We start from the raw sequence: 230,686 nt of genomic DNA, 5'->3' as shown, positions 1-230,686 counted from the left end.
CCAGGAGCAGGAACGTGGTGACAACGGCTGCCACCTCAAAGTACAGGCCGCCCTGCTCCATTCCCTCCATGCCGGGGTGCTGGGTCAACAGGGGATCGGCGACCAGCTGCCAGGCGGAGAACAGGTACGCGGCGGCGACACCGATCGACACCAGAGTGTCCATGGTCGACGCAAAGTGGCGGGCGTTGATGGCGGCCGCGCGGTGGAATGGCCAGGCAGCCCAGGTGACCACGGGCAGGGCCAGCGCCGCGGCCGCCCAGCCCCACTGCGGGAACTGGAACGCGGGGACCATGGAGATCAGGAACACGGGCACCGTCAAGAGGGCGGCCAGGATCAGGCGCGGGCGCAGGTTTACCGGCGGCGGTGCAGCCTCCGGCGCGGGGGTGGGTTGGCGGATCTTGGCTTTGTAACCGGCCGCGTTAACCGTGTCCACCAACTGCTCGTTGGTGATGCCTGCCGGCACAGTGACATGGGCGGATTCCAGGGGGAGGTTGACCAGGGCCTGCACTCCTTCGAGCTTGCCGAGCTTCTTCTCCACCCGGTTGACGCAGGAGGCGCACGTCATGCCTTCGATGTCGAGCTCCACCACCCTGCTTCCGGGCTGGTGGAGTAGATCCTGGTTGCTCATGTGTTCCCCGTATCAGTGCCGGTGTTGGGCAGGTGCTTAGGCTTCGTTGGCGATGACCAGGTAACCGGCCTCCGCTACTGCTTCGCCGATTTCGGACGGTGACAAATGATCGCTTGAGATGATGGTGACGGTGGAGATGCCGCCGGCGTTGAGCTCGACGTCCACTGCCTCTACGCCCTCAAGGGCTTCAAGTTCTTCACTGACGGCGGAAACACAATGGCCGCATGTCATTCCGGAGACGCTGACCGTGGTGGTGGTTGGGGAGGTGGTGCTCATGGCTGCTCCTTGTTGTTTGGCCGGCACTGGGTGGTCCGGCATTCGTTTGTCCGGCGTTCGTTTGTCCGGCGTTCGCCGGGTGGCCGTTTGGGTTTAAAGACTGCTGTTACCGGAGGAGCCGGCCGATTGCATCGGCAGCTTCCTTGACCTTGGCATCGATGGCTTCTGCCCGCGCCGCGGGGTCCGGCTCGGATGCGGCGCCCACCACGCAGTGGCCGATGTGCTCTTCCACCAGTCCGAGGCTGACAGCGTGCAGGGCCTTAGTGACGGCGGAGACCTGCGTGAGGATGTCAATGCAGTACTTGTCCTCATCCACCATGCGGGCAATTCCCCGTACCTGGCCTTCTATGCGTTTGAGGCGGCGGAGATAGGCGTCTTTGTTTCCCGTGTAGCCATGCTGGAGCGCCTCATGGCCCGTAGCTTCGGCCGCTTCGTCCGCCACTGCTTCTTCGGTTGCACTCATGGTCCAACCGTATACCCCTTGGGGGTATACGGTCAAGTACCCCCTAGGGGTATAAATGGTGCGCCAAGGGCGGGAGGAGGCAGGGCAACAAAAAAGCTCCGGAGTGCGTTATTGGGGGATACGCACTCCGGAGCAGCTCTTGGGCAAACCCTGCGTCCACCTCGGTGGACCGGCCTGCTTGAATCAGCTTACGGGCTGGCAGTCCCCTCCGCCAGCACATCGAATAACTACTTTCGCTTTACTTTCTTGGCACTTAATTCGGCCCCAGTAGCGGGCTGCCGAAGGTCACGGCCGGTCCTCATGGGCTGGCATCCGGTAGGGAACTACGAGGACAGGGCGGCTCTGGTGATGGGTCAGCCAGGCGCCGACTGACCCACTAAGGGCTTCCGTGAGCCGATGGGAGAAACCCCGCTCTGACGTGCCGACGACGATCATCGGCGCATCATTTTCAGCTGCGAGCCGTGCCAGCGCGCGGGCGGGATCGCCTGTAAGGGTCCGGAACGTCCATTCCGTGCGCCCGGCTTCGGCCGGCACTTTGGCCACCGCCCCTTCTATGGCCGCCTGCAGTTCTGTAGTTACGGCCCTGATGTCCTCGTCGTCCGCATCAGGGTGGAGGGAGAGCCGGTGGGCGGACCGTGCAGGGTCCCATTCCACCAGGTAGCTGGCCTCGTCAACGTAAGCGCAGAGCAATGGCCTTCCCAGGCGGGCGGCGAGGAGGGCTGCGGTCTGCAGGACTTCGGGATGCTGCTTGGGCACGATGCCTACCAGGAGGGGTGAAGTACTGCTGAACTGATCGAACGTCATAGCTCATTTTCAGCCCCCTGCACATTCTTGAACAGGGCGGACTCTCCGGGTTGGTCAGGGCGCCGGGGAGGCAGTGACCACCACGTTCTTGCCCCAGGGATCCTCGGTGAAGCAGCTGATCAGGACCAGCCGGTTCGGCACCATACTCCAGATGGGACTTTCCTTGAGGCTGGACTTCAAATAGGTGGTCACGCTGTCCACCTTGTAGGGGATGGTGCCGGTTGCGGTGTCCACCTCGAACCTGTCGCCCACAGCCGCCGCGGAGCTCAGATGGTTGAAAGGTGCGTCCGCACCTTCCCAGCTGTGTCCGATCACGTAAGTGGTGTTTGCGGACCCCTGCCCCGGTGTCCCGAAGGGCGTCAGCCAGTAGCCATCTTTGGTGGCGGGCGGCTCCACCGTCTGGCTGGCCTGCGCGGCGGCGTCCAGGTCAAGAGCATGGACCGGAACATCGAATGCGGCGGAGGCATAGCGGATGTGCACTGGTTCGGCCGCCGCCGGGAGGACGGGGGCGGGCGCCGGTGCAGCTGAACTGGCCCGGCCAGGCACTTGCCCTTGCCCAGCCGCCCCCGTTCCATTTGCTGCCGGTATTCCAGGGACCGTTTGTGCCTGGTCCCGGGACGTGACCCCAGGTGCCGAAGACCCGATCCCTGCGCTGTCTCCTCTGGCGGACACCTGCATCTGGTGGAAGAGCGGTGCACCGAAGGTCATGGACAGAAAGGCCAGAACCCCGCACAGGAGGATGGCCAGGTCTCCACGGTTCCAGCGCCGCCGCGTGGGCTCCTTGCGGGCCGAGTGCCGGCTGCGTTCCTTGGACATGCTGCTCCCTAGCACCTGCAATGAAAGATCACCTGCAATGAAAGGAAGGCGCCCCGCCGGGCACTGGCGGGACGCCTTCCTGTCAGGAGGCCGCGGGTTGCGGCGTGGCCGAAGTCAGTCGGCCAGGGGCAGCGTGCGGCGGCTGCGGCGGAAAGCCACTGCCGCAGCTGCTGCCACAAGCGCGCCCACGCCTGCCAGCCAGGACGGGCTGTTGGAGCTGCCCACGGACGTCTGGGCGTTGTACCCCTGGTTGGTTCCCAAGCTGGTGGTGGCCGTGGCGGCGCGTGCTGCCGCGGTTGGCTGCTGAGTGACGACGACGGTCGCTTCCGCCGCCGGGACAGTCACGGGCGGAACCACCGCCGCCTGCTCGACGGGCGTTTCGACGACAGCGGCGAGCACAGGCGTCTCTACTACAGGCGTCTCCACTACGGGGGTCTGGACTACGGGCTGTTCGACGACCGGCTGTTCCACGACGGGCTGCTGCTCAACCACGGGTGGCGTTTCACCGGCCGGCAGATCCGCGCAGTTGGCGATGTAGGTGAGCTTTCCGGCGTTTGTCCAGTTCTTTCCGCCTGGCGCTTTCGGGGTGGGCGGGATGATGTCCGTAGCATGCTGGTCGTGGCCGCCAATCCCGTTGACGTTGAATTCCAGTGGCTTCCAGGATGTCCCGTCGTCGTGGCAGACGATGACTTGCTCGGACGCTGCGACGGCCGGTGCCGTCAGGCTGATCAGTCCCAGCCCTACGACCCCTAGAGTGGCGAAGGTACGTTTCATTGGTTTCTCCCCAGTGTGTGTTAAACGGACCATGATGAGGAGGAATAGCGGTTACGCCGAATGCCCCAGCAGCACGGTCAGCTTGCTTGAGTTTTCAGGCTAGGTGCGGGCCTGCAACCCAGTCGTGAGTAGGGTGTACTCGTCTTTCCGGAGCTTTCGCTGGACCTGTTACTTGTGCCTACCCGAAAATCCTCCAGCACTACTTGTCCGCGCTGCGGGTACCCTTGTAGCCCGCCCTGCCCGCGCCTAACGTTAAGTTCGACGAAAGGGCGTGAGGGCATGCAGATTTTCATGTGGTGGCTGGACCTGGACCTTGGGAGCAAGGAATGGTTGCGGGAGAACCTTCGGGCCGGGGAACTTCCGCTTCCGGTGCTGCAGGGGATCGCTGAAGCGGGCGGGCCCCACCCGGACGACCCGTCGGCAGTGCTTACGGCCGCGGACTGGGACTTCATCGAGACGCAGTCGGAGTTTGTGGACTAATCCTCACCGCCCCTTTCAGCCAGAAACCGTTGCAGCCTGCCCGGGCCGGTGGTTGCATGGTGGGCATGGCAACCCAACGAAGTTTTGTCTTGGCAATCGGGACCAAAAAGGGCCTGTGGCTGGCCACCAGCCCGGACAGGCGGGAATGGGCCTTCACCGGCCCGCATTTCCTGATGAGTGAGATTCCCAGCATCGGAATCGACACCAGGGAAGGCCGCACCCGGATCATGGTGGGGGTCCGGAACGAGCATTGGGGGCCCACGGTGGCCCATTCTGATGATCTTGGCGCCACCTGGTCCGAGCCCGAGCAGGGCGCCATCACGTTTCCCGAAGATACGGGCGCGGCCCTGGAACGCATCTGGCAGATTTATCCGGACGCCGAGGCGCGGCCGGGAGTGGTGTGGGCGGGGGCGGAGCCCATCTCGGTATGGAAGTCCACCGACGGCGGCGAACACTTCGAGTTGAACAGGGGCCTCTGGGACCATCCGCACCGCAGCGACTGGGGCGCCGGCTACGGCGGCGCCGCTGCCCACTCGATCGTGGTCCACCCTGAAGGCGAAACGGTGCACGTCGCCATGAGCACCGGGGGCGTTTACCGCTCGCTCGACGGCGGCACCTCCTGGGAGGCGCGCAACAAGGGGATTTCGGCCTACTTCATGCCGGATCCGAACCCCGAGTTCGGACAGTGCGTGCACAAGATCGCTGCGGATGCCGCCGTCGATGGCCGGCTTTACGCGCAGAACCACCACGGCGTGTACCGCACGGACGACAACGCGGAGAGCTGGACGTCAATTGCGGAGGGCCTGCCGGCCGACTTCGGCTTCGTGATGCTGACCCATCCGCGGCGGGAAGGTACAGCCTGGGTTGTCCCGCTCAAAGCTGACGGCGAGCGTATCCCGCCCAACGGCGAACTGGCCGTCCACCGCACGGACGACGCCGGCGCCAGCTGGAAGAGACTCAGCAACGGGTTGCCTACGGGCGAGTACAACAGCGTCCTGCGGGACGCCGCCTCCGTGGATACGGCGGAACCGGCGGGAGTCTACTTCGGAACGCGCGGGGGCACCGTCTACGCCAGCCCGGACGAAGGGGAAACGTTCACGGAAGTGGTGGCCCATCTTCCGGATGTCCTGTGCGTCCGGGCGGCAGTGGTGGCCGGTGCCTGACATATCGGTAGTGCTGCCCAGCATCCTGCAACCATTGGCCGGCGGGCAATCCATTCTGACTACGCCCGCCGACGGACCTGTGACCGTGGCAAAACTGCTGGATGCCGTCACCGCCGACTTCGCTGTCCTGGCCAGGCGGCTTCGGGACGAGACAGGAGCCTTGCGGCGCTTCGTGAATGTTTACGTGGATGGTGACGAGGTGCGCCGGCTGCAGGGCCTTGAGACGGAGGTGGCACCCGGCCAGGAAGTGCTGGTCATCCAGTCAGTGGCGGGCGGCTGACACCTCGGCCGGATGACCAGGCTGCGCAGGCGGCGGGCAGTCCTTACTGACTACACCCGCTGCCGCGGCTGGATATCTCCGGCGCTGTTGGAGTCCGCTTCAGGCAACCCGCCACACGCTGCATTCGTCCGTATTGACTGCTTTCCGCAGGCCCGTCATCCTGTCCAGGATCCACACCACGCCGATTCCCGGCGCGGTCTCCTGGACGCTGCCCCGGCGGACCACTACGTCATCGTAGGAAGGGCCAACTGAAAGGCGGGCTTCAATCTCGTCGCCGCGGCGAAGTTGGTCCAGGGCGCGGACTCTGGTTACATGGGCTGCTGCTTTCTTCAACATGGGGGACCTCCTGGCTGGAGCTGGTGCCGGCTCTTGCCTGCACTACCAAGTGTGGGCGGCCAATGTTGCGCCGTGGTTTCCTCGGGGTTATGCGCCGGTTAGTTCTTGAAGCCGGAGCTGTTTCCTGCCGGGGATGCCGGGCGGCGGGCACCTAAGGTAGAGGGTTCCTGAGCCGCCGCAGGTTAAGCCGCCTCACGGTTGCGGTAGGCGGCGAGGAATGTTGAGATCCTGCGGACCGCTTCCTCGATATCGAGGACTGACGGGAGGATTACAAAGCGGAAGTGGTCGGGCGCGGGCCAGTTGAACGCCGAGCCGTGGGACACCAGGATCTTCTGGTCCTTCAACAGGTCCAGGACGAACTGCTCGTCGCTGGCGATTGGATAGAGGTCCGGGTCCAGCCGTGGGAACAGGTACATGGCCCCCTCTGCTCGCACGCAGGTGATGCCCGGAATGGCGGTCAGTAGCTGGTGCGCGAGGTCCCGCTGTTCCCGGAGCCGGCCGCCGGGGCGCACCAGCGCCTCGATGCTCTGGTAGCCGCCCAGGCATGTCTGGATGGCATGCTGGGCAGGAACGTTGGGGCACAACCTCAGGGACGCCAGCAGTTCCAGCCCCTCACGGTATGCGGCGGTGGCGGCCAGTGGCCCGGTCACGGCAACCCACCCGGCACGGTAGCCGGGCATCCGGTAGGCCTTGGACAGGCCGCTGAAGGTCAGGCAGCAGATGTCCTCGGCCACGGCGGCGGTGTGGATGTGCACGGCATCGTCATAGAGCACCTTCTCGTAGATCTCGTCCGAGAAGAGGACCAGGTTGTGCTTCCGGGCCAGGGCGGCGAACTGGTCCAGGATGTAGCGGGGGTAGACGGCGCCGGTGGGGTTGTTTGGGTTGATGATCACGATGCCCTTGGTCCGGCTGGTGATCTTAGCCTCGACGTCGGCCATGTCCGGCCACCAGTTATCTGTCTCGTCGCACAGGTAATGGACCGGTGTGCCGCCGGTCAGGGTCACAGCCGCTGTCCACAGCGGGTAGTCGGGTGCGGGGACCAGGATTTCGTCGCCGTTTTCCATAAAGGCCTGCAGGCACATCGAAATCAGTTCGCTGACCCCGTTGCCGATGAAGATGTCCTCCACGCCGATCTGCATCAGGCCGCGGGTCTGGTAATACTGCGAGATGGCGGTCCGGGCGGAAAAGATTCCCTTGGAGTCGCTGTAGCCCTGTGCGCCCCGCAGGTGGTGGATCATGTCCACCACCACGGATTCGGGAGTTTCCAGGCCGAACGGGGCGGTATCACCCAGGTTCATCTTCAGGATCCGGTGGCCCTCGGCCTCCATGTTCTTGGCTGCCTGGAGGATCGGCCCGCGCAGTTCGTACCGGACGTTCTGGAGTTTGCTGGAATGTTGCATGGCGCGCATGGTTGATCTTTTCATAAAGGCCAGCGCCGGGCGCCTGGTTACGGGGCCAGCCGGTCCCCCTTTCCATGCACCCGGAACCAGCGGAAACCGTAACGGCCCAGCTCCACGGTGAAGCCGCCGTCGGGCTCCAAAGCCACGTTGTCGCCGTCGAACAGGTCCAGCAGCATGGCGTCCCGGTAGGCCTGGCGCTGACCGTCCTCGGGACCCACCCTTCCGCTGACCTTCACCGGATCTTCGCCGAGGTTGTGCAGGAGGACCAGGGTGCCGCCGTCCGAGCTGCAGGTGTGCGCAAACACCGCAGGTTCGGGCTGGTCGATGATCTCGAACGAGCCCCACCCCAGCTCCGGAGCCTCGCGGTAGCGTGCGATCAGCGTTGCCATGAAGTTGAACAGCGATTCCGGGTCCCGCTTGCCCGCCGCCGCGTTGACGTTCTCCGGCCCATACTCGCCCCGTACCAGGGGCGCCACCAGGTCCGACGCCTTGGCGTTGGAGAAGCCGCCATTCTTCTCGCTGTTCCACTGCATGGGCGTGCGCACCGCGGCCCGGCTCTTCTGCCGGAGGTCCTCGCCCATGCCGAGCTCCTCGCCGTAGAACAGCACCGGGGTGCCGGGCAGGGAGAACATCAGCGAGTACACCATCCGCACGCGCTCCTGGTCCCCGCCCAGCATCGGCGGAAGCCGCCGCCGCAGTCCCCGGCCGTAGATCTGCATGTTCTTCTCCGGCCCGAACGCGGCAAAGACCTCCTGGCGCTCGCCGTCGCTGAGCTTGTCCAGCGTGAGTTCGTCATGGTTCCGCACGAACATGGCCCACTGGTTGTCCGGGTGGATCGGCGGTCGGCTCTTAAGCGTCTCGGCCAGCGGCCGCGCATCCTGCCGGGCCAGCGACAAATAGATGTGCTGCATGGACATAAAGTCGAACTGCATGTTCAGTTCATTGCCCTCCTGCCCGCCGAAGTACTCCAGCTGCTCCTTGTACGGCAGGTTAACCTCGCCCAGCAGCACCGAGCTGCCGTTGCGCCGGCTCACGAAACTGCGCAGCGCACTGAGATAGGCGTGCGGATCGATGATCGCTGCCTCATCCTTGGGCTGGCCCCGGGTCTCCAGGAAGAACGGCACGGCGTCCAGCCTGAAACCCTCCAGCCCCAGTTCCAGCCAGAGCCCCATGGCCTTGGCAATCTGGTCCCGGACCTGCGGATTGGTGACGTTCAGGTCGGGCTGGTGCTTGGCGAACATGTGCAGGTACCACTCGCCGGTTGCCTCGTCCTGGGTCCAGAGCGAGTTCTCCTCCCCGGGGAACACCACCTCGGAGGACGTGTCCGGCGGAGTGTCTTTTCGCCACACGTAAAAGTCGCGGAACGGGTTGTCCGTGGATTTCCGGGCTTCGACGAACCAGGGGTGCTGGTCTGAGGTGTGGTTCACCACGAAGTCGGCGATCACCCGCATGCCCCGGTCCTTCGCGGCGCGGATGAATTCCACCAGGTCGCCCAGGGTACCCAGGCGGGAGTCGACGCCGAAGAAATCGGTCACGTCGTAGCCGTCATCCCGGTCCGGCGACGGGTAGAACGGCATCAGCCAGATGCACGTCACGCCCAACGCGGCGAGGTAGTCCACGCGCTGGGTGAGGCCCGCGAAATCGCCGGTGCCGTCGCCGTCGTCGTCAAAGAATGTCTCCACGTCCAGGCAGTAGATGACGGCGTTCTTCCACCACAGGTCCGATGTCTCGGCGATCCTCATGCCGAAGCGTCCGACGCCGGGTTGGCGGCTGCCGCAGCAAGCTGCGGTTCCGCGGGGGTATCGGCAGGTGTGCTTTCGGGGGTGCGCAGCTGCGGGAGGACTTCCGCGGCGAACGCGTCGATGAAGGGAGCCTGCTCCTGCCCCACGAAGTGCAGGTACAGCTCGTCGAAGCCCAGCTCCACGTATTCAGACAGCCACTCCACGTGCTGGTCCAGGCTGGCCGAGACGTTCACCGTGGTGCGGACCTGCTCCTCTGTCACGTGTTCGCCCACGAGGTCGAAGTGTCCGGCTGTGGGCAGGTCCCAGGGGATGGGCGGATCATAGGTGTTGGTCCGCCACTGCTCGAGGGCAACGGCAACAGCTTCCCCTTCGTTCCCGGCCCAGGACAAATGGACCTGCAGGACAGCCTTGCCCCGCCCGCCGTTGTCCCGGTAGGCGGCCAGCATCTCCCGGAGCTTGCCCGGAGGCTGGTTGACCGTGACCAGGCCGTCCGCCCAGGCGGCCGCCCGGCGCGCGGTGTCCACGCTGACGGCAGGAGCAATGAGCGGCGGCGGATTGTCCGGAACGTCCCAGATCCTGGCTTGCTCCACGGTGACCAGGCCGCGGTGGGTGACCTCCTCGCCGCGGTGCAGGCGCCGGATAACGTCAATACATTCCTCGAGCCGGCGCTGGCGGATGTCCTTGGCCGGCCACCCGTCACCGGTTATGTGCTCGTTCATGTTCTCACCGCTGCCGGGAGCGAACCAGAAGCGGTCCGGGAACATGCCGGCCAGGGTGGCCGAGGCGTGGGCGATGATGGCCGGGTGGTACCGCTGGCCGGGCGCCGTCACCACCCCGAACCGGAGATTGGTGGTGGCCAGCGCTGCGCCCAGCCAGGACCAGGCGAACCCGGCGTGTCCCTGCCGGGCGGACCACGGTTCAATGTGATCCGAGCACATGGCCGCGTCAAAGCCCGCGCGCTCCGCGTGCTGGACGTCCTTAAGCAGCTGACCGGGACTGATCTGTTCATGGGAAGCGTGAAAACCGACAGTGACCATCCTTAACCTCTACCGTCCGGGCCGGTACTGTGTCGAGGGTTTCGGGGGCCAGGGTTTCCCGCCCGGCGGTGCCGGACGCGGCGTGGTGCACCGGCCGCGGACTTGTCAGATAAGTTTGTAACTTGTAGTACTGCGCTTCGCCGAAGGCCTGCGCAGGCAGCGGAAGCGGAAGGAAGTACCTCTTGTGGGCGGTGTGCTGATCGGGCTGGCGGTGATCGGCGTCGTTATTGCGGTGGGCTACATCGCTGCCCGGTGCGGGTTGGGCGGGGAGCCCACAGTCTCGGCGCTGACCCGAACCGCCTTCTTCATCACCAACCCGGTGCTGCTGTTCACCGTGGTCCTCGAATCCGACCTGACGGTGGTGTTCTCCGCCTACGTTCCGCTCGCCATGATCACGGCTGCCGCGACTTCCCTGCTGTATGTGGCGGCGAGCCGGCTGTGGTTCCGGCGGCCATTGGCCGAAACCGCCATCGGGGCGATGGCCAGTTCCTACGTCAACGCCAACAACATCGGCATCCCCATCACGCTGTACGCCCTGGGCGACGCAACCCCGGTGGCGCCGGTCCTGCTGGTCCAGCTGCTCCTCTTCGCGCCGCTGGTCCTCACCCTGCTGGACCTTTCCGCCGCCGGGCGTTTTTCTCCGCGCCTTCTGCTGACCCAACCGTTCCGGAATCCCATGATCATCGCCTCGCTGTTGGGCGTTGTCCTTGCGGCGTTCAAGGTGGAGCTTCCCGATCCTGTGATGGCGCCGCTGACACTCCTGGGCGGGGCGGCCGTCCCGGTGGTGCTGCTGGCCTTTGGCATGTCCCTGCACGGCTCGCGCATGCTGCAAAGCGGCGGGCATACCGCGGAAATCCTGACCGCCACCGCGCTGAAGTCTGCGGTGATGCCGGCGCTGGCGTTCGTCGTCGGGCGGTTCCTGTTCAACCTGGAGCAGCACATGCTCCTGGGCGTGGTGCTCATGGCGGCGCTTCCCTCGGCCCAGAACGTGTTCCTGTTCGCGGGCAAGTACGGCCGCGGGGTGGCGGTGGCCCGGGAAACCATCCTCCTTTCCACGGCGGCGGCAGCCCCGGCACTGATCCTCATCGTCTGGCTGCTGGCGGGCTGAGCGCCGGTCTTCCGCCGGTCTTCCGCCGGTCTTCCGCCGGTCTTCCGCCAGGGGCGGTCGCGGGGCAAGAATGGGCAACATGGAACTTCCCGTGATGCCGCCCGTCCCGCCCATGCTCGCCAAGGCCGTCAGCGGCATCCCGGAAGGCGATCTCAGCTATGAGCCCAAGTGGGACGGTTTCCGGTCCATCATCTTCCGCGACGGCGATGACCTGGAGATCGGCAGCCGCAACGAAAAGCCCATGACCCGCTACTTCCCTGAACTCGTGGAAGCCTTGAAGGAGAACCTGCCGCCGCGGTGCGTGGTGGACGGCGAGATTATCCTGATCGGCCCGTCCGGCGACCGGCTGGATTTCGACGCCCTCCAGCAGCGGATCCATCCCGCGGCCAGCCGGGTGAAGCTGCTCGCGGCGCAGACCCCTGCCTCATTCGTGGCGTTTGACCTGCTGGCCCTGGGCGGGGACGACTACACGCAACGGCCTTTCACGGAACGGCGGACGGCACTTGAGAAGGCCCTCGCCGCCAGCCAGGCACCCGTCCACCTCACCGCGGCCACTACGGACAAGGACACGGCCCGCCGGTGGTTTGAGCAGTTTGAGGGCGCGGGGCTGGACGGGGTGGTGGCCAAACGCCTGGACGGGCGGTACGAGCCCGACAAGCGGGTGATGTTCAAGACCAAGCACGAGCGCACCGCCGACTGCGTGGTGGCCGGCTACCGGCTGCACAAGAGCGGGCCGGACGCCATCGGCTCGCTGCTGCTCGGTTTGTACAAGGAGGACGGCGGCCTGGCCAGCGTGGGCGTGATCGGAGCCTTCCCGATGAAGCGCCGCCAAGAGCTGTTTCAGGAGCTGCAGCCGATGGTCACCGGCTTCGACGACCATCCGTGGGCGTGGGGCAAGCAGGAGGAAGGCGAACGGACCCCCCGCAATGCCGAAGGCAGCCGCTGGAGCGCCGGCAAGGACCTGTCCTTCGTGCCGCTGCGGCCCGACCTCGTGGTGGAGGTCCGGTACGACCACATGGAGGGCGACCGGTTCCGGCACACTGCCCAGTTCAACCGCTGGCGGCCGGACCGGGACCCGGAATCGTGCACCTACGCGCAGCTGGAGGAACCCGTCAGCTTTGACCTTGCCTCGGTGCTGGAGACCGGACGGCCGTAGGGGGCACGAGGTGCCGGAACAGCCCGGTTTATGAAAAGGAAAGCCCGCCATTTGGGGGAATGGCGGGCTTTCCGGTCTGAAAGCCGGGCTGGAATGCGCTTCCAGTGGGGCGAAAGGGTTACTTCAGGCCGAGCTGCTTGGTGGGTACCTTGAAGGTTTCCTTGGCGGTGAGGGCTGAGACGGCTGCGACTGTGCAGATGATGGCGGTGAAGATGCTGATCTGGACCCAGCCGCCGGGCTTGATGCCGCCCATGGCTGCCACGATGGCCGGGGCGAAGCCGGCCATCAGGAAGCCGAGCTGGGTGCCGATGGCCAGGCCGGAGAAGCGCACCTTGGTGCTGAACATCTCGGCGTAGAAGGACGGCCAGACGGCGTTGGAGGCCGCGTAGCCGAAGGAGAAGAAGCCGATGGCGGCGAGGAACATCAGCGGCACGCTGCCGGATTCGAGGCTGAGCAGGAAGACGGGGGTCAGGGCGGCGCTGGCCAGGGCGCCGTAGATGAAGACGGGCTTGCGGCCGATCTTGTCGGCGAGCTTGCCGAACAGCGGCTGGGTGCCGAGGGCCACGAGGTTGGCGCCGACCACGAGCCAGAGGGTGGTGGTGCCGTCCACGCCGGCAACGGTCTTTGCGTAGCTGATGGCGAGGGTGCCGAAAACTGTGGAGACTGCAGCGATGAAGGCGCAGCAGATAACGCGCAGGACGTCGCGCCAATGGCCCTTGAGGAGGTCTGCGACGGGGAGCTTGGAGATCTGGGCGGACTTCTGGGCTTCTTCGAAGGCCGGGGGCTCGTGCAGGGTGCGGCGGATGAAGAACGCCACGACAACGACGACGGCGCTGAGCCAGAAGGGGATGCGCCAGCCGATGCCGTACTTGATCTCGTCAGGCAGGGCGAGGACGGGGATGAAGACGAGGGCTGCGAGGATCTGGCCGCCCTGGGTGCCGGTGAGGGTCCAGGACGTGAAGAAGGAGCGGCGGTTGTCCGGAGCGTGTTCCAGCGTCATCGAGGAAGCACCGGCCTGCTCTCCGGCAGCGGAGAGGCCCTGGCACAGGCGGGCGAGGACCAGCAGGGCGGGGGCCCACCAGCCGACGGTGTTGAAATCGGGGAGGCAGCCGATCAGGAAGGTCGAGGCACCCATCAGGAGAAGGGTGAACATCAGGACCTTCCGCCGTCCCACCCTGTCGCCAAAGTGGCCCAAAATGACGGCGCCGACGGGACGGGCCACGTAGGCGAAGCCGAAGGTGGCGAAGGACATGATGGCCGCGTTCGCGTCAGCATCCGGGAAGAAGACCTTGGGGAAGATCAGGGCGGCGGCGGAACCGAAAATGAAGAAGTCGTAGTATTCGACGGCGCTGCCCAGGAAGCTGGCGAGGGCTGCCTTCTTCGGCGTCCCGGCCGGGGCAGCGATGCCTGGCTCGGCGGACGGAAGTATCTGGCTCATGGAGTTCCTTTGATGTGACGACTTTGTCGCGGATGGATCGGGGCTTCCGCCGGCACGGCCCAGGTGTTGCCTTTCGGGCGGCACGCCTGCAGGGGCGGGAGAACGCGGACAGCAGCCACATGGTGGGAGCTACTTGTGCGATACAGCAATGATGGCTGTGAGGGCAGTCACTTGTCAATAAAATAATCACCCAGTAGCAATGGCTCTCACAATGTGGCAACATCGAGGTATGAGTGTGAACCAAGCCACAGCGCCCGATGATGTTGCCGCTGACGAAAACCCGCCTAAGGCAGGGCGGTCCGCGGACCGCACGGACATGGTGGGCAAGGCCCTGGGCCTCCTGGTCCTCCTGGGGGAGGAGCCGCGCGGCGCCAATGCTGCGGAGATCTCGCGGAGGGCGCAGCTGCCGTTCAGTACCACCTACCGCCTGCTGGGTTCGCTGACCCGGGACGGTTTTGTTGACTACGAGCCCGACGGCCGCCGCTACCACCTGGGGCTGCGGATTTTCCAACTGGGCCAGCGAGTCTCAAGCCATCACGGTTTTGCCGGAGCGGCCCTGCCCGTGCTGCGCCGCGTCACGGAGCAGACCGGGGAGGCCACTATCCTCAGCGTCCGGGACGGCCATCACCACCTCACCGTCAACAAGGTGGATGGGCCGCAGACGTTCCGCGTGACCAGCGACCCCGGGCATCTCGGGGCGCTCCACACCACCTCGGTGGGCAAGGCGCTGGTGGCCTTCGCCGAGGACGCCGAGCGCCAGCGCCTGGTGGAGGAGCTGGAGCTCGAGCCCCTGACAGGGTTTTCCATTACGGACCGGGACGCCTTCCGGGCGGAGATCGACCAGGTCCGCAGCCGCGGCTACGCCCTGATGGATGAGGAGAATGAACTCGGCATGCGCGCTGTTGCTGTTCCCGTCTTCAATTCCCAGGGCCACGCTTTCGCCTCCCTGGCTACGGCCGTCCCCGTCTTCCGCCTGAGCGTCGAGGCGTTGGTTGCCCATGTGCCGCTGCTGCAGGAGGCTGCGGCCGAACTGTCGGCCAGGCTGCCGCAGCGGTAGCGGACTCCCGCTCGCGAAGGGGGCCCTAGCGCCAGGGCCACCTTCAGCAAATGTTCGTATCTAGAACAAGCGTGCAACAAGTGAACAACTGTTGTACTGTAATCCCTAACACCGGTCCGGCCGTGCACGCCACAGGCTGCGCCACCTGCCCGGTGCCGTATCAAAGGAGCTGCACGGATGAGCAATCGAACTGAGTCCTACCTTGTGGGACTGGTCGGCGACGGCGTAATGCCGTCACTCACCCCGCCCATGCACGAACGCGAAGGGGACGTGCAGGGCCTGCGCTACCTGTACCGTCCCATCGACCTTCTGGAGCTGGGCCTTCCCGGCGAGTCCGTCGGCCAGCTGCTCCACAGCGCCCGCAGCCTCGGTTTCAACGGCCTGAACATCACCCACCCCTGCAAACAGCTGGTCCTGCAGCACCTTGATGAGGTGTCCCCGGATGCCCTCCGGCTCGGCGCAGTCAACACCGTGGTGATCGAGGACGGCCGCCTCATTGGCCACAACACTGACTTCTCGGGCTTTGCCGCCGCTTTGGCATCCGGCCTTCCCGGCGCGAAGCTGGACCGCGTGGTGCAGTTGGGTGCCGGCGGCGCCGGTTCCGCCGTGGCGTACGCCCTGCTCACCGCCGGCGTGAAGGCGCTGGACCTGGTGGACGTGGATCCCGCACGTGCCGCCGCGAGGGCAGGGGAGCTGGCCGGCTTCTTCCCGGACAGCACCGTCATGGCGCGGACGACGGCGGAGCTGCCGCAACTGATGCCCCTCGCCGACGGCCTGGTGCACTGCACGCCTATAGGCATGGCCGCCCACCCCGGCGTGCCACTGGACCTGGAACTTGTGGAGTCCCGGCATTGGGTGGCGGACATCGTCTACCGCCCCATCGACACCGAACTGGTCCGGGGCGCCCGGGCCAAGGGCTGCGAGGTGCTGGACGGCGGCCGGATGGCAGTAGGCCAGGCCGCCGACGCCTTCCGCATCTTCACCGGCCTCGACCCTGACCCGGACCGCATGCGCAGCCACTTCCTCGAGCTTGTGGCCGCCGAAGAGGTGGCCGCCTGATGCGCACCGGAATTGCCACCGTCTGCCTGTCCGGCACCCTGAAGGAAAAGATGCAGGCCTGCGCCATCGCCGGGTTTGACGGGATCGAGATTTTTGAGCAGGACCTGGTCACATCACCCCTAAGCCCGGAGGGCGTGCGCAGCATGGCCGCCGACCTCGGCCTGGGATTGGACCTCTATCAGCCCTTCCGGGACTTCGACGGCGTCACACCGGACCTGCTGAAGGCCAATCTCCGGCGCGCCGAGGCGAAGTTCAAGCTGATGTCCCGCCTGGGCATGGACACCATCCTGGTCTGCTCGAACGTCGCCACCGCAACCATCGACGACGATGACCTCCGCGCCTCGCAGCTCTCCGAACTCGCGGAACTGGCCGGGGACCACGGCGTCAAAGTGGCGTACGAGGCCCTCGCCTGGGGCAAGTACGTCAACGACTACGAGCACGCCTACCGCCTGGTGGAGATGGTGGACCACCCCAACTTCGGCACCTGCCTGGACTCCTTCCACATCCTGTCCCGCGACTGGGACACCGCGCCGATCGAAAAGATCAACGCGGACAAGATCTTTTTCGTCCAGGTGGCTGACGCCCCCAAGCTCTCCATGGACGTCCTGTCCTGGAGCCGGCACTACCGGGTGTTCCCCGGCGAAGGCCAGTTCGAGCTCGCCAAGTTCATGGGCCACGTGGTCCGCGCCGGCTACACCGGCCCGGTCTCCCTGGAAGTCTTCAATGACGTCTTCCGGCAGTCCGACGTCGAACGCACCGCCGTGGACGCCATGCGCTCGCTGATCTGGCTGGAGGAACAGAGCGCCAAGTGGCTCGCAGACGACTCCGCCGAAGGTGCCGCAGGCGCGGGTGCCGGGCTCCGCCGTCGTTATCCCATGGAACTGGCCACGCTGCCCAAGGTGAGCGAACCGGCGGGCTTCAACTTTGCCGAGGTCAAGGCGGACGATACGGCGCAGCTTGAAAAGCTCCTGGGCCAGCTCGGCTTCGCCTTCGAAGGCCGCCACCGCACCAAGGACGTCCAGCTCTGGACCATGGGCCAGGCACGCGTGATCATCAACGAACAGGCCGCGACCCACGCCGAGCCGGCCATCGCCGCACTGGGGTTCGACGTCGATTCTCCCGTGATTGCCTCCGCCCGGGCCCAGCAGCTCAAGGCGCCGGTGGTGGCCCGCAAGGTCCAGGCCGACGAGGAGGTCTTCCAGGGCATCTCCGCCCCGGACTCCACCGAGATCTTCCTGTGCCAGGGCAGCCCGGACGGCACCGCCGCCTGGACGCACGAATTCGGCGAGCCCCACGAGTTCGGCGAGGGGCTGGAACACGGCGGCAAAGGACAGAACGCGGTCATCGACCACGTGAACCTGGCCCAGCCCTGGCAGCACTTCGACGAAGCCGTCCTCTTCTACACCAGCGCGATGGCACTGGAACCGCAGCCGTTCGCGGAAGTTCCGAGCCCCAGCGGCCTGGTCCGCTCGCAGGTCATGCAGACGTCCGACGGCGCCGTGCGGCTGGTCCTGAACCTCGCCCCCGTGCAGCAGGCGCCGGCCCAGCAGGCCCGCAAAACCTACCAGGAACACATCGCGTTCGCCGTGGACGACCTCGTGTCCACAGCGCGGTCCGCCCGGGACCGCGGCCTTGAGTTCCTGCAGATTCCCGCCAACTACTACGAGGACCTGGACGCCGGCTTCGACCTGGAACCGGGGTTCCTGGCCACCCTCCAGGAGCTGAACCTCCTGTACGACCGGGACGCCAGCGGGGAATTCCTCCATTTCTACACCGCCACCTTGGGCAGTGTGTTCTTTGAAATGGTGGAACGCCGCGGCAACTATGACGGCTACGGCGCACCCAACGCACCGGTACGCCACGCCGTCCAGTACGACTCGCTCCACCGCCCCTGAACCTTGACATCACCAAGAATCGACCAAAACCGAAAGGAGCCGGCTGTGCCTTCAGACCACACCGCACAAGCGCTCGAATCCGAGGAGCTCGTGCCTCCCGCCGAACCCCACGCAGCGCACCTGCCCCTGGACCGTGCCATCGAAACCCAGGCCGATCTCAGTGCAGAGATCAACGCCCTCGGTGACGCCTACGTGCGGGCCCTCAAGGACGGCGCCCCGGCCGAGACCCAGCCCCGGCTGGACTACCCGCCCTACCGGAGCAGCATCCTGCGGCACCCCACCAAGAGCCTGCACCACGCGGACCCGGAGACCATCGAGCTGTACTCCCCGGCGTTCGGCCACCAGGATGTGCACGCCCTGGAGTCGGACCTGACCATCCAGCACAACGGCGAGCCCCAGGGTGAACGCATCATCGTGGCCGGCAAGGTCCTCGATGGCAACGGCCGGCCAGTCGCTGGCCAGCTCGTGGAAATCTGGCAGGCCAACGCCTCAGGCCGCTACATCCACAAGCGCGACCAGCACCCTGCTCCCATCGACCCCAACTTCACGGGCATCGGCCGCTGCATCACCGGCCCGGACGGCTCCTACCGGTTCACCACCATCAAGCCCGGCGCCTACCCCTGGAAGAACCACCTGAACGCCTGGCGCCCCGCGCACATCCACTTCTCGCTGTTCGGCACCGAGTTCACCCAGCGCATCATCACCCAGATGTACTTCCCGGGCGACCAGCTCTTCCCGCTGGATCCCATCTACCAGACCATCGTGGACCAGGACGCCCGCGACCGGCTGGTGGCCAGCTACGACCACAACCTCACCGAGCCGGAGTGGGCGCTGGGCTACAACTGGGACATCGTCCTGACCGGTCCCAAGCGGACCTGGACCGAAAACGAGGCGTTTGGTACAGCAGGCGACAGTAGTGAAGAGGCAGGAGAGTAGGAAAGATGAGCACCAAACTGGTACCCACCCCCGGCCAGACCGTCGGCCCGTTCTACGGCTACGCCCTGCCGTTCGAGAAGGACAACGAGCTCCTGGCCCCCGGGTCGCCTGGCTCCATCCGCCTCCAGGGCACCGTGTACGACGGGTCCGGCCAGGCCATCCCGGACGCCATCCTGGAAATCTGGCAGCCTGACACCGAGGGCAGGATCGTCCAGAAGACCGGATCCCTGGTCCGCGACGGCTACACCTTCACCGGCTGGGGCCGCGGGGCCGTCGGCAACTCCGGCGTCTACACCTTCACCACTGTGAATCCCGGTCCCACCCGGCCCGGCGCCGCGGCATTCATCTCCGTGGCCATCTTTGCCCGCGGCCTGACCAACCGGCTCTTCACCCGCATCTACCTTCCCGAAAACGGGGAGGCACTGGCCAACGACCCGCTGCTCAGCTCGCTGGACCCAGAGCGCCGCAAGACGCTCATCGCCCGGCGCGATGCCGACGGCGGCCTCACTTTTGATATCCGCCTTCAGGGTGAGGGCGAGACAGTCTTCCTGGACTTCCAGTGACTGACGCGGCCAGTTCAGCGGGCGGGGCCTTGGGGGCCGACGGCGACGCCGGCCTGCTCAGCCCTGTCTCGGCGTCGCCGCTTGTCGGGGCGCTGACGGGGGACCGGGCGGTGCTGGCGGCGATCCTCGCCGTCGAGTCCAGCTGGGCTGCCGTGCTGGAGAAGGCGGGCCTGGCACCCTCCGGTGCGGCCGCCGTCGTCGCCTCCGCTGCTGAGGCGGGCCGCTACGATCCCGCCGATATCGCCCGCCGTGCCCAGGGCGGCGGCAACCCCGTAATCCCGCTGCTGGGCGACCTCCGCAAGCAGGTCGCGGCGCTGGACACCGCCAACGTCGGCGCCGGGAAAGCCGTGCACACGTCACTGACCAGCCAGGACGTGCTGGACACCGCCCTGATGCTGGTTGCCCGGAACACCGTGGAGGCCGTGCTGGCTGATCTGAAAGGCGCGACGACGGCGCTCGCCGGCTTGGCGGAGCAGCATGCGGACACGTTGTGCGTGGGCAGGAGCCTGACCCAGCATTCACTTCCGTTCACGTTTGGCCTTCGGGCGGCGCAGTGGTTCCAGGGCGTCGCGGCCGCGGGGCACTATCTCGAGAACGTGGAGTTCCCGGTCCAGTTCGGCGGTGCCGCCGGCACGCTGGCTGCGGGCAGCGTCCTGACGTCCGGTTCACCCGTTACACCCTTCAGCCTGGCTGATGCGCTGGCGTCCCAGCTGGGCCTCGCCTCAGCGCCGGCGCCCTGGCACACCAACCGCCTGGCCATCACGTCGCTGGGCCATGCCCTGACAACAGTCCTGGATGCCTTCGGCAAGATCGCCGCTGACGTTCTGTTCCTGAGCCGGCCGGAGGTGGGCGAACTGGCCGAGCCGCGGGCCGCCGGCCGGGGCGTCTCCTCGGCGATGCCGCAGAAGCAGAACCCGGTGCTGTCCGTGCTGGTCCGCAGCGCGGCGCTTCAGGCCCCGGGCCTGGCAGCCCAGTTGCACCTGGCGGCCGCGAACTTCAATGACGAGCGGCCGGACGGCGCCTGGCACACCGAGTGGCCTGCGCTCCGGCAGCTGCTGGCCCTGGCACTCGGCGCTGCCGGCCGCGTCCGGGAGCTCACGGAGGGCCTGGTGGTCTTCCCGGACGCGATGCGCCGCAACCTGGACCTCGCCGGTCCGCTGCTCCTCGCTGAAGGCATGGGTGCCGCCGTGGCGCCGCTGCTTGAGGACAAGGGTGGCCGCAACGGCAAGCAGCAACTGCAGGCCGTGGTGGACCAGACCCTGCTGGCGCCGCCTGCTGAGCAAGCTGCGACCTACCGCAAGCTGCTCCGTGAAGCCGTCCCGGCGTCGGTCCTTCCGGACGTCCGGCTGGAGGAACTCCTCAACCCGGCCGGCTACCTCGGCGAGGCTGCGGAGATCTCCCGGCGGATCCTTGCCGCGTACCCGGACTTTGCCAATTCACCTGCTGATACCGATGCGAATGGAGCTTCCCATGGCTAAACCAGCCCTGAAGGCAGCGCTGCTGTCACCCCAGCGGCCCCTGGGCGACCACCCCCTGCTGGTGGTCGGCCCGTCCCTCGGCACCTCCTCGATCCTGTGGAACAGGGCTGCGTCCCTGCTGGGAAACGATTACGACGTGGTGGCCTGGGACCTGCCCGGCCACGGGGTCTCGCCTGCGGCCACGGAAGCGTTCGATATCGCCGCGCTCGCGGATGCGGTGGTGGAACTTATTGATTCCGTTGCCCCCGGTGAGGTGTTCCACTATGCGGGTGTCTCCCTGGGCGGTGCCATTGGCTTGCAGCTGGGCATCAAGCACGGTGAACGGCTGAAGAGCCTGTCCGTGCAGTGCAGCGGGGCCAAGATCGGCACACCGGAGGGCTGGCTGGAGCGCGCGGAAACTGTCCGCTCGCAGGGCACCCCGGTGATGATCCAGGGTTCGGCCCAGCGCTGGTTCGCCCCCGGTTTTATGGACCGCGAACCTGAGCTGAGCAGCAGGCTCCTGCACTCCCTGCGCGACGCCGACCGCTTCAGCTACGCCTTCTGCTGCGAGGCGCTGGCCGCCTTCGATGTCCGCGAGGAGCTCGGCAGCATCCAGGTTCCCACGCAGGTTATCGCCGGCGCGCTGGACGGCGTCGCCACACCGTCGATGGCCGAGGAAGTGGCTGTCGGGATCACCGCCGGCGGCGGCACCGCCACCGCCGTCACGCTCGAGGGAGTGGCGCACCTTGCCCCCGCCGAGGCGCCCGCCCACGTGGCGGAGCTGGTGCGCGGCCTCATCTCGTGGGTTGAATCACGGGCGGCGGCCAAGTGAGCGGGGCGGAACGGCGCGGTGCTGAGCGGCATGGCGTGGTCCAGCCGGAGGCCACCAGCCAGGAGATTTACGACGGCGGCATGAAGGTCCGCCGCGAGGTCCTGGGTGACGCGCACGTGGACCGGGCCAACGCCAACAAGGACGAGTTCACCGGGGACTTCCAGGACATGATCACGCGGATCGCGTGGGGTGGCATCTGGACCCGGCCGGGCCTGACCCGGCAGATGCGGTCCGCCGTCACCATCACCGCGATGGTGGCGCACGGGCACTGGGAAGAACTGGCCATGCACATCCGCGCGGCCCTCAGCAACGGCCTGAGCAGGGACGAGATCAAGGAAATCCTGCTCCAGACCGCCATCTATTGCGGAGTCCCGTCCGCCAATACTGCGTTCAAGACCGCCCAGCACGTATTCCGTGAACTGGACAGCAGCCACACCACCGAAACCCCCGCTGCCCCACCCAACTGACTCGCACTTAACGCCATCCAGTTGGCCCCACAGAGATTTAGAGGAGCATCATGAACCAGGCTTTTGTGTACGACGCCGTGCGCACCCCGTTCGGGAAGTTCGGCTCCGGCCTTGCCGCAGTCCGCCCGGACGACCTCGCCGCGCATGTGATCAAGGAGTCCGTGAAGCGGGCCCCGGCGCTTGATGTTGAGCGGATTGATGAAGTGGTGTTCGGCAACGCCAACGGCGCGGGCGAGGAGAACCGGAACATCGCCCGGATGGGCACCCTGCTCGCAGGATTGCCGGTGTCCATTCCGGGCACCACGGTCAATCGGCTGTGCGGGTCGTCGCTGGACGCGGCGATCATCGCCTCGCGCCAGATCAACGCCGGCGACGCGGACCTGGTGCTCGTCGGTGGGGCCGAGTCCATGTCCCGGGCGCCGTGGGTGCTGCCGAAGACGGAGAAGCCCTACCCGGCCGGGGACATGACCCTGGCCTCCACCACCCTTGGGTGGCGGCTGGTCAACAAGGCGATGCCGAAGGAATGGACCATCTCCCTCGGCGAGGCCACTGAGCGTTTGCGCGAGAAGTACGGCGTGAGCCGGGAGCAGCAGGACCAGTTCGCGGCTGATTCACACAATCTCTCCGCTGCGGCGTGGGACGAGGGCTTCTACGACAACCTCGTGGCGCCGGTGCCGGGCACGGACCCGGTGCGGGATGAGGGCATCCGCCCCGGCTCGACGGCGGAAAAGCTCGCCGCTCTAAAGACGGTGTTCCGGAAGGAACCCGAGGGCGCCGAAGTGGGCGGCACGGTCACCGCCGGCAATGCTTCGCCGTTGTCCGACGGCGCCTCCGCGGCCTGGATCGGCAGCGAAAGCGCCGCGGGGCTGCTGGGCCTCGAACCCCTGGCACGGATCGCCGGCCGCGGCGCGCACGGCAACGACCCCCAGTACTTTGGGTTCGCCCCGGTGGAGGCGGCGAACAAGGCCCTCGCGAAAGCGGGCATTGGCTGGGACCAGGTGGGCGCCGTCGAACTCAACGAAGCCTTTGCCGCGCAGTCCCTGGCCTGCATCAACGCCTGGGGCATCGACCCAGGAATCGTGAACCGGCACGGCGGGGCGATCGCCATGGGCCACCCGCTGGGCGCGTCCGGCACCAGGATCCTGGGCACCCTGGCCCGGAGCCTGCAGGCCTCCGGCCAGCGCTGGGGCGTCGCGGCGATCTGTATCGGCGTCGGGCAGGGCCTGGCCGTGGTCCTTGAAAACGTCACTGCTCGGAAGGCCTAGATAATGCTGAACTTTGTAGATTCTGTCCAGGAGGCCGTGGCCGGTATCAAGGATGGTTCCACGGTGATGATCGGCGGGTTCGGCAATGCCGGGCAGCCGTTCGAGCTGATCGATGCGCTGCTGGAGTGCGGTGCCACCGGCCTGACGGTGGTGAACAACAACGCCGGGCAGGGCGACCAGGGCCTGGCGCTGCTGATCAAGGAAGGCCGGGTGAAGAAGATGATCTGTTCCTTCCCGCGGCAGTCCGACTCCTGGCACTTTGATGCCAAGTACAAGGCCGGTGAGATCGAACTCGAACTGGTGCCGCAGGGGAACCTGGCCGAGCGGATCCGTGCCGCGGGTGCGGGCATCGGCGGGTTCTTTACCCCCACTGGTTATGGCACCATGCTGGCCGAGGGCAAGGAAACCCGCATCATTGACGGCCGCGGCCAGGTGTTCGAGACGCCCATCCACGCCGACGTCGCCCTGATCAAGGCCCTGAAGGCGGACGGGAAGGGCAACCTCGTGTACCGCAAGACCGCCCGGAACTTCGGCCCCATCATGGCGGCGGCGGCGAAGCAGACCATCGTCCAGGTGTCCAAGATCGTTCCCACCGGCGCCTTGGACCCGGAGAACGTGGTGACGCCCGGCATTTACGTCAACACGGTTGTCCGCGTCCCGGCCTCAGACCGCCGCACCGCCGGCACTAGCGAGAAGGTGGCTTGAGATGACCACTGCAACATCCATCCAGACCTCCGCCACGCCCCTGGGCCGCGATGACCTGGCCCGCCTGGTAGCCAGGGACATCGCCCCGGGGTCGTTTGTGAACCTGGGCATCGGCCAGCCCACCCTGGTGTCCAACTACCTCACCGAGGAACAGGACATCACCCTCCATACGGAGAACGGGATGCTTGGCATGGGGCCGGAGGCCACGGGGGACCAGATCGATGGCGACCTCATCAACGCCGGCAAGATCCCCGTTACCGAGCTTCCCGGGGCGGCGTACTTCCACCACGCGGACTCGTTCGCGATCATGCGCGGCGGCCACCTGGACATCTGCGTCCTGGGAGCGTTCCAGGTCTCGGCCACCGGTGACCTCGCGAACTGGCACACCGGGGCACCCGGGGCCATTCCCGCCGTCGGCGGTGCCATGGACCTCGCAACGGGCGCCAAGGATGTCTTCGTGATGATGACGCTCCTGACCCGCGAAGGCGCCTCGAAGATCGTGGAAACGTGCACTTACCCGCTCACCGGCGTGGGCTGCGTCACCCGCGTCTACACGGACAAAGCTGTGTTCCTCACCGGGCCCGACGGCGTCACCGTCCGCGAAACCTTCGGCTGCACCCTCGAAGAGCTCCAGGAACTGGTCCCCGTGCCGCTCAGGGCCGCCGCGGTCGGTGGTTGAGCCTGCCGAAACCTGACCGCCCCTAGGATTGGTAACCATGACCGACGCCGCCCGCACAGACACGCAGCCCCCGCAGGCCAGCGACCAGTACGTCCAGTCGCTCGCCCGGGGCCTGGCGGTGATCCGTGCCTTCGATGCCGAGCGTCCCGTCATGACGCTCTCCGAGGTGGCTGCCCGCACCGGGCTCACGCGCGCCACTGCACGCCGGTTCCTGCACACCCTCGTGGAGCTGGGGTATGTGCGGACCGACGGCAAGACCTTCGCGTTGACTGCCAAGGTGCTCCAGTTGGGGTATGCGTACCTGTCCGGGTTGTCGCTGCCGCAGCTGGCGCAGCCGCACCTGGAGGAGCTGTCCCTGAAGCTGGGGGAATCCACCTCCGCGGCCGTGCTGGACGGGACCGACATCGCCTACATCGCCCGGGTGACCACCCGGCGGATCATGAACGTCGGCATCACGGTAGGCACCCGCTTCCCGGCGTACGCCACCTCCATGGGGAGGGTGCTCCTCGCCGGCCTGCCGCCCGCTGACCTGAAGGCATATCTGGCAGCCGCAGAGATCAAGCCGCTGACCCCGCGCGCCCTCGGATCCGTCCCGGAGCTGCTCGCGGTGCTGGACACCGTCCGCGCCCAGGGTTGGTGCCTGCTGGACCAGGAGCTGGAGCTGGGCCTGATGTCCGTGGCGGCGCCCGTTTACGACGGCCCGAAGGTAGTCGCGGCGGTCAACGTCTCCCTTCAGGCGCAGACTGTTGCAGCGCAACCGGACCCGGACGCCTACCTGGCCTCGGTGGCCCAGGAAATCGTGGCGACGGCGAAACTCGTCTCCGCGGACCTGAGCGCCCGGGGATAAGCACGGCTTCAGCGCAGCCGGATTCACCCCGGCCGCGCCGGACCGCGCCATAAGTACGGCTCTCAGTGCGCAGGGACTGCCCCTGCGCAGTGAACCCGGCTTTCAGGGCGCAGCCCGGTACGGGCAAAGGTAACTCTTTGCCATCCAAGCTAGCCGCCCTACTCCCGCCGCAGCGGTGCGGGCCATAGACTCTAGCCAACTACGTGCAGCAGTGCCGCTCCGCGACCCCCTGATCCAGGTCGGGCCCAGCAGGACGGCGCTGCCGCATCCGTTCAGCGAGGGGAGTCGGCGGGTGAAACTGGGCATACCGAGGGAACGCCGGGAGGGTGAACGGCGGGTGGCCGCCACCCCGGATACGGTCAAGCAACTGGTGGCGCTGGGCGTGGAACTTCTCATCGAGGCGGGCGCCGGAACGGCCGCCGGGCACCCGGACACGGCATACCTCCAGGCCGGAGGGAAGATTGTCCCGGAGCTGGACCTGGCTCAGTTGGATGTCCTGGCCCACGTCCGGCCCCTGGACCCGAACACTGTGAGATCCCTGAAGCGGGGAGCCGTCACGGCGGGGCTCGCCTCGCCGTCGTCCGAACTCCCAACTGTTGAGGCGCTCGCCGATGCCGGCATAACGTCCTTCGCCCTTGAACTGGTGCCGCGCATCTCCCGCGCCCAGTCCATGGACGCCCTCAGCTCCCAGGCACTGGTGGCCGGGTACCGCTGCGTTCTGGAGGCGGCCATCCGGCTGCCCCGCTTCTTCCCCCTGTACATGACCGCAGCCGGGACTGTTCCCCCCGCCCGGGTCCTGGTGCTCGGTGCCGGCGTGGCCGGGCTACAGGCCATCGGCACGGCAAAGCGGCTCGGCGCCCGGGTTTTCGCGAACGACATCCGCCCCGCCTCCGCAGATGAGGTGGCCTCCATGGGCGGCACCTTCGTCCGGCTGGACCTCGAAACCGCGGAGGCGGCCGGCGGCTACGCCCGCCAGCTCAGTTCCGACGCCGGAACCCGGCAGCGGCAGCTGCTTGCCCCGCACGTGGCGCAGGCGGACGTGCTGATTACGACGGCGGCCGTCCCAGGCAGGCGCGCACCGCTCCTGGTCACCACCGAGATGGTCGAGGGCATGCGGCCGGGTTCGGTCGTCGTCGACCTCGCCGCAGAATCCGGCGGCAACGTGGAGGGCGTTGTACCCGGCCAGGACATTCCAGTCCCCACAGCGGACGGCTCCGGCTACATCACCCTGGTGGGCCTGAAGGACGCACCCTCTGCGATGGCCTCCGACGCTTCCCGCCTCTACGCCAAAAACGTGGCCAACCTGCTGGCCCTGGTCATCAAGGACGGCACTGTGGCGCCGGACTTCGACGACGATGTGCTCGCCGGAGCCTGCCTGACGCACGACGGCGCGGTGCGGCACCAGCCCACCAATGAACTGCTGGCCGCGCGAGCCGGCAGCCGGCGGGAAGGGGTGCTCTGATGGACGGGATGAGCCTGCTGACCATCACGGTCCTGGCCGTGTTTGTTGGTTTCGAGGTGGTCTCCAAGGTCTCCAGCACCCTGCACACGCCCCTGATGTCCGGCGCGAACGCCATCCACGGGATCATTCTGGTGGGTGCCATCATCGTGGCCGGCCAGGCAGTGGACCCATGGGTGCTTGCGGTGGCCCTCCTCGCCGTCGTCCTCGCCACCGCCAACCTCGTGGGCGGCTTTGTGGTGACCGACCGGATGCTGCACATGTTCCACGCCCGAAAAGCAGTGGGCAGCAGTAAAGCAGGCACGCAAGAGACAACCGGGCAGGTGGAAGGCAAATGAGCCTCCTCGACCCCGTCTGGACCTCGCTCCTCTATCTGGCCGCCGCCGTCTGCTTCATCCTGGCCCTGCGCGGCCTCAGCTCGCCGCGCACCGCCCGCCGCGGAAACCTGATCGGCGCGCTGGGAGCCCTGATCGCCGTCGTTGCCGTATTCCTGTCCTCCCGGCTGGAGAACGTCCCCTGGATCCTCGCCGCCATTGCCGTTGGATCAGCGGTGGCAGCTCCAGTGGCGCGCCGGGTCAAAATGACCCAGATGCCGCAGCTTGTGGCGCTGTTCAACGGCGTGGGCGGTGGCGCGGCCGCACTTGTGGCGCTTCTTGAACTCAGCCATGCGGACGATCCCTGGGTCCGGCTGGCCATCGTCTTCACGCTTCTGGTGGGCGCAGTTTCCTTCGCCGGCTCGGGCGTCACCTTTGCCAAGCTGCAGGAACTGATGACCACACGGCCGGTCCTTTTCCCGGGCCTGCCGGCGGTGATGGCGGCGGTGCTGATCGCGGCGGTGGCGGCCGGCGTCGGCGTCATCCTCACCGGTTCGCCCGCGCTCGCGGTGCTGCTGCTGGTGCTGGGCCTTGCTGCGGGGATCCTCCTGGTGCTTCCCGTGGGCGGCGCCGACGTCCCGATCGTGATCTCACTGCTGAACGCCTTCACCGGCCTGGCGGTGGCCGCCTCGGGCCTGGTGCTGGGCAATGTGCTGCTGGTGGTGGCGGGCACCCTGGTGGGCGCGTCGGGCACCATCCTCACCCGGGCCATGGCCGCCGCCATGGGCCGGGGCGTTGCGGGCATCCTGTTCGGCGCCTTCCGGGGAGGTTCGACGGCGGGATCCACCGCCGTGAGCGAGCGGCCCGTCCGGTCCTCCAGCGCCGAGGACGTGGCGGTGCTCCTGGGCTACGCGCAGCGCGTCATCATTGTTCCCGGCTACGGCCTGGCGGTGGCACAGGGCCAGCACACCGCGGCAGAGCTTGCCCTGGCGCTGGAAGCCCGGGGAATCGACGTCGATTTTGCCATCCATCCCGTCGCCGGCCGGATGCCCGGGCATATGAATGTGCTCCTGGCCGAGGCCAATGTCCCGTACGAATCACTCAAGGAGATGGGCGAGATCAACCCGCAGTTCAAGACCGCGGATGTGGCGCTGGTGGTAGGCGCTAACGACGTTGTGAACCCCGCGGCCAAGACGTCCTCCGGTTCCCCGATCTACGGCATGCCTATCCTGGAGGTGGCAGACGCCCGGCAGGTGGTGTTCCTGAAGCGGTCCATGCGGCCTGGCTTCGCCGGGATCGAGAACGACCTGCTCTACGAACCCCAGACCTCCCTGCTGTTCGGCGACGCCAAGGACTCCCTGGCCCAGGTCCTCGGAGCGGTAAAGACGCTCTAGCCGTCCCTCCTGCTGCATGGCCCTCGGCGGGCAGGCTACTCTTCTTTCAGAAGTAGCCTTTCCATTTCGCCACCAGAGGACACCATGACTGCCAACAGCTCCACTGCCCCCCAACGCGCAGCCATCATCATCAATCCTGCCAAGCCGGTGGACATCGACGTGCGCGGACTCGTCGCCAAGCACTGCGTCGAAAACGGCTGGGGCGAGCCGCTCTGGTTCGAAACCACTAAAGAGGATCCGGGCGTCGGCCAGGCAAAGGACGCCCTTGCCCAGGGGGCTGACATCGTCATCGCGGCCGGCGGTGACGGAACCGTCCGGTGCGTGGCCGAGGTTCTCTCCGGCGGCGAAACCCCCATGGGCCTGCTTCCGCTCGGCACCGGAAACCTCCTGGCCCGCAACCTCGGCATGGACGTCACGGACTACGACGGTGCCATGGCCGGCGCGCTCATCGGCACCGAGCGGAAGATCGACGTCGTCCGAGCGCGCCGCAGCGACCCGGACCAGGAGCAGCTCTTCCTGGTCATGGCCGGGGTGGGGTACGACGCCACTATCATGGCCGACACGGACGAGAAGCTTAAGCAAAAGGTAGGTTGGCTGGCGTACGTGGACGCCGGAATCCGGAACCTGCCGGGCAAGCCCGTGAAGGCCACCATCGTGATCGACGGCAAGGTTGCTGCTCGCCGCGGCGTACGAAGCGTCATGGTGGGCAACTGCGGCAAGGTGCAGGGCGGGCTGGAGATCTTCCCGGACGCCAAAATGGATGACGGTTTGCTGGACGTGGCCGTGCTGGCACCCCACCACGGAAAGCTGGGCTGGCTCTCCGTGGTCGCAGGGATGATCGGGAAGGGCCGCGGCAAGGACACTGCAGTGGAGTACTTCCAGGGCAGGACCGTAGAGATCACCCTGGAGCACAAGGACGATTACCAGCTCGACGGCGACCACGAGGGCCAGGGCAAGCACGTCCTGATGACCATGGACCCGGGCGCCCTGACCCTCCGGATGTAACCCCCAACCGAGTCGCACCTAACGTCGTCAAACCCGGAAATGACGACGTTAAATGCGAGTTACTTGGGAAGGTGCGGACCGGTGGGCCAGGATCTCCGCGAGCTCTGCAAGCCGGTGCGCCCGCGCCGATTCTGCCGGTGTGAACGGCTCCCCGGGCCGGACGAAGGTGATGGGCCCGTGCCATGCGGTGGGGATCTTCAGCCGGGTGCCGGCGTCATGCTTCTCCAATGCGGCTTCGGCGGGGGTGAGGATCCTTGCCCGCAGCAGCTCCGCCACAGCGAGCGGAAGCTCCTCGGGCGCGTCCGCGATCCGGGCAGCGAGGCTGAGGGCCTTGGTCTGGCCGTCGGCCACAGCCAGGGCCGTGGTGGGCCAGACGTGGGCACGGGTGCCGCCGCCGTCGCGCAGGGCATCCAGGAGTTCGCGTTCGCCCAGGTGCCCGGGGGCGGACAGGACAAACTCGTCCAGCACTCCGCCCGCAACCGGGTGCACATGGATGCTCAGGATGTTGGTTCCTGTCCTGGCCAGTGCGCCGGTGAGCTTCTGCAGGGAACCCGGCTCGTCGCGCAGGACGGTGCGGGCCCGCCAGAGAGCAGGGGCCGTGCCCAGCTTCCGCCGGTGGCGCAGCGCCGGCGCGTGCAGCCAGCCCCGCAGGATCCGGGCCGCGGAAGGTTCGGCCACCCAGATCACCAGCACCGTTGCGGTAAGGGTGAGCACCAGCACCTTGGCCACGTAGGGCAGGTGGGTCTCCACCACCAGGGCGTGCACCAGGAGTTCGATGGGCAGCATCACGGCCACATTGGCCAGGGTCAGCCGGGCTTTGGGAGGTTCGGGCATCATGCCGCAGACTTCGCAGCTCAATTCGGCCGCGGGAGTGTTCCGTGCGGGAGGCTTCATGCCTCAAGCATCGGATAGGGCTGTTTCAGGGGTGTTGCCCCACCGTTCCATTCATGGGAACGCCTTGGCCGGCTGCGGCGGGCGGCGCCGTAGGATTTAGCAGGAACGTCAGCGCGGCCGCCCGCCAGAAATCCAACCGCTCCGCAGGAAGGCGCTGCCCCTTGAAGCTGCTCGCCGAGATGTTCAGCATTGGTCCCGGCAACAAGGACCACCACCCCGCGCTGCGCTGCGCCGTGGGCGTCTTCGTTCCGCTCCTCACGCTGGTGCTCCTGGGCCGGCTGGACCTGGCCATCTTCGCGTCCTTCGGCGCCTTCACCGGCATCTACGGGCGCGGTGAACCTCACGGCACCCGGTTCGCGCTCCAGTTGCGGGCCGGGCTCCTGATGCTCGCGGTCATCCTGCTGGCCACGCTGGCGGCGAGGACGGCCACAGGCCTGAACCTCGACAGCGCCGGCACGGCATGGCTCCTGGTTCCCGCCACCACCCTCGTGGCGGGTGCCTGCTCATTGATCATCTCCTGGTGGCGGATCCGCCCGGCGGGCTCGCTGTTCCACATCTTCGCGTTCGCTGCCATCGCGTCCATCCCCAACCAGCCGCCGCTGTGGCAGGCCATGCTGGTTGCCGTGCTCACCACGGCGTTCTGCCTGCTGATCGGCTTCTCCGCCAGGATCCTGCCCAGCCACCGCGTCCCCTGGGTACGGCCGCCGCCTGTCCGGCGCACGCCCAACGAGAAACGCGCCGCCTGGCTCGAGGGCCTTGGCTACCTCATCGCCGCCGGACTGGCCGGATCCCTGGCCACTTGGACCGGAGAACTGCTGGGTTTCGGTCACAATTACTGGGCCATGGTTGCGGCCGTTGTCCCGCTCGTGGGGCACACCACCCGGCACCGCGTCCGCCGCGGCATCCAGAGGATCGTCGGCACCGTTCTTGGGCTGGTGATCCTGGCCGGCATTGTGCTGCTGAACCTGGAGCCCTGGCAGACCGTGCTGGTCATGGCCCTGTGCCAGTTCGGTGCCGAAATGTTCATCATCCGCCAGTACCTGCTCGCCCAGCTCTTCGTGACACCCCTTGCCCTGATTTCCACCCTGCTGGTGGTGCCGTCCCCGCCAAACATCCTGCTCCGGGACCGCATCATCGAAACGGTGATTGGGGCCGTCGTCGGCATAGCGGTGGTGCTGGCACCGGGCGCCTGGCGCCGTTTGCGGGAACGTACGACGGCGGGTCCCGGCCAGGTGCCCAACTCACCACGGGCACGGCAGGGGTAGGCTGAAAGCATCCCATTCAACGGAAACGGGGGTGTGGTGGCCAATTCCGCTTCGGGCGATTCGGTGGTGGACAGGATTGTCCGGCTGATCGCCGCATTTCCCCAGGACGTCGGCGCCCTGCAGCTTTCGGAACTTGCAGCCCGCGCCGGGTTGCCGCTGACCACCACCCACCGGCTGGTCCGCCAGCTCGCCGGGCATGGACTGCTGGACACCGGTCCCGGGGGTAGCGTGCGGCCGGGGCTCCGCCTGTGGGAGCTCGTGAACCGCGCGTCCCCTGCCCTGGCGCTGCGGCAGGCGGCGATGCCGTTTATGGAGGACATCCAGCACGTCCTCAACCAGAACGTGAACCTGGCGGTGCTGGATGGCTGGGAGGCGCTCTTTGTGGAACGTCTGTCCCGGCGGGGTTCGGTGGCCAACCGCGCGCAGGTGGCCGGGCGGATGCCCATCCACATCTCGTCGGCGGGGCTGGCGCTGATGGCGCACCAGGACAAGGCGCTCCAGGGTGAGTACCTGGATCAGTTCGCCGATCCCGACGGGAAAATCAGCAGGGACGAGGTCCGCACCCTGTTGGCTGAAACGGCCCACCAGGGCTTCGCCCAGCTGAAGGGCGTGGTGGATCCGGACACCTGGGGGATCGCCGTCCCGGTCCTCAACCGGAAACAACGGGCTGTGGCGTCGCTCGGCGTCGTGGTTCCTTTACAGGAGATGCGGCTGCAGGCGCTGGTGCCCGCGCTGCAGACCGCCGCCCGGGGCATCGCCCGGCGTCTTTCCGATTCCTGATCCTGTTCCCATTGAACGGAATTGCCGTGTCGGGAATCACTGTCTATGGCGCACACTGATTGCCAGACCCACCCACCCGGCGCCGCCCCTGCGGAGCCCCGCAACGAAGCGAGACGTCCAATGGCAGCACGCAATATCATCACCACCCAGGTGGCCATCATGGGCGCAGGCCCTGCCGGACTGATGCTCTCCCACCTGCTGGCGAAATCGGGCATCGACTCCACCGTCATCGAAGTCCGCAGCCACAAGGACATCTCCGAAACGGTCCGCGCCGGCATCCTGGAGCACGGGACTGTGAACATGCTGGTGGACAGCGGGGTTTCGGACCGGGTGCTGCGGGACGGGGACCGGCATGACGGCATCGAACTGCGGTTCAACGGCGAGAGCCACCGTGTCGACTTCAAGGAACTGGTGGGGGAGTCCGTGTGGCTCTACCCGCAGACGGACGTGTTCCTGGACCTCGCCGCACGCAGGAAGGCCGACGGCGGCGATGTCCGCTATAGCGTCACGGACACCTCCATCCACGATCTCGAGGGAAAGCCCAGGGTCTGTTTCACCGATGCCGACGGTGTGGAGTATGAGATCCAGGCGGACTTCCTGGTGGGGGCGGACGGCTCCCGCAGCCACTGCCGGTTCCAGATCCCCGAAGAGCACCGCAGGTGGTATTTCCACGAGTACCCCTTCGCCTGGTTCGGGATCCTGGCCGAGGCTCCCCGCAGTTCCGATGAGCTGATCTACGCCAACTCGGACAACGGCTTCGCCCTGATCAGCCAGCGCACCGAGACGGTCCAGCGGATGTACTTCCAGTGCGATCCCAAGGAGAACGTGGCGGAGTGGGATGATGACCGGATCTGGGCCGAATTCCGCAGCCGGGTCAACGGCAACGGCTTCGAGCTCAAGGAAGGGCCGGTCATCGAGAAGATGGTCCTGCCGTTCCGCAGCTTCGTCCACACCCCCATGCGCCACGGCAACCTGTTCCTCGCCGGGGACGCCGCACACACCGTGCCGCCCACCGGCGCCAAGGGCCTGAACCTGGCCATCCATGACGTCAAGGTCCTCTTTGAAGGGCTGGACAGCCACTACAACTCCGGCTCGGACCGGCTGCTGGACGGTTACAGCGACCGCGCCCTGGAGCGGGTGTGGAAGGCGCAGCAGTTCTCCTACTGGATGACCACCATGCTTCACACCCCGGCTGACGCCGACGATTTCTCGCGTGCGCGGCAACTCGGCGAGCTGCACTCGGTGGTGTCTTCCAGGCACGGCATGGCCTACCTCGCCGAGGCCTACACCGGGTGGCCGGGCGGCGCTTCCCGGGGGTAAGTCTCCTGGAATGACGACGACGGGCTGACGCCGGCTATGGCGGCAGGTCGCCGTCGTAGGCGGGGCGAAAGGCGCCTCAGGGCGCCAGCAGCCGCCGGACTGCTGCGGCAATGGCCGCAGCGTCAGGCTGCTCGTCCCGCCTGACTGTGAGCAGGTGGAGCAGCACGCCGTCGCCGTAGTCCGCCACGTCCCGCGCACGGGCGGGCGCATCAGCTATGCCCAACGCGGCGAGGGCCTGTTCCAGTCCGCCCACCAGCCGGAAGTGCCCGGCCGTCACTGACTCGGGCCTGTCCAGCGAGAGGGCCAGTCGGGCGCGGGATAGGCCCTCGTACTGTCCGGCCAGCGCCAGCACCAGGGCGGCCAGTTGGCCTGCCAGCTCCTCAATGTTCTGCGGCGGACCTGCCGGGCCCTGGTCCTGCAGGAGCGCGGCGTCGAGTTCCAGCAGACGGTCCAGTACCGCTTCGACGAGGGCCGCGCGGTTCCGGTAGTAGTTCGACGTGGTGCCTTCGGGCAGGTGGGCCGCCGCGTCAACGGCCCGGTGGGTCAGGCCCTTCATGCCCCTGGCCGCCAGAACGGCCAAGGCGGCATCCATCAGTTCTGTGCGGCGGTCAGGCATGGGCCCAGTGTAATGACCGCTTCTTAGCCACTACAAAAGTAGTAGAATCGCCCCATGGAAACAATCTCGATTGTTGGCGGCGGCATTGCCGGCCTGGCGCTGGCTTCCTGCCTGGACCCGGGTCGTTTCGAGGTGACTGTTTACGAGAAGCGGCCGGAGTTGCCTACCGTGGGTAATGCTCTGGGGATGTGGCCGAACGCCCAGCGCGCCCTGGCCCGGGTTGGAGTGCTGGACGAGGCGCGGGCCGTCAGCCCGGTTATTGGCAGCGGCTCCATCCGTAACGCCGCAGGCGAGCCTTGGGTCACCGTCAACGCGGGTGGCATGTTCGCGATTTCGCGCATTGACCTGCTGCGGTTGCTTGACTCAGCCGTCCCGGCATCTGTCCACCGGGTCACGAGCCATGTTCAGGCGCTTCCAGCCCATGGCGGCCTGGTGGTAGGGGCAGATGGAGTGCACAGCCTGGTCCGCCGTGAGGTCTGGGGTATGCACACCGCCGCCAAACTCACGCCCTACCTTGCCCTGCGCGGGACCCTCCCCTCCCGCGTCAGCCCGGGGGTCGTGGGCGAGTACTGGGGCCGCGGTGACCTGTTCGGCGTCGCCGCCTCGCGGGGCGGCATGTTCTGGTACGCCAGCTACCGGTCCGGGCTTGGCCCCCATGAAATCGACGCAGCTGCAGCCCTGGAGCAGGCCCGGAAGCGCTACGCGGGGCACGCGCCGGTTATACGCGAAGTGCTGGCGGCCGCTACGCCCGAAGCCTGCCTGGTGCAGCGGATCTGGACAGCTCCCCCTCTCAAGTCCTTCGTCCGTGGCCGGACTGTGCTCATCGGTGACGCTGCGCACGCCATGGCCCCCACCCTCGGACGTGGCGCCTGCGAATCGTTGGTGGACGCGGTAACGCTGGCTGACCTCCTCAACACGCTGCCTGAGGAGCAGGCACTTCATGCCTACGACCAGCGGCGCCGCCTGCGGACCCGTGCGCTGAGCCTGGCATCCTCGGCGCTCGCGCGCGTCTCCCTGGCAGAAGGCGGGCAGCCCCTCCGTGACCGTCTGCTCAACCTGGCCAGACGGCGGCCGGCGCGTGCCGGCGTCGGCAGTGGTTCCGCAGGGTGATCATCGGACAGGAGCCGCGGGCTTCTCCATGTCGTCGTCGGAGAGTAGGCCGCCGGGAAGTACGGGGCCGGTAACTGCCGCGGGAGCCACGGCAGGAAGCCGTTTCTTGGCGGTCCCCTTCCGGCGCGACCGGCCGTAGACCAGATACATGGTGACTCCGGTGATGACCATCAGGAGCACGGTGTAGACGAAAGTGTTGGCCACCCCTTCCACGCCCTCGGCCCCGTCGGTGTTGGCCTTGATGACCAGGCCGAGGGGCTGGACCAGCGGGTGGGCCAGGAAGATGGCGGTGTCGTAATCGTCCAGCAGGCTGTTGAAGTTCAGGGCGGCGATGGCTGCGGCTGCGGGCAGCACCAGCGGCAGGAGGATCCGCCGGAACACGTACAGGGTTTTGGCGCCCATAATTGCCGCCGCCTCCTCGAGCGACGAGTTCACCGAGGCGAACGAAGCCTTGAGCATGCGGAGCGTGAACGGGATCTTTACGGTGACAAAGGCGATCAGCAGGATCACGGTGGTTCCGGTGAGTACAGCCCCACCCACCAGCGGATTCGGGTGGTCGTAACTGATGATCAGGCCCAAGGCCAGCAGCGCCGAGGGCAGGATCCAGGGGATGTGCAGCAGGTATTCGAAAAGGGACGCCACCCAGTTTTTGTACTTTTGCAGCAGCCGCGCCACGAACAACAGTCCGCCGACGGCGATCAGGGCGGCCAGTGTGCTGTACACCACGCTGACAATGAACGGCCGAATCCCCGACTGTTGGGTCAGGACCCGCACGTAGTTGTCCAGCGTCAGGCTGTCCGCCGAAAGCTGCCCGGTCTGGATGGCGGCGCCGTCGGCAAACGAATACAGCACGATCAGCACCACCGGCAAGGTGTACACAGCAAAGAGCAGGTACGCCAGGGTGTGGACAACCACGTTGGCTGCCGGATTGGTGATGTCCTGCTTCTCCAGGGCTGAAGAAACCTTTGACACGGAAAAGTAGGTGCCGCCCTTTTCGAGCCGGGACATCACCGCGAGCATCAGGATGGTGGCCACGCCCAGGATGACCGCCAGCAGGGCTGCCAGGTCGCGTGAGGTGGGACTGTTCGTGAAGGTCAGGATCATCGGCGTGATGGTCTGGAAGTCCCGGCCGCCCAGCACCTGCGGGGCGCTCAGGGCGCCCAGGCCGGTAAGGAAGGACAGGATGGTGACAGCGAACAGTGTGGGCTTGAGCATGGGCAGCACTATCCGCCGGAGGATGGTCCAGGTGGACGCGCCGAGGTTCCGGGCCGCCTCGACTGTCTGGTAGTCGATGCCTTTCAAGGCGTTGGCCACAAACAGCATGTGGTTGGTGGTGGTGGCAAAGGTCATCACTACCAGAACTGCGAAGAAACCCGAGAACCAGCCCGGGTCCAGGCCCGGGAACACCTTCACCAGCAGGGACGTGACGATGCCTTTGTCGCCGTAGATGAACTTGTATCCGGCGGCCAGCACGATCCCGCCATAGATGAAGGTGGAGGCATAGCCCAGGAAAAGGATCCGCGAGCCCCGGATCCGGAAATAATGCGTCACCAGGACGATGAAAATTCCCACCAGGTTCACGGTGATGGACAAGGCCACTGCGAGCAGGAAACTGTTCCCCAGGGCCTTCATGGCCCTTTGCGAGGAGAACAGCTTCTCGGCGGCACGTCCGGAGAAGCTGCCATCCGGAAAGAACGTCGCCATCAGGATGTTGACGTTGGGCCACACCAGGAACGCGGCGATGAACCACGTCAGGACAGCGCCGACGATGAGTACGAAGGGCGAGCGGACCATGCTTCGGGCTGTGGACCCGCTCATGGCAGGGGTACCGCCTGGTCCTCCCGCTGCTGGGCGGCACCCGTCGTGGGATGGTACTGCAGCACGTGGGCGGGCTCGAGATACACAGTGGCAGCGCTTCCCGGCTCCGGTTGCGGGCCACCGTCCTCCCGGACGAGAAGGCGAAGGTCCGCGCCGTGGCTGCGCACCACATAACGGCTGTGCAGGCCGTGGTAGGTACGGGATACCACCGTCCCGGGAAGTCCGACGGCGGTTCCCCCGTCCGCCGCCGGGTTCAGTGACGCCTTTTCCACCCGCAGGTAGGAGCTGGCGTCCGTGCTGAGGCTGGCTCCCGAGAGCCGGTTCAACTCCGCGACGAACTCCGGCGTGAGCGCTGAGCTGTCCCCGATAAAGTTGCAGACGAACTCGGTGGCGGAGTGGTCGTAGATTTCCTGTGGAGTTCCCACTTGCTCCACCACGCCCTTGTTGAAAACAGCCACCCGGTCGCTCATCGCCAGCGCCTCGTCCTGGTCATGCGTGACGTAGACAGTGGTGATGCCGAACTGGCTTTGCAGGTCCTTCAGTTGCTGCCGCAACTGGTGCCGGAGCTTCGCGTCCAGGTTGGAGAGGGGTTCATCCAGCAGCAGGATCTTGGGCCGCAATACCAATGCACGCGCCACGGCCACACGCTGCTGCTGGCCTCCGGACAGTTCAGCGACATTCTTGGCCAGCTGCTCCTCGCTGAGCTCCACCCGCCGCGCAATGTCCCGGACCATCCGATCGCTGTCCCCGGGTTTCTCCTTCCGCACCCGCAACCCGAAGGCAATGTTTTCCCACACGCTCATGCTCGGGAAGAGGGCGTAGTTCTGGAACACCATGCCCACCTGCCTCTTGTCGCTTGGAAGCCGGGTGACATCCTTGCCGTCCACGCGGACTGTGCCTTTGGACGGCTGGATGAAACCCGCCAAGGTGCGCAACGCCGTCGTCTTCCCGCAGCCTGACGGACCCAGCAGAGTGAAGAACTCGCCGGGCCGGACGTGCAGGTCCAGGTGCGGGATGGCGGTGAAATCGCCAAAGGAAACTTCGATGTTGTCCAAGCGGATCATGGCTAACCTGTCTGGTGGAACGGGCTGGTGAAAGGGCCGGATGGCAGGAAAACCGGTTACGTCATGTACTCGAGTTCGATCTTCTCCACCCAGGCGCCCATGTTCTCCTGCACGAATTCCCAGTCGATGTCCTGCTGCTTGAGGTCTGCGAAGAAAGCCACCACGTCCGGGTTGGCTTTCGCCTCGGCCGCCTTATTCACCGGCATGGAGTTGAACTGCTGGGCAAACTGGCCCTGGACATCGGCGCTGCCGAACCAGTCGATAAACTTCTGTGCCTGTTCTTTCTTTTTGGTGCCCTTCACGAGCGCTATCTGCTCCACGGCAAGCGGGACGCCGACGGACGGAATCACGGTCTCAACGTTCACATTGAATGACTTTTCGCGCTCGGCAATGATCGATGACGGCATCTGGCCCATGTCCACTTCACCGGAGGCGATGCGGGCAAAGAGGTCAGTCTTGGCAACGGCCGGGCTGCCATTCTGGAAGTACTGCTCCACCTGCTTCCAGCCTTCATCCGAGATGCCCAGATCCCCGGAGTCGTCACGGTAGCGGCTGAGGATGCCGGCGAACACCAGCTGCGCTGTGGCAGTCCCCAGGCCGGTCACGCGCTCGTAGCGGGCTTTGAACCCGTCCTTCGTCCAGAGGTCGGTCCAGTCCTGCGGTGCGGCATCTTTGGAGATTTTGTCGGAGTTGTAGCCAAGGAGGATTGCCTGCTTGACCAGGGGCCAGTACGTTTCACCGTCCCCCAGTTCCTTATCAACGTCTCCGGCCCACGCAGGCTCGTATGGTTCAAGGGCGTCCTCAGCTTTGATCTGGGAGAAGTACATGTTGTTCAGGCCGAAAGCGATGTCTGCAATCGGATTGTTCTTCTCGGCGATCAGCTTGTTGGTGGCGTCGGCGCCGCCGGCACCCACGATCTCGATCTTGAACCCGGCCTCCGCTGCCTTTGCAGTCACCCAATCGCCGCGGCCTTCGCCGTTGGAATTGGTATAGATAACCAGAGTTTCGCCGGACCCTCCGGCAGGAGCCGATGAAGAATCGCCCGAGGCTGCAGGCGAGGCTGCGCCTCCGCCGCAACCGGCGAGAAGGGTGACGGCGACGGCGGCGGCAACCAAAGTATGGAATTTACGCACGATCAGGACTCATTTCTGGACTGGAATCGGAGCATGTCCGGCCAGCCTATAGCCGGACATGGCGAAAGTCCGGCGTTATTGCTATCGATTCGATAAACAGCCGGGCTGCCCACTCTGATCCAGTTGACGGAACGCCTGGCACCGCCTGCGTAAACCTGGCGTTAACTCTCTGCTGCGCGCTGCCGTCGTGCGTTTCGTCCTGCTTCAGTCCTGCTGGAGCGTGTCCGTCAGGTGGTGCGTGGGGATCCTGTCCCGCTCGTAGGTGATTTCCGTGTAGCCGTGCGGCTCGGGCTTGCCGGACGCATTGAGGTTGACGAAGACGATCTCCTCGATGGTCAGGATGCTCTGCCGCGTGATCATATTGCGGACCTCGGCACGCATGGTCAGGGAAGTGCGGCCGAACCGTGTGGCGGTCAGCCCCATTTCGATCAGGTCGCCCTGCACGGCGGAGCTGACAAAGTTGATTTCGGAAATGTACTTCGTGACCGCACGCCCGTTGCCGAGCTGGAGGATGGCGTAGATGGCTGCTTCCTCATCGATCCACTTCAGCAGGCTGCCGCCAAAAAGCGTACCGTTCGCATTGAGGTCCTCGGGCCGGACCCACTTTCGGGTGCGGAAGGTAATGTCTGCTGATTCCATAGGCCGAGGTTAGCCGAGGAGCCCGGGTGGCACCGAGTGTGACGGGCTGGCACCGGGCTGTTGTCACGCCATGGCTGTGTGCGCGGCGCTGCGGGCGTGGATGCTCTTGGCGTAGCAGTAGGAGTATTCAACGCCCACGTAGGGGCCAAAGTTGGGAACGGATTCAAAGCCGGAGGTTTCGTAAAAGTTCCGGCCGTCGGGCTGGGCGGACCCGGCTTCGGCTTTGATGCGCGTGATCCCCTGCTTGAAGGCTTCAGCTTCCAGCGCGGCGAGGATGGAGCTGGCGACTCCTGATCCGCGCGTGTAAGGCAGAACGTACAGGCGCTTGATTTCCGCTGTACCGGCATCAAGGAGCCGCAGCCCGCCGCAGCCCACCGGCTGGCCCGAGCCTTTGTCGTACGCCACGAGGAACACCGCGCAGTCAGCGCCCGACGGCGGCGGGCCGGGTTCGTGATCCGGGGTGCCAAAGCGGGCGTCAAGTTCGGCCTGCTGGGCACGGCGGAGGTCGGCGCCCACCGGGTTGGACCAGGCGACCTGCCGGATGTTCAGTCGCGGGTTGGTCTGCATTTCTGCCTCGATTCGCCGAAGGGGTATGCCAAACAAGGCTAAAAGCCGCCGGTTACGCTGGTGTTTCTTCCGCGTAAGCGCCTGGATAACGCTTGGCCCAACTCGCTCGGCTGGCTAGTAATCAGCTGGTCTAGGATATTTCTATGCGTTCCACAGGTAATGAAGGCTCCGGCTACTGGTACGGCCCGGACGGGCAACTGGACTACAGTGCGGCGGTGCTGAAATCGCTGCGTGACTACCGGGCGGCGGAAACTGCCGTTCGAAGGTCCACCCGGGACTCCATGGGCATGGGTGAGACGGACATCCTCGCGTTGCGCTACCTGCTGCGCGCCCAGGCCTCCGGCAGGACCGTGGCGCCCAAGGACCTGAGCCAGTTCCTGGGCATCACCAGCGCTTCCACCACTTCGCTCATTGATCGGCTTGTGGCCAGCGGGCATGTCCGGCGCGAGGCGCACCGTACGGACCGGCGGTCGGTGGTGGTGGTTCCCACGGTGGAGTCGGACAAAGAGGTCCGTGTAACTCTCGGTGCAATGCACCGGCGGATGATGGCCGTGGCGGAAGGGCTCAGTGCTGATGAGGCGCGGGTGGTGGTTGAATTCCTGCAGCGCATGGCTGAAGCGCTGGAGCATCTTGACGAGGGCACCAAAGAAAGTAACTAGCCTAGCTAGCTAGACAGGCTAGTAATATGTATGCTTACGACTGGTTTCCTGAACATCTTCATTGGAGTCGTGAGTGCGTTGGTTACTTTTACTGAGCTTGGTTCCCCTGATGTCCTCGCAGGACGAACATCGCTGAACGGCTTCGGGCCGGATCCGGAGCCGGACGGCCTCACCGCAGTCCATTGCGGCACTGCCATGGAGCTTGTAACCCCGGCGGTGGGGCCGGCGGCCGTAGGCTACAGCTTCGGGCCGGACGATCGTGATCCTGTCCTGCTGCCGCCGGTATGGCGCTGCCGCTGCGGCTTTCAGCTCGACGCCGGTTTGGGCGCAGCCCCCGCCCCCGCCCTGTCTGCATGAGCGCCCACACCGCAACAGTTGTCCAGGAACCGGCCGGGATCCTGTCCCGGGACCAGGCGGCCGGGCGCTACGAACTCAAAGAACGGCTGGGCCGCGGTTCGCTGGCTGAAGTTTTCCGCGCTGCTGATCGTGAGGGCGGTCCGGATGTAGCCGTCAAGGTGGCTGTGGGCTACTCCAAAAAGCACTTCGACCGGACCAGCAACGAAGCCTCCGTCCTGGCGTCGTTGGACCATCCGTCCATCATCAAATTCATCGCCAAGGGCGTTATGCCCGCCGGGACTCCGCTTGCCGGACGTCCTTTCCTGGTCGAAGAACTGGCGCTCGGGACGAGCCTCGCCGAAGCTGCCCACACCCGCCCACCGTTCGCCGGTGACGTTGCCGGCTGGGCCTGCGGCCTTTTGGGAGCCCTGGCCCACCTGCACGGGCAGGGCCTGGTGCATCGCGATATCAAGCCTGCCAACCTCATGCTGAGCGGCCTGCGGAGGAGCCCCGTGCGGATCATCGACTTCGGCATCGTGACTGCGGCCGGCTCTCCTCCCGAGCCCGGCATCTCATCGGGAACAGTCCACTACATGAGCCCTGAACAGGCCGGGGGCGGACCGGCGCAGGCCACTTGGGACGTCTACGCCATGGGGCTCGTGCTGCTGGAACTGCTCACCGGATCCAGAGCTTTTCCCGGCACCGCCATCGAATCGCTGGTGGCCAGGACCCTCCGAAGCCCCGCCATTCCAGACTCCCTTGGCCCGGAATGGTGCAACCTGCTCCGGGCACTGACGGCAATGGACAGCAACGAGCGGCCGACGGCGGCTGAGGCCGCCATCATGGCGGCCCGGCTCTCGCCTCCCGCATCTGCCGCGAAGGCCAGTGGCTCTTGCAGGAAAATGGCCGTATTCCCGTCCCGCCGGATCAGGCAGCTGGCTTAGGGCTCATTCACGTTCTTCCCGGTGGGATCCTCCGCCGTGGGATCAGCCAATGCCAGGCCGCCCACCGGGCTGCCGTCCCAATGCAGGAGCTTCCAGCCGTTGTCCGGATCGCCCTCCACTGCAACGATTCCAGTGTTGGCCAGAACATGCTTCGCCGCGAACTCGTGGTCTGCGCCCTCCGCCCGGCGCCCGGCCCAGGTGCGGATGGCCGCACCGTGGCTGACCACCGCGGCCGTGGCTTCCTGGCCTGACACCCGCTCCAGAACCCTGTTGATCGCTGCGTCAAACCGCCCGAAGAAGTCGTGCCCGTCGGGGCCGGCCGGCATCCGCCGGCCGAGGTCCCCTGCCGCCCAGGAAATCACTGTCCCCATGTACCGCTTGTGGGACTCGTGGTCGGTCAGCTTTTCCAGCGAGCCTGCCTCGATCTCGTGCAGGCCGTCCAGCACCTCGACGTCCAGGCTGTGCAGCCGGCCCAGCGGCGCGGCGGTGATCTGGGTCCTGACCAAGGTGGACGCATAAAGGACATCGATCCGCTCAGCCGCCAGCGAGCGGGCCAGGGCCTCCGCCTGGCGTTCGCCCAGCTCCGTCAGGCCGGGGCCGGGGTGGGCCGTGTCCAGTTGGCCAAGCACGTTACCGGGGGTCTCTCCGTGGCGGATGAGGAGCAGTTTCATGCCTCCAGTTTCGCACTTGTTAGTGGCCGCCCGGCCAGCCCCACCGGAAGGCCGCACAGCAGAAGGCGCCGGGCCCCTCGAAGCCCGGCGCCGCCGTCGTACCTTTCCTGCCTCCTGCGGCCGGACTACTTCAGGTGGTCCACCAGCTGGTCGGCGATGCCCGTGTACTTGCCCGGCGTCAGGGCTAGCAGGCGCGCTTCGGCGTCGGCCGAAAGGCCAAGGCTCTGCACGAACTCCTGCATGCGGGCAGCATCAACCCGCTGGCCCCGGGTGAGGTCCTTGAGCCGCTCATAGGGGTTTTCCATGCCCTCGACGCCGGCAATCGCCTCGGCACGCATGACCATTTGGATCGCTTCGCCCAGGACTTCCCAGTTGGTGTCGAGGTCCCCGGCCAGTACGTCCTCCGCCACGTCCAGGCGTTCCAGGCCCTTGGCGACGTTGGAAATGGCCAGCAGTGAGTGGCCAAACGCCACCCCAATGTTGCGCTGGCTGGAGGAGTCGGTGAGGTCGCGCTGCCAGCGGGAAGTCACCAGCGTTGCGCCCAAAGTGTCCAGCAGGCCGTTGGAGATCTCCAGGTTCGCCTCTGCGTTTTCGAACCGGATGGGGTTGACCTTGTGCGGCATGGTCGACGAGCCCGTGGCGCCGGCCACCGGGATCTGCGCGAAGTAGCCGATGGAGATGTAGCTCCAGATGTCCGTGCAGACGTTGTGGAGGATCCGGTTGAAACGCGCCACGTCGGCGTACAGTTCTGCCTGCCAGTCGTGGCTCTCGATCTGGGTGGTCAGCGGGTTCCAGGCCAGCCCCAGGGCTTCCACGAAGGACTTGGCCACCTGTTGCCAGTCTGCGCCGGGAACGGACGCAACATGGGCTGCGTAGGTGCCGGTCGCGCCGTTGATCTTGCCCAGGTATTCCGTCCTGGCAATCCGGTCCAGCTGGCGGGTCAGGCGGTGCGCGATGACTGCCAGTTCCTTGCCGAGGGTGGTGGGCGTGGCGGGCTGGCCGTGGGTGCGGGACAGCATGGGGACGTCGCGGTTGTCCTGCGCCATCTTGGTGATCTGGGCCACCAATGCGCGCGCGGCCGGGAGCCACACGTCCTCCACAGCGCCCTTGATGCCCAGCGCGTAGGAGAGGTTGTTGATGTCCTCCGAGGTGCAGCCGAAGTGCACCATGGCCGTCAGGTTTTCGATGCCGATGGCGGGGAGGCGGCGGCCGATGTAGTACTCCACGGCTTTCACGTCGTGAACAGTGACGGCCTCGATTTCGGCGAGCTCGGACACGGAGGCGGCGTCGAATTCCGTGACGACGGCGCGGAGCTGTTCCTGCTGCGGGGCCGTCAGTGGCCCGGCGCCGGGAAGGACATTGTTGCTGGTCAGGTGGATGAGCCATTCAACTTCGACGGCCACGCGGTCGCGGTTGAGTGCTGCCTCGGACAAGTAGTCAACGAGCGGCGCGACGGCGGACTGGTAGCGGCCGTCCAGCGGGCCAAGCGCGATTTTTTCCGGGGACGCGGCGAGGGCCAGGCGTCCTGAGGGCGTACGGGTATCAGCTGTGGCGGCGGTTTCAGGCATGTGCTGATTCTTTCATGAACTCCCGCGGCGGCTTTAGCCGGTTACTTGTCCACATAGCCGACGGCGATGGTTGGGTCCGCGCGTTGTCCTCCGTAGCGTTCATCCCAGGCAGATCTGCGGGGCCGCGCCGCTAAGAGTCCGGGTGGAGAGGGAGGTCGGGTAATGGGCAGCCAACTGGCAGGGGCAGACCTGCAACAGGAAATGCTGCGCGTCTCTCAGGTGACGCAGTTGGCCGAACGGGTGGGGGCCTGCGTTGGCCGCGGTGAAGAGGTTTTGAACAGCTTCAGGGATATCCAGTTGCTGCAGTGGGAGTCGCCGGCCGGCCGCGCGTACCGGGATGCGGTTCTGCTTCAGTCGGCAGCACTGCGCCGTGCCCTTGAAGCGTTGGTTGAGGCAAGGGCTGCGGTGGAGCGCCACAGCCAGAAGACCTTAACCGCGGGCTGCACTTATCCGGGCCCGCGCTGATGGCCGAGGCAACGCCTTCGGGCAGCGGCTCCATCCACTTATCCGGCCCTCCCGACGACGGATTCCTCATGATCCGCGGAGGCGTGGGCGGCATCAGTTTCCAGCTGGAGGAGCTGACGGGCGGGGCCGAAAAGCTTGATGACCTGGCGGGCGAGCTCTCGGAACTCGAGGTTGAAATCCGCCGGATCTGGGAGGGCCTTGTTCCTTTCCAGGACCTGCCGCGGTGGTCCGGCAGCCTGGCCATTAACGCGGTAGGTGAGTCCGGGCGGAGCATCCAAAGAGTGCGGGCCGAGCTGCAGCGCATCAGCAGCCAGGTCCGCGCTTGTAAGCAGGAGTACGAAACGGCGGAGTGGCTTGCCGGAACAGCGAGGTATTTGGGCATCGTCAGCCCTGGAGATATTTACAACTCCCTCGCCAATTTCGCTGCCAATCGCGCAGCTGACGACAAGACGGCAGAAACCATCGTTGGCGTCCTGGGGCTTCAGGCCGCTGATGTGAAGCGAAGGGTTGGGAGGGACCCCTTGGGTTGGGATGCCCTTGAACGGGATGGGGCTGTTGGCCGCCCACTGACCGTACGCCAGGAGGAGTCCGTTCAGGTCGATCTGGATACTTCCCCGGCGGGCCTCTTGGAGCGCATCCGCCAAATAGACGCCCGTGGTGCCGGGTTTATTGAAGTCATTGAGGTCACTAACGGCGGGGAAAAGACGTATGTGGTGGTCGTTCCCGGCACACAGTCTGCCGGCATCGGCGCGGGCGGGAAAAACCCGTTCGATGAGGTCGGAATACTGGAGGCGATGGTGTACAGCTCCGAGGATATGAGCGTTGCAGCGCTCCAGGCACTTAAGGCGGCGGGCGCTGAGTACGGAGCTCCCGTGGTGGCCGTGGGCTACAGCCAGGGCGGCATCCATGCGATGAACCTGGCTGCCGATCCCCGCTTCCTCCACGACTACGACCTCCGCTACGTGCTGACAGCAGGATCCCCTGTCGCCGGTATCAATCCCGCAGCTGGCGTGCAGTCCCTGCACCTGGAACATCGCGAAGACTGGGTGCCGGGAACGGACGGGGCGCCAAACCCGGACACGAAGGAGCGCGTGACGGTTGGCTTGACCCAAAAACCGAGGGCGTTGGAAGGGGAGGGGGCCCTGGGGCCCGGGCACACCCTTAACAGCTACCAGGACGGCGCCCGGCTGGTGTCGGCCAGCACTGATCCCTCGCTGGTGGCGTCCACGGCGGCACTTGGCGCGGCACTGGGAGCGGGCGGAACGGCGACCGCCACACGGTTCTCCCTGTCCCGGACTAAGGCTCCCGCATCGGATCTCCATGCCGCGGACAACCGCAGGCAGGAGCGCGGGTATGGCGGGCGGTAGTGGCCAACACTGACGCCCGTTCAGCTACCGTCGCGTACCGGTAATCCTGCCGGCCACGAGTGAGACCAAGGTGATGATGATCGCGGCAAAAACGGCAGTCCAAAAGAAGGAATCAACAGTGAAGTGCACCGGGGTATAGCTGCTGATCCAGGAGGTCAGGTAGAGCATCCCAGCGTTAATAACGATGGTGAACAGGCCGAGCGTCAGGATGGTGAGGGGCAGCGCGAGGAGGCTCACCAGAGGACGGACCAAAGCGTTCACCAAGCCGAAGATGACGCCAATGAACAAATAAGCGAGGACAATCCCGATGGTGTCCGTCCCCTGTGTCACGCCGGTCTTGGCCACTGCATCCGTGGTGGCGGAGCTGGAGATCTCCAGTCCCGGAAGTATCCAGCTCGCCACCCAGAGGGCGAGGCCATTGATCAGAACCCGGGCAATCAGTCGCATAGGCCCCATGGTTTCACACCGCCCTGAAGGTTGGCGCAAAAAAAGAAAAGGGCCGACTGCCGATGTCCCCCGCCAGCTTGCCCCTAAAGAGGCCCTGGCCTGGCCGCCGCTGTGACGGCCGGCAAAAGGCATTGTCAAAAATCAACTTAACCCTTGACAGGAAGAAAGCGTTTTCCGATAGTTGAGAAATCGCTTTCTCGTGCGCCTTCCACTCTCGTTGGCGCCGAAGCGTGGTTCATTCCAATGGAGGAAGAGAGATCATGCGCAAGAAGATGTCCTTAGCGCCAGTGTCCGCCGCAGCAGCATTGGCCATATCGCTGCTCGCATCGCCCGCCCAATCATTCGCGTCTCCTGCGTCCCCAGCAGACCCCGCAGCCCAGACCGCCCGTCAGCCGCTTGAGCGGCAGGTTCTTGCCCAGAACGACGGCTGGGCTTCCCTGGAAGCTGGCACCACGGGTGGCTCAGCCGCCACGGATGAGCGGATCTACGACGTCTCCACCCGGACAGAACTCCTGGCGGCGCTCGCCTCCGGGACTGAGCCAAAAATCATCAGGGTTCACGGCGGCATTGCTGCCAACACCAACACTGACGGCTCGCCCATCAGTTGCGAGGACTACGCCGCCGGCACCGGGTTCTCCCTTTCCCAATACCTTTACGACTTCGACCCGGCCCGGTACGGAACAACGAAGGTGCCGGCAGGCCCTCAGGAGAGCGCCCGCCGCCTCGCCGCTTCCAGGCAGGCCGCGACCATCCGGTGGGAGATCCCCAGCAACACCACCATCGTGGGAGCCGGACCGGAGAGCGGCATCACAGGTGCCGCCCTGAGGATCAACGGGGCCGAAAACGTCATCTTCCGGAACCTCACAGTGGCTGACGCTGCCGACTGCTTTCCTTCCTGGGACCCCACGGACGGAGCCACAGGCAACTGGAACAGTGAGTACGATCTGCTGCAGATCATCAACGGCTCCAAGCATGTCTGGGTGGACCACTCGCACTTCACTGATGCGCCAAATCTCGACAACACGCAGCCCAGCTATTTCGGCAGGCCCTATCAGGTCCATGACGGAGCAGTGGATGTCACTAACGGCTCAGACCTCGTAACCATGTCCTACAACCGGTTCTCGGAACACGACAAGCTCCTGCTCATCGGGTCCACGGATTCCACCAACCGCGGCGACGCAGGCAAGCTCCGTGTCACCATTCACCACAACGTCTTCCAGAACGTGGGCCAGAGGGCACCGCGGGTCCGTTACGGCCAAGTGGACGTCTACAACAACCACTTCACCACGAGCTCAACGTCCGCCATCCCCTACGGCTACACGTTGGGAGCAGGCGTAGAGTCCCACCTCCGCGCGGAGGCGAATGCCTTCACGCTCCCCGCTGACATTCCCATTGGATCCCTGATTGGCTATTTCAAGGGGAAAGTCATCACCACCAGCGGAAACGCCGTCAACGGCAAGATCGTCGATCTTCGCGCCGCCTACAACGCTGCTGCCCCGGCTGACAAGCAACTGGGCGCCGACGACACCTGGGCACCTGTTCTGCGGACCCATGTGGATGCTGCCCAAGCTGTTCCCGCCCTCCTGGCGGACGCGGTCGGACCCGTGTTCACCGCGGGGGAGGCGCACTGATGCACTGTTTCCAGCCCAGCCGCCGATCCCTTCTGGCAGCCGTAGCAGCAGGAGCCGTCACCGCGGCCGCAGGACTCGCAGGGCCCGGCGCCGGGCGCTCGCAAGCCGCCGTCCGGACAGTCAACCCAAGTCAGCGCCGCACCAGGCCGATGATTTTCGTCGTCGGCGATTCCACCTCCTCCGCCTACCAGCACTCCGAACGCCCCCGCGCCGGGTGGGGACAGGCCCTCCCGTTGCTGTTGGGACCGCAGGCCGACGTCTTCGACTACGCCTGGTCCGGAGCCTCGTCCAAGAGTTTCGCCGACGCCGGCCTCCTGGGCGAGGTGCTGGACCTGCTGCAGCCAGGGGACTACCTGCTCATCTCCTTCGGGCACAACGACGAAAAGACAACGGATCCGGCGAGGGGCACCGATCCTCAGACCACCTTCAAGGAGTACCTGCAGAAATACCTTGACGGTGCTGCGGAACGCGGGGCCCAAGCCGTCCTGGTCACGCCGGTGGAACGCCGCAGGTTCAGTCCCCTAGGCATTGCCCAGGACTCGCACGGCGCATACCCGCAGGCCGTGCGGGAGCTTGCCGCCGCCACCGGCACCCCGTTAGTGGACCTCACTGCCTCCTCGAAGGCCCTGTGGCAGGAGCTTGGCGCCGAGGGAACCAAAACGCACTTCCTGTATACGGCACCAAACCAATATCCGCAGTATCCGGACGGGGTCGCCGACAACACGCACTTCCAGGCAGAGGGTGCCCTCGCCGTGGCAAGGTTGGTTGCCTCCGAACTACAGGCAAAAGAGACAATCCCACCGGGATATTTTCAGCACGTGGACGCCGCATTGGATCCCCTCGCCGGGATCTACTGGCCCAGCGAACGCCCGGTGGACAAACCTTTGGTGCTTGAGGTGGGCCGTGGCATGGCCTTCCGCACGGTCCAGGCAGCCGTTGACTCGGTGGCCACGGGAAGCAGCAGCCGCACTCTCATCCGGATCCAGCCCGGCACCTATCGCGAGGCGATCAGGGTCCCTGCGGATAAGCCCAGAATTTCCCTTATCGGGCTGGGCGAGAAAGCCGAAGACGTTGTGCTGGTCTACAACAACGCCTCCGGTACTCGCAAACCGGATGGCAGCGGATCCTTCGGCGCCGGCGGAAGCGCAAGCGTCCGGATCGACGGCGCTGACTTTACGGCTGCCAATCTCACCTTCAGCAACGACTTCGACGAAGCCGCCAACCAGGACATGGCGAACCGCCAGGCGGTGGCACTGTTCCTGGCAGGGGACCGCGCCGTCCTCCGCAATGTCCGCTGCCTGGGCAACCAGGACACCCTCCTGGTCGACTCGCCCGCCCGCGGCGTACCGGCACGGTTCTTCTTCAGCGACTGTTATGTGGAAGGCGACGTGGACTTCATCTTTGGCCGGGGAACCGCCGTCTTTTCCGGCTGCGAGATCCGTTCACTGGACCGGGGTTCCGAAAACAACAACGGCTATGTGTCCGCCGGCAGCCAGAACGTCAAGATCAAGCATGGATACCTTTTTACCGGCTGCCGGTTTGTGTCCGATGCTGCGGCGGGATCGGTTCACCTGGGCCGGCCCTGGCACCCCAGCGGCGATGTGGACGCAATCGCCCAGGTCCTCGTCCGGGATTCCTGGTTGGGTGCCCACATCTCCGGCACACCGTGGACGGATATGAGCGGCTTCTCCTGGCGGGAAGCACGCTTCCATGAGTTCAATAACTACGGCCCGGGGTCACGCATATCTCCGGACAGGCCGCAGCTTGAACCTCAGCTGGCCGGGGACTTCACGCTGGAGGCCTATCTGCGAGGAACAGACGGCTGGGCTCCCCAGCTGTCAGGAACCCGGGCGGACAGCGCCTGGGTGGACCGCCAGACGTTGCGGCAGGTAAGTTAGGCCGCACCCGCAGAAGAGCCGCACGCACAGAAGAAACGGGTGGCCGGAGGACCCTGCAACCAGCGGGCGACTCCGGCCGCCCTAATCCGGGCTAACCGTGGCCAATCCCGCCTTCCCTCCCGCATCGGGAGAAGTAGGCTGGTCTCCATGACCTCATCAAACACCCTTGCCGGGGGTATCCAGCCGCGTCCTGTGGTGGCAAGGCTGCCCCGCTACGCCGCCGGCAAACCTCCAGTGGCCGTGGACGGACTGGCCAGCTACAAGCTGTCTTCGAACGAAAATCCCCTGCCTCCGATTCCCGCCGTTGTCGAGGCCATCGCGAAGCAAACGGACTTCAACCGCTACCCTGACCCCTTGAGCAGCCGGCTGCGCGCAGAGCTCGCCGGGTTCCTCAATGTTCCCGCCGAGGATATTGTCACGGGCGCCGGCAGCCTGGGGGCCTTGAACCAACTGTTGGCCGCGTTCGCGGGGCGGAATGAAGACGGCAAGCCGGATGAGGTGGTTTACGCCTGGCGCTCCTTTGAGGCGTACCCCATCAGCGTAGGCCTCTCGGGTGCAGAAGGTGTTCCCATCCCGCTCACCAGCGAGGGCCGCCACGACCTGAAGGCAATGGCGGCGGCAGTCACCGCCCGAACCAAAGTAATCCTCCTCTGCACGCCGAACAATCCCACCGGCCCTGCCCTGGGTGCGGTTGAGACGGAGGCCTTTATCCGCGCTGTCCCGGCCGACGTGGTGGTGGTCATCGACGAGGCGTACCAGGAGTTCGTTCGCGGGGCCGGGGCGGTTGATGGTCTCAGCCTCTACCGCAAATACTCCAATGTGGTGGTGCTGCGCACCTTCTCCAAGGCACACGGGCTGGCCGGCTTGCGCGTTGGCTACAGCGTCTCCAGTCCGCAGCTGACCCAACACCTGCGCGTCGCGGCCACACCCTTTGCCGTGTCGCAGATTGCAGAAACGGCAGCAATTGTTTCCCTCCAGAATTACCCCCAGGTTGTAGAAAGGGTACAAAGGCTTGTGGATGAGCGGGACCGCGTCGCGGCAGGGTTGCGCAGCCTGGGCTGGGCTGTCCCGGACGCGCAGGGCAACTTCGTCTGGCTCGACTTTGGTGCCGACAGCGCAGACTTTGCCGAACTGGCAGGCACGCAGGCGTTATCAGTCAGGGCATTTGCCGGCGAAGGCGTGAGGGTGAGCATCGGCGAGGAAGAGGCCAACAGCCGGCTCCTGGCGTTGTGTGCGAAGTATACAAAGGCCCCGCGCGGTTCCTAGCACTTCACAAGTAGCTTCGCGCTTACTTACTGAAGATAAAGTTAGGATCAGTAAGCCATCATATATGCCACGACAGGAATCTATTCCTCTTGGGGTATATATCCCAGCGACATTGCATTGCATCCGGATGCGCGGCAAGCAAGGAGACGGTATGGGCACACATCTGCCTTCCACCGAGTTCGACGGAACAGCTGTAGACGACCAGCGCGAGGCTGATGCCGAGGCAGTAATGGGCGAGCCCCCGGCGCAGATGGTCCAGCTCCTCGGCCCGGACGGGAAGCTCGGCTTTGACCCTGTCTTCACCGACTATGCCAGCAAGCTCACCCCGGAGGTGCTTCGCGGACTCTACGCGGACATGGCAGCCATCCGCCGCTTCGACGTCGAAGCGACTGCCCTGCAGCGCCAGGGCGAACTGGCGCTCTGGGTTCCGCTCACGGGCCAGGAAGCCGCGCAGATTGGTTCCGGCCGCGCGAGCCAGCCCCAGGACTACATCTTTCCCACCTACCGGGAGCACGGCGTGGCGCTCACCCGTAACGTGGACCTGGCCGAGCTCCTGCGCCAGTTCCGCGGTGTCTCCAACGGCGGATGGAATCCCAAGGACACGAACTTCCACCTGTACACGCTGGTCCTCGCGGCGCAGACGCTTCACGCGGTGGGGTATGCCATGGGAATCCAGCGGGACCAGAAACTGGCCGCCTCAGGTGCCGCCGGGTCCGGGGCATCGGCCGCCGGGCCGGACGCAGCGGTGATCGCCTACTTCGGCGACGGCGCCAGCTCTGAGGGCGACGTCCACGAATCCATGGTGTTCGCCTCCTCCTACAACGCCCCCGTAGTCTTCTTCTGCCAGAACAACCACTGGGCCATCTCGGTCCCCACTGCCGTACAGACCCGGGTGCCGCTGTCCAACAGGGCCAAGGGCTACGGCTTCCCCGGCATCCGGGTTGACGGCAACGACGTCATCGCCGTCCACGCCGTCACGGAATGGGCACTGGAGCACGCACGCCAGGGCAAGGGTCCGGTCCTGATTGAGGCGTTCACCTACCGGGTGGGCGCGCACACCACAGCGGACGATCCCACAAAATACCGGGAGGCGGCGGAAGAAGAGGCCTGGCGGGCAAAGGACCCGCTGGCCCGCCTCGAGAAGTACCTGCGCTCCGAAGGCATGGCTGACGAAGCATTCTTCGCCAAGGTCAAAGCCGACGGGGATGAGCTGGCCGCTTACATCCGCCGCACCACGCACGACCTTGAAACCCCGGACATCCGCACCGCTTTTGCCAACACCTACGCCGAGGCCCATCCCCTGGTGGCGGAAGAACTCGCATGGTTCGAGGAGTACTCGGCAGGTTTCGCAGGTGAGGAACCGGCGGAAGAACCGGCCAGGCAGGCAGTATCTGCCCAGGCATCCCCGAAGGCAGGCCACTGATGACCACCATGACCATTGCCAAGGCCATCAACGAGGGCCTTCGCGCAGCCCTGACGGACAATCCCAAGTCCCTGCTGATGGGTGAAGACATCGGCGCGCTGGGCGGCGTCTACCGCGTGACCGACGGCCTGATCGGGGAGTTCGGCCCCGACCGCGTCGTGGACACGCCGCTGGCCGAGTCCGGCATCATCGGAACAGCGATTGGCCTCGCCCTGCGCGGGTACACCCCGGTGTGCGAAATCCAGTTCGACGGCTTCGTTTTCCCCGGCTTCAACCAGATCACCACCCAGCTTGCAAAGATCCACGCGCGCAGCAACGGCAACCTCACCGTCCCGGTAGTGGTCCGCATCCCCTATGGCGGCGGCATCGGCTCGATCGAGCACCATTCCGAGTCACCCGAGGCGCTCTTCGCCCACACGGCAGGGCTCCGGATCATCACCCCGTCCAACCCGCACGACGCCTACTGGATGATCCAGCAGGCAGTGCAGTGCCAGGACCCGGTGATCGTTTTCGAGCCGAAGCGGCGCTATTGGCTTAAGGGCGAGGTCGACGTTGCGGCTCCGGGCCCGGCTGAGGATCCCTTCAAGGCCCATGTCCTCCGCGCCGGAACGGAAGCCACCATCGTGGCGTACGGACCGCTGGTGCCGGTGGCCCTTGCAGCAGCCAACGCCGCAGAGGAGGACGGACACAGCCTGGAGGTTATTGACCTTCGCTCCATTTCGCCCATTGACTTCGATACAGTCACCGCCTCGGTCCAAAAGACCGGCAGGCTGATCGTGGCCCACGAGGCTCCCACCTTCGGCGGGATCGGCGGCGAGATAGCGGCACGGATCAGTGAGCGTGCATTCCATTCGCTGGAGGCTCCGGTGATCCGCGTAGGCGGCTTCCACATGCCCTACCCCGTTGCGAAGGTGGAGGAAGACTACCTTCCGGATATTGACCGCATCCTCGAGGCGCTGGACCGCGCCCTCTCCTACTGAGGACACCATGACCCTGAACAAGTTCAACCTTCCTGACGTAGGCGAGGGCCTGACCGAGGCGGAAATCGTCTCCTGGAAGGTCAAGCCAGGCGACGCCGTGGCCATCAATGACGTCCTCTGCGAGATCGAGACTGCCAAGTCAATCGTCGAACTGCCCTCGCCGTTCGCCGGCACCGTCAGCGAACTGCTGGTTCCCGAGGGCGTCACCATCGACGTCGGCACCGCCATCATCAGCGTCAGCAGCGAGGTCTCCGGTGATCCCACGCCGGCCGACGTCCGGGCGCCGGAAACCCCCGTGCAGCCGCTTTACGGCAAGCTTCCGGACGGGGACGGTGCACCGTCCGACGGCGGCCCAACAGAAAGTGCGCGGGATACAGACAGCGCCCTGGCCGGCGGTCCACTGGTGGGTTCCGGGCCCAAGGCCGACGCCGTCAAGCGCCGCCCGCGCAAGGCGGCACCAGCCGCCCGCATGCCGGTGCTCGAGCCTGTCGAGACCCAGACCGGCGCTCCGACGGTCAACGCACCGGAAGTTGAGCCCGTCCAGCCGCTCACCCCAGCCGCGGTGACAGCCGCGCCGAGGGCCGCAGCAGACGCTGCAAAGGAGGTTCCGGACCAAACCAGCGGCGGGTCGGTGGATAACCGGCCCACGTTCGGCGGCGCCATCACCGGACTCGTGAATAAGGTCCTGGCCAAACCCCCGGTCCGCAAGATCGCCCGCGACCTGGGTATCGATCTGGCAGACGTGGTGGCCACCGGCTCACGGGGGGAAGTGACCCGCGAGGACCTCGTCAGCTACCAGGCGCAGCGGGACGCCGAACTTGACAAGGCCGACGGATTTTGGGGCAAGGCCGGAAAACCCCAGGACCAGCGCATCGAGCGGATCCCGGTCAAGGGGGTCCGCAAGGCCACGGCCAGGGCGATGGTGGACTCGGCCTTCGCGGCACCGCACGTCAGCATCTTTGTGGACGTGGATGCCAGCCGCACCATGGAATTCGTCAAGCGGCTCAAGGCCTCCAGGGACTTCGAAGGCATCCGCGTTTCGCCCCTGCTCATCCTCGCCAAGGCGGTGATCTGGGCAGCCGCCCGCAACCCAAGTGTCAATGCCACCTGGGTGGACACCGCGGAAGGCGCCGCCGAAATCCACGTCAAGCACTACATGAACCTGGGTATCGCCGCGGCAACACCGCGCGGACTGATGGTGCCGAACATCAAGAATGCCCAGGACCTGTCGTTGAAAGAGCTGGCGCTGGCCCTGAACGGCCTGGCCACTACCGCCCGTGCCGGAAAGACCCAGCCTGCCGAGATGCAGGACGGGACGCTGACCATCACCAACATTGGAGCGCTCGGCATCGATACCGGTACTCCGATCATCAACCCCGGCGAAGTGGCCATCGTGGCCTTCGGTACCATCAAGCAGAAGCCCTGGGTGTTGGACGGGGAAGTGATTCCCCGCTGGATCACCACCCTTGGCGGCTCGTTCGACCACCGCGTGGTGGACGGTGACCTGTCCGCCCGCTTCATGGCCGACGTCGCCGCCATCCTGGAGGAACCCGCGCTGCTGCTGGATTAGGAAATCGACAACCGTGGTCATCAATGCAGGTGTCATAGGGGCCGCGGAGAGCGTCGTCGCCATGGTTCTTGCCGTCCTGATGCTCGGCCCGGCATGGCTTCCGTTGCTCCTGCTCAGGCTGGATGGTGCCTTAGCGCAGGAAAGCGTCAGAGGGTGGAATAGGTCGTGAGCATCTCGAGGGTGGTGGGATCGGCCACGGTTCCCAAGGAAACCGCTGCGGCGATCATCAAGCCGCCCAATACTGCCCCTGCGCTGCCCAACGCGGTCAGGAGCTTCCAGTCTTCGCGTAAAACACTGGCCACGGTGGCCGGCATGTCGAGGCCAGGAGCAATCAGGTTCGGCGCGGTGTCCACGGTTCCGTCGTCCAGGAGTGCCACGACGATGCCGTTGCCGTGGTCGACGCGCATGGAGCAGATGTGGTTTCCGTGGCGGGCCAGGAGGATGTCGTGGCCGACGAGCTGGCGGCGCTGGAGAGTGAGCAATGGAGCCCCTTGATCATCGTGGAAATGGGTGTCCGCGCCATTGGGGGCTTATCCAATTTTATCTTTGCGCTCACTGCAAAATGACGTAAAAGGGCGTGAAAACGGACACCCACCGGGGCGACTTCCGCCACCCTGGGAGGTGCCCGCGGTAACTGCTAGTCCGCGTCGTAGGTGTTGGCGATGTAAACGTCGCAGGGTGCGTTGTGGGCCACGCTGTTGGCCACGCTGCCCAGCACCCGGCCTATGCCCTGCATCCGCCGGTTTCCCACCACGATGATCCGTGCTTCCATCCGCAGGGCCTCCTTGATGAGGGCGTCCGCCGGGCGCCCGCGGGCTGCGGAATAGGTCACTTTAATGTCCCGGCCCAGGGATTGGGCCACCGTGCGGGCCACTTGTTCTGCCGCATCCGCGTCGGAGACGATCCACCGGTCGCTGCCGCTGCCAAAGACTTCGGTGCGGTCGCTGTCGAAGGCCGAGACCACGTGCAGCGATGCGCCCAGCGCTGCAGCGAGGTCCCGGGCCGACTCCGCCGCCTTTTTTGCCGTACCGCTGCCGTCGACCCCTACAACGATGATTCCGCTCATGTATTGCTCCTTTGCTCGGTATGCGGCTTAAGTCCCGTGAGCCTTAGGCTACAGCCCGGCGATGGCTTCCCGCAGTACCGGCGCCAGCCGGCGGACACCCTCGGTGATCGCCTCCGGAGGCACGGCGCTGTAGGCGAGGCGCAGTTTGTTGGAGGGCTCGTCCGACGGCGTGAAGGCGGCGCCGGGGATGAACACCACTCCGGCGTCGATCGCCTTTTGCAGCAGCGGGTAAGTGTCCACACCTTCCGGAAGTGTCACCCAGACGAAGAAGCCGCCTTCCGGGGTGGTCCAGCTGATCCCTGCGGGCATGTGGGCGTCAAGGGCAGCGAGCATGGCATGGCAGCGCTCGGCATACAGCCCGCGGTAGGTCTCGATCTGGCCCTTCCAGTCGTAGTCCCGCAGGTAGGCGGAGACGATCATCTGATTGAGGGCGGGCGGGCACAACGTGACGGCTTCCGCAGCGAGGTAATACCGACGCTGGAGATGCTCGGGAACCAAAGCCCACCCGATGCGCAGACCCGGCGCAAAGATCTTGGAGAAGGACCCCAGGTAAATGACGTCTCCCGGGTTGTCCGCGCGGAGCGGTGCGAGCAGCTCGCCCTCGAAGCGCAGGAGCCCGTACGGGTTGTCCTCGAGGACCAGAATATTCGCCCTGCTGCATATGTCCACGATTTGTTGCCGCCGGTTCCTGGCAAGGGTGATGCCGGACGGGTTGTTGAAGTTCGGGATTGTGTACAGGAACTTGATGTTCCTGCCCGCCAGTTGCAGGGCTGCGATCCTGGCCTCAAGCAGTTCCGGAACCAGGCCGTCCTGGTCCATCTCCACTGTTTCCACGTGGACCTGGTACGCCTCGAAGGCATTTAGCGCGCCTACGTAGGTGGGGTCTTCCACAAGCACCACGTCACCTGGGTTGCAGAAGAGCTTGGTGGCGACGTCCTGCGCCGATTGTGATCCTGCCGTGATCACCACGTTTTCCGGCCGGGCGTCGAGGATGCCTTCTGCCGCCATCACTTCGCAGATCTGTGTCCGGAGCTCCTGGGTGCCTTGCCCGCTGCCGTACTGAAGTGCGGTGAGGCCGTCCTCGGCGATGATGGCAGCCGTGGTCGCGGCGAGCCGGTCGAGGGGAAGGGGCTGCAGATAGGGGCTGCCGCCGGCAAGCGAAACCAGCCCGGGACGCAAGGAAATATCAAAGACGTCCCGGACGGCGGACTGGCGTATGTTGGCGGCGCGCTCTGAGAACAGTTCCTCATGGCGGTGCGCGGACGTGGCCGCCCGCTCGATGGCATCAATGGCTTCGGCAGGCAGCATCCGCGCTGCGGCGTCGAGTGTCTCGTGGCTCACATCCACAGGATACAGGCGTGAGTTGCCAGCAAGGCAACATCCGTTTAGTAAAGCTTGGATGGAGATCTCACCACCTGCGACCGCAGGCAGGGCCGGTCAGTCCAAGCGCAAGGCCTCTGCGAGGCGGCGCCCGTTGACATAGACTTCGGCGCGGACAGCACCCACGGCTGCCACCGCCGTTTGGGTCAGCTGCGCTTCCACGCGGGGGGCATCACAAACTCCTCCCAGCCGCAGTGCTCCGGCCAAGTACAGAGTGACCGTGGTGCCGTCGAAGCTGCCCGACAGGAATTTCAGGTCGGAACCGGACAGTGCGTTGTAGAGGTCACGTGCCGGCTTGGACAGCACTTCTTCGGTTGGTGCTTCCAGCAGCGCCCCCACCGCGGCAGCCAGGGGCTCCTTTCCGCCGGGACTGGTTCGCGCCACCCCCACCAGGCTGTCGTTGCAGCCGAAGCGCACGCCGTTGCTGCCGCCGTCGTCCAGCAGCACGTAGTAGGCCGTCACGGCCTCCACGGCAGCGGCATTGCCTGAGGGATCCGGCGCGGATGGCGCAGGACCTTCCGACGCCGGTACTTGCCACGTTCCCCCGCCGGGCAGGGAGGTGCCGCCCGGTGAAGTTCCGGTGGAGGTGGCAGGGGTCCCTCCGGCCTGCGTTTCCAGTAGGTCGGGGCTTGCCGGTATCCCCGTAGGAGGCGGGTCCTGTGGCTGCGGAGTGGGGTCGGCAGGCGCTGCCGCAACAGTGGGTTCGGGGCCGGCGCCCACCAGCGGGGCGGAGGAAGGCGGGTCAGGGGGTGGAGGGGACGGACTGATGCAGGAAGTGAGCCACAGTGGAAGCACGAGGGCAGTTGCCGCCATTACGGCGCGCACCGCCGGCACTCGCCTTTCGCCGCTGCGCCTGTCTGCCATGCATGCACCGCAATCCCGTCCCGGTACGTTCCGTGGATTAACGTTACGGCCGGCGCATTTGCTAAAGAATGTCTGCGAGGTACCGGTTGGGACAAGACTTGGTCACGGCAGTTCCCCATGGGATGTCAGGATCCCCGGCGGTCCGGCCACTCCTTGCCCGCCCAGGGATCGTAGTCGGCGATGAGCTCCTCCTGCGGCGGCCGCTCCGCCTCGGGGATGTGCTGCAGGTTTACCCGGACGCGGTACCAGAGCGAGCTGGACCCACGCATTCCATCAACCAGTACGTCAGCGGGATGCAGGATCGGAACGAGGTGCGCATGCCGTAACTTCCACTCGTCCAGGGCGGCCAGCGCCTCGGGTTTGGTCCTGGTGCGCGCAACTTCAATCAGCGGCATCACCGACTGCCGGCGTCCGGAGCCGTCGCCGCTGCGCGGTGCTTTTTCGGCAGGGCCAAGTTCAGCGGCCAGTGCCAGAAGCCGGTCCAGTGAGCCCGCCGCATCGTCTATCCCGGTGTGGGGATCGCCGACGTCTGCGAAACGTGCGGGCACCGTTCGCACCGTGAACTGCTCCGGCCGGGCGGAGCGCACCTCATCCCACGCCAGCGGCGTTGACACGCGGGCATCGGGCAGGGGCCGGACCGAGTAGGCGGACGCCACCGTGCGGTCCTTTGCGTTCTGGTTGAAATCAACGAAGACGCTCTCCCCGCGCTCCTCCTTCCACCACCGTGCTGTGGCGAGGCCCGGGGCGCGGTTCTCCACCTCGCGGGCAAGCGTTTCGGCTGCGAGCCGCACATCGCGGTACGACCATTGCGGTGAGATGCGGACCAGGATGTGGAGCCCGCGGGACCCGCTCGTCTTCGGCCACCCCACCAGGCCGACGTCGTCGAGCACTTCATGCGCCACGTACGCGACGTCGACAATCTGCGGCCAGTCGACCCCCGGCATGGGATCCAGGTCCACGCGCAGCTCATCAGGGTGCTCGAGGTCCTCTGCCCGAACGGGGTGCGGGTTGAGGTCAAGGCAGCCAAGATTCAACACCCATGCCAAGCCTGCGGCATCGCGGATCACGGCCTCTTCGGCTGATGTGCCGGAGGCGTAATGCAGAGTAGCGGTGCCGATGAAGTCAGGATGGTTCTCCGGTACGCGCTTCTGGAAGAACGGTTCAGCGTCGATGCCCTTGGGGAAACGCTTGAGCACCATGGGCCGGCCGCCCGCGCCGCGGAGCGCGCCGTCTGCGACGGAGAGGTAATAGTTCACCAGGTCCAGCTTCGTCAGTCCGGGCCCGGGGAACACTATTTTGTCAGGGCTTGAGATGCGGACCTCGTTGCCGGCGATGTCGAGGATCTCGGCCGGGGCCTTCGAGGGGTTCATGGCGTCACGCTAGCAATGATCGGCTGCGGCAGCCAGAGTGCGGGCCTGCCGGGTTAAGCACAAAAGTGCCCGGCGCGAACATGCGCGCCGGGCACTTGGGAGGGCGGCTTAGGCTGCAGGCTGGACGGCTGCAAGGGCATCGAACACGCCCTTGATCTGCTCCACAACCTCTGCATCGTCCTTCGGGTGCAGCTCGGCGAAGCGCACCATGGAGCCCGGAACAGCAAGCTTGACGTCCTCCAGGACCTGGGCGCCGGCGATTCCTGCGGCCTTGCGGGCTTCGTCCTGCGCCCAGACTCCGCCGTACTGGCCGAAGGCAGTGCCCACGACGGCGGTGGGCTTGCCGGCGAGGGCGCCGGCACCGAAGGGGCGGGACAGCCAGTCGATGGCGTTCTTCAGTGCGGCAGGAACGGTGCCGTTGTGCTCCGGGGTCACCAGCAGGACAGTGTCAGCCTCGCTGGCTGCGGCGCGCAGGGCGGCAGCGGCGGCGGGAACCTGGCCTTCGACGTCGATGTCCTCGTTGTAGAAAGGGATGTTGCCCAGGCTCTCGTGGATGACAACTTCCACCTGCTCAGGCGCGTTCAGCTGGATGGCTTCCGCCAGCTTCTGGTTGGTGGACTCGGCGCGCAGGCTGCCGACGAGGGTGAGTACCGTGCTCTTGGTCATGTGGACTCCTGGGGTAGGGGCGGCGGGAAGGGGGGCCGCCGGCCGGGGAACAACAGAGGCTTGTTGAGCCTTCACCCATCTAAACGGACTGCGGTCCGGTTCTTATTCCCCGGGTCTAGAATATGGAATGTGAGCTCCATCTCAATGCGGCCCCAGCTGCCCTCAAGGGACGCCGCGGAACGCAGTGATGCCGCCCGGAACCGGGAGCGGCTGCTCAGGGCGGCGCGTGAACTGATCGCCGAATGCGGGGCGGAAGGGCTCACGATGGACCGGCTCGCCCAGCAGGCAGGGGTGGGCAAAGGCACTATCTTCCGCCGTTTCGGCAGCCGGGCCGGACTCATGCTGACGCTGCTCAGCGAATCCGAGGCAGCATTCCAGGAGCGCTTTATGTTCGGGCCGCCGCCGCTCGGCCCTGGAGCGCCGGGGCTGGAGCGCCTTATCGCGTTCGGCGTGGAACGCATCGCCTACATCATGGAGTTCGGTGAGCTGGTACTCGCAGCGGAAAACACGTCGAGCGGGCGTTTCGAGCCCCCGGCTGCGGCCCTGTGGCACCGCCACATCGAAGTGCTGCTGCGCGAGGAGGGGTTCGAAGCGGACCCCTGGCTGATGGCCCGTTCGCTGGCGGCCACCCTGGCCCCGGACCGGCTCCTCAACCTCGTCCGGGTGCATGGCGTGGGTGCGGAGCGACTGGCTGCATCTTGGCAGGAACTTGTCACAAGGGTTGTCAGCGGCGCGTAGGTTACGCCTTTCTCGGCCCCCTCGTCCAGTCACATCAAGTTCAAAAATTCATTCATAACAATCTGATACGGGGACGTAGTTTTGCGCGCATTCGCCCGCAACTTGAAGGGTCGCATGTGATAGTTTCCTCTTCGAATGTGACCCGCAACATAGTCCACAGGACTGGTCTTCAGCGGGTTGCCAGCTACCCGCTGGCAAGGACCCTGCGAGGCGGTACAACCCCCGCTAACGCGGGGAAAACGGAAGGATCCAGCACGTGATTGTTGATTTGCCCGATACCATGATCCACCTGCGCACTCCCTGGTGCTCCGACATCCAGCTGCCGGCGGCGAAACAGAACTAGTTCCATGCTCAGGTACCTCGCAAAGCGCGGCATCACGTACGTATTTATGATCTTCCTGACCACCTCGGCGGGATACTTCCTTGCTGTCAGTTCCCTGAAACCGGCCTTGCTGGAACAGGAACGCATTCCCCGCCCCACACCTGAGCAGGTGGCAAACTCCATGCGCCTCAAGGGCCTGGACCCGGACCTCAGCCCGTGGGAGCGCTACGTGGAATGGCTCACGGGCATCGTCACTCGCTGGGACTGGGGCCGCAGCCCCAACGGTGCCTACATCAACGCCGAGTTTGGCGACCGCGTGTGGATCTCCACCCGGCTTTTCCTGGCATCCATCATCCTGACTCTGGTCATCGGAGTGGCGCTGGGGGTCTACTCCGCCGCGCGCCAGTACAAGTTCCAGGACCGTGTCATCACGTCCTACAGCTACCTCGCGTACATCGTGCCCGCACCCATCGCCTACTTCCTGGTGCAACTGGGTGCCATCAACATCAATGAAACCGTGGGGGAGCGCATCTTCTTCGTCACCGGCATCTCCACCCCGGGAACAGCCCCGGGATGGACGCAATTCGTGGACATGCTGGCGCACTACGCCGTTCCCACCATCGCCATCACCCTGGTGGGCTGGGGTTCCTACCAGATAGCCCAGCGCCAGTACCTCCTGGACAACGTCAATGCAGACTTTGTCCGGACGGCCCGCGCCAAAGGCCTTACCCGCAACCAGGCCATCTCCCGGCACGCGCTGCGGGTTTCGTTCATCCCCGTCGCCCAGAGCATCGCCTTCACCATCCCGGCTATTTTCGCCGGCGGGTTCTTTGCGGAGAAGATCTTCGCCTGGCCCGGCGTGGGCTCCTGGAGCATCGACGCCATCTCCCTCCAGGACGTCAATGCCGCCACGGCCACGCTGGCCTACGGCTCCGTCATTTTCGCCCTGGGGGCCATCCTGGCGGACTTCGCCACCACCCTTGTTGACCCGAGAGTGCGGGTGCAGTAACCATGACCAACCTCAACGCCGTGGACCCGGCAGCGGTCGCCCAGGACGCGCACCTGGAGAATGCCGACGTCATCATTGGCAAAAACACCATCATCTTCCGCCGCTTCCTGCGCAATAAAACGGCGGTGGCCGGCCTTGCCATCTTCCTCGCCCTGACGATCTTTTCCTTCGTCGGCGGTTACTTCACCCAGTGGGACAAGGAGACCATCGACCCCTTCAGCATTGGCATGCCGCCGTCAGCCGAGCATTACCTCGGCACCTCGCAGGCAGGCATCGACCTCTACGCCATGACTGTCGAAGGCACCAGGATCTCCATCCTGATCGGCCTGGTGGTGGGACTTGTGTCCGTCCTGATCGCCGCCGTCTACGGGTGCACCATGGCGTACTTCGGCGGCAAGGTGGACAAGGTGATGCTCTTCATCCTGGAGGCGCTCATCATGATGCCCGCACTGCTGGTGGTGGCCGTAGCCACCAGCAGCGGAGGCGGTGCCACGTTCAAGCAGAGCCTGCCCTCTTGGCTGCTGCTGATCATCGTGCTGCTGGTCTTCAGCTGGATGGGCACAGCCCGCCTGATCCGGTCCTTGTCCATGTCCCTGATGCAGCGGGACTACGTCAAGGCCGCACAGTACATGGGCGTCCCGCCGCGCCGGATCGTCTGGCGCCACCTGGTCCCCAACATCGGCTCGTTGCTGGTCCTGGACGTCACCCGCGGCGTCACAGGCGCCATCCTGGCCGAGGTGGCCTTCTCCTTCATCGGCATCGGCATCAAGGTCCCGGACGTGAGCTTGGGTGTCCTTATCGGCGCAGCCACCTCACAGGTGCAGACTTTTCCCTGGATGTTCTGGGTCCCCCTCACCGTGATGTTCCTGCTCACCGGCTCGCTGGCCATGATGAACGACGGACTGCGCGACGCCTTTGATCCCAGCTCCAGCTCCAGCGGCCGGGCAAGCAAGCGCAAGGCCCTGAAAACCCGCGTGAAGAGGGACGCCTGATGAGCAGCGAAATCGTCGCCGGGCCCTTGGAACAGCCCCAGTCAGGAGTGGAGCAGCTGCACGTCGCGGGGTTGCACGGTCCCACCGACGCCGTCCTGTCCGTCCGGGACCTCAACGTCAGCTTCAACACTGAAAACGGGGTGGTACACGCCGTCCGGGGCGTTGATTTTGACCTTCTGCCCGGCAAAACCCTCGGCATCGTGGGTGAATCCGGTTCCGGCAAATCCGTCACATCGCTGGCGATCATGGGTCTATTGCCCGCCACCGCTGAGATCACGGGCTCGGTCCGGCTTCATGGCAAGGAGCTGCTGGGCCTCAGCGACAAAGCGATGTGCACCTACCGCGGCAACGAGCTTTCCATGGTCTTCCAGGACCCCTTGTCCTCCCTGACGCCTGTTTACACCGTGGGCACCCAGATCATCGAAGCGCTCACCATCCACAATCCCGGCATGGGCAAGCAGGCCAAAGAAGCCCGCGCCGTCGAGCTTTTGGCCATGGTGGGGATCCCCAGCCCCAAGCACAGGCTCAAAGCCTTTCCCCACGAATTTTCCGGCGGCATGCGCCAGCGCGTGATGATCGCCATCGCCATCGCGAACAACCCCCGGGTCCTGATCGCGGATGAGCCGACGACGGCGCTGGACGTCACCATCCAGGCCCAGGTCCTGGAGGTGCTGCATACCGCCCAGGAGGAGACGGGCGCCGCCGTCGTCATGATCACGCACGACCTCGGCGTCGTGGCGGGCATGGCAGACGACATCATGGTGATGTACGCAGGCAAGCCAGTGGAAACAGGGGCGGTGGAGGATATCTATTACAACCCCCGGATGCCCTACACCATGGGCCTGCTGGGTGCCGTGCCGCGGGTGGACGTCGCAGGGAAGGCCTCGCTGGTGCCCATTGAAGGCATGCCGCCCAACCTGATCCACACACCCGCCGGCTGCTCATTCGCGCCCCGCTGCCCCCTCGCTTCGGACGCCTGCCTGGACGGCGAACCTGCGCTGGCGCCAGTGGCGGGAAGCAACCTGCACCGGGCCGCCTGCATCAAGTCCGGCTCGCTCGGCGGCGACGTCGACGTTCACGACGTCTTCTCGGCCCCGCCGGTGCCTGTCTCCAAATTCGACTCCATCCCGCGCGGGGAGCGCCCCACAGTCCTGCAGTTGAGGGATGTGCGGAAACACTTCCCGTTGACCAAAGGCGCCCTGCTCAAGCGGCGGATCGGCACGGTGAAAGCCGTGGACGGGCTCAGCTTCGACATCCGCGAGGGGGAATGCTTCTCCATTGTGGGCGAGTCAGGCTCAGGCAAGACCACTACCCTGCTGGAGATCATGGAGTTCCACAAGGACCAGGACGGCGAGGTGGTGATCGGCGGGCTCAGCAACAAGCAGGCTAGCGATGCCCGGACCAAGAGCGCCATGCGGCGGGAACTCCAGATGGTGTTCCAGGACCCCACCGGCGCCCTGGACCCCCGCTTCACCGTCTACGAAGTCCTCGCCGAACCGCTCCAGAACGCGGGTATGAACCGGCAGGCCATCAAAAAGCGCATCATGGAACTGATGAAGCTGGTAGGCCTCCAACCGGACCACGTCAACCGCTTCCCCAACCAGTTCTCCGGCGGACAGCGCCAGCGCATCGGCATAGCCCGGGCCTTGGCAGTGAATCCGAAACTTGTGGTCCTCGACGAGCCCGTCTCCGCCCTCGATGTCTCCGTCCAGGCCGGCGTGATCAACCTCCTGGACAAGCTTCGCGCCGAACTGGGCCTCAGCTACCTCCTGGTGGCGCATGACCTTTCAGTGGTCCGGCACATCTCCAACCGCGTGGCCGTGATGTACCTGGGCAAGATCGTGGAGATCGGCGAAGTGGACCGGGTGTTCGATAACCCCCGCCACCCCTATACCCGCGCCCTGCTCTCGGCAATCCCGGTGCCGGACCCGCGGATGGAGCGGACCCGCGAACGGATTATCCTCCAGGGCGACCTGCCCTCCCCGCTGGATGCCCCCAAGGGCTGCAACTTCGCCACCCGCTGCCCCGTCTTCGCCGCCTTGCCGGCTCCAAAGAAGGAAAAGTGCCTCACCCTGGAACCTCCATTGGAACCAGTGGCACCCTCCGCGGCGGACCAGGCCCTGGCGGCCGGCCCACTGCCGGCCCCGGACCAGCGCTTTGCCTGCTTCTTCCCGGACGGGGAACTGGACGAGGACATGCTGGTAGTCCATGATTCGGCGGACCACCATGCACCGTAGATTTTTTCCACCCATCACCAGCATCACCACCGGCAACAACGAAGGGAACACCATGAGGAACCTGACCACGATCGGCGGAGCGGCGGCCATTGCTGCCGCTCTGACCCTGACGGCCTGTGGCAGTGGTGGCGGAGCCACCGGGCCGGAAACGGCCAAGGGGCAGGAGGCAGGCAGCGACTTGTCGAAGCTCATCAGCATCAACGAAAAGCCGGCAGCCGATCTTGAACAGGGCGGCAAGGTCACCCTCCCGTTAGGCAACATCGGCCCGGTCTTCAACGGTTTCTCCAACAGCGGCAACAGCGCGGACAATACGGCACTCCACCGTCCGATTGACGGGGCTGCAACGTGGGGCTGCTGGGACGTCCAATTCGACGGAAAGGTCGTTCCCAACAAGGATTTCTGCGAGGAAGTCAAAAGCGAAGTCAAGGACGGCAAGCAGACCATCACGATCAAGGTGAATGAGAAGGCCACCTACAACGACGGCACGCCCATTGACGTCAAGGCCTTCCAGAACACGTGGAACATCCTCAAGAGCCCTGACGCAGGCTACGACATCGTCAGCTCCGGCAACTATGCCTTTGTGGAATCAGTGGAGGCGGGCAGCAACGACAAGGAAGTCATCGTCAAGACCTCCCAGCCGGTCTATCCCTTGGATTCATTGTTTACAGGCATCATCCACCCGGCCGTCAATACCCCCGAGATCTTTAACGAGGGCTTCAATGGCGACATGCACCCCGAGTGGATGGCCGGCCCGTTCAAGCTGGACGAGTACGACACGGCCGCCAAGACCGTGACCCTGGTTCCGAACGATAAGTGGTGGGGCGCCAAGCCCGTGCTCGAGAACGTCGTCTTCCGGCAGTTGGAGAACAGCGCCCAGATTGCCGCCTTCAAGAATGGCGAAATCGACGCCATGTCAGCCAACACCATCTCGCTTTACAAGCAGCTCGAAGGCACGAAGGATTCCGAGGTCAGGCGAGGACAGCGGCTCTTCGCCGGTGGCATGAACATCAATGCCCAGAAGATCACCGACGTCGCTGTTCGCAAAGCCATGTTCGCCGCGGTCGATCGCGAAGCCATCCGCAATGTCCGCTTCAACGGCCTCAACTGGCAAGAGCCCAGTTCCGGCTCCATGTTGTTGTTGCCCTTCTCCGAGTACTACCAAGACAATTACCCCGTCAAGGAAACCGGGCCAGAAGCTGCCAAGAAGATCCTTACCGACGCGGGCTACACGCCCAACGCTTCAGGCATCATGGAGAAGGATGGCGTTCCCGTCACTTTCAAAGTCGCCAACTTCGGTGATGACCCCACTTCCCTGGCCACCACCCAGACCTTGGTGGACCAGTTGAAGGCCGGAGGCATGGACGTGGGAATCGCACAGCATGGGTCGGCTGACTTCGGCAAGATCGTTGGAGGCCGTGAGTTTGACGTCAGCCTGTCGGGCTACACCGTCAGCGCGGATGCTACCGAGGGGGTAACGCAGCTCTACAATTCGGAAATCAACGTCAACAAACTCGGCGACGCCGAACTGGACGCCGACATCGCGAAGGTGGCGTCCATCGAGGACAACGCCGAGCGCAACAAGGCGGCAATGGAGATCGAGAAAAAGCACATGGCCAAGTACTACTCCATGGGAGTACTTTTCAACGGCCCGCAGATCTCGTTCGTCCGCACGGGCCTGGCCAACTACGGTCCGTCGTTGTTCCGGAGCCTGTCCCAGGTTCCGGACTGGACCACCCTCGGCTGGGAAAAGAAGTAGCAGCACCCGCTGACTGAATAATCGCAGCACGGCCAGGCCGGCACCTCCAGACCAGGGGGTGCCGGCCTTCGCCGCCTGCCCAAGACGCTCTCTCACTTTTCGCGGGGTTTTCCGGCAACGCTCTCTCGCCTCTGAGCCTGGGGGCGGGCCGAGGGCGTGCGGGAGTACGGTAGCCCTATGAGTGACTCCAAACGCACCATCCGCACTGCCGTCGTCGGCTATGGACTTTCGGGCAGCGTCTTCCACGCCCCCTTGATCGGTGCTGACGGACGCTACTCACTGGACATTATCGCCACATCCAATGCGGAGCGGCAGAAGGCGGCCACTTCCCGCTACCCGCGCGTGAGGACAGTGCACGACGGCGAGGCGGTCCTCACCCACGCAGCTGACCTTGACCTTGTGGTGCTGGGAACCCCGCCAGCCACGCATTACCCGCTCGCCAAGGCGGCCCTCGAGGCCGGGCTGGATGTTGTGGTGGACAAGCCTTTCGCGGTGAGCAGCGAGGAGGGGCGGGACCTCATTGCCCTGGCGCGTCAGCTGGGCCGGGTGCTGACGGTTTTCCAGAACAGGCGGTGGGACGGGGACTTCCTGACGCTCCGGAAGCTTTTGGCGGCGGAGGCCGTGGGGAAGGTGGCGCGTTTCGAATCGCGGTTCGAGCGGTGGGCGCCCACCATAGCGAAGGCCTGGAAGGCGCGGGCCACTGCGGCGGACGGCGGCGGTGTGCTGTTCGATCTCGGGAGCCACCTGATCGACCAGGCCCTCCTGCTGTTAGGCCCGGCCACCGTGGTCCATGCGGAACTGAAGGCCAGGCGGCATGATGAGCGGGCGGACGACGACGCGTTCCTGGTGCTGCGGCACGACTCCGGGGTGCTGAGCCACCTCACCATGAACATGCTGTGCGCGCAGCAGGGCGCACGGTTCCGCGTCCTGGGTTCGGTAGGGGCCTTCACCAAGAACGGTGTTGATCCGCAGGAGCCCTACATCCTGGCCGGCGGCAGCCCCCTTGACGACGAGTATGGCCGGGAGTCGCCCGAGTGGGCAGGGCTCCTGGGCCGTGACGGCCACCTGGATGCCCTGCCCACCGAACGCGGCGCCTACCCGGAGTTCTACCGGATCCTGGCAGACAAAATCCTCGACGGCGGAGCAAAGTCATCCCTGCCCCTCCCAGTGAACCCGGAAGACGCCGTCGAGTCCCTCAAATTAATTGAAAAAGCCCGCGAACTGGCCTCGGCGAGGACTTAAATCCGAAAACGCTGGACGACAGACATCCGGCAGCGTGCTCCCCACCAGCACCCTAACCTCGCAAGCTCGGCCAGGGAACCCTGCTGGCGTGGGCCCAAGCTCAAGCGGAGCAGCACGCAGAGGATGTGTGTCGTTCCACGCAGCGGGACAAAGCCTTACGCCGAGACCAGTTCGTGCCAGTCCGCTACGAGGGGAAGGTTGTGGGCTTCGGATACGGAGTGGTGGGCCACGTGGCCGGCGGCGATGTTGAGGCCGGCTGCGAGGGCGGGATCCCGGTCGAAGGCGGCCTTGACGCCCAGGTTGGCCAGGGACACGGCGTAGCGCAGGGTCACGTTGGTCAGGGCGTAGGTGGAGGTGTTCGGTACGGCGCCGGGCATGTTGGCCACGCAGTAGAAGATGGTGTTGTGGACCTTGTAGGTGGGTTCCTGGTGGGTGGTGGGGTGGGTGTCCTCGAAACAGCCGCCCTGGTCCACGGCGATGTCCACCAGGACCGAGCCGGGCTTCATCCGGGCCACGAGCTCGTTGGTCACCAGCTTGGGGGCCTTGGCGCCGGGGATCAGGACGGAGCCGATCACCAGGTCGGCGTCCACTACTGATTTTTCGATCTCGTACTTGTTGGATGCCACGGTGGTGAGCCGGCCCTGGTACTGGGCGTCCAGTTCGCGCAGGCGGTTGATGTTGATGTCCAGGATGGTGACGTCCGCGCCGAGGCCCAGGGCCATGGCGGCGGCGTTGGTTCCGGCCACGCCCGCGCCCAGGACCACCACTTTGGCAGGCCGGACGCCGGGTACGCCGCCGAGCAGCACGCCCTTGCCGCCGGCGGGGGCCATCAGGGAGGAGGCGCCCACCTGGACGGAGAGCCGGCCGGCCACCTCGGACATCGGGGCCAGCAGCGGGAGGGTGCGGCCTTCCTGGACAGTTTCGTAGGCGATGGCGGTGACGCCGGAGTTGATGAGTTCCCGGGTGAGTTCGGGCTCGGCCGCGAGGTGGAGGTAGGTGAAGAGGATCAGGCCCTTGCGGAAGCGGTGGTATTCGGCCTTGATGGGTTCTTTGACCTTCATGACCATGTCGGCGCGGGCCCAGACGTCGTCGGCCTCGTTGACGATCTCGGCACCGGCGATGGCGTATTCCTCGTCGGTGATGCCTGACCCCAGCCCTGCGCCACGTTCCACCAGCACGGTGTGGCCGTGGGTGCGGAACTCGTGGACACCGGCGGCGGTGATGGCCACCCGGAATTCGTTGTTCTTGATTTCTTTGGGGACACCGATGATCATCGTGGGCTCCAGGTTCTCGGCCGGTAAGCCGGAAAGTGCGGAAGGATTTCGTCTTTCCACGATAAATCCGGTTGTGAGCCAGCTGACATCCAGCATCCGGCACCGCTGCAGTAGAACCCCGGTTTTCCGCGGATTTCGCTGCCGTTGACTCGACGTTTGTTGAGCCGTGGAGCGTCAAGTGTCGCCTCATGTCCGTTCGTGCTCCCCGGTGCGGAAGCAGTAGTGTTGGCCCATGCAGCAGCAGGACGTGGAGCAACTGGTCGAGCAGGTGGCGCAGAAGCTGGGCCGCGGCCTTTCGTTGGAGGACCTGGACGGGGTGCTGCTCGCCTACAGCTCCAACCAGTCCCATGCCGACCGGGTCCGGGTGAACTTCCTCCTCAGCAAGAAAGTGCCGGCGGATGTCAGCGCCTGGCAGCTTTCGCATGGCATCGCCACCGCCGTGCGGCCGGTGGTGGTTCCCGCCAATCCGGACCTGGGCATGCTGGGCCGCGTCTGCGTTCCGCTCATGGTTCGCGGCTTCCGGGTGGGGTACCTCTGGGTGCAGCAGGACTCGGCGGAGGAAAATCCGACGGCGATCCTCACCCAGTTGCCGGCCGTCACCAACGAGGTCGAGATGCTCTCCGCCCTGCTGCTCGATTCCAACACCGCCGAGTCTGAATTCCGGCGCGGGCGCGAACGGGAATTCCTGGCTGCCTGTGCCGGGGAAACGAATGCGGTAGCGGCCGTGGCAGGGTGGAAGGAAGTCCAGGGCCGCGGGCCGTGGCAGATGGTGACGGTGCTGGACGCCGACGGCTGGGCCGGGGGCCCGGATCCGACCGCCACAACCCTGATCCACCGCTCCGCAGCACTCCAGGCGACGGTGGGTGTGGACGCGGCCCTTTTCAGCGCCGGGACGGAAACCCACTCGGTGGTGCTCTTCCGTGAGTCGTCCGGCAGGGCAAACCATGCGCAGGTCCTGGTCCATTATCAGCTCGAACTGGCCAAACGCTCCGGCCGCCCGGTGCACCGGATCATCCTGGGCATCAGTGAAGGATTTGCCAAGCCCCGCGAGCTCGCCGAGGCCTACCGGCAGTCTAAGCTGGCCGCCCAGGCCGCCGCGGTGGATCCGCAACTCGGGGAGCTCGTGGATTGCCGGTCCACGGGCGTCTATCAGCTTCTGGCCTCCGCCGGGGGAGGGGCCGGCGCCTGGTTTGACCCGGGATCCGTCTACTTCCGTACGCTGGAGGACCACGACCGCAACGGCGAACTCATCCCGGTCCTGGAACTCCTGTACGACAATGACGGTTCCGTCCAGGACGTCGCAGCCAAACTGCATCTGCATAGGAGCAGCATCTACAACCGGTTGGGCCGCATCCGCCAGTTGCTCGGGGTGGACCCGCTGAAGGGGATGCCCCGCCTGGAACTCCACGCCGCCCTCAAGATGAGGCGGTGGGCGGCGCGGCCCCGGGTCTAAGGGCGGATATCAGGCCTCGCGGCTCTCGTCCCTGCCCGCATTCGACGCAGCCTTATCCGGGGCAACCTCATCTGCGCCCTCATCGGCTGCCTGGCCGGCGGCCGCCTTCTTCTGCCGGTCCTTCTTCTGCTCCTCGAGCCAGGCCATGATGGCGGTCCGTGGAATGCGCCGGTGGCTGCCGCGGTACTCCACGGGGATCTCACCGCGGTCGGTCATGTTCCGCAGGTAGGTGTGGGAGATTCCCGCGAGCTCCGCTGCCTTGGAGGTGGTCAGCATGTCCTCGATGCTGCTGACCGTCACGGCCTCGCCGCGGCTGAACCGCAGGAGGAGGTCAACGACGGCGTCCCGCGCCAAGGGTGGGAGCCGGTGGACTGTGCCGTCAACAAAAACTGTGATGTCGTCGCTGCCGGCGAGGGCCCGTTGCAGCTTCCCGGCCTCCCCGGGCGGGAGGGCGTCCGCGATTCTGGGAGCGATCAGTGCCATGACCCCAGCCTATCGGGCCTGCCGGCCTGGCGGGCCCGGTAGTGCCGGGCCATGGCCGTTCGGACTGTATGCTCGCCTGATGGCATTGAGTGGTGGCCGGGACGTTGAATCCGGGGGTTTGCAGGGAAAGCTTTACGCTTCCGTCCAGCCTGCCGGGGTGGGCGGGGAGACCGGAGACCGGCCCACCTACGTCCTGCTGCACGGAATAGGCGTCTCGCACCGCTACCTTGCGCGGTTGCACCGCGAGCTGGCTGAAGGCGCCGACGTCTACTCCTTCGATCTCCCGGGCTTTGGCAAGTCGTCACGGCCCGGCCGCCAGTTGCAGGTTGAAGATTTTGCCGACTTTGTCAGCGCTGTCCTGGCCGACGCCGGCGTTTCCGCCTATGTACCGGTGGGTCACTCCATGGGCACGCAGTTCGCGGTGGAACTGGCCCGGCGCGAGCCCGAGCGGGTGGCCGGGGCGGTGCTCATGGGTCCGGTGGTGGAGGCCAGCCGCAAGTCGGTGGCCAGGCAGGCGATGGCACTGACGCGGGACGCGATGTTCAGCGAGTCCCTCACGTCCAACGCCATCGTGTTCAGTGACTACTTCCGGGCCGGCCCGCGCTGGTACCTGACGGAATTGCCGGTGATGATGGAATACGCCTTGGAGGAACGGCTGGCCGCCGTCAGGCAGCCGGTGCTGGTGCTCCGCGGCACCAAGGATCCCATCGCCCGCCGGCCCTGGTGCGTGAACCTTGCCGAGGTTGCCCCGCAGGGCACCATGGCCGAGGTCCTGGGGCAGGGCCACGTCTTCCAGCACACGGCCCCGGCGATCGCCGCGCAGGCGATCAGCGGCTGGGTCCGGGCCGTGAACGGGTTCGGCGTTACGGCCTGACGCCGGGGCCAAGTGCTGATTTCAGCGTCGAGGAGTACGCCGGGCTTCTTCGGCGTCCGGGAGCCGACGCCTTCTGGACGCCTCGGAAGTCGAGATCGTGCGTTTGCCCGCGCACTACCGTGAAGTCCTGGTAGGGGTGCCTGTTCCATAGGAACGCACCGACCATGCAGTGCAGTGCTGGATGGAACGCAGCCAGAACCTCCGCGTCATACCGGATTGTTGGAATCCTGCTGTTCCTCCGGGTCCAGGTCCTTTCCGTAGCCGGTGGCAGAGGCCAGCCCTGCCACTTGCTGGCCTGCGTTAGTTTGGCCGGGCGTGAACCCGCCGTCCCGGAATGCGGCCTGATCTCCTCCGGATCCGGGAGTCACATCGCCCCGTAAGTGCTCATCGGCGGGGAGGTCATTGGTGTTGCCGGGCTGCTTGTCGCTCATACCTCCAGCGAATCACGCCCCTGAGGTGACGAGCAACACCTTCAGAAACCAGGGATCTATTACAAAACGAGCACGGCAGGCACCGCCGCCCGTCCCGGCAACGAACCGGACAGCGAAGCCAAACACGCCCTGATCCAGCAGGCTCCTACAGGCCCAGCTCCTCCAGCACAGGCAGCTTCTCGCGTACCCACGCCCGCGCCTCGGTGGCGCTCGGCGCTGACAGGGCCAGCTTGGCCAGCTGCTGCGCCTCCTCCAGCGTTACCGTCTTCAACACCGCTGCCACGGCCGCCAGGGAACGGGCCGTCATGGACAACGTGCTGACGCCCAGTCCGGTAAGGACGACGGCGAGGGCCGGGTCCGCGGCCGCCTCACCACAGACGCCCACGGGTTTGTTGTTGCCCTCCGCGCGTGAGCCTTCCACTGTCAGGCCCACCAGGCGCAGGACAGCCGGTTGCCAGGGGGTGTTGAGGTTGGCAAGCGGGCCGAGTTGCCGGTCGGCGGCCATGGCGTACTGGGTGAGGTCGTTGGTGCCAAGGCTGGCGAAGCCCACTTCGCGCAGGATAGCTTCGGCGGTGAGGGCGGCGGAGGGCACCTCCACCATCACGCCGGGAGTCTTGATGCCTGCATCCGCGCACATGGAAGCAAAACGCGCAGCCTCTTCCGCCGTCGAGATCATGGGGGCCATGACCCACACGTCCGCTTCGGACTGCTTCTCGGCCAGCGCAATTGCTTCCAGCTGGCGGTCCAGTACGCCGGGGGTAGTGAAGTCCGTGCGGTAGCCGCGCACTCCGAGGGCCGGGTTGGGCTCAGTGGAGTCCGTCAGGAAGGGCAACGGCTTGTCGGCGCCGGCGTCCAGGGTACGCAGCACCACCTTCTTGCCGGGGAAGGCATCAAAAACGCCCTTATAGGCCGCGGCCTGCTCTTCCACGCTGGGCTCGGTGTCACGTTCCAGGAAGCAGAACTCGGTGCGGAACAGCCCCACGCCCTGGGCGCCCAGCTTGGCTGCCGCCTCGGCATCCTTGCCGCCGCCTACATTGGCAAGCAGCGGCACCAGGTGTCCGTCCGCCGTCGCGCCGGTGCCGCTGAATTCGGCCAGCAGGGAAGCTGTTGCCGCCCAGGCCTCAGCTGCGGAGCGCAGGGCTTCGTCCGGCTCTGACGTGATGATGCCCGCGGCGCCGTCCACATACACTTCGGTGCCGTCCGGAAGCTCGTCCACCCCTACCGCTGCAACGACGGCCGGAAGCCCCAGGGAACGGGCGATGATGGCGGTGTGGGACTGGGGCCCGCCGCCCGCTGTGACAAGCGCGAGGACCTTGTTCGGGTCCAGGGTGGCGGTGTCGGCCGGGGCCAGGTCCTCGGCCAACAGGACGAAGGGGGTGGTGGAGGCGGGGATGCCGGGCGCGGGCACACCCCGGAGTTCGGCGACGATCCGGGCGCGCACGTCCAGGACATCGGTGGCACGTTCGGCCATGTAGCCGCCCAGATTGTGCAGCATTTCCGAGACTGAGGAGCCGGACTCCCAAATGGCGCGCTCGCTGGAGGTTCCGCGGGCAACAAGCTTGGCTGCTCCCTTGATCAACATGGTGTCCTTGGCCATCAGCGCGGTGGCCTCCAGGACTGCCTTGCCGTCACCGGTTGCATGGGCGGCACGCGACTTCAGCTCGTCGTGCACAGCCTGGGCGGCTGCCTTCAGGGCTGCGGTGGCTTCCTCGGCTGTGGTGCCTGCTGCCAGCTGCTCGCCGGCCGGAGGTTCACTGATGGGTTTGGGCATCTGCCGGACGGTGCCGATGACGCGGCCTGGGCTGACGCCTACTCCTGGGAAGTTCTGCACTGAAGGTCCTCATTCTCTGCCGGTTGCAGGCCCGCCGATCTGTCCGGCGCCATGCCGGTCCGCCGGGGACTGCTACATCCGGAGGCGGGAAACGTGCCTGAAAAAATTGTATGTGATTCAGTTCATATAGCATTGCTATAGGTGCTAGGGTAGCGGTTATGAGTTTGGATGGCCAGCTTCCCCCCAAGATGCGGCTGCTGCGTGCAGCGGCCGAGCTGCTGGCAAACTCTGCGGGAGCGCCGGTTTCCACCCGCCAGATCACGCAGCTGGCAGGGGTGACAGCTCCCACGCTGTACCACCACTTCGGTGACAAGGAAGGTCTGTTCGACGCCGTCGTCGCCGCAGGGTTTGAAGAGTATGTTGCGGGCGAAAGGGACTTCGCCCCCTCCGGGCAGCCGCTCGAGGATATCCGGAGAATGTGGGACAACCATGTGCAGTTCGGGCTCAACCAGCCGGAGCTGTACCTGGTGATGTTCGGCAATATCCGCCCGGAAAGCCGCCCCGCCATCGTTGCAGACGCCGAGGCGCTGATGGAGGAGATGCTGAACAAGGCAGCGGCGGCGGGCCAGCTGAACGTCCAGCCCCGGGAAGCTGCCAGGTCCATCCTGGCTGCCAACGTGGGAGTGACGCTGATGCTGATTGCGGAGCCCGCCTCCGAACGGAACCTCGAACTGTCCACCATGACCCGGGACGCCATGATCTTCGCGGTGTCAGCCGAGCCCAACAGCGGCGCCGTTCCCGGGGACACCGGAAGGTCCTCGGTGGTGGTGGCCGCGATCGCCCTGAACGCCGCACTTCAGGCCTCGCACTCGGACCAGCTCTCCAGCTCGGAACTCAAACTCTTCCTCGAATGGCTTCACCGCATCTCCGCCAGCCCCACGGGCTGAAAAATGCCAGCACGTCCAGCAGTACGTCGTCGTAAGTATCGGACCATCCTGCGGAGCCGCAGGAATGACGGTTAGGAAATCACATGGCAACAGAGACAGTTGCAAAACCCCGCACCAGCGCGCGTGTGCACGTCCAAAAGTTCGGGACCTTCCTGTCCGGAATGATCATGCCCAACATCGGCGCTTTTATCGCGTGGGGCCTCATCACAGCCCTCTTCATTGAAAAGGGCTGGATACCCGTCCCGGAACTCGGCGGTTACGGCACCAATGCTGAGGGCGTGGCGAATCTGGGCCTCGTTGGTCCCATGATCAAGTACCTGCTGCCGCTCCTGATCGCCTATACCGGCGGCAGGATGGTGTATGACGTCCGGGGCGGGGTTGTCGGTGCCATCGGCACCATGGGCGTCATCATCGGCGCCGGCATTCCGATGTTCATCGGCGCCATGATCATGGGCCCCCTCGGCGGCTGGACCATGAAGAAGATCGACTCGCTTTGGGACGGCAAGATCCGCCCCGGTTTCGAGATGCTGGTGAACAACTTCTCGGCGGGCATCTGGGGCGCCGCTCTGGCGCTGCTGGGCTTCTACGGGGTCGCCCCGCTGGTTTCGGCCTTCAGCACCGGCGCCGGCAACGTGGTTCAGTTCCTGGTTAACAACGGCCTGCTGCCGCTGACCAGCATCTTCATTGAACCGGCCAAGGTCCTCTTCCTCAACAATGCCATCAACCACGGTGTACTGACCCCGCTCGGCATCCAGCAGTCCCTGGACCAGGGCAAATCCATTCTGTTCCTGCTGGAAGCCAACCCCGGCCCTGGCCTCGGAATCCTGCTCGCTTACATGTTCTTCGGCCGCGGCGCTGCAAAGGCGTCGGCGCCGGGTGCGGCGATCATCCACTTCCTGGGCGGCATTCACGAGATCTACTTCCCCTACGTGCTGATGCGCCCGCTCCTGATCCTGGCCGCCATCGCAGGAGGCATGACGGGTATCGCCACGCTGTCGGTAACCAATTCCGGGCTGGTGGCACCCGCCGCCCCCGGTTCCATTTTCGCGGTGTTGGCCCAGACCTCCCGCGACAGCTACCTCGGCGTGATCCTCGCGGTCCTGCTCGCCACCGCCGCTTCGTTCCTGGTGGCCTCGGTCATCATGAAGACCACCCGCCACAGCGATGAGGGTGACATCAACGCCGCCACATCCAGGATGGAGGAGATGAAGGGCAAGAAGAGCTCGGTTGCTTCCACCCTCACCGGCGCGGGTGCCGCTGCCGGAGCAGGTGGAGTGGGCGTCCTCGCCGGTCCCGTGCGCAACGTCGTGTTCGCGTGTGACGCGGGCATGGGCTCGAGTGCCATGGGCGCCTCGGTGCTGCGGAACAAGATCAAGGCGGCCGGGTTCCCGGACGTGAAGGTCACCAATGCCTCCATCGCCAACCTACGCGACGACTACGACGTCGTGATCACCCACCAGGACCTGACCGAACGCGCAAAGCCGGCGACGTCCAGCGCCGTCCACTACTCCGTTGACAACTTCATGAGCAGCCCGCGGTATGACGAAATCGTCGAGCTGGTCAGGGAAAGCAACACCGGAGGAGCCACGGCCACGGAGGGCCCGGACGCCGGTGCGGGAACGTCCGGCGGAGCGTCGGCCTCCGGACCTGCAACGGCTGGAACTGCGGCCGGGACAGCAGCCGCCGGTACCGCCGTCGGAACCCCTGAAAGCGATGCGCCAGGCGCCGGCACCGCCGAGATCCTGGCCAGGGAGAGTGTGGTCCTCCGCGGTTCGGCCACCACCCGGGACGCCGCCATCGACGAAGCCGGCCGGCTCCTGCTGGCCCGCGGCGCCGTGGACGAGGACTACATCCGGGCCATGCACGAACGCGAGGCGTCCGTGTCCACCTACATGGGCAGCTTCCTTGCCATCCCGCACGGAACCAACGCGGCCAAGGACCACATCCGAAAGTCCGCGGTGTCGGTGATCCGCTACCCGGAAGGCATCGACTGGAACGGCAAGCAGGTCAAGTTCGTGGTGGGCGTCGCGGGCATCAATAATGAACACCTGCACATCCTGTCCTCCATCGCAAAGGTCTTCACCAACAAGGAACAGGTGGCCCGGCTGGAGGCCGCGACGACCGAGGACGAGGTCCTGGAGCTCTTCGGAAAGGTCAATGCATAGTGAAGGCAGTACATTTCGGGGCCGGAAACATCGGGCGCGGCTTTGTAGGCCTGCTCCTGCACGATGCAGGCTATGAGGTGGTGTTCGCCGACGTCGCCGAGGAGCTCATCAACCAGCTCGCCAAGGCGGACAGCTACGCCGTGCACGAGGTGGGCGAAAACCCTGCCGTGCGCACCGTGGACAACTTCCGGGCGTTGAACTCCAACACCCAGGAAGCTGAACTCATCGCGGAAATTGCGACGGCGGACATCGTCACCACCGCGGTGGGGCCGCACATCCTCAAGTTCGTCGCGCCGGTCATTGCCAGGGGCATCGTTGCAAGGGGGCCCGAGCTGGCGCCGCTGCAGGTGATGGCCTGCGAGAACGCCATCAACGCCACGGACATCCTGGCCAAGGAAGTGGCTTCCCAGCCGGGGGCCGCCGCCGGGGCACTGGACGGCAAAGCGGTGTTCGCCAACACCGCCGTGGACCGGATCGTGCCCAACCAGGAAGCAGGCCAGGGCCTGGACGTCACCGTGGAGACCTTCTACGAATGGGTCATCGACCGGACTGCCTTTGGCGGTTCCGCTCCCGTGATCCCCGGCGCCACGTTTGTGGACGAGCTTTCGCCGTACATCGAGCGGAAGCTGTTCACGGTGAACACCGGCCACGCCTCGGCCGCCTACTTCGGGTTCGAGGCGGGCCTGGAGAAAATTTCCGATGCGATGGCGGACCAGGATGTTGCCGAGGACGTCCGGGCGGTGCTGGAGGAGACCAAACAGCTGCTGGTCAGCAAGCACGGTTTCAGCAATGACGAGCAGGAGGCGTACGTCCAGAAGATCCTGGTCCGGTTCTCCAACCCGTACCTGCCGGACACAGTGAACCGGGTAGGCCGGGCGCCACTGCGGAAGCTGAGCCGGCACGAGCGGTTCATCGGCCCGGCTGCCGAACTCGCCGAACGGGGAGTGGTGCCCGAGGCATTGCTGGGGGCCATCGCGGCTGCCCTGCGTTTCAACGACCCCGCCGACGCCGAAGCAACCGAGCTCACCAGGATCCTGGCATCCAGCAGTCCCGCCGACGCCACGGCGAGAATCACCGGCCTGGAGCCGGATCACCCGCTGTTTAATGCCGTCTCCACGCTGGTGGAGGAGCGCCAGGCGGAGGTGGCCACCACTCCCGCATAAAGGCCACAAGAGACGCGCCATCACCACCGGCGGGTTTTATCCCAACGCCCCATCACCTCCTGCGGATTTCTTACCAACGCGTCCGCAATCACGACGCCGGCACTTTCCCGAGTGCCGGCGTCGTACTTTTGCTGTGGCAGGCTTGCCCCCCCTACTGATCCGTGGCAGGCGCCCCGCCGGAAGGTGCTGATGTCCGCTGCAAGACCGCCTCCAGGTGGCGCATCACCAGCGATGCGGCTATCAGCGCAGCGGAGAATGGCAGGAAAAACAGTGTGACCAACTGGAACACCAGGCTAAGGGCCAGCCCAACAGCCTGTGAGTACTCGGGGCCGAGTTGCAGCGCCTGCAGGATCTGGGGAGCGAGAATCACCGCGAATGCACCGATGGCACCCGCGATGATCCCCGCCCGCAAAGTCGTCCTCGGCAGACCTGCTGCATTCCTGTCCATGGCCATTCCCCCCAATGAATCCTGCGCCCTGACGCTGGTCCCCCAGCCAAGCACGGCCAGGGACGGATCACAAGGCATGGCGCGGGCCGTGGAATGCTGAAGGGGTGATACGGAACCCAGAAGTCGTGCCCTTTCTCCTGACTGCCGACGTCGACGGAGGGACCTTCCGCCTGCGCCACGCCTCACCCGCGGATCTGCCCACCATCGTGCAGCTGCTCGCCGACGATTCCCTGGGTTCCGGCCGCGAACGCGCCGAGGACATGGCACCCTACGAACGTGCGTTCGGAGCGATCGACGCCGACCCTTCCCACCTGCTCGTCGTGGGGGAATTGATGACGGCTGCCGCCGCGGAGGCCTCCGTTGTTGCCACTTTCCAGCTCAGCTTCCTGCCAGGCATTTCGCGTCAGGGCGCCTGGCGCTCGCAGATCGAGGGGGTTCGGGTGGCGGACAGCCTCCGGGGCCAAGGCATCGGCAACGCCATGGTGCAGTGGGCCATCGAAGAGTCACAGCGCCGCGGCTGCACCCTGATGCAGTTGACCACGCACAAAACGCGCCGGGCAGCCCACCGGTTTTATGAGCGCCTCGGTTTCGAAGCGAGCCATGAAGGCATGAAGCTGGCACTGTGAGCCGCGGGACAGTCGCTGCCTGCCGAGAGTACCTGGGGGCGCACGAGCGCCACGTCGTGTAACCGATGCCCGGGGCCAAACAGCAAACCCTCCTTCACAGCACGTGATGGAGGGTTTGGTGTTTAAGACCGAAAAGTGATGGGGCGTTGGAGGAAATACTGCGGAAGGTGATGGGGCGTTGCTAGGCCTTCTTCGGGCTCTTCGCCACAAACAGCGTCTCCGCCTGCTCCAGCGACATGCCGTTGGTTTCCGGCACCTTGAACATCACAAAGAAGAACGACAACGCCGCGAACAGTGCGTACATGGCGTACGTCAGCGGCAGCGACCCGGCGGCCATCACCGGAAAGCTCAGCGTGATGGCAAAGTTCGCCACCCACTGCGCGGCTGCGGCCAGGCCCAGTGCGCGGGCGCGGATCCGGGACGGGAAGATCTCGCCCAGGAGCACCCACACGAGCGGGCCCCAAGATGCGCCGAAGCTGACCACAAAAACGTTCGCGGCCACCAGGGCCACGGGACCCCAGGCGCCCGGCAGGGAAATCTCCTCACCGGTCCCCACCGCGGAGGAAAACGCCAGCGCCATGGCACCCAGGGAAACTGCCATGCCCACTGAACCTGCCAGCAGGATGGGCCGCCGGCCGATCCGGTCCACCAGCGCGATGGCCACGAGCGTGACCAGAATGTTGGTGATGGAGGTGGCCACCGAGATGGCGAGCGAGTCCTTCTCCTGGAAGCCCACCGCCTTCCACAAGGTGGTGGAGTAGTAGAAGATCACGTTGATGCCCACGAACTGCTGCAGGACGGACAGGATAATGCCCACCCAGACCACTGCCTGCAGCCCGAATGCCTTGCCGCGGAGCGAGCCCTTCTGTCCGGCGAGCTTGTCCTCCTCGATGGCCTCCCGGATTTCGCGGATGTGCCGGTCCGTATCCTCTGCCGGAGCAATGGTGTCAAAGACCTTGCGCGCCTCATCCTCCTTGCCGAGGAACACCAGGAAGCGCGGGGATTCGGGAAGCGTGAAGGCCACCCAGCCGTACACCACGGCCGGCGCGGCAGCGGCGAGGAACATCCAGCGCCACGCCTCAATCCCGAGCCAGAAGGCCTGGTCCGCACCGCCGGCGCTGGTGGCGAACAGGGCGTCGGACAGGAGCGCGGCGAAGATACCGGTGGTGATGGCCAGCTGCTGCAGCGATGCCAGGCGGCCGCGGACCTTGCGCGGCGAAATCTCGGAGATGTAAGCCGGTGCGATAACGGAGGCAAGGCCGATTCCCAGGCCGCCCACCAGCCGCCAGAAGATCAGGTCCCAGATGCTGAACGCGAACCCGGTGCCGAGGGCGCTGACCAGGAACAGCAGCGCACCGAGCTTCATGGCGGGGATGCGCCCGTGCCGGTCGGCCACCTTTCCGGCGAGGAAGGCGCCGGCGGCACAGCCCAGCAGGGCGATGGCCACGGCGAAGCCGGTCACGGCCTCGGAGAGTGCGAACTCGTCCTTCATGGCGTCCACCGCGCCGTTCACCACCGACGAATCGAAGCCGAAGAGGAATCCGCCCACTGCCCCCGCGAGGGCCAGCCAGATCACCCGCTGCGGTATCCGGGCGGTTGTCTGCTCCTGTGCAGTGGGCATGGTTCTCCCTGGGTTTGGGGGTCTGATGGATGCGGTGCGGACGTCGTCGGCTGCGGTACCGGTCCAGATGGCCGGCGCACACGCGCTAAACAGTGTGGCACGTCACCGGCCGCTGTTCCACTCGGGGTCTGCAGGGCTGACTTTTCGCCCTGTAACCAAGGCAACCTGTAACCAAGGCAACCTGTAACCAAGGCAACCCTGTAACTAAGAACGACGACGGCGGGATGGCCGCCGTCGTCGTCTTGGCTTGGGAGCCGCCCGCCTTAGTGCACCGCCGCGGTTTCCTGCGGGGCAGCTTTGGGGTCCGACAGTTTTTTGTTGGGCAGCGCGAAGCTGATGAGGAATGCGATGCCGGTGAGGACGGCTGCCGTGAGCATTACGGCGTCGATCGCATAGGCAAAGCCCTCCGTGATGGGCCGGGTCAGCGTGCTGTTGGCTGTATGGAGCCAGCTGGTGTCATTGAGGGAATCGTTGGACGCCCCGTTCTGGAAGAACTCGTACAGCTTGGCGTTGGCGGGGTCAGCTGCCACCGCGGGGTCCCGCAGGACGGCCTGGTAGTCGGCGCTTCCCATGGCGGTTTTCATGCTGTCCGCGATCCGGCTCGCCGCCAGGCTGAACAGCATGGAGATGAACACCGCCGTGCCCACGGCGCCTCCCATGGAGCGGAAGAATGCTGCAGAGGACGTGCCCACACCCATGTCACGGCGCGGCACGGACACCTGCATGGCCAGGGTGAGCGGCTGCATGCAGAAGCCCAGGCCCATGCCAAAGAACACCGCGATCACGCCGGGAACCCACAGACCCGTGTCCACGCCCAGGGACAGGCCCATCACTACGGCGGCGGCGGTGAGGATGGCCGTGCCCATGATGGGAAAGATCCGGTAGGTGCCGGACGATGAGATGGTGCGCCCGGCCGTGATGGAGCCGGTGAGGATACCGACGGTGAAGGTGATCATCATCAGGCCGGCCTCGGTGGGAGTGAGGCCCTTGACCAGCTGCAGGTACATCGGGAGCATGGCGATGGCCCCGAACATGCCGATGCCGATGATGAAGTTCAGCAGCGATGACAGGCCGAAGGTGGCGATCCGGAAGAGCCGCAGGGGGATCAGCGCGTAGTCGCCGGCCCGCTTTTCGGCAAGCAGGAACCAGGCGATGCCCACCAGGCCCAGGCCGTAGCAGAGGGAGGAGTTCAGGGACGCCCAGCCCCAAGTGCGGCCCTGCTCCGCAACCAGCAGGAGCGGCACGATAGCCAGGGTGATGGCTGCCGCCCCCCAGTAGTCGATCTTCTGCTTCACGTGCTTGGCCGGGAGGTGGAGGAACAGGAATACGACTGCCAGTGCTGCCAGGCCGATGGGCAGGTTGATAAAGAACACCCAGCGCCAGCCGTCAAAGCCCAGGATGTTGGCCGAACCGGCGAATGCGCCGCCCACCACGGGGCCCAGCACGGAGGAGATGCCGAACACGGACATGAAGTAGCCCTGGTACTTGGCCCGGTCCTTCAGGGACACGATGTCGCCGATGATGGTCAGCGCGAGCGCCAGCAGGCCGCCGGCGCCCAGCCCCTGGACGCCGCGGGCTATGGCGAGTTCGGTCATGGAGTGGACCGAGCCTGCGTACAGGGAGCCTGCCAGGAAGATGATGATGGCGGCCAGGTACAGCGGGCGGCGGCCGAAGATGTCGCTCAACTTGCCGTACAGGGGTGTGCTCACGGTGGACGTGATGAGGTACGCGGTGGTGGCCCAGGCCTGGAGCGAGAGCCCGTCCAGGTCATTGGCGATGGTGTAGATGGACGTGGACACGATGGTCTGGTCCAGCGAGGCCAGGAACATGCCCAGCATCAGGCCGACCATCACGGTGACAATCTGGCGCGGCGTGAGGGTTTCTCCGGCGGCGCGCGCGGCAGTGGGTTGGGACATGGATGCTCCAAGGAAGAAATAAGCTCTGATAGTTGCTTTCAGTAACTATCTTATGCCGGGACCTATTCCCTGATACCGGAAGTTGTTTTCTCCTGCGGCCTGGCCGCCTTTAGCGCTCCACCAGGATCCCGTCCGGATCGCACCAGATGATGGAGCCGGGGCGAATGGTCACAGCGTCGATCTGCACGTCCACATCTACTTCGCCGGCCCCGGCTTTGGCGCTCTTGCGCGGATTGCTGCCCAGGGCCTTTACCCCGAGGTCCAGCTTGGCGATCGCCTCCCGGTCCCGGATTGCCCCATTGATGACGACGCCGGCCCAGCCGTTCGCCACGGCGCTTTCGGCGATCATGTCCCCCATCAACGCCGTGCCCAGCGAGCCGCCGCCGTCCACCACCAGGACGTTCCCGTTACCTGGCGTGGCCAAGGTGGACTTCACCAGGGCGTTGTCCTGGAAGCAGCGGATGGTCCGGACCGGGCCGCTGAAGTGTGAGCGGCCACCGAGGGACTGGAACTGCAGCGACACTGAGGCCAGGTCTTCGCCGCGCTCATCGTAGAGGTCTGCGGTGTTGACGGCCTGGGCTGATTGGCTTCCTGCAGCTGTTGTCATGCGTTCTCCTGAATTTTGGGCGCCGCTGGAACGCAGTTTGCGGTATGACAAGCGGTGCAATGAAGCCCACGATAGTCTGATTTTCAGAATCACGAACTGTTCCAGGGGGAACCAGCCATGAGCCTGTCCAACACACCCGCACCGCCGGATCCAGGCGCGGCAGCGGACGGCACGACGGCGGCACTCGCCGAACCCACCCGGAAGGTCACCGCCCGCTGGGTCACCGGCCTGGTGCTGGTCAACGTTGGCATTAATGCGGCTTTCTTTGGACCCATCAACGTCTTTATCGGCCAGCAGGCTATCGGCATTGACGAGGACAACAAGGAAGCCATTCTGTCCCTTGTGACAGCGTGCGGCGCCGCCGTGTCACTGGTGGCCAATCCATTGTTTGGCGCCCTCTCTGACCGCACCACCTCCCGCTTCGGTCGCCGGTCGCCTTGGGTGCTGGCTGGTGCCATCCTGGGAACGGCGGCGCTCCTGGCCCTGTCAGGCGCAACGACTGTAGCTCTGATGGTGCTCTTCTGGTCCCTGGTCCAGTTGGGCGCAAATGCCGCCTACGCCGCAATCACTGCCGCCGTCCCGGACCGGGTGCCGGTGCTCCAGCGCGGGAAGGTGGGCGGACTGGCAGCAATGGGCCAGACGCTTGGCGTCCTCACGGGCGCGGTATTCGGCGCCGTCGTGTCCGGCAACTTCATGGTGGGCTACTGGCTCTGCGCCGCAGCCCTTCTCCTGTCGGTGCTGCCATACCTGTTCCACCGGGACGATCCCGTGCTCCACAAGGGCGTCCTGCCGCGCTTCCGGCTAAGGGTGTTCCTCCGCGGGTTTTGGATCAGTCCCCGGCTTTACCCGGATTTTGCCTGGGCCTGGCTTACCCGCTTCCTGGTGAACGTCGGCAACCAGTTGACCATCGTCTACCTGCTCTTTTTCCTCCGAGACATCCTGAAGCATGAGGACCCGCCGGCGGGCGTACTGGTCCTCACCGGCACCTACGCGCTCATGGTGATGATCACCGCGGTGGTGGCCGGCCCCTGGAGCGACAGGGTTGGCCGCCGCAAGCCGTTCGTGATCGGCTCCTCGGCCACCATCGCCCTGGCGGCTCTGATCCTGGCGTTCTTCCCCGTGTGGCTTGGAGCCCTGGCGGGGGCCGCCGTCCTGGGGATCGGCTTTGGGGCATATCTGGCGGTGGACTTCGCCCTGCTGACGCAGGTCCTGCCCCTGGCGGCGGACCGCGGGAAGGACATGGGCGTGATCAACGTGGCCAATTCCCTGCCGCAGGTGGTGGCCCCGACTCTCGCATTCGTGGCTGTGAGGTATGCGGGCGGCTATATTTCGCTGTTCATAACCGCCGCGGTCATCGGCCTGCTCGGGGCTGTTTTTGTGGTGAAGATCAAGGGCGTCCGCTGACCTGCCGGGATGCCGGAAGTAAGACCACTGACGAATTACCCCGCATAGGTTTCCCGTATAGTTGAACCGGATCGCAGGCGGTCCGGGATGGGGACGCTCCCGGCTGCTGCACCGTCAAAACTCAACCCGGAATACAGATGCCTGAGACTCTTCCAGATCATCCGCCCATGGCCGCCATGCCCTCAGCCCCGCGTCAGCGGCTGCGCTATTCCCGCATCCTGGACAGTGCCGCCGGTTTTGCCCGGAAGGGCCTCGAATCCGTGGACCTGACCGAGGTGGCGGCCAAGGCCGATGTTCCCCTGGGCACGCTGTACCGCTACTTTCCCACTCCAACCCACCTGATGCTCGCGCTCTACCGGCACCAGCTCGGTGAACTGCAGGTCGCACGGCGGACCACCCCCGCCAGGTTCCGGGGCCGCGCCCTGGGTGGACTGGTGATGGAGATCTTCCACATGCGGGTGATGCAGCCCGCAGTGGAGCAGTGCCTGATCCGCGGTGTGTACCTTCCGGACCGGGACACCACCACCCTGCTGCGCGACATCGACGCACTGGGCGAAAAAGTGGTTTCCACTGCCTGCGGAGACGCCGTTGCGGCCCGGGTGCTCCTGTTGACCGTCACTGGTCTGGTCCAGTCCGTCCGGAACCGCCGGCTCTCCCTCTTCGAGGCCGAGGAAGACCTCAAAAAGGCCTGTGCCCGGCTCGCTCCGGTCGCCGGAGGCAGCTACACACTCCACCAGAGCGCGTAACTGGCCTAGACCAATTAACCATTAAATCGGGCTTATTGCCGTGGCGTGGATCACAGTGGGGGCTGGAAAAGCGTTTTAGCATCACTCGCCGCCGTCAAATCGTCTCCAGGTGCCTCCTTCCGCTGCCTACCATGGGGAATGAGCAGCAGGGAGCATCCCCGACGCTCCCACGGACCCGCCACCCCTCGGTAATCCGCCGCACCTCTTCCAATGCCTCAGGTCCGTTGGGCCTGAGCTCCATGTGCCGTGTGACCACGGCGAGCACCAGGAGACAACGACGTGTCCATTGACGCAATTGCAGCTACCGACAACTCCGCCGCCACCGCGCTGACCGAAGCCGAGATCTTCGACGCCCACCAGGGCGGCAAGCTCTCCATCGCCAGCACCGTCCCGCTGTCCAACAAGCGCGACCTGTCCATCGCCTACACTCCCGGAGTGGCTGAGGTCAGCCGCGCCATCCACGCCAAGCCAGAACTGGCCCGCACCCTCACGTGGGCCGAGCGCCTGGTGGTTGTGGTCAGCGACGGCACCGCCGTGCTGGGCCTGGGCAACATCGGAGCCAGCGCCTCGCTGCCCGTCATGGAGGGCAAGTCAGCCCTGTTCAAGACCTTCGGAGACCTGGACTCCATTCCGCTGGTCCTTGACACCACGGACGTGGACGAAATCGTCGAAACCCTGGTCCGCCTGCGCCCCAGCTTCGGCGCCGTCAACCTCGAGGACATCTCCGCACCCCGCTGCTTCGAGCTGGAGGAAAAGCTCATCGAGGCGCTGGACTGCCCGGTGATGCACGATGACCAGCACGGCACCGCCGTCGTTACCCTGGCAGCCCTCACCAACGCCGCCAAGGTGACCGGCCGCGAGCTGGACGGCCTGCGCGTGGTGGTCTCCGGCGCAGGGGCGGCCGGCATCGCCGTCGCCGAAATCCTGCTGGCCGCCGGCATCACCGACGTGGTCCTGCTGGACTCCCGCGGCATCATCAACGCCGGCCGCAAGGACCTCGCCGCGGACCCGGCCAGCAAGAAGGCTGACATCGCCGGCCGCAGCAACCCCCGCGGCGTGGAAGGAGGCCCGGCGGAAGCCCTCGCCGGTGCCGACGTCTTCATCGGCGTCTCCTCCTCGAAGCTGGACGAAGAGCACCTCGCGCTGATGAACCAGGACGCCATCGTCTTCGCCCTCTCCAACCCGGACCCGGAGGTCCTGCCCGAGGTCGCAGCGAAGTACGCCGCCGTAGTGGCCACCGGCCGCAGCGACTTCCCCAACCAGATCAACAACGTGCTGGCCTTCCCGGGCATATTCCGCGGCGCCCTCGACGCCGGGGCCCGCCGCATCACTCCCGCCATGAAGCTTGCGGCAGCCTACGCTATCGCAGACCTCGCAGCCGATGACCTGTCCGCGGACTACATCGTGCCCAGCCCACTGGATCCGCGCGTGGCGCCCGCTGTGACCGCAGCGGTCGCTGCCGCGGTGGAAGCGGAGTAGCTGCGCTTCCCTTGACGGAATGTACGACGGCGGTGCCTCCCCTGCGCGGGAGGCACCGCCGTCGGGGGTTAAGCGGGCGCCAACCATAGACTGGGATCCATGAACTCCGAAACCGTGGTGACCATCCTGTGCGGCCTGGCGATTCTGGTCGGCGTGGCGGGCACAGTCATCCCGGTGCTTCCAGGCAGCATCCTCATCGGCGCAAGCTTGCTGGCGTGGGCCATCTGGGGCGGTGCCGGAACTGCAGGCTGGGTGGTATTCGCGGTTGCCATGGTGTTTGTGGTGGCAGGCATGGCTGCCAGCGCTGTCCTCACAGGCCGGAAGCTGAAAGAACACGCCATCCCCAGCCGAAGCATCGTGGCCGCGCTGGTGGCCGGAGCGGTGGGAATGTTCATCATCCCCGTGGTGGGACTCTTCGTGGGCTTCGCGGCAGGCCTGCTGCTCAGCGAAGTCGCCCGCACCCGGAACCTCGGAAGCGCGGCGACCTCCAGCTGGGCCGCCCTGAAAGCAACGGGGTTGGGCATGCTCGCAGAATTCGCGCTGGCCTGCCTCGCCGCCAGCACCTGGGTGATCGGCGTGTGGGTCGCGGCCGCAAACGGCTAAATGCTTGCGGCCACGTGGGGCAGGGCGTAGAACGGCAGCATGACCACGGAGCGGAATTCAGTACGGGAGCACGTGCAGGCCTGGATGGACAAGTACCAGGCGGCATGGACCAACAACCGGCCCGGGGACATCCGTGCCCTCTTCACCGAGGATGCGGTGTACGAAACACGGCCCAACGACCCGCATGCTTGGAAGGGGCAGGACGGCATCGTCGAGGCCTGGCTCGCAGCCCGGGATGAGCCAGTGGACTGGACGTTCAGCTGGGAGCTGCTGGGCGTCGACGCTGACACCGCGTTCGTCCAGGGTGTTACCACCTACTCGGGTGACCGGCCCACGTATGACAACCTCTGGGTCATCAGGCTGGACCCGGAGGGCCGGGCCTCGGCATTCACCGAATGGTTCATGGAACGCGGCTGAGAACCTCTATCCGGTCGGGCATCCAACCGGCCTTAAGTCCCGGTTAGCATGGAGGGATGACCGCCGGGGACCCTGCACCGATCTACTGGGACAGGCGCGACCTCACGCCGTTCGGCGAGCCCCAGTTGCGCACACCTGTCCATGACCTCGCGGGGGGAGTGGGCGGCCTCCTCACCGGTGTGCTCGGGGGGCGCCACCCGGCCTTGATCTCCTTGGACGGGGAGATCCCGCGGCTCAAGCGGATGCTGCCCAAGCCGGCCAAGGCAGTGCACGAGGCCGTCTTCACCAGCCGGGAGCCCGAACGGCTCATCACGCTGGCCCGCGCCTACCCTGGCTGGGCCGGTCTCTGCTACCTCATGTCCGGGCTGCTCGTATACAAGCACGGCGGTTACCTGCGTGCATCGGAACTCCTGCAGCGCGGGCTTACCACCAGGAACGAGGACGAAGCCAACCGCTACTCCTCCATTTACCTCACCAGGATTGTCACCCGGGTCGAACTCGCCGAGCGCGTGGAGATCCCTGTCCTGTTCAGCGAGGAGTCAGTATTCCTTGCGCTGGCGCACTCGTTCCGCGAGACGGGCCGCACGGAGGCTGCGCTGGACGCCCTGGCCGGGCTGCCGCCGTCGCTCCCCATGGCTTTGGCGCGCTGTTCACTGGCGCTGACCCTGGGCCGGAGCCGGACGGTCATCGACTGGACCGAAGGCCTGCTCAATGCTGACGATCTCTCCGCCGCGCTCCTTCTGGTCCGGGCTCGGGCCCTGCGGCGCGAAGGCCGGTTCGAGGCGGCGCACCAGGCGCTCGCCGAGGTCCTGCGCCGGCGCAAGACCCACCTGACGCTGCGGAATGACGCCCTCACGGACCGGGCGCTGCTGGTGCTGGAGTCCAGCAAACGCTCGCTCAACCCGCGTGACTGGGGGCGGCGCCGCGAGGACCCGGTGCCGCAGAAGGAGATCGCCGCGCCCGTGCCCATCCGCAAGGACGAGGAAATGCGCCGGATCTGGGAACAGGACTGGAAGAAGCTCAGCGACGAGTAATGGCCCTACGCCGCCGCCAGAACCGGCAGCAGCTGCTCGCCGAGCAGCACCGCGCCCAGCACCACCATGATCACTCCGCTGGCAAGGGTCACCACGCGGGCGGCTCCGGGCCGGCTCTGCAGCAGGGTGCGCGAGAGCAAGGCGACGGCGGTGTACACAAGGCCCGCGAGCAGCACAAACGTCATGCCGAGCAGGCCGGACTGTACCGGCACGGGAAGGGATGCATCGGTGCTCACGAACTGGGGGACCAGTGCCACGTAGAAGAGCAGCCCCTTGGGGTTGATTCCGCTGGTTCCCATGCCGTGGAGGAACGTGCGGAGCCGGGTGCTGCCCACGCTGCCGGCACCGGCCGTGAAGCTGGCGCCGCGCCAGGAACGGAGCGTACTGATGCCGAGCCACATCAGGTATGCCGCGCCGGCCAGGGTGATCCAGCCCAGGACTCCGGGCATTCCCGTGAGCAGGGCGGCCAGTCCCGCCACCAGCAGGACCGTGTGGAGGACATATCCGCCGCAGAGCCCTGCCACCGCCGGCACAAAGCTCCGCTGCCTGAGCCCGGCGGCGATGGAGTACGCCCAGTCCACGCCGGGTGTACACGCGAGGGCGGCGGCCACCAGCACAAAGGCCAAAAACAGCTCCGGGTTCATTCTTTCTCCTGCCACTGGGTGCGTCAGGACAAACCCTAGATACTTTGGCGGCAGAAGTGCTGTCCCTTTTCGCTCAATATCAGGCCAGCAGGGTAAGGTTTTTGCGTGATCGACCACATTGACAGAAGTATATTGCGCTACCTCAAAGAGGACGGGCGGATGACCGCTACGGCGTTGGCCGCCAAGGTGGGTTTGACGGTGGCGCCGTGCCATCGGCGGCTGCGTGACCTGGAGCAGTCAGGCGTGATCCGGGGCTACCGGGCGGACATTGATCCCTCGGCCGTGGGGCTGGGTTTTGAGGCAATCGTGTTTGTCACCCTGCGCCAGGTGGATCGTGCGACGATGGAGGTCTTCGAAAACCGGGTGGCGGAGAACCCCAACATTGTCGAAGCCCAGCGGCTCTTCGGTTCCCCCGACTACCTGCTGAAGGTCATTGCCGAGGACCTGCCCGCCTACCAGCGCTTCTACGACGCGGAACTCACTTCCCTGCCCGGCGTCGAGCGCCTGACGTCCACGCTGGTGATGAAGAGCCTGAAGTCCAACGCCGGCCCGCCCGTATAGGCGGGGGCTGCGCTGGGTTTCAGCCGCCAGGCCAGCATTATCGGCCGGCGGCAAGGAGGCCCAACTGGCGGGCCATCACCACGGCTTCGAGTTGCGAGTGGACGCCCAGCCGGGAGTGAATGGCTTTTACATAGCCCCGGCAGGTGTTTTGGGAGATTCCCAAGGTTTTCGCGTTCGACCGGACGTCCTTGCCTTCCGCCATAAGTTTCAGCACGTCCATCTGCCGTCTGGTCAACAAAGGCACAGCCGAGGCTTGGCCGGGGGGCTGGACCTGCGGCGCGAAGGCAGCCAGGATCTGCGGATCAACCTCGATGATCCCCGAGTGGGAATGCCGGACCGTACCCAGGAGAGCAATCAGGGGCGTGCCCTTGGCAAGGAAGGCGGATGCACCTGCAGCGGCCGCCTGGGCCAGGCCCTCGCTCGTGGGCTCGCTGACCAGCATCACCACGTGCGTTCCCGGCGATGCGGCCATAATCTCTGCAGCCATTGCCGGGCCCAGGCCTTCCGGCTGGCCCCAGCTCATGACCACGACGTCCGGCTGGAGATTCCGGCACATGCGCAGTCCCGCCGATGCATTTTTTGCGAAGCCCAGGCCTTGCAGGTCGGGCTCGTGATCAATTGCCAATGTCAGTAATTCGGCAAACGAAGTGTGGTCATCAATAACCAGGACACTGATTATGGCTACGCCGCCATCAACAGCTTCTGCCGTCATTGCTGACACCCCCAATCATCGGATCATACGCGAATAGCCGCGCATTAAGTAGGCGGTCCCAGCACGTCCGTTAGGGAGAATTTTCCGCCCCGGGAGCACTCGATGTATAGGCCGAAGGTCCCCCTTCCCGGGTCCGGTGGCCCCCTATTTTGGGGGTTCGCCTAACTAAGTTGGGGACTGTTTGCCGGTTCCGCTCCGCGGGAAGCTTAGATAACTGTTGACCAAAGGCCCCCATTCGCAGGTTGGACGCACAATGACCGCATTGTTAGCTAGATGGAGTTTCCAATTCCGACTGCTGATCCTGGCGTTGGCCGCTGGAATAATTGCGATGGGGTTCTGGTACTTTCCCAGGTCCTCCGTAGACGCGTTGCCTGAATTCGAACCCGCCCAGGTGGAGATCCAAACCGAGGCCCTGGGACTGTCCGCCCTTGAAGTCGAACAATTCATTACTTCCCCGATGGAAGTGGACTTCCTCAACGGCGTCGCCTACCTGGACGAGATCCGGTCGCAGTCCGTCCCAGGCCTTTCCTCCATCCAACTGCTTTTCGAACCGGGGACTGACCTGCCGCGCGCGCGCCAGCTCGTTGCCGAACGCCTGGTACAGGCCCATTCACTGCCCAAGGTTTCCACGCCCCCGGTCCTGATGCAGCCGAAGTCCTCCACCAGCAGGGTGATGATGGTCAGGCTCTCGTCCTCGGAAGTTCCGCTCATCGACATGTCCGTCCTTGCGAGATGGAATATCAAGCCACGCCTGATGGGTGTCCCAGGAGTTGCGAATCTTTCCATCTGGGGCCAGCGCGAGCAGCAAATGCAGGTCGAAGTGGACCCGCAAGCGCTCCAGGCCAGCGGGGTAACACTGAACCAGGTCATCCGGACAACGGGTAACGCAGTATGGGTATCACCCTTGACGTTCCTCCAGGCTTCAACACCGGGAACAGGCGGTTTCCTGGAGACCGAGAACCAGCGCCTTGGCATCCAGCATGTCCTGCCGATCACCACCCCCAGCGACCTGGCGCAGGTCAGCATCGAGAACGTGACAGGCCCGCCGCTGGTTCTGGGCGACGTGGCAACAGTGCGGGAGCATCACCAGCCACTCATTGGCGACGCAGTGGTGGATGAGGACCCCGCCCTCATGCTGGTGATTGAAAAGTTTCCTGAGGCCAACACGGCTGAGATCACGGCAGCGCTGGAAGCGGCCCTGGAGGACCTGAAACCAGGCCTTTCGGGAATCAACGTCGACACCAGCGTGTACCGGCCTGCGTCCTTCCTTGAGTCCTCGATGCAGAACCTGGGTACGGGCTTCCTTGCCGGCCTGTTGCTGGCTGCCCTCCTTTTGGGATTGTTCTTCAAATCCTGGCGGATGGCCCTTGTGGGATTGATTGTCCTGGCAGTATCCAGCGCGGCCGCTTTCCTCACGCTGTCGGTGCTGGGAATCGGGCTGAATATTGTGGTCTTCGCCGGACTGGTTCTGGCGTTGGTTGTGGTTGTGACCGACCTTGTGACCGACCTGAACGGGCTACGACAGCGGCGGGAGCTTTCCGCCTCTGTTTCCGTCCGGCGGGCGGCGGGAAATACCGCTGAAGTCAGGGACGGGGGGACCGCGGAAGACGGTTCGAGCGGGCCGGAGCTGAAGGCTGAGCCAAGGCTGATGCTGATCTCCGCCGCCCTGCAGCAGACCCGCAATGCAGTTGTCTTTGCCGGGCTCACCATGGCGCTCGTCCTGCTGCCGGTGCTTTTCCTCACGGGGGTAAACCGAGCCCTTTTCGTTCCCCTGGTTCTGTCCTTCCTGGTGGCACTCGCCGTCGCTCTGCTCATCGCCTGGCTCCTGACCCCGGCTTTGGCCCTCACGTTCATGGCCGGCGAGGAGCGCTCACCGCAGCTCCCCGGCAAACTCAGATCAGGTATCCGGACCGCGGCCGAACGCGCCGCCGCGAAATCCCGGTGGGTGTTGGCAGCAGGCGCTGTGCTTGCGGTAGCTGCGGTAGCCGGAATTCCGCTCCTTGCCGCCGGCCAGCCTTCGGTAACTGCACTTCAGGACCGGATCCTGCTGGTGCAGTGGGATGGGTTGGCGGGAACGTCGAACGGCGAGATGAGCCGGATATCGGCCCTTGCCAGCAAGGAATTGACGAACATACCGGGAGTGGCGAACGTGGGCGGACACGTAGGTCGCGCCATCACCTCGGACCGGGTGGTGGGTCCGAATTCAGGGGAACTCTGGGTCACCATGGAGGCGGATGCTGATTACTCCAGTGTGGCGGACGCGGTCAATGAAGTCGTGGCGGGCTACCCCGGGATCAGCGGCAGTGTGGCCACCTACGGCCAGAACCGGCTCGATGTTGAGCGCAGCCGGTCACAGCATGAGTTTTCGGTCAGGGTATTCGGGGTGGATCCCGAGGTCCTGCGTCAAACCGCGGAAAACGTCAGGGACATGATGTCCACCACCGACGGCTTGGTTGACCCGCAGTTGTCCCTGCCCCGGCTCCAACCCATCGCAGAGATTGAGGTTGACCTGGACAAGGCACAACAGGCCGGCGTGAAGCCGGGTGATGTGCGGCGTGCAGCAGCCACCCTGCTGCAGGGAGTGGATGTGGGTTTCCTGTTCGAGCAGCAGAAAGTGTTCCAGGTGGTGGTGAAGGGAACTCCTGCCACCAGCTCGAGCCTCACAAGCGTCCAGGAGTTGCTGATCGATAAGCCGGGCGGCGGCCATGTGCGGCTCAGTGAAATCGCAGACGTGCGGGTAAAGCCACACGAGTCGGTCATAACGCACACCGACACTTCACGCCATATAGATGTGGTGGCCCAGGTGGACGGCAGGTCCGTAGGGGACATCACATCAGATGTCACCGCCGGCCTGGCCGACCTCGATTTCCCCATGGAATACCACGCCCAGGTGCCGTCCCAGTACTCGGAGCAACAGAACACGCTGCAACTCGTTTGGGCCGTCGCGGGAGCAGCCCTGCTCGGCATCCTGGTCCTCCTCCAGACCGCGGTGGGTAGCTGGCGGGTGGCCTTGGTTGTATTCCTGGCGCTGCCCCTGGCCCTTGCAGGCGGCGTTTTGGGCGCGTTCCTCACTGGCGGCATCGGCTCCCTGGCGACTCTCCTTGCCTTCGCGGCGCTGCTGGGAATGGCTGTGCGGGACTCCATCCTGCTGGTCCGACGTGCCCAGTCCCCACTCACGGCCAGCACTCCAGTAGCTGCGGAGGTGCGGGAGGAATCCCAGGTGCGGGGCGGTTCGCGCTCCGCCATTTTGCAGGCAGCCCAGGAACGGCTGGTTCCTCTCCTGATTGCTGCGGTTGTCAGCGCGGCATTCCTGATCCCCCTGGTGGTACTCGGGGGAGCTGTTGGCAGGGAAACGATCCTGCCCTTGGCCATTGTCATATGGGGCGGGCTGGTAACACTCGCACTGCTTGTCCTGATTGTCCTGCCAGCCCTCCTGATCCTTTTTGGCACCGGCGCCCCGGAGGATGAGGATCCACTGAAGCCACAAGGCCCCGCCGGTGCTGCGGGCCTCCCTGAAAGAACGGAAGTGTCATGACCACTGCGAACGTGTCTATGAAGCGCCGCCTGTGCGGCGTCCTGGTCATGGCTTGCCTGATTGGTGGCCCTGTGGCCGCGTGCGGGGAAGTCTCTGAAGCGGCTCCGGCCGCGACGGGGCTGGAAGCGGCCACCCTTGAGGAGGTTGAAGGGCAGGAAGTCAGCCGCATCACCCTGACCGATAAAGCTGCAGAACGGCTCGGAATCACTTCAGGCGCGGTGGAGGCGCTTGAGGGTAAGCTCCAGGTTCCCTACTCGGCGCTGATCTATGACGCGAGCGGCGGCACCTGGGTCTACACCAACCCGGAGCCGCTGGTCTTCGTCCGGGCTCCCGTAGCGGTTGAGCGGATCGAGGGATCCACCGTGAAGCTGGCAAGCGGGCCCCAGGCTGGGACCACAATCGTGACGGTAGGGGCGGCCGAGCTTTTGGGTGCCGAGCTGGATACGGCGCACTGACCTGTTATGCGCAAGCTCATTGGGTTCAGCCTCAAGTTCCGGTCGGTGGTGGTAGCGCTCGCCGTCGCAATCATGATGGTTGGCGCTGTCCAGATCAGCTCAGCGTCAGTGGATGTGTTTCCCGAGTTCGCACCGCCCCGGGTGGAAATCCAGACCGCCGCCCTGGGCCTGACCGCCGCGGAAGTCGAGGAGCTGGTCACGGTTCCGCTGGAGGACGCGCTCAACGGCTTGGAGGGGCTGGACGAACTGAGGTCAAAGTCTGTTTCCCAGCTCTCCTCGGTTCTGATGATTTTCGACCCCGGTACTGATCTGCTGAAAGCGCGGCAGCTGGTCTCGGAAAGAGTCGCAACGGTCACGCCGTCGCTTCCCAGCTGGGCCACACCGCCGGTGATGCTGCAGCCATTGTCCTCAACGAGCCGGGTCATGAAAATTGGCCTGTCCTCGAAGGAGCACAGCCTGATCGAGCTGTCCATGCTGACCCACTACAAGCTGCGTGCGCACCTTCTCTCCGTCCCCGGGGTGGCTAACGTTGCGATCTGGGGTGAACGGAAGGAAACGCTCCAGGTGCGCGTCAGGCCTGACCGGCTGCTGGCTGAAAAGGTGTCCCTTCAGCAGGTGATGGCAACCACCAATGACGCCATGCACGCCGGGCTGCTGAAGCACACATCCGGCAACGTGGTAGGCGCCGGCGGAGTTGTCGAAACTCCAAACCAGAGCGTTGGCATCTCGCACATCCTGCCCATCCACAAGCCAGAGGATCTTGCCAAGATAACTATCCTGGAACGCGACGGGATCCCCCTGCGGCTGGGCGACGTGGCCGACGTCGTGATGGACCATAACCCCCTGATCGGTGACGCAGTCATCAACGACGGCGAAGGCCTGATGCTCATCGTGGAGAAGCTGCCCTGGGGCAACACCCTCGAAGTGACCAAGGGAGTGGAGGCGGCGCTGGAGCAGATGGCGCCGGCACTTTCCGGGATCGACGTCGACACCGCCATTTTCAGGCCGGCGACCTTCATAGAACAGTCGCTGGAAAACCTGAGTCTGGCACTCTTGCTGGGCATCGTGTTGGTCATGATGGTGCTGGGGGCGTTCCTTTTCCAGTGGCGGACAGCCCTTATCAGCCTGATTGCCATCCCTTTGTCCCTGATTACGGCCGGCGTGGTCATTATGATGACCGGCAGCACCGTGAACACCATGGTGCTGGCTGGCCTGGTGATCGCCGTGGGCGTAGTGGTGGATGACGCCATCATCGATATTGAAAACATCATCAGGCGGCTAAGACAGCATCGCGAAAGCGGCAGCAGCCGCTCCACTGCCTCAGTTGTCCTCGAAGCATCAATGGAGGTTCGCGGACCGATCGTGTACGCCACGCTCATCATTGTTGTTGCCGCGGTACCGATCTTCTTCCTTGAAGGACTGACCGGGGCCTTTTTCCGTCCACTGGCCAGCGCCTATACGTTGGCCGTCTTCGCCTCGATGCTGGTGGCACTCACGGTCACTCCAGCCCTTGCGCTCATCTTCCTGCGCAAGGCACCGCTGGACCCGCGGGACCCGCCGCTGGTCCGGGTCCTGAAGCGCCGCTACCACTCCCTGATGTCCAGGGTGGTCCGCCGCCCAGGGCCTGGCTACCTGGCTTTCACCGCGCTGACTCTCTCCGGGGTCCTGGTGGCACCGTTGCTGGGCCAGGCGCTGTTGCCGTCGTTCAAGGAACGCGACTTCCTCATGCACTGGGTGACTCAACCGGGCACTTCCCTGGCCGAGGAGGTCCGTATCAGCGAACGTGCCTGCAAAGAATTGCTGGCCGTAGAGGGAGTGTTGAACTGCGGTGCCCATATCGGGCAGGCGCTGGCCGCAGATGAGGTAGTGGGGGTGAACTTCGGCGAGAACTGGATCAGCGTGGATCCCTCCGCCGACTACGACAAGACTCTGGCAGCCGTGCAGGAAGTAGTGGACGGCTATCCAGGGATCCACCGCGACGTACAGACCTACTTGAAGGAGCGGATCCGGGAGGTGCTTACGGGTCAAGGTGACGCAGTCGTAGTCCGGGTATACGGCGACGATCTTGAAACCTTGCGTGAACTGGCCAAGGAAGTCGAGGAGGTAATGGGAGGGATCGATGAGGCCGTGGAGGAGCACGTGTCGCTGCAGGTGAACGTTCCACAGGTGGACGTTACGGTGAACCTCGAGGCGGCAAAGCGTCACGGCATCAAGCCCGGCGACGTCCGGCGGGCTGCGGCAGCGATGGTTGCCAGCGAGGAAGTGGGCGACCTGTGGCGGGACGGCAAGGTCTTCGACGTCCGTGTCTGGAGTCCTCCGGAGACCCGTTCCGACGTGACCAGCATCGGCAACCTGCCCATCGATACTCCGTCCGGAGTACCGGTCCGGCTCGCGGAGGTCGCTGAAGTAACCGTCAACGCAACTCCCGGCGTCATTGACCGGAACAACAACTCACGCAGGATCGACATCAGCGCGAATGCCGCTTCGGACGGTGACCTGGGTGCCTTGGTGACGAAACTGCAGCAAGAGCTCGCCGAGGTGGACTTTCCCGCCGGCTACCACGCTGAGGTCCTGGGGGAGTTCGCGGAACGTGAAGCGGCCACCCGGCAGCTCCTGATCTTTGCGGCGGGGGCTCTCCTGGTCATTTTCCTGCTGCTCCAGGCCTCATTCGGCAGCTGGCGGCTGGCCGCCCTGATCATGTTCACGCTTCCTGTTGCGCTCGTTGGCGGCATGCTCGCGGCCTACCTCAGCGGCGGCGTTCTCTCGCTCGGTTCGATCGTAGGGTTCCTGACGGTCCTGGGCATCGCGGCGCGCAACGGCATCCTCCTCATCAGCCACTGCCAGCACCTTGAGAAATACGAGAACGAAAAGTTCGGGCCCGAACTGGTGTTGCGCGGTGCAGGGGAACGGCTCTCACCCATTCTGATGACGACGCTCGCCACCGGACTGGCCCTGGTGCCGCTGATCATCATGGGCACCATTCCCGGCCATGAGATCGAACATCCCATGGCTGTGGTCATCGTTGGCGGGCTGGTGTCCTCAACGCTCCTCAACCTGTTCATTCTGCCCTCCCTGTACCTGCGTTTCGGAAAACCGCGGTCCAAGGCCTCCCCTCCTGCTGCTCCGGTTCCGGCATCTGTTTAAACACGGCAAAGGGCCCCTGAACTACCGGCGTCGGATGTCCGAAGCCATCGGTAGCTGAGGGGGCCCTTGTGTTGTCCCGGTGCGACACTGCTCCCGCATAGTGTTGAACCATGAATTCCGCCGGCCGTTTCGCGCCCAGCCCTTCCGGGGAACTCCACGTAGGGAACTTGCGGACGGCGATCCTTGCCTGGTTGTTCGCCCACTCCACAGGCCGGAAGTTCCTGCTCCGCGTGGAAGACCTTGACCGCGCGAGGGCCGGCGCAGAAGCCGTGCAGCTCCGCGACCTCGCTGCTGTCGGCGTGACGTGGGACGGGGACGTGGTGCGCCAGACTGCCCGCGGCGCCCTCTATGCCGGGGCCATCTCCCGGTTGGAGGCTGCAGGCCTCACCTACGAGTGTTTCTGCACCCGCCGCGAAATCCAGGAGGCACCATCCGCTCCGCATGCCCCGCAGGGTGCGTACCCGGGAACGTGCCGGAATCTCGGGCCCGCTGAACTGGAATTCAAGCGCTCCACCAGGCCCGCTGCGATCCGGCTTCGCGCTGAAGCCGTGGAGTACACGGTGAGCGACGTCCTGCACGGGGAGTTCACCGGAGTGGTGGACGACTTCGTGCTGCGCCGTAATGATGGAGTCACCGCCTACAACCTTGCAGTGGTAGTGGATGATGCCGAGCAGGGCATCGACCAGGTGGTCCGTGGTGATGATCTTCTGCCGTCTACCCCACGGCAGGCCTACCTTGCGTCGCTGCTGAGTATTCCTTCTCCGGAATATGCGCATGTTCCCTTGGTGGTAAATTACGACGGCGTCCGGCTGGCGAAGCGCGATGGTGCCGTCACCCTCGCTGACCTTGCGACGGCGGGCACCAGCGCACCTGCAGTCCGGGACCTGCTGCTGGGTTCCCTTGGACTTCCGGCCGGTCCGCTGGAGCGGGCATTGCCTGCTTTCGATCCGTCGGCTCTGCCCAGGGAACCGTGGGTTTGGCGCGGCCCGTAGGCTTGAGGCATGTCAGACTCCTTCATTCCTCCCGCCGCCAGCAGTTTTACGCCCGACACCGCGAGGGTTCTGGCGGAGGTGGCCCACAACCGCCAGAAGGACAAGCTCAAGCGCCCCTACAAGGACCACGTGCTGGCGGTAGGCGACGCCTTGGCTGACTTCGACGACGACATCCGCATCGCCGGCTACCTCCACGATATTGCCGAGGACACGCCGATGACCCGGCAGGCCCTGCTGGAGATGGGCGTCTCCGAGCGGGCCGTGGAGATCATTGAACGCGTCACCAACCGGCTGCACAGCAACCCGGATGACTACCAGGCCGGGATCCGCGAAATCGCCCAACATCATGATGCTGCCCTGGTCAAAATTGCGGACAATGCCCACAACTCACTGCCGGAACGCGTGCAGGCGCTGGCCGAGAAGTGGCCGGACAAGCCGCCCGTCACGAAATACCGCGACGCCCGGCCGGTGCTGTACGCCGCCGTCGAAGTGGAGGAAATCCGCAAAATCCTCGCGCGCGTGAATCCATGGCTGCTGGAGGAGCTGGATGACCGTTTGGACGAGGAAGACACCACGGACTACGAGAACCTGTCCTACGGGGAAACGGACGCCGCCGCCGCGGCCGTGCCTGATGCTAGGACTGCTGAGGAGCGTTAGTTTCCGTTTCCAGCCTTTCCAGGGCGTGATGGAGCCGCTCCGAACCGCGGCGCTCATCAATAACGATGGAAGCGCCAAGCGCCAGCACAATCACCAGCAGGCATACCGGGACGGAGACTCCGGCCGCGGCCAGGCCGACTGATGCGGCCAGCGCTGTCAGCACCCCAACGGCGACGGTGATGACGGTCCGGTCCGGACCAAGCATCACGCTGTACAGCCAGGTCAGCGAGCCCTTGAACAGTGCCACCGGAACCGCAATGGTGGCTACCGCCGCTGCTGCGCTGATCTGCGCCTCGTGGTCGATGTAATAGGCGGCCACGTGAAGCCCTGCGCCCGTGGCCGCAATCGCGGCGAAGATGGGAATATGGCCGTAGCCGAAGAGGAACGACCTGTGCCTGCGCAAGTGGAGCGCCCGTCCGGCGGGCAGCAGAAAGTAGATCCACCACATGCCGAAGGCCAGGGCCGTTCCGCCGAAGCCCACCAGCGCGGCATCGACGCTCCAGCCGTGGTTCGCCACGATGGCGCGGAGCGTTTCGATGGCGCCAATGAGGCATTCACCCAGGGCAATGATGGCCAGGAGCCCGTACCGCTCGGCAATGTGGTGGGCGTGCCATGGGGTGCGTGCCTTGCGCTCAGCGGCGTAAGGGGTGGCCATCTCCAGCACGATCAACGGCAGGATCATAAAGAAGGTGGTGAGGACGTCGGCCTCGATGAAAAGCACCGCAATCCACCCGAGCTGCACCACCACCAGGTACTTGGCGTAGCGCAGGCAGGTGTCGCGGCCGGCCGGATCCTGCCGCGCCGCCCGCAGCCATTGGGCGACCAGCGCGAGCCGCATGATCACGTAGCCGCCAACAATCACCGCGTTGTCCACGTGCTTGCCCTCCACCAGGGAATGGAACAACGGCTCAATGCCCATGGTGAGGATCAGGACCCCCACGATTTGGATCATGGTAACCACGCGGAAGATCCAGTCGTCAGTGTCATAGGCGCTGGCGAACCACGTGAAGTTGATCCACGCCCAGATCACCGCGAACATCGCGAAGGAGAACCCCAGCAGGCCCGGAACGAAGTGCGCTTCGGCCACTTCGTGGGCAAACTGGCTGCCGGCCACGCCAAACGCGATCACAAACGTCAGGTCGAAAAACAGTTCCAGCGGTGTGGCAGCCCGGTGTTTCTCATGCGGGTCGCGGCCGCCCATGCGCGCCATCGCGTGCCGGAGGGGATTGGAGGACATGCGTGAAACGTTACTGCCTACACCCGGCCCAAGGCGTCGATGTCCTCCAGGAACTCTTGGTGCACTTCCGCGCTGACAGTGGTCCGGGTTTCAGCGATGGCGTCCAGGTAGTCCTGGGTGGAGGGCCCCTTCCGCACCGCTTCCCGAACCGAAACCGTGCCGCCGGAAGCCAGCCCGCCGTCGCTGTCCTTGCCGTAAACAACGTTCTCCAGCGCACGCTGGGAGGCGCTGCGTGCGGCGTACTCGATGTCCGCCGGGGAGAATCCCTCGGTGCGTTCCACGAGCAGCTCCACGTCCACGGCGTCCACAACCGGGGCAGGGATGAAGCGCTGCCACATGGCTTCCCGGGCCTGCCGGTCCGGAAGCCCGATGGGGATGACGTAATCAAACCTGCCGTGACGCAGGAAGGCGGTGTCCAGTGCCCGGATGAAGTTGGTGGCGCAGACCAGCAGCCGGCCGGGCTGTTCGCGGAAGGCGGGGATGATCTTGAGCAGTTCGTTGGTGACGCCCTGCAGCGGCGACGGCGGCTCGCCGGAGCGCTGGGAGGCGATCTCCTCCACCTCGTCGATGAACACCACTGCGTGCTCCAGTTCGGCGATTTCCAGGAACGTCTCGCGCAGCGCTCCTGCCAGGCCTTGGGGATCGGCGGCGAGCCGGGAGGGGAAGACTTCGACGAAGGGCCATTCCAGCCGGGACGCAATCGCCTTGGCGAAGGTAGTCTTGCCGGTGCCGGGCGGGCCGAAGAGCACCACGGCGCGCGGCGGGACGACGCCGAACTCGTCGGCCAGGTCCGCTTCGGCGAGCGGCAGGACCAGGCGGCGTTCGAGCAGTTCCTTTTCCTTGCGCATCCCCGCCACGTTTTCCCACAGGTCGCGGGCCAGGACGCGCCCGCCGAGCTGGCCGAGTGCGCCGAGTTCCTGCCGCTGGACGGGGATGGTCCGTTCGAAGTAGCGCAGGTTTTTCTTCAGCGCGAAGCCGCGGCCCAGGAAAGCTTCCACCCGGGTTTCGGATTCGGGCATCAGTGCCGAGAGCTTGTTCAGCCCGTGCGGCGCCATCCGGTTTTCGACGGCGGCCAGCAGCGAGGTGCCGATGCCGCGGCCGCGATATTCGGGCAGGGTGGCGAGGAAGACGATCCAGCCTTGGTCGTGCGCGGCGCGTCCGACGGCGGCGCCCACCACCTGTTCGCCCTGCACCGCCACCACGGCATGGTCCTTTTCGCAGGACGCGAGGACTTCGGAGAGGGCATAGACCGGCTCGACGTTGTGCGACTTGAGGGTCTCCCATAGGTGCAGGATCCCGTCGAGGTCCGATGAGTGAAAGTCCCTGATCCGCCAGTTGGTCATCAGCATTACTCCTGTGGTGGTTCGTCCTTGAGCCAGCGTGAGCTACTCAGCGAAGCATATGCGAACCGGGCGCCGCACCGGGTTGCGAATGCGTTTGCATGACGCAGCACCAATGCAAAGGGGTGTGGCTTTAGATGCCCAGGGCGCCCAGGGTGTTCCGAAGCGTGTCGGCGGAATGCTCCAAGGAGGCCTGTTCACCATCATCCATCGGTGTCTCCAGGACCGTGTGGACGCCGCCGCGTGCCACGATGCTGGGCAGGGAGAGGGCAACGCCTGAAATTCCGTGCTGTCCGTCCAGGACGGTGGAGACAGGGAGCACGGCTTTCTCGTCCCGTAGGAGGGCTTCCACGATGCGGGCTCCGGAGAGGCCGATGGCGTAGTTGGTTGCTCCTTTGCCCGCGATGACCTTGTAGGCTGCCTGGGTCACCTCCTTTGCTGCATCTGCAAGATAGTCGGAGCTGAAGGCGCGTTCTCCATTAACTCTCCACTCGCGGATGGGAACTGGTCCGATGGTGGCGCCGGACCACACCGGAAATTCCGTGTCCCCGTGCTCACCCACCATGGTTGCGTGGACGCTGGCGACGGCTACCCCGGCGCGCCCCGCCAGAAGCCAGCGCAGCCGGGACGTATCGAGAACTGTGCCGGAGGAGAAGATGCGGCCCGGAGGCAGTCCGGAGATCTTTTGGGCTGCCACGGTGAGCACGTCGCAGGGGTTGGTGACCAGGACGTAGACCGCATCTGGGGAATGCTGGAGCAACTGCGGCATGAGCTGGTCGAGGATGCGGACGTTCGTGCCGGCCAGATCCAGCCGTGTTTGGCCGGGCGCCTGCTTGGCTCCGGCGGTGATAACGACGACGTCGGCCCCCTCCACCACAGAGATGTCGCCGCCGCCGGTTACGGAGGCGGCAGCAGCGAACTGGGTGCCGTGCGCGAGGTCCAGGACTTCAGCCTCGGCCTTCGCGGCATTGACGTCGAAGAGGGCAATGTTGCTGGCCGAGCCCCGGATCATGGCGGCATAGGCCAATGACGTTCCGACGCTCCCGGCTCCGACGATGGCCAGCCTGGATCCTGCCATGAGGTACCTCGTTTCCCCCGAAATCCAGGACTGGCGCTTGGTCCAGCTCCCTGATGTTTTCATGCTACCGGGTTAGAGTACGCCCGCCCGTTTCAGGGTAGCCGGGTCCGTTGAGTGTCCCCTGACCGAGGAGTAGCGTGTGAGCCACATCACTCAAAACCAATTCAGGAGCCATCATGCCAATTCTGGGACGCCGGGCGGCCGCTGTAACGGCTGCGCTGGCTATGAGCGTGACCACAGGAGTCTTAGTAAGTCCTGCTTCTGCCTATTCCGGGCCTACCGATGAGATCAAAAAAACGCCGACCGCCAAGGGCTACGGCGGCGCCGCCAGTACAGTGGACCTTGACGCCTCCGCCGCGGCCATCGAAGTCCTCCGCAAGGGCGGTAATGCCGTCGATGCCGCCGTCGCTGCGGCTGCCACCCTTGGCGTGACCGAGCCGTACTCTGCCGGTATCGGCGGCGGTGGTTACTTCGTCTACTACGACGCCGACAGCGGTGAAGTCAGCACGATCGACGGCCGCGAGACTGCGCCGGCCGGGATCTCACACGATGCCTTCATCGACCCCGCGACCAAGAAGCCTTATAACTTCACCCCCGAGCTGGTCACCAGCGGCGTTTCGGTCGGCGTGCCGGGCACCCCCGCTACGTGGGAACGCGCGCTCAAGCGGTGGGGCAGCATGAGCCTCGCGGAAACATTGGAGCCGGCCATTGAGGTGGCCACGCGCGGGTTCGAGGTTGATAAGACGTTCAGGCAACAGACTGAGGACAACCAGGCGCGCTTCCAAGCCTTCACCTCCACCAAGGACCTCTACCTTCCTGGCGGTGCGCCACCTGCAGTTGGTTCCATCTTCAAGAACCACGACCTCGCTGATACATACCGCCTCCTGGCCAGCAAGGGCACTGATGCCTTCTACACAGGTCCGCTCGCAGAGGACATCGTGGAAGCAGTGCAGAACCCGCCCAAGTCCCCGGACACGAAGCTTCCCGTCCCGGTTGGTTCCATGACCACTAAGGACCTTGCGAAATATCGTGCTCTGGACCAGGACCCCACCCACGTGAACTACCGCGGCTACGACGTTTATGGCATGGCTCCGTCGAGCAGCGGCGGCACCACGGTGGGCGAGGCACTGAACATCCTGGAGGTCTTTGACCTGAAATCCTTGGCGAAGGCCGATGACCAGCCGGGCGTTCTGCACCACTATCTTGAGGCAAGCGCGCTGGCATTCGCCGACCGTGCCAAGTACTTGGGCGATCCAGCATTTGTGGATGTCCCCACCAAAGCCCTAACCGATGGGGTGTTCGGCAAGGAGCGTGCGTGCGAGCTTGATCCCATGCGGGCAGCCCTGAAACCGGTTCCGGCCGGGGACGTGTCCTCCTACGACGGGGTTTGTCCAGTGAAGCCCGCAGCGCTCGAGGATGAGAAGGACACCGAGAACATTTCCACCACCAACCTCACCGTGTCCGACAAGTGGGGGAACGTGGTGGAGTACACCCTCACCATCGAGCAGACCGGCGGCTCCGGCATAGTGGTTCCCGGCCGCGGCTTCTTGCTGAACAACGAGCTGACTGACTTCTCCACGGTCTACAGCGCCACCGACCCCAACCGGATTGAGCCGGGTAAGCGGCCACGGTCGTCGATGTCGCCCACCATCGTGCTCAAGGACTGTGAACCGTTCCTGGCCCTGGGGTCGCCGGGCGGCTCCACCATCATCACCACAGTGCTGCAGACGCTGGTCAACCGCATTGACCTGGGAATAAGCATCCCCGACGCCATCGCTGCTTCCCGCGCCGCCCAGCGCAACACAGAGAACGTCAGCGCTGAACCTGCCTTCATTGAGAAGTACGGTGACGCGCTGGCCTCACGTTTTGGCCATAAATTAGCCCCATCGGGTGACTCGTTCTCGTCCGCCTCGGAAATCGGGGCCGCCACAGCGATCGAGTTCCTGAAGGACGGACGGACCCTGGCGGCCGCCGAACCAGTCAGGCGCGGCGGAGGGTCGGCGATGGTGGTGGAAACGTCACGTTAGCCCCCTCGCGTCCGGGCAGCTAAACCACGACGGCGGCACCCGGGTTCTGTAGCTCCAGAACCTGGGTGCCGCCGTCGTGAGCTGCTAAGTGGGATTGCCTATAGCGGGATTACTTCTTGAATGTGGCCGCCGGCGGGTTCGCGACCACCGGGGAGATGCCGGTGAAGCCTTCGCGGGTTTCGGCGATTTCGCGGATGCGTTTGCGGCAGGCGTACCAGCCGAAGACCATCAGGATGGAGGCGATGGCGGTGACGAGCATGGTCAGGGGTGAGTCGATGAAGACCATGATCAGGACGCCGATGAGGAAGAGGAGGGAGAGGTAGCCGGTGTAGGGGGCGCCGAACATGCGGAAGGAGGGGCGGGTGAGCCAGCCTTTGTCGGCCCAGCGTTTGAGTTGGATCTGGCACAGGACGATGGTGGCCCAGGTCATGATGATGCCGACGGAGGCGACGTTGAGGACGATTTCGAAGGCGTCGGCCGGGACGAGGTAGTTCAGCGGGACGCCCAGGAGGGAGACGGCGGCGGTGATGGCGATGCCGCCGTAGGGGACGCCTGCTTTGTTCATGCGGGAGGCGAAGCGGGGGGCGGAGCCGTTGACGGACATGGAGCGCAGGATCCGGCCGGTGGAGTAGAGCCCGGCGTTGAGGGAGGACAGGGCGGCGGTGAGGACGACGAGGTTCATGATGACGTCCACGCCCTGGATGCCGATGGAGCCGAAGAAGGTGACGAAGGGGCTGACGCCTTTGACGTAGGAGGTGTAGGGCAGCAGCAGGGCCAGGAGGATGACGGAGCCGACGTAGAACACCGCGATGCGGAAGACTACGGAGTTGATGGCTTTGGGCATGATTTTTTCGGGGTTTTCGGTTTCGCCGGCGGCGGTGCCGACCAGTTCGATGGAGGCGTAGGCGAACAGGACGCCCTGCATGAGGATGATCATGGGCAGCAGGCCGTTGGGGAAGATCCCGCCGTTGTCGGTCAGGAGGCTGAAGCCGACCTGCTGGCCGTCCACGGGGGTGCCGAAGATGACGAAGTAGGTGCCGACGATGAGGAAGATGACCAGGGCGGCGACTTTGATCAGGGCGAACCAGAATTCCATTTCGCCGAAGACTTTCACGGAGACCAGGTTCAGGGCCAGGACGACGACGAGGGCGGTCAGGGCCCAGGCCCATTGCGGGATGTCGGCCATCCAGGGGATGTAGTTGCCGAAGAAGTTCATGTAGAGGGCGGCGGCGGTGATGTCCACGATGGTGGTGGTGGCCCAGTTGATCCAGTAGAACCAGCCGGAGACGAACGCGGCTTTTTCGCCGAAGAATTCCCGGGCGTAGGAGACGAACGAGCCTGAGGAGGGGCGGTGGAGGACCAGTTCGCCCAGGGCGCGCAGGATCAGGAACGCGAAGAACCCGCACACGGCGTAGGCGATGACCAGGGACGGGCCGGCCGCGTTGAGCCGGCCGCCGGCGCCCAGGAACAGGCCGGTGCCGATCGCACCGCCGATCGCGATCATCTGGATCTGCCGGGGCTTGAGGTTCTTGTGGTAGCCCTTGTCCTCGGCATGCAGGGCAGTCTCGGAGGCATGCGCATGCCCACCGTCAATAAGGTGGTCGGGGAGGGGGGTATTAGTCATTTTGCGGGAGTCCTTTGGGATCCGGGGCGGTTCGGTTGGGTGGGCCCACGCCCGCCGGGTTCCCTGGCCGAGCTTGCGAGGTCAGGGTGCGGGTGGGGACTACTTGCTGAGGTTGGCGAGGCGTTCGGGGCTGAGGAGTTCCTGGAGCTGGGCATCTGTAAGAAGCCCGTGTTCGAGGACGAGTTCAGCCACGCCCTTGCCGGTGGCGAGTGCTTCCTGCGCGATGGCGGTGGCGGTGGCGTAGCCCAGGTGGGGATTCAGGGCGGTGACCAGGCCGATGGACTGCTCCACCGTGCGGCGGAGGTGCTCGGTGTTTGCGGTGATGCCCCGGATGCAGCGGGCCGTAAGGGTGCGGCATGCTGCTTCCAGGTGCGAGATGCTCTTGTGGAGGCTGTGGACAATGACGGGTTCGAACGCGTTGAGCTGGAGCTGCCCGGCTTCGGCGGCCATGGTGATGGTGACGTCGTTGCCGACCACTTCGTAGGCCACTTGAGAGACCACTTCCGGGATCACCGGGTTGATCTTGCCGGGCATGATGGAGGAGCCGGACTGGACTGCCGGCAGGTTGATCTCGCCGAAGCCGGCGCGGGGGCCGGAGGAGAGCAGGCGGAGGTCGTTGCAGATCTTGGAAAGCTTCACGGCCACGCGCTTCAGCACACCGGAGAGGTGCACGAAGGCGCCGACGTCCTGGGTGGCTTCAATGAGGTCCACGGCGGTGACGAGCGGAAGGCCGGTGATCTCGGCCAGGTGCCGGCACGCGGTTTCAGCGTAGCCGGCCGGGGCGTTGAGGCCGGTGCCGATGGCGGTGGCGCCGAGGTTGATTTCATGGATCAGCAGTTCGGCTTCGGCGAGGCGGAGCCGGTCCTCGCCGATGGTGATGGCGTAGGTGCCGAATTCCTGGCCCAGGGTCATGGGGACGGCGTCCTGCAGCTGGGTGCGGCCCATCTTGACCACGCTGCGGAATTCCAGCGCCTTTGAGGCGCAGGCTTCCTCGAGTTCGGCCAGCGCGTCCAGCAGTTCCCGGGCGGCGAAGATGGTGCCCAGCTTCACGGCCGTGGGGTACACATCGTTGGTGGACTGGGACAGGTTTACGTGGTCGTTGGGGTGCAGCCGGGCGTAGTCGCCCTTGGGGCGGCCCAGGATTTCGAGGGCGCGGTTGGCGATGACCTCATTGGCGTTCATGTTCGACGACGTTCCGGCTCCGCCCTGGATGACGTCCACCACGAACTGGTCGGCGAGTTTGCCATCCAGGATGTCCTGGCAGGCCTGCTCGATGGCGTCCGAGCGCTCCGCGTCCAGCAGCCCGAGTTCTCGGTTGGTGCGGGCTGCGGCAAGCTTGACTGCTGCCAGGCCACGGACCAGGTGCATGTTGGAGGACAGTTTCTGCCCGGTGATGGGGAAGTTCTCCACGGCGCGGAGCGTGTGCACGCCCCAGAAGGCGCCGGCCGGCACGTCCCGGTCCCCGAGCAGGTCGTGTTCAGACCGGACGCCTGCTTCTGCCAGGGGTGCGGCGGTTTCGATGGTAGTCATGTGTCCTTACGGGGCTTCGTTGACGGGTGTGGACAGGGATTTTTGGGTCAGAAAGTCGGTTGCCTGCAGGAGGCCCACTTGGCGGCCCGCACCGAGAACCGGCGCGGTTGCGATTGCGGAGAGCGGGGCGCTGTCAGCGCCGTTCTTCGAGGAAGTACTCAGCTTCTCAAGCAGCTTTACGGTGGCCGGCATGCGGGCACGGTCGCCGCCGTCGGAAATCTTTACGGCAACGGCACTGCCATCGGCCAGGCCCACCAGCTGCACGCCTTCAAAGCCGTCCTTCGCCACCGAGCCCGGCAGCAGGCGCATCAGCTCGGTGACGTCGCGGCCTTCCCCGGCCACCATTTCAGGGTGGCGCTGCATGGCGAGTCCGACGGTGGCTTCCGCACTCCGGGCAGCCGGTCCGCCGTCGTCGTTCAGTGCAAGGGAGTCCGCCGCGGCGTGCGCGATAAGTCCGAAAGCGCGGGCCATGCCGCGGAGCGTCAGGGCGAACAGCGGCGTGCCGCAGCCGTCGGTGCTGAGGGCAAAGGGCTCCTCGCCGGTCAGCTCCCTGACTGTTTCGGCAACAAGCTGCTGCAGGGGGTGGGAGGGGTCCAGGTAACCCTGGACCGGCCAGCCGTTGATGACGCAGGTGGCGGCCATGGCGGCGTGCTTGCCGGAGCAGTTCTGGATGAGCTGGGTGGCCCCGCCGCCGTTTCGCAACCATTCTTCGCGCTCGTTCATGCCATAGGGGAGGTCGGAGCTGTTGCCGAAGTCGCTGACGCTCAGTCCGTGCAGCTCGAGGATGCGCAGCGCCCCTTCACGGTGCCCGGCTGCCCCGGAGTGGCTTGCCGCGGCCAGGGCAAGGAGATCGGCCGGCAGCTGGAGTCCGGCGCGGACCATGGCTACGGCCTGGAGCGGCTTGAGGGAGGACCGGGGATAAAACGGGGCGAGGGGATCGCCCGCTGACGCCACAGTTGATCCGTCGGCCGCAACAGCGATCGCCGAGCCGTAGTGCACACTTTCCACCAGGCCGTCACGAACCGCTGCAACCAGGGGCTCGTGCGTGGGAAGCTGGTGCGCTTTGGTCCGGTCGCTGCTGGCTGGAACAAGGCCGGGGGCAGTTGTGCGGGCAGCGGAAAACACAGGGGAGGGCATGGGGTCCTTGGGGGCTTGTTGCGGTGGTTAGTTGTTAAGGATGGAGTCGAGGGCAAGGCCCACGGCGTGCAGGTGGCTGGCCATGGCCGCGCGCGCTTTTTCGGCGGAGCCAGCCTCGATGGCGGCCAGGATGTCCTGGTGTTCCACATCTGAGGCGTGCTGCCGGTCTGCCACCATGTTCAGCGTTTCGGACTGGTGGGCCAGGGCGCCGCGGATGTCCGCCACCACGCTGGCGAATACCTTATTGCCGCTGGCGCGGGCTATGGCGGCGTGGAAGCTCGAATCCAGGGCTACCCAGGATTCCGGATCGCTTTCACTGGCCATGGCGGCAACGATATGGCGGAGCGTTTCAAGCTCCTCGTCGGTGCGGCGCTCGGCGGCCAGCCCAGCTGCGGGAACCTCGATATGCGGCCGTGCTTCGGTCAGGTCCCGGGCCGAGTATTGCCCCAGCATCAGATCGTTGGCCACCTTGTTGGCGACCACGAATGTCCCCTTGCCGGTTTTGGTTACCGTGAGGCCCAGGGCAGTGCAGGAGCGCAGTGCTTCCCGGATCACTGACCGGCTCACGCCGTACTGCTGGGAAAGCGTTGCTTCCGAACTGAGCTTGCTGCCTACGCCCAGCAGCCCGGACTCGATATCGTGACGGATCGCGTTGAACACCGCTTCGGCAGCACTAAGCCGTGCGAGCGGAAGGGCGGCAGGCTGTCCTGCTGTCCGGCTGTCTGACAGGTTCACGCTTTAAATATGGCAGGGGTCACAGCAGGTGTCAATGCGGCGTCTCTAGCTGACCCTGGCGCGGTCCTCAATGGAGCGCAGGATGACGAGCAGTTTCATAATGAGGTCGCCGAAGAGCATGTCGGATCTGATGGGGCAAGCGCGAGGCGCGCAGTATCTGTAGAACAAAGACTACTTTGAGAATACACTGCACTTATGGACAAGGTGGGCGTTCGGGAACTCAAACAAAACCCCAGGGCTGTCATAGAGCGGGTTGAGCTGGGAGCCAGCGTGGAGATCACCCTGCAGGGGCGGGCTGTGGCCAGGATGTCTCCCATTACGCGCCGCAGAAAGTGGACTCCTGCTGCCGAAGTGGGGAAGGCTCTTGAGCTGGCGGGGCTCGGCGTGGACCAGACCGGCTGGCTGGAGGAGCACCGGGAATCCCGGAATGCGGACCCCCTGGTGGATCCGTGGGAGGCAAAGTGATCCTCCTCGATACGAACATCCTGATCAGTCCGCCGTCGGAGTGGCCGGAAGGGGAGGTGCTGGGCTCGAGCATCATTTCCTTGGCCGAACTTCATTTCGGCATCCGGTCCTCGGCCTCCGAAGACATCCGGCGCCAGCGTGTGCGCCGCCTTGCTGTGTGGCGGGAGCTGATGGACTGGATTCTTTTTGATGAGCCCGCAGCCGAGAGTTACGGCGAGCTGGCTGCAAAAGTCCGGTCGCTTCGGCCGCAGCATGCCAGAAGCAAGGACATCATGATCGCGGCCCAAGCACACTCGCTGGGGATTCCCTTGATGACGCGGAACGCCAAGGACTTCGAATTGGTCAGCGACGTCGTCGAGATCCTTCAAGCGGGTTGAAGGGCCCACAGAGGCTTTAGGCAGGGTGCGGCTTAGGGTGGAAAGACGCGCATGAGCCTTTTCCGGAACGTTCGTGCCGAAAGGTAGCTGTTGACCGAGGCGAAGTCCCCCTAGAATTGGGGCATTATCACTAATCGGAACGTTCGTGCCGAACGAGGAGCTTCGATGAAGGCATCCTTTTCGAATTATCTTGCGGCGGAAGTGCGGTCCCGCCGCGCCGTCCTCCGCCTGACCCAGCAGGACCTCGCGCAGCTGGCCGGAGTGTCGGAGCGCTTCGTGCGCTTCGTTGAGCAAGGCAAACAAAGCGTCCAGCTCGACTCACTCCTGGCGCTTTTGGATACTCTCGGCCTGGAGCTCCAGCTGACTACGCGGACAGGCGCCGCTGCACGGCAAGGCGCGATGGCGGCAGGTCATGAGGAGGCCCGGCCGTGAAGCACCGCATCGCCGACATCTACAAAGCGGGCGTGCTCGCCGCAAGGCTAGAGCGGCACGATGGCGGTACCAGGTTCAGCTATGTGGCGGGCTATCTCGCCTCCGGTGGTCCCGCCGTCGCGACTTCCCTGCCGCTCAGCAGCGAACCAGTCCTCTCCGGCGCCGGGGCCGCCCCGCCCTATTTCACCGGGCTGCTGCCGGAGGGCCGCCGGCTCAACGCGCTGCGGCGTTCCATCAAGACCAGCGCGGACGATGACCTGTCCCTGCTGATCGCAGCCGGCGGAAATCCAGTGGGAGACGTCCAGATCGTCGGCCATGGGGAACCCCCGAACAGGGATGAGCACGCAGTCCAGCTGGATCCACAGCAGGCTTTGGACTTCGACCAGCTGCTCGGCGACCCGGACCTCATTGATCCCGTGGCCCTGGCGGGAGTACAAGACAAGTTGTCCGCTGGAATGATTTCGCTGCCGGTTGCGAGTACCGGGCGCCAGTTCATCCTGAAGCTGAACGCGCCCGAGTTTCCCCATGTGGTCGAGAACGAGCTGGTGATGTTCCGTTACGCCGCCAAGCTTCGAATCCCGCTGAGCCGTGTCCAGCTGATCCGGGATGTTGCCGGCCGGCCCGGTTTGCTCGTGGAGCGCTTCGACCGCCTGCCCGGCCCGGACAACGGGACCGGCGGAGTGCGCCGCCTGGCGGTGGAGGATGGGGCGCAGGTGCTGAAGCTGTACCCTGCGGACAAGTACAACGTGGGATACGGCCAGGTGTGCCACGCGCTCGCGGACCACTGCTCCGCGCCGCTTCCCGCTCTCCGGAACCTGGCGATCCAGGCCGCCTACGCCTGGCTGACGGGTAACGGAGACCTGCACGCGAAGAACGTATCGATGGTCCAGCAGCCACACGGGGAGTGGACCATCGCCCCGGTGTACGACATCCCTTCCACCGTGGTTTACGGAGATAAAACCCTTGCCTTGACCATGAATGGAAAGCGGACGGGGATTTCGCGCCGGCAGTTCCTGGGTTGGGCCTCCGAGCTGGGACTGACCGGCCGGGCGGCCGCCCAGGTTGTGGAGATCGGGCTGAAGGCGTCAGGTCCGTTGATCGCGGACCTCGAGTCGGGGACGGCTTTTGGTGGCTTGGGCGGGGCCGGGACAAAGGGCAACGACGACGGCGGGTCCCCGTTTCCTGACATCGTCACCAGGGCATGGGCCAAGGAGCTGAAGCACCGCCGGAGGCTGATGGAGGGCTGAGCAGGGCAAGGCTTATGCGCCCTGGTACCACCGCAGTACCCGCAGGGCGCGGAGGGTGTTCCACCGGCTTGGCTGTCCGTCGCCGTCCTCCAGCGCGAAATGGACCTGTCCCGGGTGGGTGTTTTCAAGCAGCCACCTGCCGTCCGGCTGCTCTTTGGACCGCACAATGTCGATGGCCTCTTCCAGGCGCTGGTCTGGGGTGCCACCGGCGGCCCGGAAGTAGTCGAGCCCGCGGAGGACGTCGTAGTACCAGCGGGTGGGGTAGGAGAAACACCGCCAGTTCCTGCTGATGAGCTCGCCGGTGGATTTCTGCCGCAGCAGCCCGCGCTCCAGGAGGTACTCCTCTCCGCGGTGCCGGGTCAGTAGGCCCCGAGTGTCACAACCATGCCATTGATGCACGGTTCCACTTCGCCCTGGTCGGGGTCGTCGTCGTTTGCCGGCCAGTACGTGCCGCCTGCCCATTGACCGCCGGCGTCCTGAAGGGCCAGCAACCTGGCACCCCAGCCTTTGGTGGCAACGCGGTCCCGCTCAGCCTGAACCTCCTCAGGCGAAGAATTCATCAGGTTCCGCAGGGCCTGCCAGCGGATGGCAGGATCGCCGTCGAGCAGCCAATCGAGCACATCCCTTGGCATCACCTGATCAGAGGTGCTGGATGCCTGCCCGCTGCATGGCGTCCTTGTAGATCTCCACGTTCTTGGCCAGCAGCTCTTCCTGTTTGGCTTCGGAGACGGCAAAGGCCCGGCCCCCGAGGGCCGTGGCCTTGTAAACCTTGATGCCGCTGTTCTTCAGCGACGAATGGTAGGTCTTCTCGAACAGGGTGAGGAAGGTGGAGGCGTCCGTGCCGTGGGCGATAATCGCCGAAACCCGGGAGTTGATCTTGAGGAACTGGCGGAAGGGGCGGAGTCCGTCGGTCTTTTCCTGGACACTCAGCGCTGACGGCATTCCCGGATCGCGGACCCACGGGTAGGCGTTCCAGGGCATCACGTAACGGGGGTCGAGCTCCGCGAGTTCGTAGATCTGGGTGGCGCGGCGGGCGGCCTCATCGTCGTTGTAGTGCGAGACGAAGCCCGACTCGGTGCCCTTCCCGGGGCTGACCTGCAGGCTGACGATCCGGCATTCATCCTCGTCGTGCACCGGGTCGATGTAGGGAACGGTGGAGCCCGGCTTCTTTTCCATCAGTTCGTCGCAAAGCTGGGTTACCTTCGCGATGTTCGGTTCCTGTAGCAGGGCTTTCTTTTCGTCCCAGTCAATCGTCACGATTTCTCCCTCAGCAGCAAGGCGTCCAGAATCAGGCGTCTTAGGCCACTCTACGCTTCCGGGCTTGAGGGTGGGCAGGGGAAGTGCTGTCTCCCTTCTGCTAGCGACCCTGTGCTCACACCGATAATCGCGTCTTATGGGCGCGTTTGAGCGCCTTCATTCGGTGCCTCAATTTCCGACGACGGCGGGAGGGCGGCTTGGCAGTCGCAGCCAGAACTCTGGGCAGGGCTGTGCCCGGCAGGGGCGGCGCGGTTGACCTGTAGGTGTGGCCGGTGGGGGTTTGGAGTTCCACGGAGTGCCGTTGCCCTGGTTGGGGTACCGGCCGGGCTGTCCAGCCGGGTGTTTCTTTGGTGTGGTTGCAGGCTTCGCAGAGGCCTTGGCCGTTGGTGCTGGTGGTTGGGCCGTTGTTGTGCCAGGGGATGATGTGGTCGTGGTGGCGGATGGGCGCGTCGCAGTAGGGGGTGCGGCAGGTGTGGTCCCGGGCCTGGATGAAGCGTCGAAGCCCGGCCGGGAAGAGCCTCGCCTTGGAGTCCATCGCGACGAGTTCGCCATTGGTGGGTGCGGTGTAGAGCCGGCGGACCCAGACCTTGAACCCGGTGGTGTCCGCATCGCCCGCAGCTCCAGAACCGTGTGCTCCTGTATCCGGATCTTTTGGTCCAGGTGTTCCGGTGGCGGCGACTCCGGATCTTTCACCGGCCATCAGTTCTCCTGTGACTGCTTTCCTGGCCCATTGGCCGGGGACGATGCCGTAGCCGGTGAGGCGGGCGGGTTCGCTGTCGCCTTGGAAAAGGGTCCGGTCGGTCATGACGAGCTGGAGGTCGATGCCGGTGTAGCCGCCGGGGGTGCCGGTGATGCGTTCGACCAGTTCGTCGGCCATGATGGCGCCCTTTGACCGTTCATCGCCGGAAGATTTCAGGGTGTCGGCGTGGCGGGTGAGGGCTGCGTGGGCGGCGACGCCCTGCGCGACCGGGACCAGCGCGGTCAGGTATGCCATGGTGTCCGGTGCCGGGCGCAGGCTGACGGTCCGCTCCGCCATGGCATGGGAAGCCCGTTTCGCGAAGGATTGGGGGTCGCGCCGGTATGCGGCGGCCCGGACGGCGGCGGTGATGGTGCGGTCCCCGGCGCCGGCGAGGGTGCCGGTGTCCGCGGCGATTTCCTCGTCCACGGCGGCCCGGTCTTGGGCGGACAGGCATGCGGTTTCCTTCACGATCAGGGTGGCGCACCACTCGTTCAGCTGCCCGCTCTGAAGCGCTGCGAGGGTGTGGGGCATTTCGACCACCAGGGCTTTGGCCAGACCCAGGAGCCTGCCGCCGCGTGCCGGGGACTCGCGCCGGGCCAGGGCGATTTCGGCTCCCACCCCGGCACCGAGCTCACCGACAGGGACACCGGCTGCGGCCTGTTCCTGACGTGTTGCCAGGTCGAAGGCCACGGCGATCCGGGCCTGCTTCGCAGCTGCCGCAGACTTTACGTCCTCCAGCTCCCGCAACTGGTCAATCATCCCTGGCTTGTCCACGGGGACAGGAATGCTAGCCAGCAATTCAAGGACATCAGCTACCGAGGGAAGGTCTCGCGTCTGCGCTGCGACTGCTGTTGCCAACCCCTGAACCGCTTCCATGAACAAAGTCTTCCAGCATGCCCAGCCATAGGCACGGACCCTCACGCTCTATGTGGATAACCCAGCCGCTGTGGATAAGCAGCATCCGCCTCGACGCCATGCTGTTCAATGTAGGGATGCAGTTCACGAGGAAGGGCCTGAAAGACGACGGATTTACGGGCTTCAGGCCATTCAGGGACCTTGACGCAATGCGGGTCCCGCAGGGAACGGGCGTCTTCGCCGTCCTGACGCCGGACGGGTTCCAGCCGGATTTCCTCAAGAAGAGCACCGCGGGCGTCTTCAAGAAGAAGGATCCGTCGCTACAGGCGCCGGAGCTTACAGCGGCGTGGGTGGATGCCGCCGTCGTCCTTTATTTGGGCAAAGCCGGCCCGGGCAGCAAAGGCAACCGCGGGCTAAGGCGGCAGATCCAGGAGTTCCTGGACTTCGGGCAGGGCAAACCGCCGGGGCATTGGGACGGCCGACTGGTCTGGCAGCTCAAGGACGCCGGGCGGCTGCTGATTGCGTGGAAAGAATTGCCCGCCGAAACCCTCAACAGGGCCGAAGCGGAGTACCACACAGCCTTTATTGAGGAGTATGGGAAACTGCCGTTCGCGAACCTGGTGAGGGCGCGGATCAAAAACTGATCCAGCAGAAACGGGGAACAAGCGGGTTAGACGGAGCCGCGCAGCCGTTCCATCTCGCGCCGGTCCTTCTTAGTGGGCCGGCCAGCGCCCCGGTCGCGCTGCGGCAGGCCCAGTGCGGGGGCAGCGGGACGGGGCGGCGTATGGTCGGTGAAGCAGTGGGATGCGGCCTCCGCGCCCACGCGCTTGTTGAGCAGCCGGCGCACCTCAAGGGTCCGTTCGTAGCCGGACATCCTGACTGTAACGGTATCCCCGTTGACGAGCGTGGCCGAAGCTTTTGCCGGGCTGCCGTTCAGCCGGACATGCCCTGCACGGCAGGCAGCCGTTGCTGCAGACCGGGTCTTGTAAGCGCGGACGGCCCACAGCCACGCATCGATTCGGACGCTGGCGGGGGCGGAAGGAAGGCTGGTCATGGTTGGCACCGAGTATAGCCCCGCGCGGACAGCTCCCCGCACGGATAACGGGGCAGCGGCCTCCACAGCTCATGGGACAGCGGTCCCCATGGGGCTGAAGGAATACCGATACTCCGCCGGGGCCCGCCCAAAAGCAGACTTGAAGGCGCGCGAAAAGCTCGAAGCATCGGTGAAGCCCCAATGCATGCCGACGGCGGACACAGGACGGTCCCGCAGTTGCGGGTTCAGGAGGTCATGCCTGCACTTCTCCAGCCGTTTCCGCCGGATCCAGGCGCTCACCGTCTCCCCGTGTTCCTCGAACAGCTTCTGAAGGTAGCGCACCGATACGTGGTGGGTGGCCGCAATTGCAGTGACGGTCAATTCGGGGTCCCCGAGGTGCGAGGAGATGTATGCCTGCACGCGGGCGAGCAGAACCAGCCGCTGGGAGTTCAACGGCGAACCGGGATCCACGCGCTCGGCGAAGACGGCCGAAACCAGGCTCAACAGCGCATCGGACACAGTCACGGCGCCGGGCACCTCGCCGTCCCGCAGGTGTTGGCCCATAGCGCTGAGCAGGGTGGAAGTGAGCGAACCCAGTCCTTGGCGCCCTGACACCCGCGATGCGGTGAGGCCTGCGATGTCGCGGCGGGTGAGCTGCAGGGATTCCGGCGGAAACATCACCACCAGCATCTGGAAACTGTCGTCGAAATACAGGTCGTAGGGGCGGCTGGTGTCATAGATGGCGAAGTCGCCGGGGGTAAGCGCTGCTTCCCGGCCGTCCTGGGCAACCACGGAGTATCCGCGCAGCTGCAGCCCGAGCTTGATGAGGCCGGGATCGTTTCCCGCGATCTCCCGGGCGGTCCGCCGCACTTGGCTGGCTGATCCGCACACTTCACTGACGTGGGTGGTCCCCATGCTCTGGCAGATCAGCGAGCCCGTGAAGTTTTTGGGTTCAGCGCTGGCCACGGACAACGGCACAAAGGCCGCGTTGACGGCGTCACGCCAGGCGTCGAACCGCTCTCCGCCCGCCAGCAGGGACGAATCGAAGACCTCGCGCCGAGGTGAGAGGGCAAGTTCTGACACCGCAATCCTCCTTGATGGGTCCATTCCAGTGTGGCACAGGCCCAGCGGATAGCGTGATCTGCATCACCGGCCTGCATCTGAAGCACAGCGACGTGCGCACCCTGCCAACGCGCAGCCGCAGCCGGAACACCAGACTGCTAGGCATACCGCTTTACCACCATGCCCGGTTCAAGGAGGAACAATGGCCAGCAGCACCAGATCCACGGTTACCACTGACTACATCGTTATCGGCGCAGGCTCGTCCGGCAGTGTGATCGCCCGCCGCCTGCTCGACGCCGGCCACTCTGTCCACGTCCTTGAGGCAGGATCCGCCGATAACGATCCCAACATCCACAGTCCGCAGGGCTGGCCCCTCCTTCTTACCGGGTCCAACGACTGGGCCGTCATGACCACACCGCAGAAGCACGCCAACAACCGGGTCCTCTACTGGCCGCGGGGCAAGGTCCTGGGCGGCAGCAGCTCGCTCAACGGCATGATCTACATCCGCGGCCACCGCTCGGACTACGATGCCTGGGCCGCCAACGGCGCGGAGGGCTGGTCCTGGAACGACGTGTTGCCGCTGTTCAAGCGCTCCGAGGACCACGCCGACGGCGCGAGCGGGTTTCACGGCCAGGGCGGTCCGCTGCCGGTGGAGCGGATCGTTAACCGGCACCCCGCCGCGCAGGCTTTCGTTGACGCGGCCAAGGCGCTGGGCCACGAGGAGACTGAGGATTTCAACGGCAGCCGGATGACGGGCGTGGGCTTCAACCACACCACCACCCGCGACGGAAAACGGGCCAGCGCGTGGCAGAGCTTCATGGCGCCCGTACAGGACAATGCGCGTCTGACGGTCACCACGGGCGCGCTGGTCACCAGGATAGTTGTCGACGGCGGCCGTGCGGTCGCCGTCGAATATCAGGCCGACGGCGGGACTCACCGTGCGGGGGCCAACGCCGAGATTGTCGTTTCGGCAGGTGCCATCGGTTCACCGAAAATCCTGCTGCTCTCCGGAATTGGCCCTCAGGACCAGCTGCAGCAGCTCGGAATTGTTCCGGTGGCGGACCTTCCCGGCGTCGGCGAAAACCTCCATGACCACCTCCTGGCCGGGAACATCTACGAGGCCCGGCAGCCCCTGGCTGTGGGCAGGCACAACCTCCTCGAAAGCCAGCTGTACGCCCACAGCAACCAGACGGATGAGGAAGCCCCGGACCTGCAGCCGCTGTTCCTGCACCTGCCGTACCCCACCGACGGCGGCGCTGCACCGGAACATGGCTACACCATCGAGCCCGGCATCGTCCGTCCCCGCTCGCGCGGTTCGCTGCGCCTCACCTCAGCCGACCCGGCGGCAGCGCCCCTCGTGGACCCCAACATCCTGGCCGACGAGTACGACGTGGAGGCCCTGGTGGATGCGGTGGAGCTCTGCCGCAGGATCGGGCAGCACGACGCCTTCGCACCGTTCCGGAAAGCCGAGTTCACGCCGCCGGCAATCACGGGCCGGGACAGCTTGCGCGAGTTTGTCCGCCAGGCGGCGGGGACGTACCACCACCAGGTGGGCACCTGCAAGATGGGCATCGATGACCTGTCGGTGGTGGACCCGCAGCTCCGGGTCCGCGGCGTGCAGGGTCTGCGGGTGGCGGACGCCTCCATCATCCCTTCGGTGCCCAGCGGCAACACCAACGCCCCGGCCATTATGATCGGCGAGAAAGCCGCGGACCTGCTGTTGGGGGCGGCCTCGGCGGGCTCCACGGTTCAGCAAACGGAGCTGACGGCGGCCGCCCTCTGAACTGCCCCGGGGCTATTCCACCCTGACGCTGATCCGCTGCACCACGTTGTTGCCCATTCCCTGGTAGTTCCAGTACTGCTCCAGGGGCTGGGTGGCGCCGCTGGCATCGGTGGCACGGCAGGTGAGCTCATGTTCGCCCGGATCCGCCACCCATGGCATCGTCCACTTGCGCCAGGCGAAGCCGCCTAGGGGTTCATCCAGCTGCGCGGGCAGCCACTTTCCGTCGATGCCGACTTCAACAGTGGAAATGGCCGCCTGCCCGGACCAGGCCCTGCCCTGCAGCATCACAGGGCCGTGCTGCATCACCCGCTTGCGCGTAAAAAAGTCCGGGATACCAGGCGGGACCATCAGCGAACGCACCCTGATCCGCGAAACCGGCACGCCGGCGTCGTCCGCTGAGTCCTGGTAGCGGTAAGCGACCCGCTGCTGGTAGCCCGCGAAAGGCGAGGTGAGGACTTCGATGGATTCGAGCCATTTCACGCTCGCCATGCCGTACCAGCCGGGGACCACGAGCCGGAGCGGGTACCCGTGCTGGGGCGGCAGTTCGCTGCCGTTCATTTTGTAGGCGAGTACGACGTCGGCACGCATCACCTCACGGATCGGCAGGCTCCGCGCGTACCGCTGGGTGACGCCGCCCTGAATCCCGGCATCGGCACCCGTGAAGACCACCTCGACGGCGTGCGGAAGGATTCCCGCCTTCCCCAGGAGATAGGCGAGCGGCACACCGGTCCATGCTGCCGTGCCCACGCCTTCAAGCACCCACGGTTGGCTCACCGGCCGTGGCTTCAGGAGCGAGCGGCCGTTGCCCGCACATTCCAGCGTGACCGGCACCGTAATGGCGGGATCCTTGCGCAGCGCCGCCATGCTCAGCTCCAGGGCCCGCTCCACTGCGCCGTTGATCCGCAGGTGCCACGCCCCGGGATCGATATCGGGAATGTCGAAGTGGGTGAGCACATAGTGGAGCCCAGGCGGAGTGATGTCCCGGCGGAGGGCCTCCAGGGGCATGGAATGGTTGCGGGCACCCAGCTGGAGTTCCTCCGGCGTGAGCGGTCCGGTGGTTGGTCCGGCTGCGGGGCCGGCAGGGGCAGGTGCCTGCTGTTCCGCGGCTGCGGTGGGACGGGTGGGTTGTGGGTTTGGCTGGATCTGGGTCATGGCGCTGCGATTCTGCTGGGCGGCGAGTACTGCGGCTTGGGGTGCTGCCCTCCGGGGAGCACCCGTTGCCTCAGGTTTACGCCCGCCCCGCCGGCCCGTCAACGCCCTGCCCGTCAACGCCCTGCCCGTCAACGCCCGGCCCCTCAACGTCCTGAGCGGCTACAGCTGCGGCCGCTCCAGGAACTCGGACAGGCTCAGGGGGTCCTGGCCGGTCAGCCCGTGCACATCAGGAGATACTCCCGCCAGCTCGCCGGCGGCGATAGCCGTGTACGTGCTCACCCAGGCGTCCAGTTGCCACTGCGGTGCCCCATACGAGGCCCGGGATGCGTAGGCCTCCTCCACGGTTTCCGGATGGTAGCTAACGGTACGGCCGGTTCCTTCCGTGAGCACCTCGGCAGCCCTTGACATGGAGAGCTCCTCCGGGCCCGTCAGGTCATAGGTCTTGCCCTTATGGATGACAGGGTCGCGAAGCACGGCAACAGCGCAACGGGCAATGTCCTCCCGGGCCACAGTGGAAAACGTGCCCTCGCCGGCAGGCCCCCGGATCACGCCGTCCTCCCCGGTCATCAGCGGCAGGAAGTCCAGGTACAGGTTGTCCCGCAGGAACGTGAAATCCATGCCGGAGGCCCTGATCCGCTCCTCGGTGGCGTAGTGGTCGCGGGCCAGGGTGAAGGTCGAGTCCGGTGCGCAGCGGTAGATGGAGGTGTACACCAGGTGCTCCACCCCGGCGGCGGCAGCAGCATCAACGAACGTGAAATGCTCGTCCAACCGGTCCTCTGCCTCCGCGGCGGACACCATGAACAGCACCTTCGCGCCCTCCAAGGCCTGCCGCGCAGCAGCGGAGTCCGCGTAGCTGCAGACCACGGGCCGGGTGTTCTCCAGCTCCGGCGCGCGGCCGGCGTCGCGGACCAGCAGGCGCTGGGCGGAACCGGCCGCCGCGAGCTGCCGCGCCACCATTCCGCCCAGGCCGCCGGTGGAACCGGTGACAGCAAGGTCCGGCAGGTCCAAGGCGTCAGTCACCAGGAATCCTAGGCCTCGCGCGCGGCCGGGGACTTGGTCTGCGCAGGGTCGCGCTCGGCCAGGGATCCGATGGCGTCGTCGATTTTCTTCAGGACGTCCGGTTCCAGTGTCACCCCTGCAGCCTCGACACTGTCGGCGATCTGCTCCGGCCGGGACGCGCCGATGATGGCTGACGCCACGTTGGGGTTCTGCAGCACCCAGGCGACGGCGAGCTGGGGCATGGAGAGCCCGGCTTCCTCCGCGATGGGCTTCAGCTCCTGCACGCCGGCCAGGACGTCGTCGCGCATCCAGCGCTGGATCATCTTGGCGCCGCCCTTCTCGTCCGTGGCACGGCTGCCCTCGGGAGCGGGCTGGCCGGGCAGGTACTTGCCGCTGAGGACACCTTGGGCCATAGGGGACCAGACGATCTGCGAGACGCCCAGCTCCTCGGACGCCGGCACCACCTCGGCCTCGATGACGCGCCACAGCATGGAGTACTGCGGCTGGTTGGAGATGAGCTGGAAGCCTAGTTCCTTGGACAACGCGTGGCCGGCGCGCAGCTGCTCCGCGGTCCACTCGCTGACGCCGATGTACAGCGCCTTGCCCTGCCGGACAATGTCAGCGAACGCCTGCATCGTCTCTTCCAGCGGCGTTTCAAAGTCGTAGCGGTGGGCCTGGTAGAGGTCCACATAGTCCGTCTGGAGCCTTCGCAGCGAGCCGTTGATGGACTCCATGATGTGCTTGCGGGACAGGCCAAGATCGTTTTTGCCCTTGGGGCCGGTGGGGCCGTAGACCTTGGTGAAGATCTCCAGGGACTCGCGGCGCTCGCCCTTCAGGGCTTCGCCGAGGACGGTTTCGGCCGCGGTGTTGGCGTAGACGTCCGCCGTGTCGAAGGTGCTGATGCCGGCATCGAGGGCGGCCCGCACGCACTGGGAGGCGACGTCGTTCTCCACTTGGGAGCCGTGCGTGAGCCAGTTGCCGAAGGTAATTTCTGAGACTTTAAAGCCGCTGTTTCCGAGGTATCTGAATTCCATGGGTTTCACGCTAGCCCAGATGGTTGCTCAAGGTAAGGGCTGTTTGCCGTTGGTGGCCCTGCCCTTGAATACCTGCGCCGGACCGGACAGGGACACTAGCGATCCCGTATCCAGCGGCGACAGCGGCTGGGGAACTTCCGGCTTCTTGAACGACCGCGCGGCGTGTGCGTGGCGGTGGTCATCGAGTTTCGACTCTACGAGCGGAGCGACCTCCACCACCTTCTCGGCAGGAACATGGGGGTCCGGCAAGTCCCGCACCGAAAGCTTGATTTCCGGCGCAGCCGCACGTGCACGCGCCATGGCCCGCGCGTCCGCCTCGGCAACGGCGGCGGCCCAGTCCTCGGCAAGGACGGGAGGTTCGCGGCGCGCGGCGGCCAGGGCCGGATGATGTACGACGGCGGTGCGGAGCGCCCTGCGCAGGCGGGCCGCCTTCAGCCCGCCCCGCCAGCCGCGGGGCGGGCGGCCGGGTTTCGGGTTTTCGCTATGGGAGCGCCTGCCGAATGCCGCCATCAGGGTGATGGCGGCAAGCCGCCCGATCCCTGCGAGCACGAGGGTGATGACGCCCAGCAGGAAAAGAACCAGGAACATCAGGAAGGCCATGCCCACAGTGCCCAAAAAGGTCAGGTTGAGGATGAGCGTATCCGGATTTTCCACGTCATCTCTCCTTTCTGCAGGCAGCGAAGCCCCGCACCGGCACCCCACTGCCCGGGCAACAACTCCTTCTCCACCATACGGATTTTTGCCGCGACGTGCCGCCGTACCCCCCGCTCCGCCGCGGGTTGTTTCAAAGCTGTTATCCGATATGACAAGGGCAAGGGGCCTATAGTCGGACGCGAATACCGGGCCTGCGCGGGGCAGCCCGGAGAAGCAAGCAGGAGCACTGATGGCGGAGGACCCTGGAAGCAGGAACTGCATGTGCCTGTCCGGTGAGCAGTACCGGAAATGCTGTGGCAGGTTCCACTCCGGAACCGCAGAAGCAGCCACGGCGGAGCAGCTGATGCGGTCCCGCTACAGTGCATTCGTGCTCCTTGATGAAAGTTATCTGCGGCGGACCTGGCACCCGGCGGAAACCCCGAAACAACTGGACCTGGACCCGGAGATGGAGTGGCGGCGCCTGGATATTGTGTCCACGGACCGCGGAGGTCCGCTGGATGTCCAGGGAACGGTGGAGTTCAAGGCCTACTACCGGCACGGCGGTGACCGCGGGGTCCTGCACGAGGTGAGCCGCTTTGTGCGGGAAAACGGCCGCTGGTTCTACCTGGACGGAAAGATCCTGGCCTGACTACTCGTCGTCGTAATCCCCACGCGGCGTGAAGCCCGCTTTGTCCACCTTGCGGTGGAACCGCATGCCGGCAAGCCCGCCCAGCACGGCCCCCAACAGGGCCACCAGGGCTACCACCACAGCGGCGACGATGCTCATGGTGTTGAGCTGGCCTTCGTTGATGGGAATCCGCGGGAAGCTGTTGAGGTTGGCCAGCACGTTGAACTGCTGCCCGGCCACGAGCCCCAGGATCGCGACGAGGACTGCAACGATCAGGGCCCAGATCCAGACCATAAGTCCCTGCTTGGCGCCGTTGAACCGCGCCATGCGTCCTGCGACGTAACCACCGCAGTAGTAGGAGAGGAACAGGATGACCAGCAGCACAATGATGCCCACCAGGCCAATGGTGCCGCTGTTCGAGGCGGCCTGGTTTACCGCCTCATTGACGTCCGTATTGGTGGCCAGGCCCACAGCTGTTCCGGCCGCGGCCACGAGGGCTGTCAGGAGCACGGCCATGCCGGTGGCGGTCAGCCAGCCAAAGAACGCCGAGCCCACCTTGATACCGCCAAACTGCTCCTTTTCGCGGGCTACCGCTGTCTGCCGGTCCGTCAGATGTGGATCACGGGCTGGCGCCGTGGCCGCAGGTACATTATCCCGCTCGGCGTAGGCGCCCGTGGTTCGTTCGTTGCGGGCCGAGGGCACCTGATCGAAGGTGCGCGTGGAATCGTCGCCCGCCGAGGCGGGCCGGTCCCGTCCATTGCGGTCAGCATCCTCGCGGGCTCGCCGCGGAGGCAGGTTCTCTGGGTCGGTTGTGCTGCTCATGGCTCCACTCAACCATCGGCCCGCAGAGATAGCAAGGATGCTTACTATTTTGTGACCAGGGGATTAACGGTAGTTGCGGTGCAGGTTTTCCCGTTGGGACGGGCCGGGGGAGGCGTCGGCGATCCACGGGCCGGTGCCTTCAGACGGGTCCAGCACCCCGGCCTCCAGCCAGGTGTAATCTCCCGCGAGGACCTTGCGGGTGAGCCGGTGGTCGCCGTCGTCCGTGTTCCGCCACAGCTGGTCAAAGTACTCCTCCACGCGCACCCGTGCCTGCTCGCAGTAGGCCTCGGCAAGCTCGTAGGCGCTGGCGGCCTTGGCAGGTTCGGTGTGGAGCAGCATCTCTGCGCGTGAGCAGCACGCGGTCATGGCGAACAGTTCAGCGCCGATGTCCACCACGCGGCCCAGGAATGCCTGCTTGCGTTCCAGCTTTGCCTGCCAGCGGCCCATGCCGTAAAACGTCTGCCGGGCCAGCCGCCGGGACGAGCGCTCAACGAACCGCAGCTGCTTGGCCAGGCGCCCGAACTCGTTGTATGAGCGCGGGTCCATGCCCGCCCCGGCCACCAGTTTGGGCAGCCAGCGGGCGTAGAAGCCGGAAGCGCCGACGGCGGCCTTTGCCTTATCGGACAGGCTCGCGTTCAGTGATGCCAGGTCCCCCGCGGCGGCGAGGTGGGCATCCACCGCTTCCCGGGCAATAAGCAGCCGCATGATTTCCGAGGAACCCTCAAAAATCCTGTTGATGCGGAGATCCCTCAGCTGCTGTTCGGCGGGCACCGCACGCTCCCCACGTGCGGCCAGCGATTCGGCCGTCTCGAAGCCCCGTCCGCCACGGATCTGCACCAGCTCATCGGCGATCCGGCAGCTGATCTCCGTGGCCCAGAGCTTGGCGAGGGCGGCCTCGATCCGGACGTCCTTCTGGCCGGCATCAGCAAGCTCGGCGGAGAGCTCGAACACGGCGTCCAGGGCAAAGGCGGAAGCGGCTATGAAGGCGATCTTCTTGCCCACGGCCTCATGTTCGCCCACCGGCCGTCCCCACTGCGTCCGGGCGTTCGACCACTCCCGCGCGATCTTCAGGCTCCACCGCCCGGACGCGACGCAGAGGGCCGGGATGGAGAGCCTGCCCGTGTTCAGGGTGGTGAGGGCAATTTTGAGGCCCTGGCCCTCCCGGCCCAGCCGGTTCGCTGCGGGGACGCGCACCTGGTGGAACCGGGTGACGCCGTTTTCGATGCCGCGCAGCCCCATAAAGGCGTTCCGGTTTTCCACGGTGATGCCCGGCGAGTCCATCTCCACCACGAAGGCGCTGATGCCCCCCTTGTGCCTGGTGCCGTCCGCGTCAGTGTGGGCCGGCACCACGGCCATCACCACCACCAGCTCGGCAATGACGCCGTTGGTGGTCCATAGCTTCACGCCGTCCAGAAGGTACGTCCCGCCGTCGTCCGTTGGCGTCGCGGTGCTGCCCATCCGGGCGGGATCGCTGCCCACATCAGGTTCCGTGAGGAGGAATGCGGTGACGGCACCGGCAGCGCAGCGCGGCAGGAACTCCTGCTTCTGCCCGGCAGTGCCGAAGACTTTGACGGGTTCGGGCACCCCGATGGACTGGTGTGCGGAAAGGAGGGCGCCGAGGCTTGGGTGGACGCTGCCCAGCAGGGCCAGCGCCCGGCCGTAGTACACCAGGGACAGGCCCAGGCCGCCATATTCCGCCGGAATCTTCATGCCAAAAACGCGGAGGTCTGCCAGGCCTCTGAGGTATTCGTCAGGGATCCTCGCGTCGCGCTCGATGATCCGGCCGTCCATCGTTCCCGCGTAATCCGTCAGGCGGGCCATAAAGGCCTCGCCCCGTTCCACGTCTGCGGGGTCGGGGGTGGGCCAGGGGTGGACCAGGTTGAGGTCGAAACTGCCAAGGTAGAGGCCCTTGGCGAAGCTGGGGCGCTCCCAGCCGGTTTCCCGGGCGGCCTCCGCGACGGCGCGTGCCTCATCCGCCGTGACGCCCGCGCCGATTTTGCCGGCCGGGACCGGGGTGTCCTCAGGGCGGGCGTCCGTTGGTGTACTTGTAAAACCTGCGGGGGTGGAACTGGTCTGTGAGGGGCTGTCAGTGGCGGAGCTCATGGGTTATCTCCTTGGCCGGATGGCTTTCTTAGCCATGGGATCCGCCGGGTTGGAGAACCCTTTAGCTGTCTCTCAATATTACCCGCGGGTAGGTTCCGGTGCTAGGGGATGGTTGCGACTGAAAGTCCCCGCCGGCGTCCATTGCGGCCGCGTGGTGCATCAGCCGGTCCCAGCCGGCATTGATGCCGTGGACCGCGGTCAGGAGAGTCATGGAAACCACTGTCCAGCTGAGCTTTCCGGCGCCCAGCAGCACCAGCGCCACCAGCCCCGCCACCAGGACGAAGGCCGCCAGGATAAGGCCGAATACGAGCGTTCCGATGAATACCAAGGTTGCGGTTTCCACCGAGCTTAGATCGAACTGCATGAATCCCCCTGCTGCGACGTTGCTTGGCTGAAGTCAGTAGCACGAGCGTAGGGGCAGCTTGCGTGCCCAAGCTAGTGGCGGAAGGGGCGAAAGTGACTGTTGATACTGGATCGAAATACTACGCATGAGTAGGTCACGAGGCGGTTGCGGTGGCCTGCGTTAACCTTGTAGTTGGCACTTTTCCTTCCGTGCCCCTGCCCAGCCCCTTATAAGCCCCTTATAAACAGTCCAAGGAGAGTGCGTGCCCCGCTCCGCCAGGTCATCCGCTGACGCCATCAGCGCCCGGCTTCGGGACCTCGAGCTCCTCACCAAAGGGCCTGCTTGGGCCCTGACGCGCTCCGCGCCCTGGGTGATCGCGGTGCTGCAGGCATCCTTTACCCGCACCCGGCCGCAGCTGCCGCTCGAGGAATTCCATGCCGACGTCGACTCCTTCCTTGAGGAGCTCCGGCGGCAGGAGCCCGGGCTGGGCGGCGGGGCCAACGGGAAAACGTTCGGCGACGAGTGGACGCGGCGGCAGTTCCTGACGCGGCGCAACCAGTCCGGGCAGATCGTTTACGAGGTCACCGAACCGGCAGCCCGCGTGCTCGCGTTCCTGGACAGCCTTTCCAGTGACCGCTCCACCCTCAACGGTTCCCGGCTTGGGACACTGCTCGGCGACGTGGAGAAGCTCGCCAACGAGACCAACCCGGACCAGAGCGCCCGCCTCGAGGCCCTGGAAGATGAAATCGAAGAGCGCCAGCAGCTGATCCAGGACATCAGTACAGGCGAGTTCGACGGCCTGCTCGATGACGACGAAGCCGTGGAGGCTGCCGGGAACATCCTGGACCTCGCCGCGAGCCTGCCGGCCGATTACAAGAAGATGCGCGACCGGATCGAGGAACTGGTGGGCGGACTGCGCAACCAGATCATCGAGGAGTCACTGACCAAGGGCGCCACCATGGCCCAGGTCCTGGAAGCTGACAAGCGCCTCCGCCAGAGCCCCGAAGGCCGGACCTTCCGTTCCTTCACGGCATTCCTGGAGGACCCGCAACAGCAGCTGAGGTTCCGCTCTGCCATAGGCGAGGTCCTCAGCCGGCAGTTCGCGGACGACCTCTCGCCCGAGGACCGGGAAACCCTGAAGAACCTGGTGGCCGAACTCCGGCAGCAGCACAGCCAGATCCAGCGGATCTACGGCAAGCTCAGCGAAAGCCTCAACACCTACGTCCAAAGTGACGACTTCCGCCAGTCCGTCCGGCTCCGGCAGGTCCTGCGGGAAGCGGAGCAGGCCATCCGGTCGCTTCCGTACGAACGGGAACGCCCCGGCCTGGTGCCTGGGCCTGTGCTCTTCAACGCGGGATTCGAGTCGCTCTCCATGGTGAAGCTCTTTGATCCGGACGAGTTCGCGGCTCCGCCCAAACTGGCCGACCCCATCGCCTTCAGTGATTCCGACCGCGTGCGCTCGCCGAGGACCGGCAAAGCCAAACCCGGCGTGGTGCGGTCCGCCATGGCCGGCGCGTCCACCCTTTCCGAAGCGTGGCAGCAGCTGCCGCCGGAGGAGCAGCACATCAACACCATCCGCGCCCTGCTCTCGCACGCACTGCATGAAGGCGCCGCCTTCAACAACCAAGCGGTGGACGCCCTGGACTTCGAACAGATCGACGGCACCACGCGCAGGGCCTATCTGCCGCTGGTCACCCTCCCAAAGGATTGACGATGACTGAAGAGATGACGACGACGGCTGCCCCGGTGGTTGAGCCCGTCACCGATCCGGTGTTTGAGCCTGACGTAACCCCGGCGGGGATTTCGGCAAGCTCAACAATCACCGGAGGAACCACCCCCCGCGACACGTTCGTGGACGGTGCCGCCCTCTTTCCCGGCGATACCGGAGTGTTGTCCATGAAGGTGCGGCAGGCGCTGGTGAAACTCCTTAAGGGTCCGTACGTGGACGGCGGCCGGGACGAGAAACTCTGGACCGTCCTGTTGGATCACCAGGTAATCCTGCGCAGCCGGCTGTCCGAGCTGTTCCTCACCATGGAGCTGGACCACGAACGGAAGATCGCCGTGCTGCGTCCGGTTGATCCGGACGCCGTCGGAGGCAGTGCCCGCTCCAGCATCCTCCGTCAGCAGCGTGCGCTCAGCCGGGTAGAGACCATCGTTCTGCTAAGGATGCGCCTGCTCCTGGACCGGCACGTCACCGCGCAGACAGATCCCACCATCACGCGCGAAGAAATCGCCGACCTGGTGGCCCACTACCAGCCCGCAGGGCAGCAGGACGCGCTCCGGGACTCGGACGTGGTCAACAGGGCCCTCACCAAGCTCCTGGCCCGCCAACTCCTCCTCCCCACCGGCCTGGACGACGTCTACACCATCTCCAACGCCCTGCCCCTGGCCCTCCCCTTCGAAAACATCGGCGACATCCCCGCCCAAATAGAAGCCCTCGCAGCAGCCACCACAGACCCCACCGGCACAGAGGCGATGCTGGAGATAGAAACCGACCGCGACAGTGGCGATTCGCTGGAAGGTGAGCTGTCCAGCGCCGATGGCGAAGGGGCGGGGGCGGCATCGCCGTCGGCGCCTCAAGCAACCACCGAAGTGGAGGATGCCCAGTGAGCATCGCGAGCATGCTGCCGATCGGCGACGTGACGAACCCGGGCCAGATGCGCCTTGCCCTGGTGCAGGTGGTCAACTGGGGTACGTTCCATGGCGCCCACACCATGCACGTGGACCGGAACGGGACGCTGCTGACGGGTAATTCGGGCGTGGGCAAGTCGACGCTGTTCGATGCCATGCTCCGGGTTTTCGATGCGAGGCCCAGGTCCAACGAAGCTGCCGCCCAACGTTCGGGCGGTGCTGTTGAGGACAAGAGGACGACGTTCACCTATATGCGCGGCAAGGTGGGCGACAAAGCCGTGGGTGAGGGCTCGGCGAGTGCTTTCCAGCGGCCGGGTGCCACCTGGTCCGCCGTCGCGCTGACGTTTGATAACGCCGCCGGCACCAGGGTGACGGTCTCGGCCCTGTTCGATTTGCCGAAGAACGGCACGGAGTCGAGCGTCGGCCGCTTTTACCTCATCGACCATGACCCGCTCGACCTCGAGGCGCTTGAGGGCATCGCGGACAAGCGGTTCACCAAGGCTGCCCTGGAGACGATTTTCCCTGACGCCCAGGTCTTCGACGTGCACAAGGCCTTCGCGGAGCGGTTCCGCCGGCTGCTGGGGATCAACTCGGACCAGGCCCTGCCGCTCCTGCGCGTCATCCAGGCCGGCAAGGGCCTGGGCGGCAGCGTCAACACCTTCTTCCGCGACCAGGTCCTGGACGCCCCGGCAACGCTCGCGGCGGCGGACGACGTGGTTGAGGAGTTCAGCAACCTGATGTCCATCCGGCAGCGGCTGGAGGACGTCCGGCAGCAGCGGGACCAGCTGGCCCCGGTCCCTGGCCTGAACCGGGACTACGCGCAGTCGCTGCTGGAGGCGAACCGGCTGCGGGACCTCGCCGGCGAGGAGTTCGAGGCGTACAAGCAGAAACTCGCGGTCACGGTCCACCAGAAGACCCTGGCGCGCTTCAAGGAGCTGGCCCAGGCGAAGGCCAAGGAGCTCGGCGCAGAGCGTACAGTCCGGGACGGCCTGGCCAAGGAACTGCGCCAGCTGGAGACGGATTACAACAACCAGGGCGGCAACGCGATCTCCGCCATCGAGCAGTCGCTGGAGAACGCCCGCGTGGGCCTGAAGCTTCGCCAGCAGCTGGAGGAAGCTGCACGCCAGGCGCTGTCCGACGCCGGCCTGCAGCTTGAGTGGACTGAGGAAGGCTGGGAACAGGCGCATGAGCAGGCTGCCGCCAGGTCCGCCGAGCTCAAGGATGACTCCCAGGCGCTGCAGGAGCTCCGCTTTGAAGCCTTCGACGCGCACGCCACGAAGAAGCGTGAGCTGGCCGCGGCTGAGCAGGAGCTCGTGTCGCTGAAGACCCGCAAGTCCCTGCTGCCGCCGTCGAGCGTTGAAAACCGGGCGGCGATCGCCGGCGCCACCGGCATTCCGGAAGACCGGATGCCGTTCGCGGGTGAGCTCATGGACTTGGCGGAGGGGGAGGAACGCTGGCGGCCCGCCGCCGAACGGGCGCTCCGCAACCTCGCCACCACGCTGCTGGTGCCGGGCGAGCACTTTGCCGCGGTGACCCGCTACCTCAACGACCACAACGTCCGCGGCGCGCTGCGGGCGGTGGATGTTTCGAAGCCGCTCTCCGGCGGCGCGCTGGCGCTGGAGGACGTGCACGACGGCGACCTGCTGACCAAGCTGGACATCCTCACCACCGGCATCGCCGCCGAAGCGGGGTCCTGGATTCGTGAGCGCATCGCGTTGGACTTCGCCTACCCCTGCGTGGAGGACCCGGACGAGCTCTCTGGGCTGGATCGTGGCCTCAGCCTGGGCGGCGTGGTCAAGCGCAACCGCCACACCGTGGAGAAGGACGACCGCTTCACCAGCCGCCAGGATTACGTCCTCGGGTTCGACAACGCCGCCAAGCTGGAGCTCGTTGCCGGCCAGGTGGAGGACCTGCGGCAGGAGGTCGCCAAGGCGGCTGAACTCGCCCAAACCCGCGAGGATTCGCACCAGGGAATGAGCCGGCAGCTCGACGCCCTGCGCCGTATCGCGGAGGACCACCGGCCCTGGGAACAGGTATCGGCGGCAGTGGCGGCGGACGAGCTGGGCCGGATCGAGCAGCGGCTGAAGGACGCCTTGGCCGCCCAGGCAGACTTGGAGCCCCTCCGCGCCACCATCGAGGTGGTGCGGCAGAAGCACCAGTCCAGCACCGAGGCGGCCGCCGTCCTGCAAAGCGAATACAAAGCCCTGGACCGGCAACTGACCGCTGCCGATTCCCTGCTGGAAGCTGCCCGTGACCGCCTGGCCCAGGCGCCGCCGTCGGACGCTACCGTCACCGCGCTGGAACCTTACTTTGCTGACTTCGGCGACGTCGGTGAGATGCACGAGCTGGATAACCTCGCCAACCGGGTCCGCACCGCGCTGCTGGGTGAACTGCATGCAGCGGAGTCGCGCGGGCAAACCACCGCCGAACGCCTTACGAGGATTTTCGAGGGCTTCGTCCGCGAGTGGGGCAGCGCCATCTCGGCCGACCATGGCACCACCATTGGTGCTGCCGGCGAGTTTGAAACCCGCTACCACGCGATTGTGAGCGACGGCCTGCCCGCCCAGGAAGCGGAGTTCCGGCAGTTCTTTAACCAGCGCACGCATGAATCCTTCAGCACGCTGCTTCATCTCCTCGATGAGGAACGCCGCTCCATCACCAGCCGTATCCTCCCGCTGAACGGCATTCTCTCGCAGGTCAACTTCCACGAGGGCAGCTTCCTGGAGCTTGATATCAAGCAGACGCTGCCGCCCACGGCCAAGCAGTTCAAGGACGCCATCCAGAACGCTCTCAAGGCGCGGCACACGCGGCCGGCAAAGTCCGAGGGGGCGCGGGCCGAAGGCGCCGACGTGGAAAAGGACGACGACGCCGAGCTCACCGCCCGCTACAAGTCCCTGGAAACCCTGGTCAAGCGGCTGGGCTCGCAGGCGCCGGAGGACCGGCGGTGGCGGGCCGAGGTGCTGGACGTGCGCGGGCACCTGTTTATCCAGTGCAAGGAGCACCGGGAAGTTGCCGGGCCGGCGCCGGGCAAAAAGGGCGGGGCGAAGAAGACCGAGGTCTTTATGCACGCGGACACGGGATCCATGTCCGGTGGCGAGCGCCAGCGTTTCACGGCCTTCATCATGGCCGCGGCACTGAGCTACCAGCTGGGCATCGCGGAGCAGGGCTTCACCACATACGGCACCGTGATGATGGACGAGGCATTTGTGCTGGCATCCGAGGAGTTCGCGGGTGCCGGGATCAAGGCGCTGCACGAATTCGGGTTCCAGTTGCTGCTGGCCGCCCCCGAGAACGTCATCGACCTGTCCCGGCACCTGGGCTCGGTCACCGAAATCCTGCGTGACAAGCGGACCAACCGCTCAGGCGTGCTGACCGCACCGGTTATCAGGCCGCGGCCCGGTGAAGAAGGAATCTGGCGCTCAGAAGCGAACCCGGTGGACATCATTTTGCGCTAGCCATGCCAGGGATTCCTTTATAACAAATCGATGGATATATTGCGCGGGAGCTGTTGAAGACTGCTGTCCTGGTGTCATGCTGGTCGGCATCAAACACTCGCCTTCATCCTCCTGTCGGGTACTTGTGGAACGCTGGGTCCTGCATCTGACGCCCGTGGAGAGTGGCGGCCTTCCCTTGAAAGGCACCATAAATGCGCCCAGCACAGCGCGCCACCACCTTCATGGCGCTCACCGCGATCGCTGCCCTCACCCTCACGGGCTGTGCCGACGGCCCTGCCGGGGACGGCGGTCCCTCCAGCGGCCCCGCCGCCCAGGCGGCTGAGGAGAGCCCGCCAGCATCAATCATTCCCGCCGCCACCTCCTCCCCCGTGCCCCAGGGGCCGGAAGCCTTCACGTTCGCAGATGGCCGCCTGTCGTTTGCTTATCCGGCGGGCTGGCACGTGAAACACGAGCAGGTATCAGCGTCCCCCGCAGTGGAGACGGCCACCGTCTACGATGCCGGCGGCACCGAGCAGATCAACATCTATTACAGCCAGGTCAGTGACGCCACGGCGGGGCCTGTCAGCAGGACCGTCATCGAGACGGACCCCGTCCTGGGACTGCGGGGGCGCTTTGTTCCCACGCCCCATTCGTCGTTCTTTGTTGATCGCGGTGATGGCGCTGATCATTACCGGATGGGCCTTACGGCGGGATTGCCCGTCTCGCCGGACGGGCAGGTGCAATACGGGCTGATCAAGCTCGGCGACCGCATTTTGACCGCCGACGTGCTGTTCACCGGTCCGCCGTTTGCGGATGATGAGGCGGCGAAAGCGTGGTACTGGGGTGCTGAAGGCCAGGCGCTGAAGTCGGTGCTGATGAGCTTCTCCTACCGTTGACCGGCAGCAAAGGAGCCCTCCCCCCCGCGGGGGAGGGCTCCTCTTGCTGTTACCTGATCTTCCCTGCCCAAGGCCATTCTGCCGCCAGGAGTGTGTCTTTCGTCACGAAGCGGATTAAGGTACAGAAACCTTGCGTAATGGTCAGGAGGCTAGGCTAGCCTTACTTAGGTTCGCTTCATTCACCTAAGGAGTTCCGTGACTTCCCCCCTCTTCTCCGGGCCCGGCGCCACCCGCCGCACGCTGTTCAAGTCTGCCGGCAAGGCCGTGGCCGTTCTGGCCGCCGCGGCGCTCACCCTCTCCGCCTGTTCCACAGGCCCTGCGTCCTCCAGCACCGACGCCAGCGCACCCGGCTCCAGCAGCTCGCAGTTCCCCGTTACCATCGAGCACGTTTACGGCAAGACCATCATCGAGAAGCAGCCCACGCGTGTCGCCACCGTCTCCTGGGTCAATGACGACGTCGCCATAGCCTTGGGTGTTGTGCCGGTAGGCGTTCCCAAGAATGAATGGGGCGGCAATGACCAGGGCTCCACCCCCTGGAAGGACGCAGCGCTGAAGGACCTCGGCGCCGAGTTCGGGTCCGACAAGGCTCCCGCGCAGTACTCCGAGGCAGACGGCATCAACTTCACCGAGATCGCCAAGCTCACCCCGGACGTCATCCTCGCCGCTTACTCGGGCCTCACGGAAGAGGACTACAAGAAGCTCAGTGAGATCGCGCCGGTAGTCGCACACCCTGAACTCGCATACGGAACCTCCTGGCAGGACTCGACGTCCATCATTGGCAAGGCCCTCGGCAAGGACGCCGAAGCCACCAAGCTGATCTCGGATACCGAGGCGACCATCAAGGAAAAGGTTGCCAAGTACCCGCAGATTGCGGGCAAGAGCTTTATCTACGGCAACCTTGAGCCTGCCAAGGGCGACGGCGTCAATGTCTACACCGCCAATGACAACCGCCCCCGGTTCCTCTCCGAAATCGGCATGAAGCTCGCTCCGGTGGTTGAAGACAGCTCCAAGGGCTCCAAGGAATTCTTCATCCCGTGGTCCGCGGAAAAAGCCAACGAGCTTGAGTCCGACCTGTTCGTGACCTGGGTTCCGGATGCCTCCACCGCCGACGCCATCAAGTCGGACCCGCTGCTCAGCCAGATCCCGGCCATCAAGAACGGCGCCCTGGTTGCCGACTCCGACAACACCCTCACGCTGTCCATCTCAGCGTCTTCACCGCTCAGCCTGCCCTGGTCACTGGACGCGTTCCTGCCGCAGCTGGCCACCGCAGCAGACACAGTGAAGTAGCAACGGTTCCGTGACGCAGAGTACGACGGCGGCGGCCCACCGGGCTCCCTTCCCCGGCACTTCCGTGCCGGGGAAGGGAGCGCGTGCCCTGTTCCGCGCCGACGCTTCCCGTGGGAAGCGGGCCGCCTGGCTGCTGGCCGCCGTCGTTGTACTCGCACTCGTGGCCGGGGCTTCCCTGGCCATCGGAGCCCGGGGGCTTCCCTTGGAGACGGTGTGGCAGGCCCTCATCGCCTTCGATCCTGCCAACGGGGACCATGCCGTGGTCCACGCCCGAATCCCGCGGACGGTCCTGGGCCTGCTGGCGGGGGGAGCATTGGGGCTGGCAGGCGCCGCCATGCAGGGTGTGGCCCGCAATCCGCTGGCCGATCCCGGCATCATGGGCGTGAACGCCGGGGCCGCCCTCGCTGTGGTGACAGGGATTTACGTTTTTGGTGTTGCCAGTTTCTCCGGCTACATCTGGTTCGCCTTCGTCGGGGCAGCAGTTGCCGCCGTCGTCGTTTACCTCATCGCCTCCCTGGGCAGGGACGGCGCCACCCCAGTGAAGCTCGCCCTGGCAGGCGCCGCGCTCAATGCGGGCCTGTTCTCCCTCATGAACGTCATTCTTGTTTCCAGCCAGGACACCCTGGACAGGTTCCGCTTCTGGCAGGTGGGCGGCGTGGCCGGGCGGGACTGGTCCGTAGTTCTGCCCGGCCTGCCCTTCCTCGCCGTCGGCGCGCTCATCGTCCTGCTGACCGGCCGCATCCTCAACAGCCTGGCGCTCGGCGATGACATTGCCCGTGGCCTCGGCCAGCGGGTAGGCCTGGTCCGCGGCATCACCGCCCTCGGAATCGTGCTGCTGTGCGGTTCGGCCACCGCGCTGGCCGGTCCCATTGGTTTTATTGGCTTGGTCATCCCGCATGCTGTCCGTTTGCTCGCCGGCCCGGATTACCGCTGGATCCTGCCGTTCTCGCTGGTGCTGGCGCCGGTGCTGCTCCTCGGCGCGGACATCATCGGCCGCGTGGTGCTTCTTCCGGGCGAAGTCCCGGCCGGCATCATGACCGCACTCGTCGGCGCACCCGTCTTCGTCTGGCTCATCCGCCGGGGCAAGGGGGCCGGGCTGTGACTCCCGCTCCAAACACCAAACCCGCTGAAACCCCCGTTGCCCTATCACTTACGGCAGCCAAAACGGGGCCAGGGGAACCACAACTGATAGGGCAAGGCCGGGGGAGGCTGCTGCTGAACCGGACCGCCGTCCTGGCAGCCGCCGTCGTGGTCCTCTTCGCAGTCTCCGTCCTGCTCGGCAGCTACACCGTCACCATCCCGGACTTCTCCAGGATCCTCTTCGCGCACCTGGCCGGCGGTGAAAAGATCCCCGGCGCCAGCTTCATTGTTATGGAGAACAAGCTGCCGCGGGCGGTCATCGGCACCATGATCGGCCTCGCGTTCGGCTTGGCCGGCGCCCTGTTCCAGACCATGCTCCGCAACCCGCTGGCCAGCCCGGACGTTATCGGAATCAGCCACGGTGCCAGTGCAGCCGCCGTCGTGGCCATCGTGGTGTTCGGCTCCTCCGGCGCAGCGGTCTCCGGGGCAGCCCTGGGCGGCGCGCTCGGCGTGGCGGCCATCATCTACGCCATCTCCACCGGCGGCACCCTGCGCGGAGCCGGCCGCGGTGATGCCGCCGGCAACCGGCTCATCCTGGCCGGCGTAGGAATCGCGGCTGCGCTGCAGGCAGTGGTCAACTTCCTGATGACCCGCGCCGATATCCGCACCGCGGCCGACGCCCTCGTCTGGCTCAACGGATCCCTCAACTCCGCCAACTGGGACCGCGCCGGCATCCTGGCCCTCGCCCTCGCCGTCCTGATCCCCGCCGTGGCCGCCGTCGCCGGCCCCTTGCGCATCCTGGAACTCGGCCCCGACGCCGCCGCCGGGCTGGGCATCAAAGTAGGTGCCACCCGGCTCGCGCTGGTGATCACCGCCGTCTCGCTGGCAGCAGTGGCGACGGCGGCAGCCGGGCCTGTCTCATTCGTCGCCTTCCTGTCCGGCCCCATCGCGCGGCGCTTCACCGGGAAAGCCAGCCTCCCGGCGTCGGCATTGGTTGGTGCCGTTATTGTCCTCGCGGCCGATTACGCCGCCGCCAACCTTGCCCCCCTGCTGCTGGACGGCACCGTTTTGCCGGTCGGTGTGATCACCGGCGCGCTCGGCGCCCCGTTCCTGCTGTGGCTCCTGGTCACGGCCAACCGAAAGGATGCCTGACGTGGCAGTTCTCAACGCCAAGGACCTGACGCTGAAATATGACCAGCGCTGCGTGGTGGACGGCCTCAGTGCCGAGATTCCCGAGGGCAAGGTGACCATGATCGTGGGAGCCAACGCCTGTGGAAAGTCCACACTCCTGCGCGGCCTGTCCCGGCTCCTCAAGCCCGCGGCCGGTGCTGTCACCTTGGACGGCAAGGACATCCACTCCCGCCCTGCCCGCGAACTGGCCCGCACCCTGGGCCTGCTCCCGCAGCACCCCACCGCGCCGGACGGCATCAAGGTCCGCGACCTGGTGGGGCGCGGGCGGTACCCGCACCAGGGGCTCTTCCGCAGCTGGAGCGGGAACGACGACGCCGCCGTGCAGCGCGCGCTGGAAGCCACCGAGACGCTTGCCCTCGCCGAGCGGGACGTGGACGAACTGTCCGGCGGGCAGCGGCAACGGGTATGGATCGCCATGGCACTGGCCCAGGAAACGGAGGTGCTGCTCCTGGACGAGCCCACCACGTACCTGGACCTCGCGCACCAGGTGGAGGTCCTGGACCTGGTGACGGACCTGAACCGCCAGCGGGGCACCACCGTGGCCATCGTCCTGCACGACCTGAACCTCGCCGCCCGGTACGCGGACAACGTGATCGCCATGAAAGCCGGAGCGGTGGTGGCAGTGGGTGCGCCCCGGGACGTGGTGACCGAGGGGCTGGTCCGGAGCGTCTTCGGCCTCGAATCCCGCGTCATTCCGGACCCCGTGTCCGGAACCCCCTTGATCATTCCCATCGGCCGGCACCACGTCCCCGCCAACGAACTGGAGCTCGTTTCATGAAAACCCGCGATATCGCCTCCACCGAGCCGATGACCCTGGCCTTCGAGGTCACGGTCTCCTCCGTGCAGGAACTGAGCCCCAACTTCCGCCGGATCACCTTCGGCGGGTACTCCCTGCGGGACTTCGGCGTCCACGGCGACACCCTTGACCTCCGGATCAAGCTCATGATCCCGTCGCTCGCCGCCGACGGCGCGCAACTGCCCCTTCCCGTCTTCAAGATGGCCGAAGCCGGATGGTACCGCGAATGGCTGGCCATGGACCCGGCCGTGCGCGGTTCCATGCGCACCTACACCGTCCGGCAGGCCCGCCTGGACGCCGTGTACCCCGAGATCGACATCGACTTCGTGATGCACTTCGATGCTCCTGGGCTTGCCCAGACACATCCGGGACCTGCCGCCAACTGGGCCCTCAATGCCAAGCCGGGCGACGCTGTCACCATCATCGGGCCCAACAACCGGGCGGCGCACTGCGTCACCGCCGAAATTTACTCCGGCATCGAATGGCGGCCCGGGCTGGCGCAGCGCGTCCTGCTCGCCGGCGACGAAACCGCCATCCCGGCCATCTCCGCCATCCTGGAAAGCCTGCCCGACTACATGAGCGGCCACGCCTTCCTGGAAGTCCCCGAAGCCGGCGACTTCCTCGAACTGACCTCACCCGCCGACGTCGAAATCACCTGGCTCGCACGCGGTGCCTCCATTGGGCGTTCCCGCCCGCACGGCGAACTGCTCCGGGAAGCCGTGCGCAAGGCTGTTCCCGTACCCGGCTGGGTTGGGATCAAGGCGGCCCGCGGCGGTGCAGGCCCCGAACCCGAGGACGTCAACGTGGACGTGGATATCCTCTGGGAGACCCCCGCCCGCATGGAAACCGCCGACATCCAGGCAACCAAAAACCCGGGCATGCCCGCCGGTGCCATGCCCTTCTACGCCTGGATCGCCGGTGAAGCTGGAGTCATCAAGGACATGCGGCGGTACCTCGTGCGTGACGTGGGGATTGACCGGAAACAGGTTGCTTTCATGGGTTACTGGCGCCAGGGCAAAGCCGAGGGGTAAGCCTTCTTTCGCTGGGCCCGCAACTGCCGACTTGCCGTCGCTTAGACACCTCCCGCCGCTCCTACGCAAGCCAGCAGTTACGGCTTGTTGCCGCAGTCACCTTTGCTTCACCTTGGCTTTCCCTGCAACGCCCCATCACGTCCTGCAGCTTTTTCCCAAACGCTCCATCACGTCCTGCGGCGAAACTCGGAACGCGCCATCACGTCCTGCGGCGAAACCCGGAACGCGCCATCACGTCCCGCAGGTTTCTCTTGAAGGCTCTGGCACTTCCTGTTCATCCCGGCGTCGTTCGGGCTTCTCTTTCGGTCGGTAGTTTGGCGGGTGCGTCCTGAAGGTTTGCTTCCTGGATCCGGGCGGCGGGTGTTTGTTGCCCTGGGTGGATTCTTTTACTGAGGGTGTCGGTGACCGGGACGAGCGGTTGCCCAACGGGGTACGTGGTTGGGCGGACCGGGTGGGCGGGAAGCTGGCGAAAGCACAGTCAGGTTATCGGTATGCCAATCTGGCGATCAGGAGCTAGCGGCTCCGGCATGTCATTGGAGAGCAACTGGACCCCGAGCTGCGGATGCGGCCCACCCTCGTGACGCTCTCTGCCGGCGGCAACGACATCCTTGATGTGAAGACGGACATGGCCGCAGTCATGGCCGACTACGAAAAGCTCGTGGCCCGGCTTTCCGAAACGGGTGCCGCCCTGGTGCTCTTCACCGGCTTTGATGTCAAGGTTTCTGCACTGCTGCAGCCATTGAAGAAGCGCAACACGTTCTACAACGAGCTTGCCCAAGTTCCCCAAGCGGCATAGTCCTGATGGGGGACAGGCGGAGAAGCTGCCCCAAACTAATAGAAAGCATGCTTACTTTTCAAGTAGCCGCGCCGCACTACCGCCAGGCCCCAATGCGGCCAGGTCTCCCATGGTCCAATCCCAACGCCGCCGATGCGCCCCTATATCCAGGGTGGGCGTTCTTTCAGTAGGAACGACACCAATTCATGGGGGAAGTGCACCTTTGCGGGGCATCTCACCAACAGTCCCGAGAGCGCCTTTTCAGGCACTGGGGGCTGGAGCCGTGGCGAACCGGCGGGGATGACTTACAGTCGCCGGCGGCGGGTGTTCCGGTCCGTTTCCGTTGCACCTGAGCGCGGGTTCATGGTCTTAGTGCCTTGCCCTTGTGGCCGCTGACGGCTGGGCGTAACGTGCCCATCACAAGTTCGCCCTTGGAGGCCTCCATGTCCGTGCTGCTACGCCGCGCTATAGCCTCGGGATCGATCCTGTCGGTCGGACTACTCGGGCCCGTCGGCCTAGCGGCGTGCACCTACGAGGCGCCCTCCCCAGCACCAACTACGGAGGCGCCCTCCCCTGCACCAACTAGGGAGGCTGGCACGGTCGCACCGCTGCCGGAGAGCGGCGACATCGACGCCGGCACGTACCTCGTCACCAGCTTCACAGAGCCTTTCGAGATCACCGTCCCGGACGGCTGGTCGACTAGCGACGGCGACGGCCTGTCCAAGGACGACCCGGATCACCCCGAGGAAGGGGCGCTCTACGTGGCTTGGTGGCCCGCCGACTATGTGCCGACGGACGCATGCGCGTGGGAGGGCGCGCTCGTCAAGCTCGATCCGTGGGCTGAGGCCTTCGTCGAGGCGATGACGGCACAGACGTCAACGGCAAGCACCCCTCCCGTCAAGGTCGTGGTGGGCGATTACTCCGGCTTCGAGTTCGACCACTCCGTCGAGGGCGACGTGGACATCAAAGCCTGCGACCGCGGCAAGTTCTGCATCCACTCAGAATTCTCAAACGAGTGCACACGCTGGTACTCGACCCGGAATGAACGCGAAACCTACCGGGTGGTCGACCTGATCGGGGAGCGCGCTGTGGTCTGGGTGGCCGAATTCCACGAACCGATCAACCCGGAGCTGACGATCAATCCGGAGCTGACGAGAGAGGCACGCGCCGTCTTCGACTCGATCGTGTTCAAGTCCGACGAGTGACGGGCTGATGCGAAAGGCGGTCCCGCCCGTGGGCGCCGACCCCTTCTCTGTAACCCACCTGGGTCTCTCATAGCCTCAGTGTCACGAAACGCATCCCATGCACGACGACTCAAAGCCCAGCCGGGACCTCCAGTTGCGCGGACGACTTCTGACATTCTGTGCAGTTGACTTATGAAGTGACACCCGTGGTTCAGAAAGGCAAGAGATTGCACAAATTTCGAATCATAATGGGGCCCCCAAAACCCCTAAGATAAGCGGTAAAACCCCGGCGGGTCCGGGCAATCGCCGAAAAGTATGGTGCGCTCCTCGTGGATTACTGGTGCTCACGCCCTGGTGGCCCGAACCGGTCAGGGTGCCGCGCAAAGGCGGCCTGAAGAAGCTGGTACGGGCGTCGGCAGAGGCTGGGCAGGAGTCTTAGCTGCCAGTCTTAGCCGTCCAGCAGGTTCTCAAAACCGGGAGCCACCCTGCCCGCGTGGAACTCCACGACTTCGAACTCAGCTACCCCGTTCGTGTAAAACGGGTCCTTTGCCAGGCTGGCGTCGAGGGTGGCGCGGTCGGCCCGGGACAGCAGCAAGCCGCCGGTTCGCGGGACCTTGCGTCCGGCAGCAATGAACACGCCGTCGTCGAAGGCCTTCTGCAGCCAGGTGATATGCGCGTCATTGTGGAAGTCGACGATGTCCTGGGGAACCCGGTAGCTCAGTGACACAACATACATGGGCCCAGCCTACCGGCCCGGCGCGCTGCTACTTGAAGTATCAACCCACCGTAGAATGGGGGTATGACCGAACCCCGCTGGCTCAACGCCGACGAACGCCGTGCCTGGCTGGCCCTGGTGAGTATCAATACCCTGCTGCCGGCGGCCCTTGATACGAAGCTCCACACAGCGGGGAAATTGTCCCTTTTCGACTACACGGTCCTGGCCATGCTTTCCGAGGCGGAGGACCGTTTCCTGCCGATGAGCGAGCTGGCCGCCCGGAGCAGCGCTTCCCTGTCGCGGCTTTCGCATGTAGTGACCAAGCTGCAGAAGCGGGGCTGGGTGGAACGCCGGCCGCATCCCCATGATGCCCGCGTGACAACAGCCCACCTCACTGACGAAGGCATGGCGACCATCGTGGGCCTCGCGCCCGGGCACGTTGAGACGGTGCGTGACCTGTTCCTTGACGCCCTCACCGAGCAGGACGTCCTGGACCTGGCGCGGATTGGCGAGAAGGTAGTGGGCAGGCTGGACTCGGACCACTGGATCCTGCGCGAGACCCCGGGCGCATAACCTGCCATGCCGTGAACCCGGGGACAAGCAAAGGGAACTTGGTTGCCCCCAACAACGGATGGCAGACTGACCAGATGGATTTCATAACCCGGTTCGTAGCCCTTGGTGACTCCTTCACCGAAGGCGTGGGCGACGATGATCCCGCCCGCCCCAACGGCGTCCGCGGCTGGGCAGACCGCGTGGCCGAACAGCTGGGCGCTGCTGATCCCGGCTTTGGTTATGCCAACCTCGCTATCCGCGGCAGGAAGCTCCGCCAGATCCTCACTGAGCAGGTGGACGCCGCCGTCGAACTTAATCCCACCCTGGTGAGCATTTACGCGGGAGCCAACGACATCCTCCGGCCCCGGATCGACATTGACGACCTCCTGGTGGAGTACGACGACGCCATCGCCAAACTGCGCGCCACCGGTGCCATCGTGGTCATGTTTACAGGCTTCGACGCGCGGGGCTCGAAGGTTTTCAGCACCATGCGCGGCCGGACGGCCATTTACAACGAACTGGTGCGCGGCATCGCCGGAGACCATGGCGCCTTGCTGGTGGACTACTGGCGCTTCAGCGAGTACTACGACTGGGGCATGTGGGCGCAGGACCGGATGCACATGTCCGCAGCGGGCCACGCCAACATGGCCAAGCGCGTGTTGGACGTCCTGGAACACGACCACTCCATCGACATCCCGCCCATGACCCCCGTTCCCGAGCTGAGCGGGCTGGATGCCATCCGGGCGAACGCCGGCTGGTTCCGCGAGTACGCCGGGCCGTGGGTTGTCCGCCGGGTCACCGGAAAGTCCTCCGGCGACGGCTTACAGCCGAAGTACGCCCAGCTCACGAGGCTTCAGCCCTAAATCCCGGGGTTGCCAGTAGCTGGCCGTCGGTGCGGACTGCCAGGACGTCGATCTCCCAGCCCTCCGTGGCGCGGTTCATCATCGGTACGCCGCCGGCGAAGATCGCGGTGGCCAAAACGTCCGCCGTGACAATGTCCTCGGCCAGCACCGATACCTGCGCAAAATCAGGGCCGGAAGCTGAGGCTGACCAAATGTGGTCCCCCCGCTCTGCGGAGCCTGACGTGGCCAAAGCCGCGTGCCGCCGTCGTCCGTTACCCAAGTCGCAGCCGGCGAGCAGGGCGGTGCGGTCGGAAGGATCAACGATGCCGGTGTGCCAGGCCTCGTCGCTTCCCGGCCGCGGCGAGCCGCTGACAAGCACATCCCCGCCGGCATTCAGGCACCAGTCAAACAATCCGAGCGCCAGCAGTGACGTGGCGGCTTCCCGGATCGCGTGGCCCTTGACGAGCCCGGACAGGTCCAGGACGCCGTCGGCTCTTTCCGGGGTGAAGGCGCCTTCGGTATTCAGCCGCCATTCCAGGGCCTCGGCAAAAAGGTCCCGCGTCACTGCCGAAGCGTCCGGCAGGGCGAGCTCCCCCCGCGCCAGGGCGCTGGCTTCTGAACCACGCCGGTACAGGCTGAACGTTTGGTCCAGCTCCCGGAAGGTGCGTTCGACGACGGCGGCAGCGGCTGCCAGTTCATCGTCCGCGGGCTGCCCTCCCGGGCCAAGCCTTTGGGGCGAGGGCGCAATGGGCAAGGATTTCGCTGGAACGGTCAGGCTGATTACCGTACCCATGCAGTTGAACGTCCGGGCCTTGAGCTGCGCCGGCTGGTGCCCGGGAGCTGCGGCGTCAGAGGTGTGCGGCATCGAGGGCTGCCTGGAGGGACGTGAGATAGGCGTTGCTGGTGACGGTGGCCCCGCTGATGGTCTGGACATCGGCGGATTGGGCCGCGAGTACTTCGCTGCGCAGCAGCGGGGCGGCCCGGTTACTGATCTGGATGGACTTGCGGTCGTCGTCGGTGAGGTGAAGCGCCGTAACATCGGTGATGGTGCCGCCATTGACGGTCATCTGCACCTGGACGGCACCGAACCGGGTCTGGACGGCGGTGCCCTGGTAGGTAGCCACTGCTGCCTGCGCGGACGCGCCCGCAGAGCCGCTGCCTGACGTCCCTGTGGAACCCGTCGAAGTGGCGGTTGTCGGGCTTCCGGTTTCTGCCACTTGGGCTCCGGCCTGCCACCCTGCGAGCAGGATGCCGGCAGAGGCAAGGGCTGCTGAAACTGCTCCTCGTGCTCTCACCAGTCGAACCTTTCATGATGGATCTGTTCCGGCCAGACACCCGCAGCACGGGCATCGGCAATGACATTGCTGGCCCATGCGGACGGCCCGCAAATGTAGATGTCGGATGCGGCGAGGTCAGGGGCATACGAAGCCAGGCGGTAGCCGCTGCGCACTGCATCCTCGGGCAGCCAGCTCCCGGAGTCCCAACGGGTGCGGGGGCCGGTTGCATGGAAAAGACGGCCCCCGCGCTGCTGGCAGATATCGTTGATTTCGTTGCCGAGGTACAGTTCCTGCTCCGTGTGCCCCCGCAGGATGATGGTGGCGTCGCCGGGGGCAAAGGGGGTGCTTTCCAACAGGGCGCGCAGGGGTGTGATGCCGATGCCGGTCCCGATCATCACTACTTTGTCCCGGGTACGAGCCCCAGTGCTGAACACTCCGTACGGTCCCTCCACCATCACTTTGGTGCCCGTGCGGAGCCTGGCCAGCCGGGCAGAGCCCCTGCCAAGGTTCCGGACCGTGATGCGGAGCCGGCCCTCGCCGTCGGAACCCCACACGAGCGGCTAGGCGGAAAGGCTGAACGGATGGGAATGCCACCACAGCCCCGGGGCGAGGAACCGCCAGACAAAGAACCTGCCGCCGGTTCCGGCCAGCCGGTCAAGCTGAAGGCCCGTCATCTCGATGCTGACCACGCCGGCGGCAATCCTTTGCACCCGGCTGACCGTCAAGCTGTGCCGGGAGGAGGCAATCAGAGGCTGCAGCACCCGGAAGTAGGTCAGGGCCGCGCCTGTTGCGGCGCAGATGGCGAGCCAGTACCAGCGCTCCCAGGTTCCTTCCGCGAACAGCCCGCCCACGCTGAACTGATGGGGGAGCGAGGTGCCGACGGCGGCATACGTCAGCAGGTGCACCGCGTACCAGAACTCGTAGGGAAAACGGCGCCGGACCGCTACCAGCGAGGTGATGACGACGGCGAGGAAAAGGGCCATTGAGACAAAGGCCAGCCGCATGTCCGGTACCAAGACCCACAGGGCGATCGACTCGCTGACCGGATCCCGCCCCTCAGCCATTCCGTACCCGGCAGCGATCAGGAGCCCGTGGGCCAGGAGCAGGTAGAGGGACGGCTTTCCAAGTTTCCGATGGAAGTCCAGGGCGCGGTCGTGGCCGAAGGTCCTGTCCACTAACGGAATCCTGGCTGCCAGGAGCAGGTAGAGGGACGGCTTTCCAAGTTTCCGATGGAAGTCCAGGGCGCGGTCGTGGCCGAAGGTCCTGTCCACTAACGGAATCCTGGCTGCCAGGAGCAGCATCAGGAGGACCAGGTCCATGCCCGCCAGGCCCGCCACGGTTCCCGCCGCGGTGAAGGCGGAGGCAGGGGAGCTGATGGCGGCAGCACCGCCGTCGGACAGCCAAAGGGCGACGGCGGCGGCGACCGACGCCCAGGCAATGACAGTGAGGAGGTCCGCCCGGAGCATTCGTCGCCGGTGCTGGGCAGCGAACAGTGCGGCCGGACCACGGGATGCTCGTGGAGCATCCGGGCCGCGGGAGCCGTTGGAGGCCGGAGATGCCGGCAGGAGCTGGGTCTTCATGCTTCAAAGATGTGCGCGGAAGCTCTCATTATGCTGTGAAAAGGCGCCTGTATTTGCTATGTCTCCGGTTCAGCTTCAGCGGTCTGCTTATACACCCTCGGGCGCCGGATTGGTCTTTAATTGCGTGAACTCGTAGACTTGGTAGGCGCTAAGTGCGCGGAGCGTGCGCAATTGCTCCGGTTGTCCGGTAATTTCTCCAGGGCGGCCGGTAGTTAGGGGCTCAAGTTGCGTGACTAACCGTTGCCCTTCTTCACTTTTGGGTCGCCCTTAGCAGCATGGTCCAGCAGCAGATATGCGGATCATTACTTTCAATTCTTGAGGAGAAGTCATGGCAGCACACTGCCAAGTGACCGGGGCCGAGCCGGGCTTTGGGCACAGCATTTCGCACTCGCACCGCCGCAACAAGCGTCGGTTCGATCCGAACATTCAGAAGAAGCGCTACTGGGTTCCGTCCCTGCGCCGTAATGTCACGCTGCAGGTATCTGCAAAGGGCATCAAGACCATCGACGTACGCGGCATCGACGTTGTCGTCGCCAGCATTCTCGCTCGTGGGGTGAAGCTCTAGTGGCTAAGGACAAGGACGTACGTCCGATCATCAAGCTCAAGTCGACTGCGGGCACGGGTTACACCTACGTAACCCGCAAGAACCGTCGTAACGACCCGGACCGTATGGTCCTGAAGAAGTACGACCCCAAGATCCGCCAGCACGTCGAATTCCGAGAGGAGCGTTAAACATGGCTAAGAAGTCCAAGATTGCTCGCAATGAGCAGCGCAAGGTCATCGTTGAGCGTTACGCTGCAAAGCGCCTCGAGCTGAAGAAGACCCTGGTTGACGAAAACGCAACCGACGAAGCACGCGAAGCAGCCCGCCTGGGCCTGCAGAAGCTGCCCCGCAACGCGTCCCCGATCCGTCTGCGTAACCGCGACATCATCGACGGCCGCCCCCGCGGTACCCTCCAGAAGTTCGGTATCTCCCGTGTCCGCTTCCGCGACATGGCCCACAAGGGCGAGCTCCCTGGCGTCACCAAGTCCTCCTGGTAACCCAGTCCTGCTGATACCAGCTGCTTGAGAAGGGCCGGCAACCTCACGGTTGCCGGCCCTTCTGCTGTTTAAGCCACGGCACGGTTGGGGCTGCGGCCGGTGATTGAGCCTGTCGAAATCCGCCGTCGGCGACTGTGGTGCAGCACATACAAGGCAAGTCCGACAGCGGATGGCCGTCCGGGGGCGCGGGTGCCCCTTTTGGCCCGGAATCCCGGGCCCAAGATCCCCTCCGGAGGGGATTTGCGGTGAGGCCGGCAGGGGTGTATTGTTTTCTAAGTCGCCGCGAGGGAGACAGCGAAGAGCTGGATACCCCGGGCGGCCAAAACCCCAAAATAAAGACCAAATCTGGCAGGGCTTTCGAGCGCCGCTGAAGAGGTGGGGACGACTTCCCACCGATGAAAATCCTGGAAAATGGATTTGCATCGGAACGGATGGTCGGGTAAGTTTGAAAAGTTGCTCCGGAGCGATCCTGAACGTTGGTTTGGGTGGTGCCGGGTGTGTCTGTTGTTTGAGAACTCAATAGTGTGCCAAGTTTGTTGATACCAATTGTTTTATTGATTGGTTGTTTTGGCTGGATCCTTCCGCCCCTGTGGTGGGGTCTGGTTTTTACAGCTGGTTTCAAATTTTGTGCAGCTTTTTGGTCCCGTTTTCCCGGGGCTGGGGGTTGTGTCTGTTTTACTTCAACGGAGAGTTTGATCCTGGCTCAGGATGAACGCTGGCGGCGTGCTTAACACATGCAAGTCGAACGATGATCCGGTGCTTGCACCGGGGATTAGTGGCGAACGGGTGAGTAACACGTGAGTAACCTGCCCTTAACTCTGGGATAAGCCTGGGAAACTGGGTCTAATACCGGATATGACTGACTGCCGCATGGTGGTTGGTGGAAAGCTTTATTGTGGTTTTGGATGGACTCGCGGCCTATCAGCTTGTTGGTGAGGTAATGGCTCACCAAGGCGACGACGGGTAGCCGGCCTGAGAGGGTGACCGGCCACACTGGGACTGAGACACGGCCCAGACTCCTACGGGAGGCAGCAGTGGGGAATATTGCACAATGGGCGCAAGCCTGATGCAGCGACGCCGCGTGAGGGATGACGGCCTTCGGGTTGTAAACCTCTTTCAGTAGGGAAGAAGCGAAAGTGACGGTACCTGCAGAAGAAGCGCCGGCTAACTACGTGCCAGCAGCCGCGGTAATACGTAGGGCGCAAGCGTTATCCGGAATTATTGGGCGTAAAGAGCTCGTAGGCGGTTTGTCGCGTCTGCCGTGAAAGTCCGGGGCTCAACTCCGGATCTGCGGTGGGTACGGGCAGACTAGAGTGATGTAGGGGAGACTGGAATTCCTGGTGTAGCGGTGAAATGCGCAGATATCAGGAGGAACACCGATGGCGAAGGCAGGTCTCTGGGCATTAACTGACGCTGAGGAGCGAAAGCATGGGGAGCGAACAGGATTAGATACCCTGGTAGTCCATGCCGTAAACGTTGGGCACTAGGTGTGGGGGACATTCCACGTTTTCCGCGCCGTAGCTAACGCATTAAGTGCCCCGCCTGGGGAGTACGGCCGCAAGGCTAAAACTCAAAGGAATTGACGGGGGCCCGCACAAGCGGCGGAGCATGCGGATTAATTCGATGCAACGCGAAGAACCTTACCAAGGCTTGACATGAACCGGTAAGACCTGGAAACAGGTCCCCCGCTTGCGGTCGGTTTACAGGTGGTGCATGGTTGTCGTCAGCTCGTGTCGTGAGATGTTGGGTTAAGTCCCGCAACGAGCGCAACCCTCGTTCTATGTTGCCAGCACGTGATGGTGGGGACTCATAGGAGACTGCCGGGGTCAACTCGGAGGAAGGTGGGGACGACGTCAAATCATCATGCCCCTTATGTCTTGGGCTTCACGCATGCTACAATGGCCGGTACAAAGGGTTGCGATACTGTGAGGTGGAGCTAATCCCAAAAAGCCGGTCTCAGTTCGGATTGGGGTCTGCAACTCGACCCCATGAAGTCGGAGTCGCTAGTAATCGCAGATCAGCAACGCTGCGGTGAATACGTTCCCGGGCCTTGTACACACCGCCCGTCAAGTCACGAAAGTTGGTAACACCCGAAGCCGGTGGCCTAACCCCTTGTGGGAGGGAGCTGTCGAAGGTGGGACTGGCGATTGGGACTAAGTCGTAACAAGGTAGCCGTACCGGAAGGTGCGGCTGGATCACCTCCTTTCTAAGGAGCACCTACAGGCCGCCGTTTCCATGTATGTGGGGGCGTGGGGTTTGTCAGGAGTAAAGGCCCGTTGCGCAGACGATTGTTCTGCGGCGGGTGCTCAAGGGTGGAATATCAACAAATAGCGGCTGCTTGTGTTTCTTTCTTGTCTAGTACGGATGCTTTGGTGTCCTGGAACGGCGGGGTTGGGGTGTGGGTGGTTTAGTGTTTGGCACACTGTTGGGTCCTGAGGCAACAGGACCGGTGGGGGCGCTGTGGCTTTTGGCTGCGGTGCTTTTTGCCGGGTTTGTTTGTTTCTGGTTTCCTGGCTGCACCGATCATGCATGTAGATGTGTGGGGTGTGTGGTTTGGGGTTGTTGTTTGAGAACTACATAGTGGACGCGAGCATCTTTTATAAGAAGCAATTTCCAAGAATATGAACCTGGATCTGTCCGTGGTTGGCTGTGCCTTTCGGGGTGTGGCTGGTTTCGGTCCGGTTCCATGGTTTTCTCGAAAATTAGTTTTGATCTTTTGTGGTCAAGTTTTTAAGAGCACACGGTGGATGCCTTGGCATTAGGAGCCGAAGAAGGACGTAGGAATCTGCGATAAGCCTGGGGGAGTCGATAACCGGACTGTGATCCCAGGGTGTCCGAATGGGGAAACCCCGCCAGGGGCGCGAGCTGCCTGGTGACCCGCATCTGAACACATAGGGTGCGTGGAGGGAACGCGGGGAAGTGAAACATCTCAGTACCCGCAGGAAGAGAAAACAATAGTGATTCCGTTAGTAGTGGCGAGCGAACGCGGATCAGGCTAAACCGTTCCATGTGTGATAGCCGGCGGGCGTTGCATGGTCGGGGTTGTGGGACTTTCCGTTTCAGTTCTGCCGGACTGGAAGGGTGTGATGTGCAGGCATAGGTGAACGGTCTTGAAAGGCCGGCCAGAGAGGGTGTGAGCCCCGTAACCGTAATGTTGTGTACCGCCCGGATGAGTATCCCAAGTAGCACGGGGCCCGAGAAATCCCGTGTGAATCTGTCAGGACCACCTGATAAGCCTAAATACTCCCTAATGACCGATAGCGGACCAGTACCGTGAGGGAAAGGTGAAAAGTACCCCGGGAGGGGAGTGAAACAGTACCTGAAACCGTGTGCTTACAATCCGTCGGAGCAGCCTTGTAGTTGTGACGGCGTGCCTTTTGAAGAATGAGCCTGCGAGTTAGTGTTACGTCGCGAGGTTAACCCGTGTGGGGAAGCCGTAGCGAAAGCGAGTCTGAATAGGGCGTTGCAGTGGCGTGATCTAGACCCGAAGCGAAGTGATCTACCCATGGCCAGGTTGAAGCGACGGTAAGACGTCGTGGAGGACCGAACCCACTTCAGTTGAAAATGGAGGGGATGAGCTGTGGGTAGGGGTGAAAGGCCAATCAAACTTCGTGATAGCTGGTTCTCCCCGAAATGCATTTAGGTGCAGCGTTGCGTGTTTCTTGCTGGAGGTAGAGCTACTGGATGGCTAATGGGCCCTACAAGGTTACTGACGTCAGCCAAACTCCGAATGCCGGTAAGTGAGAGCGCAGCAGTGAGACTGTGGGGGATAAGCTTCATAGTCGAGAGGGAAACAGCCCAGACCACCAACTAAGGCCCCTAAGCGTGTGCTAAGTGGGAAAGGATGTGGAGTTGCTCAGACAACCAGGAGGTTGGCTTAGAAGCAGCCATCCTTAAAAGAGTGCGTAATAGCTCACTGGTCAAGTGATTCCGCGCCGACAATGTAGCGGGGCTCAAGTACACCGCCGAAGTTGTGGCATTCAGATTTTTGCTAAGCCCTTGTGGTTCAGGCGTCTGGATGGGTAGGGGAGCGTCGTGTGGGCGGTGAAGTCGCGGTGTAAACCAGCGGTGGAGCCTACACGAGTGAGAATGCAGGCATGAGTAGCGAAAGACGGGTGAGAAACCCGTCCGCCGAATGATCAAGGGTTCCAGGGTCAAGCTAATCTGCCCTGGGTAAGTCGGGACCTAAGGCGAGGCCGACAGGCGTAGTCGATGGACAACGGGTTGATATTCCCGTACCGGCGAAAAACCGCCCATGCTGAACAGGGGATACTAACTGCCCGAAACCTGCCCGATCACCCTTGTGGTGTGAGGGTTTTGGTGGAGCGCAGGACCTGATCCTGGGAGGCAAGCGTATTAACAGGTGTGACGCAGGAAGGTAGCCGAGCCGGGCGATGGTTGTCCCGGTCTAAGGATGTAGGGCGAACGGTAGGCAAATCCGCTGTTCATGATGCCTGAGATCTGATGGGACCCCCGTTTGGGGGGATTTGGTGATCCTATGCTGCCGAGAAAAGCATCGACGCGAGGTTTTAGCCGCCCGTACCCCAAACCGACACAGGTGATCAGGTAGAGAATACTAAGGCGATCGAGAGAATTATGGTTAAGGAACTCGGCAAAATGCCCCCGTAACTTCGGGAGAAGGGGGGCCCCAACCTTGATGGACACTTGCTGTCCGGAGGGGATCGGGGCCGCAGAGACCAGGGGGAAGCGACTGTTTACTAAAAACACAGGTCCGTGCGAAGTCGCAAGACGATGTATACGGACTGACTCCTGCCCGGTGCTGGAAGGTTAAGAGGACCGGTTAGCCTCACGGCGAAGCTGAGAATTTAAGCCCCAGTAAACGGCGGTGGTAACTATAACCATCCTAAGGTAGCGAAATTCCTTGTCGGGTAAGTTCCGACCTGCACGAATGGAGTAACGACTTCCCCGCTGTCTCAACCATAAACTCGGCGAAATTGCAGTACGAGTAAAGATGCTCGTTACGCGCAGCAGGACGGAAAGACCCCGAGACCTTTACTATAGTTTGGTATTGGTGTTCGGAGTGGCTTGTGTAGGATAGGTGGGAGACGTTGAAGCCCGGACGCCAGTTCGGGTGGAGTCATCGTTGAAATACCACTCTGGTCACTTTGGACATCTAACTTCGGCCCGTAATCCGGGTCAGGGACAGTGCCTGATGGGTAGTTTAACTGGGGCGGTTGCCTCCTAAAAAGTAACGGAGGCGCCCAAAGGTTCCCTCAGCCTGGTTGGCAATCAGGTGTCGAGTGTAAGTGCACAAGGGAGCTTGACTGTGAGAGAGACATCTCGAGCAGGGACGAAAGTCGGGACTAGTGATCCGGCGGTACATTGTGGAATGGCCGTCGCTCAACGGATAAAAGGTACCTCGGGGATAACAGGCTGATCTTGCCCAAGAGTCCATATCGACGGCATGGTTTGGCACCTCGATGTCGGCTCGTCGCATCCTGGGGCTGGAGTAGGTCCCAAGGGTTGGGCTGTTCGCCCATTAAAGCGGTACGCGAGCTGGGTTTAGAACGTCGTGAGACAGTTCGGTCCCTATCCGCTGCGCGCGCAGGAAATTTGAGAAGGGCTGTCCTTAGTACGAGAGGACCGGGACGGACGAACCTCTGGTGTGTCAGTTGTACTGCCAAGTGCACCGCTGATTAGCTACGTTCGGATGGGATAACCGCTGAAAGCATCTAAGCGGGAAGCTCGCTTCGAGATGAGATTTCCATACACCTTGTGTGTGAGAGGCCCCCAGCCAGACCACTGGGTTGATAGGCCGGATGTGGAAGCGAGGACTAACGACTCGTGAAGCTGACCGGTACTAATAGGCCGATAACTTACACCACACACCATTGGCGTGAACGGATTCAAAAGACGTTCACACCAGCTGATGGTAAAAAGAAACAAGACTGCTTGCGTCCACTATGTGGTTCCCAAACAACAAACCAAACCTGGTTTCGTTGCTGAGGGAACATAATTGAATAACAACACCACTACTGCATTCATTGCAGAACATGTTGTAACCACAGTTTTCCCACACCACCCCCCCCGGGGTGTGTGGCGGGTACAAGGGTTACGGCGGTCATAGCGTGGGGGAAACGCCCGGTCCCATTCCGAACCCGGAAGCTAAGACCCACAGCGCCGATGGTACTGCACCCGGGAGGGTGTGGGAGAGTAGGTCACCGCCGGACATAAATTACAAGAGCAGGGCCCTGACAAACGACGTCAGGGCCCTCTCTGCTTTAACCCCAACCCCCCATCCAACAACCCCCCCCACACCCGCCTAGACTTACCGTCATGGCCTCACATTCCCGCGCACCCCGCATCCAGCGAGCAACGATCTTGGATGTTGCGGCCGCCGCGGGTGTCTCGCGCCAGACGGTGACCCGCGCAATGAACGAGATGCCGGGAATCAGCCCGGCTACGCGGGAGCGCGTGCAACAACTTGCGGCAGAGCTCGGCTACACCCCCAGCCGCTTCGCGAAGGGCTTGGTGCAAGGAGCCCGGACCTCCCTCGGGCTGGCCATACCGGACCTCACCAACCCGTACTTCCCGGCTTTCGCGTCAAGCGTGGTGGAAGTAGCAACCCAGCGCGGCTGGAATGTGGTGGTTGATGATTTTGGCCACGGCAGTGCCAGCGGCCTGGATGCCGTGGCCCGGCTGGCACCGCAGGTTGATGCCCTGATCGGATATCTCGGGGCGCGCTCCAGCGATGCCCAGGCGATGATGGGCCGGCGCCCCGTGGTGGTACTCGATTATCCGGCGGGGCAAGCTGCCGGCGGGATCTCCTTCGACTACTCGCACGGCGCCCGCCTTGCACTCCATCGCTTCCAAGCGGGCCATCGCCGGCGGATCGCTTACCTTGATTCGGACCAGGAAGGTCCGGCCACCACCCGTGGCGTTGCCGTCGCCGCGGTCGCCGCCGAGGCGGGAATCGAGCTCATCGTCCGGCAGAGCAGAGATACCGCTCGCGCAGCCCGAGATGCCGTCCGGTCGATGCTCGAGGAACACTGCGGGATCGACGGGCTTCTGGTGTTCAATGACCTGATGGCGGCGGGGGCTTTGAAAGCGCTGTCCGATGCCGGAAGGACAGTTCCAGGGGACTGTGCGGTGATAGGGATGGACGGCATACCCCTGGGCGAACTCGTGACACCTGAGCTGACCACGCTGGCACTCGACCTAAGGGCGGTAGGCCGGTCCGCCGTCGACCTCGTGGACAATCTCCTCAGCGGCGCCATCCAAGCCGGGAGCGAGGACGCCAAGCTGACCCTTAAACACCAGCTGGTGCTTCGCCAATCTGCCTGAACCCTCTACTCAAGGCAGGCAACAAACGGTAGGCTGGGTCTTGAGTCGTGAACGTTCACGTACAACGCCCCACCAGATTGCCCTCCACCTCCGGATCACCCATGAAGCAAGGAAGCCCATGTCAGTTCAATCCCCTTCCCTCCTCTCCGGCAACTCCCCCGAAAGCACTGGAGGGCACTCCCGCAGCCTGGAAATAGGCGCGGAGGCTATCGCGAATCTGGCTTCCCTGGAACCCGGGAAAGGAACGTTGCCGGCACGGGCCTACCTACACAGTGACGCGCCCCGATTGTCCTTAAACGGGCAATGGCAATTCCGGCTCAGCCCCGGAATCAGGGTGGCTCCTGACAACGGTTGGCAGCTGGGGGAGGACCTGAAGGACTTCGGCATCCTGCCTGTCCCGTCCAGCTGGCCCATGCACGGCCACGGCGCTCCCGCCTACACCAACGTCCAGTTCCCATTCGCTGTGGAGCCGCCGCACGTCCCGGAGTCCAACCCCATCGGCGACCACGTGGTGGTCTTCGAGGCGGGGCCCGAATTCCTTCCACACGCGCTGCTGCGGTTCGACGGCATCGAATCTGCCGGGACGGTGTGGTTGAACGGCGCGGAACTCGGCACCACACGGGGCAGCAGGCTGGCCCATGAATTCGACGTGACCGGAATCCTCACGCAGGGGAAGAACACCCTGGCCGTGCGGGTGGCGCAGTTTTCCGCTGCCAGTTATGCGGAGGACCAGGACATGTGGTGGCTCCCCGGCATCTTCCGCGACGTCACGCTACAGGCCCGCCCGGCCGGCGGCATCGATGATGCATTTGTCCACGCGGAGTACGATCACCGCACGGGCGAAGGCATCCTTACCGTGGAGGTGAGCCGGGGCGGGCAGGCGATTGACGCCGTCGTTCGCGTTCCGGAGCTGAATCTGGAACTGCCGGCCGGGACTGAGGTGCGCATTCCCGCCGTCGAACCCTGGTCCGCCGAGGTGCCCCGGCTTTATGCGGCAACCATAGGCGTAGCCGGCGAGACCGTAACGCTGCAGGTGGGCTTCCGCAGTATTGTCATCGAAGATGCCCAGTTCAAGGTCAACGGGCGGCGGATCCTGCTGCGCGGAGTCAACCGCCACGAGCACCACCCGCGCCTTGGCCGGGTGGTGCCCCGGGACGTCGTGGAGGCCGAACTGCGGCTGATGAAGCAGCACAACATCAACGCCATCCGGACGTCCCACTACCCGCCGCACCCCGAGTTCCTTGCCCTCGCGGACCAGCTCGGTTTTTATGTTGTGCTTGAGTGCGACCTCGAAACGCATGGCTTCGAGAGTGCCGGCTGGGCCCGGAACCCCAGCGATGATCCGCAGTGGGAGGAAGCCCTGGTTGACCGTATGCGCCGCACGGTGGAGCGGGATAAGAACCATCCAGCGGTGATCATGTGGTCGCTGGGCAATGAAGCCGGCACCGGCAGGAATCTCGCGGCGATGTCGCGCTGGGCCAAGGACCGGGACCCGTCGCGTCCCATCCACTACGAGGGCGACTGGTCCTCGGCGCATGTTGACGTCTACTCCCGGATGTATGCCAGCCAGGCGGAAACGGCGCTGATCGGGCAGGGAATTGAGCCGCCCCTGGAGGATGCCGCGCTGGACGCCCGGCGCCGGGCCATGCCTTTTATGCTTTGCGAATATGTGCACGCCATGGGTAACGGACCTGGCGGCATGTCGGAGTACCAGGAGCTTTTCGAGAAGTATCCGCGCCTGATGGGCGGGTTTGTGTGGGAATGGCTCGAACACGGCATCACCGTCACATCTCCGGACGGCGGCCGGCACTATGCCTACGGTGGCGACTTTGGTGAGGAAGTTCACGACGGCAACTTCGTCACCGATGGCTTGGTGGACGCCGACCGCAACCCCAGGCCAGGGCTGCTGGACTTCAAAAAGGTCATCGAGCCCCTCCCCATCACGGTGGCCGGTGACTGGTCCGGCTTCACCGTCTGCAACGGCCAGGACTTCGCGGACACTTCGGCGTTCAGCTTCCGCTACACGGTGGAGGCCAATGGCGGGGCGGTCGACGGCGGCACAGTCGAAGTTGCGCCGGTGTCACCTCAGGATGAGGCAGTTGTGCCGCTTCCGGCCAGCCTTGCGGCTTTGGTCTCGGGGCTGACTGAGGGCCACGCCGCGGTCCTTTCAGTCAGCGCGGTCCTCGCAGCTGAAACAGCCTGGGCTCCGGCGGGGCACGAAGTTGCGTGGGGGCAGTCGGTTCGTGGGGCGGGTTCCCCTGGCAAGCCGTCACCGGTTGAGCCGGTGCGCGTCCAGGACACCGAACTTCAACTGGGGCCGGTGCTGTTCAGCCGGATTACCGGCATGCCCACCTCCATCGGCGGCGTAGCTGTGGAGAAGCTGGCGTTGACGTTGTGGTGGCCGCCCACGGACAACGACCTGGGCCGGGAGTGGGGCGGTGATGATGAGCGGCCGCTCGCCACCCAGTGGAAGGACGCCAGGCTGAACCTGCTCCACGCCCGATTGCTGGGTATCAGCGCCGCGGCCAGCCCCGGAGGCGGGGAATCACTGACGGTCCGTACCCGGGTGAGCGCAGCGGACAAGCAGTACGGCGTGTTTGTGGATTACACCTGGACCAGCGACGGTGAAGCCGTTGCGCTTCGGACCCAGGTCCAGCCTGACGATGCCTGGGTAAACCGTGGCTTTGAGGTCGAATGGGCGCGGATCGGACTGGAACTTGTGTTGGCTGACGAGGCTGCATCCGTGAGTTGGTTTGGCCAGGGCCCGCACCAGAGCTACCCGGACACGGGGCAGGGCACACGGACGGGCTGGTTCTCACTGCCTTTAGCGGACTTGGACGTGGACTACGTTCGACCGCAGGAGTCGGGGGCCCGGTCCGGCGTCCGGTCGGCTGCAGTGCAGCTTCGCGATAAGACGCTCCAAATAGCTGGTGAACCCTTTGCCCTGACTGTCCGGCCCTACAGCCTAGAGGTATTGGATGCGGCGGAACACCGGCCGGAGCTGAAGCCCGACGGGAGGACATACCTCTATTTTGACCACGCGCTTAGGGGAGTGGGAACTGCTGCCTGCGGTCCGGGCGTGCTGGAGCACTACCGCCTAAAGCCCCGGTCAGCCGACTTCACGCTGGTGCTTTCGGTGCGTTAGCAGGCCAAGCGCGCGGATGTGAGGCAGCGCATAGGGTCCGGTCCGCCCTGCCGGCGACTTTTCCCGGCGCTACACCCCCGGGAATCCCTTGTCTTTTCGGGCTTTTTGGGGGTGTGGGGGTGGGGTTGGGGTTGATTTGCGGGGTGGGCTGTGGGGGTGTATTGTTTTCTGAGTCGCCGCCGCTGATGCGGAAAGTTTGCGGCCAACCCCCCTTCTTCAAATGGCCTGGAAATGGTTCGCTTTTGGGCGTGCCGGTTCGGGTGGGGGCTGATTGTTGGAAGCTGGTAATTGCGGAAACGCTGATTTGCAAAGCTTCCGGTGGTCGGGTAAGTTTGAAAAGTTGCTCCGGAGCGATCCTGAACGTTGGTTTGGGTGGTGCCGGGTGTGTCTGTTGTTTGAGAACTCAATAGTGTGCCAAGTTTGTTGATACCAATTGTTTTATTGATTGGTTGTTTTGGCTGGATCCTTCCGCCCCTGTGGTGGGGTCTGGTTTTTACAGCTGGTTTCAAATTTTGTGCAGCTTTTTGGTCCCGTTTTCCCGGGGCTGGGGGTTGTGTCTGTTTTACTTCAACGGAGAGTTTGATCCTGGCTCAGGATGAACGCTGGCGGCGTGCTTAACACATGCAAGTCGAACGATGATCCGGTGCTTGCACCGGGGATTAGTGGCGAACGGGTGAGTAACACGTGAGTAACCTGCCCTTAACTCTGGGATAAGCCTGGGAAACTGGGTCTAATACCGGATATGACTGACTGCCGCATGGTGGTTGGTGGAAAGCTTTATTGTGGTTTTGGATGGACTCGCGGCCTATCAGCTTGTTGGTGAGGTAATGGCTCACCAAGGCGACGACGGGTAGCCGGCCTGAGAGGGTGACCGGCCACACTGGGACTGAGACACGGCCCAGACTCCTACGGGAGGCAGCAGTGGGGAATATTGCACAATGGGCGCAAGCCTGATGCAGCGACGCCGCGTGAGGGATGACGGCCTTCGGGTTGTAAACCTCTTTCAGTAGGGAAGAAGCGAAAGTGACGGTACCTGCAGAAGAAGCGCCGGCTAACTACGTGCCAGCAGCCGCGGTAATACGTAGGGCGCAAGCGTTATCCGGAATTATTGGGCGTAAAGAGCTCGTAGGCGGTTTGTCGCGTCTGCCGTGAAAGTCCGGGGCTCAACTCCGGATCTGCGGTGGGTACGGGCAGACTAGAGTGATGTAGGGGAGACTGGAATTCCTGGTGTAGCGGTGAAATGCGCAGATATCAGGAGGAACACCGATGGCGAAGGCAGGTCTCTGGGCATTAACTGACGCTGAGGAGCGAAAGCATGGGGAGCGAACAGGATTAGATACCCTGGTAGTCCATGCCGTAAACGTTGGGCACTAGGTGTGGGGGACATTCCACGTTTTCCGCGCCGTAGCTAACGCATTAAGTGCCCCGCCTGGGGAGTACGGCCGCAAGGCTAAAACTCAAAGGAATTGACGGGGGCCCGCACAAGCGGCGGAGCATGCGGATTAATTCGATGCAACGCGAAGAACCTTACCAAGGCTTGACATGAACCGGTAAGACCTGGAAACAGGTCCCCCGCTTGCGGTCGGTTTACAGGTGGTGCATGGTTGTCGTCAGCTCGTGTCGTGAGATGTTGGGTTAAGTCCCGCAACGAGCGCAACCCTCGTTCTATGTTGCCAGCACGTGATGGTGGGGACTCATAGGAGACTGCCGGGGTCAACTCGGAGGAAGGTGGGGACGACGTCAAATCATCATGCCCCTTATGTCTTGGGCTTCACGCATGCTACAATGGCCGGTACAAAGGGTTGCGATACTGTGAGGTGGAGCTAATCCCAAAAAGCCGGTCTCAGTTCGGATTGGGGTCTGCAACTCGACCCCATGAAGTCGGAGTCGCTAGTAATCGCAGATCAGCAACGCTGCGGTGAATACGTTCCCGGGCCTTGTACACACCGCCCGTCAAGTCACGAAAGTTGGTAACACCCGAAGCCGGTGGCCTAACCCCTTGTGGGAGGGAGCTGTCGAAGGTGGGACTGGCGATTGGGACTAAGTCGTAACAAGGTAGCCGTACCGGAAGGTGCGGCTGGATCACCTCCTTTCTAAGGAGCACCTACAGGCCGCCGTTTCCATGTATGTGGGGGCGTGGGGTTTGTCAGGAGTAAAGGCCCGTTGCGCAGACGATTGTTCTGCGGCGGGTGCTCAAGGGTGGAATATCAACAAATAGCGGCTGCTTGTGTTTCTTTCTTGTCTAGTACGGATGCTTTGGTGTCCTGGAACGGCGGGGTTGGGGTGTGGGTGGTTTAGTGTTTGGCACACTGTTGGGTCCTGAGGCAACAGGACCGGGGTTGACCGTGGCTTTTGGCTGCGGTGGTTTCCGGGTTTGTTTGTTTCTGGTTTCCTGGCTGCACCGGGCATGCATGTAGATGTGTGGGGTGTGTGGTTTGGGGTTGTTGTTTGAGAACTACATAGTGGACGCGAGCATCTTTTATAAGAAGCAATTTCCAAGAATATGAACCTGGATCTGTCCGTGGTTGGCTGTGCCTTTCGGGGTGTGGCTGGTTTCGGTCCGGTTCCATGGTTTTCTCGAAAATTAGTTTTTGATCTTTTGTGGTCAAGTTTTTAAGAGCACACGGTGGATGCCTTGGCATTAGGAGCCGAAGAAGGACGTAGGAATCTGCGATAAGCCTGGGGGAGTCGATAACCGGACTGTGATCCCAGGGTGTCCGAATGGGGAAACCCCGCCAGGGGCGCGAGCTGCCTGGTGACCCGCATCTGAACACATAGGGTGCGTGGAGGGAACGCGGGGAAGTGAAACATCTCAGTACCCGCAGGAAGAGAAAACAATAGTGATTCCGTTAGTAGTGGCGAGCGAACGCGGATCAGGCTAAACCGTTCCATGTGTGATAGCCGGCGGGCGTTGCATGGTCGGGGTTGTGGGACTTTCCGTTTCAGTTCTGCCGGACTGGAAGGGTGTGATGTGCAGGCATAGGTGAACGGTCTTGAAAGGCCGGCCAGAGAGGGTGTGAGCCCCGTAACCGTAATGTTGTGTACCGCCCGGATGAGTATCCCAAGTAGCACGGGGCCCGAGAAATCCCGTGTGAATCTGTCAGGACCACCTGATAAGCCTAAATACTCCCTAATGACCGATAGCGGACCAGTACCGTGAGGGAAAGGTGAAAAGTACCCCGGGAGGGGAGTGAAACAGTACCTGAAACCGTGTGCTTACAATCCGTCGGAGCAGCCTTGTAGTTGTGACGGCGTGCCTTTTGAAGAATGAGCCTGCGAGTTAGTGTTACGTCGCGAGGTTAACCCGTGTGGGGAAGCCGTAGCGAAAGCGAGTCTGAATAGGGCGTTGCAGTGGCGTGATCTAGACCCGAAGCGAAGTGATCTACCCATGGCCAGGTTGAAGCGACGGTAAGACGTCGTGGAGGACCGAACCCACTTCAGTTGAAAATGGAGGGGATGAGCTGTGGGTAGGGGTGAAAGGCCAATCAAACTTCGTGATAGCTGGTTCTCCCCGAAATGCATTTAGGTGCAGCGTTGCGTGTTTCTTGCTGGAGGTAGAGCTACTGGATGGCTAATGGGCCCTACAAGGTTACTGACGTCAGCCAAACTCCGAATGCCGGTAAGTGAGAGCGCAGCAGTGAGACTGTGGGGGATAAGCTTCATAGTCGAGAGGGAAACAGCCCAGACCACCAACTAAGGCCCCTAAGCGTGTGCTAAGTGGGAAAGGATGTGGAGTTGCTCAGACAACCAGGAGGTTGGCTTAGAAGCAGCCATCCTTAAAAGAGTGCGTAATAGCTCACTGGTCAAGTGATTCCGCGCCGACAATGTAGCGGGGCTCAAGTACACCGCCGAAGTTGTGGCATTCAGATTTTTGCTAAGCCCTTGTGGTTCAGGCGTCTGGATGGGTAGGGGAGCGTCGTGTGGGCAGTGAAGTCGCGGTGTAAACCAGCGGTGGAGCCTACACGAGTGAGAATGCAGGCATGAGTAGCGAAAGACGGGTGAGAAACCCGTCCGCCGAATGATCAAGGGTTCCAGGGTCAAGCTAATCTGCCCTGGGTAAGTCGGGACCTAAGGCGAGGCCGACAGGCGTAGTCGATGGACAACGGGTTGATATTCCCGTACCGGCGAAAAACCGCCCATGCTGAACAGGGGATACTAACTGCCCGAAACCTGCCCGATCACCCTTGTGGTGTGAGGGTTTTGGTGGAGCGCAGGACCTGATCCTGGGAGGCAAGCGTATTAACAGGTGTGACGCAGGAAGGTAGCCGAGCCGGGCGATGGTTGTCCCGGTCTAAGGATGTAGGGCGAACGGTAGGCAAATCCGCTGTTCATGATGCCTGAGATCTGATGGGACCCCCGTTTGGGGGGATTTGGTGATCCTATGCTGCCGAGAAAAGCATCGACGCGAGGTTTTAGCCGCCCGTACCCCAAACCGACACAGGTGATCAGGTAGAGAATACTAAGGCGATCGAGAGAATTATGGTTAAGGAACTCGGCAAAATGCCCCCGTAACTTCGGGAGAAGGGGGGCCCCAACCTTGATGGACACTAGCTGTCCGGAGGGGATCGGGGCCGCAGAGACCAGGGGGAAGCGACTGTTTACTAAAAACACAGGTCCGTGCGAAGTCGCAAGACGATGTATACGGACTGACTCCTGCCCGGTGCTGGAAGGTTAAGAGGACCGGTTAGCCTCACGGCGAAGCTGAGAATTTAAGCCCCAGTAAACGGCGGTGGTAACTATAACCATCCTAAGGTAGCGAAATTCCTTGTCGGGTAAGTTCCGACCTGCACGAATGGAGTAACGACTTCCCCGCTGTCTCAACCATAAACTCGGCGAAATTGCAGTACGAGTAAAGATGCTCGTTACGCGCAGCAGGACGGAAAGACCCCGAGACCTTTACTATAGTTTGGTATTGGTGTTCGGAGTGGCTTGTGTAGGATAGGTGGGAGACGTTGAAGCCCGGACGCCAGTTCGGGTGGAGTCATCGTTGAAATACCACTCTGGTCACTTTGGACATCTAACTTCGGCCCGTAATCCGGGTCAGGGACAGTGCCTGATGGGTAGTTTAACTGGGGCGGTTGCCTCCTAAAAAGTAACGGAGGCGCCCAAAGGTTCCCTCAGCCTGGTTGGCAATCAGGTGTCGAGTGTAAGTGCACAAGGGAGCTTGACTGTGAGAGAGACATCTCGAGCAGGGACGAAAGTCGGGACTAGTGATCCGGCGGTACATTGTGGAATGGCCGTCGCTCAACGGATAAAAGGTACCTCGGGGATAACAGGCTGATCTTGCCCAAGAGTCCATATCGACGGCATGGTTTGGCACCTCGATGTCGGCTCGTCGCATCCTGGGGCTGGAGTAGGTCCCAAGGGTTGGGCTGTTCGCCCATTAAAGCGGTACGCGAGCTGGGTTTAGAACGTCGTGAGACAGTTCGGTCCCTATCCGCTGCGCGCGCAGGAAATTTGAGAAGGGCTGTCCTTAGTACGAGAGGACCGGGACGGACGAACCTCTGGTGTGTCAGTTGTACTGCCAAGTGCACCGCTGATTAGCTACGTTCGGATGGGATAACCGCTGAAAGCATCTAAGCGGGAAGCTCGCTTCGAGATGAGATTTCCATACACCTTGTGTGTGAGAGGCCCCCAGCCAGACCACTGGGTTGATAGGCCGGATGTGGAAGCGAGGACTAACGACTCGTGAAGCTGACCGGTACTAATAGGCCGATAACTTACACCACACACCATTGGCGTGAACGGATTCAAAAGACGTTCACACCAGCTGATGGTAAAAAGAAACAAGACTGCTTGCGTCCACTATGTGGTTCCCAAACAACAAACCAAACCTGGTTTCGTTGCTGAGGGAACATAATTGAATAACAACACCACTACTGCATTCATTGCAGAACATGTTGTAACCACAGTTTTCCCACACCACCCCCCCGGGGTGTGTGGCGGGTACAAGGGTTACGGCGGTCATAGCGTGGGGGAAACGCCCGGTCCCATTCCGAACCCGGAAGCTAAGACCCACAGCGCCGATGGTACTGCACCCGGGAGGGTGTGGGAGAGTAGGTCACCGCCGGACAACCATTAAACGGTCGAGGCCCCAACCAGCACCTGGTTGGGGCCTCCCGCATTTAAACAACCAAGGCCAACCCTCAGCGCCGTCGGTCAAGGTGACCGTCCATTCGCTGCTGCACGCCTTCATTATGGGCACGCGATCCACCACCGCCTCTGGCTGACAATGCCCTCGTCAGCTGGCCGGGTCGTACTGGAACTGCCGAACCTGTTGCGAGCAGCGGCAGGCGAGGGCGGTCTTCGCTGCCCACTCGAGTGCCGCCTCCCGTGAAGGCAACTCGAGAACGGTGTAGCCCCCATTGGGCATCTTGTGGCCTGGGTACGTGCCTTCGGTGACGGTACCGTCGCTGGCCACGAGCACCGGGTCATGTCTTCATCGATCCCGCCACCGAAGACGTATACGCCCGCCGACTTGGCCTCATCGATGACGGCATGCGCGGCTTCGACCACCGCCTCGAAGTCCTCTTGGGGGAACGCCATGGCCTCACTCGGAAACGAGATCAGGTACTTGGTCATTCGGGGGCTCCTCTCCGGCAGCGCCATCCGTCGGCTCATCTCTGTGCACGCTCTGGTGCCCAGCCCGATTATGGCTCCGGCGCGCGACACGTAGTCAAGGTCGAGAGTCGCGACCGCTTTCGCATGTTCTGATTGACCACGTTCTGTACTCTCGACGAGCTGGGTGTGGATGTCACCCGCAGCGGCTGGAGCCCGATCGTGAGGTGCTGGCGTGCGCCTTGGTCGCGGTCAAGGATCCCTTCCACGGACTGAGCCGGAAGCCCCTCTTACTGCCGGCAGCCATGTACCACGAGCCCGAGACACGAGGGAGGGCAGTCGCGGTACGGCAGGGGACGGAGTGATGGCACGAGTAACCGCCAGACGACCTGCGGCCAGACCCAGCCATCACCGATTCGGGCCTTCCGCATTCAGGCATCCACGCTTTGGATCCCGGATGCTGTCGACGACGCTCAGGAGTTCCACACAACAGCCACGGCTCTTAGAGCACACAACCTACTTCATGCCCATCCAGGCGCTACAACTCCCGCTCATGTGTCCGCGCTGAAGGGCTGCATTTGACCGGGAAGGCGGCCTGCTGCAGAAGCTGACCAAGCCGATGATGGAGTCCGTGCTGGAGGGCGACGGCGGTAATTCCGGTAACGGCCGGCGGTCCAAGATGGTGCTGACCGAGGCCGGGCTGGTGGAGATCTCGCTGCCCAGAGACCGCGACGCGTTCGAGCCGCGGAAAGTGGCCTGACGCACGGTGAGGTGTTGGCGTACCTGGCAGAGGTTTATGGCGCGCCGAGGTTTCCAAACAGTCCATCTCCGCGATCAATGATCGGGTGCTGGAGCGGATGGGCGAATGGCAGAACCGCACACTTGATCCGGTGCACCCGATGATCTTCATCGACTGCGTAAGCGTGAAGAGCGGCGACGACCAGGTCGCGAACCGCCCGATCTACCTTGCTTGGCCGTCACGGTGGACGGGACTCGGGATCCTCGGACTGTGGGCTGGCGAGCACGGCGACGGCGAGGTCGCGAAGTACTGGCTGCGGGTGCTGACCGAGATCAAGAACCGCGGCGTGGCCGACTGCTGCATCATGGTCTGAGACGGGCTCAAGGGCCTGCCGGATGCAGTCGGTGCGGTACGGCCGCAGGCCATCGCGCCGACATGCATCGTTCACCTGCTGCCCGGCAGCTTCCGCTATGCCTCGTTCACCTGCTGCCCGACAGCTTCCGCTATGCCTCGTTCACCTGCTGCCCGACAGCTTCCGCTATGCCTCGAGGAAGGACTGGTCGCAGATCGCCAAGGACCTCAAACCGGTATACACCGCGCCGGGGGAGGCAGCCGAAGTGCATCTACCTTGCGATCCTGAGCCTGGACTCCACCGGTAAGGGCCGAAGACGCTGGTGCAACCGCTGGAAGGCCCGCCGAACGCCTGCGAGTTCAGCTTCGATGGACGCCTGTCCGTCAGCGGGAACTAGAACAAGAAACAACCCGCTTGACCGAACAATTGGCAGACCCGGGGGCAGGCGCTGTGGCGCGGGAGTTGTGAGTGCTGGTAGATGTGACCGGGTCCATAGTCGCCGGCTTTGGGTTATCGGTGGAAAAGTAGGGCCGTTTGCCTGAAAGTTCCCCGGGTTGGAGGGCTTTTTGGGGGTGTGGGGGTGGGGTTGGGGTTGATTTGCGGGGTGGGCTGTGGGGGTGTATTGTTTTCTGAGTCGCCGCCGCTGATGCGGAAAGTTTGCGGCCAACCCCCCTTCTTCAAATGGCCTGGAAATGGTTCGCTTTTGGGCGTGCCGGTTCGGGTGGGGGCTGATTGTTGGAAGCTGGTAATTGCGGAAACGCTGATTTGCAAAGCTTCCGGTGGTCGGGTAAGTTTGAAAAGTTGCTCCGGAGCGATCCTGAACGTTGGTTTGGGTGGTGCCGGGTGTGTCTGTTGTTTGAGAACTCAATAGTGTGCCAAGTTTGTTGATACCAATTGTTTTATTGATTGGTTGTTTTGGCTGGATCCTTCCGCCCCTGTGGTGGGGTCTGGTTTTTACAGCTGGTTTCAAATTTTGTGCAGCTTTTTGGTCCCGTTTTCCCGGGGCTGGGGGTTGTGTCTGTTTTACTTCAACGGAGAGTTTGATCCTGGCTCAGGATGAACGCTGGCGGCGTGCTTAACACATGCAAGTCGAACGATGATCCGGTGCTTGCACCGGGGATTAGTGGCGAACGGGTGAGTAACACGTGAGTAACCTGCCCTTAACTCTGGGATAAGCCTGGGAAACTGGGTCTAATACCGGATATGACTGACTGCCGCATGGTGGTTGGTGGAAAGCTTTATTGTGGTTTTGGATGGACTCGCGGCCTATCAGCTTGTTGGTGAGGTAATGGCTCACCAAGGCGACGACGGGTAGCCGGCCTGAGAGGGTGACCGGCCACACTGGGACTGAGACACGGCCCAGACTCCTACGGGAGGCAGCAGTGGGGAATATTGCACAATGGGCGCAAGCCTGATGCAGCGACGCCGCGTGAGGGATGACGGCCTTCGGGTTGTAAACCTCTTTCAGTAGGGAAGAAGCGAAAGTGACGGTACCTGCAGAAGAAGCGCCGGCTAACTACGTGCCAGCAGCCGCGGTAATACGTAGGGCGCAAGCGTTATCCGGAATTATTGGGCGTAAAGAGCTCGTAGGCGGTTTGTCGCGTCTGCCGTGAAAGTCCGGGGCTCAACTCCGGATCTGCGGTGGGTACGGGCAGACTAGAGTGATGTAGGGGAGACTGGAATTCCTGGTGTAGCGGTGAAATGCGCAGATATCAGGAGGAACACCGATGGCGAAGGCAGGTCTCTGGGCATTAACTGACGCTGAGGAGCGAAAGCATGGGGAGCGAACAGGATTAGATACCCTGGTAGTCCATGCCGTAAACGTTGGGCACTAGGTGTGGGGGACATTCCACGTTTTCCGCGCCGTAGCTAACGCATTAAGTGCCCCGCCTGGGGAGTACGGCCGCAAGGCTAAAACTCAAAGGAATTGACGGGGGCCCGCACAAGCGGCGGAGCATGCGGATTAATTCGATGCAACGCGAAGAACCTTACCAAGGCTTGACATGAACCGGTAAGACCTGGAAACAGGTCCCCCGCTTGCGGTCGGTTTACAGGTGGTGCATGGTTGTCGTCAGCTCGTGTCGTGAGATGTTGGGTTAAGTCCCGCAACGAGCGCAACCCTCGTTCTATGTTGCCAGCACGTGATGGTGGGGACTCATAGGAGACTGCCGGGGTCAACTCGGAGGAAGGTGGGGACGACGTCAAATCATCATGCCCCTTATGTCTTGGGCTTCACGCATGCTACAATGGCCGGTACAAAGGGTTGCGATACTGTGAGGTGGAGCTAATCCCAAAAAGCCGGTCTCAGTTCGGATTGGGGTCTGCAACTCGACCCCATGAAGTCGGAGTCGCTAGTAATCGCAGATCAGCAACGCTGCGGTGAATACGTTCCCGGGCCTTGTACACACCGCCCGTCAAGTCACGAAAGTTGGTAACACCCGAAGCCGGTGGCCTAACCCCTTGTGGGAGGGAGCTGTCGAAGGTGGGACTGGCGATTGGGACTAAGTCGTAACAAGGTAGCCGTACCGGAAGGTGCGGCTGGATCACCTCCTTTCTAAGGAGCACCTACAAGCCACCGTTTCCATGTATGTGGGGGCGTGGGGTTTGTCAGGAGTAAAGGCCCGTTGCGCAGACGATTGTTCTGCGGCGGGTGCTCAAGGGTGGAATATCAACAAATAGCGGCTGCTTGTGTTTCTTTCTTGTCTAGTACGGATGCTTTGGTGTCCTGGAACGGCGGGGTTGGGGTGTGGGTGGTTTAGTGTTTGGCACACTGTTGGGTCCTGAGGCAACAGGACCGGGGTTGACCGTGGCTTTTGGCTGCGGTGGTTTCCGGGTTTGTTTGTTTCTGGTTTCCTGGCTGCACCGGGCATGCATGTAGATGTGTGGGGTGTGTGGTTTGGGGTTGTTGTTTGAGAACTACATAGTGGACGCGAGCATCTTTTATAAGAAGCAATTTCCAAGAATATGAACCTGGATCTGTCCGTGGTTGGCTGTGCCTTTCGGGGTGTGGCTGGTTTCGGTCCGGTTCCATGGTTTTCTCGAAAATTAGTTTTTGATCTTTTGTGGTCAAGTTTTTAAGAGCACACGGTGGATGCCTTGGCATTAGGAGCCGAAGAAGGACGTAGGAATCTGCGATAAGCCTGGGGGAGTCGATAACCGGACTGTGATCCCAGGGTGTCCGAATGGGGAAACCCCGCCAGGGGCGCGAGCTGCCTGGTGACCCGCATCTGAACACATAGGGTGCGTGGAGGGAACGCGGGGAAGTGAAACATCTCAGTACCCGCAGGAAGAGAAAACAATAGTGATTCCGTTAGTAGTGGCGAGCGAACGCGGATCAGGCTAAACCGTTCCATGTGTGATAGCCGGCGGGCGTTGCATGGTCGGGGTTGTGGGACTTTCCGTTTCAGTTCTGCCGGACTGGAAGGGTGTGATGTGCAGGCATAGGTGAACGGTCTTGAAAGGCCGGCCAGAGAGGGTGTGAGCCCCGTAACCGTAATGTTGTGTACCGCCCGGATGAGTATCCCAAGTAGCACGGGGCCCGAGAAATCCCGTGTGAATCTGTCAGGACCACCTGATAAGCCTAAATACTCCCTAATGACCGATAGCGGACCAGTACCGTGAGGGAAAGGTGAAAAGTACCCCGGGAGGGGAGTGAAACAGTACCTGAAACCGTGTGCTTACAATCCGTCGGAGCAGCCTTGTAGTTGTGACGGCGTGCCTTTTGAAGAATGAGCCTGCGAGTTAGTGTTACGTCGCGAGGTTAACCCGTGTGGGGAAGCCGTAGCGAAAGCGAGTCTGAATAGGGCGTTGCAGTGGCGTGATCTAGACCCGAAGCGAAGTGATCTACCCATGGCCAGGTTGAAGCGACGGTAAGACGTCGTGGAGGACCGAACCCACTTCAGTTGAAAATGGAGGGGATGAGCTGTGGGTAGGGGTGAAAGGCCAATCAAACTTCGTGATAGCTGGTTCTCCCCGAAATGCATTTAGGTGCAGCGTTGCGTGTTTCTTGCTGGAGGTAGAGCTACTGGATGGCTAATGGGCCCTACAAGGTTACTGACGTCAGCCAAACTCCGAATGCCGGTAAGTGAGAGCGCAGCAGTGAGACTGTGGGGGATAAGCTTCATAGTCGAGAGGGAAACAGCCCAGACCACCAACTAAGGCCCCTAAGCGTGTGCTAAGTGGGAAAGGATGTGGAGTTGCTCAGACAACCAGGAGGTTGGCTTAGAAGCAGCCATCCTTAAAAGAGTGCGTAATAGCTCACTGGTCAAGTGATTCCGCGCCGACAATGTAGCGGGGCTCAAGTACACCGCCGAAGTTGTGGCATTCAGATTTTTGCTAAGCCCTTGTGGTTCAGGCGTCTGGATGGGTAGGGGAGCGTCGTGTGGGCAGTGAAGTCGCGGTGTAAACCAGCGGTGGAGCCTACACGAGTGAGAATGCAGGCATGAGTAGCGAAAGACGGGTGAGAAACCCGTCCGCCGAATGATCAAGGGTTCCAGGGTCAAGCTAATCTGCCCTGGGTAAGTCGGGACCTAAGGCGAGGCCGACAGGCGTAGTCGATGGACAACGGGTTGATATTCCCGTACCGGCGAAAAACCGCCCATGCTGAACAGGGGATACTAACTGCCCGAAACCTGCCCGATCACCCTTGTGGTGTGAGGGTTTTGGTGGAGCGCAGGACCTGATCCTGGGAGGCAAGCGTATTAACAGGTGTGACGCAGGAAGGTAGCCGAGCCGGGCGATGGTTGTCCCGGTCTAAGGATGTAGGGCGAACGGTAGGCAAATCCGCTGTTCATGATGCCTGAGATCTGATGGGACCCCCGTTTGGGGGGATTTGGTGATCCTATGCTGCCGAGAAAAGCATCGACGCGAGGTTTTAGCCGCCCGTACCCCAAACCGACACAGGTGATCAGGTAGAGAATACTAAGGCGATCGAGAGAATTATGGTTAAGGAACTCGGCAAAATGCCCCCGTAACTTCGGGAGAAGGGGGGCCCCAACCTTGATGGACACTAGCTGTCCGGAGGGGATCGGGGCCGCAGAGACCAGGGGGAAGCGACTGTTTACTAAAAACACAGGTCCGTGCGAAGTCGCAAGACGATGTATACGGACTGACTCCTGCCCGGTGCTGGAAGGTTAAGAGGACCGGTTAGCCTCACGGCGAAGCTGAGAATTTAAGCCCCAGTAAACGGCGGTGGTAACTATAACCATCCTAAGGTAGCGAAATTCCTTGTCGGGTAAGTTCCGACCTGCACGAATGGAGTAACGACTTCCCCGCTGTCTCAACCATAAACTCGGCGAAATTGCAGTACGAGTAAAGATGCTCGTTACGCGCAGCAGGACGGAAAGACCCCGAGACCTTTACTATAGTTTGGTATTGGTGTTCGGAGTGGCTTGTGTAGGATAGGTGGGAGACGTTGAAGCCCGGACGCCAGTTCGGGTGGAGTCATCGTTGAAATACCACTCTGGTCACTTTGGACATCTAACTTCGGCCCGTAATCCGGGTCAGGGACAGTGCCTGATGGGTAGTTTAACTGGGGCGGTTGCCTCCTAAAAAGTAACGGAGGCGCCCAAAGGTTCCCTCAGCCTGGTTGGCAATCAGGTGTCGAGTGTAAGTGCACAAGGGAGCTTGACTGTGAGAGAGACATCTCGAGCAGGGACGAAAGTCGGGACTAGTGATCCGGCGGTACATTGTGGAATGGCCGTCGCTCAACGGATAAAAGGTACCTCGGGGATAACAGGCTGATCTTGCCCAAGAGTCCATATCGACGGCATGGTTTGGCACCTCGATGTCGGCTCGTCGCATCCTGGGGCTGGAGTAGGTCCCAAGGGTTGGGCTGTTCGCCCATTAAAGCGGTACGCGAGCTGGGTTTAGAACGTCGTGAGACAGTTCGGTCCCTATCCGCTGCGCGCGCAGGAAATTTGAGAAGGGCTGTCCTTAGTACGAGAGGACCGGGACGGACGAACCTCTGGTGTGTCAGTTGTACTGCCAAGTGCACCGCTGATTAGCTACGTTCGGATGGGATAACCGCTGAAAGCATCTAAGCGGGAAGCTCGCTTCGAGATGAGATTTCCATACACCTTGTGTGTGAGAGGCCCCCAGCCAGACCACTGGGTTGATAGGCCGGATGTGGAAGCGAGGACTAACGACTCGTGAAGCTGACCGGTACTAATAGGCCGATAACTTACACCACACACCATTGGCGTGAACGGATTCAAAAGACGTTCACACCAGCTGATGGTAAAAAGAAACAAGACTGCTTGCGTCCACTATGTGGTTCCCAAACAACAAACCAAATGTTGTTCAGGGAACATAATTGAATAACAACACCACCACTGCATTCATTGCAGAACATGTTGTAACCACAGTTTTCCCACACCACCCCGCACGGGGTGTGTGGCGGGTACAAGGGTTACGGCGGTCATAGCGTGGGGGAAACGCCCGGTCCCATTCCGAACCCGGAAGCTAAGACCCACAGCGCCGATGGTACTGCACCCGGGAGGGTGTGGGAGAGTAGGTCACCGCCGGACAACCATTAAACGGTCGAGGCCCCAACCAGCACCTGGTTGGGGCCTCCCGCATTTAAACAACCAAGGCCAACCCGGGTGAACCCAAAACGCGCCCTCCCACGGCAGCACCGCCGTCGTTCTGCCTTACTGCCAGAGCGACCCGCGATAAGCCGCAGGACCTGATCGGGCGTTGGAAGAAAAGCCGCAGGATGTGATGGAGCGTCGCCGGAGGGGCGGCAGGACGTGATGAGGTGTCGCCGGGAAGGGGCCCCCGGAAGTGCGGCAAAGGCACGCCTTTGCCGCCGGGGCGGGCTGGAAATCCCTAATAATCTGGTGATTAACCTCAAAAAGTCGCGGAAACACGCGGAATTTGCGGACCTGAAGGGCCCAAGCTGGTAAGTTTTCGAACAGTGGCTTGTACGCATGCCGCGTGCAGGCTCCAGAATCATGACCGTCCAGGAGGACATAAATGGCTAAGAACCGTAGTGAACTTGTTGCAGAGGTAGCGGGCAAGGCCGGCACCAGCCAGGCAGCCGTCAACTCCGTCCTCGACGCACTGTTCGAGGTTTTCGAGACTTCTGTCGCCGCGGGCGAGAAGATCACCATCCCCGGCTGGCTCGCCGTCGAGCGCACCGACCGTGCAGCACGCACCGGCCGCAACCCGCAGACGGGTGAGACCATCCAGATCGCCGCGGGCCACAGCGTCAAGCTGACCGCCGGCTCCAAGCTGAAGGCCGCTGTCTCCAACAAGAAGTAAAGCTTCTTCATCCGGGTATCAGAACCGGCATGGACAAGGGGCGGCAACCATGTGGTTGCCGCCCCTTTGGCTTTTAAGCCGATTCGCGGCCCGGGCACTGGTGACGGACAATGGATAGGTGCCTTCCGCCGCAAACCCCCAATCCACAACAACCCCGCCAACTTCCGGCAAGGGAGTGCAGGGGCAGGGCAGCGGTGCCGTGGGCGTCTCAAGCGCATGGCAGCTGGCAGGCCTGGGCGCACTCTTCCTGGCCCTTGCGGCAGCGCTCCTTTTCTCCGGTGCAGCCGCCGCCCGTGAGGTCTCGGACCCCGGCGCCCTGGTCCGCTGGGGCCTGCCCGTCACCAAGGCCATCCACAACATCTCTGTGGCCACGGTCATCGGCGGCCTCATCTTCGCGGTAGGCATCCTCCCGAAGCGCCTCGCCCGCCACAACAGGCGCCAGGAGGGGGACGGCGCAGAGGAGCCAGAGCATCCGGCCTTCACCCGCGCACTGTCCGTCGCAGCGGCGGCGGGTGCCGCATGGACCCTGTCCGCCATCGCCGTCCTGGTGCTGACCTATTCTGATGTCGCGGGACAGTCGATCTCCGGCGACGCCCAGTTCACGCAGGCCCTGGTCTACTTCATGACGGACATCGAGACGGGCCGTGCCTGGCTCGCCGTCACCATCATTGCCGCCGTGGTAACCACAGCCCTGTTCGGCGTCAGGTCCCTGGGCGGGCTGGCCCTGACCCTGGTCCTGGCCCTCATCGGCCTGGTGCCGACGGCCCTGATCGGACACTCATCAAGCTCCTCCGACCACGAGGGAGCCATCAACTCCCTTGGCCTGCACCTGGTAGGCGTCAGCACCTGGGTGGGCGGCATCATCATTCTGGCGCTCCTGTCCGGGATCCTCACCGGGCCCAGAGCCGGCGCTTCAACAGACATCACGGAAGCCACGCTCCGCAGGTTCTCGGCACTGGCGGGCTTCGCCTTCGTGCTGGTCTTCGCCTCAGGCATCATCAACGCGAGCATCCGGATCACCAACTGGGGCGACCTTGTTGGTTCCCCTTACGGCCAGCTGATCCTGGCCAAGTCCGCCGCCACCCTGGTGCTGGGCGGGATCGGCTTGATGCACCGGCAGTGGGTCATCCCTCAGCTGGGCGCCCAGGGTTCCACCATGTCCTCGCGGCGGGTCCTGTGGCAGCTGGTCCTGGCTGAATTCCTGGTGATGGGAGCCACGTCAGGGGTGGCCGTAGCCCTGGGCAGGTCGGCACCGCCCCAACCCACCACGTTTGCCCCGGACGCTTCGCCCGCCTTCATCCTCAGCGGCTATGAACTCCCGCCGGAGCTGACCCCCGCGCGCTGGCTCACAGAGTGGCGTCTGGACTGGCTGTGGATCGCCGTGGCGCTGTTCGGGCTGGTGTCCTACTTCCTCGGTGTCGCGCGGATCTACCGCCGCGGAGACAAATGGCAGTGGTTCCGGTCCGTGAACTGGGTGATCGGCCTGCTGGTGCTCACCTACATCACGTCCGGGCCGCCGTCGGTCTATGGCCGCGTACTGTTCTCCGCGCACATGGTGGACCACATGGCGCTGACCATGGTGGCGCCTATCTTCCTGGTCCTCGGGGCGCCGGTGACGCTTGCCCTGCGTGCATTGCCTCCGCGGGGAGACGGTTCGCGCGGCCCGCGCGAGTGGCTGCTGGTATTTGTACACTCAAAGTTCTCCCAGGTCGTTACCCATCCGATCTTCGCCGCAGCCAACTTTGCCGGCTCGATCGTGCTGTTCTACTACTCGGACCTGTTCGGGTTCGCCATGCGGGAGCACGTGGGGCACGAACTGATGATCCTGCACTTCATGCTCACGGGATACATCTTCATCCTGAGCATGATCGGCACCGACCCGCTGCCGCGCCGTGCGCCGTACCCCATGCGGCTGCTGCTGCTCCTGGCCACCATGGGCTTCCACGCCTTCTTCGGGGTGGCCATCATGGGCGGCACCAACCTCCTGGCCGCCGACTACTTCGGCAACCTGGGCCGTGCCTGGGGCCAGTCCGCGCTGCTGGACCAGCAGACCGGCGGTGCTGTTGCCTGGGGCATCGGCGAGGTGCCTACGCTCCTGGTGGCCATCGGCGTGGCCATCATGTGGTCCCGGTCGGACCAACGAGAGACCAAACGGGTTGACCGGGCGGCGGACAGGAATAACGACGCCGATCTCACCGCTTACAACGATATGTTTGCCAAATTGGCTGAACGCGACGCCAGGCTGGCCGAACGAAACAAGCTGGAAGGACGCTGATGAGCGAAACAGTACGCACCCACCTCCGGGTCCGAGCCTCCGAACTGGTGGGCCGTAACTGGTTGAACACCGGCGGCAAATCGCTGGACCTCGAAGCCCTCCGCGGCAAGATTGTCCTCCTGGACTTCTGGACCTTCTGCTGCATCAACTGCCTGCACGTCCTGGACGAACTGCGGCCGCTGGAGGAACAGTACTCCGACGTCCTGGTCACCGTGGGCGTCCACTCGCCCAAGTTCGAGCACGAGGCGGATCCGCTGGCGCTGGCCGCCGCCGTGGAGCGCTACGAGATCCACCACCCGGTCCTGGACGATCCGGAATTGGACACGTGGAAGGCCTATACGGCCCGCGCCTGGCCCACCCTGGTGGTCATTGACCCCGAGGGCTACATCGTGGCGCACCTCTCCGGCGAAGGCCACGCGGACGGGCTCGCGGTACTGATCCCCGAGCTCATTGCGGAACACGAAGCCAAGGGCACGCTGCACCGCGGCTCCGGCCCCTACGTGGCGCCCGAGCCCACCTCCGGCACGCTGCGCTTCCCCGGCAAGGCGCTCTTCCTCCCCGCCGGGCGCGGTTCAGCATCACAGGGAGAAAGCGACGGCGGCAGTGCGGCAGGTGCCGCAGCGTCGGGTTCAGCGACACCTGGTTCCTGGCTGGTCACCGATACCGGCCACCACCGCCTGGTGGAACTGGGCACGGACTTCCAGACTGTCCTGGCAACCTACGGCTCCGGCACCAAGGGGTACGTTGACGGCCCCGCGGCCGGTGACGACGCCGACGCCCGGTTCAACGAGCCCCAGGGCCTGGTCCTGCTGCCGGAAGACGTGGCCGCCAAGGCGGGCTACGACGTCGTGATTGCCGACTCGGTCAACCACCGGCTCCGCGGTCTTTCGCTCACGGACGGCAAGGCCTCCACCGTGGCCGGCAACGGCGTGCAGCGCCTGCTGGAAACCGGACCGGCGCGGGTTGATGAGGACGCTGCCGGATTCACCGGCCGCTTGAGCGAACACCCGCTGGAGGTCTCCCTGAGCTCTCCGTGGGACCTCGTATGGTCCAGGAAGCTCAACGCCGTGGTGGTGGCCATGGCCGGCACGCACCAGATCTTCAGCTTTGACCCGCTGACCGGTGCCGTAGCCATTGTTGCCGGCAACGGACTGGAGGGCCTGCTGGACGGGCCCGCGCATGAGGCATGGTTCGCCCAGTCCTCCGGCCTGGCTGAAGATGCCGACGGCAACATCTGGGTCGCGGACTCCGAAACGTCTGCCCTGCGCAAGCTGGTCCTTGACGACGACGGCACGGTCACCGTGGAAACCGCCGTGGGCAAGGGCCTGTTCGACTTCGGCTTCCGGGACGGCCCCGCGGCCGAAGCGCGGCTCCAGCACCCCCTGGGCGTGACCGTTTTGCCCGATGGTTCCGTGGCAATCGCCGACACCTACAACGGTGCCGTCCGCCGCTACGACCCCTCCAGCGGCACTGTCTCTACCTTGGCGCGCGGGCTGCTCGAGCCCTCGGACGTGATCGTGGACCACACCCAGTCGGCGGGTTCCGAGCCGCTGCTGGTGGTGGTGGAAGCCAACCAGCACCAGCTCGTGTACGTGCCCATCCCCAAGGAAGCCCAGCAGGTGGACGAGGGCGCGTCCCAGACCCACCGGCCCAAGAGCCCGGTTGCGCCCGGCCCCCTGGAGCTGACCGTTCGTTTCACAGCCCCCACCGGGCAGAAACTGGATGACCGCTGGGGTGATCCCACCCAGCTGAAGATCTCCTCCACGCCGCCCGAGCTGCTGGTGTCCGGCGGCGGAACCTCGGTGGGCCTCCTGCGCACCCTTGAGCTGTCCTCCGACGTGCCCGAAGGCGTCCTGCACATCACCGCCCGCGCCGCAGCATGCGACGGCCCGGAAACCGAGGACGGCGAGATTCCGGACCACGCCGCCTGCCACCTGTACCAGCAGGACTGGGGTATCCCGGTGCTGCTGCAGGCCGACGGCGATACCGAGCTGGTGCTGGACCTGCGCGGCATGGACTGACCTGCCGGTCCCGGTGCTGAAGTGGCCCGGCTTTCCAGCCCCAGGGCGGAAACCGGGCCACTTTTATTTGGTGTTCCTCCCCAAAAGCGGGCCAGAGTGGGCTCCACCTTGTCCACATAGCGCCGCTCAAGGCTGCCGCCAGGCCTGGAGGGCAGACATTGTGGCCTGATGGACCCAATGGAAATCCTTCAATCAGCCGGGGGAGTATTGCTTCGGCGGGACCTGCTGGCGGCAGGTGTTACGGATACGGGCCTTCGCCGGGCGGTCCGCAGCGGCCAGGTGCTGCGACTGGAGCGAGGACTTTTGGCCGTGGCGGACGCAAATGCTGAACAGGTGGCAGCAGGACGCGCCCGCGGTCTCCTCACGTGCGTGTCCGCCGCTCCTGCATACGGCCTATGGCAGCTCCGACCCCCTGCCAGGCCCCACTACTGGCAAAACAACGGCCGGAGTACCGTCCGGTGTGTCAGCCACCGTACTGACCTGACCCAGCCGCCCCGGCATCGGACGCTGGCAGCCCTTCCCGATGTGCTGCTTCATGCCCTTCTCTGCCTGCCGGAACTCGAGTCACTGGTGATGGTGGAGTGCGCCTACAACCGCGGAGACGTCGATCTGCCGTATCTACTGCGCCACCTTGACGGAAGCCGATGCGGCAAGGCGCGAAAGGTGGTGTCCAAGATTGAACACGGCGCAGACTCCCTCCTTGAGAGCCTGGCGCGAGTACTTTTTAGGGACGCCGGCATTCATACAGAGACCCAAGTCTGGATCGACGGTATTGGGCGTGTGGACTTCCTCTTGGAGGGATTCCTCATTGTGGAGATCGACGGGCTCGCCTTCCACCTCGAGGCACGGCAGTTCAAGAAGGACCGGCGCAGGGACAACTCGGCAATTCTGCAGGGGCTGCCCGTGCTCAGGTTCTTCTACGACGACGTGGTCCATGCGCCCGAATCCGTCCTGGCGCAGGTCCGGGAAGTTCTTGCCCGGGGTTCTTTGCGGTGGCCGCAACCACACCAGCCCGGTTTTCGACGCAACTGGGCCCACGAGGGCTGGTAAACCTGCAGGCGGGCAACCAAAACTGGGCCGGTGTGGCGTGACGCGGCTACCTAGAAGCTCAGGAGCGGCGTGACCTTGATGGCGTCCCCGGAGACATCCAGCCGGGTGGTGAAGCTGAAGTCCACCTCTTCGTCCAGCGGATACCAGGCTCCTGTGAACAGGTTCTGCTGAAGGGCCTCCACCTTGGCCTTGCCGTCCAGCGGTGCCACCACCCAGCGCCCGTCGAACGGTTCGATGGAGACGTTGGGGTATTCCGCGACGGACCACTTGATGCTGCCGTCCTGGACCCGGTTGTTGCTGGCGTAGTAGAAGGGGCAGTCCGGCTGGAGCTTCTGCTCCTTGACCGCCTGGGCAGCGCAATCGTCCAGGAATTCTTTGACCTTCGCCGCGACGTCTTTCTTCAGGTCGTCGGTGGCCTGGGTCAGCAGGTTGAGCGGGGCCACCGGGGCGTCGCGGGCAGTAACCGTGGCGCGGGTGGCGGGAGCAGAGAAGTACTCACCATTCACAGTGGCCTCGTACTCGCCGGGATAGAAGACCGCAAACGAGTTCCGGCCGTTGGGCATGTTCACGTCCACGCCGTTGACAGTGGCCTCCCTGGAATTGACCACCGAGACGTCAACAGTAGGCAGCCGGGACGGGACAAAGGCCCAGGTATTGAAGAAGATCCACTCGGTTCCCGTTTTCTGCAGCTGGAAGTCCGTGCGGAGGCGGCTGCCGTCGATGGTGTATTCCATGGGCACCATCACCTGGCCGCCCGGGCGTTCCTCGGCCTCGCCGATGTTCACATTGGCAATGCGGGAAGCGGCGGTCTGCAGCGCCGTGCCGTCCAGCATGGCGGCGTTGCTGGGCGGCACCGTGGCCCGCAGGAGCCCCAGCGCCTTGCCCCCGTCACCGCTTTGCAGGGCGTCCAGATACTCACGCACCGGCTGCTGCGGGCTGGCCACAGTTTGGTTCACCAAGTTCACGGCAACGACGGCAGCGGCCACGGCAAGCATGAGGCCCAGCAGCCATCCGGCTGCTATCCTCACCAACGCTTGACTCATCTGCACTATCAATACGTTACCTGCAGGGCGCCCGACGGCGGCAGTTGAGCCAGCAGCATGCGGTACTTGCCAGCGGCGGCGGCGCCGGGACGACGTGCCGAAAACGTCCCGCAGGAGCTCGCGTCCCAGCTGGTTCCGATGGACCTGGCCAGCTCAGCCCCGGCTCTCCCCTCGTGCCCGGGCCCACATTCAGTTCTGTGGGTGTCCTGTAAGTCCCTTGGTGAACGCGAGGAACTTCAGCGTCTCCGGGTCGGCGTCCAGGTCGAACTGCGGCTGGTAGCCGGTGGTGAGATACAGGTGCTTCGCTTCGGGCTGGCGCGGGCCGGTGGTGAGGTAGAGCCGGGTGTAGCCGCGGTCAACCGCCAAGGCTTCCAGCTCGGCCAGCACCAGCCTGGCCAGGCCGCGGCGGCGGTGGGCCGAGTGGGTCCAGATCCGCTTCAGCTCAGCCGTGGCCGCGTCGTACCGCCGGAAGGCTCCGCCGGCGATGGATTCACCGTTTTCCTGGATTACCAGCAGCGCCCCGCCGGGTCCCTCGAACTCATCAGCGGGGTAGCGGTTCAGTTCCTCAGCCGCCGCCTTTCGGCCGAACAGGTCCCCATAGCGGGTGTCATACTCGACGGCGAGTTCATCCAGCAGGGGCCGGACCCGGGGATCGTGCATGGGGAGGCTAAGGACCGTCAGGCCGGCCGGATCGAACGGTTGGCGCACGGTATCCAGAGGCCGGCGTGCAGTGTCTAAAGGCTGGGGCCTGAGGTCAGGTTCTGCAGTCACGGTTCAGTTCTTTCCGACGGCGGCTGGTTCTGTGGACAGTGTGGCGGACTGTTGTGCGGGGACGCCACGGGCGCTGTTGAGGATGCTCCGGGCCAGGGCATCATTCTCACGGAAGGGCGCAGCATTGGTCCCCGGCCGGGCGAACGCGCCGGCGCCCCAGCCGGAGGTCCCCGGGCCGACGCCGAAGATCCCGGGCTGCGGCACTCCTTCGGCGTTCACGAGCTGGTGCCCGGCCGAGATCAGGAGTTTGCCCGTGGAATGGATCCCATCCGCGGTCAGCAGCTGCTGCTCAGCGCCCAGGCCCGTCTTATGCAGTGACCCAAGCAGCGGGTTCAGCGACCGCGCCACCGTGGGCGACGGCAGGCGCGCTTCGATCAGGGCCTTCGCTGCCACGGACGTACCGGAGCGCGGCGAGCTGCCGTGGAACAGGCCCGTGGACTCGTCCGTGGTCACCTCAAGATCCGGGCCGAGGAAGTGCAGCAGCCCGGCGCGGTGCAGGGCCAGCATTTGGCGCAGGCGGTGGGGCGGCGGCCCGGAGTCCACAAAGCTGAAGAACCCATGCCACCAGCCGTGGACCGTCTGCTGCGACCTGGCATTGAGGCGCTCCGGCGGGACCACACGGCCCACTTCCATATAAACGTGGAGCAGGGCGAGGAACAGGGCCAGCGTCTCGGGATGGTCTGGGCTGTCCCGGAGGGCAAGATCGTGCTCGATGTACCCAACCACAGCATCCTGCACCTCCTCATGGCCGGCAAAGCGATGCCCGGCGAAGGGGCGGTCAAGCCGCTCGAGATCAAGGTGCAGGCCGGCGTCCGGAACGGCAGCGGCCACGAGTTCCTCCCGGGCGGGGCTGTACCAGTCCAGGCCGGAGTAGCGGGCGGCGAATTCGTCCCAGCCCATGGCGGCCCGGGGGGAGCTCCCGGTCAGCAGCTCACGGTAGTAGCCGTACCCGGCCTCCTTGGCGATCAGCGGCCACAGGTCCCGGCGGAAATCCAGTTCTCCGTGCCGCGCCAGCAGGGCATCCACGGCGGCCCCGGTAAAGAACCGCAGCGGCCCCGGCGCCTCGCCCCGCAGCGTTGCTGAAATTTTCGAGTGGTAGGGCACTCCCCGGCGCGACCCTGCCCACAGCCTTGGTTCCCTGCCCGACGGAAGGTAGCGAAGCCCGCCGTCGGGCGTTTCAACGAACCGCCCGCCGCGGCCTTCCATCAGGAGGACCAGCAGGTCAACGAAGGCCAAGCCCATGCCGGTCACGATAACGTCCTGGCCGGGGGCGATGGGTGAGTAGTCGACGTCGGTGGTGTAGCTCGGTGCCGCATGGTACCCGCCGTGCCGTCCGGCGAAGTCGGTCCAGGCGGCAGAGGAGGCATCCGGACGGGAGTCAGTGTGGCCCAGGGCAGTGACGACGACGTCGGCCCGCAGGGTCCGGCTGTTAGCCAGCTCCACGAGGTATGCGGAAGGGCTGCCGGCGGGACCGGCCGTGGAAGCAACATCAGCCGCAGGCCTAATGGCCAGCGCCGTGGTCCGGTGGACCGTGACGGCGGGCCCCAGGGACCTGGCTGCCCGCCGGAAGAACCACTCCAGGTACTGGCTTTGCAGCTGGCGGCTGGGGAAGGTGGTGCCGGTGAGCGAACGGAGCTGTTCGTGCAGGGCGCGGGGAAAGTCCGGGACGTCCGTGATGGACCCGTCCATCACGCCCGCTGCCCATTCGGCCAGGCTCGGACCTTGGCTGGCCGGGCCCTCGCAGGCCACCGAAGGATCGGTGAACATGGTGATGTCCGCTGCCATGGAATTGAGCAGGAGGCCAGGGTGCTGGTCGTAGCGCCAGATGCGGCCCGAGCCCGGAACGTGCGGCTCAACCACGTGGATCTCCAGCGGCCGGCCGAACAGCCCGGGACGGTTGGCGGCAATCCGCTCGAGCACTCCGGCCGTGCGGGGTCCGCCGCCGATGAAGACGACGGCCGGGATGTTCGCTGGCATGGGTGCTCCTGGTAGCGGCGGAAGGGGCGGCTGGAGTGCCCATGCTAGGCAGCGGTTCCGACGGCGGTCGAGGGCCTGGTCACAGCCGTTAACTCCGCGTCACATCCCGTCAACAGACGCAAAAAGCCGACTCATGACGCTGTGCGAACTCCGGTGAAGTTATGCAACTTGCCGCCTTGCTGCCCCATTCCGGCCGGTCCTAGATTTGCAGCCAGCAACCGGGTCAAACAGTCCCGGCCCAACCAGAGAAGCGAGGTGGCGCATGAGTTCAGCAGCAACTACCGCGGCGCAGTCAACAACGTCAGCACGGTCGGCTGCCGGCGCGGCACCGGACGCCGTTGCTGGCGGGCCCGTCACTGCCAGCGGCGCTACTTCAGTCACCGTTACTACGGGGTCTGCGATTGCCGAACCCGTGACTGCCGAACCCGTGACTGCAGGGGCTGCGACTTCTGCGGAAACGGCCGCTCCTGAGGAAACCACCGCTTCCGGCCCGGCCGGGGTCCCGCCGGAAGGCGGAAGCGCCCGGGTGGCCACGGATTACTCCGCCTACCGGGTGGTGGCGGCGAAGCACCCCTGGCGCTGGGTGGGCACAGCAGCTGTGGCCCTCGGCGTAGTGGCAGTCGCCTGGTCGCTTGCCACCAACCCCCGCTGGGAATGGGGTGTTGTGGCACAGTGGTTCACCGCGCAGTCCGTCATCGCCGGGTTGCTGGAGACCCTGAAGCTGACCGCGATCTCAGGGATCCTCGGCTTCGTGCTGGGGTTCATCCTGGCGCTGATGCGGCTGTCCGCGTCGCCGCTGCTGGTCTCGGTGTCCTGGACCTTCTCCTGGATCTTCCGGTCCACACCCCTGCTGGTCCAGATGTTGCTTTGGTACAACCTGGGCTACCTGTACGAAAAGATCTCCCTGGGCATCCCGTTCACCGACGTCCGGTTCTTCGAGGTGCAGACCACCACGCTGATCAGCCAGTTTGCGGCCGCAGTGCTGGGCCTGACGCTGAACCAGGCAGCCTACTCCGCCGAAATCATCCGCGGCGGCATCCTCTCGGTGGACCAGGGCCAGCTTGAAGCCGCGGCCGCCCTGGGCATCCCGGCCTGGCGCAGGTCCACCCGGATCGTCCTGCCACAGGCCATGCGGGCCATCCTGCCCACCGCGTTCAACGAGATCATCGGCCTCGTGAAGGGCACCTCCATTGTCTACGTCCTCGCCTACTCCGAGCTGTTCTACACCGTGCAGGTCATCTACAACCGCACGCAGCAGGTCCTCCCGCTGCTGCTGGTGGCCACCCTCTGGTACGTAGTGATCACGTCGGTGCTCAGCGTCTTCCAGTACTACATCGAACGGCACTACTCAAAGGGCGCGGTGCGGAACCTGCCGCTGACACCCCTGCAGAAGGCCCGCAAATTCTTCGCCACCCACGCCGTGGCCAACGACGCAAGGAGCGCCCGATGAGCACCGCTACCTCAACTGCCGGAGCGCCGGCAACGATTGCCACCACACCGGCTGCCGCCACCCGTGGCCTGGTGGAAATCACCAAGGTCCACAAGTCCTTCGGCGCCACAGAGGTCCTCAAAGGTGTCAGCCTCACGGTGGAGCCGGGCGGGGTGGCCGTCATTGTGGGGCCCTCCGGCTCGGGCAAGTCCACGCTGCTGCGCACCATCAACCATCTGGAAAAGGTGGATGGCGGCTACATCTCCATTGACGGCCAGCTGGTGGGCTACGAAGTCCGCGGCGAGCGGCTGCACGAGCTGCGCGAGAAGGACATCCTCAAACAGCGCACCGACATCGGCATGGTGTTCCAGAACTTCAACCTGTTCCCGCACCTCACCGCGCTGGAAAACGTGGCCGAAGCCCCCGTCGTCGCGCAGGGCCGCTCCAAGGACGAGGCCCGGCGCCGCGGCCTGGAACTTCTGGACCGGGTGGGCCTCAAGGACCGCGCGGGCGCCTATCCGCGCCAGCTTTCGGGCGGCCAGCAGCAGCGCGTGGCCATCGCCCGGGCCCTGGCGCTGGACCCCAAGATCCTGCTGTTCGATGAGCCCACCTCGGCCCTGGACCCGGAACTGGTCAACGAAGTGCTGGACGTCATCCGCGAACTCGCGAAATCCGGCACCACGCTGATCATCGTCACCCATGAGATGGGCTTCGCCCGCGACGTGGCGGACACCGTGGCGTTTATGGACCAGGGGCAGATCGTGGAACAGGGCACCCCGGAACAGATTTTCACCAACCCGCAGGAACCGCGCACCCGGAGCTTCTTCTCCAAGGTGCTCGAGCCGGCTTTCAACATCTAAAGGATTCCCCCATGGCACTTCCCACCCGACTTTCCCGCCGCTCCGGCCGCGCGGGCACCCTGGCGGCGCTGCCCGCCGTCGTACTTCTTGGAACTGCTGCGCTGGCCGGGTGCGCTGATCCCGGCGCCACAGCCGCAGCTTCCGGCGGCGCTGCCCAGACGACGGCGGCGCGCAACGGCGTCGTCTACAACACCTCGCCGGACCAGCAGCGCATCCGCGCAGAGAAGGACGCGGCGCTCGCAGCCAAGGTCCCCGAACTGATTGGCAAGGACGGCAAGCTGACCATCGCCACCACCGCCGGCTCCATCCCGCTGTCCTTCCACGCCACCGACGATAAAACTCCCATTGGGTCGGAGCTGGATATCGCGCAGCTGGTGGCGGACAAGCTGGGCCTGGAGCTGGACGTGCAGGTGACGTCCTGGGAGAACTGGCCGCTGAAGACCCAGTCGGGCGACTTCGAAGCTGTGTTTTCCAACGTGGGCGTGAACAAGGACCGGGTGAAGCTGTTCGACTTTGCCAGCTACCGCACGGCCTTTATGGGCTTCGAAGCCAAGAAATCGGCCAGCTACGACATCAAGGGCGCAGACGACATCTCCGGGCTGAAGGTGTCCGTGGGCTCCGGAACCAACCAGGAAAAGATCCTGCTGGCCTGGAACAAGGAGCTCGAAGGCAAGGGCAAGGCCCCGGCCACCCTGCAGTACTACTCCTCCGATGCGGACACCATCCTGGCCCTGTCCTCCGGCCGCACCGACCTGAACATCGCGCCCTATCCGTCCACGGTGTACCGGGAAAACACCCGTGACGACCTGAAGGTGGTGGGCAAGGTCAACGCCGGCTGGCCGTCCGAAACCCTCGTGGCCGCCACTACCCTGCGGGGCAACGGCCTGGCGCCGGTGATCACCGAAGCCCTGAACTCCGCCATCGAGGATGGCTCCTACGCCCAGGTGCTGGAGCGCTGGGGCCTGTCCGAGGAGGCGCTGCCGGAGTCCGAGACCATCACCGAGGAAAGCTTCGCGGCTTCCCAGGCCACGGCCACCCAGACTGGAAAGACGTCATGAACGCAACGCACGCTGGGACCGCCCTCGAAGCCTTCGAAGCCGACTGGCAGGAATGGCATGCAGCCCACGAACGCCAGCGCGCGCACCCGCACGGCTTCCTGGCGGTCACCCACCTGCACTGGCTGGGCAGCGAAGCCGCCCGGCTGGAAGGTGCCCCCGGCACCTGGAGTGTTGAGGCCGACGTCGTCCGCGTAGTCCTCGAACCGGGCGAAAGCCTGCAGCGGGACGGGCAGGAGCTGAGCACCGCCGCCGGGGCCGTGCTGGAATTCGGTCCCATCGAGGAGCGCGGCGGCATCAACCTAACCTCCGGCGACACCGTCATCGAGGTGGCCAAGCGCGGCGGCGAATACATTGTGCGGCCACGGAATCCGGAGCACGGGCTGCTGCGGGAATACCAGGGCACGCCAGCCTACTCACCGGATGCTGCATACGCCGTCCGTGGAACCTTTGTGCCGTTCGAGGTGCCCCGCTCCACCACGGTGGGTGCCGCCGTCGAAGGCATCCAGCATGTCTACGAGGCGCCGGGCGAGATCCGCTTCAAGCTGGCCGGCCAGGAGCTGGCGCTGACAGCATTCAACGGGCACGCCCCGGGCTCGCTCTCCGTCCTGTTCACGGACCAGACCTCCGGCAGGACCACGTACGCGGCCAACCGCTCGCTGTCCGTGGTGCCCGCTGCGGACGGGTCCGCGGAACTCGACTTCAACCGGGCCGTGAACCTGCCCTGCGCCTACACAGACCTCGCCACCTGCCCGCTGCCGCCGGCGGAAAACCGGCTGCCCGTGGCCATCGAGGCCGGCGAAAAGATTCCCTACGAACGTCAGGACCAGCAGTGAGCACCTCTGAAACACCCGTGCCTTCAACAAGCCCGGCAGGGTTCCTTGCCATCGAGCTCGACGGCGCCGGCTGGGATGGCGGGCACTTCGCGAGCCTCGGCGAAGCCGTCCTTGCGGCCGAGTCCGCCGGGTTCCACGCCGCCACCTTCACCGACGCGCCGGTTCAGGGCCGGGCCAACGCGCTGCAGCGTGCGGCCTACGCCGGACCGGCGACCCGCACCATCGCCCTGGTCCCCGAAGTGGACACCGTCTACACCGAACCGTTCCACGTCTCCACCCAGCTCGCGAGCCTGGACTATGTGTCCGGCGGCCGGGCGGGGTGGATCGCCACCGCAGCGGAATCACCCGAGGGGGCTGCCGCCGTCGGACGTTCTTCAGTTAGCGGTGAGGCGCTCGCGCAGGAAGCCGAGGCGTCCATCGAGGTGTCCCGGCGGCTGTGGGACTCGTGGGAGGACGACGCCGTGATCCGCGACGTCGCCACCGGCCGCTACATCGACGTGGACAAGCTGCACTATGCGGAGTTCGAAACTCCGGCCGATTTCGCCGGCCCTGCCTACTCGGTGAAGGGCCCCTCCATCATCCCGAGGCCGCTGCAGGGACAGCTGCCGGTCCTTGCCGCTGCGTCGCTGGTGGGCGAGGGACAGATTCCGGCCGATGCCGTTGACGCTGTACTGGTCACCGCGCCGACGCCTGAACTGCTCGCAGCCGAGGTGCGCGACGTGCGTGCCCGGGTTGGTGCTTCCGTGGCAGTGATCGCCGAGCTCGACGTCGTCCTGCACTCCCGTGGGCAGGCAGCAGCCGAGCGTTCGGGCGGGTTGGACGGCGGCCGCGCACAATATGCCGGCACTGCTGAAGGCCTCATGGACCTCCTGGAATCGCTCCTGGAGGAGGCCGACGGCGTGCGCCTCCACCCGGCGTCGCTCGCCTTGGAGCTGGACGAGCTTTCCCGGCTGGTTCTGCCCGAGCTTCGGCGCAGGGGCGCCCTTCGGCCGCCTGTGCAGGACGGCACCTTCCGTGACCTGCTGGGGCTGACGCGCCCGGCCAGCCGCTACGGAGCCGCAGCCGCCGCCGCCGGCGCCGGAAAGTAAAGGAAAAACCATGACTCAGCACAACCGTGCTAAATCCGGGGTCTTTACGCCAACGGGCAAGATCCAGTTCGGTATCTTCTTCCAGGGCGTGAACTCCGGCACCATCTGGAAGGCTGCAGAATCCGGCTCCCAGACCGACTTCGAGTCGTTCCGCCGCCTTGCCCAGACCGCCGAGCGCGGGCTGTTCGCCGCCTTCTTCCTGGGCGAGGGACTCCGGCTGCGTGAGCACCTGGGCCGCCCGCACGCGCTGGACGTGGTGGGCAGGCCGGACGCGCAGACCATGCTTGCCGCCCTCGCGTCGGTGACCAAAAAAATCGGGCTGGTGGCCACCCAGAACACCACGTACAACGATCCCGCCGACCTGGCGCACCGGCTTGCGTCCCTTGACCTGATCTCGGGGGGCCGCGCCGCGTGGAACATCGTGACCACGGACAACGCCTGGACCGGGGCGAACTTCCGCCGCGGGGGATACCTGGACCACGCCGACCGCTACAAGCACGCCGAAGCGTTCGTCGAAACTGCCAAGCGGATCTGGGATTCCTGGGAAACACCATCGGGGCCCGCACGGCAGGTGCTCCATGAAGGGCAGCACTACACGGTGGACGTCACGCCGCGCCTGCCCCGCAGCGCCCAGTACCGGCCCGTGCTCTTCCAGGCCGGCGACTCCCCGGGGGGCCGTGACTTTGCCGCCCGCCAGGCGGACGTCATCTTCTCCGCCCACCCGAAGTTCGACGACGCCGTGGAGTTCCGCAAGGACCTGGTGGAGCGCTCGCTGGCGGCAGGCCGCGGGGCCAACGCCGTGCAGATCATGCCGGCCAGCGAGTTCATCCTGGCGGCCACGGCTGCCGAGGCGTTGGAGAAGAAGGAGTGGGTGCGGAGCCTGCAGATCGGGCCGCAGCAGGCCGTGGCGTACCTGGAGCAGTTCTGGGGCCGCGAGCTGTCCGAGTACGATCCCGACGGGCCGCTGCCGGAGATCGATCCCGTGGTGGAGGAGACCTCGGAGACGCGCGGCAGCGGATTCCATGGTGCCAAGGCCCGGCAGTTGGCGGACCAGTGGCGGGCGGAGGCCAAGGACAAGGGCTTGTCCATCCGCCAGTTCGTGTCCTCGCGCACTGCACGGGTGGACGCCACCTTCACCGGGTCCTACACGGCCGTGGCGGACCAGTTGGCAGAGTATACCCGGGTGGGGGCGGTGGACGGGTTCAACATCTCGCCGTGGCTGGTTCCCACCGGCCTGGACGACATCGTGAACCACCTGGTGCCGGAGCTGCAGGAACGCGGTGTTTACCCCACCGAGTACGCGGGCAGCACGCTCCGGGAAAACCTTGGACTGGAAACGCCGGTTCGTTCTTGAGTGTTCGACGGCGGCACTGAAGTGAGTGCCGCCGTCGACACTTCCTTGGGGACTGTTGGCCTCCAGCTGACGGTGTGGGAGCAGCGGCTCTAGGTTTCTTGGCTGCTTCGGATCGTCTGGATTGTCGCTTCCATCACCGGCGCCGGAGGTGTCAGGTTGAAACTTAGGATGTTTGTGGTGATGTGACTGGGAATCGTGGTTTCGACCCTATTCTGACGCTTTTAAGCGGCTGCCTGACGTCAGGTTGGGGTGTAGCTTACCCTGTTCAGTGACGTCGGCAGAATGAGCGTGACTGAGCACCCGCACAGCATGTGCTCAAGCCGCTCGCACCTGGTCGAAACCTCAGGGCGGCGGTAAGTTCCCCTTGCGACATCCCGGCCGCGATGCGGAAATCACGTACTCTGTTCTGCACATCCACCCCCTTGGGTAAAGGCTGTTTGTCACGAAAACCAAGTTGTCGTGTCCTCTAGTTCACGTTGGGACGATCCCATTCGCGGGACTCCCGAGTTGTGCCCAATGGCACTTCTTGGTCGACGCGGACAGTGTACTGGCCGTGATCGCGTTGTATGACCAGGATTCCCTGCCTGCGTTGAAGAGCGGCGGGTATAAGTCTGCTGATGGCACGGTTAAGCTTTTCGTCTCTGCTCTGGGACTCCTCCAAAGTCGTGACTTCAAGGGAAAGAGGAAGCGATGGGAGCGGGAAGAGGTCGCCGCCGGTTGGCGAGAAAACTGCGCTGGACTCCGCTGCATGATCGTGGGACAAATGTCTCCTTTACTAGGTCGGGCCGGTTACTAGGTCGACCGGCCCGTGGGTTGTATTACCGATGTTGTCGACCTCGTCTTTTATGGTCCATCGTGTGCTGTTTTGGCAGTGCGTTCGCGGTTGGTTCCGCCTCCTGGCCGCTGGACTGCTTTCCGGATTAGGCCGCGGTGTATTTGGCGTGACCGATCGATCTCGTGTCACAAGGATGTCGTGCCTGCGAGCTGCCGACGGCGGGATGAGTTCGGTTGCTGCACGGCTAAGAGCCGCGTTCCTGATCTCAGGGTGCCAACTAGTAGCTCAAGACGGAGTAACCATCGAGACGCTAATATCACGGGCTTTCGGTCACCACGAAGTGCCCTCGGGTCATTGTTTGAAGGCGGCATCAAAGGACGTGCTCGACGGCGGGAAGTCGAACTTTTTGAGGGAAGCGAGGGCTTCAGGGGCCCCATGGAGGCGGTCCATGCCGGCGTCTTCCCATTCGATGCTGATGGGTCCGTCGTAGCCGATCGCGGACAGGGCGCGGAAGGATGCTTCCCAGGGCACGTCGCCGCGGCCGGCGGAGACGAAGTCCCAGCCCCGGCGGGGGTCGCCCCAGGCCAGGTGGGAGCCGAGGACGGTGTTGCGGCCGGTCTGGCGGACCTTGGTGTCTTTGCAGTCCACGTGGTAGATCCGGTCCTTGAAGTCCCAGATGAAGGAGACGGGGTCGATGCCCTGCCACATCATGTGGGACGGGTCCCAGTTCAGGCCGAACGCTTCGCGGTGGCCGATCGCTTCGAGGGTGCGGACGGTGGTCCAGTAGTCGTAGGCGATTTCGGAGGGGTGGACTTCGTGGGCGAAGCGGACGCCGCACTCGTCAAAGACGTCCAGGATGGGGTTCCAGCGGTCGGCGAAGTCCTGGTAGCCGGAGTCGATGACCTTTTCCGGGACGGGCGGGAACATGGCGACGTACTGCCAGATGGAGGATCCGGTGAAGCCGACGACGGTGTCCACGCCGAGTGCCTTGGCGAGCCGGGCGGTGTGCTTCATCTCCTCCGCGGCGCGCTGGCGGACGCCTTCGGGGTCCCCGTCGCCCCACACCTTGGCGCCGACGATCGCTTCGTGGCGGAAGTCGATGGGGTCATCGCAGACGGCCTGGCCCTTGAGGTGGTTGGAGATGGCCCAGACCTTCAGGTTGTACTTCTCCAGGACGGCGAGCTTGGACTCGACGTAACCGGGTTCGTCCCAGCGCCAGGCATCCAGGTGGTCGCCGGAGACGGCTATTTCCAGGCCGTCGTAGCCCCAGCCGGACGCCAGCTTCGCGACTTCCTCGAACGGCAGGTCGGCCCACTGGCCAGTGAACAGGGTGTAGGGGCGGGGCATGTCAGGCTCTTTCTGTGGTGGGCAGTTGGATGAGGGCACTCTTGGCGGCGGCGGATTCCTCCACTGCGGCCAGGATGCGCTGGACGGCCAGTCCGTCCTCGAACGACGGCGAGGGCTGCGTGCTGCTGTTGATGGCCAGCAGGAGGTCGCGGACTTCGTGGGTGAAGGTGTGCTCCCAGCCGATGATGTGGCCTTGCGGCCACCAGGCGTCAAGGTAGGGGTGCTCCGGTTCGGTGACAACGATCCGGCGGAAGCCCTGTTCGCGGGCGGGGGCGGTGGCGTCCAGGAACTGGAGTTCGTTGAGGTTTTCCAGGTCGAAGCGGAGGGCGCCCTTGTCGCCATAGACCTCGATCTGCAGGGAGTTCTTCCGGCCGGTGGCCACCCGGGAGGCCTCGACTGAGGCGATGGCTCCGGAGGCGAGGGTCAGCGTTGCCCAGGCGGCGTCGTCGACCGTGACGTCTTCCAGGCCGTCGGCACCGGGCCGCCGGTCCACGAATGTCTGCAGGCGGCCCGAGACTTCGGTGACCTCGCTGTCGAGCAGGAAGAGGACCTGGTCAATGGCGTGGGACGCGATATCGCCGAGCGCCCCGGAGCCCGCCGTGTCCTTCCGCAGGCGCCAGGTCATGGGGGCGGATTCGTCGGCGAGCCAGTCCTGCAGGTAGGCCACGCGGACCTGTCGGACCGAGCCCAGCCGGCCTTCGCTGACCAGTTCCTTTGCGAGGGCCAGGGCCGGGACGCGGCGGTAGTTGAAGCCCACCATCGACTGCACGCCGTTGGCCCGTGCCGTCTGCGCGGCGGCGGTGATGGCCTCGGATTCGGCCAGGGTGTTGGCCAGCGGTTTTTCCAGCAGCACGTGCTTGCCCGCCTCGAGGGCGGCCACGGCGATTTCGGCGTGCATCCAGCCCGGCGCGCAGATATCAACGATGTGGATATCGTCGCGTTCGATGACAGTGCGCCAGTCCGTGGCTGTTTCCTGCCACCCGTACTTGGCGGCGGCTTCGGCGACGGCGGAGGCGTCCCGGCCAACGAGAACTTTTTGCTCGAAGGCCGGGACGTCGAAGTAGCTAGCAACGTTCCGCCACGCATTTGAGTGGGCTTTGCCCATGAACGCGTAACCGATCATGGCAACACCGAGCGTTTTTGGCGGGCTGCTTTGCTGTGACATCTATTCGTTCTTTCTCATACGAGTTTTCGGGCGGGCAGCGCGGGCAACGCTTAGTGCACTGGGATAAGGCTATCGACGGATCACTTGACTGCTCCGAAGGACAGGCCAGCGACCATTTGCCGGCGCAGAATGATCATTAGGACAAGGATCGGTGCAACGATGAGGGTTGCGGCGGCGGTGATGTCGCCCCAGTCGGTGCCGTACATGCCGGTGAATTGCTGAAGACCGACTGGCGCTGTTTTGGCTCCGCTTCGGGTCAGGGACAATGCGAACAGGAATTCATTCCAGGACAGTACAAGGGTGAGTACCGCTGCTGTTGCTACCGATGGCACCAGCAGGGGCCAGATAATTCGTCGCAGGATGTTCCAGGTTGAGGCGCCGTCCATCATTGCTGCCTCCTGGATCTCGTAGGGCAGCTGCAAAATCGAGCTGCGGAGAATCCAGACAACAATGGGCAGATTGAAGGCGGCGTACGGGACGATCAGCACGGGGTAGGTGTCCATCAGTCCGAGCTTTCCCGCGAACACGAAGATCGGAATTACGGCAACGATGGGCGGAAACATATAGGTGGAAAGAATCCAGGAGGAGAGCCCCTTCCGTGCACGGAAATCCCTCATGGTCAGGGCGTAGGCTGCCGGCACTCCCACGGCGATGGCCAAGGCTGTGGCGCCGAGGCTAACGATCGCGCTGTTCAGAAGGAGCTGTCCGAAGGTCTCGGATTTGCCGCCGCCCGCTGAGAGAACCGATGCGTAGTTTTCAAGCGTCGGCTGGAACAGCCAGGCCGGCGGTATCTGGTTTGCCAGCCCGGCAGGCTTGATGGAGGTGACAAGCATGAACACCAATGGGATGAGTCCGATAAGGAGCCATGCCCAGAGGAAGGTGCGGCCGACAATAGTCCGGGATATTGAGCCGCGGCCGATGGTTGTTGAAGGTGCTGGCATTAGATTTCCTCAGGATCGGACCGGCGGCCAATGACGCGCAGCATCAGGGGGACAAGCAGGGACAAGATGATCAGGAAGATCACACCGAGGGCGCATGCGAGACCGACGTTAAAGCTCTGGAGGCCGACGCGGAATATGCCGAGGTTGATGATTTCGGTGGAGCTGCCGGGGCCTCCGCCGGTGAGGATCTTGAACGAGTCGAACGTCTTGAAGGCTTGGATAGTGCGAAGAACTGCAGCGATGGCGATGAACGGGATCATCCCAGGCAACGTGATGTGCCGAAACATTTGCCATGGCGAGGCGCCGTCGACCAAAGCGGCTTCCCGTGGTTCACCAGGAAGTGACTGGAGCCCGGCCATCAGGATGAGGGCGATGAAGGGCGTCCACTGCCACATGTCCAGGATAAGCAGAACGATCCATGCCGAGGTGGGGTCCCCGAGTAGGTCTACGCCTTTGGGGAAACCGAGTTGGCCGAGGTAGTAACCGACCCAACCATAGTTGGGGTTCAACAACTGCTTGAAGACCATGGCTGCCACGGCAGGTGTGACTGCAAATGGCAGCAGCATGAGTGCCGCCCCGACCTTGTTGGCCGTCGTTTGTGCGGCTAGGGGGAGTGCCAGGGCGAATCCAAGAAGCATTTCCAGGATGACGGCCCCTGCCACAAAGGCAAGGGTGATGAGAAATGCGTGGCGAACCGAGGCGTTGGAGACTGCTTCGATGAAGTTATTAAACCCAACGAAGCGTCCAACACCGCCTAGAATTTTGTCGTTCCGGAAGGCGGAGTAGAAGATGAATGCCGCCGGGGCCACCGTCATCAGCAGTAGGACGATCATTGACGGGGCCATGTAGGCCCAGGGGAGTGAGCGCTTTTTCCAGGTCATCGGCTTCCTGCCGTGCGGAACGGTCGGCGTTTGACCGCCCGCACGGCGGGAACCCTCGACCTGCAGCCCGGCGTTGGGCAGGGCGGCAGTGGATCTCATGTTTGATGCTCCTTGGACAGGGTGTTGAGTGGCAGGATTAGTAGCCGGCTGAGTTGAGAAGAGCCGAAATCTTGTCAGCTGCTCCCTTTAGCGCCTGCTCGGGCGAGGAGGATCCTGTTGCCGCATTATTTACGGCCACCGCTACTTCGTGGCTGACTTCTGTGTAGTTCGTTAGGCGGGCGCGGCCAACGCCTACCTCCAGTGACTTCCCCAGCGTGTCGTAGAACGCGGCGAGGGGATGGTCTTTGCTGATGGAGGAATAAACAGAGCTGCGGCTTGGGTGCAGAGACTTTTCCGTCATGGCCGTCTGCTGCTCTGCAGCGGTGAGCCAGCTGATTGCCTGGTAGGCCCATTCCTTGTTCTTGGAATTCTTGTTAACACTCAGCATCCAGGTTCCAAAGTGCGGACCTGCTGCTTCGGCCTTCGGAACGGGGGCATAACCGATGGATCCCTTGACGTTGTCTGCCAACTTCAGGTCGTGGTAGTTGATGGTCATCGCTGTCAGCCCGTTGTCAAAGGATTCGGCTGTCGTTCCCCAGTCAGCAGACGTACTGCCTGGCGGTACATGGCCGCTTTGGGCGAGCTTTGCATAGTAGCTGAGCGCCTCTACACCCTCGGGGGAGTTGAAGGCGAGATTCAGATCCTCGTCAACGAGAGTTCCGTCTCCGCCGAAGGAAGCAAGGAGTGTCTTGAAGTCATCCGTTGCCCAGTCGCCCACGCCGGCCATGACCGTTGTGCCGTACCGTCCCTTATCCGGCTGGGTGAAGAACTCGGCTGCCTGAGCATATTCATCCCACGTCTCGGGAACCTTCAGGTCTTTGCCGTACTTGGCCCGGAAGTTGGCCTTCTGCTGGGGATCATTAAAGAGGTCGCTCCGGTACGCCATCACGGCGACGTTCGACTGGATCGGTAGCCCATATACGTCGAACCCCATGTTCTTGATGGCGCCGGGTTCGGGCTTTTCGGTTTCATTCGGGTAGCGCTTGATCGGTGACTCGGCGTTGTAGACAGCCGTGTCGTAGAACACCTTCGAAATGTAGTCGCCGATGTTGGCATCGCCGACAGTGTTCAGGCCCTTGTTTTGAATATAGGGAGTGAGCGGCTCAAGGTTCTGCACGAGCGCCGGCGCCCAAGGTGTATCAACAACAACAATGTCGTAGTAGCTGCTGCTGGACGCGAATTCCGAGAAGACCTTCTGCTGGAGGGCGTCATACGGCTGGTTGTCGATCTTCAGGTCGATCCCGAGCTTCTCCTTGAACTGCGGGACCAGCGACGCCACCGCGGCGCTGTTTGCTTCGTCGGTGGTGTAAAGCATTCTGAGTTCGGCCGGCTTCGCGGCACTGGCATTTGGGTTGGGCGATTCAGCTGAGCAGCCGGTTGCGACTAAGGCTGTCGCTACAGCTGCTCCAAGTCCGGCGATCAGGCGGGACTTTGCTACTCGCCTCTGAGCTTTGAACATTTGCCTGTCTTTCGTTGATCGGCTACCGGGCGAGGATTTTTTGGCCGCGGTGCGGAACGGTCGACGCGCCCTCGCTACCTTTGCCGGGGCGGGGAGGTGGTGAGGAGGCTCACAAACAGATTAGAAAAACTTTTGTAATACGTCAAGCAAAAGTTGCCTATCTCTACCCGTATCCAGGTAATCCTTCAGATATAAGCTTCCAGTGGCGATTGTTTGTGCGGCAGAGTCGGCGACATCTCTGCAGGTCAGCGCCCTTTCCGAGTGGCGCAACTAATGTTCGCTCCCAAGCAGACTTTTGTATGTTCATTGACATAGCGCATGTGCTCGATGTCATAATCTAGGCATGAAAGCAGATCGGGGATGAGCGGAAGCGGCAAGACCCGCAGGGTTTGCCGCTGGCCCTCTGATTGTTGGGTATGAGCTGTCTGCGTTCACAGCGGAACGCGGACAGCTCATTGCAAGAACGGACGATCAGCCCTGCCTTGCACGGACAGAGGTGCCGCGCAGCCAGCGCTGATGCCGGGCGAATCCAGTTTTTGTACCGCGTAACCACGTAAGACTAGAAAGAGGCTCGAAGTGCGTGCAGTCATCCTTCCCGGCGACAAGAAGGTCGTCGTCGCCGATCGTCAACGTCCGGAGCCGAAGCCCCACGAGGTCCTGGTTCAAACCAAGGTCTCCGCTATCTGCCGCAGCGATATGAGCCTGTACTACGGCAACCCGATTGTCGGCGGTGAGGCCGCCGAAACCGGCGACGTAATCCCCGGCCATGAAGCGGCAGGAGTTGTCGTGGCAGTAGGCGACGCCGTCACCGGTGTAGCAGTGGGTGATCGAGTCGCGGCCCATCTTGCCGTTGGCTGTGGCCACTGTGAGTACTGCGGCGCCGGTTACACGATGCTCTGTCCGGACTGGAAATGTTTCGGGTTCGACTTTCCCGGCGGCGACGCTGAGTACTTCACGATTGCCGCCCGAAATGCGCTCCCGCTTCCTGAGCATTTCAGCTTTAAAGCAGGTGCGGTGATGACCGACATGATCGGCAGCCAGTACCACGTCCAGAAAAAAATGGGCGTCAGCGGCAACAAAACGGTCGCCGTCATCGGTCTAGGACCTATGGGCTCCGCAGCCGTTCTCGTTGCCAAATGTTTCGGGGCACGGGTTATCGCCGTTGACATTTTGGATGAACGGCTCGAACAAGCCCGGATCCTCGGCGCGGACGACGTCGTCAACAGCAGGGACGCTGATGCTGCGGCAGCAATCCGGGAACTGACACACGGACGCGGTGTCGAAATCGCCATCGACTGTTCGGGTAACCCTGCCGGGCAGAACACAGCCCTCGATGCGGCAGCAAAGCTCGGCTGTGTGGCCTTCGTGGGTGAATCCCGGGCCACAGAAATCAACCCGAGTGACCAGATCCTCCGCAAGCTGCTGACCGTCGTCGGCGGCTGGTATTTCCCGCTGGGCGAGTGGCCCGAGATCCTGCGCTTCATCGCCGATAACAACGTCGATGTCGAGGCCATCATCAGCCACGAATATTCCCTGGAAGACGCCGAACAGGCATTTGGTGCCTTCGACCGGCGTGAAACCGAGAAAGCCGTCTTCACCTGGTCCTGAAAGCACCAGCACAAAGATTCATCGAGAAAGGACCAACAGCACATGTTCCGCTACACCGCAGAGATTCTCCCCTATCACGACATGCCGCTCGAGGATGCAGTCAGGGACCTGGCCGAGATCGGGTTTACCGAAGTCAACTTATGGTCATCCGCATCACCTCTGGCCCACCACGTGAACCCCGGCGATGACCCGGGCAAAATCCGTGACATTCTTGCCAAATACGGCATGAAACCGTGCGGACTGACCGTGTACGGCAAAAACCAGGACGAGATCCTCGAGCGCGTCCAGTTCGCAGCGGATCTCGGGATCGACACCGTCATCTTCGACTGTGAAGCCAACTATTCGGACTTCGTCGGATTGTTCCTGCCGCCCATCGTCGAAGCCGCTGCCAAGGCCGGCGTGCGCATCGCAGTGGAAAACCACCTCACTGTCCCGTTTTCCGCGGACTTCGAATCCGGGGGCAACGAAGACAAACGCTGGGACGAAGGCGTGGACACTTTTGCTCAGATCAAGCGTCTTGTCCGGGACATCGACGATCCCCACCTGGGCGTCTGCCTTGCACCGCCCCACATGTGGGTCATGCAGGAAACAATCAGCGAAGTCATCGCCTTCCTGACCGAACGTAAAAGGCTGTACTACTACTACATCTGGGACGTTGACCGAGCATACCGGCACGGCGTTGACGGCCTGAATTTCGGACCGGGCGAGAAACAACTTCCTTCGCCCGACGGAACACTGGATCACCGCTTCCTTCTCAAGGAACTCAAACGAGCGGGGTACGAGGGAGCCGCCAGCCTGAAATGCCACGGAACGCACGGGTGGAGCATGGAGAAAATAGGACAGGAGATCCGCAGGTCCGATGTTTACATCCGGGACGCGTACGAGGCGTTGAAGAAGTAACCGGCAGTCCCGGGTTGAAACAAGTAGTGGGCCGCTTTTGATCTAATGGGGAATGTACATGCGTCCTAAGGATAATTGCAGAACCAACCACGCAAGCCCGCTCGACGACGCCGCGCGGCACTACATCAGTAAGGGTTTTTAATGACCGCGGTCCAGACGTTGCCTGCTGCAGACGGCCAATCCAGGACAAAGAAAGCGAACCCGGGTTTCGGTGCCAGTGAACTCTTTCAGATACTGAGGGATGGACGCCCGCGCACACGCTCCGAACTAGTGGCAGCAACCGGTTTTGCCCGGTCAACCATTACAGCGCGCGTTGAAGAGTTGCTGGAGACTGGTTTCATTGCCCCTGTCGGTGACGCCACCTCCACCGGAGGCAGACCGCCCGCGCGTGTGGCATTCAATCCATCGGCGCGGGTGGTTGCTGCCGGCGATATCGGTGCGACGCATGCCACTGTGGCTGTAACAGATCTCGCCGGGACGATCTTGGCAAAAGCCAGGGAACAGATCCAGATCGCGGACGGTCCGGAATCCGTACTTGACCGGCTGACCGAAACCATCAGCAGCCTTCTGTCCAAGCTTGACCGCACCCCCGAAGACTTGATCGCAGTAGGAATAGGGCTGCCCGGTCCCGTCGAGCACTCAACTGGAAAGCCATCCCAACCTCCCATCATGCCCGGGTGGAACGGGTTCGACGTGCCCCACTATGTTCAACGGACCTTTGACGTAGCCGTTCTCGTGGATAACGACGTCAACATCATGGCGCTGGGCGAGCGGGCGGTGGGTTGGCCCGAAACGGAGAACATGCTGTTCCTCAAAGTAGCCACAGGCATCGGATCGGGAATCATTAGCAGCGGAAAGTTGCAGCGCGGCGCGGATGGCACCGCAGGCGACGTGGGGCACATTGCCATCAACAGGGCCTCCGGGATCGTCTGCCGCTGCGGCAACATCGGCTGCCTCGAGGCAATCGCCGGGCGCCCCGCCGTTGCCCGCTCCCTGCGCGCTGCGGGTGTGGACGTCCCTCACGATTCAGAGGTCATGGCACTTGTCCGTCAAGGAAACCTGCTCGCCAGCCAGGTAATGCGCCAAGCGGGGCGGGATATCGGGGAAGTTATGAACATGTGCGTAAGCCTCTTAAACCCCTCCGTCATTGTGATCGGAGGCTCCATGGCTGAGGCCGGAGAGCAACTGATAGCGGGGATGCGAGAGGCCGTATACGCCCGCGCAACCCCGCTGGCAACGCAGAACCTAGCCATCGTCCCAGCCCGAACAGGCGCCGATGCTGGCATCACCGGCGCCGCCATCATGGCACTGGATCACGTCCTGGCCCCAGAAAATCTCCAAATGCTCGCCGCCAGCTAACAACTCTCCGCCAGCGGCAAGCCGCTGCAACATGCGGTGGCGTCTTCCCAAACCAAACCACGTGTTCGCTCGCTACGCGTACCAAACCGAAGGCCGATAATGGTGACTCGGTCAAGTAGCTATCGGGGCGCGCGCTGTCTTCAACATCTGGCACGCGAAATTTGATGCGACGATCTGCGTTGACGTCATAATAGCGAAAATTACCGTTACGGACTGTGGCTCATGATGTTCTCAGATTTCACCCTGACAGTCGGAGGGGCCTGAAATCGGGCCCTTCGCAGATGAGCGTGGCTAGGGCGGTCTGAGCCTCCGCCGCGATTTCGGTGCGGCGTGGTGCGGCAGGAAAGAGGTCAGGGCCTCTTTGAATTGGTAGCGACCAAGCAAGACCGAAGCCGTAGAACGAACGGAACAAGACCCACCGGTCGTTCTCCCGGCGCTGCCGGCCCCTGCCCGAACACCACCGCGGTGACCGCGCTAGTGAGATTGTCGTAGCGGATGTGTTTGGTCGGGTTACCGCCAAGAACATTGAAGGCCTCGATGTGGCCTTCAAGAAAGGCTGCATGGGCCTGGGTCGGGTAGATCCGATGGATGGCCCTGCCCGAATGCGATAACCGAAAGATGAACATGTGACAAATCGTCTTCACCCCGTTCAACAAGACATAGACCTCGCCGAAGTCCACCTCGGCCTCGGCGCCCGGCGCGTGTTCCTGAGGAACGAGCACCTCAACGCGGCGTCCGGCCTCCACATCAATCTGGGACCGACGGACCCTTAGTTAATCACGCACCGTGGAATACGACAGCTCCCGCACACCGTGCTCTTCGATAAGCCCGGGCCAGGATCCTTCGTGAAGTATGACGCTGCTTCCGCGGAGCCGTTGTATCCTCGATCAGCATCGCATCGATCGCGACCTTGAACGGTTCCAGCCTCCAGGACACGCCTTGACTCTGTTTGCACTCTCCGGAGGGGCCGCTGAATCCAGTGCCTGCCTCACCGTTCTTCTGTGGACTCCGTGCCAGACCGCCAACGCACGAACGGACAGGCCCTCAACCCGGGCGTCCCTTCGGATCCGCGCGGACAACTGCACTCTTGACTCCATCCAGACCAACCTTCCGCCGCATCCATCCACTGATGAACCAACGTTGAAGGTTGGGCCACAGGTGTAACCGTCACAAGGTGCCCGGCCAGTCCTAAAGTGGGGCCAGAAATAACCGTCCTACCGGGGCCATCCAAACCTGTCACAGCCATAGCCCAAAGGTCGCACTCGGTCTGTCGACACTCCACGCTTCCAGCGCGGTTAGGTGCTAGACGATATGAAGTGAGGGGTTCGGGTCACATGCCCCGTCCTGGACCCGGCCATGATCGCCGGGGCGGTCCCCGCAGCGCCGGCTTGATGCAGGCCCTAGGCCTCTCCGGGTGGGCGGCGCTGCGGTGCCTGAATCCCGGGCGGTGATGTCCTCTATCCCGGACGGGGCGTGTCACGGCAAGAGGGGGCTGGCAGGGCCGGGGCCTTCTGTTTCACAGGGGCCGTGGGTTGCCATTGACGGCTCCCTTGGCCTGGTCGGCTCGTCGGGGGGTGCAATGGTAGTGCCACATGTGAAGTTTGGGAGGTCCCGGCTATGTTCGAGCATACTTTCATTGGTCTGGATGTTCACGCGGTCAACGTCGTTGGCCATGCATTGAACCCGGCTACCGGTGAAATCAGCACCCATACGATGGCCGCTGACCCGGCCATGGTGCTGGAGTGGATCCACCGATTCGAGCCGCCGGTCAAGGTCGTCTATGAATCCGGGCCGACAGGGTTCGTCCTGGCCAGGTACCTGCGGGCCGCGGGCATCGACTGCGTGATCACGGCGTCCTCGAAACTGCTGCGCGCACCCGGAGACCGGGTCAAAACCGACCGGCGCGACGCCCGGGTCTTGGCTGAGATGCTCGCGGTCGGCTTGGTTACCGAGGTCCGCATCCCCGACCCGGACGAAGAAGCACTGCGGGACCTGTCCCGGCTGCGGTCCGGCACGGCCAAAGACCTCGTTCACGCCCGCCAGCACGTGAACGTGATCCTGCTGCGCCACGGCATCCGCTACCCCAAAGAGACCAAGGAACACGGCCTGTGGCTGCACCGCCAACGATTCAAGGAACCGGCCCTGCAGTTCACCTACGACGCCGACGTCGAACAGGCAGGGCTCTTGGCCTGGCATCTGGCACGCATCGACAAGCAGGTGACGGCCACGGCCGCGGCATGCCGCTACGGCCCGGTGATCCACGCGTTAGTGTCTCTGCGGGGCATCCAAGTCACGACCGGATTCGGGCTGGCGGTGGAGATCGGGGACTGGACACGGTTCACCGGTTCGTCCATCGGCTCCTACCTCGGGCTGGTTCCCGCGAGGAGTCCCCCGGCCAATCCCGGCACCAGGGGCCGATCACCAAGGCCGGGAACACGTACGCCAGAAAACTCCTCATCGAAGCCGCATGGCAGCACTTGCGCCCCTAAGCCCGGCCCGGGGAACGGCTGCTGCACCAGCTCGATCTCGTCGCCCCGGCAACCCGGATCAGGGCCCTGGAAGGAAACCACAGGCTTCATCACAAGTGGGAACACTTCGACGAACGCCGCAAAATGTCCGTCAAGGCCAACACCGCCATCGCCCGCGAACTCGCCGGCTGGTGCTGGCCTCTGGCCGCCCCGCTCCAACAAGAAGAACGCATGACTGCAGCCTGACCCTGAACGTGCCCCGGGACATGGTGGAGGTGCGATGGCAGCATGCGGAGCTAACTCGAGAACGCCGCTATGAGCAGACGGAACCGAGCCGTCGACGCTCGATGCTAGACACCGCTAGAGCTCCAGCCGAACACATCGTCATGCGGTAACCAACCCGCGAATGTCAGCCTGACACTGCAGTCGAAAACGACTCGCCACCACTCCACGCCACGACCCGGCCGGCACACGATGAGCGGCCCCGGGAACAAAACCCAGGAGCCGCTCATCCCTGCACTCTTGACAACCAGACCTACATATCAGGGGATCAGCGACTCCCGCAGTTGTTGCAGGGCAACACGTACATCGGTTTCGGATCGGTGGATCTCCCTCACATTCATCCCGGTAAACTCTTTCACCGCACGGCGCATGCTTTGCACGTTTGTGAATCCGCATGATGTCGCAATTTCTGAGTAGGTGATCTTTTGGGCGTCGGCCTGAAGGAGGAGTTCCAGCGCTTTGCGCGTTCTCAAGGCGCGTATGCGCTCGCCCAAGTGGAGTTCTTCATTTTCGAAAAAGTAGAACAGGGAGCGACGGGAGAGGTTGAACCTTTCGGCGACCATTGCCACGTCAAGATCTGGGTTCTTATAGCCCGCCTCAAGGTATTTCTTCACCGCCAGACTTAGGGCCGGTTTCTGCGCCTCATCGTCGACCGACGTTTCGAGCAGGGAGCCCGCCAGGGTTGCCATCATGGATCTGAGGATGTCTGCGGTTCCCGATGCCTCCCGGTCGATGCCTTGCCGTTTCCAACTCAACAGCGCAGGGATTACGAAAGTGCCCACAATTGGGTGCTTTGCGAGGTCAGGCAGGCGAAGTAGGGAGCCTAGCGCGGTCTCGCTCACCTCCAGGCTGCTGCGGTCGATGTTGAGCTGCAAGGCGTGAAAGCCCTCGGGCGCATCGAAACCGCCCGGCCGCGAGGTATCGATGAACCGGACGGAGCCCTGTGATACTGGCTCAGGCACGCCGTTGACAAGGATGGTTAGGGACGCTGCTTTGCGGAAGTAGGCCAGCCGCAGATCCCTGGTGTCGCCAGCCGCCCACGAGCCCACGGCGGGGGCGTTGACCAGTTCTATGAGGCTGAAACCTGGCCCGGCAAGACTAATGGCCGAAGGAGTGATAGGCGCGGGAGCAGCATGTGCCGACTTTTCCAACCGCACGGGTGTTTCGACAGCACTGCCGTACCAGGTTCGCCAGTGTTCGAACCATTGTTCGGGGCGGAGCCCTTCCGGCACTGCATATCGTTGCAGATGGCCACTGTTCCCGGTAGCGGATTGAGGCATGCCATCCTCCTTTTCACGAGCTGAACCTTCATTGCGGCCCTGAGAGTGGTCACGACGTCTTGAGGCAGCGGTTGCGGTGGCTCGCAAGGGGTGGCCAGAAAGGACCTCAGCTGTATGCCTATTTTATCTGTGTACTTCTTTGATTGGTGTGTTAAGGGCTTTAGTGCCAGCACCTCACAGGACCGGTATGGCCGACGCCCTTGGCCTGGGTGAGCATGCCGTTGCATAGGGCAAGGGCTCGAAGAAATGACGCTATTCGCCCCCCGCCTTGGTGCGCCCGTCTTTCGCATCTTGATTTGGAGACGTGGTCAAGGAAGTGCGTCGTGCAATTGTTTGGCAACGGCATCACGGAGCGGCCGGGATGTTTGGGCGACGTGTTCCACTTTCTGCAGATCGTCGGTATTTTGGTGCCGGCCGGAATGCAGAGTGGTTGAAAGATCATTGATTCGTTGAGGGGCGAGGGCATGTTCGATGGCTAAGATGCTGGCCCCTACGACTCCAGCTTCCGGGCCGGTTTCGGATTGGGTGATGTTCAGGTGCTGGGTCGCTAACGGCGTTGAGCGTGCATAGACGGTTTCACGGATTCCGGCGATCAGATGTTCGCCGGATTGTGCAAGGGATCCGCCGACGACAATCAGGGAAGGGTTGATGAGGCTTACACACATGTTGAGCATTTCTCCAATGTCGCGGCCGGCCTGCCGGACGGCTTGAATAGCGGCCAAATCGCCGGAACGGACGAGCGAGACGACGTCGTTTCCGGTGATTGCCTTGAGCCCGTTTTTGCGGAGATGGGCGGCGATGGCCGGAGCGCCTGCGATGGCTTCCAGACAGGCGGTCTTGCCACAGTGGCATTGAATTCCTGCCGCCTTGGAAACAGCAATATGACCGACGTCTCCAGCGACTCCTGCCGCTCCCCGCTGCAATATTCCTCCACTGATAACCCCGGAGCCGATACCGGTGGCGACTTTAAGGAAGATCATGTTGTCCTCGTTGGGCCAGCGTGTAGCCCGCTCGCCGAGGGCCATGATGTTGACATCGTTGTCGACTAGTACGGGAGCGTCAAAGGTCTGCTGAACGTAAGCGGGGACGTCGAATCCGTCCCATCCCGGCATGATCGGCGGGCTGGTCGGCTTTCCGGTGGAGTGTTCGACGGGACCGGGCAACCCGATGCCGACAGCGATGATGTCCGTTGTCGGACGCTTCATCGTTTTCAAATGACCCTGCAGTGTCGTCGCTAGCCAGTCCAGAACAGTTTCCGGTCCGCAGGAAATCTCAAGTGGTTCAGTGGTTTTCAGGAGAATCCTTCCCGACAGGTCCGTGAGCGCCACGGTCGCGTGTGTGGCGCCGACGTTGGCGGCAGCGGCCAGCCTTGCGCCGGGGTTGAAGGCTAGTCGCGCCGAGGGGCGGCCTCCTGTGGAAGGCGCATCCGACACGGGTGCAACTAGCCCTACTCCCAGGAGTGGCTCGAGGCGAGAACTGATGGCAGCTCTACCCAAGCCCGTTAGCCCGGCCAGGTCTGCCCTGGTTCGCGGGTGTCCGTCCCGCAGGATACGCAAAAGTTCGCCGGGGCCGCCGTTATCCATGTCTCTCCATTTCGGGGCTCGAAAGAGGTGACTGGTGAACTTGAGGTTTGACAGATCAAGTTCACAGGACCCCGAGGGGACCTCGTCTCCACTCAGTGTCAAGGCGCCGACCTCTACCGTCCACTCGTCGATGCCCATAGCGTCAGAAAGTGCAACTTCGGTGTGCATTCCAGAATCATCAGCGTCAAAAAGTGCAGACTTTGGCTGGGTGACTGACTAAAGTCTTGTGTTGCGTGTCACTATTTCGGCATGGAAAACGACAGAACCGGCGGTCACGTGGCGAGACGGAATTCGCTGGTGTTAGGTCCCGGCGCCGACACCCCAGACCGTCAGCCGCCCTTTGGGCCGCCGAGCTACGACACTTAGTCACGCAAGCGACGTGCGGAGAATTGCGAAACTTTTTCTCCCAATACGTTGACTTCTGCTTCTACTGCACATTAGAGAGTGTCTCAGATCACAAAGGGGTGGAAATATGACGGCGACAATCACGCCAGGCGTTCCAACGACGGCGGTTGCTGCCTTGGAGGGGCGTTCGCTCTCCAAGCGATACGGCGCCACTCAGGCGTTGAAGGATGTCTCCATCCGTCTTGAGCGGGGCCAGGTCACTGCTCTGGCGGGTGGTAATGGCGCAGGCAAATCAACGCTGATCCGTCTCCTCACCGGGATGGAGCGCCCAGACGAGGGCGAGCTGCTCCGCGACGGCCGACAAATCACCCTCAACTCGCTCCACGACGCGACCCGGGCGGGCATTTTCTGCGTCTTCCAGGACCAGCCATTCGTCGGCAACTTCGAGGTCTACCGGCAGATGTTCCTTGGGTACGAGCAGCACTTCCGGCAGGCCGGTCTGGTCAGCAACCGCAGGATGCTAAAGGCGTGCTCCGAGCTGCTTGAGGAACTGGCGATTACCGGCATCTCGCCGACGCATCAAATGGGATCCCTGTCCGCCGCAGCCCGCGAGGTCGTCGCGCTCGCCAGCGTCATCGCCGTCTCCCGGTTGCTCGACATCGAACACCCCGTGATCCTGCTTGACGAGCCGACCGCGTCCCTTAGCGCCGAGGAGCTGGATTTCCTTGTCTCCTTCATCCAGTCGTTGAAGTCGCGTAGCGCCATCGTGTTCGTGTCGCATCGCGTCAGTGAGGTGCTTGAGTGGTCCGACTCGCTGCACGTCCTTCGCGACGGGGAGACAGCGGACGTGATGACCACCGCAACGGCCGCCCCCGACCGCGTGTACCGCGCCATGGGGGGACAACCGCCCGTGGCCGTCGACAGGCCCCGGACCGAGGCCGAGACAGCGACGCTGCCGCGCCGTGGCGAGACGCATGAGCGGTTCGAGGTGCTGGGCGCTCAGATCGGGCAGCACAACAAGCCCTTCGACTTCGCCGTGTCGCCGGGTGAGATCGTCGGACTGGCCGGCGTCGAGGGCTCAGGTAAGGAGGAGTTCCTCCGTTACGCGGCGGGCCTCTCCGTCGCTAGTCACTTGGAGTCCACCGGAATCCGGGTCGACGGCTCCACCATCCAGCGCCACGTGAAGGCGCTGCTCACCGCCGGAGTCGTCTACCTTTCGGGTGAGCGCCAGCGGGACGGCGTGTTCGGCCGGCTCACCATCTCCGAAAACATGGCAGTGAGCCGTCGGGTGGCTGGCGGCCTGCGGGACTTATGGATCCGCCGTGACGACGAGAACGCGCGCGCCGAGCGCATGGTGTCCCGCCTGGCCGTCAAGTGCGACCAAGTGGAAGCACCGCTATCGTCTCTTAGCGGCGGCAACCAGCAGAAGGTTCTTCTCGGCCGCTGCCTGGAGACCTCACCCAGCGTGATGCTTCTCGACAACGTGACCCGGGGGGTCGACGTGGGTGCCCGCGAGAGCATCTACGGGCTCTTCCGTGAGCTCGCACGGGCCGGGATGTCGCTGGTGCTGGCCACAGACGACCTCGACGAGCTCTCTACCACGACGGATCGGATCGTGGTCTTCAAGGGGGGGCGTGTCGTTGCTGAGTTCGATAACTCGCGTCACGACACCACGCCCCTCAGCGTCCTCGAGGCAATGGTCTAGCGAGACAAGCAATCAATCGTCCCGCGGATCGGCCGCTGGGCGTCCAACAACCACATTCCCATTGCACAGTACGTGGTCTAAGAAGGAAGGAAATGACATGACGCTCATGCGACGCAAGCCTGCACCTGCGGATGTCCTCATCGTGGGGTCCGGCGCGTCCGGTGCGACGGCGGCGAAGGTCCTCACCGAGGCAGGCATCAATGTGGTCTGCCTGGAGCGGGGGCCCTGGATCAAGCCTGACGAGTTTTCCGGTGATGAGCTGAAGTACGTCAACCGCTACTTCCTGTGGCAGGACCTCGACCTTAAGCCCCGGACGAAGCGCAGCTCTGCCGGCGAGGAAGCGCACATCGCGCGGTTCTCCCCGACGCCGCAGATGGTAGGCGGTGCTAGCGTGCACTACTCCGGGTGGGTCCCGCGGCCGACCCCCGACGACCTGATCAGCAAGAGCATCTACGGCGATATCCCGGGCGCTAGCCTCGTCGACTGGCCGGTCACGTACGACGAGCTCGAGCCGTACTGGACCAAGGTCGAGTGGGAGTTCGGCGTCTGTGGCCTTGCCGGTGCCAACAAGTACGAGGGCCCCCGGAGCAAAGGGTACCCGACGCCTCCATACCCGGTGAACGGCTTCGGCAAGAAGTTCTACGAGGGCTGCGCGAAAATGGGCCTCAACGCGTTCCCGCTGCCGAAAGCCCTGTTGACCGCGCCGCATAAGGGCCGCCCAGCCAGCGTCCAGCCAGGCCTGTGGCACGAGTACGGCGACCCGACGGGATCGAAGTCAACCCCACTGAGCACGTTCATCCCCGAAGCCCTTGCGACCGGCCGGTACGACCTGCGCCCAGAGTCCTACGTTCGCGAAATCACGGTGAGCAAGGACGGCCGTGCCAGTGGGGTCGTCTACCAGGACCGCGACGGGGTCGAGTACCACCAGGAAGCCAAGATGGTCCTTCTGGCCTGCGGCGCGATCGAGACCGCCCGTCTCATGCTCTTGTCAAAGTCGGCCCTGTTCCCGGACGGTATCGCAAACAACAGTGGCCTCGTCGGCAAGAACGCGATGTTCCATGAGTACATCGGTGCCTTTGGTCTTTTCGATAAGGAGCTCAGCACCCCAACCGAGCAGTGGACCGGGTCCTATGTCAATGGCGCGACCTACGAGTTTTACAAGACCGACACGAACCGGGACCACATCCTGGGCAGCGTCACCGCCGCCTCCACTGTGGGCCACCCGATCAACTTCACGTACCCGGGCAAGCCGCTTTGGGGGAAGCCAGCGAAGGACGCGGACCGCCAGTACTTCGACTACAGCATGAAGATCGGCGCGATCCTCCAGGACATCCCGCAGGAGACGAACGCTGTCGATCTCGACCCCACCGTGCGGGACGCCTGGGGTCTCCCGGTCGCGAGGATCACCGCGAAGCCGCACGAGAACGACAAGGCGCAGGCCAAGTACATCGCTGACAACTCCAGCGAGCTGATGAGGGCGGCCGGCGCTTCCAAGGTGGACCCCATCTACCTCAGCGAGTTCACCGGCAATTGCAGCCACGAGATGGGAACGGCCCGGATGGGCAACGACCCCTCCAGTTCTGTGGTGAACAAGTGGGGCGCGGCGCATGACGTGCCGAACCTCTACGTCCTCGATGGCGCGGTCTTTCCCACCTCCCTAGGCGCCAACCCGACCCTCACCATCATGGCGAACGCCTGGCGCATCGCCGACCGCATCATCGAGGACCGTCCGTGAGGAGCGCATGGTGCACCAGCTACGTCCGTCCCCGTCCCGATAGGAGTGTCTCCAACTCATGAACAACAACTCGGTTCCCCTGTTCTTCGACGAGCACGAATGGCAGACGGTGGAGGCCGCGGCGGCGCGGATCATTCCCACGGACCACGACCCGGGTGCCCGGGAGGCGGGCGTGGTCGTGTTCATCGATCGATACCTGTCGGGCATCGACTACATCTACGCCAACCCCTGGGGAAGTGGGTTCTTGCGGATCGACGGCAGGCAGGCGGAGGCGTGGACGAATCGCATTGCCGACCTGCAGGAGAGATACCGCGAGGGCGTCCGCGACCTCGACCGGCGCAGCGGAGAGAAGTTCGGCAGCGAGTTCGTGACCCTCACGGAGGAGCAGCAGGACAGCATCCTAGAAACGATCCTGCCCAGGGAGGTGCAGGCCCCCGCCAACGAGGCGGCCTCGAGTGAGCGTGAGGGCGAGGACACGGGTTCCTATGGCGCCCCGGCCCCGGCACCCAAGAAGGGCGGTGGCGTCTTCGGGCTCAAGGTCGCGATGAGTCAGCCGGTCACCGACGAGAACCTCGGCTTTGCCGAGACATTGGTTCTGCATACCCGTTGCGGCTTCTACTCCGATCCGGTCTACGGCGGGAACAGGGACCGTGTCGGGTGGCGCACCATCGGGTGGCCCGGGCCCTGGTCCCTTGCCGAGACCAACGACGGCCGCTACAGCACGCTCGCGTACATGACCGCCGGTGACTACGAGACCTTGTGGGCCGAACTGCACTCCTAGTCCATCGCTCCGCTTCGCAAGACTAATCCGCCTAAGCTGTCAACCCCCGAGGAGTATTTCCATGTCCTTAATCGAGTCCTACACGATTGACCTCAAGTCCGCCCAACGGCTCGTGGACCACGCCGTGGCGGAGGCTGAGGCCCAGGGCCTCGCCGTCTGCGTCACGGTCGTTGACCGCGCCGGCCACCCCCTTGCGTTCGCCCGCATGGACGGGGCAGCGCTGCTCTGCGCCCAGCTGTCGCAGGACAAGGCCTATACCGTCGCCGCGTTCGCGGGCATCGCCACCCACGATTGGTGGGGCAACGTGAGCGGGCGTCCCGACATCGTGCACGGCCTGGGCCAGCAGGATCGTTTCTCCGTCATCGGCGGCGGCGTCCCGCTCACCGTGGACAGCCAGCTCGTCGGCGCCGTCGGCGTGTCGGGCGGCAGCCCGGAGCAGGACCGCAGCGTCGCCGAGGCCGCGGCCAACACCATGTCCTGACTTCGCGTCCACGTCATCGTCGAAGGTGCGGACGCACGGGCGTCGGCTCCCTAGGTCAACAACAACTTGCAGCAGCTCGCCCGACCAGCAGTACCGAGAGGACCGGAGATGACCGTCTCTACCAACAAGGACCCAAAGCAGAAACCGAACCTTCCCTCGTCGGGAAGCGTGTCCGGGACTGGCGTCACGGCGGTTCAGCGAAACGCGTGGCCCCTCCAGAACTTCAACCTAGCGAACGCGATGCGGTCGTGGCTCGGGACGACGCTCGTGATCGTCGCGCTGGTCATCATGTTTTCCGCCATGCAGCCCCGTTTCATGACGGTGCTCAACTGGCAGAACATCGCCATCCAGATGTCAGTGCTCCTGGTGATCGCCGTGGCCGGAACGCTCCCGATCGTCATGGGGAGCATCGACTTGTCTGTCGCTTCCGTGGCGACCCTGTCGGGCGTCATCCTGGCGATGGCCATGCAGAGCGCGGGTCCGTCCGCGGCGGTGGCCGTCCCGCTCGCGCTGCTTGTGGGGGCCGCATGTGGCCTGCTCAACGGAATTCTCTTCGCGGTGCTGCGGGTGCCGTCGTTCTTGGCGACGCTAGGGACCTTCTTCGCCCTCGACGGTCTCGCCTCCTTCCTGGTCGGGGGAGTTCCCATCCCGATCTCGATCACGTCGAGCGCTTCCCAGGTACTGGACGGCCGGCTCGGTGCCCTGCCGGTGCTGTTCCTCTGGGCCCTGCTCGTGCTGGCGATCGCGGTCGTCCTGTGTCGGTACACCAGGTTTGGACGTCACCTCTTCGCGGTGGGCGGCTCGGAACCGGCCGCCGTCGTGGCCGGGATCAACGTCCGCCTGGTCAAGGTAGTCGCCTTTACATTGGCGGGCCTTCTCGCCGGGTTCTCCGGCATCCTGCTCAGCGTCCACGCCCTGTCGGGTTCGCCCAGCCAGAGCGCGTCCTTGCTGTTGCCCTCTATCGGCGCCGTCGTCATCGGCGGAACCGCGTTGAGCGGTGGAGCGGGCGGTCCTCACCGGACGTTCCTGGGTGTCCTGCTCCTGACCATTCTGATCAACGGAATGCAATTGCTCAGTGTCGATCCCCATCTCCAGCTCGTCATCCAGGGGGCGGTGGTTGTCCTCGCGGTGATCATGAGCCGCCAAAAAGTCAGTCCCATGACACCCATCAAGTAGCCCCGTCCACAAGGAGCATTGCAATGGAAGATTTCTCGAGGCGCAGCCTCATCCAACTACTCGGTCTCGCCGGAGTGGCCGTCGGCGCAGGCGGCCTCCTCACAAGCTGTGCACAGAGCCCCGAAAGCCTCGGCGCCGCGGACGGCGCGGGTGCTGCCGGAATCCTCGTCGCCCCGCCCGTCGCCAACAACCTCTACTGGGATGGCTGGGTCAAGGCCGCCACGGCAGCCGCCGCGGCCCTGGGCACAAGCCCCAAGGTGGAAAACTTCAACGGCGACACTCAGGCCCAGCTCGCCTCGTTCAGCAACGTACCCAACCTCGGCCTGAAAGGCGTGATGACCATGGCAAACGTCGCGGCCTCCTCGCCGCAGCTGTTTGGCACCCTCGAGCGCCAGACGACCTTCGGCACCAACTGTCACTCCAACCAGCCGTGGAGCACCCCCCTCGACGTAGGCGACCACTACGTCGGGTACTTCGATTTCCCACACCAGGCGAGCTTCGAGTCGTTGTGCACCTATCTGTTCGACAAGATGGGCGGCTCAGGCAAGATCATCCACATCACGGGTGTGCAGGGCGTCGTCGCGTCCGACTTCAAGGACTACGCGATGGACAAGCTCCTCGCCGAGAAGTACCCGCGCATCCAGCTGGTCGCTCGTCAGCCCGGAAACTTCGGCCGGGTCGCCACGGTTCCCGTGGTCGAGAACCTGCTCACCGCGCACCCGGACGTCGACGCGATCATCTGCCAGAACGACGACTCCGCCCTCGGTGCCATCTCCGTGCTCAAGAAGAAGGGGCTTGACAAGGTCCTGGTCGTGGGCGCCGACGCCATCCCCGAAATGCTGGACGCGATCGTCGCCGGTGACGCCCTTGCCACGGTGGCTAACCCCGGTGAGTGGATGGGTGGCGCGATGATGGTGCGTCTATACGACGCCATCAACGGCTTCCAGGTACCCCCCCTGGAGCGGATGCAGATCTTCCAGACCTTCGTCATTAACACCGCCGAGGCCGCCGAGGCCTACAAGAAGGTCATCGCGGGTCCGGACCCCTATGACTGGAAGAAGATGTCACGGTCGCTCAACCCGGACGGGTGGGACCCGCAGATTCCGCTCAAGGTCATTCGACCGCAGGAGTTCTGGGCGGCGTTCGAGGACAAGCGTCCGTCGGGATACAACCTTCCGGCCGCCTACTCGGACGCGTCAACCAACGACTACGACGCGATTGACGCGATGTACGCCGAGCGGCTTTCGAACGACGTGTTTGCCGCCGTCAAAAAGCTCAACGACCCCGTGGTGTCAGTCCCGCTCGCTCGATAACACACCAGTTCCGTTTGCTCTACAGTCAAGGAGATACCAGATGTCCCGTTTCAACAAGTACGGCGGTAGCACCGATCTCACCTTTGAGGCCACAGGCTTCTTCCACACTGCCCAGGACGACGAGGGCCGCTGGTGGTTCGTCGACCCCGACGGTGGCGCGTTCCTGACCGTCGGCGTTGCGCATGCTGACGACTCCGACCTCAAATACCCGCACAACATTGACGTGTGGCGGAACAAGTACGGCGGTTCGAAGGAACGCTGGATCCGCGAGGGCGTCGTCAAGGACTTCAAGGACTGGGGCTTCAACACGATCGGCTGGACCCAAGACTATATCGGTGGCGGCTGGCGCAAGGAGTTCTCCTGGGCCGAGCGCGTGACTGTGCAACAGTCGACGAGCCAGTTCACCCCCCGCGACTTCGAGATCGCGGATATGCCCTATGTCATGCTTCTTCGCGTTGCGGAGACCGAGGACTGGAACGGCGACCCCGTGTTCCCGGACGTCTTCGACCAGGACTTCGAGGACCACTGCGCCTACCTCGCACGAAGCGTCTGCGCCGACCTCGCCGACGACCCCAACCTGATCGGGTACTCGTACGATGACGCCCCGTCATGGGCGCCCCACGTGAGCGGCGCGGACTTCCCGCAGCTCAAGGGCCTCAGCCCGGACGAGCGCGAGGAGCGCCTGGGTGAGATTGCCGAGAAGTACTACTCCACCATGGCCAAGTACATCCGGATGTACGACACGAACCACCTCATCCTCGGGGACCTGTACAACGGCAACCGGCCGCTTCCGGCGCCGGTCCTCGCAGGCGCCAAGGAGCACATCGACGTGCTGCAGGTGCAGTATTTCCCCAAGGACACAGACGAGTCTCGTCAGGAGATGCTCGACCATGCACGCTGGGCGAGCAAGGAGATCGGCAAGCCGCTTTTCATCCCGGACATCGGCAACTGGACCGCGACCGAGATGAACCCCAACCGTTCGCAGGCCGGCTTGGCCGACCACGCCGCACGTGCGCAGAACTACATCGACAGCCTCAACACGGTCGTCAAGGAGCCGTGGTTCCTCGGCTTCCACTGGTGCGCGTACATCGAGAATACCGCCCGCGGCTGGGGCATCAAGTCCCCCCGGGACGAACCGTATGTGGACTTCGTCAACCCAGTGCGGGAGTACAACAAGAGCATCTACGACCTGCGCCGGTCGTGAGGCGGGACTCCTTGGGGAGCGGTCTGAGGCCGTCCGCGCATAGGTCGGTCCGGTCGCTCCCTGGGGGCTCACCGGCAGTACGCTTCGCGCGCTCCTGCGCGGGCTTCGACGGCGTCTTTTCGGGTCGAGCACGAGGACCGGGCTGGGGCGGCGCCGAGGAGACCCCGCCCTCTTCTCGTCGACTCACCGCAGGGCGTACCGCCGAGCGCGCCGATACCCACACCGAGGCCGGGCCACCCGGTCGAACACACCTGACGAGGTACCGATGACTGAGGCCCACGACTCCCGCTCCGCGGCTCTGGCCGCACTACCCCTCCGCCTGGATCCGAACCCGGTCCACACTTTCTACGAGGGCGGTGGGGCGTGGCGTCGGTTTCGCGGGCTCTCCTCCCCGGCCGACAGCCGCTGGGCAGAGGATTGGGTCGGCTCCTGCATCGACTCGCGCTCCCCGCATCCCGAGGGCGGCACGCAGGGAGTGACACGGGTCCAGATGCCTGACGGGGAGTGGGTATCTCTCCCCCGGTTGATCTCAGAGGCCCCCGAGAAGTGGCTCGGCGCCGACACGGAGCGCTGGGGTGCGGATCCGCGCTTCCAGGTCAAGCTTGTCGCGCCCCGCGACCGCGTCCCACTGCACGTCCACCCAGACGGCGCCTTCGCCGAGACCCACTTCGCCAGCCCATGCGGCAAGACCGAGGCTTGGATCATCGTCGACGCCCCGGGAACCGATGGCGAGCCGGCTTACGCCGGCATCGGCTTCCGTGAGGGAGTTACCGAGGAGCAGTTCCGGCACGCTTTCGCCGCCCAGGACCGGCAGGCGCTGGTAGACCTCGTCCACAGGACGCCGATCAAAGGCGGCGACGTGGTCTTGGTTCCCCCGGGCGTTCCCCACTACATCAGCGGCGGTACGTTCTTCATCGAAATCCAGGAGCCCGCGGACCTCGGGATTCTGGCCGAGTGGAAGGGGGTCGTCCCCGACGAGGCGTCGGGCACCGGCGGTCTGACGACCGAAACGGCCCTGTCGTGCTTCAAGGTCGCCCCCCAAGCCCGCGAGCAGGCCCTCGAGGCCTTCCAACCGCAGGGACTGTTTCAGACGATCGCTCCCGACCAGGAGGTCGCCCTCCTTGGGGCATCGGCTGCCCCATGCTTCCAGGCGCGGCTGCTGGCTGTCGCGGACTCCTACGCGCCTGAGGATTGGCGCTACTCGGTCAACGTCGTGGTGGAGGGCGAGGGCCTCCTGTCAGGGCCCGGCTTCCGCGAGCCGATCCGGGCCGGCGACGCGTTCATCACAGCAGCGACGCTGGACCACCGGTACCAGGCCACCACCGGTCTCCTGCGCGTCGTGCGCGCCCTCGGTCCCAGCTGACCACGGCCGACGTCCGGGTCGGAGCGGCCATGACGACCAGGCACACACACTCGGACGTGCCCTCCGGACCATTAGGAGAGCACATCCGGCTGGAGCCGGTTCAGGCGGCGGCCACGAGGGGAGGCTGCCGCGAGCTCGGGCGGTCGGTGGCACCAACGCTGTGCACCGCGGGCGGCTTCTCGCCAGATGACGTGCTAGTCGGCCTTGAACGCACCTTCGGCGCCGCTGAAAACATGCGGTGCCGTCGAGTTGGTGTCGGCTTCGTGGGCCCCGCCGCAACGGGCGACGGCCTGCGCGTGAACCTGCCCGATGAATCCCATGCCGACGATGCCCGCACGGGGCCCGCGAGATGTCTGTGACACGAGCTAGATGCAATCACTGTCTCCGTGTGGGCCAGACCCAGGATTCGTGACCTCGTAGAGTGCGTCGACCACCCCGGACCGGTTCACCTCGCCGGGGCCAGGATAACGATGACAACTAGTACCGTTGTAAGCAGAAATCAAGGCTCTACAATCAAAAAGGGGCCGGGTCGTGTTCGGCGAAGGAGTGGAGGTGGAGATGGATAGGGGCGCCAGTGCGGTGGTGGACGGCGAGACCTTGTCCATAATCCTCGATCTGATCCGGACTCGGCGTGCCCTCACCCGCCCCGAGCTGGGCCGGGTGTCCGGTTTGGGGCGAACCGTCGTGAGCGGACCGTCCACGATCCGGCAGAAGTGGCTGAGCATCCCGTACCTCATGATCTCCAAGTCCTGCCGCCCGTCCGCCCGCATGCGCCGGTGTCCAGAACCAGGCTGGCAGACGGATGCCTGGACGGTCATTCCAGTCCGGTGGTGCCGTGCCGGTGAGCGCCTGAATCAGGACGGTTACTGCTGTGGGGAGCGTGCGTGCCATAGATTGGGCGAGCTGGGTCCTCCAGTTCAGGTCGGCATTGGTGATTGGTGCTGGTGCACGGGCTGACGCCGGGTGCCCCCGGACCGGCGATTCGGGTGGGACGGCGACTCCGAGGTTTCTCTAAACGAGTTCCCGAGCCATGGTGAAGCTGACGAGTTCGGTATCGATGGCCGCGTCGCGCGCAGTAGCCAAAGGTTGCGGAGGCTAAGGCTACATAGTAGGCGGGTAGTCCGTGCCGCTATTCCACAGGCGATCGATCTGCTCCTTAAAGTGCTTGAACCACTCCTTGTCATCTCTGTCCAGAAGGAAGATCGGCGCACGTTCGGATTTCCCTTTAAACTCGTACATCTGGACCATGATCAACGCGTCCGGCAAGTCGACGTCCATGGCATTGATTCCGATATGTGGCACGAAGTCAATGGTGCGGATTTTGACGGCGCCTTTGCCTGGTTCCAACTCTTGGGCGAGCCGCAGCGCATTCTCGATGTCGGCCTTGATGCCCTGGGCATCCTTGGTGGGATGAGTCTCGGCAATTATCCCTAACAGGCGCTCATTACTGGGGTTTGGTAAGAGTATTTGAACTGAACCGCGGTGTTCCAGGATGCGCGTGAGGTGTTCGTGCATGTTCGTTATCGTGCGTCGCATCGTTGCACCCGTGTAGAAGTAGCTGTGTGAGACGTTGGATTGAGCATCCAAATATCTTTGCGGGAACTTGAACGAAAAGAGGTCTGTCCTTTCCCGATTCCAGGTTTTGACCTCGTCCACGACATCTCCACGATTTCTGAATTGGGATACCGCGAGCAAGCCAAGCAGGGCAACGATGATGGGGATTAGTTCCTCATATCGCTTGCTCGTCAAGCCTGCGAACGTGAAATAGGCGGCAGCCACGATCAGGGCCCAGAAATCGATGCGCTTGAGGAATTTTTTGAATCCATGTAGTGCCCAGATGCGAACTGCCCTCAACGCGATACCCTCATCCTGAGTTCCTGTTCCAAACGACTAAGGAGCCCCTTTTTCTGCTCATAGCTGAGTGCGGGACGCTCGTACGTACTCGGCCGGATTTCATCCGAGGCGTACATTGTGGCCCGTTCCGACACTGGGGGAGATGTGAGCAATAGAGTCGCAACGAATGACCTTTCCCCTATGTGCGTTTCGTGGGGGACATCTGCGGGAACCTCGTGGAACCCACTCCCGGAAACATTGGTCGTCAGAACCGGCCGAAGAAACGCTTTGCCGTGCGCGGTGAAAGTATCTTTGTCGACTAGGTAGTCGATGTCAGCACTGTGGTATTCCGTGGTTCCGCTCACCCCGGGACCTGACGTCTTATAGAGAGTCTCGGAATAGGTCCCAACCAAGATGCGGCTGCAGAGGTGCCAAACATGAGTATGAATCGGGGCGTCGTCAGGCCGCCTAACCCTCCCAGTGTCGGGCCAAACATGGAGGCGCAGTTGTCCAAGGTCGTGATGATCGTCCACATGAAATACCGCAAAGCCGTTGGGGTGCCACCTGCTGTCCAACGAAAGCAGGTCCGTAAACGAATTGGCGAGTAAGCGATCCGCCGTGCGTTCCAGAGCAATGCGCGCCAAGGCGCAAAATGCCTCATAGTCCGCATGTTCACGTATGTGTTGCATCTGAGCCCCTATTCGCTCTACTTCGAAAAGCCCTACGAATAATAGCGTCCCGGGTTGAGCTGCCGGAGTCCGGCTCGGCAGGTCGTCAGCGAAACACCGATTAGTCATGGAACAGGAGTCTCGCAGCTACTTCTACTCTCGTACTCAAACGCCGATAACGGAGATTATGTAAAGCTAGGGCTGACAGGGGGTCCCCTGAAGACTCCCTGCGCCCTCTTAAATCCTTGCGTCGCAGCCAGGAATCGCAACGATAATCCAAGGGCCGGCCCAAAACGAACAACTTGCGGCGCTTCCCCGGCGCTCGGGCGCGACTTCAATCCTGCCTGGGGGCCTGCAATGGCGAAGCTCCAATCAAATAGCGGTTGACCGGAGCTTCGGTCAATTATGTGCCCCAAACCTGAGGATTTACTGTGAGCCAGCCTTCCGGCACCGATAGCTGGAATACACCAGACTTAGAGTGTCGGAATCAAAGAATCCGTATATTCGTCCTCAGCAGGCAGTGGGTTGCGAAGCTGCTTCTTCAGGATGGTTGCCACGATTGAAGCCTTCCACACAATGCCTATATCGGATGCCTTGTTCACTCGCCCCGAGTAGACGCCCAACAGGTATGACTTTTCAACAATATGACTCCTCATTGTGTTGTCTGTGAACATCATCGGCGGGGTATTCGACGAAAAGTGGACAATCACAGGTGAACCCGACTGTCCCTCTCGAGTCCGGGCATCGACTAGGAAGCGGGGAGCATCCCCGTAGTCAAGCTCGGGTTCTGATGCCATTGAGCCCTTGGTCCAGATGGCGAAGGACCCGTGAGAAGTGAGACCGAAGGGGAACCCAACGATGTGCACCGTATCGGACGGGCGAAGGTAGGGCCTCGGAGCGGTGGTATCAGGTAGTTCATATCTATGCCGAATTATCTGACTTTTGTAGTCCTTGCCGTCCCGGGTTACAGGCAGCGCAACGACATCCACCTTGAATCCGCGCGGGTGCTCGAGCCAGCGTGGTCGACGCTGATTGACATCCGGCTCGTCAAATAGGGGCTCTTCCAGCTCGATGTACTCGCCTAGCTTCCAAACAGAATTATGAAGAATCCGGACGTGCGTCGGGGCAACCCCGTGAGAGGAGATGTACTCTCCCGACGTGGTTCTGCCCGAAAGAACGTGCCGGTTGGTTATCAAGTAGTCTCGAAATTCATGCTGGACTAGGAACCCGGTGCCTGTCGAAAGCTCCTTGTATTCGTTGTCGGGATTCAGCCAGTAAAGCTTCAACAACAGGGATCTGTAAGTCGGTGCGGATATCGGTATTTCGGTCATTTACCCATTCAACCTCCCCGAAGTTGAATGGGCCTGCAAGGTCGTGTGCCCCGTCCTCCAGGAGTCCAGCCTTTGACCATTCTCTTGCCCGCCCCCACTGCTAGCCCATAGGCTCATGGGGTGAGTGGCGGGGACGGCAATCCGAAAAGCGGATCCGGCTCGCGACCCGTGAAGGAAACAAGCATGGCAACAGGTACGGTCAAGTGGTTCAACGCCGAAAAGGGCTTCGGTTTCATCGCCCCCGACGACGGAAGCGCTGACGTGTTCGCACACTTTTCGGCAATCGCCTCCAGCGGTTACCGCTCCCTGGACGAGAACCAGAAGGTTCAGTTCGACATCACCCAGGGCCCTAAGGGTCCGCAGGCGGAGAACATCCAGCCGCTCTAAGCGGTTATCAAGAAGCTGGCCGGCACATGCTGGCCAGCTTTCTTTTTGTTCCCTCAACGCCAAGCCTGCCCCGTCATTTTAATCGCGTTCTCTTCGGTCCGGTAAGCCCTAAACCCTTGAAACGTGGTTGCTCCTTCGGACTTCGCCTGCATGTTGAACGCCGAAAATCGACGTTTCGTCAACCTGCTTAAAGCGTTGAGAAAGGGTCGACGGCGGCACTGAGGTGAGTGCCGCCGTCGACCCTTCCGAGGAACGCCGTCAGGTTCCAGTTGACGGTCCGGGAGCAGTGGCTCTAGGCCACTGTGGCCTCCGCAGGGTGGGCTTCAGCTGACGTAACCTCCCGGTCGGAGCGTGACGATGGATGCGCCGCAACCGCTGCCGCGTGCTCCGCGAGTACCCCCGTCTGATGGCGGATCTTCAGCCGGTAGAGCAGGGCCCCGCCCCCGGTGACGGCGGCTACGAAGAGCACGCCGCCCCACTGCAGGTACCACTCGAACGGCGGCACCGAGTTGTAGATCTCCGGCCGCGGCCAGACCAGGTTCAGCGTCATGGCGCCGCCCCACAGGACCGCGAGGATGTTCACCGGCAACCCCCACTTGCCCAGGCTGAAGCCGGGCTCGGAGCCGTCATCGGCCAGCGGCCACTTCTTCTGCAGCCGGTTCCGAAGCATCGGAACGGTGACCAGCAGGTAGGACAGGTAGATCAGGACGATGCTGATGCTGGACAGGATGGTGAAAATCGCCGGCTGCATCACGTTGACCACCAGCGGGATCACGGCCAGGACACCGATGACGATCGCGGCAACGGTGGGGGTCCTGCGGACGGGGTCCACCTTGCTGAGCTGCTGGCTGAACGGCAGGTTGTTGTCCCGGGCCATGGCGAACATCATGCGGATGGCGGCGGCGTGGACGGCGAGGGTGCAGACCACCACGGCCACCACGATGCACAGCAGGAAGGCTTTGCCGAAGGGGCCCCCGAGCACTGAGAGCACCAGGTACTGGAGGCCGCCGTCGGCCGCGCCGAGTTTGGGGTCGCCCAGGTCCGGAGCTGCCAGGATGCCAAAGAGCAGGATGAGGCCGCCCAGCAGGAAGGACGCCGTCACCGCACGGAGGATGGCCTTCGGTGCTGTCCGCTTGGGATCCTTGGTTTCCTCGCCCAGGGAGCTTGCGGTGTCAAAGCCGTACATGACGTAGCCGGAGGCCATGGCGCCGATAAGGAACACGCCGAAGAAGCCGAGGTCGTGGCCTTCCCCGAAACCGGCGGTGTCGAAGAAGACCTCGGGCCCCCGCACCACGTGCCAGCCCAGTGCGAGAATCAGCAGCACGGCCGCGGTCAGCTCCACGAACACGCCGATGCTGTTGATCCTGGTCATGAGTTTCACGCCGAAGGCGTTGATCATGGTGGAGATTGCGATCATGATGCTCGCCAGCAGCACGCCGTTGAGGGCAAAGTCGTAGGTGCCCGTCCCGTCCCCGATGATCTGGAAGCCGGACCAGAGCTGCGGCAGGGTGAGCTGCAGGGCCAAGGCAACGGCGCCGAGCGCCACGATGGACGAGATGAGCAGCAGCCAGCCGGCCAGCCAGGACCACGTCCCGGTGGCGAGCCGCTTGGCCCAGTTGTATACCGATCCTGCGACAGGGTAGCGGCCTGCCAGTTCGGCAAAACACAGCGCCACCATCAACTGGCCGGCGAAGACCAGGGGCCAGGACCATGCGTAAGCAGGGCCGGCCATGGAAAAACCAAAATAGAACAGTTGAAAAACACCGGTGAGGATGGAGATGTAGCTGACGCCTGCCGCGAAGCTGGCAAACTTGCCGATGCTCCGGTCCAGGGTCTGCGTATAACCAAACTCGTCCATGCCGCTTGAATCAATACTCTTGCTGGGTTCCGCCATGTGGGACTCCTAGATCAGAAAAGCACGATAGTGATAACCGGCCGGCCGTGGCAAATGGAAGGTTGATGCCCTGCCGCCGGACCCCGCCTCTCAGGCGAGGGACGCGGTGAGCTCCATTTCTTCAATAGCCATGGTTTCGCCGGACCGGCCGGCGCGGATGAGGTCCGCGCAGCGCTCGCCGATCATCATGACGGTGATATTGGGGTTGACGGTGACGTGCTCAGGCATGACGGACGCATCCGCGACCCGGAGTCCGGTGACGCCCTTGACCCGCAGCTCGGGATCCAGCGGTGACATCCCGTCGTCGGCCGGCCCCATCCGCACGGTGCCCACCGGGTGGTACACGGTGTTGTGCGTCTTGCGGATGTAGTCCCGCAGTTCCTCGTCGGTCTGCGCCTCGACACCAGGGGAGAGTTCACGCCCCGCCCATTCAGTCATGGCAGGCTGGGCGGCGATTTCGCGGGCCTTGCGGATGCCGGCCACCATCACCCTCATGTCGTGGCCTTCGGGATCCGTGAAGTAGCGCGGGTCCACCATCGGCTTATCACGGAAGTCGCGGCTGCGCAGCCGGACGGTGCCGCGGGAGCGGGCGTGCGTGACGTTGGGGGTGAGGCTGAAGCCGTTTTCCGTGGTGGGGTAGCCGTGCCGGAGGGTGTTCATGTCGAACGGGACCGATCCGTAGTGCATCATCAGGTCCGGCCGGTCCAGCCCGTCCTCTGTGGGGGTGAAGATGCCGATCTCCCACCACTGCGTCGACGTTCGCACCATGGGCTGCTTCGCCTCGAACTGCACCACGCCTTCGGGATGGTCCTGCAGGTGCTCACCCACGCCGGGGGAGTCCACCAGGACCTCGATCCCGTGCTGGGCGAGGTGCGCGGCCGGGCCGATGCCGGAAAGCATCAGCAGCTTGGGCGAGTCGATGGCACCGGTGGACAGGATGACCTCGCGGTGCGCCGTGAGCCGGTAGTTCCGGCCGAACGCCGAGTCCACCACATCCACGCCGGTGCAGCGCTTGTCCGCGTCGAACACCAGCTGGCGGGCGCGGAGGCCGGTGAGCAGGGTGAAGTTCGCGCGCTCGATAATGGGGTGGATGTAGGAGACCGAGCTGGAGGCGCGGGTGCCGTCCGCGCGGCGGTTGATCTGGAAGAAGTTGGCGCCGTTGACCACGGTGGTTCCGGTGTTGAACTTCGCGCGGGGGATTCCCGCCTGCTCGCAGGCATCCAAAAGCGCGACGCCGGCAGGATCCACCGGGGGCACGTTCATCAGGTGCACGGGGCCTGAGTCGCCGTGGTGCGGCGCGTCCGGACCGGCGTCCTCATTGGTTTCCAGCCGCTTGTACAGCGGCCAGGCAGCGTCAGCGTTCCAGCCGGCGGCCCCGTACTTGGATTCCCACTCATCCAGGTCTTCGCGTGGTGCCCAGAAGGCGATGCAGGAGTTGTGGCTGGAACAGCCGCCCATGACCTTGGCGCGGGCGTGGCGCATGAAGGAGTTGCCGTTCTCCTGCGGCTCCACCGGGTAGTCCCAGTCGTAGCCGGATTCCAGCAATTCCATCCAGCGGTCCAGCTGCAGGATCTCGGGGATGTTGCGGTCATCCGGCCCGGCCTCCACCAGGGCCACGGTCACCTTGGGATCCTCGCTCAGCCGCGCTGCCACGGCCGCCCCGGCGGATCCGCCGCCGATGACGATGTAGTCGAACCCGCGCTCGCTGAGGTCCTCGATGTCGTCGAAGTGCATCTAGTTCTCCTTGCCGTGGTCAGCGAACCAGCCGGTCACCTGGGGGCTGGTGTTCTGGTAGATGTGCTTGGCTTCCTGGTATTCGGCGAAGCCGGTAGGGCCCAGCTCGCGGCCGACGCCGGACTGGCCGAAGCCGCCCCACTCGGCCTGGGGAAGGTAGGGGTGGTAGTCATTGATCCAGACAGTGCCGTGCCTTAACCGGGATGCCACACGCTGCGCCTTGCCGGCGTCCTGGGTCCAGACCGCGCCGGCCAGCCCGTAAATGGTGTCGTTGGCGGTGGCCAGGGCCTCGTCCTCGGTGCGGAACGTCTCGACGGTCACCACGGGGCCGAATGCTTCATCCACCACCACGGACATTCCCTTTTGAACGCGGTCCAGGACCGTCGGCTGGTAGTAGAACCCGCCGTCGAACTTTTCTCCCTGAGGCGCCGCCCCGCCGGTCCGCAGCCGCGCGCCCTCCTGGAGGCCGCGCTGGACATAGGCGTCGACTTTGTCCCGGTGGGCCGCGGAGATCAGCGGCCCGGTTTCGGCGGCTTCGTCAAAGGGGCCGCCGAGGCGGATGTCCTGCGCCCGGCGGACCAGCTCGTCAACGAAGCGTTCCGCTATTGATTCCTCAACCACCAGCCGTGCCCCCGCCGAGCAGACCTGGCCCGAGTGGACGAAGGCCCCGTTCAGGGCATTGTCGACGGCGGCGTCAAAGTCCGCGTCGGCGAACACCACGTTGGGGTTCTTGCCGCCCAGCTCCAGCGCCACCTTTTTGACGGTTCCGGCTGCGGCCGCGGCGATACGTTTGCCCGTTTCCAGGCCGCCGGTGAAGGAGACGAGGTCGACGGCGGGATGTTCCGAGAGCGGTGCGCCCGCCTCGGCGCCGGGTCCGGTGACGAGGTTGGCGACGCCGTCCGGCAGGCCGAGGTCCTGGAGCAGCTGCATGGCCAGGATGGCGGTGGACGGGGTCAGTTCGGACGGCTTGAGGACGAAGGTGCAGCCGGCGGCCAGTGCCGGAGCGATCTTCCATGCGGCCTGGAGCAGGGGGTAGTTCCACGGCGTGATCAGGCCGCAGACACCCACCGGTTCGTAGACGATTTTGCTGACGACGGCGGGGTCCCCGGCGTCGACAATGCGTCCCGCCTGCTGCCCGGCAAGCCTGCCGAAGTACTCGAAGCAGGCGGCGATGTCGTCCATGTCGATGCGGCTTTCGACGATCCGCTTTCCGGTGTCCAAGGACTCGGCGCGGGCGAATTTCTCACGGCGTTCCCGCAGTTCCGCCGCGACCTTGAGCAGGAAGGTGCCGCGCTCGGGAGCCGGGACACTTGACCAGATACCGGAGTCGAAGGCCGCCCGGGCTGCGGCAATGGCCCGCTCGGCATCTTCCCGGCCGGCCTCGGACACGGTAGCGGCCAGCTCGCCGTCAGCAGGGTTGTGGATGTGGCGTACGGCGCCTGACGCTGCCGGTTCCCACGAGCCGTTGATGAACAAGGTGGATGCTGTCACGTCCGGAGACGGTGTGGCGTAAGTCATACGGAGGACAGTAATAGAAGTTGAACGAGTGTTCAATAGCAATTTGAACAGTCGTTCAATATTACTTGCTGCTGATTGTGGCGCGGGATGCCGCGGGGCTTATCGCTCCTGGACTGCGTCCTCGCTGGGCTTTTTGCCGCCAGCGTTGTCCTGCGGCGGGGCGAAGGCGATCTCCTCGGTACGGGCAATGCTTCGCTCGATGGAATCCTGGTCCACACCAAGAAGCGAGGTCAGCCACATGCCGTTCTGTATCACCACAATGTCGGAGGCCCGCGCCCGGCATTCCTCCCATGGCATCCCGGGCTGGGCTTCAGAGACGAGCGCCGCAAGTCCATCGATATAGCGGCCAAAGGCAGCAGCGTTGATCTGCGCGTAGTCTTCGTCGGCCTGCGCGAGGGCCCACAGGTGCAGGCGCAAGGACAGGTAGCGGGTGGTCAGGAGGTCGGCGGCCGCAACCCGCCGCAATGCCTTGCGCAGTTGCTCGTCAGGGAGTGACGACGGGTCGGGTGCCACCAGCATCAGGTCGTGCTCGTCGACGCGGTGCAGGGCCGCCCGGATCAGGCTCGTCTTGTCGTCGTAGTAGTAGTTCACCAAGCCCAGTGCCACGCCGGCTTCGCGGGCCACGGCCCGCATGCTCACGCCGGAGATACCGTGGCGGGACAGCAGATCGAGGGCCGCTTCAAGAATGCGGGACTGCCTGTCGATCTGTTCGCCATTGTTCACGGTAGTTGTCCCCATCCCGCCAGACTATTGCCAAACCTGCAGGAGTGCACTTCCGGACCAGGCCGCGGAAGGCCGCGGGGAGAACGCGAAGAATCGCCGCCTTGCCGGAGCAGGGCGGGGATTCATTCGTCGCCAGGTCCGCTTACTTCTTGGGCAGGCCCGCCGGGTTCAGCTCGGACTTCTGGATCGCCTCGGAAGACAGGCCCCAGCGGTCCAGGATCTTGGCGTAGGTCCCGTTCTCGATCAGTTCGTTCAGCGCGGCCTGCGCGGCGACGGCCAAACCGTTGTCCTTCTTCGTGGTGAACGCGATTTGCGCAGTGAGCGGCCAGCCGCCGTTGAGGGTTCCCACACGCTTGCTCTTGCCGTCCAGCGCTGCCTTGTAGGCGGCCCCGGCATTGGGTCCGAAGGTCAGGTCCGCGCGGCCGGACTGCAGGGCAAGCGTGGAGGCGGAGTCGTCGTCGTAATACTGGAACTCAACCGGCTTCAGGCCGTTCTTCTTGTTCTCCTCGTCCCAGCGCACCAGGATGGCTTCCTGGTTGGTGCCGGAGCCAACGATGACGCGTTTGCCCGCAACATCCTTGGCCTCCTTGATCCCGCCGATGTCCGAGTCGCTCTTCGCGTAGAAGCCCAGCAGGTCGTTCCGGTAGGTGGCGAAATCGAACTTCTCCTTCCGGGCTTCGGTGACAGTCACATTGGACAGCACGGCCTCGTACTTGGAGGACTCGATGCCGAGGGGCCAGTCAGCCCAGGCGACAGGAAGGACCTCCACCTCCAGCCCCAGCGTCTCGCCCACCGCGTAAGCAATGTCCACCTCGCTGCCGATCAGAGTCTTGTTGTCCGTGGCAAAAGTGCTGAGCGGGGCCGTGCCGCCGGTGCTCACGACCGTGAGTTTGCCGTCGGCTTTGATGGCTTCGGGGACCAGCGCGGCGGCGTCAGCGTCCACTGAGACCTTGAAGCGGTCCTGCTGCGGGGACAGGTTGAAGGTCTTGCCTGCTGCCGTGGTGGAGGATCCCGACGTCGGTGCTGCCGCCGCCGTCGCGCCCGGATCAGCGCACGCAGCCAGCCCCAGCAGTGCGGTGATGGTGAGGGCCACGGCGGCAGCCGGTTTCGCCTTGATAATGGCCATTTTTCCTCCTTGGAGATAGGTAGCGGATGCGACGGAGTGTGCTCGTTGCAGCAACTATCCGGCAGCGCGAGCAGGCGAATCAAAGTCGATGAAACCCGGAGATGCGGGGAGTAACGGCAGGTCACGGGAGGACCGCGGCGGTCATATTCGGGAAGCGGGTACCACCGCCTGAACCAAGTAGTGCCGTTTGAGTACTGCTTAAGAAATCGAGTACCCGGGGAGTAAAGACAGGTGGGCGATTACGCGTGTGCTGAACGTCCGCGCGCCCCTACCGTGAAGTACGTTGCGCCAAGGTGGGCGTATTGCTTTGAGGAGACGCAGATGAACGGTTCGCCAAGTGGGAAAGCTTTTGCTGAGGGGAAGGGCCTGCTGAGGCGACACAGCACAAGGGTTGCTGCGGCGGTTGCAGCAGGGGCGCTGGCGCTGGCGGGTTCCGGCATCGCTTGGGCAGACGACATAAAAAACACGCTTGACGGCTCCGTGGACGCAACCGCCGAAACCATGGCGTTGAACGTAGGTGGTGCCCAGGGTTCAACCACGCTGGCATTGGTGGAGACGAACGGCGATGGCAAGAACGGCTGTAATCTGACCGGGTCAAGCACCCTCACGCTTAGTATCGCTTCCAGCGATCCTGCTGTGGCGACTGTGTCACCGTCCCTTGCCACCTTTACATCTTGCGGCTTCACCCAGCCTCTCTCCGTAAGCGCTGTCGGTGAAGGCTCTGCGACTATTACAGCTTCCATCGTCAGCAACACCTCGACAGGTTCATTTGATGTTGGGCCGGCGACATTTGCGGTTAACGTGGTCGCGCCAGCACCTTCGAACACGGCGCCTGTCCTGAGCATTTCAGGCGTAACGAACGGCGGCTCTTACGAGAAGGGGACCGTCCCCACCGCTGTCTGCGATGTTGTAGATAAGGAAGACGGCGCTAATTCGTTCAACGCTACACTTGGCAGCCTCTCCGGACCTGATGCTGCCAACGGCATCGGAACCCAGGAAGCCACCTGCAGCCACGAGGACACGGGCGGACTCAAGCTCGTGAGCTCCGTCACGTACAACATCGTGGACGAGACGGCGCCCAAAGTGTCCTACACCTTGACGCCCGCAGACCCGGACGGTGACAACGGCTGGTACAACACCGACGTGGCAGTTCAATGGATCGTCATCGAAGAGGATTCGACCAGCACTGTGCATAGGACGGGTTGCGAGGACCAGATCATCACCGAAGACCAGGTCGCGGAGGACTACAGCTGCACCGCGACGAGCGCCGGCGGAACTTCTGAGACCATCATCGTAAATCTCAAGAAGGATGGAACGGCACCCACCGTTGCTTCTGCCGGCGCCACCGGAACCGAGGGAACGAACAGCTGGTACACCTCTGACGTCGAGGCCAGCTTCACCGGAACTGACGCTACCTCCGGCCTGCTTGCCACAACCCAGACGGTAACGTCCTCCGGCGAGGGCGTCGACGTGAAAGTCGACAGCCCGGCGTTTACGGATCTTGCCGGCAACACCACCCCGTCCGGGGCAGCCACCCAGACTTTCAAGATCGACAAGACCGCGCCGACCGTCGAATATAAAGATGCGTCGGGCACCCTTGGTGCCGATGACTGGTACCGCAGCGATGTCGTAGCCACCTTTACAGGCACTGATGTCACCTCCGGCCCCCTCACCGCAACCCAGACAGCAACGTCGGAAGGCGAAGGCAAAGCTGTAAAGGTTGAGAGTCCGGCATTTAGCGACGACGCCGGTAACACCACCCCGGCGGGTGCCGCGTCGCAGACCTTCAAGATCGACCTCACGGCCCCCACCGTGACCTTCGACTCGATAGTCGCGGACAGCTACTACGGATCGACGCCGGCAGAACCCACCTGCACCGCATCCGATGAGCTGTCCGGGCTCGTTGGCGACTGCAAGGTCGAGGGCTACAGCTCCGCGGTAGGCGGTCACACGCTGACTGCGAAGGCAACCGACAAGGCAGGCAACGAAACCATCATTACCCAGTCCTATGAGGTCAAGGCGTGGACGCTCAAGGGCTTCTACCAGCC

At 64.2% G+C, this 230,686-nt stretch carries 189 protein-coding genes, 9 rRNA genes and 4 pseudogenes (2 of these 202 only partly in view); 121 read left to right on the top strand and 81 right to left on the bottom strand.

Annotated features, from left to right (window positions below; translation table 11 throughout):
• From FBY31_RS13255 to FBY31_RS13230, 6 genes are all read right to left on the bottom strand, one after another.
• Nucleotides 1-628, bottom strand: the beginning of a protein-coding gene (locus tag FBY31_RS13255; RefSeq protein ID WP_142041669.1) for a heavy metal translocating P-type ATPase. 1,643 nt of this gene lie to the left of the window's left edge; only the first 628 of its 2,271 coding nucleotides appear in the window; it begins with the start codon at nt 626-628; the stop codon falls past the left edge of the window.
• Between the two features lie 36 nt (nt 629-664).
• On the bottom strand, nt 665-904 hold the full coding sequence (locus FBY31_RS13250; protein ID WP_142041666.1) for a heavy-metal-associated domain-containing protein: 240 nt from the start codon (nt 902-904) through the stop codon (nt 665-667).
• Nucleotides 905-1,010: 106 nt separating this feature from the next.
• Nucleotides 1,011-1,367: a metal-sensitive transcriptional regulator gene (locus FBY31_RS13245; protein WP_142041663.1), complete on the bottom strand. Its 357-nt coding sequence runs from the start codon at nt 1,365-1,367 to the stop codon at nt 1,011-1,013.
• Nucleotides 1,368-1,652: 285 nt separating this feature from the next.
• Nucleotides 1,653-2,171, bottom strand: coding sequence for a universal stress protein (locus FBY31_RS13240; RefSeq protein ID WP_142041660.1), 519 nt, complete (start codon nt 2,169-2,171; stop codon nt 1,653-1,655).
• Nucleotides 2,172-2,225: 54 nt separating this feature from the next.
• Nucleotides 2,226-2,987 carry a class F sortase gene (locus tag FBY31_RS13235; protein WP_142041656.1) on the bottom strand — a complete coding sequence of 254 codons (762 nt, stop codon included), beginning with the start codon at nt 2,985-2,987 and terminating at the stop codon, nt 2,226-2,228.
• A 114-nt stretch (nt 2,988-3,101) separates the two neighbouring features.
• Nucleotides 3,102-3,761 (bottom strand): hypothetical protein, encoded by a 660-nt coding sequence (locus FBY31_RS13230; RefSeq protein WP_142041653.1) that lies wholly within the window; start codon nt 3,759-3,761, stop codon nt 3,102-3,104.
• A 279-nt stretch (nt 3,762-4,040) separates the two neighbouring features.
• On the opposite strand from FBY31_RS13230, the gene FBY31_RS13225 reads away from it, so the two are divergent.
• Genes FBY31_RS13225 through FBY31_RS13215 form a run of 3 tightly spaced genes read left to right on the top strand, consistent with a single transcriptional unit; the run spans nt 4,041 to nt 5,684 of the window.
• Entirely contained in the window at nt 4,041-4,241 is a 201-nt protein-coding gene (locus FBY31_RS13225) for a hypothetical protein (protein WP_142041650.1), read from the top strand.
• A 56-nt stretch (nt 4,242-4,297) separates the two neighbouring features.
• Complete coding sequence (locus FBY31_RS13220; protein ID WP_142041647.1) at nt 4,298-5,404, top strand: WD40/YVTN/BNR-like repeat-containing protein; 1,107 nt, start codon at nt 4,298-4,300, stop codon at nt 5,402-5,404.
• Nucleotides 5,364-5,684 carry a MoaD/ThiS family protein gene (locus FBY31_RS13215; RefSeq protein WP_442858179.1) on the top strand — a complete coding sequence of 107 codons (321 nt, stop codon included), beginning with the start codon at nt 5,364-5,366 and terminating at the stop codon, nt 5,682-5,684. The genes FBY31_RS13220 and FBY31_RS13215 overlap by 41 nt, the downstream gene beginning before the upstream one ends.
• A gap of 99 nt (nt 5,685-5,783) precedes the next feature.
• Here the strand turns inward: FBY31_RS13215 and FBY31_RS13210 are convergent, their stop codons facing one another.
• From FBY31_RS13210 to FBY31_RS13195, 4 genes are all read right to left on the bottom strand, one after another.
• On the bottom strand, nt 5,784-6,020 hold the full coding sequence (locus tag FBY31_RS13210; RefSeq protein ID WP_142041641.1) for a hypothetical protein: 237 nt from the start codon (nt 6,018-6,020) through the stop codon (nt 5,784-5,786).
• Nucleotides 6,021-6,202: 182 nt separating this feature from the next.
• On the bottom strand, nt 6,203-7,429 hold the full coding sequence (locus FBY31_RS13205; protein ID WP_142041638.1) for a pyridoxal phosphate-dependent aminotransferase: 1,227 nt from the start codon (nt 7,427-7,429) through the stop codon (nt 6,203-6,205).
• Between the two features lie 38 nt (nt 7,430-7,467).
• Nucleotides 7,468-9,162: an alpha-amylase family protein gene (locus FBY31_RS13200; protein ID WP_142041635.1), complete on the bottom strand. Its 1,695-nt coding sequence runs from the start codon at nt 9,160-9,162 to the stop codon at nt 7,468-7,470.
• On the bottom strand, nt 9,159-10,199 hold the full coding sequence (locus FBY31_RS13195; protein ID WP_142041632.1) for a TIGR03885 family FMN-dependent LLM class oxidoreductase: 1,041 nt from the start codon (nt 10,197-10,199) through the stop codon (nt 9,159-9,161). Before FBY31_RS13195 ends, FBY31_RS13200 begins: the two co-directional genes overlap by 4 nt.
• 184 nt (nt 10,200-10,383) lie before the next feature.
• On the opposite strand from FBY31_RS13195, the gene FBY31_RS13190 reads away from it, so the two are divergent.
• Together FBY31_RS13190 and FBY31_RS13185 are read left to right on the top strand one after the other, a co-directional pair.
• Nucleotides 10,384-11,307, top strand: coding sequence for an AEC family transporter (locus FBY31_RS13190; RefSeq protein ID WP_142041629.1), 924 nt, complete (start codon nt 10,384-10,386; stop codon nt 11,305-11,307).
• Nucleotides 11,308-11,386: 79 nt separating this feature from the next.
• Nucleotides 11,387-12,463: an ATP-dependent DNA ligase gene (locus FBY31_RS13185; RefSeq protein ID WP_142041626.1), complete on the top strand. Its 1,077-nt coding sequence runs from the start codon at nt 11,387-11,389 to the stop codon at nt 12,461-12,463.
• 118 nt (nt 12,464-12,581) lie between these two features.
• Here the strand turns inward: FBY31_RS13185 and FBY31_RS13180 are convergent, their stop codons facing one another.
• Nucleotides 12,582-13,901, bottom strand: coding sequence for an MFS transporter (locus FBY31_RS13180; protein ID WP_142041623.1), 1,320 nt, complete (start codon nt 13,899-13,901; stop codon nt 12,582-12,584).
• A 229-nt stretch (nt 13,902-14,130) separates the two neighbouring features.
• Here FBY31_RS13180 and FBY31_RS13175 point away from each other — a divergent pair, with 229 nt between their 5' ends.
• From FBY31_RS13175 to FBY31_RS13100, 16 genes are all read left to right on the top strand, one after another.
• Complete coding sequence (locus FBY31_RS13175) at nt 14,131-14,958, top strand: IclR family transcriptional regulator (RefSeq protein WP_200833367.1); 828 nt, start codon at nt 14,131-14,133, stop codon at nt 14,956-14,958.
• A gap of 177 nt (nt 14,959-15,135) precedes the next feature.
• Nucleotides 15,136-16,017, top strand: a complete 882-nt coding sequence (locus FBY31_RS13170; protein ID WP_142041620.1) for a shikimate dehydrogenase — start codon at nt 15,136-15,138, stop codon at nt 16,015-16,017.
• On the top strand, nt 16,017-17,912 hold the full coding sequence (locus FBY31_RS13165; protein ID WP_142041617.1) for a bifunctional sugar phosphate isomerase/epimerase/4-hydroxyphenylpyruvate dioxygenase family protein: 1,896 nt from the start codon (nt 16,017-16,019) through the stop codon (nt 17,910-17,912). The genes FBY31_RS13170 and FBY31_RS13165 overlap by 1 nt, the downstream gene beginning before the upstream one ends.
• A gap of 45 nt (nt 17,913-17,957) precedes the next feature.
• On the top strand, nt 17,958-18,848 hold the full coding sequence (gene pcaH / locus FBY31_RS13160; protein ID WP_142041614.1) for a protocatechuate 3,4-dioxygenase subunit beta: 891 nt from the start codon (nt 17,958-17,960) through the stop codon (nt 18,846-18,848).
• Between the two features lie 5 nt (nt 18,849-18,853).
• A complete protein-coding gene (pcaG, locus tag FBY31_RS13155) occupies nt 18,854-19,411 on the top strand; it encodes a protocatechuate 3,4-dioxygenase subunit alpha (protein ID WP_142041611.1) in 558 nt (185 codons plus the stop codon).
• A complete protein-coding gene (locus tag FBY31_RS13150) occupies nt 19,408-20,889 on the top strand; it encodes a lyase family protein (protein ID WP_235013050.1) in 1,482 nt (493 codons plus the stop codon). The genes pcaG and FBY31_RS13150 overlap by 4 nt, the downstream gene beginning before the upstream one ends.
• Complete coding sequence (locus FBY31_RS13145; protein ID WP_142041608.1) at nt 20,882-21,700, top strand: alpha/beta fold hydrolase; 819 nt, start codon at nt 20,882-20,884, stop codon at nt 21,698-21,700. Before FBY31_RS13150 ends, FBY31_RS13145 begins: the two co-directional genes overlap by 8 nt.
• Nucleotides 21,697-22,167 carry a 4-carboxymuconolactone decarboxylase gene (gene pcaC, locus FBY31_RS13140; protein WP_142041605.1) on the top strand — a complete coding sequence of 157 codons (471 nt, stop codon included), beginning with the start codon at nt 21,697-21,699 and terminating at the stop codon, nt 22,165-22,167. The genes FBY31_RS13145 and pcaC overlap by 4 nt, the downstream gene beginning before the upstream one ends.
• 50 nt (nt 22,168-22,217) lie before the next feature.
• Nucleotides 22,218-23,432 carry a thiolase family protein gene (locus tag FBY31_RS13135; protein ID WP_142041602.1) on the top strand — a complete coding sequence of 405 codons (1,215 nt, stop codon included), beginning with the start codon at nt 22,218-22,220 and terminating at the stop codon, nt 23,430-23,432.
• A gap of 3 nt (nt 23,433-23,435) precedes the next feature.
• The gene (locus FBY31_RS13130; protein ID WP_142041599.1) at nt 23,436-24,137 is read left to right on the top strand and encodes a 3-oxoacid CoA-transferase subunit A; all 702 of its coding nucleotides are present in this window, start codon (nt 23,436-23,438) and stop codon (nt 24,135-24,137) included.
• Nucleotide 24,138: 1 nt separating this feature from the next.
• A complete protein-coding gene (locus FBY31_RS13125; RefSeq protein WP_142041596.1) occupies nt 24,139-24,816 on the top strand; it encodes a 3-oxoacid CoA-transferase subunit B in 678 nt (225 codons plus the stop codon).
• A gap of 37 nt (nt 24,817-24,853) precedes the next feature.
• Entirely contained in the window at nt 24,854-25,663 is an 810-nt protein-coding gene (locus FBY31_RS13120; protein WP_142041593.1) for an IclR family transcriptional regulator domain-containing protein, read from the top strand.
• A gap of 292 nt (nt 25,664-25,955) precedes the next feature.
• The gene (locus FBY31_RS13115) at nt 25,956-27,125 is read left to right on the top strand and encodes a Re/Si-specific NAD(P)(+) transhydrogenase subunit alpha (RefSeq protein ID WP_142041591.1); all 1,170 of its coding nucleotides are present in this window, start codon (nt 25,956-25,958) and stop codon (nt 27,123-27,125) included.
• Nucleotides 27,125-27,460, top strand: a complete 336-nt coding sequence (locus FBY31_RS13110; RefSeq protein WP_142041588.1) for an NAD(P) transhydrogenase subunit alpha — start codon at nt 27,125-27,127, stop codon at nt 27,458-27,460. The genes FBY31_RS13115 and FBY31_RS13110 overlap by 1 nt, the downstream gene beginning before the upstream one ends.
• A complete protein-coding gene (locus FBY31_RS13105; protein ID WP_142041586.1) occupies nt 27,457-28,830 on the top strand; it encodes an NAD(P)(+) transhydrogenase (Re/Si-specific) subunit beta in 1,374 nt (457 codons plus the stop codon). Before FBY31_RS13110 ends, FBY31_RS13105 begins: the two co-directional genes overlap by 4 nt.
• 84 nt (nt 28,831-28,914) lie before the next feature.
• Nucleotides 28,915-29,835 carry a diacylglycerol/lipid kinase family protein gene (locus FBY31_RS13100; protein ID WP_142041584.1) on the top strand — a complete coding sequence of 307 codons (921 nt, stop codon included), beginning with the start codon at nt 28,915-28,917 and terminating at the stop codon, nt 29,833-29,835.
• 48 nt (nt 29,836-29,883) lie between these two features.
• On the opposite strand, the gene FBY31_RS13095 is transcribed toward FBY31_RS13100, so the two are convergent.
• Nucleotides 29,884-30,729, bottom strand: a complete 846-nt coding sequence (locus FBY31_RS13095; RefSeq protein ID WP_142041581.1) for an ACT domain-containing protein — start codon at nt 30,727-30,729, stop codon at nt 29,884-29,886.
• 161 nt (nt 30,730-30,890) lie between these two features.
• Between FBY31_RS13095 and FBY31_RS13090 the strand changes: the two genes are divergently transcribed.
• The 3 genes from FBY31_RS13090 to FBY31_RS13080 all read left to right on the top strand — a co-directional run bounded on the left by FBY31_RS13090 (nt 30,891) and on the right by FBY31_RS13080 (nt 34,094).
• Nucleotides 30,891-31,994, top strand: coding sequence for an FUSC family protein (locus tag FBY31_RS13090; RefSeq protein WP_142045357.1), 1,104 nt, complete (start codon nt 30,891-30,893; stop codon nt 31,992-31,994).
• Nucleotides 31,995-32,030: 36 nt separating this feature from the next.
• Nucleotides 32,031-32,774, top strand: a complete 744-nt coding sequence (locus FBY31_RS13085; RefSeq protein ID WP_142041578.1) for an IclR family transcriptional regulator — start codon at nt 32,031-32,033, stop codon at nt 32,772-32,774.
• Between the two features lie 120 nt (nt 32,775-32,894).
• The gene (locus FBY31_RS13080) at nt 32,895-34,094 is read left to right on the top strand and encodes a 4-hydroxybenzoate 3-monooxygenase (protein ID WP_142041575.1); all 1,200 of its coding nucleotides are present in this window, start codon (nt 32,895-32,897) and stop codon (nt 34,092-34,094) included.
• 76 nt (nt 34,095-34,170) lie between these two features.
• On the opposite strand, the gene FBY31_RS13075 is transcribed toward FBY31_RS13080, so the two are convergent.
• Nucleotides 34,171-34,710 carry a TetR/AcrR family transcriptional regulator gene (locus tag FBY31_RS13075; protein WP_142041572.1) on the bottom strand — a complete coding sequence of 180 codons (540 nt, stop codon included), beginning with the start codon at nt 34,708-34,710 and terminating at the stop codon, nt 34,171-34,173.
• Nucleotides 34,711-34,764: 54 nt separating this feature from the next.
• Between FBY31_RS13075 and FBY31_RS13070 the strand changes: the two genes are divergently transcribed.
• Nucleotides 34,765-35,820, top strand: coding sequence for an FAD-dependent monooxygenase (locus tag FBY31_RS13070; RefSeq protein WP_142041569.1), 1,056 nt, complete (start codon nt 34,765-34,767; stop codon nt 35,818-35,820).
• Here the strand turns inward: FBY31_RS13070 and FBY31_RS13065 are convergent, their stop codons facing one another.
• The 5 genes from FBY31_RS13065 to FBY31_RS13045 all read right to left on the bottom strand — a co-directional run bounded on the left by FBY31_RS13065 (nt 35,821) and on the right by FBY31_RS13045 (nt 41,041).
• On the bottom strand, nt 35,821-37,638 hold the full coding sequence (locus FBY31_RS13065) for an ABC transporter permease (protein ID WP_142041566.1): 1,818 nt from the start codon (nt 37,636-37,638) through the stop codon (nt 35,821-35,823). It abuts the gene before it with no gap.
• Nucleotides 37,635-38,702, bottom strand: coding sequence for an ABC transporter ATP-binding protein (locus tag FBY31_RS13060; RefSeq protein ID WP_142041563.1), 1,068 nt, complete (start codon nt 38,700-38,702; stop codon nt 37,635-37,637). Before FBY31_RS13060 ends, FBY31_RS13065 begins: the two co-directional genes overlap by 4 nt.
• A 56-nt stretch (nt 38,703-38,758) precedes the next feature.
• Nucleotides 38,759-39,835 carry an extracellular solute-binding protein gene (locus FBY31_RS13055; protein WP_142041560.1) on the bottom strand — a complete coding sequence of 359 codons (1,077 nt, stop codon included), beginning with the start codon at nt 39,833-39,835 and terminating at the stop codon, nt 38,759-38,761.
• A gap of 204 nt (nt 39,836-40,039) precedes the next feature.
• Nucleotides 40,040-40,474, bottom strand: coding sequence for an acyl-CoA thioesterase (locus tag FBY31_RS13050; RefSeq protein ID WP_142041558.1), 435 nt, complete (start codon nt 40,472-40,474; stop codon nt 40,040-40,042).
• A gap of 63 nt (nt 40,475-40,537) precedes the next feature.
• On the bottom strand, nt 40,538-41,041 hold the full coding sequence (locus FBY31_RS13045; RefSeq protein WP_142041555.1) for a GNAT family N-acetyltransferase: 504 nt from the start codon (nt 41,039-41,041) through the stop codon (nt 40,538-40,540).
• Nucleotides 41,042-41,184: 143 nt separating this feature from the next.
• On the opposite strand from FBY31_RS13045, the gene FBY31_RS13040 reads away from it, so the two are divergent.
• From FBY31_RS13040 to FBY31_RS13030, 3 genes are read left to right on the top strand one after another with little or no spacing between them, the layout of a single operon-like run.
• Entirely contained in the window at nt 41,185-41,700 is a 516-nt protein-coding gene (locus tag FBY31_RS13040) for a MarR family winged helix-turn-helix transcriptional regulator (protein ID WP_142041552.1), read from the top strand.
• Nucleotides 41,701-41,730: 30 nt separating this feature from the next.
• Nucleotides 41,731-42,057 (top strand): hypothetical protein, encoded by a 327-nt coding sequence (locus tag FBY31_RS13035; RefSeq protein WP_142041548.1) that lies wholly within the window; start codon nt 41,731-41,733, stop codon nt 42,055-42,057.
• A complete protein-coding gene (locus FBY31_RS13030) occupies nt 42,054-42,980 on the top strand; it encodes a serine/threonine-protein kinase (RefSeq protein ID WP_142041545.1) in 927 nt (308 codons plus the stop codon). The genes FBY31_RS13035 and FBY31_RS13030 overlap by 4 nt, the downstream gene beginning before the upstream one ends.
• Here the strand turns inward: FBY31_RS13030 and FBY31_RS13025 are convergent.
• Nucleotides 42,977-43,651 carry a histidine phosphatase family protein gene (locus FBY31_RS13025; RefSeq protein WP_142041540.1) on the bottom strand — a complete coding sequence of 225 codons (675 nt, stop codon included), beginning with the start codon at nt 43,649-43,651 and terminating at the stop codon, nt 42,977-42,979. The genes FBY31_RS13030 and FBY31_RS13025 overlap by 4 nt on opposite strands.
• A gap of 125 nt (nt 43,652-43,776) precedes the next feature.
• A complete protein-coding gene (purB, locus tag FBY31_RS13020) occupies nt 43,777-45,219 on the bottom strand; it encodes an adenylosuccinate lyase (RefSeq protein WP_142041537.1) in 1,443 nt (480 codons plus the stop codon).
• A gap of 162 nt (nt 45,220-45,381) precedes the next feature.
• Here purB and FBY31_RS13015 point away from each other — a divergent pair, with 162 nt between their 5' ends.
• Nucleotides 45,382-45,684 carry a hypothetical protein gene (locus FBY31_RS13015; RefSeq protein ID WP_142041534.1) on the top strand — a complete coding sequence of 101 codons (303 nt, stop codon included), beginning with the start codon at nt 45,382-45,384 and terminating at the stop codon, nt 45,682-45,684.
• Nucleotides 45,684-47,051, top strand: coding sequence for a hypothetical protein (locus FBY31_RS13010; protein WP_142041531.1), 1,368 nt, complete (start codon nt 45,684-45,686; stop codon nt 47,049-47,051). The genes FBY31_RS13015 and FBY31_RS13010 overlap by 1 nt, the downstream gene beginning before the upstream one ends.
• Before the next feature lie 24 nt (nt 47,052-47,075).
• Here FBY31_RS13010 and FBY31_RS13005 read toward each other — a convergent pair whose 3' ends face one another.
• Nucleotides 47,076-47,498, bottom strand: a complete 423-nt coding sequence (locus tag FBY31_RS13005) for a phage holin family protein (RefSeq protein ID WP_142041528.1) — start codon at nt 47,496-47,498, stop codon at nt 47,076-47,078.
• Between the two features lie 260 nt (nt 47,499-47,758).
• On the opposite strand from FBY31_RS13005, the gene FBY31_RS13000 reads away from it, so the two are divergent.
• The 6 genes from FBY31_RS13000 to FBY31_RS12975 all read left to right on the top strand — a co-directional run bounded on the left by FBY31_RS13000 (nt 47,759) and on the right by FBY31_RS12975 (nt 56,266).
• Nucleotides 47,759-49,129, top strand: coding sequence for a pectate lyase family protein (locus FBY31_RS13000; RefSeq protein WP_142041525.1), 1,371 nt, complete (start codon nt 47,759-47,761; stop codon nt 49,127-49,129).
• Complete coding sequence (locus FBY31_RS12995; RefSeq protein ID WP_142041522.1) at nt 49,129-51,027, top strand: pectinesterase family protein; 1,899 nt, start codon at nt 49,129-49,131, stop codon at nt 51,025-51,027. Before FBY31_RS13000 ends, FBY31_RS12995 begins: the two co-directional genes overlap by 1 nt.
• Before the next feature lie 147 nt (nt 51,028-51,174).
• Nucleotides 51,175-52,293: a histidinol-phosphate transaminase gene (locus tag FBY31_RS12990; RefSeq protein WP_142041519.1), complete on the top strand. Its 1,119-nt coding sequence runs from the start codon at nt 51,175-51,177 to the stop codon at nt 52,291-52,293.
• Between the two features lie 151 nt (nt 52,294-52,444).
• Entirely contained in the window at nt 52,445-53,716 is a 1,272-nt protein-coding gene (gene pdhA / locus FBY31_RS12985) for a pyruvate dehydrogenase (acetyl-transferring) E1 component subunit alpha (RefSeq protein ID WP_142041516.1), read from the top strand.
• On the top strand, nt 53,716-54,696 hold the full coding sequence (locus FBY31_RS12980) for an alpha-ketoacid dehydrogenase subunit beta (protein ID WP_142041512.1): 981 nt from the start codon (nt 53,716-53,718) through the stop codon (nt 54,694-54,696). Before pdhA ends, FBY31_RS12980 begins: the two co-directional genes overlap by 1 nt.
• 7 nt (nt 54,697-54,703) lie before the next feature.
• On the top strand, nt 54,704-56,266 hold the full coding sequence (locus tag FBY31_RS12975) for a dihydrolipoamide acetyltransferase family protein (RefSeq protein ID WP_142041509.1): 1,563 nt from the start codon (nt 54,704-54,706) through the stop codon (nt 56,264-56,266).
• 146 nt (nt 56,267-56,412) lie between these two features.
• Here FBY31_RS12975 and FBY31_RS12970 read toward each other — a convergent pair whose 3' ends face one another.
• The 6 genes from FBY31_RS12970 to FBY31_RS12945 all read right to left on the bottom strand — a co-directional run bounded on the left by FBY31_RS12970 (nt 56,413) and on the right by FBY31_RS12945 (nt 61,612).
• Entirely contained in the window at nt 56,413-56,748 is a 336-nt protein-coding gene (locus FBY31_RS12970) for a hypothetical protein (RefSeq protein WP_142041506.1), read from the bottom strand.
• A gap of 155 nt (nt 56,749-56,903) precedes the next feature.
• Nucleotides 56,904-57,332 carry a universal stress protein gene (locus tag FBY31_RS12965; protein ID WP_142041503.1) on the bottom strand — a complete coding sequence of 143 codons (429 nt, stop codon included), beginning with the start codon at nt 57,330-57,332 and terminating at the stop codon, nt 56,904-56,906.
• A gap of 48 nt (nt 57,333-57,380) precedes the next feature.
• Nucleotides 57,381-58,673 carry an aminotransferase-like domain-containing protein gene (locus FBY31_RS12960; protein WP_142041500.1) on the bottom strand — a complete coding sequence of 431 codons (1,293 nt, stop codon included), beginning with the start codon at nt 58,671-58,673 and terminating at the stop codon, nt 57,381-57,383.
• A gap of 96 nt (nt 58,674-58,769) precedes the next feature.
• Nucleotides 58,770-59,537, bottom strand: coding sequence for a hypothetical protein (locus tag FBY31_RS23360; RefSeq protein ID WP_235013049.1), 768 nt, complete (start codon nt 59,535-59,537; stop codon nt 58,770-58,772).
• A gap of 164 nt (nt 59,538-59,701) precedes the next feature.
• Nucleotides 59,702-60,946, bottom strand: a complete 1,245-nt coding sequence (ligD, locus tag FBY31_RS12950) for a non-homologous end-joining DNA ligase (protein WP_142041497.1) — start codon at nt 60,944-60,946, stop codon at nt 59,702-59,704.
• A 108-nt stretch (nt 60,947-61,054) separates the two neighbouring features.
• The gene (locus tag FBY31_RS12945) at nt 61,055-61,612 is read right to left on the bottom strand and encodes an NAD(P)H-dependent oxidoreductase (protein WP_142041494.1); all 558 of its coding nucleotides are present in this window, start codon (nt 61,610-61,612) and stop codon (nt 61,055-61,057) included.
• A gap of 129 nt (nt 61,613-61,741) precedes the next feature.
• Here FBY31_RS12945 and FBY31_RS12940 point away from each other — a divergent pair, with 129 nt between their 5' ends.
• The 6 genes from FBY31_RS12940 (at nt 61,742) to FBY31_RS12915 (ending at nt 69,908) form a co-directional block, all read left to right on the top strand.
• Nucleotides 61,742-62,350, top strand: a complete 609-nt coding sequence (locus tag FBY31_RS12940; protein ID WP_442858178.1) for a TetR/AcrR family transcriptional regulator — start codon at nt 61,742-61,744, stop codon at nt 62,348-62,350.
• Between the two features lie 347 nt (nt 62,351-62,697).
• A complete protein-coding gene (locus tag FBY31_RS12935; protein ID WP_142041491.1) occupies nt 62,698-63,681 on the top strand; it encodes an ABC transporter permease in 984 nt (327 codons plus the stop codon).
• A gap of 2 nt (nt 63,682-63,683) precedes the next feature.
• Nucleotides 63,684-64,673: an ABC transporter permease gene (locus FBY31_RS12930; RefSeq protein WP_142041487.1), complete on the top strand. Its 990-nt coding sequence runs from the start codon at nt 63,684-63,686 to the stop codon at nt 64,671-64,673.
• Nucleotides 64,673-66,910, top strand: a complete 2,238-nt coding sequence (locus FBY31_RS12925) for an ABC transporter ATP-binding protein (RefSeq protein ID WP_142041484.1) — start codon at nt 64,673-64,675, stop codon at nt 66,908-66,910. Before FBY31_RS12930 ends, FBY31_RS12925 begins: the two co-directional genes overlap by 1 nt.
• A gap of 52 nt (nt 66,911-66,962) precedes the next feature.
• Nucleotides 66,963-68,666, top strand: coding sequence for an ABC transporter family substrate-binding protein (locus FBY31_RS12920; RefSeq protein ID WP_142041481.1), 1,704 nt, complete (start codon nt 66,963-66,965; stop codon nt 68,664-68,666).
• 177 nt (nt 68,667-68,843) lie between these two features.
• Nucleotides 68,844-69,908: a Gfo/Idh/MocA family protein gene (locus FBY31_RS12915; protein ID WP_142041478.1), complete on the top strand. Its 1,065-nt coding sequence runs from the start codon at nt 68,844-68,846 to the stop codon at nt 69,906-69,908.
• Nucleotides 69,909-70,063: 155 nt separating this feature from the next.
• Here the strand turns inward: FBY31_RS12915 and ald are convergent, their stop codons facing one another.
• Nucleotides 70,064-71,182: an alanine dehydrogenase gene (gene ald / locus FBY31_RS12910; protein WP_142045351.1), complete on the bottom strand. Its 1,119-nt coding sequence runs from the start codon at nt 71,180-71,182 to the stop codon at nt 70,064-70,066.
• A gap of 232 nt (nt 71,183-71,414) precedes the next feature.
• On the opposite strand from ald, the gene FBY31_RS12905 reads away from it, so the two are divergent.
• Nucleotides 71,415-72,635: a PucR family transcriptional regulator gene (locus FBY31_RS12905; RefSeq protein ID WP_142041475.1), complete on the top strand. Its 1,221-nt coding sequence runs from the start codon at nt 71,415-71,417 to the stop codon at nt 72,633-72,635.
• Nucleotides 72,636-72,644: 9 nt separating this feature from the next.
• Here the strand turns inward: FBY31_RS12905 and FBY31_RS12900 are convergent, their stop codons facing one another.
• The gene (locus FBY31_RS12900; protein ID WP_142041472.1) at nt 72,645-73,118 is read right to left on the bottom strand and encodes a helix-turn-helix domain-containing protein; all 474 of its coding nucleotides are present in this window, start codon (nt 73,116-73,118) and stop codon (nt 72,645-72,647) included.
• Between the two features lie 79 nt (nt 73,119-73,197).
• Between FBY31_RS12900 and FBY31_RS12895 the strand changes: the two genes are divergently transcribed.
• Nucleotides 73,198-73,992 carry an alpha/beta fold hydrolase gene (locus FBY31_RS12895; protein ID WP_142041466.1) on the top strand — a complete coding sequence of 265 codons (795 nt, stop codon included), beginning with the start codon at nt 73,198-73,200 and terminating at the stop codon, nt 73,990-73,992.
• A gap of 206 nt (nt 73,993-74,198) precedes the next feature.
• On the opposite strand, the gene FBY31_RS12890 is transcribed toward FBY31_RS12895, so the two are convergent.
• Both FBY31_RS12890 and ptsP read right to left on the bottom strand, forming a co-directional pair.
• A complete protein-coding gene (locus FBY31_RS12890; RefSeq protein WP_142041465.1) occupies nt 74,199-74,423 on the bottom strand; it encodes a hypothetical protein in 225 nt (74 codons plus the stop codon).
• Between the two features lie 145 nt (nt 74,424-74,568).
• Entirely contained in the window at nt 74,569-76,254 is a 1,686-nt protein-coding gene (gene ptsP, locus FBY31_RS12885) for a phosphoenolpyruvate--protein phosphotransferase (protein WP_142041464.1), read from the bottom strand.
• Nucleotides 76,255-76,412: 158 nt separating this feature from the next.
• On the opposite strand from ptsP, the gene FBY31_RS12880 reads away from it, so the two are divergent.
• From FBY31_RS12880 to FBY31_RS12870, 3 genes are all read left to right on the top strand, one after another.
• Nucleotides 76,413-77,141, top strand: coding sequence for a TetR/AcrR family transcriptional regulator (locus FBY31_RS12880; RefSeq protein ID WP_142041462.1), 729 nt, complete (start codon nt 76,413-76,415; stop codon nt 77,139-77,141).
• 83 nt (nt 77,142-77,224) lie between these two features.
• Nucleotides 77,225-79,306, top strand: coding sequence for a PTS mannitol transporter subunit IICBA (locus FBY31_RS12875; protein ID WP_142041460.1), 2,082 nt, complete (start codon nt 77,225-77,227; stop codon nt 79,304-79,306).
• Nucleotides 79,306-80,469 (top strand): mannitol-1-phosphate 5-dehydrogenase, encoded by a 1,164-nt coding sequence (locus tag FBY31_RS12870; protein WP_142041457.1) that lies wholly within the window; start codon nt 79,306-79,308, stop codon nt 80,467-80,469. Before FBY31_RS12875 ends, FBY31_RS12870 begins: the two co-directional genes overlap by 1 nt.
• A gap of 151 nt (nt 80,470-80,620) precedes the next feature.
• Here the strand turns inward: FBY31_RS12870 and FBY31_RS12865 are convergent, their stop codons facing one another.
• Nucleotides 80,621-80,917, bottom strand: coding sequence for a hypothetical protein (locus tag FBY31_RS12865; RefSeq protein ID WP_142041454.1), 297 nt, complete (start codon nt 80,915-80,917; stop codon nt 80,621-80,623).
• Between the two features lie 125 nt (nt 80,918-81,042).
• Between FBY31_RS12865 and FBY31_RS12860 the strand changes: the two genes are divergently transcribed.
• The gene (locus tag FBY31_RS12860; RefSeq protein WP_235013048.1) at nt 81,043-81,543 is read left to right on the top strand and encodes a GNAT family N-acetyltransferase; all 501 of its coding nucleotides are present in this window, start codon (nt 81,043-81,045) and stop codon (nt 81,541-81,543) included.
• A gap of 181 nt (nt 81,544-81,724) precedes the next feature.
• Here FBY31_RS12860 and FBY31_RS12855 read toward each other — a convergent pair whose 3' ends face one another.
• The 3 genes from FBY31_RS12855 to rraA form a co-directional block, all read right to left on the bottom strand.
• On the bottom strand, nt 81,725-83,164 hold the full coding sequence (locus FBY31_RS12855; protein WP_142041452.1) for a sugar porter family MFS transporter: 1,440 nt from the start codon (nt 83,162-83,164) through the stop codon (nt 81,725-81,727).
• A gap of 263 nt (nt 83,165-83,427) precedes the next feature.
• Nucleotides 83,428-85,080, bottom strand: coding sequence for an MDR family MFS transporter (locus tag FBY31_RS12850; RefSeq protein WP_142041449.1), 1,653 nt, complete (start codon nt 85,078-85,080; stop codon nt 83,428-83,430).
• A 109-nt stretch (nt 85,081-85,189) separates the two neighbouring features.
• The gene (gene rraA, locus FBY31_RS12845; RefSeq protein ID WP_142041446.1) at nt 85,190-85,687 is read right to left on the bottom strand and encodes a ribonuclease E activity regulator RraA; all 498 of its coding nucleotides are present in this window, start codon (nt 85,685-85,687) and stop codon (nt 85,190-85,192) included.
• Nucleotides 85,688-85,804: 117 nt separating this feature from the next.
• Here rraA and FBY31_RS12840 point away from each other — a divergent pair, with 117 nt between their 5' ends.
• The 6 genes from FBY31_RS12840 to FBY31_RS12815 all read left to right on the top strand — a co-directional run bounded on the left by FBY31_RS12840 (nt 85,805) and on the right by FBY31_RS12815 (nt 91,370).
• Nucleotides 85,805-87,091, top strand: coding sequence for an MFS transporter (locus tag FBY31_RS12840; RefSeq protein ID WP_142041443.1), 1,287 nt, complete (start codon nt 85,805-85,807; stop codon nt 87,089-87,091).
• 137 nt (nt 87,092-87,228) lie between these two features.
• Nucleotides 87,229-87,837, top strand: coding sequence for a TetR/AcrR family transcriptional regulator (locus FBY31_RS12835; RefSeq protein WP_142041440.1), 609 nt, complete (start codon nt 87,229-87,231; stop codon nt 87,835-87,837).
• A 279-nt stretch (nt 87,838-88,116) separates the two neighbouring features.
• Nucleotides 88,117-89,316 (top strand): NAD(P)-dependent malic enzyme, encoded by a 1,200-nt coding sequence (locus FBY31_RS12830; protein WP_142041437.1) that lies wholly within the window; start codon nt 88,117-88,119, stop codon nt 89,314-89,316.
• A gap of 99 nt (nt 89,317-89,415) precedes the next feature.
• Nucleotides 89,416-89,919 carry a DUF456 domain-containing protein gene (locus FBY31_RS12825; RefSeq protein ID WP_142041434.1) on the top strand — a complete coding sequence of 168 codons (504 nt, stop codon included), beginning with the start codon at nt 89,416-89,418 and terminating at the stop codon, nt 89,917-89,919.
• 39 nt (nt 89,920-89,958) lie between these two features.
• The gene (locus FBY31_RS12820; protein ID WP_142041431.1) at nt 89,959-90,336 is read left to right on the top strand and encodes a nuclear transport factor 2 family protein; all 378 of its coding nucleotides are present in this window, start codon (nt 89,959-89,961) and stop codon (nt 90,334-90,336) included.
• A gap of 56 nt (nt 90,337-90,392) precedes the next feature.
• The gene (locus FBY31_RS12815) at nt 90,393-91,370 is read left to right on the top strand and encodes a hypothetical protein (protein ID WP_142041428.1); all 978 of its coding nucleotides are present in this window, start codon (nt 90,393-90,395) and stop codon (nt 91,368-91,370) included.
• A 5-nt stretch (nt 91,371-91,375) separates the two neighbouring features.
• Here FBY31_RS12815 and FBY31_RS12810 read toward each other — a convergent pair whose 3' ends face one another.
• The gene (locus FBY31_RS12810) at nt 91,376-92,014 is read right to left on the bottom strand and encodes a LysE family translocator (protein ID WP_142041425.1); all 639 of its coding nucleotides are present in this window, start codon (nt 92,012-92,014) and stop codon (nt 91,376-91,378) included.
• A 105-nt stretch (nt 92,015-92,119) separates the two neighbouring features.
• On the opposite strand from FBY31_RS12810, the gene FBY31_RS12805 reads away from it, so the two are divergent.
• Nucleotides 92,120-92,575, top strand: coding sequence for an Lrp/AsnC family transcriptional regulator (locus FBY31_RS12805; protein WP_142041423.1), 456 nt, complete (start codon nt 92,120-92,122; stop codon nt 92,573-92,575).
• A 37-nt stretch (nt 92,576-92,612) separates the two neighbouring features.
• Here the strand turns inward: FBY31_RS12805 and FBY31_RS12800 are convergent, their stop codons facing one another.
• Nucleotides 92,613-93,287 (bottom strand): response regulator transcription factor, encoded by a 675-nt coding sequence (locus tag FBY31_RS12800; protein WP_142041420.1) that lies wholly within the window; start codon nt 93,285-93,287, stop codon nt 92,613-92,615.
• A 253-nt stretch (nt 93,288-93,540) separates the two neighbouring features.
• On the opposite strand from FBY31_RS12800, the gene FBY31_RS12795 reads away from it, so the two are divergent.
• From FBY31_RS12795 to FBY31_RS12775, 5 genes are all read left to right on the top strand, one after another.
• Nucleotides 93,541-96,822 (top strand): efflux RND transporter permease subunit, encoded by a 3,282-nt coding sequence (locus FBY31_RS12795; RefSeq protein ID WP_142041417.1) that lies wholly within the window; start codon nt 93,541-93,543, stop codon nt 96,820-96,822.
• Nucleotides 96,819-97,277, top strand: a complete 459-nt coding sequence (locus tag FBY31_RS12790; protein WP_235013046.1) for a hypothetical protein — start codon at nt 96,819-96,821, stop codon at nt 97,275-97,277. Before FBY31_RS12795 ends, FBY31_RS12790 begins: the two co-directional genes overlap by 4 nt.
• A 6-nt stretch (nt 97,278-97,283) precedes the next feature.
• The gene (locus FBY31_RS12785; protein ID WP_142041414.1) at nt 97,284-100,421 is read left to right on the top strand and encodes an efflux RND transporter permease subunit; all 3,138 of its coding nucleotides are present in this window, start codon (nt 97,284-97,286) and stop codon (nt 100,419-100,421) included.
• A 110-nt stretch (nt 100,422-100,531) separates the two neighbouring features.
• Nucleotides 100,532-101,413: a tRNA glutamyl-Q(34) synthetase GluQRS gene (gene gluQRS / locus FBY31_RS12780; protein WP_142041411.1), complete on the top strand. Its 882-nt coding sequence runs from the start codon at nt 100,532-100,534 to the stop codon at nt 101,411-101,413.
• 9 nt (nt 101,414-101,422) lie between these two features.
• Nucleotides 101,423-102,070: an HD domain-containing protein gene (locus FBY31_RS12775; protein ID WP_142041408.1), complete on the top strand. Its 648-nt coding sequence runs from the start codon at nt 101,423-101,425 to the stop codon at nt 102,068-102,070.
• On the opposite strand, the gene FBY31_RS12770 is transcribed toward FBY31_RS12775, so the two are convergent.
• The 3 genes from FBY31_RS12770 to FBY31_RS12760 all read right to left on the bottom strand — a co-directional run bounded on the left by FBY31_RS12770 (nt 102,048) and on the right by FBY31_RS12760 (nt 105,725).
• On the bottom strand, nt 102,048-103,307 hold the full coding sequence (locus FBY31_RS12770) for a low temperature requirement protein A (protein ID WP_142041406.1): 1,260 nt from the start codon (nt 103,305-103,307) through the stop codon (nt 102,048-102,050). The two genes, FBY31_RS12775 and FBY31_RS12770, sit on opposite strands and share 23 nt — an antisense overlap.
• Before the next feature lie 17 nt (nt 103,308-103,324).
• Nucleotides 103,325-104,650 (bottom strand): ATP-binding protein, encoded by a 1,326-nt coding sequence (locus tag FBY31_RS12765; RefSeq protein ID WP_142041403.1) that lies wholly within the window; start codon nt 104,648-104,650, stop codon nt 103,325-103,327.
• Between the two features lie 130 nt (nt 104,651-104,780).
• Complete coding sequence (locus tag FBY31_RS12760; protein ID WP_142045345.1) at nt 104,781-105,725, bottom strand: L-lactate dehydrogenase; 945 nt, start codon at nt 105,723-105,725, stop codon at nt 104,781-104,783.
• A gap of 176 nt (nt 105,726-105,901) precedes the next feature.
• Here FBY31_RS12760 and ggt point away from each other — a divergent pair, with 176 nt between their 5' ends.
• The gene (gene ggt, locus FBY31_RS12755) at nt 105,902-107,752 is read left to right on the top strand and encodes a gamma-glutamyltransferase (protein ID WP_142041400.1); all 1,851 of its coding nucleotides are present in this window, start codon (nt 105,902-105,904) and stop codon (nt 107,750-107,752) included.
• A 109-nt stretch (nt 107,753-107,861) separates the two neighbouring features.
• Here the strand turns inward: ggt and FBY31_RS12750 are convergent, their stop codons facing one another.
• From FBY31_RS12750 to FBY31_RS12735, 4 genes are all read right to left on the bottom strand, one after another.
• Nucleotides 107,862-109,376: an amino acid permease gene (locus FBY31_RS12750; protein ID WP_142041397.1), complete on the bottom strand. Its 1,515-nt coding sequence runs from the start codon at nt 109,374-109,376 to the stop codon at nt 107,862-107,864.
• A gap of 99 nt (nt 109,377-109,475) precedes the next feature.
• The gene (locus FBY31_RS12745; protein ID WP_142041394.1) at nt 109,476-110,906 is read right to left on the bottom strand and encodes an aspartate ammonia-lyase; all 1,431 of its coding nucleotides are present in this window, start codon (nt 110,904-110,906) and stop codon (nt 109,476-109,478) included.
• Between the two features lie 6 nt (nt 110,907-110,912).
• Nucleotides 110,913-112,043 (bottom strand): asparaginase, encoded by a 1,131-nt coding sequence (locus tag FBY31_RS12740; RefSeq protein WP_142041391.1) that lies wholly within the window; start codon nt 112,041-112,043, stop codon nt 110,913-110,915.
• 27 nt (nt 112,044-112,070) lie between these two features.
• Nucleotides 112,071-112,778 carry a FadR/GntR family transcriptional regulator gene (locus FBY31_RS12735; RefSeq protein WP_142041388.1) on the bottom strand — a complete coding sequence of 236 codons (708 nt, stop codon included), beginning with the start codon at nt 112,776-112,778 and terminating at the stop codon, nt 112,071-112,073.
• A 195-nt stretch (nt 112,779-112,973) separates the two neighbouring features.
• Between FBY31_RS12735 and FBY31_RS12730 the strand changes: the two genes are divergently transcribed.
• From FBY31_RS12730 to FBY31_RS12715, 4 genes are all read left to right on the top strand, one after another.
• Nucleotides 112,974-113,243: a type II toxin-antitoxin system Phd/YefM family antitoxin gene (locus FBY31_RS12730; protein ID WP_142041385.1), complete on the top strand. Its 270-nt coding sequence runs from the start codon at nt 112,974-112,976 to the stop codon at nt 113,241-113,243.
• Nucleotides 113,240-113,620 carry a PIN domain-containing protein gene (locus FBY31_RS12725; RefSeq protein ID WP_160142463.1) on the top strand — a complete coding sequence of 127 codons (381 nt, stop codon included), beginning with the start codon at nt 113,240-113,242 and terminating at the stop codon, nt 113,618-113,620. Before FBY31_RS12730 ends, FBY31_RS12725 begins: the two co-directional genes overlap by 4 nt.
• A 165-nt stretch (nt 113,621-113,785) precedes the next feature.
• Nucleotides 113,786-114,052 (top strand): type II toxin-antitoxin system Y4mF family antitoxin, encoded by a 267-nt coding sequence (locus FBY31_RS12720; RefSeq protein ID WP_142041377.1) that lies wholly within the window; start codon nt 113,786-113,788, stop codon nt 114,050-114,052.
• Complete coding sequence (locus FBY31_RS12715; RefSeq protein ID WP_142041374.1) at nt 114,049-115,299, top strand: type II toxin-antitoxin system HipA family toxin; 1,251 nt, start codon at nt 114,049-114,051, stop codon at nt 115,297-115,299. Before FBY31_RS12720 ends, FBY31_RS12715 begins: the two co-directional genes overlap by 4 nt.
• Before the next feature lie 12 nt (nt 115,300-115,311).
• Here FBY31_RS12715 and FBY31_RS12710 read toward each other — a convergent pair.
• The 3 genes and pseudogenes from FBY31_RS12710 to FBY31_RS12700 all read right to left on the bottom strand — a co-directional run bounded on the left by FBY31_RS12710 (nt 115,312) and on the right by FBY31_RS12700 (nt 118,171).
• Nucleotides 115,312-115,931 (bottom strand): annotated as a pseudogene (locus FBY31_RS12710) (hypothetical protein).
• A 7-nt stretch (nt 115,932-115,938) separates the two neighbouring features.
• The gene (locus tag FBY31_RS12705; protein WP_142041371.1) at nt 115,939-116,556 is read right to left on the bottom strand and encodes a uracil-DNA glycosylase; all 618 of its coding nucleotides are present in this window, start codon (nt 116,554-116,556) and stop codon (nt 115,939-115,941) included.
• Between the two features lie 115 nt (nt 116,557-116,671).
• Nucleotides 116,672-118,171 (bottom strand): HNH endonuclease, encoded by a 1,500-nt coding sequence (locus FBY31_RS12700; protein ID WP_142041368.1) that lies wholly within the window; start codon nt 118,169-118,171, stop codon nt 116,672-116,674.
• A gap of 116 nt (nt 118,172-118,287) precedes the next feature.
• Between FBY31_RS12700 and FBY31_RS12695 the strand changes: the two genes are divergently transcribed.
• On the top strand, nt 118,288-118,794 hold the full coding sequence (locus tag FBY31_RS12695) for a hypothetical protein (protein ID WP_142045343.1): 507 nt from the start codon (nt 118,288-118,290) through the stop codon (nt 118,792-118,794).
• Between the two features lie 26 nt (nt 118,795-118,820).
• On the opposite strand, the gene FBY31_RS12690 is transcribed toward FBY31_RS12695, so the two are convergent.
• The gene (locus FBY31_RS12690) at nt 118,821-119,204 is read right to left on the bottom strand and encodes an RNA-binding S4 domain-containing protein (protein WP_142041365.1); all 384 of its coding nucleotides are present in this window, start codon (nt 119,202-119,204) and stop codon (nt 118,821-118,823) included.
• Nucleotides 119,205-119,273: 69 nt separating this feature from the next.
• Nucleotides 119,274-120,266 (bottom strand): helix-turn-helix domain-containing protein, encoded by a 993-nt coding sequence (locus tag FBY31_RS12685; protein ID WP_200833366.1) that lies wholly within the window; start codon nt 120,264-120,266, stop codon nt 119,274-119,276.
• A 181-nt stretch (nt 120,267-120,447) separates the two neighbouring features.
• Here FBY31_RS12685 and FBY31_RS12680 point away from each other — a divergent pair, with 181 nt between their 5' ends.
• A complete protein-coding gene (locus FBY31_RS12680; RefSeq protein WP_142041360.1) occupies nt 120,448-122,028 on the top strand; it encodes a GMC family oxidoreductase in 1,581 nt (526 codons plus the stop codon).
• 12 nt (nt 122,029-122,040) lie between these two features.
• Here FBY31_RS12680 and FBY31_RS12675 read toward each other — a convergent pair whose 3' ends face one another.
• The 4 genes from FBY31_RS12675 to FBY31_RS12660 all read right to left on the bottom strand — a co-directional run bounded on the left by FBY31_RS12675 (nt 122,041) and on the right by FBY31_RS12660 (nt 125,867).
• Nucleotides 122,041-123,180: a sulfite oxidase gene (locus tag FBY31_RS12675; protein WP_142041358.1), complete on the bottom strand. Its 1,140-nt coding sequence runs from the start codon at nt 123,178-123,180 to the stop codon at nt 122,041-122,043.
• 159 nt (nt 123,181-123,339) lie between these two features.
• Nucleotides 123,340-124,200 (bottom strand): SDR family oxidoreductase, encoded by an 861-nt coding sequence (locus FBY31_RS12670; protein ID WP_142041355.1) that lies wholly within the window; start codon nt 124,198-124,200, stop codon nt 123,340-123,342.
• An 8-nt stretch (nt 124,201-124,208) separates the two neighbouring features.
• Complete coding sequence (locus FBY31_RS12665; protein ID WP_142041352.1) at nt 124,209-125,213, bottom strand: aldo/keto reductase family protein; 1,005 nt, start codon at nt 125,211-125,213, stop codon at nt 124,209-124,211.
• Between the two features lie 27 nt (nt 125,214-125,240).
• Entirely contained in the window at nt 125,241-125,867 is a 627-nt protein-coding gene (locus FBY31_RS12660) for a hypothetical protein (RefSeq protein ID WP_142041350.1), read from the bottom strand.
• Between the two features lie 229 nt (nt 125,868-126,096).
• On the opposite strand from FBY31_RS12660, the gene FBY31_RS12655 reads away from it, so the two are divergent.
• On the top strand, nt 126,097-126,495 hold the full coding sequence (locus FBY31_RS12655; RefSeq protein ID WP_235013045.1) for a YchJ family protein: 399 nt from the start codon (nt 126,097-126,099) through the stop codon (nt 126,493-126,495).
• On the opposite strand, the gene FBY31_RS12650 is transcribed toward FBY31_RS12655, so the two are convergent.
• From FBY31_RS12650 to FBY31_RS12640, 3 genes are all read right to left on the bottom strand, one after another.
• Nucleotides 126,496-127,296, bottom strand: a complete 801-nt coding sequence (locus FBY31_RS12650; protein WP_142041347.1) for a TIGR04086 family membrane protein — start codon at nt 127,294-127,296, stop codon at nt 126,496-126,498. It lies immediately after the preceding gene.
• Nucleotides 127,297-127,359: 63 nt separating this feature from the next.
• Complete coding sequence (locus FBY31_RS12645) at nt 127,360-129,399, bottom strand: acyl-CoA dehydrogenase family protein (RefSeq protein ID WP_235013044.1); 2,040 nt, start codon at nt 129,397-129,399, stop codon at nt 127,360-127,362.
• A gap of 61 nt (nt 129,400-129,460) precedes the next feature.
• The gene (locus tag FBY31_RS12640; protein WP_142041346.1) at nt 129,461-129,763 is read right to left on the bottom strand and encodes a hypothetical protein; all 303 of its coding nucleotides are present in this window, start codon (nt 129,761-129,763) and stop codon (nt 129,461-129,463) included.
• 241 nt (nt 129,764-130,004) lie between these two features.
• Between FBY31_RS12640 and FBY31_RS12635 the strand changes: the two genes are divergently transcribed.
• The 11 genes and pseudogenes from FBY31_RS12635 to FBY31_RS12585 all read left to right on the top strand — a co-directional run bounded on the left by FBY31_RS12635 (nt 130,005) and on the right by FBY31_RS12585 (nt 144,068).
• Nucleotides 130,005-131,453, top strand: a complete 1,449-nt coding sequence (locus FBY31_RS12635) for a DUF3375 domain-containing protein (RefSeq protein WP_142041344.1) — start codon at nt 130,005-130,007, stop codon at nt 131,451-131,453.
• A gap of 2 nt (nt 131,454-131,455) precedes the next feature.
• Entirely contained in the window at nt 131,456-132,352 is an 897-nt protein-coding gene (locus FBY31_RS12630; protein WP_142041343.1) for a DUF4194 domain-containing protein, read from the top strand.
• Nucleotides 132,349-135,828 carry an ATP-binding protein gene (locus FBY31_RS12625; protein WP_142041340.1) on the top strand — a complete coding sequence of 1,160 codons (3,480 nt, stop codon included), beginning with the start codon at nt 132,349-132,351 and terminating at the stop codon, nt 135,826-135,828. The genes FBY31_RS12630 and FBY31_RS12625 overlap by 4 nt, the downstream gene beginning before the upstream one ends.
• Before the next feature lie 191 nt (nt 135,829-136,019).
• Nucleotides 136,020-136,703, top strand: a complete 684-nt coding sequence (locus FBY31_RS12620) for a hypothetical protein (RefSeq protein WP_142041337.1) — start codon at nt 136,020-136,022, stop codon at nt 136,701-136,703.
• 195 nt (nt 136,704-136,898) lie between these two features.
• On the top strand, nt 136,899-137,990 hold the full coding sequence (locus FBY31_RS12615; RefSeq protein WP_142041335.1) for an iron-siderophore ABC transporter substrate-binding protein: 1,092 nt from the start codon (nt 136,899-136,901) through the stop codon (nt 137,988-137,990).
• Between the two features lie 10 nt (nt 137,991-138,000).
• Nucleotides 138,001-139,092, top strand: coding sequence for a FecCD family ABC transporter permease (locus FBY31_RS12610; protein WP_142041332.1), 1,092 nt, complete (start codon nt 138,001-138,003; stop codon nt 139,090-139,092).
• A gap of 86 nt (nt 139,093-139,178) precedes the next feature.
• Nucleotides 139,179-140,222: a FecCD family ABC transporter permease gene (locus FBY31_RS12605; RefSeq protein WP_442858214.1), complete on the top strand. Its 1,044-nt coding sequence runs from the start codon at nt 139,179-139,181 to the stop codon at nt 140,220-140,222.
• A gap of 1 nt (nt 140,223) precedes the next feature.
• Nucleotides 140,224-141,039: an ABC transporter ATP-binding protein gene (locus tag FBY31_RS12600; protein ID WP_235013043.1), complete on the top strand. Its 816-nt coding sequence runs from the start codon at nt 140,224-140,226 to the stop codon at nt 141,037-141,039.
• Nucleotides 141,036-142,088, top strand: coding sequence for a siderophore-interacting protein (locus tag FBY31_RS12595; protein ID WP_142041326.1), 1,053 nt, complete (start codon nt 141,036-141,038; stop codon nt 142,086-142,088). Before FBY31_RS12600 ends, FBY31_RS12595 begins: the two co-directional genes overlap by 4 nt.
• Before the next feature lie 321 nt (nt 142,089-142,409).
• A pseudogene (locus FBY31_RS12590) lies at nt 142,410-142,857 on the top strand (SGNH/GDSL hydrolase family protein); the annotation flags it as partial.
• A 449-nt stretch (nt 142,858-143,306) separates the two neighbouring features.
• On the top strand, nt 143,307-144,068 hold the full coding sequence (locus FBY31_RS12585) for a hypothetical protein (RefSeq protein WP_142041323.1): 762 nt from the start codon (nt 143,307-143,309) through the stop codon (nt 144,066-144,068).
• Between the two features lie 427 nt (nt 144,069-144,495).
• Here FBY31_RS12585 and FBY31_RS12580 read toward each other — a convergent pair whose 3' ends face one another.
• Nucleotides 144,496-144,783: a YciI family protein gene (locus FBY31_RS12580; protein ID WP_142041319.1), complete on the bottom strand. Its 288-nt coding sequence runs from the start codon at nt 144,781-144,783 to the stop codon at nt 144,496-144,498.
• Nucleotides 144,784-144,846: 63 nt separating this feature from the next.
• Here FBY31_RS12580 and FBY31_RS12575 point away from each other — a divergent pair, with 63 nt between their 5' ends.
• Both FBY31_RS12575 and FBY31_RS12570 read left to right on the top strand, forming a co-directional pair.
• Nucleotides 144,847-145,335 (top strand): MarR family winged helix-turn-helix transcriptional regulator, encoded by a 489-nt coding sequence (locus tag FBY31_RS12575; protein ID WP_142041316.1) that lies wholly within the window; start codon nt 144,847-144,849, stop codon nt 145,333-145,335.
• 74 nt (nt 145,336-145,409) lie between these two features.
• Nucleotides 145,410-146,177 carry an SGNH/GDSL hydrolase family protein gene (locus tag FBY31_RS12570; protein ID WP_142041313.1) on the top strand — a complete coding sequence of 256 codons (768 nt, stop codon included), beginning with the start codon at nt 145,410-145,412 and terminating at the stop codon, nt 146,175-146,177.
• Here FBY31_RS12570 and FBY31_RS12565 read toward each other — a convergent pair.
• Genes FBY31_RS12565 through FBY31_RS12555 form a run of 4 tightly spaced genes read right to left on the bottom strand, consistent with a single transcriptional unit; the run spans nt 146,158 to nt 149,013 of the window.
• A complete protein-coding gene (locus FBY31_RS12565; protein ID WP_442858177.1) occupies nt 146,158-147,021 on the bottom strand; it encodes an FAD:protein FMN transferase in 864 nt (287 codons plus the stop codon). The genes FBY31_RS12570 and FBY31_RS12565 overlap by 20 nt on opposite strands.
• Complete coding sequence (locus FBY31_RS12560) at nt 147,005-147,451, bottom strand: FMN-binding protein (protein WP_142041310.1); 447 nt, start codon at nt 147,449-147,451, stop codon at nt 147,005-147,007. Before FBY31_RS12560 ends, FBY31_RS12565 begins: the two co-directional genes overlap by 17 nt.
• The gene (locus FBY31_RS23355; protein WP_235013042.1) at nt 147,448-147,987 is read right to left on the bottom strand and encodes a hypothetical protein; all 540 of its coding nucleotides are present in this window, start codon (nt 147,985-147,987) and stop codon (nt 147,448-147,450) included. Before FBY31_RS23355 ends, FBY31_RS12560 begins: the two co-directional genes overlap by 4 nt.
• A 6-nt stretch (nt 147,988-147,993) precedes the next feature.
• A complete protein-coding gene (locus FBY31_RS12555) occupies nt 147,994-149,013 on the bottom strand; it encodes a ferric reductase-like transmembrane domain-containing protein (RefSeq protein WP_235013041.1) in 1,020 nt (339 codons plus the stop codon).
• A 328-nt stretch (nt 149,014-149,341) separates the two neighbouring features.
• On the opposite strand from FBY31_RS12555, the gene rpmB reads away from it, so the two are divergent.
• The 11 genes from rpmB to rrf (FBY31_RS12500) all read left to right on the top strand — a co-directional run bounded on the left by rpmB (nt 149,342) and on the right by rrf (FBY31_RS12500) (nt 166,576).
• Nucleotides 149,342-149,578, top strand: coding sequence for a 50S ribosomal protein L28 (gene rpmB, locus FBY31_RS12550; protein WP_104043693.1), 237 nt, complete (start codon nt 149,342-149,344; stop codon nt 149,576-149,578).
• Nucleotides 149,578-149,745, top strand: a complete 168-nt coding sequence (rpmG, locus tag FBY31_RS12545; RefSeq protein ID WP_013602737.1) for a 50S ribosomal protein L33 — start codon at nt 149,578-149,580, stop codon at nt 149,743-149,745. Before rpmB ends, rpmG begins: the two co-directional genes overlap by 1 nt.
• A 2-nt stretch (nt 149,746-149,747) precedes the next feature.
• On the top strand, nt 149,748-150,053 hold the full coding sequence (rpsN, locus tag FBY31_RS12540) for a 30S ribosomal protein S14 (RefSeq protein ID WP_142041307.1): 306 nt from the start codon (nt 149,748-149,750) through the stop codon (nt 150,051-150,053).
• Between the two features lie 680 nt (nt 150,054-150,733).
• Nucleotides 150,734-152,259: ribosomal RNA gene (locus FBY31_RS12535) — 16S ribosomal RNA — on the top strand.
• A gap of 514 nt (nt 152,260-152,773) precedes the next feature.
• Nucleotides 152,774-155,899, top strand: a 23S ribosomal RNA gene (locus tag FBY31_RS12530).
• A 228-nt stretch (nt 155,900-156,127) separates the two neighbouring features.
• Nucleotides 156,128-156,244: ribosomal RNA gene (gene rrf, locus FBY31_RS12525) — 5S ribosomal RNA — on the top strand.
• The 16S, 23S and 5S rRNA genes sit together here, the layout of an rRNA operon.
• Nucleotides 156,245-156,350: 106 nt before the next feature.
• Nucleotides 156,351-157,358, top strand: a complete 1,008-nt coding sequence (locus FBY31_RS12520; RefSeq protein WP_142041304.1) for a LacI family DNA-binding transcriptional regulator — start codon at nt 156,351-156,353, stop codon at nt 157,356-157,358.
• Nucleotides 157,359-157,476: 118 nt separating this feature from the next.
• Nucleotides 157,477-160,503: a glycoside hydrolase family 2 TIM barrel-domain containing protein gene (locus FBY31_RS12515; protein WP_142041301.1), complete on the top strand. Its 3,027-nt coding sequence runs from the start codon at nt 157,477-157,479 to the stop codon at nt 160,501-160,503.
• A 567-nt stretch (nt 160,504-161,070) separates the two neighbouring features.
• Nucleotides 161,071-162,596, top strand: a 16S ribosomal RNA gene (locus FBY31_RS12510).
• A 510-nt stretch (nt 162,597-163,106) separates the two neighbouring features.
• A 23S ribosomal RNA gene (locus FBY31_RS12505) occupies nt 163,107-166,232 on the top strand.
• Nucleotides 166,233-166,459: 227 nt separating this feature from the next.
• Nucleotides 166,460-166,576 (top strand): 5S ribosomal RNA (gene rrf, locus FBY31_RS12500).
• A 168-nt stretch (nt 166,577-166,744) separates the two neighbouring features.
• Here rrf (FBY31_RS12500) and FBY31_RS23350 read toward each other — a convergent pair.
• Nucleotides 166,745-167,085 (bottom strand): annotated as a pseudogene (locus FBY31_RS23350) (YciI family protein).
• Nucleotides 167,086-167,680: 595 nt separating this feature from the next.
• Here FBY31_RS23350 and FBY31_RS23045 point away from each other — a divergent pair.
• From FBY31_RS23045 to FBY31_RS12455, 9 genes are all read left to right on the top strand, one after another.
• Nucleotides 167,681-167,821, top strand: coding sequence for a transposase (locus FBY31_RS23045; RefSeq protein ID WP_200833365.1), 141 nt, complete (start codon nt 167,681-167,683; stop codon nt 167,819-167,821).
• Nucleotides 167,822-167,918: 97 nt separating this feature from the next.
• Nucleotides 167,919-168,173 (top strand): transposase, encoded by a 255-nt coding sequence (locus FBY31_RS23040; protein ID WP_235013040.1) that lies wholly within the window; start codon nt 167,919-167,921, stop codon nt 168,171-168,173.
• Between the two features lie 1,007 nt (nt 168,174-169,180).
• Nucleotides 169,181-170,706 (top strand): 16S ribosomal RNA (locus FBY31_RS12485).
• A 510-nt stretch (nt 170,707-171,216) separates the two neighbouring features.
• Nucleotides 171,217-174,342, top strand: a 23S ribosomal RNA gene (locus FBY31_RS12480).
• A gap of 220 nt (nt 174,343-174,562) precedes the next feature.
• Nucleotides 174,563-174,679, top strand: a 5S ribosomal RNA gene (gene rrf / locus FBY31_RS12475).
• 448 nt (nt 174,680-175,127) lie between these two features.
• Nucleotides 175,128-175,415 carry an HU family DNA-binding protein gene (locus FBY31_RS12470; RefSeq protein ID WP_009358243.1) on the top strand — a complete coding sequence of 96 codons (288 nt, stop codon included), beginning with the start codon at nt 175,128-175,130 and terminating at the stop codon, nt 175,413-175,415.
• Nucleotides 175,416-175,533: 118 nt separating this feature from the next.
• Nucleotides 175,534-177,690 (top strand): cytochrome c oxidase assembly protein, encoded by a 2,157-nt coding sequence (locus FBY31_RS12465; RefSeq protein WP_442858176.1) that lies wholly within the window; start codon nt 175,534-175,536, stop codon nt 177,688-177,690.
• Nucleotides 177,690-179,711, top strand: a complete 2,022-nt coding sequence (locus FBY31_RS12460) for an NHL domain-containing thioredoxin family protein (protein ID WP_142041298.1) — start codon at nt 177,690-177,692, stop codon at nt 179,709-179,711. The genes FBY31_RS12465 and FBY31_RS12460 overlap by 1 nt, the downstream gene beginning before the upstream one ends.
• Before the next feature lie 168 nt (nt 179,712-179,879).
• Nucleotides 179,880-180,761: a type IV toxin-antitoxin system AbiEi family antitoxin domain-containing protein gene (locus FBY31_RS12455; RefSeq protein WP_142041295.1), complete on the top strand. Its 882-nt coding sequence runs from the start codon at nt 179,880-179,882 to the stop codon at nt 180,759-180,761.
• A gap of 50 nt (nt 180,762-180,811) precedes the next feature.
• On the opposite strand, the gene FBY31_RS12450 is transcribed toward FBY31_RS12455, so the two are convergent.
• The 3 genes from FBY31_RS12450 to FBY31_RS12440 all read right to left on the bottom strand — a co-directional run bounded on the left by FBY31_RS12450 (nt 180,812) and on the right by FBY31_RS12440 (nt 184,552).
• Entirely contained in the window at nt 180,812-181,804 is a 993-nt protein-coding gene (locus FBY31_RS12450) for a hypothetical protein (protein WP_200833452.1), read from the bottom strand.
• A gap of 189 nt (nt 181,805-181,993) precedes the next feature.
• Nucleotides 181,994-182,575, bottom strand: coding sequence for a GNAT family N-acetyltransferase (locus tag FBY31_RS12445; RefSeq protein WP_442858175.1), 582 nt, complete (start codon nt 182,573-182,575; stop codon nt 181,994-181,996).
• Between the two features lie 3 nt (nt 182,576-182,578).
• Nucleotides 182,579-184,552 carry an FAD/NAD(P)-binding protein gene (locus FBY31_RS12440; RefSeq protein ID WP_142041289.1) on the bottom strand — a complete coding sequence of 658 codons (1,974 nt, stop codon included), beginning with the start codon at nt 184,550-184,552 and terminating at the stop codon, nt 182,579-182,581.
• 262 nt (nt 184,553-184,814) lie between these two features.
• On the opposite strand from FBY31_RS12440, the gene FBY31_RS12435 reads away from it, so the two are divergent.
• Genes FBY31_RS12435 through FBY31_RS12410 form a run of 6 tightly spaced genes read left to right on the top strand, consistent with a single transcriptional unit; the run spans nt 184,815 to nt 191,174 of the window.
• The gene (locus tag FBY31_RS12435) at nt 184,815-186,002 is read left to right on the top strand and encodes an ABC transporter permease subunit (RefSeq protein ID WP_235013039.1); all 1,188 of its coding nucleotides are present in this window, start codon (nt 184,815-184,817) and stop codon (nt 186,000-186,002) included.
• Nucleotides 185,999-186,841: an amino acid ABC transporter ATP-binding protein gene (locus tag FBY31_RS12430; protein WP_142041286.1), complete on the top strand. Its 843-nt coding sequence runs from the start codon at nt 185,999-186,001 to the stop codon at nt 186,839-186,841. Before FBY31_RS12435 ends, FBY31_RS12430 begins: the two co-directional genes overlap by 4 nt.
• An 11-nt stretch (nt 186,842-186,852) precedes the next feature.
• A complete protein-coding gene (locus FBY31_RS12425; protein WP_142041283.1) occupies nt 186,853-187,899 on the top strand; it encodes a transporter substrate-binding domain-containing protein in 1,047 nt (348 codons plus the stop codon).
• Nucleotides 187,896-188,732, top strand: coding sequence for a DUF1684 domain-containing protein (locus tag FBY31_RS12420; protein WP_142041279.1), 837 nt, complete (start codon nt 187,896-187,898; stop codon nt 188,730-188,732). The genes FBY31_RS12425 and FBY31_RS12420 overlap by 4 nt, the downstream gene beginning before the upstream one ends.
• Entirely contained in the window at nt 188,729-189,820 is a 1,092-nt protein-coding gene (locus FBY31_RS12415) for an LLM class flavin-dependent oxidoreductase (RefSeq protein ID WP_235013038.1), read from the top strand. The genes FBY31_RS12420 and FBY31_RS12415 overlap by 4 nt, the downstream gene beginning before the upstream one ends.
• A 10-nt stretch (nt 189,821-189,830) precedes the next feature.
• Entirely contained in the window at nt 189,831-191,174 is a 1,344-nt protein-coding gene (locus tag FBY31_RS12410; protein WP_142041276.1) for an NtaA/DmoA family FMN-dependent monooxygenase, read from the top strand.
• Nucleotides 191,175-192,300: 1,126 nt separating this feature from the next.
• On the opposite strand, the gene FBY31_RS12400 is transcribed toward FBY31_RS12410, so the two are convergent.
• The 5 genes from FBY31_RS12400 to FBY31_RS12380 all read right to left on the bottom strand — a co-directional run bounded on the left by FBY31_RS12400 (nt 192,301) and on the right by FBY31_RS12380 (nt 197,697).
• Nucleotides 192,301-193,296 carry a sugar phosphate isomerase/epimerase family protein gene (locus FBY31_RS12400; protein ID WP_142041273.1) on the bottom strand — a complete coding sequence of 332 codons (996 nt, stop codon included), beginning with the start codon at nt 193,294-193,296 and terminating at the stop codon, nt 192,301-192,303.
• 1 nt (nt 193,297) lies between these two features.
• Nucleotides 193,298-194,461 carry a Gfo/Idh/MocA family protein gene (locus FBY31_RS12395; RefSeq protein WP_142041269.1) on the bottom strand — a complete coding sequence of 388 codons (1,164 nt, stop codon included), beginning with the start codon at nt 194,459-194,461 and terminating at the stop codon, nt 193,298-193,300.
• 80 nt (nt 194,462-194,541) lie between these two features.
• Entirely contained in the window at nt 194,542-195,402 is an 861-nt protein-coding gene (locus tag FBY31_RS12390) for a carbohydrate ABC transporter permease (protein ID WP_142041266.1), read from the bottom strand.
• Nucleotides 195,402-196,382 (bottom strand): carbohydrate ABC transporter permease, encoded by a 981-nt coding sequence (locus FBY31_RS12385; protein ID WP_142041262.1) that lies wholly within the window; start codon nt 196,380-196,382, stop codon nt 195,402-195,404. Before FBY31_RS12385 ends, FBY31_RS12390 begins: the two co-directional genes overlap by 1 nt.
• Nucleotides 196,383-196,419: 37 nt before the next feature.
• Nucleotides 196,420-197,697, bottom strand: coding sequence for an ABC transporter substrate-binding protein (locus FBY31_RS12380; RefSeq protein WP_160142462.1), 1,278 nt, complete (start codon nt 197,695-197,697; stop codon nt 196,420-196,422).
• Nucleotides 197,698-198,417: 720 nt separating this feature from the next.
• Here FBY31_RS12380 and FBY31_RS12375 point away from each other — a divergent pair.
• From FBY31_RS12375 to FBY31_RS12365, 3 genes are all read left to right on the top strand, one after another.
• Nucleotides 198,418-199,449 (top strand): zinc-binding dehydrogenase, encoded by a 1,032-nt coding sequence (locus tag FBY31_RS12375; protein ID WP_142041256.1) that lies wholly within the window; start codon nt 198,418-198,420, stop codon nt 199,447-199,449.
• Between the two features lie 42 nt (nt 199,450-199,491).
• Nucleotides 199,492-200,349, top strand: coding sequence for a sugar phosphate isomerase/epimerase family protein (locus FBY31_RS12370; RefSeq protein WP_142041253.1), 858 nt, complete (start codon nt 199,492-199,494; stop codon nt 200,347-200,349).
• A gap of 390 nt (nt 200,350-200,739) precedes the next feature.
• The gene (locus FBY31_RS12365) at nt 200,740-201,708 is read left to right on the top strand and encodes an ROK family protein (RefSeq protein ID WP_442858174.1); all 969 of its coding nucleotides are present in this window, start codon (nt 200,740-200,742) and stop codon (nt 201,706-201,708) included.
• Between the two features lie 367 nt (nt 201,709-202,075).
• On the opposite strand, the pseudogene FBY31_RS23345 reads toward FBY31_RS12365, so the two are convergent.
• Nucleotides 202,076-202,805 (bottom strand): annotated as a pseudogene (locus tag FBY31_RS23345) (IS21 family transposase); the annotation flags it as partial.
• 520 nt (nt 202,806-203,325) lie between these two features.
• On the opposite strand from FBY31_RS23345, the gene FBY31_RS12355 reads away from it, so the two are divergent.
• Nucleotides 203,326-204,411: an IS110 family transposase gene (locus FBY31_RS12355; protein ID WP_235013037.1), complete on the top strand. Its 1,086-nt coding sequence runs from the start codon at nt 203,326-203,328 to the stop codon at nt 204,409-204,411.
• Between the two features lie 307 nt (nt 204,412-204,718).
• On the opposite strand, the gene FBY31_RS12350 is transcribed toward FBY31_RS12355, so the two are convergent.
• Nucleotides 204,719-205,738 (bottom strand): AraC family transcriptional regulator, encoded by a 1,020-nt coding sequence (locus tag FBY31_RS12350; protein ID WP_142041247.1) that lies wholly within the window; start codon nt 205,736-205,738, stop codon nt 204,719-204,721.
• 308 nt (nt 205,739-206,046) lie between these two features.
• A complete protein-coding gene (locus FBY31_RS12345) occupies nt 206,047-207,321 on the bottom strand; it encodes an ROK family transcriptional regulator (RefSeq protein ID WP_142045323.1) in 1,275 nt (424 codons plus the stop codon).
• Nucleotides 207,322-207,793: 472 nt separating this feature from the next.
• Here FBY31_RS12345 and FBY31_RS12340 point away from each other — a divergent pair, with 472 nt between their 5' ends.
• The 8 genes from FBY31_RS12340 (at nt 207,794) to FBY31_RS12305 (ending at nt 217,424) form a co-directional block, all read left to right on the top strand.
• Nucleotides 207,794-209,371, top strand: coding sequence for a sugar ABC transporter ATP-binding protein (locus FBY31_RS12340; RefSeq protein ID WP_142041243.1), 1,578 nt, complete (start codon nt 207,794-207,796; stop codon nt 209,369-209,371).
• Between the two features lie 97 nt (nt 209,372-209,468).
• Nucleotides 209,469-211,106 (top strand): GMC family oxidoreductase, encoded by a 1,638-nt coding sequence (locus FBY31_RS12335; RefSeq protein WP_142041240.1) that lies wholly within the window; start codon nt 209,469-209,471, stop codon nt 211,104-211,106.
• Nucleotides 211,107-211,164: 58 nt separating this feature from the next.
• Nucleotides 211,165-211,887 (top strand): gluconate 2-dehydrogenase subunit 3 family protein, encoded by a 723-nt coding sequence (locus tag FBY31_RS12330; protein ID WP_142041237.1) that lies wholly within the window; start codon nt 211,165-211,167, stop codon nt 211,885-211,887.
• 61 nt (nt 211,888-211,948) lie between these two features.
• Nucleotides 211,949-212,368, top strand: coding sequence for a GlcG/HbpS family heme-binding protein (locus FBY31_RS12325; RefSeq protein WP_142041234.1), 420 nt, complete (start codon nt 211,949-211,951; stop codon nt 212,366-212,368).
• 108 nt (nt 212,369-212,476) lie between these two features.
• The gene (locus FBY31_RS12320; RefSeq protein WP_142041231.1) at nt 212,477-213,544 is read left to right on the top strand and encodes an ABC transporter permease; all 1,068 of its coding nucleotides are present in this window, start codon (nt 212,477-212,479) and stop codon (nt 213,542-213,544) included.
• A gap of 23 nt (nt 213,545-213,567) precedes the next feature.
• Nucleotides 213,568-214,857 carry a sugar ABC transporter substrate-binding protein gene (locus tag FBY31_RS12315; protein ID WP_142041228.1) on the top strand — a complete coding sequence of 430 codons (1,290 nt, stop codon included), beginning with the start codon at nt 213,568-213,570 and terminating at the stop codon, nt 214,855-214,857.
• A 40-nt stretch (nt 214,858-214,897) separates the two neighbouring features.
• On the top strand, nt 214,898-216,061 hold the full coding sequence (locus FBY31_RS12310) for an agarase (RefSeq protein WP_142041225.1): 1,164 nt from the start codon (nt 214,898-214,900) through the stop codon (nt 216,059-216,061).
• Nucleotides 216,062-216,536: 475 nt separating this feature from the next.
• Complete coding sequence (locus FBY31_RS12305; protein WP_235013036.1) at nt 216,537-217,424, top strand: class I mannose-6-phosphate isomerase; 888 nt, start codon at nt 216,537-216,539, stop codon at nt 217,422-217,424.
• A gap of 194 nt (nt 217,425-217,618) precedes the next feature.
• Here FBY31_RS12305 and FBY31_RS22815 read toward each other — a convergent pair whose 3' ends face one another.
• The 3 genes from FBY31_RS22815 to FBY31_RS12295 form a co-directional block, all read right to left on the bottom strand.
• Nucleotides 217,619-217,786: a hypothetical protein gene (locus tag FBY31_RS22815; protein WP_160142460.1), complete on the bottom strand. Its 168-nt coding sequence runs from the start codon at nt 217,784-217,786 to the stop codon at nt 217,619-217,621.
• 739 nt (nt 217,787-218,525) lie between these two features.
• Entirely contained in the window at nt 218,526-219,278 is a 753-nt protein-coding gene (locus tag FBY31_RS12300) for a hypothetical protein (RefSeq protein WP_142041219.1), read from the bottom strand.
• Between the two features lie 1,120 nt (nt 219,279-220,398).
• Entirely contained in the window at nt 220,399-221,256 is an 858-nt protein-coding gene (locus FBY31_RS12295; protein WP_142041216.1) for a S1 family peptidase, read from the bottom strand.
• A 183-nt stretch (nt 221,257-221,439) separates the two neighbouring features.
• Here FBY31_RS12295 and FBY31_RS12290 point away from each other — a divergent pair, with 183 nt between their 5' ends.
• Nucleotides 221,440-221,643 (top strand): cold-shock protein, encoded by a 204-nt coding sequence (locus FBY31_RS12290; RefSeq protein ID WP_142036849.1) that lies wholly within the window; start codon nt 221,440-221,442, stop codon nt 221,641-221,643.
• Between the two features lie 292 nt (nt 221,644-221,935).
• On the opposite strand, the gene FBY31_RS12285 is transcribed toward FBY31_RS12290, so the two are convergent.
• The 5 genes from FBY31_RS12285 to FBY31_RS12265 all read right to left on the bottom strand — a co-directional run bounded on the left by FBY31_RS12285 (nt 221,936) and on the right by FBY31_RS12265 (nt 228,638).
• Entirely contained in the window at nt 221,936-223,537 is a 1,602-nt protein-coding gene (locus tag FBY31_RS12285; protein WP_142041213.1) for an APC family permease, read from the bottom strand.
• A 90-nt stretch (nt 223,538-223,627) separates the two neighbouring features.
• Nucleotides 223,628-225,271, bottom strand: a complete 1,644-nt coding sequence (locus FBY31_RS12280; RefSeq protein WP_142041210.1) for a GMC family oxidoreductase — start codon at nt 225,269-225,271, stop codon at nt 223,628-223,630.
• Nucleotides 225,272-226,789 (bottom strand): aldehyde dehydrogenase family protein, encoded by a 1,518-nt coding sequence (locus FBY31_RS12275; protein WP_142041206.1) that lies wholly within the window; start codon nt 226,787-226,789, stop codon nt 225,272-225,274. It lies immediately after the preceding gene.
• A 99-nt stretch (nt 226,790-226,888) separates the two neighbouring features.
• On the bottom strand, nt 226,889-227,527 hold the full coding sequence (locus tag FBY31_RS12270; protein WP_142041203.1) for a TetR/AcrR family transcriptional regulator: 639 nt from the start codon (nt 227,525-227,527) through the stop codon (nt 226,889-226,891).
• Nucleotides 227,528-227,654: 127 nt separating this feature from the next.
• On the bottom strand, nt 227,655-228,638 hold the full coding sequence (locus FBY31_RS12265; protein WP_142041200.1) for an ABC transporter substrate-binding protein: 984 nt from the start codon (nt 228,636-228,638) through the stop codon (nt 227,655-227,657).
• A 321-nt stretch (nt 228,639-228,959) separates the two neighbouring features.
• Between FBY31_RS12265 and FBY31_RS12260 the strand changes: the two genes are divergently transcribed.
• A protein-coding gene (locus FBY31_RS12260) for a PxKF domain-containing protein (RefSeq protein WP_142041197.1) crosses the window boundary here: on the top strand, nt 228,960-230,686 show its 5' portion. 319 nt of this gene lie beyond the right edge of the window; the window shows 1,727 of its 2,046 coding nt (coding positions 1-1,727); the start codon lies at nt 228,960-228,962; the stop codon falls past the right edge of the window.

It is taken from the genome of Arthrobacter sp. SLBN-100 (assembly GCF_006715305.1).
Lineage (GTDB): Bacteria > Actinomycetota > Actinomycetes > Actinomycetales > Micrococcaceae > Arthrobacter.
This window is presented reverse-complemented; position numbering and strand designations above follow the sequence as displayed.

Bases quoted from the DNA above. Each gene is read 5' to 3' on its own strand.
- FBY31_RS12370 (WP_142041253.1), top strand. From the start codon at position 199,492: ATGTTCCGCTACACCGCAGAGATTCTCCCCTATCACGACATGCCGCTC.
- FBY31_RS12515 (WP_142041301.1), top strand. From the start codon at position 157,477: ATGTCAGTTCAATCCCCTTCCCTCCTCTCCGGCAACTCCCCCGAAAGC.
- FBY31_RS13135 (WP_142041602.1), top strand. From the start codon at position 22,218: ATGAACCAGGCTTTTGTGTACGACGCCGTGCGCACCCCGTTCGGGAAG.
- FBY31_RS12425 (WP_142041283.1), top strand. From the start codon at position 186,853: ATGGCACTTCCCACCCGACTTTCCCGCCGCTCCGGCCGCGCGGGCACC.
- FBY31_RS12270 (WP_142041203.1), bottom strand. From the start codon at position 227,527: ATGGGGACAACTACCGTGAACAATGGCGAACAGATCGACAGGCAGTCC.
- FBY31_RS12450 (WP_200833452.1), bottom strand. From the start codon at position 181,804: ATGAGTCAAGCGTTGGTGAGGATAGCAGCCGGATGGCTGCTGGGCCTC.
- rpmB (WP_104043693.1), top strand. From the start codon at position 149,342: ATGGCAGCACACTGCCAAGTGACCGGGGCCGAGCCGGGCTTTGGGCAC.
- FBY31_RS12835 (WP_142041440.1), top strand. From the start codon at position 87,229: ATGCCTGAGACTCTTCCAGATCATCCGCCCATGGCCGCCATGCCCTCA.
- FBY31_RS12730 (WP_142041385.1), top strand. From the start codon at position 112,974: ATGGACAAGGTGGGCGTTCGGGAACTCAAACAAAACCCCAGGGCTGTC.
- FBY31_RS12880 (WP_142041462.1), top strand. From the start codon at position 76,413: ATGAGTTTGGATGGCCAGCTTCCCCCCAAGATGCGGCTGCTGCGTGCA.
- FBY31_RS12720 (WP_142041377.1), top strand. From the start codon at position 113,786: ATGAAGGCATCCTTTTCGAATTATCTTGCGGCGGAAGTGCGGTCCCGC.
- FBY31_RS12455 (WP_142041295.1), top strand. From the start codon at position 179,880: ATGGACCCAATGGAAATCCTTCAATCAGCCGGGGGAGTATTGCTTCGG.
- FBY31_RS13040 (WP_142041552.1), top strand. From the start codon at position 41,185: ATGCGTTCCACAGGTAATGAAGGCTCCGGCTACTGGTACGGCCCGGAC.
- FBY31_RS12740 (WP_142041391.1), bottom strand. From the start codon at position 112,043: ATGCCCTCCCCTGTGTTTTCCGCTGCCCGCACAACTGCCCCCGGCCTT.
- FBY31_RS12850 (WP_142041449.1), bottom strand. From the start codon at position 85,080: ATGTCCCAACCCACTGCCGCGCGCGCCGCCGGAGAAACCCTCACGCCG.
- FBY31_RS12990 (WP_142041519.1), top strand. From the start codon at position 51,175: ATGACCTCATCAAACACCCTTGCCGGGGGTATCCAGCCGCGTCCTGTG.
- FBY31_RS13225 (WP_142041650.1), top strand. From the start codon at position 4,041: ATGCAGATTTTCATGTGGTGGCTGGACCTGGACCTTGGGAGCAAGGAA.
- FBY31_RS12920 (WP_142041481.1), top strand. From the start codon at position 66,963: ATGAGGAACCTGACCACGATCGGCGGAGCGGCGGCCATTGCTGCCGCT.
- FBY31_RS13035 (WP_142041548.1), top strand. From the start codon at position 41,731: ATGCTTACGACTGGTTTCCTGAACATCTTCATTGGAGTCGTGAGTGCG.
- FBY31_RS12795 (WP_142041417.1), top strand. From the start codon at position 93,541: ATGACCGCATTGTTAGCTAGATGGAGTTTCCAATTCCGACTGCTGATC.
- FBY31_RS12330 (WP_142041237.1), top strand. From the start codon at position 211,165: ATGAACAACAACTCGGTTCCCCTGTTCTTCGACGAGCACGAATGGCAG.
- FBY31_RS12665 (WP_142041352.1), bottom strand. From the start codon at position 125,213: ATGGAATTCAGATACCTCGGAAACAGCGGCTTTAAAGTCTCAGAAATT.
- FBY31_RS12915 (WP_142041478.1), top strand. From the start codon at position 68,844: ATGAGTGACTCCAAACGCACCATCCGCACTGCCGTCGTCGGCTATGGA.
- FBY31_RS12640 (WP_142041346.1), bottom strand. From the start codon at position 129,763: ATGCAGTTCGATCTAAGCTCGGTGGAAACCGCAACCTTGGTATTCATC.
- FBY31_RS12285 (WP_142041213.1), bottom strand. From the start codon at position 223,537: ATGGCGGAACCCAGCAAGAGTATTGATTCAAGCGGCATGGACGAGTTT.
- FBY31_RS12840 (WP_142041443.1), top strand. From the start codon at position 85,805: ATGAGCCTGTCCAACACACCCGCACCGCCGGATCCAGGCGCGGCAGCG.
- FBY31_RS12900 (WP_142041472.1), bottom strand. From the start codon at position 73,118: ATGGCACTGATCGCTCCCAGAATCGCGGACGCCCTCCCGCCCGGGGAG.
- FBY31_RS12765 (WP_142041403.1), bottom strand. From the start codon at position 104,650: ATGACCAACTGGCGGATCAGGGACTTTCACTCATCGGACCTCGACGGG.
- FBY31_RS13005 (WP_142041528.1), bottom strand. From the start codon at position 47,498: ATGCGACTGATTGCCCGGGTTCTGATCAATGGCCTCGCCCTCTGGGTG.
- FBY31_RS12400 (WP_142041273.1), bottom strand. From the start codon at position 193,296: ATGCCCCGCCCCTACACCCTGTTCACTGGCCAGTGGGCCGACCTGCCG.
- FBY31_RS13205 (WP_142041638.1), bottom strand. From the start codon at position 7,429: ATGCGCGCCATGCAACATTCCAGCAAACTCCAGAACGTCCGGTACGAA.
- FBY31_RS13075 (WP_142041572.1), bottom strand. From the start codon at position 34,710: ATGCCTGACCGCCGCACAGAACTGATGGATGCCGCCTTGGCCGTTCTG.
- FBY31_RS12320 (WP_142041231.1), top strand. From the start codon at position 212,477: ATGACCGTCTCTACCAACAAGGACCCAAAGCAGAAACCGAACCTTCCC.
- FBY31_RS12630 (WP_142041343.1), top strand. From the start codon at position 131,456: ATGACTGAAGAGATGACGACGACGGCTGCCCCGGTGGTTGAGCCCGTC.
- FBY31_RS23045 (WP_200833365.1), top strand. From the start codon at position 167,681: ATGATGGAGTCCGTGCTGGAGGGCGACGGCGGTAATTCCGGTAACGGC.
- FBY31_RS12585 (WP_142041323.1), top strand. From the start codon at position 143,307: ATGTCCGTGCTGCTACGCCGCGCTATAGCCTCGGGATCGATCCTGTCG.
- FBY31_RS12380 (WP_160142462.1), bottom strand. From the start codon at position 197,697: ATGCTTTACACCACCGACGAAGCAAACAGCGCCGCGGTGGCGTCGCTG.
- FBY31_RS13015 (WP_142041534.1), top strand. From the start codon at position 45,382: ATGGGCAGCCAACTGGCAGGGGCAGACCTGCAACAGGAAATGCTGCGC.
- FBY31_RS12980 (WP_142041512.1), top strand. From the start codon at position 53,716: ATGACCACCATGACCATTGCCAAGGCCATCAACGAGGGCCTTCGCGCA.
- FBY31_RS12340 (WP_142041243.1), top strand. From the start codon at position 207,794: ATGACGGCGACAATCACGCCAGGCGTTCCAACGACGGCGGTTGCTGCC.
- FBY31_RS12645 (WP_235013044.1), bottom strand. From the start codon at position 129,399: ATGAGCTCCGCCACTGACAGCCCCTCACAGACCAGTTCCACCCCCGCA.
- ald (WP_142045351.1), bottom strand. From the start codon at position 71,182: ATGATCATCGGTGTCCCCAAAGAAATCAAGAACAACGAATTCCGGGTG.
- FBY31_RS12890 (WP_142041465.1), bottom strand. From the start codon at position 74,423: ATGAGCGACAAGCAGCCCGGCAACACCAATGACCTCCCCGCCGATGAG.
- FBY31_RS12410 (WP_142041276.1), top strand. From the start codon at position 189,831: ATGACTCAGCACAACCGTGCTAAATCCGGGGTCTTTACGCCAACGGGC.
- FBY31_RS12570 (WP_142041313.1), top strand. From the start codon at position 145,410: ATGGATTTCATAACCCGGTTCGTAGCCCTTGGTGACTCCTTCACCGAA.
- FBY31_RS13175 (WP_200833367.1), top strand. From the start codon at position 14,131: ATGAGTGTGAACCAAGCCACAGCGCCCGATGATGTTGCCGCTGACGAA.
- FBY31_RS12620 (WP_142041337.1), top strand. From the start codon at position 136,020: ATGCGCCCAGCACAGCGCGCCACCACCTTCATGGCGCTCACCGCGATC.
- FBY31_RS13070 (WP_142041569.1), top strand. From the start codon at position 34,765: ATGGAAACAATCTCGATTGTTGGCGGCGGCATTGCCGGCCTGGCGCTG.
- FBY31_RS13125 (WP_142041596.1), top strand. From the start codon at position 24,139: ATGACCACTGCAACATCCATCCAGACCTCCGCCACGCCCCTGGGCCGC.
- FBY31_RS13025 (WP_142041540.1), bottom strand. From the start codon at position 43,651: ATGAAACTGCTCCTCATCCGCCACGGAGAGACCCCCGGTAACGTGCTT.
- FBY31_RS12395 (WP_142041269.1), bottom strand. From the start codon at position 194,461: ATGTCACAGCAAAGCAGCCCGCCAAAAACGCTCGGTGTTGCCATGATC.
- FBY31_RS13180 (WP_142041623.1), bottom strand. From the start codon at position 13,901: ATGAGCCAGATACTTCCGTCCGCCGAGCCAGGCATCGCTGCCCCGGCC.
- FBY31_RS12945 (WP_142041494.1), bottom strand. From the start codon at position 61,612: ATGACCAAGAGCACGGTACTCACCCTCGTCGGCAGCCTGCGCGCCGAG.
- FBY31_RS13250 (WP_142041666.1), bottom strand. From the start codon at position 904: ATGAGCACCACCTCCCCAACCACCACCACGGTCAGCGTCTCCGGAATG.
- FBY31_RS12695 (WP_142045343.1), top strand. From the start codon at position 118,288: ATGCAGTTCACGAGGAAGGGCCTGAAAGACGACGGATTTACGGGCTTC.
- FBY31_RS12760 (WP_142045345.1), bottom strand. From the start codon at position 105,725: ATGGCAGGATCCAGGCTGGCCATCGTCGGAGCCGGGAGCGTCGGAACG.
- FBY31_RS13200 (WP_142041635.1), bottom strand. From the start codon at position 9,162: ATGAGGATCGCCGAGACATCGGACCTGTGGTGGAAGAACGCCGTCATC.
- FBY31_RS12310 (WP_142041225.1), top strand. From the start codon at position 214,898: ATGTCCCGTTTCAACAAGTACGGCGGTAGCACCGATCTCACCTTTGAG.
- FBY31_RS13170 (WP_142041620.1), top strand. From the start codon at position 15,136: ATGAGCAATCGAACTGAGTCCTACCTTGTGGGACTGGTCGGCGACGGC.
- FBY31_RS12390 (WP_142041266.1), bottom strand. From the start codon at position 195,402: ATGCCAGCACCTTCAACAACCATCGGCCGCGGCTCAATATCCCGGACT.
- FBY31_RS12935 (WP_142041491.1), top strand. From the start codon at position 62,698: ATGCTCAGGTACCTCGCAAAGCGCGGCATCACGTACGTATTTATGATC.
- FBY31_RS12650 (WP_142041347.1), bottom strand. From the start codon at position 127,296: ATGAGCAGCACAACCGACCCAGAGAACCTGCCTCCGCGGCGAGCCCGC.
- FBY31_RS13185 (WP_142041626.1), top strand. From the start codon at position 11,387: ATGGAACTTCCCGTGATGCCGCCCGTCCCGCCCATGCTCGCCAAGGCC.
- FBY31_RS13165 (WP_142041617.1), top strand. From the start codon at position 16,017: ATGCGCACCGGAATTGCCACCGTCTGCCTGTCCGGCACCCTGAAGGAA.
- FBY31_RS13000 (WP_142041525.1), top strand. From the start codon at position 47,759: ATGCGCAAGAAGATGTCCTTAGCGCCAGTGTCCGCCGCAGCAGCATTG.
- FBY31_RS12295 (WP_142041216.1), bottom strand. From the start codon at position 221,256: ATGACCGAAATACCGATATCCGCACCGACTTACAGATCCCTGTTGTTG.
- FBY31_RS12905 (WP_142041475.1), top strand. From the start codon at position 71,415: ATGCAGCAGCAGGACGTGGAGCAACTGGTCGAGCAGGTGGCGCAGAAG.
- FBY31_RS13095 (WP_142041581.1), bottom strand. From the start codon at position 30,729: ATGAAGCCTCCCGCACGGAACACTCCCGCGGCCGAATTGAGCTGCGAA.
- FBY31_RS12975 (WP_142041509.1), top strand. From the start codon at position 54,704: ATGACCCTGAACAAGTTCAACCTTCCTGACGTAGGCGAGGGCCTGACC.
- FBY31_RS12820 (WP_142041431.1), top strand. From the start codon at position 89,959: ATGACCACGGAGCGGAATTCAGTACGGGAGCACGTGCAGGCCTGGATG.
- FBY31_RS12350 (WP_142041247.1), bottom strand. From the start codon at position 205,738: ATGCCTCAATCCGCTACCGGGAACAGTGGCCATCTGCAACGATATGCA.
- FBY31_RS13050 (WP_142041558.1), bottom strand. From the start codon at position 40,474: ATGGAATCAGCAGACATTACCTTCCGCACCCGAAAGTGGGTCCGGCCC.
- FBY31_RS12275 (WP_142041206.1), bottom strand. From the start codon at position 226,789: ATGACTTACGCCACACCGTCTCCGGACGTGACAGCATCCACCTTGTTC.
- FBY31_RS12865 (WP_142041454.1), bottom strand. From the start codon at position 80,917: ATGGACAGGAATGCAGCAGGTCTGCCGAGGACGACTTTGCGGGCGGGG.
- FBY31_RS12315 (WP_142041228.1), top strand. From the start codon at position 213,568: ATGGAAGATTTCTCGAGGCGCAGCCTCATCCAACTACTCGGTCTCGCC.
- FBY31_RS13065 (WP_142041566.1), bottom strand. From the start codon at position 37,638: ATGAGCGGGTCCACAGCCCGAAGCATGGTCCGCTCGCCCTTCGTACTC.
- FBY31_RS13120 (WP_142041593.1), top strand. From the start codon at position 24,854: ATGACCGACGCCGCCCGCACAGACACGCAGCCCCCGCAGGCCAGCGAC.
- FBY31_RS12895 (WP_142041466.1), top strand. From the start codon at position 73,198: ATGGCATTGAGTGGTGGCCGGGACGTTGAATCCGGGGGTTTGCAGGGA.
- FBY31_RS12520 (WP_142041304.1), top strand. From the start codon at position 156,351: ATGGCCTCACATTCCCGCGCACCCCGCATCCAGCGAGCAACGATCTTG.
- FBY31_RS12280 (WP_142041210.1), bottom strand. From the start codon at position 225,271: ATGCACTTCGACGACATCGAGGACCTCAGCGAGCGCGGGTTCGACTAC.
- FBY31_RS12700 (WP_142041368.1), bottom strand. From the start codon at position 118,171: ATGGAAGCGGTTCAGGGGTTGGCAACAGCAGTCGCAGCGCAGACGCGA.
- FBY31_RS13215 (WP_442858179.1), top strand. From the start codon at position 5,364: ATGTCCTGTGCGTCCGGGCGGCAGTGGTGGCCGGTGCCTGACATATCG.
- FBY31_RS12290 (WP_142036849.1), top strand. From the start codon at position 221,440: ATGGCAACAGGTACGGTCAAGTGGTTCAACGCCGAAAAGGGCTTCGGT.
- FBY31_RS12790 (WP_235013046.1), top strand. From the start codon at position 96,819: ATGACCACTGCGAACGTGTCTATGAAGCGCCGCCTGTGCGGCGTCCTG.
- FBY31_RS13240 (WP_142041660.1), bottom strand. From the start codon at position 2,171: ATGACGTTCGATCAGTTCAGCAGTACTTCACCCCTCCTGGTAGGCATC.
- FBY31_RS12680 (WP_142041360.1), top strand. From the start codon at position 120,448: ATGGCCAGCAGCACCAGATCCACGGTTACCACTGACTACATCGTTATC.
- FBY31_RS12690 (WP_142041365.1), bottom strand. From the start codon at position 119,204: ATGACCAGCCTTCCTTCCGCCCCCGCCAGCGTCCGAATCGATGCGTGG.
- FBY31_RS12345 (WP_142045323.1), bottom strand. From the start codon at position 207,321: ATGGATAACGGCGGCCCCGGCGAACTTTTGCGTATCCTGCGGGACGGA.
- ggt (WP_142041400.1), top strand. From the start codon at position 105,902: ATGCCAATTCTGGGACGCCGGGCGGCCGCTGTAACGGCTGCGCTGGCT.
- FBY31_RS12565 (WP_442858177.1), bottom strand. From the start codon at position 147,021: ATGCCGCACACCTCTGACGCCGCAGCTCCCGGGCACCAGCCGGCGCAG.
- FBY31_RS12580 (WP_142041319.1), bottom strand. From the start codon at position 144,783: ATGTATGTTGTGTCACTGAGCTACCGGGTTCCCCAGGACATCGTCGAC.
- FBY31_RS13145 (WP_142041608.1), top strand. From the start codon at position 20,882: ATGGCTAAACCAGCCCTGAAGGCAGCGCTGCTGTCACCCCAGCGGCCC.
- FBY31_RS12335 (WP_142041240.1), top strand. From the start codon at position 209,469: ATGACGCTCATGCGACGCAAGCCTGCACCTGCGGATGTCCTCATCGTG.
- gluQRS (WP_142041411.1), top strand. From the start codon at position 100,532: ATGAATTCCGCCGGCCGTTTCGCGCCCAGCCCTTCCGGGGAACTCCAC.
- FBY31_RS12995 (WP_142041522.1), top strand. From the start codon at position 49,129: ATGCACTGTTTCCAGCCCAGCCGCCGATCCCTTCTGGCAGCCGTAGCA.
- FBY31_RS13210 (WP_142041641.1), bottom strand. From the start codon at position 6,020: ATGTTGAAGAAAGCAGCAGCCCATGTAACCAGAGTCCGCGCCCTGGAC.
- FBY31_RS12785 (WP_142041414.1), top strand. From the start codon at position 97,284: ATGCGCAAGCTCATTGGGTTCAGCCTCAAGTTCCGGTCGGTGGTGGTA.
- FBY31_RS12655 (WP_235013045.1), top strand. From the start codon at position 126,097: ATGGCGGAGGACCCTGGAAGCAGGAACTGCATGTGCCTGTCCGGTGAG.
- FBY31_RS12825 (WP_142041434.1), top strand. From the start codon at position 89,416: ATGAACTCCGAAACCGTGGTGACCATCCTGTGCGGCCTGGCGATTCTG.
- FBY31_RS12745 (WP_142041394.1), bottom strand. From the start codon at position 110,906: ATGACTACCATCGAAACCGCCGCACCCCTGGCAGAAGCAGGCGTCCGG.
- FBY31_RS13110 (WP_142041588.1), top strand. From the start codon at position 27,125: ATGGACGGGATGAGCCTGCTGACCATCACGGTCCTGGCCGTGTTTGTT.
- FBY31_RS12775 (WP_142041408.1), top strand. From the start codon at position 101,423: ATGTCAGACTCCTTCATTCCTCCCGCCGCCAGCAGTTTTACGCCCGAC.
- rraA (WP_142041446.1), bottom strand. From the start codon at position 85,687: ATGACAACAGCTGCAGGAAGCCAATCAGCCCAGGCCGTCAACACCGCA.
- FBY31_RS12750 (WP_142041397.1), bottom strand. From the start codon at position 109,376: ATGACTAATACCCCCCTCCCCGACCACCTTATTGACGGTGGGCATGCG.
- pdhA (WP_142041516.1), top strand. From the start codon at position 52,445: ATGGGCACACATCTGCCTTCCACCGAGTTCGACGGAACAGCTGTAGAC.
- FBY31_RS12430 (WP_142041286.1), top strand. From the start codon at position 185,999: ATGAGCACCGCTACCTCAACTGCCGGAGCGCCGGCAACGATTGCCACC.
- FBY31_RS13230 (WP_142041653.1), bottom strand. From the start codon at position 3,761: ATGAAACGTACCTTCGCCACTCTAGGGGTCGTAGGGCTGGGACTGATC.
- FBY31_RS12770 (WP_142041406.1), bottom strand. From the start codon at position 103,307: ATGTCCTCCAATCCCCTCCGGCACGCGATGGCGCGCATGGGCGGCCGC.
- FBY31_RS12925 (WP_142041484.1), top strand. From the start codon at position 64,673: ATGAGCAGCGAAATCGTCGCCGGGCCCTTGGAACAGCCCCAGTCAGGA.
- FBY31_RS12555 (WP_235013041.1), bottom strand. From the start codon at position 149,013: ATGAAGACCCAGCTCCTGCCGGCATCTCCGGCCTCCAACGGCTCCCGC.
- FBY31_RS12800 (WP_142041420.1), bottom strand. From the start codon at position 93,287: ATGACGGCAGAAGCTGTTGATGGCGGCGTAGCCATAATCAGTGTCCTG.
- FBY31_RS13060 (WP_142041563.1), bottom strand. From the start codon at position 38,702: ATGATCCGCTTGGACAACATCGAAGTTTCCTTTGGCGATTTCACCGCC.
- FBY31_RS13195 (WP_142041632.1), bottom strand. From the start codon at position 10,199: ATGGTCACTGTCGGTTTTCACGCTTCCCATGAACAGATCAGTCCCGGT.
- FBY31_RS13235 (WP_142041656.1), bottom strand. From the start codon at position 2,987: ATGTCCAAGGAACGCAGCCGGCACTCGGCCCGCAAGGAGCCCACGCGG.
- FBY31_RS12460 (WP_142041298.1), top strand. From the start codon at position 177,690: ATGAGCGAAACAGTACGCACCCACCTCCGGGTCCGAGCCTCCGAACTG.
- FBY31_RS12930 (WP_142041487.1), top strand. From the start codon at position 63,684: ATGACCAACCTCAACGCCGTGGACCCGGCAGCGGTCGCCCAGGACGCG.
- FBY31_RS12265 (WP_142041200.1), bottom strand. From the start codon at position 228,638: ATGGCCATTATCAAGGCGAAACCGGCTGCCGCCGTGGCCCTCACCATC.
- FBY31_RS13080 (WP_142041575.1), top strand. From the start codon at position 32,895: ATGGCAGCACGCAATATCATCACCACCCAGGTGGCCATCATGGGCGCA.
- FBY31_RS12420 (WP_142041279.1), top strand. From the start codon at position 187,896: ATGAACGCAACGCACGCTGGGACCGCCCTCGAAGCCTTCGAAGCCGAC.
- FBY31_RS12595 (WP_142041326.1), top strand. From the start codon at position 141,036: ATGAAAACCCGCGATATCGCCTCCACCGAGCCGATGACCCTGGCCTTC.
- FBY31_RS13030 (WP_142041545.1), top strand. From the start codon at position 42,054: ATGAGCGCCCACACCGCAACAGTTGTCCAGGAACCGGCCGGGATCCTG.
- FBY31_RS12325 (WP_142041234.1), top strand. From the start codon at position 211,949: ATGTCCTTAATCGAGTCCTACACGATTGACCTCAAGTCCGCCCAACGG.
- FBY31_RS13105 (WP_142041586.1), top strand. From the start codon at position 27,457: ATGAGCCTCCTCGACCCCGTCTGGACCTCGCTCCTCTATCTGGCCGCC.
- pcaG (WP_142041611.1), top strand. From the start codon at position 18,854: ATGAGCACCAAACTGGTACCCACCCCCGGCCAGACCGTCGGCCCGTTC.
- FBY31_RS13010 (WP_142041531.1), top strand. From the start codon at position 45,684: ATGGCCGAGGCAACGCCTTCGGGCAGCGGCTCCATCCACTTATCCGGC.
- FBY31_RS12435 (WP_235013039.1), top strand. From the start codon at position 184,815: ATGAGTTCAGCAGCAACTACCGCGGCGCAGTCAACAACGTCAGCACGG.
- purB (WP_142041537.1), bottom strand. From the start codon at position 45,219: ATGCCTGAAACCGCCGCCACAGCTGATACCCGTACGCCCTCAGGACGC.
- FBY31_RS13245 (WP_142041663.1), bottom strand. From the start codon at position 1,367: ATGAGTGCAACCGAAGAAGCAGTGGCGGACGAAGCGGCCGAAGCTACG.
- FBY31_RS12675 (WP_142041358.1), bottom strand. From the start codon at position 123,180: ATGACCCAGATCCAGCCAAACCCACAACCCACCCGTCCCACCGCAGCC.
- FBY31_RS12470 (WP_009358243.1), top strand. From the start codon at position 175,128: ATGGCTAAGAACCGTAGTGAACTTGTTGCAGAGGTAGCGGGCAAGGCC.
- FBY31_RS12815 (WP_142041428.1), top strand. From the start codon at position 90,393: ATGACCGCCGGGGACCCTGCACCGATCTACTGGGACAGGCGCGACCTC.
- FBY31_RS13100 (WP_142041584.1), top strand. From the start codon at position 28,915: ATGACTGCCAACAGCTCCACTGCCCCCCAACGCGCAGCCATCATCATC.
- FBY31_RS13220 (WP_142041647.1), top strand. From the start codon at position 4,298: ATGGTGGGCATGGCAACCCAACGAAGTTTTGTCTTGGCAATCGGGACC.
- ligD (WP_142041497.1), bottom strand. From the start codon at position 60,946: ATGAACCCCTCGAAGGCCCCGGCCGAGATCCTCGACATCGCCGGCAAC.
- FBY31_RS12440 (WP_142041289.1), bottom strand. From the start codon at position 184,552: ATGCCAGCGAACATCCCGGCCGTCGTCTTCATCGGCGGCGGACCCCGC.
- FBY31_RS12855 (WP_142041452.1), bottom strand. From the start codon at position 83,164: ATGCCCACTGCACAGGAGCAGACAACCGCCCGGATACCGCAGCGGGTG.
- FBY31_RS12810 (WP_142041425.1), bottom strand. From the start codon at position 92,014: ATGAACCCGGAGCTGTTTTTGGCCTTTGTGCTGGTGGCCGCCGCCCTC.
- FBY31_RS12355 (WP_235013037.1), top strand. From the start codon at position 203,326: ATGTTCGAGCATACTTTCATTGGTCTGGATGTTCACGCGGTCAACGTC.
- FBY31_RS13130 (WP_142041599.1), top strand. From the start codon at position 23,436: ATGCTGAACTTTGTAGATTCTGTCCAGGAGGCCGTGGCCGGTATCAAG.
- FBY31_RS12385 (WP_142041262.1), bottom strand. From the start codon at position 196,382: ATGAGATCCACTGCCGCCCTGCCCAACGCCGGGCTGCAGGTCGAGGGT.
- FBY31_RS12875 (WP_142041460.1), top strand. From the start codon at position 77,225: ATGGCAACAGAGACAGTTGCAAAACCCCGCACCAGCGCGCGTGTGCAC.
- FBY31_RS12965 (WP_142041503.1), bottom strand. From the start codon at position 57,332: ATGAGCGGAATCATCGTTGTAGGGGTCGACGGCAGCGGTACGGCAAAA.
- FBY31_RS12575 (WP_142041316.1), top strand. From the start codon at position 144,847: ATGACCGAACCCCGCTGGCTCAACGCCGACGAACGCCGTGCCTGGCTG.
- rpsN (WP_142041307.1), top strand. From the start codon at position 149,748: ATGGCTAAGAAGTCCAAGATTGCTCGCAATGAGCAGCGCAAGGTCATC.
- FBY31_RS23040 (WP_235013040.1), top strand. From the start codon at position 167,919: ATGGGCGAATGGCAGAACCGCACACTTGATCCGGTGCACCCGATGATC.
- FBY31_RS13045 (WP_142041555.1), bottom strand. From the start codon at position 41,041: ATGCAGACCAACCCGCGACTGAACATCCGGCAGGTCGCCTGGTCCAAC.